Source organism: Streptomyces composti, assembly GCF_012034205.1.
GTDB lineage: Bacteria > Actinomycetota > Actinomycetes > Streptomycetales > Streptomycetaceae > Streptomyces > Streptomyces composti.
Window position 1 is genome coordinate 1 of record NZ_JAATEM010000005.1, and the last position, 211589, is coordinate 211589.

The window sequence follows — 211589 nt, forward strand, 5'->3', positions numbered from 1 at the left end:
GTTTCCGTGTGCCCGGTGTGCCGTGGGGGATCTGTGCAGGAAATGGTCAAGGGCGCCAACGTTGCTCTGGGAGACCTGAGTGATGACGTCGGTTCAGTGATCGTCAGCCTGGGTTGGGCCACCCCCACCGGTGAGGGCGACGCGGACGTGTCGGTGCTGTTGCTGGATGCGAACGGCAAGGTGCGCAGCGACAGCGACTTCTACTTCTACAACCATCCGGTTGCATCCGACGGCAGTGTGCAACTGCTGGGGAAGACGCCGACGGCCGAGGGCAGCGAGGACAGGATCAGCTTCGACCTGACCGCCGTGCCGGGAGACGTCGAGCGGATCGTCGTCGCCGCAAGCAGGTACGACGGTGGCGGCTTCGGCGAGCTGGAGGACGTGAGGATCACGCTGGCCGACGCGGCCGGGGAGAGTCTGCTGCGGTTCGCCGTCGACGACGCCGACACGGTGGCAGCGGTCATCTTCGGCGAGTTGTACCGGCGGGGCGAGGGGTGGAAGTTCCGTGCCGTCGGGCAAGGCTACGCGACCGGACTGGCCGGGCTGGCCACCGACTTCGGCGTCGACATCGAGGACGACGCGGGCTCGGAAGTTGCGGCGGCCGCACAGTCGGGGACAAAGGCGCACACAACAGCCCGGACAGAGGCAGGAACCGAGCCGGCGACGAGAGCGGCTGCAGCACCGCAGGGCAGGGGCGCGGGGTCCGAGCCGGAACAGCGGGCAGGCGCCGCAGCGCCCGAGCCCGTAGGGGAACCAGCCGGACAAGCGCTGATGAACACCATCCCCGCCCCCCGCCGACCCGAGGACCAAGCAGACGAAGCGAGGAAACCCGCGTCCGCCAACCGGCCCCGAACCGCGAAAAAGAAGGTCACCCTTCCCACGACGGTGAAGAAGACACTGGCGGAGAACGACTCCTGGCGGACGGCCCGGCTGTTTCCGGTGTCCGTGCTCAAGAGCGACCGGGACCGGGAGACACGTGCCACCTCCGTGCTGCTGTCGGTGATGGCGCAGGTCCCGGAGTTCAGTCGCCGGCTGACGGCGGCGTTCGGTGCTCCGGCGGGCCGTATGGAGACGTTCACGGAGGTCTCCCTGCCGCACGGCGACAGCCCGCGCCGCCCGGACGGCGTCATCCGCATCGAGCGAGCCGGGAAGCTGTGGACCGCCCTGGTGGAGACGAAGACCAACGGCAATGCGCTCAAGGCCGAGCAGGTGCAGGCGTACATGGACATCGCCGCACGCCGCGGGTACGAAGCCGTGATCACGCTGACCAACGACGTCGCCCTGGAGGGCAGCCCGCTCGTCGACGTGAAGATCGACAGGCGGCGCAAGCACAAGGTCGCCCTGTGGCACCTGTCCTGGGCGGAAGTCGCCCACCAGGCGCAGATGCTGATCAGGCACGAAGGCGTGGGGAATGCCGCGCATGCCTGGTTGCTGCAGGAGCTCCTGCACTACCTCCAGCACGAGAATTCCGGCTGCCACGGCTTCCAGAACATGGGGCCCTCCTGGGTCCCCGTGCGCAACGGCATCGACGACGAAACCCTGTGCCAGGGCGACGCCCGGGCACTGGAGGTCGTCGAGAACTGGGAGCGGCTCATCCGGCAGGTCTGCCTCAGGCTGGGCGGCGAACTCGGCCAGAAGGTCCTGCCTGTTCAACGGGTCAGGCGCGGAGCGGATCCGAGGGAACGTCGCAACCGCCTCGCTGATCAGCTCTGTATCGACGGGCGCCTCCAGGCCGAGCTGCGCATTGACGGCACCCCTGGAGTCCTAACGGTCGGGGCCGACCTGCGCACCGGCAAACTGCGCACCGGCATCGAGATCCCCGCTCCCGAGCAGGGCTACCCGCTGAGCTGGGCCAAGCGGCTCGTGCGGCGCTTGACGGAGGCGCCGGCAGACCTGCACATCGAGACTCTCCTGGAGGGCGGCAGCCAAGGTCCGCGCGGCACCCTGGAGCGGCTGCGCCCCGAACCAGCGGACCTGCTCCCCAAGGACAAGGCTGCGAGGCTCACAGGGTTCCGGCTGTCGCTCTTCAAGGGCATGGGCAGCGGCCGCGGCAACGCCGCGACCGGCTTCATCCGCAGCGTGGACGATGCCGTGCACCGCTTCTACACGACGGTCGTGGTGCACCTGGACACCGCAGGACGCCGCAGGCCGTCCAGGGAGAACGCGGTGGCCGGCGCGGCGTGAGCCTCCCCCCGTAACTGAAGGGCCGCAGGCGGCGTTCCTCTGTCGCCTGCGGTCACGGCATGGTGCTCTTCAGCCTGCCGTCAGATGTCATCCCGGTCAGGAGGCCGTCGGTGAGGGCGTTCGCGTTGCGTCGATGGTGTCGGTGATGGTGTCGATGACCAGGCGGGGCTGGTGGAGGTAGATGTCGTGGCCGCTGTCGGTGTCCGTGATGTGTTCGCGGGCGTGCAGGGACTCGTACAGCCGGTGCTGGGAGACCACCCGGTCCTCGAAGGTGACCTGTTCGCCCTGCCTGGCCTCGGGGGCAGGAGGTCGAGGCGCCACGGTTTGTCCGCGGCCAGAACGACAGCCGGAACGGCCGGCGCCGGTTCGGCGGCGTTGATCTTGCGGAAGGCGTCGCGGAGGTGCACCCCTTCCCTCGACTCCGGTGAGGTCTGCGCGTTGGACGCGTCCCAGTTCTTCACGGCTTCGGCGCTCGCGACACCGGCCATGCGTTCCGCGACGGCGTCCACCATCACCAGGCCCGCGACGTTCTGCGGGTGCGTGCGCGTGTAGAGGGTGGCGATCAGGCCGCCGTAGAGGTGCGCCACGAGGACTTAGGGCCCTGGCTCGCCGAGGGCGGTGAGCAGTGCGTCGAGGTCGCGCACGTCGGCGTCGTGGGGCTGAGGCCGGGGGGGTGGACACGTCGGGGCCCTTGACGCGGACGTCGGGGCGGTCGTAGGCGCAGACCCGGGTGAAGCGGGAGACCTGCTCGAAGACCGAGTCGCTGCTGCGCTCCATGCCTGTGTTCCGGAACGGCAGGTCGTCGCCGGGTGCGTCGTGTGCGGGATCGTCCGGGTCCAGGATCGACCTCCAGTCGTCGGCGCCGTTGCCCTTTCCGGCGATGAGGACGACGGTCGAAGAGCCGTTGCGGGCGTTCGTGCCCTCGCAGGCGGCGTAGACCTTGCGTCCGTCGCCGATGTCGACGAGCCCGCTGATCTCCTCACCGGTGGGCGTTGCGGCGGCGGGGTGAGGCCCGGGGGGGCGGTGGGCGTCTGCGACTTTCATCGTCTCACCGGCGGGTGCCGGGTGCTCTTTCGTGGCGGGGTCGCCCGGTGTGCTCGGCCGGGCGGCGGCGAGGGTGCGCGGCGGCCTGCTGGGGGCGAGGTTCCCGTCGGGGTGAGGACGGGGTGGACGAGGGTTACGTTGGGTGCGCCGGGCGGCGTGCGTGATCGTGTGCCGTGGTCTCCGTCAGGACGGGGTGGTGGACTCGTTGGTGGGAGTGGGCGGGGCGGGAGACGAGTGGGTGGAGCGGGTGGCGGATGTGCGCCGCGCACTGGCGGAGGACGGGCCTCCCCGACGTCCCGGTGGCGGTCCGGATTTCGCGGAGGTCACGCTGCCGGAACGGGACGGTGATCTGGTGCGTGACCTGCTGGTGGAGGAGCGGGTCGGCACGGTGGTGGAGGTCGGGCTCGGGTACGGGAGCTCGGCGCTGGCGATCGGTGAGGCGCTGCTGCGCTCCGGCTCGCCGGGCCCGCGGCATGTGGTGATCGACCCGTTCCAGCACTCGGCGTACGAGGGTGTCGGGTGGGAGCTGTTGTGCAGCGCCGGGCTCGACGGTGTCGTGGAGCTGGTGAGGGAGCCGTCGCAGCGGTTTCTCGCCCGGCTGGCCGATGCGGGGTTCGTCGCGGATGCGGCGTTCGTGGACGGCAGCCACCTGTTCCACAACGTGTTCGTCGATCTTCACTTCCTGGGCGAGATCGTCCGGCCCGGCGGTGTCGTGGTGCTCGACGACGTCTGGTGGCCGTCGGTCGCTGCCGCTGTGGCGTATTTCGAGAGCCATCTGGGGTGGGTTCCGCTGGCGGATGCTCTGCCCGGCGGGACCGCGGATCCGGTGAGCGGGCGGCCGCGGATGGGGGCTTATCGGCTGCCCGATGCGCGGCCGGTGCCGGACTTCAAGGCCTTCCGGCCGTTCTGCTGAGTCGGGGTCTTGCCGCGGGCAGCTGCGTCGGGGGCTGCCGCGGGCAGTTGATCGTGAGGCGCGCCGGGAGGTCCGGGAGCGTGCTTCCGCCGTCGGCGACCATGTGGACGTAGATACCCCCAGGGGGTATAAAGGATTCGTTCGAAGGTACCCCCCTGGGGTACCTGTTTCCTGGATGTCTGGGAGGTACCCATGTCCTGCTGCACCCCTGATGGCAGCTGCTCCAGCGGCGTCGCCACGGCTGACGGCTCCGAAGCGGCCGACGGGACCGTGACTGTCTACGAGGTCTCCGGCATGACCTACGGGCACTGCAGGGCCACGCTCACCGAGCAGATCGGTGCCGTGGACGGTGTGCTCGCCGTCGAGGTGGACCTGAAGGCGGGTCAGGTGGCGGTCACCAGTTCCCGCGACCTCGACGACGAGCTGCTGGCCAAGGTCGTCGACGAGGCCGGCTACGGGCTCACCGGCCGCGCGGCCTGATCACCGCGCCGTTCGCCGGGCCCGTTGCGGGCCCGGCGATTGCCGCCGGACCACCCTTCACCGGCCGCAAGAGCCGGGGAGACGAGGCCGGGCGACAGAAGCCGGGCCCGGTGGGTGCGGCCGACGTCGGGCCGGCTCAGCGGGAACAGACGGGAGAGGAAGGGACTTGTACCGCGCATGAAGACTGTGACTGCACGTGAGGCGGCGACCGCGCTGTTCGAGCGGCTGGGCTCGGGAGCCTCACCGGACGAACTGGCCCTGCACTTCGACGACGACGTGGACTGGTTCATCCCAGGGGATGCGTCCGTGGTGCCGTGGATCGGACGGAAGAGGGGGCGGGCGGGCGTGGCAGAGTTCTTCACGCAGCTCGGGCGGGAGGCCAGACCCGAGGAGTTCACCATCGAGACGATCGTGGGTGAGGGCAGCCGCTGCGTCGTCCTCGGGCACCTGCGGACGAAGGTGCTGGCGACCGGCCGTGTCATCCGGTCCGACTTCGCGTTCGACATCGAGGTCCGCGACGGGCTCATCACGCGGTATCACATGTTCGAGGACACCTTCGCCGTGGCAGCGGCCTTCGCGCGGTAGCCGGGGCGGGGGCGAGCGGCGGTCAGCGAGCGGTCAGCGTCCGGGCGCGACCGGGTCAGGCGGTTCCGGAGACGGTCGGGGCCGGGGCGTTGCGCCCGGCGCCGCAGGTTCCCAGGCTGCACCATCTGCGCCGGCCGGCGACGTCGAGGAACAGCCAGCCGCACGTGGGGCTGGGGCAGGCGCGGACGGTGAGCCGGCGGGGGTCGGCGAGCAGATCGGCGGCGGCGAGGGCCACGGCGTGCAGGGGGAGGCGCAGTCCCGACGACAGCGACGGCTGCCAGCGGCCGAGGCCGTCCTCGCCGCATATGAAGACGGACGACCGGACGGCGTCCTGCACCTGCGTGGCCACCGCGCGGAAGGCCTGGCCGTTCTGCGGATCGGTCAGGCAGGCATAGAGGCCGGTGCGCAGGCGGCGGGCGTCGTCGAGGACGGCGGCGGCCTCGCCGGGGCGGACCGCCGCACGGTCGCGCAGCCGGGTGACCTGCTCGGGTGCGATCAGGTCCTGGTGTCCGGCCCACACGGCGAGGGTGGCGTAGTGGCGCAGCCACTCCGAGCCGGGCAGTGGTGACGTCGAGCCCCAGCCGGCGTAGGTGTTGCAGAACTCCAGCGCCGGGTGCCCGCCCGCGCTCCACGGCAGCCACTGGTCGTCGACTCTGACCGCGTGCACGGGGGCCGGGGGGCGGTCCAGGCGGGGGTCGGCGCACAGGATGCGCAGGTGCAGGGTGCGCAGTGCGCGTCCCGGCTCCACGCCGAGTTCCGCAGCGAGGAGGCGGCGTGTGCGGTCGTAGAGCCGCAGGGCCTCGGCCTGGCGCCCGGTCCGGTACAGGGCTGTCATCAGGGCGGCGACGAGGACTTCGCGGGTGGGATGGTCAGAGACCACCGGGGTCAGGTCCGCGACGACGCGCTCGTCCGCGCCCATGTCCAGTCGGGCCTGGGCCCGGTGCTCGGTGAGGGACAGCCGCAGTTCGGTGAGTTCTGCGCCCAGCCGGGTGCGCAGCCGGTCGTCGGCGGCGTCGGCGAGCAGCGGCCCTTGCCACAGGGCGAGGGCGTCGTCGTAGAGGCCGACCCGCTGCGCCGGATCACCCGCGGCTGCCGCCTCGGCTGCGAGCTCGGTGAACCGCCGGGCGTCGGTGGAGCAGGTCTCCGGCTCGACGGCGTAGCCGTCGTGGCGGGTGGCGACGCGGACGCCGTAGGGCTCGACGGCGGCGCGCAGGCGGCGGACGTAGGTGTGGACGGTGGCCCGTGCCGAGGCGGGCGGACTGGCGTCCCACAGCAGATCGATGAGGCGTTCGGTGGTGACGGCGCGGCCCGGCTCGAGGAGCAGCACTGCCAGCAGGCACCGCTCCTGGCGGCGCAGGCCGAGGGGTACGGGCCGTCCGTCGTGGCGGGCGGTGAACGGACCGAGCAGCTGGAAATCCATGGTGGGGCGGGAGCCTAGCAGCGCGCACCGCGGAGGTGTCCGGTCAGAAGGTGGTCAGGGGCGGGACGGAGACTGACCGCTCGCAGTCGTCCCGCAGTCGTTCAGGCTGCGTTCGTGCAGGAGGAATTCATGCGACGCTCCGTTGTTGTGCTTCCGGCGCTGGCCGCCCTGCTGGCCGGTGCGACCCCGGCCGCCGCCTCCACGGCACCGGACTGGGAACCGGCCCCTTCCGCGCCCTGGGACGTCGCCGCCGGAGTGCGCTGCGACTTCCCCGTCCACGGCGAACCGGTGGTCGACGAGGTGGTGCAGCGTGTCCTGAGCACCCACGGCGACGGATCCCCGAAGCTGGTCGCCTACAAGGGCGATCTGGTCATGCGCGTCACCAACACCGAGACCGGGGCGCACTACGACGCCGACGCCAGCGGGTCCGCCCTGGTGGAGTACCGCAGCGACGGATCCCAGTTCTGGGCGGTGCACGGGCCGGTCCTGGTGGGTGTCGGTGAGGGCACGCTGCGGCGCGGGCTCTACATCGTCGACGGGATCTACACCATCGACATCAGTGCAACCGGCTACAAGGACGTGCGGATGCTGCACGCCACCACCGACGATCTGTGCGAACGGATCGACTGAGCCGGGCCGGGGGTTCGTGGGGTGCCCCCACCGGGGCTCGCGGCGGCGGTCGTCCGCGCAGGGCGCGACACCGCCGCCGCGGGTCGGCGGCGCCGGGGCAGCCGGTGGCTCCGGGGTGGTGGTCCCCGGTGCTCCGGGGCGGTTGCTGCGCGCGGTGGGCGAGCCGCACTCGGAACTCGTGGACACCGACAGCGGACGGCCGCTGCGCCGGCTGGAGCCCCTGAGTGCCGACGGCGGGCCGGTGACCGGCAGCACCTCCTACGTCGTGAAGGTGCCCGACGGGCCCGAGGGGGCCGACAAAGCACGGCAGGGCGTGCACAGCAGGAGCTGACCCTCCGTCAACGTCCCGCACCGCTCAGCCTTTCCGAAGAGGTGCCCCTCCGGCGGGGACGTCATGGCGCGCCCGCGTCCGCCTCCGACGAGACCCCACTCGGCCGGGTCGGCGGCGGTGAAGGCGACCGCGCCCCGTCGGGCTTGCGGCCCCCGGAGAGGTCCCTGATGAGCGGCACGGGCATGCCGGCACCTCGGATGCGGGAGAGCCTCTGCGGCTCCGCCCGCCGCGCCCGATTGCCGAAGGCGTGCACGCGGCGCATTCTGGACGTGGAGGGCGAGTCCGTCTCCGGTCTCCGTCGTCGAACGCCCTTCCTCCGCCGCACATCTGCCCGGCCACGACCGGTGACGCGCCGGTGAAGCGGGAGGAGCGCGACGATGCCGCATTCCTGGATGCCCCAGGCGGTCAAGACGGATGTCGGGGACCACGCGCCGTGCGACTCCCGGATCCCCGCGAAGGCGATCGCCCACATCACGGCGGACCGGCGCGCCACGGTCGAGGCGCCCCGCGACCTGGTCCCCTTCGCCAACCTCAAGTCCTTCTTCACGGGCAGCGGGATCGGCAGCGCCCCGCACATCCTGTGGGACCCGTTCACGGGGTCGTTCGCCCAGTTCTTCCCTGCGACCTCCCGCAGCAAGGCGCTGGCCGACGCGCCGGGCGGGGTGCGGACGAACCGGGCCGGCAAGGTCGTCATCCAGATCGAGGCGCTGTTCTTCCCCCACTGCCGTGTCGACGGCACGGTGTTCGCGAGGCTCGTGGACACTCCCTGCAAGGGGTGGGGCGAGCTCAATGCGTGGGTCAGGTCCTGGGGTGTGCCCGATGTGTGGCCCATGGGCCGTCCGACCGCCCTGTCCCGCGATACGTCTCCGGCCGGCGTGTGGACTTCCCGGGGCGGGTGGTACGCCCACGCCCACGTCCCGGAGAACGACCATGTCGACCCCGGTTCCTGGCCGCAGTTCGTCGCACCCGACGCAGAAGTGCCGCAACCGGTACCCGGTGAGGGGCGGTTCGTCCCCTTCCCCGGCCCATCCCTCTTCGTGACCGGCCGCAGGTCACCGGTGATCGCGGCGATGCATCACCGGCTCGTCGCCGAGGACTGTGACCGCTACACGTCCGGTGCCGGCACCGACGTGTGGGGTCCGGGCGATGTGCGGTCCTACGCCGCCTGGCAGCAGAAGCTGGGCTTCACGGGCAGCGCCGCCGACGGTGTGCCCGGCCGGGTCAGCTGGGACCGGCTGCGCGTGCCCGCCTGACCGCCGGGCGCACCCGGGGGGTGAAGTGCGTGATCGTGGGCAGAGGGTGGGGGTGATCTTCACCGGGTGGTGTCAGGAGGGGGATGCCGTGACCGCGTCCGAGTTCCGTGAGGTGCCTGACGGGCGGCGGCGCAGGTTCGATCTTCGGTCGACCGCGCTGTTCTTCGTGCTGCTCGCTGTGGTGGTGAGCGTGGCGGGGTTCGCGGCTCGCCTGGCGGCGGAGGCGGTGGAGCGGCGTCCGGTGTGGGTGTTCGTGCTGGTGGCGGTGGGGCTCGCCGGGGTGACGGGGGCGGGGCGGAAGGTGCGGGTGGCCAGGGCGGCCCGGCGGGCCGCCGCGGCACTCGACGAGGCGGCGAGGGAGGCGGCCCGCGAGCTGGAGGACCCCGCGATCCCGGCTCGGCGGACGGTGGTGGAGGCCGGTGCGGGTCGGTTCGTCGGAGACGTTCCGCACGAGGCAGCGGACCACGGGGATCTGACGCCCGATGAGTTCGAGCAGGCGGTGGCCGGTCTGTGTGAACGGGACGGGTGTTCCGGTGTCGAGGTGGTGGGCGGGGCCGGGGATCTGGGGGCGGATGTGGTGGCCGTGCTGCCCGGCGGGCGGCGGATGGTGGTCCAGTGCAAGCGGTACGGGGACTCCCATCGGGTCGGATCGCAGGATCTGCAGCGGTTCGGCGGGACGTGTTTCACGGTGCACGAGGCGGATGTCGCCGTGCTGGTCACCACGAGCGAGTTCACCGCGCCGGCGTTGGAGTACGCGGAGCAGTGCGGGATCGTGTGCGTGGACCGCGAGTCGCTGTGGGCCTGGGCGGAGGGCAGCGGACCGTGTCCCTGGGAGGGGGCGACGGAGGTTCCGGGGACGGGGTGCGGTGAGGTGCGGGCTGCCGGTCCGGGTCCGTGACGGGAGAAGGCCGCTGCCACGGAGGCCGAGTCCGTGCCGTGGATGCTGATTCCCGTGCCGTGGGGCCCGGTTCCGGAGGCGCGGATGCCGATCGCGGTGCCCGCAGGTGCCTTTTCCGGCCATCGGTGAAATGGGTCCGCGCGTGGCTTCCGGGTCCTGGGGGTTGTCCGTATCCTCCTGCGGCGGACGGGTCGGTCACCTGTGGTAAGAGGGGGCGTGGATGGGCGGTTCGGGTACCTCACGGCGCACGTTCATGGCGGGGACGGCGGCGGCCGGCGGCGTGGCCGCGCTGGGCACCGGCGGTCCCGCACGGGCCGCGGGCCGGGCTCGCGCGGGCCGCTCCCCCGCGGCGGGCGCCGCCGGGTCGGTCGCCGTGCTGGGCGGTGGGGTGGCCGGGCTGACCGCGGCGCACGAGCTCGCCGAGCGCGGCTTCCGTGTCACCGTGTACGAGCGGCGGGCGCTCGGCGGCAAGGCGCGCAGCATGGGGGTGCCGGGCAGCGCCCGTGGCGGGCGGCGCGAGTTACCCGCGGAGCACGGCTTCCGCTTCATCCCCGGCATCTATCACAACCTGCCCGACACCATGCGGCGCATCCCGTTCCCGGGCAATCCAAACGGGGTGTGGGACAACCTGGTGGCCCCCTCCGAGATGTCCTTCGCCCGCACCGGCCGGGAGGATCTGCGGCTGCCGCTCCCCTGGCCCGGGCACCGGCCGCCCGACCTCGGCCTCGACGACGTCCGCCGGGCGCTGACCGCCGTGCTGGAGACGATGCGCGGGATCCCCCCGCACGAGGCGGCGTACTTCGTGAACCGGGTGCTGGTCTTCATGACCAGTTGCGACGAGCGGCGCAACGACACCTGGGAGGCCACGCCCTGGTGGGACTTCATCCGGGCGGCCCGGATGAGCCGTGACTATCAGCGGCTGCTGGCGATCGGGGTCACCCGCAACATCGTCGCCACCAAGGCCGAGGAGGCCAGTACCCGCACGGTGGCGAGTCTGCTCGAGGCGTTCCTGTTCAACGGGATGGGGCGCGGCGCGGACGGCCCGCTCGACCGCATTCTGAACGCGCCGACGAACGAGGCGTGGATCGATCCGTGGGTGGCCCATCTGACGTCGCTGGACGTGGCGTTCGAGGTCGGGTGGACAGTGCGGGAGGTGGTGTACGAGAGGGGAAGGGTCGCCGGGGTGCGGGTCACCGACCCGGGCGGGCGGACGCAGACGGTGACCGCCGACCACTATGTGTGTGCGATGCCGGTCGAGCACGCGCGCCGTACCTGGGGACCGGCGCTGCGGTCGGCCGATCCGCAGCTGGCGCGGTGCGACCGGCTGAAGACGGACTGGATGACCGGCATCCAGTTCTATCTGACGGAGTCGGCTCCGCTGCTGGACGGGCATCTCAACTGCGTGGACTCCCCCTGGGCCCTGACGGCCATTCAGCAGGCCCGGCACTGGGACGGGCGTGACTTCCCCGCCGACTACGGCGACGGCAGCGTGGTGGACTGTCTCTCGGTGGACATCTCGGAGTGGGACAAGCCCGGGATCCTCTACGGCAGGACGGCGAAGCAGTGCACCCGGGCCGAGGTCGCCAAGGAGGTGTGGGAGCAGCTGAAGGCGGCGCTGAACGACACGGGCAGGACGGTGCTGCGGGACGGTGCGCTGCACTCGTGGTTCCTGGACCCCGGCGTCGACGGCATCGGGACTCCGCATCCGGTGAACGAGGACGAGCTGCTGATCCACCCGGTGGGAACCTTCCACAACCGGCCGACGGCGGCGACGAGGATCCCGAACTTCTTCCTGGCGGGCGACTACGTCTCCGTGGACATCGATCTGGCGACCATGGAGGGTGCCAACGCGTCCGCGCGTGCCGCGGTGAACGCGCTGCTGGACCGGGTGGGTTCGCCTGCGACGCGCTGCACGATCACACCACTGTACCGGGCCCCGGAGTTCGAGATGCTCAAGCGTCACGACCGGACCCGCTACCGCTGGGGTCTGCCGAACGCGCTGGACCTGGGCTAGGAAGGCGTGTGCACGGGCCCGTCTCCGCCCCGTGCCGCAGCACCGCCCGCTCCGCGGCGTCCGGGCGGGCCCCTCCCCCACGGACATGCGAGCCCGGTGCCCCAGGACTAGCGTGGAGGGTGGACCGGTGCGGCAGCCATCGGCTCAGGCGGGGAGGGTGACGCCCCATGCCGGACGACAAGGGGACCGTTCTGACACCTGCCGACGAGCGGGCCATGGCGGACGAGCTCCGTGCCCGCTTGAACGGCGAAGTGATCGACCGGGCGCATCCCGCGTACGACGGAGCGCGGGCCGTGTGGAACGGGCTGATCGATCGACGCCCCGCGGTCATCGCCCGGTGCTCCGGCACGGCGGACGTGGTGGAGACGGTGCGGATCGCGCAGAAGTACCGTCCCGTGGTCAGCATCCGCGGGGGCGGGCACCAGGTGGCGGGCAGCGCGGTGTGCGACGACGGTCTCGTGATCGATCTGTCGGGCATGAAGGGGGTGCACGTGGATCCCGCCGCGCGGATCGCGCGGGCCCAGGGCGGGGTGACCTGGGGGGAGCTGGACCGTGAGACCCAGCTGCACGCGCTGGCCACGCCGGGCGGGGAGATCTCGGCGACGGGCATCGCCGGGCTGACCCTGGGCGGCGGCTTCGGCTTCGTGATGCGGACGCTCGGGCTGAGCTGCGACGGGATGAGGTCGATCACGGTCGTCACCGCCGACGGTACGGTGCGGGTGGCGAGCAGGGACGAGGAGCCCGAGCTGTTCTGGGCGGCACGCGGCGGCGGCCGGGGCATCGGCGTGGTCACCTCTTTCGACTACGGCCTGCAGCCGCTGGGGCCGGAGGTGGACTGCGCACTGGTGATCCATCCGTTCGACCGCGCCGAGGCGGTGCTGCGGGCCTGGCGGGACGCGACGGAGTCGGCGCCGGACACGGTCACGCCGGAGCTGCTGCTGTGGACCGTCCCGGCCGACCCCGAGGTGCCGCCGGAGCTGCACGACGTGAACTGCGTGATGGTCAGCGCGGTCTACGGGGGCCCGGCGGGGGCGGAGGCGAAGGCGGCGCTGGCGCCGCAGCGCGACTTCGGTCCCGCGCTGCTCGACCTGAGCGGATCGCTGTCGTACGTCGAGCTGCAGAGCGCCAACACCTGGCGGTTCCCGGACGGCGACCGGTACTTCATGAAGTCGCACTTCATGGACGAGCTGAACGACGAGGCGATCTCGGTCCTGGTGGACTGGTACTCGCGGCGGCCGACTCCGGACTGTCTGATCGTGGTGCGGACCCTGGGCGGTGCCGTGGCGCGGGTCGGCCCGGACGACAGCGCGTTCGCGCACCGGTCGGCCCGGTTCAATGTGAGCATCGACGCGGGCTGGCAGAACCCGGCGCTGGACGACGAGGCGATCGGGTGGGCCCGGTCGGCGTGGGACGCCGTCAAGCCGTTCTCCAGCGGTTCGTATGTCAACTTCGCCGGGCTCGGGGAGGACGCCGGCGAGCTGAGGAGCGCGGTGTACGGCTCGCACGAGGAGCGGCTGGAGCGGATCCGTGCCGCCTACGACCCGGAAGGGCTCTTCGCGCCGGCCGCACGCCGGCCCTGACCGCCAAGGCCCGGGAAGGGACGGTCACCAGGGGCGCCCCGGCCGGGCGTCGCCGCCCGACGGGGTGCCGCGCAGACGGGGGCGCACGGGCAGCATGCGGGTCAGCTGCGGGGACGGCTCCACGCCCAGTTCCTCCTGCAGGAGCTTGCGGAACGCGTCGTAGTGGCGCACGGCCTCGCCGATGTTGCCCTCCGCGAGGTGCGCCGCGATGACGGCCCGGTGGGCGCTCTCGCGCAGGGGCTCGGCGCGCACGCTCGCCCAGGCGGCCTCCATCGCCAGCGCCCGCTTCCCCTCTCGTGTCAGGGCCTCGGCCAGTGCGTCGAGGGCGTGCAGGCGCAGCTGCCGCAGGCGTTCGCGTTCCACCAGGACCCAGTCCTCGTCCCACCCCGGCAGCAGGTCCTCCCCCGTGAGCAGGCCGAGCGGCGGCTCCCCGTGGGAGGGCGAGCCGCCGCCGCTCTCGGCCATGCCGAGTGCGGTGTGGGCGAGATCGTGGACGTCCACACGCAGGCCCGGGGTGATCAGCAGGGTGTCGCCGCGGCTTCCGATCAGGGGCGGCTCCTCGCGTGGCAGCTTCCACAGGGTGGTCCGCAGGCTGCCCCTGGCGTGCTCCTCGGTGACCTCGGGCCACAGCGTCCCGGCGACGACCGTACGGCACACTCGTCGCCGCAGCGCCAGGAAGGCCAGCACCCGCTGACCGTTGCGGCACAATTCGACGGTGCCGGTTGGGAGTTCGAGCCGGAACTGGCCGAGCAGCCACAACCGGGGATGATCAGACACCACCCTTGATCGCCTCGCTCACCGACCCTCGCGCGAGCACGCTGTGGGCTGCCGGCCTCACCGACGGCGCGTCACTGCTCGTGCTGTCCCTCGACTCCGCAGGCGTGCCGCGTTCTTTCGAGGAGGCTGTCGTCATCAGTCTCAGCCCGCCGTACGGGCTGTGCAACTCCTCCGGGCGCAGGCAGGGCTGCCTGCCTCGGCCGGACGGCGGGAGGGCCGGTGACGAGGGGGTGACGCCGCGCTGACGGCAGGACCGTAGGTTCGGACTGTGGCGGAGACAGGGGGCGCCGTCACGGCCACGGAGACGGCCGCGGCGGTCGCCCCCACCCGCACTTCGGTCCCGAACCACGGGGAGGCCCGCATGTCCTGGCGAGTCGCCAACAGCCTGGAGACGCTGCGGCGTCAGCTCGACACCCGCTTCCCCGCGCGCAGCAGGTCCGCTGACGGAAGCATCGGTGACGCAACCCATCAGCGGCGCGGGAGCGCCAGTGACCACAACCCCTGGTTCGGGCCCGGCATCGTCACCGCCCGCGACTTCACCCACGATCCGGCGCACGGTCTCGACATCGGGCTGGTGGCCGGGCAGCTCCTCGACAGCCGCGATCCGCGGATCAAGTACGTCATCGCCAACCGCCGGATCGGGACCAACCGGAGCTGGCGGTGGGAGCCGTACGGCGGCCCGAACCCGCACGAGGCGCACTTCCATCTGTCGGTGGTGGCGGATGCGCGCTGCGACGAGGCGCACGACTGGGTGCTGCCCGTGCTGGGTGAGACGCCGGACGGGGGCGGTGGCGGCGCTGCCGAGAAGGGGACGTCGTTCGTCACCTGGGGCACGCGGGTCAACGTGCGGGCGGAGCCCCGGCTCGACGCCGCGGTCGTCGCGGTGCTGGCCGGGCCGACGCGGGTCACGGTGCAGTGCCAGAGCCGGGGCGACACGGTCAGCACGGCGGGCCATGTCAACGACGCCTGGAGCTTCGTGCCGGAACTGGGCGGTTACGTCTCCAACATCTTCATCGATCATCCGGCGGCGTGGTTGCCGGGCGTGGGTGAGTGCTGACGGATCCCCACCGGCCTGCCGGCGGACACCAGGAGCTCATCATGGTCGCTTTGTCCAACGTCCGGTTCGGAGCGAAGAACGAGGACGTCCGCACCGTACAGAAGGCGCTGATCGCGCGGGGCCGGAAGATCCCCGAGGGGGCCACCGGATTCTTCGGTGAGCAGACCAGGGCCGCCTACCGGGCCGAGCAGCTCGCCCAGGGATTCAAGGGCAAGGACGCCGACGGCATCCCCGGCTGCGTCTCGCTCACCACCCTCGGCCGCCACGCCGGCTTCGGTGTGAACTGCAAGGGTGCCGCGGCGTCCGGCGCCGGGCGGGGCGGCAGCGGCGGCAAGGGGCACGTGGCCACGCCCGTGCCCGGCAGCAGGATCACCCGCCAGTTCTACTCCCCCGGTCCGTATGCGTGGAAGCCGGACGGGAGGGGCAGGCACACCGGGGTGGACTTCGGCGCTCCCAGCGGCGCCCCGGTCCTCGCCGTGCGCAGCGGAGCGATCGCCTGGTCCAACGGCAAGGGCGGGGCGTACGGCCAGTGGATCGGGCTGCGCGCCGACAACGGGCACGTCTACACCTACTGCCACCTGTCCCAGCGCGAGGTGAGGACGGGTCAGAAGGTCAAGGCCGGGCAGCGCATCGGCAAGGTCGGCAGCACGGGCAACTCCACGGGGCCGCATCTGCACCTCGAGATGTCGAAGGGCTCCTCGTGGGCGTACGGCAACGTGGCGAAGCCGGTCTGGTGAGCGCGCCATGAGTGCCGTCCCCGGACTGGACCTGGAGCGTTTCGCCGCCGGGCAGATCCCCGAGAGGGTGGACATCGACGCGCCGCTGCCGCCGGTGCGGCTGCGCGGGCGGCTGGAGCGCAGCGGTGACTTCAGCCGGCTGTCGGGCGTGCTGAGCGCCTCGCTGCCGGTGGCCACGGCCACCGCGTTCGGGGAGGCGCGGCTCAAGGGACAGGGCAGCCCGTCGTTCCTGGTGCTGCTCGGCGCGACGTTTCCCGAGCCGGGCCTGCAGATCGGTTTCGGTTTCGCGCTGAGCGGCGTCGGCGGGGTCGTCGGTGTCAACCGGCGGGTCGACCGGGAGGCGCTGATCGCCGCGATCGCGGACGGCACGGCGGGCGAGCTGCTGTTCCCGCCGGACCCGGTCCGGGCGGCGCAGCGGGTGCTGCCCCGGTTGCCGGCGCTGTTCCCGGTCGCCCGGGGGCGGCTCGTGGTCGGCCCGATGTTCAAGCTGTCCTGGGGCGCGCGGATGGTGTCCCTGTCGGCGGCGGTGGTCGCCGAACTGCCCGACCCGGTACGGCTGTCCGTGCTCGGGGTGCTGCGGGTGGCCGTGCCGGACCCGGCGGTGCCGCTGATCGAGCTCAACGCCAGGTTCGCCGGCCAGTACGACAGTGCCGAGCCGAGCGCGTTCCTGATGGCGAGCCTGAACGGGTCGCACATGGCGGGCATCCCGCTGAACGGGGACGTGCTGGTGCTGAGCCGGGGCGGCCGGGACGCGACCTTCGTGCTGAGCGCGGGCGGATTCCATCCGGCGTACGCCGTGCCGCGGGGTGTGCCGCAGTTGCGCCGGCTGAGCATGAACCTCTCACCGGTGCCGTGGATCCAGATGCGCTGCGAGGCCTACTTCGCGATCACCAGCAACACCGTGCAGTTCGGTGCGCAGCTGTTCCTGGTCGCGGAGATCGCGGGGTGCGGACTGCGCGGCCAGTTCGGCCTGGACGTGCTGGTGCACTTCGAGCCGGAGCTGAGGTTCACGGCCGCGATACGGGGCTCGCTGGCGGTGCGGGTGCTCGGCCGGACCCTGATGGGGATCGGGTTCTCACTGACGCTGGAGGGTCCCGCGCCCTGGCACGCCGTGGGCCGCGGCAGCATCGACCTGTTCCTGTTCGAGGCGTCGTTCGACTTCGAGGAGACCTGGGGCAGCCGTCCGCCGCCGCTGCCTGCCGCGCCCGCCGACCTGGAGGGCGAGCTGCGCAGGGCGTTCCGGCAGCAGAGCGCCTGGACGGTGCTGCCGCCGGGCGACACGCGCTCCCCGGTGCGGCTGTCACCGGCGGCGAACCGGCTGCTGGCGTCCGGCGGCCGTGTCCACCCGCACGGCCGGCTGGTGGCCCGGCAGAAGGTGCTGCCGTTCGGTGTGGACGTGCAGCGGTTCGGACGCACCCCGGTGGAGCCGGCCCAGCACTGGGACATCGCCGTCGCCCAGCTCGGGGAGGACGCGGCGAAGGGCGGCAACACCGTCGACTCGTTCGCTCCCGGCCTGTTCCGCTCGCTGAGCGAGGAGGAGCAGCTCAGCAGTCCCGCGTTCGAGGACTTCCGCTCGGGCGTGCGGTTCGTCACCGACACCGGGGTGCCCGACGACAACATGTTCGTCACCGCGACGCTGGCCTGGGAGACCCAGGTGGTCGAGGAGGGGCGCCTGAAGGTGCTGCGGCGGACGGCCCGGCTGCTGGAGCTGATCGATGTCGAGCTGGTCGCGCTGGCGCCGTCCGTGCTCAGCCGGCAGTGGTGGCAGCCGCGGCGGCAGCCGATGAAGGTCACCGAGCGGCCGCACCTGGCGATCATGTCGACCTGGTCGATGACCCCCGTCCCGCCCGAGGAGGCCGGTCTCACCCCGGCGGGCGAGGCGGCCGGCGCTCCGGTGGACGCCGAACTGCGGCTGCAGACGGGCTCCCGCAGGGGCCTGAGGGCCGTGGAGAGCTGGGAGGTGCAGGGCTGATGGCGCAGGAGCTGCAGTTCGCCCCGTACATGCAGAGCTCGATCGGTGCCGCGGTCGCCTCCACCGCGCCCCATCTGCTGCCCACGCTCAGCCCGCGTCTGGTCCTGTCCGGTCCGGGTGGCCGGCAGGTGCCGATGGATCCGCCCGAGACCGGGTTGCAGATGCTGGGGCCGGAGGGCGTCATCGGTATCGATCCGCGGCACATCCTGCGCATGGAGCCGGCGCCCGGCAGCACCGGCACCGAGCCGAACTACCTCGCCTGCATCGAGTTCGACGCGCCGGAGCTGCCGTGGCTGTTCACTCCGGCCCGCGCCGATCGTGGCCGGTTGCGCCCCTGGCTCGCCCTCGTCGTTCTCGAGCGGGCGGAGCACCAGGTGCAGCCGGGCCGGCCGCTGCCGTTCGTCGACGTGGACCCGGTCCGCCTGCCGGACCCGGCCTCGTCCTGGGCGTGGGCCCATGTGCAGCGGCCGGCGGGGCGCACCGGCCCGCTGATCTCCCGTCTGCTGTGCCCGAGGAGGCTGGCGGAGAGCACCGCCTACGTCGCGTGTCTGGTGCCGGCCTTCGAAGGCGGGCGGGTGGCCGGGCTGACCGACGGCGGGCAGATCGTGGACGCACGCGGCGACGCCTGGTCGGTGGGCGGCGGCGTGGTACGGCTGCCGGTGTACCACCACTGGGAGTTCACCACCGGCACAGCGGGCGATTTCGAGCAGCTGGCCAGTGCCGTGGTGCCGCTGAGGACGGAGGAGGTCGCGGCGCTGGGCGGTGTCACCGTCGACGTGACCGAGCCGTGGCGCAACGGCGAACCGCTGCGCACCTCGGACGGCTCGGCCGGGCGGCAGACGATCGTCGTCCAGGGTGTGCTGTCGCTGCACGCCCCGCCCGCGGACACCGTGGACCCCGCGGCGGTGCAGGACTTCATGAGCCGGGTCGCCGCGCAGATCGACCGCGGCGCTCAGGACGACGTGACCCTGCCCCTGTACGGCGGGCACCACCTGGTGAAGCGGACGATCGACCCGTCCGAGTCCGGCTGGCCCGCCGACCTCAACCTGTGGCCGGAGCGCCGGATCCCGGCCGCGCTGGGAGCCGATTGGGTGCGCGAGAACCAGGAGTTCTTGATGGCCCGCGCCTGGGAGCAGGTGGAATCGGTGCGGGAGGCCAACCGCCTGCGGGCACGGGCGGCCTTCTGCAGCGAGGTGGCCTCCTCGGTGCACCGCCGCGACGTCGGCACGCTGTCGCCGGCCGAGCTGGTGCGGCTCGCGGGCGGTGCCGCCGACCGGATCAGGACGAGCAGCGGTCTGCCGCTGCGCACCGAGATCGCGGTGAGCCCGGCCCCGACGGCACTGGCCGAACCGGCCCTGCACCGGCGGGTGCTGCGCTCCCGGGGTCCGGTCGCCCGGCGGACGGGGGCGCGGCCCGGCACCTATGTGGCGCGGTCGCTGCGCGGTGAGCTGGTTCCGCCCGTGCCCACGCCGCTGCTCACCGCACCGGAGGCCACCGAGCAGCCGGCCGGTGAGGACGGCGACGACCTGGCCGCCCGGGTGGGGTCCGCGCTGCGCGGCGACGACGCCAGGCGGGCGGGACGGCTGCTGCGCGTGCTGTCGGCCGTGGCCCTGTCCGCGGAGGCGAACGGCTTCGCGGACCAGGCGCGCACGCTGACCTCGGTGGTGGCCGGCCCGGTGCTGCGGATGGCGGCCGGTCAGGACGGGGAGCCGGCGGACGGCGCGGCGGAGGAGGCGATGCCGGCGGCCCGTCTGCTCACCCTGGAGCGGGCCTTCACCGCCGCCCGTGTCGCACCGCTGACCGGGGAACTCGCCCGGCGGTTCGGGGAGATGGCGCAGGGCGGCGTCCTGACCGTGCCGGCGCTGCACCGGGTGCTGCCCCAGGAGTCGGTGGCGGACGATCCCGGCGGTCATCTTCTGGAACTGGGGGTGCCCGTGGACCAGGCGGCGCTGGGCGAACGGCTGGCGGCCGCGCTCGAACCGGGCCCGCTGCTCGCGGCGCGGCTGAGCCACCTGGCGGAGCCGGAACCCGGCTTCGTGGCGGCCGAGACCCCGGCACCGACCGACCCGGTGATGGCGGGCCCGGCGTTCCCCGCGCCGCTCGCCCTCGCCCTCAAGGATCGCCGGCCCGACTGGTTCCTGCCCGGCTCGGCCACCATCCCGGACAACCGTGCCGTGCTGCTCAAGGCCAACGCGGAGTTCATCGCCGCGTTCATGGTGGGCGTCAACGACGAGTTCAACCGGGAGATGCGCTGGCGGGAGTACCCCACCGATCTCAGGGGCACGTCGTTCACACAGTTCTGGCCGCGCACCGACGGTGTGGCCGACACTCCGCCCATTCACACCTGGACACCCGACGGGGCGCTCGGCTCCCATCTGGCGGCCGGGGCGGGCGGCCTCGACGTACTGCTGATCCGGGGGCCGCTGGTACGGCGCTACCCCGACCTGACCGTGGCCGCGCTGCCGCCCGAGGCACGGCATCAGCCGGACCTCGCCGAGGGCACGTGGAAGCGGCCCGTGATGGTGCTCGGCCTCGACGAGCAGACCGCCGCCTACGCCTTCGAGCTGCCCGAGAGCGACGTGCACGACTGGTGGTTCGTGCTCGCCGAGAACTCCCAGCGGGTGCGGTTCGGCTTCGACACCCCCGAGACCCGGGCCGCGCAGGCCGAGGAGGGGACCTTCGTGGAGCAGCCGGCGCCGCCGTGGAGCGACCTGGACTGGAGTGCCGTGGACGCGGGCCGCGGCTTCGCCGAGATCGACGGGCGTGTCCTTCCCGCGGCCGGGACGCCCGCACCGATGATCGCCGGGCAGTGGAACGCGGCCGAGGTGGCGAACATGGCCCTGCAGCGGCCGTTCCGCGTCGTCCGCTCCGCCCGCAGTCTGATCGGAGACCCCTGACGTGGACACCCGTATCGCGCAGGCGCACCGGGACGTCGCCGACGCCCGGATCGCACTGAACTGGTCCAGGGCCGGTCTCGCCGGGCTGGAGAAGCGTGTCCTGGCCGAGCCGCCCGGCCCGGACCTGCAGCAGGAGATGCTCGACCAGCGTCAGGAGGCCGACGCGGCCGAGACCCGGCTGCAGCAGGCCAGGGAGGTCTACCGCGAGGTCGCAGGCGAGGCTCCCCCGCTGTGGCCGGACGGCCCCACGGACCCGGTGCTGCTGCTGCCGCTCCGCCTGGAGACCGTCTTCCGGACCGCCGAGCGGCCGGAGCTGTGGATCCGCGCCTACCCGGACGAGATCCATGTCGACTCCCACGAGAGAGGCCTCACCGCCGCCGAACGCGCCGCCACCGAGGCCTACTGGAGGACCGTCTGGGCCGCCGGAGGCGATCAGGACCGTCTGACCGCCGCGTGGAACGGGCTGGTGACGATGATCGGCCCGGGGCGGGCGACCTGGGCGACGAAGGCGTACCGCCCGCAGGGCGAACCGCCGCGGACCCCGGCGCCCGACGGTGCCGAGCCGCCCGGCCCCGGGCCGTTCACCGCGGAGCCGGAGGCACGCGAGAGCGCCTGGACCCGTGCGGCCCGCACCTGCGTCCTCCCCGACCGGCTGGTGTTCTCCGGCTATCAGGTCACCGGCGACGGACAGATCGGGCTCGTGTGGCGGCAGGAGGGCGAGCCCGTCCCCGCCGCGCTGGATGTCGGTCTGGCCCCCTCAGCCACCGAACCGCCGCTGTGGCTCACCGATTTCGACGAGGCCGTCAAGGTGGGCATGGGCGTGCGGGTGCCCCTGACCGACACCCTTCCGCAGCGGTTCGACCTGATCACGGTCGCCGGCGTCCGGTCAGGCCCGGCGCAGGACACGGCGAACCTGGTGGGCACCCTGCTGGAGGCCCACCGCTGCACCGACGGGCTGAGCGTGCTGCCGGCCGGCACCGCCACCAACAACACCGCGCAGCAGCGGTCCGCCTGGCACTCCCGGAGTCCCCAGGCGGCCCCCGAGCGGCTCGCCGCACAGCGGGCCGCGTTCCGGCCCGGCAGCCCCCAGGCGGCGGCCCGCATCGCCCATGCCCTCGGCCCGGCCGCCGGAGAGGTGCTCAAGGACGTCCCCGACGGCCTGGCCGAGGACGATCACGAGCTGCTGCTGCATCTGCGGGCCGCCCTCGGCGCCCTGGCCGCCGCCTCCTCCAACTGGCGCCCCGTGGACCCCGAGGGCGAGCCGACGCCCCTGCCGGATCTGCTGTTCCTGGTCTCCCACTACGTCGGCCATGTGAACGGACGCGGCCCGCTGCCCAGCCTGCGCGTGGGCCGCCAGCCCTACGGCGTGCTGCCCGTCACCTCGCTGGACCTGTGGCACGGCACCGAGGTCGACCTGCGGATCCTGAACCACATCTCGGGCTTCCGCACCTTCGTCGAGTCCCAGGGCTGGCGCGCCCCGAGCGTCGCCGCGGGCGGCGACCCCGACGCCGTGATCAACGATCTGCTGCACCGGCTGCCGGCCTCCCGCCGTCTGAGGTACCTCCGCCAGACGCCCAACACCCCGCCCTTCGCCCCGCCTCCCGACACGCCGACCGGCTCGATCCCGCACCGCAGCGGCTTCGCCTGGGCCGAGCCGCCCGGCCTGGAGGAGGTGCCGCCGGCCCCGCCCGAGGAGTTCTTCGCCGCGCAGGAGACCAGCACGGAACTGCGCGAACTGGTGGGCCGGGCGCCGCTGCGGGGGATCTGGGACTGGTGGCGGGAGACCGCCCCGCTGCTGGCCGGCGGGCACGAGATGACACCGGAGCGCACGGAACGGCTGCGCGCCTTCGAGGTGGTGATCAACGGAGCGGCCACCGGCAAGCTCGGTCTCTTCTACCACGTCGCCATGACGGTGCTGCGGATGCACCGGGAGGCGCTGCGGCTGCAACTGGAGAGCGAGAGCAGGCGGGTGGAGCCGGGGGTGCGCCTGGTCGACGGCCGGCTCACGGCCGAGGCCGGCTTCGCCCCGGACGCCTACGACTGGATCTGCCTGGCCCTCGGCGAGCTGGCCGAGGCGGAGGACCGGTCGGGCGGAGACCTCGCCCGTGTGGAGCGACTGCTGTGCGAGGTGCTCGACACGCAGACGCACCGGCTCGACGCGTGGATGACCTCGGTGGCCTCGGCGAGGCTGGACCGGCTGCGCAAGGACAGCCCGGCGGGCACGCACATCGGGGCGTACGGGTGGGTCACCGGCGTCGGGCCGCGTGAACAGGAGCCGGCGGTCGGGCAGGACACGGGCGGCACCGGGGAGGGGGACGCGGGCGGCGAGGTCACGGACGGGGACACGACCGACGGGGCGGGCGAGAACACGGAGGCGGACGCGGCGGACGACGCCGGGGAGGGTGACGGAACGGACACCGAAGGCAGCTTCGAGCCCTCCGGGATCCGCGACGGTTATCTCGTCGCCCCCTCCATGCACCACGCCACCACACTCGCCGTGCTGCGCTCGGGCTGGCTCAGCCACGCCGACCGTCAGGCCTTCGGCATCAACCTCTCCTCCGGCCGGGTGCGCCGGGCCCTGGCCACCATCGACGGCGTCCGCTCGGGCCAGTCCCTGCGCGCCCTCCTCGGCTACCGTCTCGAACGCGCCCTGCACGACGCCCAGCTGGACACGCTGATCCGCCCGCTGCGGCTCGTCTTTCCGATGCCGGACCTGGTCGACGGCGCCACGGAGGGCAGCGAGGCCGCCCGCACGGCGATGGCCGAACGGTCCGTGGTGGACGGTCAGGCGCTGCTCGACGACTGGCTGATCCACGGCAGGACGCTCGCGGACCTGGGCCTGGACGTCACGGGGGCCCAGCTGCCGCTGCTGGCCCAGGCCGATGTGCTCATGCGGGACCTGGAGACGACGGTCGACGCGGTCGGCGACCTGCTGCTCGCGGAGAGCGTCCATCAGCTCGTCGGGGGCAACCCGGTCCGGGCGGGAGCGGCCGCGGACGGCATCGCCCGGGGTGAGGGCCTGCCCCAGGAGTTCGATGTGATCCGCACTCCCCGGGCCGCCGTGGCGGTCACGCACCACCTCGGTGCCGTCGCCCCGGCCGACGGCACCGGCGGCTGGGCCGCCGGGCGTCCGCTCGCCGCCCTGGAGCCCGGTCTGGAACGCTGGTGCCAGAGGCGTCTGGGCGACGCCTCGGCCTGGCGCTTCGACTTCGGCGATCCCGCGGCACCGGTCACGGTCGCCCTGTCCGACCTGGGGATCTGCGCCCTCGACGCCGTGCTCGGCTCCGCTCTCACCGACGACCGCACCGAGGACGTCCCGGCCCGGGACGATCCGCTGGCCCGGCGGCTGCTGCGGCACACGGCGGCGCTCTCGGCCGGTGCCGGATCCGCCCCTCCCCAGATCACGCCGGCGTCGGCAACCCGTTTCGCCGAACTCCAGCAGCTGTGCCGTTCGTTGGGCGCGGTGCTCCGCGACGCCCGCCCGCTGACCGGCTCGGACCTGGACGACACGATGGCGGACGGGTGGGCCGGCGCCGATCTGCGGGAGCTGTGGACGCGGGTGACGACCTGGCTGAACGGTGTCGGCACCAACCTGGCCTGGCTGCGCGAGCAGGTGAAGCTGCTCCCCGACGGCGCGGATGCGCTGGTCCGGCATCTCGACGCGCTCGCCGACCACGGTGTGCACGCCGCGTACACCCTGGGGACGCCGGGCGACGAGGCGGCCCTCGAGACCCTGCGGGATCAGGCCTGTTTCGTCCTCGACCGCTTCGACGCCTCCCCCGTCGCCGCCCTGCCCGAACCGCCGCAGGACCCGGCGGCGGTGCTCGAATGGGCGACCGCGGTCCGCACGGCCGTGGCGGGCGTGCTCGGTGAGCAGCTCCCGGTGCTGCCGGTGCTGAACCTGACCGGGACCCCGGCGGGCGACGCCCTGTCCGCCGCACGGCCCGAGGGCGCGGACGACGACGCGGTCGCCGACTGGCTGACGGAGATGGAGCGCATCCGGCCCCGGGTCCGTGCCCTCGGTGACGCGCTGGCCGCCTCCGAGGTCCTCGCCTCGGCCGCGCCGAGCGGCGTCCATGTCGCCCAAGTGCCCGCCGGGCAGCGGTGGATCGCCCGCGGACCGGTGCCCGTGCCCTCCCGCAGCGAGCCCGCGCCGCTGCACTGCGCGGTGCTCAGGACGGACGGCGCTCCCCCGGACGCGGCACGCGTGGCGGGCATGGTGGTGGACGCGTGGAGCGAGACGGCGCCCGAACCGGTGGACGAGGAGATGGGAGCGCTGGCCTTCCACTACAACCAGCCCGACGCGCGCGCCCCGCAGGCGTGGCTGCTCGCCGTACCGCCCGATCCGTCCCGCGGCTGGTGCATGGAGGACGTGCACGCCGTGGTGGAGGAGGCGTTCGCCCTGGCCCGGATCCGCGGGATGGACCTCAACGACATCACCGAGCTGCGCGGAGTGCTGCCCGTGCAATGGGCCGAACCCCCCACCGGGGGCATTCACTAGATCCGGGGAGTTGTCATGGCGATGTTCCGCTACGAGCCGGTGCCGCGCGACACCGGCATCGAGGAGGCGCTGGCCGCGGTGGTGCACGACGCGGCGTGGTTCCTCGCCCGGCAGTACGCCTTCGGCGAGTTCACGGGGGACGACGCGGCCTCGCCGGTGCACGTGTCGGTCGCCCAGGAGCGGCATCCGCTGGACGGCTGGCGCGGCGGGCAGGACGATCCGGAGGCCTGGCAGCCGTACGACCCCTCGGCCATGGTGCTGGAGGAACTGGTCGAGGAGGAGGCGGGCGACGGGCCCGATCCCCGGCTGGTGCTGGCGGGCGGGCTGCGGTGGCGGCGCGCGCTGGCGGCGGCCGGGCTGCTCCCGCTGCTGCCCGCCTTCGCCCGGACGTGTGCCTTCGGCCCGTCCGGCGCCCTGGCACCGGCCCCCTCCGCCGCGACCGTACGGGAGCGGCTGCCCGACCCGGCCGCCCTGGTGCCCTGGCTGGAGCGGCTGGCCGCACGGGACGCGGAGGCCGCGGCACGGTTCGGGGCGGCGGAGGAGAACCGCGAGGCCCTCGCGACGGCCGCCGCGCAGTGGCTGGCCTGGTGGACCGCCCGCGCACCGGCCCGGTCCCGGGGGCCGGCGCACACCTGGGACCCGCACCGCATGGAGTACTCCTTCGCGGTGCGCGCCTCCGGCGTGCCGGACGTGCCGTTGCAGGCGGCCGAGTACCACGGCGGGCATCTCGACTGGTGGGCCTTCGACGCGGTGCCCGCCCGGACCCCGGTGGCGGAGGCAGCCGTCGTCCGCGACGCGCGGACGACCGTGCCCACGCCCGCCCGCTACGGCGGGATGCCTCTCTCCCGCTTCTGGGAGCTGGAGGACGCACGGGTCGACCTCGGCTCGGTCGACGCGTCCCCCGCCGATCTGGGTCGGCTGCTGCTCGTCGCGTTCGCGACCGTCTACGAGAACGACTGGTTCTGCGCCCCGTTGCCGGCCCTGCCCGGCTCGCTGTCCCGGGTCGTCGAGTGCACCGTCACCGACGTGTTCGGCGGGGTGACCACTCTGGCGCCCGCGGCGGCCGAGGGCCCCGAGTGGAACGTGTACACCCTGAGCGAGCCGCAGGGCGCGGCCGCAGGGGCGGGCGAGGGCACGAGGACCTCGCCGCCGCCGTCGCCGTGGTTCTACCGGCCCGCCTCGCTGCCCGGTGGCCTGGAGAGCCCGCCGGTGGAGTCCGTGCTGTTCCTGCGTGACGAAGGGGCCAATCTGGCCTGGGCCGTGGAGGAGAAGGTCCCCGACCGGGCCGGCGAGCCCATCGACCGCTACGCCCGGTGGGCCGCCGCGGCCCGGCCGGCGGCGGAGGCGGGGCCCGGGGACGGCGCTTCCGGCAGTCCTCCGCGCTACCGGGTGGCCACGACCGTTCCCGCGCACTGGTACCCGCTGGTGCCGCAGCTGCAGGACGGGCAGCCGGATCAGGACCAGTACCGGCTTCGGCTGGTCCGGCTGGCCCGGGACGCGTCCGAGCCGCCGAGCCCTCTCGGCCGGCTGCTCGAGGAGACCGACTGGCTGCACGAGGAGGAGGTGCCGCGCTCCGGCGTCCGCGTCGAACGCAGCCGCCAGTACAGCCGCTGGCGCGACGGCAGTGCCCACTCCTGGATCACCCGCCGCAAGCGCAGCGGGACCGGCGGCGGCTCGAGCGGGCTGCGGTTCGACGTTCTCGAGACGGGTTAGGAGGGCGCTCATGCCCCGGCACAATCCGTATCCGGTTCCGGACGAGCCCGGGCGCATCGTGCCCGTCGAGGTCAGGGGCTGGCAGGACGGTTACGACGCGGGCATCAGCTCCCCGTCCCGCGTCCCCCCGACGCCGCTGGTGCGGGACCCCGGCTACGCGGACGGCTGGACGAGGGGCGCGCGGGCGGGCAACGCCGACGGGGGGGCCGAGGGCTGGCGATGGGCCTGCTTCGACGGTGCCGCCCGGCCCTCCCCCGGTGAGGCGGGCGGTCGCTACGCGCACCGGGACAGCGGTGAGCGGTCCGCGGAGTACGCTCAGGTCTTCACCCGGTGCTGGCCGTGCGTCGGCGAGCGGCCACTGCTGGTGCTGCTGGCGGCCGTCGCCCCCGGACAGCACGGCGGTGAGGGCCTCACCGGCAGGGTGCTCGCCCGGACGTGCGCGGGCAAGGGCGTCTCCCAGCTGTACCTGCCGGTGGGCCTGAAGCCCTCCCCTGCCCCGGACGAGGGGGCGGGCGATCCCCTCACGCACGCGGGCTACTGGCACGGCGGGGTGCATGAGTCGCTGGACGAGGCGGCGCCCGAGGCGATCGACCATGTGCTGGTGCGCGTCGTCCGCTTCGCGGCGCTCGTACGGTACCGGCCCGCGGCCGAGCACCATTTCTTCGACCTGCTGCCGGTGTACGACATGACGGCGCCCGGCCGGCCGGCCTGAGCCGGGGGCGTCAGCGGCGCCTGCGCCTGAGCCCTTCGGCCAGGAGGGAGAGTCCGATGCCCAGGATCCACACGTCCTTGGCGAGGGGGGTGCCCTGCTCGGTGGGGAGCACGCTGCCCTCCTGCCGCATGCCGGGAGTCCGCAGGTAGAGGCCCAGCGTGCCGGCCGAGAACGCGGTCACCGCGGTACCGGCGACCGGGGCGGGCACGACCGGCAGCAGCAGCGCGGCGGCGATCGCGACCTCGCCCGCGGAGAGCAGCCGCACGAACCGCCGGGCGTCCAGCTTGTCGAGGAACGGGTAGGTGCCGGCGGCGAACCGGTGCATCTGCTCGGCCGCGGCGTCGTCCGCGCCGCGTTTGGACAGTCCGGAGTTCAGGAAGAATGCGCCGACCGTGAGTCTGAGCGGGAGCTGCCGGGCCGCGGAGCGCCATCCTCGTCGAACTGCCATGCCGGGTCTCCTTACGCCGTTCACCCCCGTCCACCAGCCTGACACCGGCTGAGCCCCTGTCAAACGGAGGTGACCGGCCGGTCGCGGGAGCCGGCCGAGGCATGGCGGCCGGCGGGGCTGTCGCCCGGGAGGTGCGGCCCGCCGTCCTCCGCAGGGGCTCCGCGGTACACGACGATGACGGCCGCCAGGCCGAGGGCCAGGCCGGCGGCGGTCTGCGGGCCGAACGGCTCGGCGAACATCAGGGCTCCCCACACCGCCGTGACCGGCGCCATGAGGAACATCAGGGTGTTGACCCTGGTGACTCCGGAGCGCTTCAGGATGAGCCAGTACAGTCCGTATCCGCCGAACGTCGGCAGCACGACGAGCCAGGTGATCGCGGTCCAGAACGCCGGCTCGGCGGGCGGGGCCGCCGCTCCGGCGGTCACCGCGAGCGCGGAGAGGACCGCCGCGCTCGTCACGCAGTGGACGGTCATCGAGACGACGGGGTCGGCCGGCGTGCGGGAGCGGCTCTCCACGAAGGTCGCCGCCACCAGCGAGAGCATGCCGAGGAAGGGGACGGCGTAGGCCCAGGAGGGTGCTCCGGTGCCGGCGGTGGCGTCCGCGGTGGTGACCACGAGGGCGCCGCTCACTCCAAGGCAGAGTCCGAACCACTGTCTGACCGAGACGTACTGGCGCAGCAGCGGCCCGGCGAGGGCGCCGGCCACCAGGGGCTGGACGCCGTCGATCAGGGCCGTGGTGCCGCTGGAGACGCCGAGCTGGATCGCGTAGTAGACGGTGAGCAGGTAGCCGCTCTGCGAGAGGAGGCCGATCACGGCCTGCCGGGCCGCGTCCCGGGCCGTGAGGTCTCGCCAGGCGGGCCGGCGTGCGGCGGTGAAGGCGATCAGGACGACGGCGAGCGGCAGGAAGCGCCACATCAGGACCGTGAGCGCGTCCGCGCTGCCCGCGCCGAGCTTGGCCCCGATGAACCCCGAGCTCCAGCAGAGCACGAACGCGATGGAGAGCAGGATGTTCATGCCGCACCGCCAGTAAACAGATCGGTCTACCTCACCCACTATACAGATCGGTATACCCTGGAGCCATGGAGACTGCTGAGGCGAGGACGCCGCGGAGGATCACGATGACCCCCGCCGCACGGCGGGCGCTGGACGCCGCTGGGCGGCTGTTCTACGAGCGGGGCATCCATGCGGTCGGCGTGGACCTGATCGCCGCCGAGGCGGGGGTGACGAAGAAGACTCTCTACGACCGGTTCGGCTCCAAGGAGCAGATCGTCGTGGAGTACCTCGCCGACCGCGACGAACGCTGGCGCGCGTTCCTCGCGGAACACCTTCGGGCCGCTGCGCCCGCGCCGAAGGCGCGGATCCTGGCCGTGTTCGACGCCTCGGAGGCCTGGGTCGCCGAGCACAGCCCCAAGGGGTGCAGCATGGTCAACGCACACGCCGAGATCAGCGATCCGGCCCATCCGGCGTACCCGGTCATCACCGGCCAGAAGCGATGGATGCTCGGCCTGTTCACCGAGCTGGCCGGCGAGATCACCCCGGACGGGGCGGCCACCCTGGGGCGGACCCTGATGCTGCTCCACGAGGGGGCGCTGGTCGCGCACGGCCTGGGCATCCTCCCCGATCCGATCCGGCATGCGCGGCGCCAGGCCGAGGAGGCGCTGACCGCCCTCGCCGGGCAGCGGCCGGGCTGACGCCCCGCCACTTCAGGGCCTGGAGCGTGTCGTTATATCGACGAGTCGACTCATCGTCCCGAGCGGCAGCGGCAAGGGGCCGGCCCGGCCGTCGAGTTGAGTCGATGGCTGTCAACTTGAGCCAGTTAGAACTTGTCAGGTTTCTTGCCGTCGGCTATATGGATGAATTGACGCGAAGTCGATAAGTCTGGAAGGAGGTTGCACGGTGAGCGCCCTGCTGTGGCTGCTCATTCCCCTGATCACCGGTATGGCCGCCAGCATCTGGGCCTGGAGTGCCGGACGCCTCGATCCCGGCCCGCCCGACCACGACACCTGGGAGGACCTGGACCGCTACCAGCGGATGCGGACCGTGCTCGGGCATCACTGATCACGCAGCCCGGCCACGCAGGGCGGAGCGCTCAGCGCACGGGGCGGGCGGCGGCGTCGAGCGGGCGGGCGAGCGGGCGAGCGGGCGAGCGGGCGAGCGGCTCAGCCGTACCGCAGAACGCGTGGCACGACGGTGCTCTCCGGCCCGTCGGCGCGGCCGACCGACCACACCGTCCCGGTGCCCGGCACCGGTGCCAGCCGCAGCGTGCGGGACTGCCCCTCCCCCGCGACCGCCGGTTCGTCGTAACCGGTGAAGGACCGGCCGTCCCAGGAGAGGAAGTCCGGGCCGGGGATCAGCGGCGGGCTGCTGCCGGGCGGCCCCCACTTCTGGGAGCCGTCGACCGAGACCCAGGCCAGCGCGCCGGACGCGTCGGCGGCCAGGGAGCCGATCGAGCCGAAGTCGGTCGGGACGGTCACCCTGCTCCAGGTCTCCCCGTCCCAGCGGACCAGCAGGGGCGGAACGGGCCTGCCGGGCGGGCCGCCGACGAACCCGGCCGTGCCGCCGGCCCACACCTCCGTCGGCGACACCGCCAGCACACTGCCGACGGCCGAGCGGGGTCCGCCGTACACGATCGTCTGCTGCCACGCCTGCCCGTCCCAGTGGGAAACGGCCGCCCCCTCCGCGGTGGCTCCGGCCGCCCAGACGTCGCCGGCGGCCCGGACGTGCAGCCCGTACACCGAGCCCGGCGGCACCGGCAGCTCCTGCCAGCGGCCGCGGTCCCGGCGCAGCAGCACCTGTTCGCCGTCCCGGGTACCGATCAGCCAGGTCTCACCGCCTCCGGTGACGACCCTGGACAGCAGCACACCCGCCGGCGGCGGGCACGCGTGCCAGGCGGAGCCGTCGTGACGGAGCAGCCGGGTGCCGCCGGAGGCGTCGCGGCCGACGGCCCAGACCTGCCCGGGTGAGGTTCCGGAGACGGACAGCAGCTCTCCCTGCCAGCCGGTGCCCGGCAGGGCCTGGCGCTGCCAGGTGGTGCCGTCCCAGCGCAGTATCAGCGGGGAGCCGGGCGTGTTGCGGGCGGCGCCCTCGGCCCCGACCGCCCACGCCCGGTCCGGGCCGAGGGCCACGGCCTCGTTCAGCCCTGCTTCCGGGCGGACTTCCGCGGGGACGGGTACGTGCTGCCAGGACGAGGGCGGTGCGGCGGCCGAGGTCATGGCCGCCGCGACGGTCATGGCGACGGCGAGTACCGCGATGAGAAGTCGGCGTGCCATGGTCGGCCTCCCAGCACTCGCTCATCGCGGAACCCGCGGAACTCAACTGGCGTGGGCGCACAAGCTATTGGCGTTCGGCCGCCGTGAACAGTCGTCATCCGGCCGAAGCGGGGCAGCCGTCCCCGTCAGCGCTTCGGTCCCTCGTCGCCACCCTGCTGGAAGGCGTCCGAGATCGCCTCCACGGCCCCGGAGAGGACTCCCTTGGTCTTGCCGTGGGCCCCGGACTCGGTCATCCGGCCCGGGAGTTCGGTCAGTCCGGCCGGCTTGCGCGGTCCCGATTCGAGGTCGAGCCGGTTGCACGCCTCGGCGAAGCGCAGATAGGTGTCGACGCTGGCCACCACGATCCGGACGTCGATCTTGAGTACCTCGATGCCGATGAGGGAGACCCGCACGAAGGCGTCGATCACCAGCCCCCGGTCGAGGATCAGCTCCAGTACGTCGTAGAGGCCGCTGGAGCCTCCTCCGCCCCCGCCCTGCCGTGCGACCGTGGTCATCCTGTCCGCCCTTCCCGTGCCGCGCCCTGGCGTTCGAGGTCCGGGGCCGGGTGCGGACGTCACCCGCTCTGGCGACGCGCTCTCCTGGCGCGCCCGGCGCGGGATACTGGTTCGCCTCGGCGGCCCTCGGGACCCTTCGGCTACCCCGGCTCGGGCGGGTCACGCAGGCGGTGTGCGCAGCGAGGCGTCCAGCTCGGCCATGAGCTGCGCGGCACGGCTCCGGCCGCGGGGCGCCGGCGGGTACCGCTCGAGGATGTTCCTGAGGACGGGTGTGGCACGCGCGCAGGCCTCTTCGAGGACCTTGCCGCCGGCGGCGGGGTCCTCGCCCGCGCGGATCTCGGCGACGCGTGCCGCGTTGGCCGCGGCCCGCAGGATGTGACCCACCTGGTGGGCCTTGGCGACAGGGTGCAGATAGGCGGCGGACGCGGCGTCTCCGGCGGCCTGGGCGGCGAGCCGGGCGGTCTCGGTGCCCGCCTCCTTCGCCGCCCGGTGGGCGTCCATCGAGGCGACCCGCTGCAGCCGCGTTCTGGGCGCGCCGCCGATGAACTCCCGTGCCGCGTCGACGGCTGCCCGGGGCCGGACGTCGTCCGGGTGCACCTCCTCGAACACCGGCAGCAGTTCCTGCGCCGTGCCGGCGACATAGCGCGCCACGACGCGCAGTTCGTCCATGGTCAGCTCGAAGTCCCCGTGCACCCTCGTCACGCGTGCGATCCTCGCACAGCCGGGGGATGCGTGCCGGTGCGGACCGGGGGCACACGCCTGGCACCGGGCCGGTCGGTCCGGATCGAGCAGTCCTGTCGAGCAGTCCTCACTTCGGCATGCGGAGCCCCTCATGATGATCGTCGGCATTGTCGCGCTGTGCGTCGTCCTCGCCGTTCTCGCCTTTCTGCTTCCCCGGCTCTCCCGGCGTCCGCAGAACGGGACCCAGCGTGCCCTCGGGCTGGGATCCCGGGCCGGTTCCAAGGCGCCGGGGCCGCTGGGGCGGCTGCTGAGCAAGCCGTTCAGCTCCGGCTCGCGGGCGGTCGGGCGCAGCGGGGCCGCCGGGCGGCGCACGCGCGGCAAGCTGCCCTTCTGAGGTCTCCGGCGCGCCACTCCGCCTTCACCGGTGCCCCGGCGTGGCCGTGCGGCTTCCCTCCAGTCGTGGCGTGGCTTTCCCGCTTCCGTGCCGGTGCGTCCCCGGCGTGCCCGCCGGCTTCTCCGACGTCCAGGCGGGACGTGCCCGCCGGGCGGGTCAGGCGTCGGCGCCCGCGGCGGCGGGCTCGGCGAGGGCGGGGGGTCCGGCCGCCATGGCGTGCAGGGCCGACCTGCCTGCCGTGAGGATGCGCAGGGCGCGGGGGAAGTCGTGCAGCTGCTCGGCGAGGATGTCCAGGCCGACGAGCAGGGAGGCGGCGGGCACCTTCCGGGCTTCCAGCAGGTGGGCGGTCCAGGTGAGGAAGGTGAGGAAGACCTCGGCGTCGTCCACATAGAGGGCGGTGGCGAGGAAGTCGATGATGTGGGCGATGTCCTCGGCCGTGCGCTCGCGCTGCTCGTCGTCGTAGCCGGCCATGGCGGAAAAGCGCGTCTCCAGGTCGAGCACGGTCTGCCTGACCAGCCGGGGGCGGGCCTGGACGACCATCGTGTACTCCTGGTCCGCCAGGTGGGGCAGGTCGTCCAGGGCCTGCCGGCCGGCCGAGGTGACGGACCGGGTCAAGCCCTCCTCCAGGAGGGCGGCCGCCGCCCGGGCGTCGGGGGCCCAGCCGTCGGCTCCGAGGACACGGGCGTAGCGGCCGTCGGCTCCGAAGGCGCGGCCGCCGGCCACCACGGGCACTCCGGTGGCCTGGCAGGCGGTGACGGCCCGGTGCGCGTTCGGCAGGTGGGTGGGGATGGACCCGGAGAGCAGGACGGCCGCCGGGTTGGTGCTGTGCAGATGGGCGATGAGGTGCGGGGTGGGGGTCTGGGCGCCGAGGTAGTCGACCTGCCAGCCGCGCAGCTGCAGGATCTCGGCGACGAGCCGGGCGGGGAAGGCGTGCCACTCCCCGTCGACGCAGCAGACCGTGACGCGTCCGCGGGACGGCTTGCCCTGGCGCATGGCGCGGTGGTGGGACAGGGCGGTGACGACGCGCTCGTTGATGGCGGTGGCGGCGTGCTCCTGGGCGACGGTGAGACGGTCGGCGGCCCATTCGCTGCCGATGCGTTCCTGCACCCGGGCGATGACGTCGAGCAGCAGGTCCTCCCCGCTCACGCCGTCGTCCATGGCCTGGACGACGAGGTCGACGGCGGCGTACTCGTCGGCGGCGACGACCGCCTGCCAGAGCTGCTCGTGCAGACCGGCCGTGGTGGTGGGGCGGTTCACCGGTTCCTCCTGGTGGTGTCCTGCGGGGTGACGGCCGGTGCCGGCCCGTTCCTGTCCATGCCGATCGCGACGACGGCCATGTCGTCGTGGCCGCCGGGGCCCAGCCACTGGGAGGCGAGCATCTGGACGTGCTCGACCACCGCCTCGGCGGGCATGCCGCCGCAGGCGGTGAGGGCGCGCCGCAGCCGCTCCTCTCCGTAGAGCTCGTCGCCGAGCGGGCCGCCGCGGGCCTCGGTGATGCCGTCGGTGTAGAGGAGGCAGATCTCGCCGGGGGCCAGTGTCGTCTCGTACGACTGGGCGGTGACCTCGGGCAGTGCCCCGACCAGGGTGCCGCGGGTGCCGGCCTCCTCCACGGTGCCGTCGGCGCGGACGAGCAGCGGCGGCAGGTGCCCTGCGCTGGTGAGGCGCAGGTCCACCCGGTTGCCGTCGCGGCGCACGGAGGCGAGGACGAGGGTGACGAAGCGGCCGTGGTGCGAGGTGAGCAGCGCCCCGTTGAGCAGGCGCAGCACCCGCTGGTGGTCGTCGGCGAGGGGCAGCAGGGCGTGCAGCGTGTTGCGGATCTTGCCGGTCAGCACGGCCGCGTCGAGGCCCTTGCCGGCGACGTCGCCCAGGGCGACCAGGGTCTCCCGTGAGGGGTCGGGGCCGGGGTGGACGTCGTAGAAGTCGCCGCCGACGCGTTCGTGGTCGGATGCGGGGCGGTAGTTGCCGGCGTAGGTGACGCCGTGCACGCTGCTGAGCGCCGGAGGCAGCAGTTCCCGCATCAGGGTGGCGGTGATGGCGGTCTGCTCGGTGTAGAGGCGGGCGGCGGACAGTGCGGCGCCAGCGCGGGCGGCGAACAGCCGGGCGAAGTTCTCCTCGCCTCCCGAGAAGGCCCGCTCGGTGCCTGAGCGCAGCAGGATCAGCACGCCGGCGGGGACTCCGTGACCGGGCAGGGGCGTGACGATGACCGAGCCGACGGCAGCGGTGAAGCCGGGGGGTAGCACCCAGTCCGGGATCTCCCCCGGGTCGAGCCAGCGGGCGGGGACGGGCGGGAAGCCCTGGAGGGCCTCGGGCAGTCCGGGCACGCTGTAGGGGTCGATGCGGCGTGCCACCTGGCGGACGTCACCGTACCGGCAGGCGTAGGTCAGCTGGTGGTGACGGCCCTGGGACGGGGAGACGAGGACGGCGGCCTCGGCGAGGTGCTGGGCGGCGAGGGCGGCGGTGACCTCCATGCAGCGGGGCAGATTGAGGGTGGAGAGCAGCGTGGAGGAGACGTCGGTGAGCAGTTCGCAGCGCTGCTTCTCGCCGCGCAGTTCCGTCTCCGCCCGGTGGCGGTCGGTGTCGTCCAGCAGCCACCACACGACCTCCCCGTCGGGCGAGGCGGTGGGGCGGGCGGTGACCATGCGGTCGCCGACGGGGCCGGTCAGCGGGGCGGCAGCGGAGGCGGGCGGTCCTTCGGCGAAGCTCCGGTGGGCGTCGACCAGCCACGGGGGCGCCACCTCGTGCAGCCAGCCGCCGGCCTCGGCGAGCGGCAGGAGCGTGCGGGCGGCGTCGTTGAGCCTGGCCAGACGGCCGTGCCGGTCCGCCACCAGCACGGGAAAAGGGACGTCGGCCCACGAGGTACCGGCCTGGCTGCCGGTGTCGCGGGATCGGGCGGACGCCCCACGTGAAGCCTTCACCATCTGAGGCACGCTTCGTGCGCACCCCACCACCTTCCTGCGACTTCGTGCGTGGAACGGCAACGGTCCCGCACCTGCCCCCGCGGACGCAACCCAAAGGGCGCGCAGGGCTGCCGAACGTGAGATATGACGCCTCGCCGGGACGGCCGGGGCCCCCGGCGCGGTCCGCGTCGTGCCGGTGAGTGACGTGACGGTCGCACGGTCAGGTCTCCTCGAGGCCGTGGACGGTGGTGAGGCGGGTGAGGCCGGAGATGGTCAGGACCGGGGCGAGCAGCGGGGTGGCGACGATCTCCACGCGGTCGGCGTGGCGGAAGAGCACGCTCAGGCCGGCGCTGTCCAGGTGGTCCACGGCGGTGAGGTCGACGATCAGCGGCCCCTGGGTGGTCTCGATCGCGGGGGCCAGGGTGCCGATGTCGCTCATGTCGATCTCGCCGGCGACCGTCAGCCGGGTGGCGCCGGCGGGTGCGTGCCCGGGGGTGAGGGTGAGCGGGCCGGTCATCGGGCGATCCTCGTGTACATGTCGACGGTGGTCCCGGCCGTGCCGGGGACGATGGTGACGTCCTGCATCAGAGCGCGCATCAGTGCCATGCCCCGCCCGCGGTGCGGGCTGCGGTCGGGCCGGGGCGTCTTCCAGCGCCCGGTGTCGGTGACGGTCAGGCGCACGTCGTCGACCCGGGCCTCGGCGCGGAGCCTGACCGGGCCGGGGATGTCGCGGTGACCGTGCTCGATGGCGTTGGCGCACGCCTCGCCGACCGCGACCAGGATGTTCTGCACGGTGTGCGGGGGCATCTCGCACCGGGCGAGCCAGCTGCGCAAGGCCGTGCGGACGGGCGCGAGTTGGGCCGACTCGGCGGGGAACTCCATGTCCAGCGGGGCCGGGTGGCGGTACAGCAGCAGTGCCACGTCGTCGTCGTAGCCCCCGGCGGGCGCGAGCCGGGTCATGATCCGGCTGGCGAGTTCGTCGACGGCCAGGCCCCGCCCGTCGTGGACGGCGGCGCCGGCCTGGTCGATGCCGGCGGTGAGGGGACGGCGCCTGCGCTCCACCAGACCGTCGGTGCAGAGCAGGAGGGTGGCGCGTGCGGGCACGGTGCACGTTCCTTCGGGGCGGGTGCGGCCGGGACGCACGGCCAGCGGCACGGAGCGTCCTTCGTCGAGGAGGACGGTGGTTCCGTCGCGGTGGGTGAGGATACCGGGCGGGTGTCCGGCGCTGGAGTAGGTGAGACGTCCGGTGCGGGGGTCGAGCACGCCGCAGAAGACGGTGGTGCACAGCGCGCCGGGGATGCCGGCGGCGAAGTGGTCCAGGGCCATGAGGGTCTGGGCGGGGCCGACGTCCTGGAGCAGCAGGGCGCGGCAGGCGCTGCGCAGCTGCCCCATGACGGTGGCGGCCTTCAGTCCTCGGCCCACGCAGTCGCCGACGACGATCCCTGTGCGCCCGTCCGGGAGGGCGACGGTGTCGTACCAGTCGCCGCCGACCTCGAGGGGGCGGGTGGCGGGCTCGTAGCGGACGGCGAAGCCGTCGGGGAGGCTGGACGGGCCGAGGATGGCGCGCTGCAGCGCGAGCGCGGTCTCCCGCAGCTGGTCGATCTGGTGGGCGCGGGCGAGACCCTGGGCGAGCTGGCCGGCCGGCAGCGACAGCAGCAGATGGTCCTCTCCGGTGAAGGGGCGGTGGTCGCCGAGGTCGAGCCACACCACCATGGTGCCCTCGGGGTGGCTGATGGTGACGGCCGCGCCGGTCGCGTGGTCGACGGGGGTGAGCAGGGGCCTGCCGAACGCGTCGGTGAGCCGGTCGCGGAGGCCGGCGGGCAGGTCCGTCCAGCCGAGGCCGGGCTCGGTGGTGGTGACCGACGGCCTCCCGGCGCCGTCGGAGAGGGCGGCCAGGACGGTCTCGGCCCGCCAGACGCTCCTCAGTTCGGCCAGGGCTCCTGACAGGGCCTCGGGCAGGCTGGTCGCCTGGGTCAGCCGCAGCCCGAGGGCCGCCTGGGCGCTCTTGCGCCGTACGGCGTAGTGCTCGGCGGTGACGTCGCGGAAGGTGCCGACGGTGACCTGGCGGCCGGTGCCGGGGTCGTGCGCGTGGTTGAAGGAGGCGCTCACCCACAGGCGGTGTCCGTCGCGGTGGCTGACCGGGACGGTGTAGGAGCCCTTGGGGTCCTCCATCAACTGGGCGAAGGCCGCGGCGATCCGGCGGTGCGCCTCGGGGTCCTTCACGGCGTCCGGCCACCAGGGGTGGACGGGACGGTAGGGCAGTTCCTCGGGGCCGTAGCCGAGGATGTCGGTGAAGGCGGTGTTGATCTCGACGACGGCTCCGTCCTCGTCGCAGACGAAGAACGCCTCCTGCAGCGAGTCGACCAGGGCGGTGTGCCAGCGGGCCTGCAGGATGCTCACCGCGGTCCGCAGACTTTGCGGCCACTGCCCGGGCGGCCCCAGCGGTGTCGACGCCCAGTCGACCGCCGCGAGGTCCCCGCCGGCCTCCGCCTCGGCGGCGAACACCCCGGTCACCGCCCCGGCCGGCTCCCGCCGTGCCTCCCGCGGACGCGTCACCCGACACCCTCCTCGCACGCCGGCCCCACCGAATGCGCGCCGGAAGCGGACGGCGTCCGTCGTCGTGTTCGCCTGAGGCGTCGCACGAGGACGAGGGGCCGGCCTGACGTTCGCGGTGTCGCGCTCATCATCTGCTTGTCCGCCGGTACCCGCAGACTCGGGGAGTAGGCCGGAGTTCCGCGGGAACCTGCACGGACGGAATCATTGCTCTGCCGCGCTCTGCCGCAGGGGCGAAGGTGTCAGCGGCGACACGGCTGCCCTCTCTCTCGTGTCTGCGCCCCTCGACCGTGATCAGGAGAATCGGTGACCGAGCCCGTCGACCTGCTGACCGTGACCTCACGGCGGTTTCCCACCGGCCCCCATGTGCTCGAGGTGGCGGGCGAGCTGGATCACCACACGGGCCGGCTGCTGACCCGCGCGGTGGAGGAGACCCCGTTCGCAGAGCACGGTCTGGTCATCGACCTGTCCGGGATGACGTACTGCGACTCGACCGGCATCACCGTGCTGATCACCGCCTATCAGCGGGCGGAGGCGCTCGGCGCGCCGCTCGGCCTGGCGGGGGTCGGCCGGGACCAGATGCGGGTGTTCGAAGTGGTGGGTCTGGACCAGGTGTTCACGTTCCACGGCACCGCGGAGGAGGCCGCGGCGTCGCTGCGCGGCTGAGACCGTGCGGCCGGACGGTGCGGCGGCGACGTGCGGCGCTGGGGCGCTGGTCGCCCGGGGGCTGGGGGAGCCCCGGAGGGATGAGGGATGAGGGCTCGAGGAGGGGGGTGAGGGCTCGTGGGCGCGAGCAGGCTCAGAGAGCGATGCGGGCGGTGACGCGCTTTCCGCCGGGTTCGCCCTGTATGTCGATGTCCAGGCTCAGCGCGGCGACGATCTCCAGACCGTGCTGGCCGACCCGGGTCGGATCGGCCGCGCGCTGTGCGGGCATGACCGGCTCACGGTCCCGGACGGTGATGGACAGCACGCCCTGGGCCACGGCCAGCGACAGCTCCACGGGAGGGGATCCGTACTTGATGGCGTTGGTGACCAGTTCACTGACCACGAGCTGTACCGCCTCGGCGGTCCGGGGCGGCACGGGCGGGCCCGACGCGGGCAGGCCGGCGAGGAAGCGGAGGGCGAAGTGGCGTGCCTCCGCCACGGGGAAATCCGCGTGCTCGAAGGTCACGGACACGTCGCTCGCGCCCACGCCCTGCTGGGCCCGGGCCCCGTTCAGTACTTTGTCGCCGTCCGGCACAGCCTTCGCGCCCCCGTGAGCACGGAACACGTGCGCCTTCCGTGCGGGTCAGAACTCTTCTCGCCCCTGTGACAGTACCCACTGCCATGCGGCCGTCCCGTCGGGTCGCGGCCGGCGGGCCGGGTCAGGGGGCGGCAAGCATACCGTCCCGCAGTCGTGCGAGGAGGCGGGAGATCAGGCGGGAGACATGCATCTGGGAGACACTGAGGTGTTCGCCGATGTCCTTCTGGGTGAGCTCCTCGACGAAGCGCCAGTGCAGGATCTGCCGGTCGCGTTCGCCCAGCTCGGCGATCATCGGTGCCAGGGCGTGGAAGTCCTCGACCAGTTCCAGGGCGGCGTCGTCGGAGCCGATGAAGTCCGCCAGGGCGGCCTCGCCGTCCTCGCTGCCGTGGATGGTCGCGTCGAGGGAGGCGGAGTTGTAGCCGTTGGACGCCAGGCGGGCCTCGACGACCTCCTCCTCCGAGAGGCTCATCAGCTCGGAGAGCTCCTTGGTGGTGGGATTGCGGCCGAGCCGGCTGCGCAGCTCCTCCGTGGCGCGGGCCAGCTGCACGCGGGCCTCCTGCAGACGACGGGGCACATGCACGGCCCAGGAGGTGTCACGGAAGAAGCGCTTGATCTCGCCCACGATGTAGGGCACGGCGAAGGAGGTGAACTCCACCTCGCGGGTCAGCTCGAACCGGTCGATCGCCTTGATCAGGCCGATCATGCCGACCTGGACGATGTCCTCCATCTCCTCCGGGCCCCGGCTGCGGAACCGGGAGGCCGCGAAGCGGACCAGGGACATGTTCATCTCGATCAGCGTGTTGCGCGCGTACTGGTACTCGGGGGTCCCCTCCTCCAGCACGGCGAGCTGGTCGAAGAACAGCTTGGACAGCTCCCGCGCGTCCTTGGGCGCCACCTTCGACGGTTCGGTCATCTCAGGCATCTCGGTGGAGCGCCCGGCGGTGGTCCGCACGGTCGTCTGCATGGTGTTCCCTCCCGGTGTGCGGCCGGCGAACGGTACTCGGCGGCCAGAGCCCTCCGTATACCCCCGCTTCGGGGGTGCATGCCTACCGGTTTCGCTCCGATGTGGAAGCAGCCGGAACGGACGTGGGAACACCGTCGGACGCCGCTCGGGGCGGGCCCGCCTCCCAGAGGCACCAGGTCGACCACAGCAAGAGTACGAGAAAGGCGACGAGCAGCCCGAGCAGGGTGAGCGTCTGCCGTGCCGTGCCGCCGCCCTGGAGCAGCGACAGCAGCAGACAGAAGGTCCAGGCGGCCACGCCGCCCGCGTACAGAGCCCTGAGCTGCCGCAGCTGACCCGTCGACTTCATTCCCCACCTGCCGAGTGCGTCCGATGATCGCCGCCGTCCCGGTACCCCGCCCGCCCGGTTTCATGACGGACGAGCCGGCAGGGGGTGGGCGGGGCGCTCAGGCGGCCGCGGTGTACGCCGTCGTCGAGATGGCGGTGTCGGTGCGGGCGTGGATGACCAGGCGGATGCCGCTGGTGTCGGCTTCCTCCTCGAGCCTGCGGCGGGCCAGGGCGCTGTGCGTGGCCACGGACATCATGATGCCGAGGCTGCTGCACAGCCGGTGGGCCCGCAGGACGACGTCCAGTGCGGTGCGGTTCGCGGCGGGGTCCGCCAGGATGATCACGACGGGGGCAGGCGCGCAGGCGTGCACCAGATCGGTGATGTCCGTGAGAAGGGCGCCCCGGCCGCCGTCCGCGCCGTCCGCGCCGTCCGCGCCGTCCGCGCCGTCCGCGACGTCGGCGCCGTCCGCGACGTCGGCGTCGTTGATCGAGAGCACGAGTACGCCTTGTTCCAGTGCATGTGAAAGCATGCTTCGCTTCACCGTTTCCTGCTGTGCCTTGCTTCGCCTGCATCCCCGTGTGCCCCGGAAGCCGGGAGGCACGCCGCCGGGGGCGGAACGAAACGGACGGGAACGGGAAGTACTCGATCGGCTTCGACGGGGCAGACGGATGAGGCACCGTTCCCCGGCACCCGAGGAGTACCACCCCATGCCCCAGACGCAGGACGTCGTCGAGCTCATCCTCCAGGACCACCGCCGCATGGAGGACCTCTTCCGGCAGATGCGCAGTGTCGAGGCCGACCGCGCGGGCGCGCTGCGCGAGTTCTCGGCGCTGCTGGTCGCTCACGCCGTGGCCGAGGAGAACGAGGTCTACCCGGCGCTGAAGCGGTACAAGAACATCGACGACGAAGAGGTCGAGCACGGCGAGCACGAGCACGACGAGGGCAACGAGGCGCTGCTCGGGCTGCTCCAGGTCGAGGAGGCCGGGTCCGAGGAGTGGGACTCGAAGCTGGAGGAGCTGGTGGAGGCGGTCACGCACCACGCGGACGAGGAGGAGCGCACGATCCTCAACGGGGCGCGGGAGAACGTGGCGATGCCGCGCCGGGAGGAGCTGGGCGCGGCCTTCCTGGAGGAGCGTGAGCGTCAGCTGAAGGCGGACTGCGGGAGCGTGGAGAACGTGCGGCGCATCGTGCAGTCCGCGAAGTCCTCCTGATCCGAGCCTTCGGGCCCGTCCTGACCGGAGTCCTCTCCGTCTCCTGACCGGTCGCCGCCGCGACGGCCGGGAGACACACCGGATGATCACCCTCATGGCTCGGCGCACGCCACCCGGACGAATGGTCTTGGCGTCCATTGGGGCCTACGGCGACGCGCAGCACAGGCGGCCGGGACGGAGGCGGGGCTAGTTTGCGCTGGGCCGCACCCCGCGACGACGGGGGCGGCCCAGCGGGGCCCTGCCCGTCTCCGTCCCTGCCGCTGATGCCGCCCCTGCGCTGCTGCCGAAGAGGAATCCGATGGCGACCCAAACCGAGCCCGTTGCTCCAGTTCCGGCGGCCGAGCGACACCGCCGCGGTCGGGTGATCATCTCCTGGCTGACCACCACCGACCACAAGAAGATCGGCCACCTCTACCTGATCACGTCGTTCGTGTTCTTCCTGGTCGGGGGAATCCTGGCGATGGCCATCCGGGCGGAGCTGGCCCGGCCGGGAACGCAGCTGCTGTCGAACGAGCAGTACAACCAGGCGTTCACCATGCACGGCACGATCATGCTGCTGCTGTTCGCCACCCCGACGTTCGCCGGGTTCGCCAACGCGGTGATGCCGCTGCAGATCGGCTCCCCCGATGTGGCCTTCCCGCGGCTGAACATGTTCTCGTACTGGCTGTTCCTCTTCGGCGGGCTCATCGTGCTGAGCAGCCTGGTGGTTCCCGACGGCGCCGCCGACTTCGGCTGGACCGCCTACACGCCGCTGAGCGGACCCGAGCGCACCGCGCACCTGGGCGGTGATCTGTGGATCATGGGGCTGGCCCTGGCCGGGTTCGGCACCATCCTCGGTGCCGTCAACTTCATCACCACGATCATCTGCATGCGCGCCCCGGGCATGACCATGTTCCGGATGCCGATCTTCACCTGGAACGTGCTGCTGACCTCGGTGCTGGTCCTGCTGGCGTTCCCGGTCCTCGCGGCCGCGCTGTTCGCTCTGGAGGCGGACCGGAAGTTCGGTGCGCACGTCTACGACGCGTCGAACGGCGGGGCACTGCTGTGGCAGCACCTGTTCTGGTTCTTCGGCCACCCCGAGGTCTACATCCTCGCCCTGCCCTTCTTCGGCGTGGCCACCGAGATCCTGCCGGTCTTCTCCCGCAAACCGCTCTTCGGCTACATGGGGCTGGTCGGTGCCACCATCACCATCACCGGTCTGTCCGTGGCCGTGTGGGCGCACCACATGTTCGCCACGCAGGCGGTGCTGCTGCCGTTCTTCTCCTTCATGAGCTTCCTGATCGCCGTCCCCACCGGAGTGAAGTTCTTCAACTGGGCCGGCACGATGTGGAAGGGCTCGATCTCCTTCGAGCCTCCCATGCTGTGGGCGGTCGGCTTCCTGGTCACCTTCCTCTTCGGCGGTCTGACCGGCGTGCTGCTCGCCTCGCCGCCGATGGACTTCCATGTGACCGACAGCTACTTCGTGGTGGCGCACTTCCACTACGTGCTGTTCGGCACGATCGTCTTCGCGATGTTCGGCGGCTTCAGCTTCTGGTGGCCGAAGATGACCGGGAAAATGCTCGACACCCGGCTGGAGAAGGTGCACTTCTGGACGCTGTTCGTCGGGTTCCACACCACGTTCCTGGTGCAGCACTGGCTCGGCGCGGAGGGCATGCCGCGGCGCTACGCGGACTATCTGGCCCTCGACGGCTTCACGGCCCTCAACACGGTCTCCAGCATCGGCGCCTTCCTGCTCGGCCTGTCCACGCTGCCCTTCCTGTACAACGTGTGGTGGACCGGCCGCTACGGCAAGCGGGTCGAGGTGGACGATCCCTGGGGCTACGGCCGCTCGCTGGAGTGGGCGACGTCCTGCCCGCCGCCCCGCCACAACTTCGTCACGCTGCCCCGTATCCGCTCCGAGTCGCCGGCCTTCGACCTGCACCACCCGGATCTGGCGCAGCTCGAGGAGGCGGAGAACGTCGGCAAGCGGGACGCCGTGCCCACCGACCGCCACAAGGGCGAACCGCGATGAGACGCGGCGAGCGCGGACCGGTGCCGGACGGGCGCGGGAGCGCCCTGGCCGACCGGGTCGAGGGTTATCTCCTCGCCCGCACCCACCACGAGCAGGCTCGCCGCGAGGCGGAGGCCCTCTGCGCCCGCCTGCCCTGGCTGACCACCGCTCAGGCGGAGGACGTCACCCGTCAGTACGTCCGTCAGCGCATCGACCTGACCCGCACGACGATGCTGCACACCCTGGAACGCGCGGAGCAGATGCGCGGCGAGTACGAGGCCCGGTACGCGGCCCTGCGCCGCGGTCTGCTCCGCCGCCACGCCGCCTTCGCCTGCGCCGTCGTCGCCTGCGCGGGGGCCGCGGGCACCGCGGTGTGTCTTCTCGGCCGCTAGCCGCATCCCAGCGGCGCGGGTGCCGCGTCCGGCCGCCGCGGCTGCTCGCAGGTGGTCGCGGATGCTCACAGGTGCGGGCGCATCGCGGCAGCCACGAGGGGTACCTGGCTCGTGCCCGCGCGGGACGCCCCGGCGGCCGCGCGGGCGGGCGGGCGCGGCCCTGACCGGCGTTTCCGTGAGCGGAGAGGAGCGACCCATGGCTGTGAGCATCGAGGAGCAGACGGTCGTCCAGCTGGGCGGTGCGGCCAGCGTCCTGGCCCGGCAGCGACGCGATCACGCCGAGATGGACCGGCTGATGGACCGCTGGGGCGCTCTGGCCGACGGTGCGGAGCGTGAGCGGCTCCTGAAGGAGCTCGTGCAGCTGGTCTTCAGCCATGCCTTCGCAGAGGAGACCGTGCTGTGGCCGGCCGTGCGGCGGTCGGTCGAGGGCGGGGACGAGCTGACCTCCCGGGTCGAGGAGGAGCACCAGCAGATCAACGATCTCGTCGCGGAGATCGAGCGCCTGAGCCCGGGGTCCGCCGGGCGGGAGGAGAAGGTGCGCCGGGTGTTCTCCCTGATCCGGCAGGACATCCGCGACGAGGAGGATGTGGTGCTGCCGCGCCTGCAGGAGGCGCTCCCTGCCGCGCAGCTGCGCCGGCTCGGCACGGCATGGGACACGGTGCGGCGGACTGCGCCCACGCACCCCCACCCTGTCATCCCGAGGCGCCCGCCCGGCAATGCGCTGCTGGGCGTGCCGCTCGGCGCCTGCGACCGGATCCGGGACGCGGTCGGAGCGGGCAGGGCCCGAAAGGGCCGGGCGAGCGGGGCGGGCGGGGCGGCAGGAGACGCCGGCGACGCGGAGACACGGCAGAAGAGGCTCGAGATCCTCCTCAACGATCACCTGGCCGGGGCGGCCGGCGCCGCGGAGCTGGCCCGGCGGATGGTGCGGGAGCACGGTGAGGGCCCGGACGGCGACAAGCTGAGGGACCTCGCGCGGCAGTGCGCGCAGGACCGGCTGGCGCTCCAGCGGCAGCTCGGCGAGCTGGGCATCCCGGTCAGGCACTACAAGGTGTACGGGGCCTGGCTGGGCGAGAAGGCCGGACGGCTGAAGCCCAACGGCCGGCTGCTGCGCGGTACCGGGCTCTCACTGCTGGTGGAGCTGGGTGCGTTGCGGCTGGCGGCGCAGGGCAAGGCGCTGTGCTGGCGCGCCCTGCTCGCCGCGGCCCGGCGGGACACCCGGCTGGACGCGGCCCGCCTGCTGGAGCTGCTGCGCCGGGCGGAGCAGCAGATGGAGACGCTGGACGCGCTGCACGACGAGGCGGCGGGGGCTTTGCTGGCCGGTACGGCGACGGCACGGCACGACGCGTGAACGGCCCGCCCGGCGGCGAGGCCCGCACCCGGCTCGCGGTCCCCGGTCCCCCGTCCGCCGCGCGCCGTTCCGGGCTACGTTGTCCGGCATGACAGCACTCGGAGCCGTTGCCTGGCCGCCTGAACCGATACGCACCGGACGGCTCGTGCTGCGCGAGTCGCGGGCCGGGGACCGTGCGGCGTTCGTCGAGTTGTTCGCGTCGCCTCAGGTGCGTGCCCATCTCGGTGGCGCTCGCCCGCGGGAGGAGCTGGAGCGGGAGGTGCCGCCGGTGCCCGGGCGGCGGCCGGGGGTGTTCGTGGTGGAGCTCGGCGGGGCGATGATCGGCACGGTCACCATCGAGCGGCGTGCCGCGGAGCGGCCGGGGCACATCCGGCCCGAGGGCGGTGAGGCCGAGATCGGCTACATGCTGCTGCCGGAGGCGTGGGGGCGGGGCTACGCCGCGGAGGCGTGCACAGCCGTTCTGGAGTGGTTCGCCGGAGTACGCCCGGGAGAGCCGGTGCTGCTGTGCACGCAGACGGCCAACGAGCGCTCGCTGCGTCTCGCCGGGAAGCTGGGATTCACCGAGGTCGAACGCTTCCAGGAGTGGGGGGCCGAGCAATGGCTGGGGGTCCGGTCGCCCGCCGAGGGCACCCGCTGAGCGTGCACCGGGGCGCCGACGTATTCTTCGGGTTTCAACCGCTTGCCGGATGCGCGAAGCGGCCCACTACCAGGATCCCGCACTGAACACCAACTCTTTGTCAGCCAAAGCGAGTTGACCGCCAAGCGGCATTTTTCGCCCATACCGCCAGGGCCGGCCGGCCGGTGCCGTCATCGGGCTGCCACGAGGCGTGAGCAGGAGCGGTATGGTCCCTGCCGAATGCCACCAGCACATGCGCAAGCCGCAGGTCGGTGGCGGCACGACCGTGCCGCCTCGAACCCGCACCTCGCCGCTCCCCCGCTGCTGCACGCCCTCGTCCGGGACCAGGAGATCCATGTCGCGCGCCCTCGCCGCCGTCCGTCCAGCCGAGTCGTCGGTCTCCGCGTGCCCGGCGGGGAGACGCTCCCGGGCGACGCTGCGTTAGGGCGGTTCGCAGGTGACCGGCCGTGTCAGGACGTTCGCCGCACAGCCGCCGCAGGCGCGCGGTGCCGGGGCCACGGGCGCCGGAGGCGGGCAGGCGGCCGGCCGCGCGCGCCGGGTCCGTCCGGCCGCGCGCGTCCGGGCCCGGCTTCCGCTCTCCCCCAGCCCACCGGCCCAGGCCCGCCCACGATCCCCGCACTCCGACGGCTTCCCCCTCTCGTGAGGACCTGATGATCGAACTCATAGTGACCGCCGCCGCGTTGCCGGCGCTGGCCGGCGCCGGAACCGCCTGGCACTTTTGGCGCAAAAGCGATCGCGCCGAGCGTCAGGCCGAGTTGTTGCGCGGCCACAACGACCGGCTCACCCAGCAACTCGTCGCCGCCGAGCAGTGCGTGGGGCATCTGGCGGCCACCGTGGTTCCGGCGGCCGTGAGCGACGGCCGGTCCCGTGGCGGGCAGGGCGCCGGGCTCGTCGTACCGCCGCATCTGGACGGCACTCCGCTCGCCGAGCATCTGCGTGCCCTGCCGGGTGCGGTGACCGCCGCGGTGCAGGAGGTCAGGGCGCAGGAGCGCGCGGCCGCCGTCCGTGCCGCCGAGGAGGCCCGTCAGGAGGCCGAGCTCCAGGTCGAGAAGGTGCGGCAGGAGTCGGTGGGGGTGGCGCGGGCCGCGGTGCGCGGCTTCGCCAACAACGTGGTGGCCCGTGCGGCGCGGCTGGGCCGGGCGGTCAGCCAGGGTGTGCGGCGGCACGTCTCGGACGAGGCGTACGCGACGCTCGTGGAGATCGACCATCTGGCGCAGCAGATGCTGCTGACCGCCTCGGGGTACGCCGTCCTGGCCGGTGACAAGCTCTCCCGGCGCTGGCCCGCCACCACGCTGACCGACATCGTGCAGGCGGCCATGGGCCGGATCGAGGGGTACGAGCGGATCAAGCACCCGGAGATGGGGTCCGTGGCGGTCGAGGGACGCGCGGTGGAGGCCGTGGTGCACACCCTCGCGGTGCTGCTGGACAACGCCCTGCGCTACTCGCCGCCGTCGGCGAGTGTGCACGTCTCCCTGGAGCAGGGGCACCACGCCTGCTTCCTGATCGTCGACGACGCCGGGCTGCGCATGGACGACGAGCGCCTGCTGTGGGCGAGCGACGTGATGTCCGGCAAGCAGCGCGACGACATCACCCGCCTGGGCGCCCACCCCCAGACCGGGTTGCGGGTGGCCTCCGTGCTGGCGGAGGACTACGGCTTCCGGGTGGAGCTGACCGCGCCGAACATCTACCAGGGCACGCGCGCCATGCTCGTCCTGCCGAAGCATCTGCTGACCTCTCCGGCTCCGGCGGCCCCGGCCGCATCCGCCTCCCGCTCCGCCTCGCCGGACGCCCCGGGCTCCGGTGCGCAGGGGGCCGTGGACTCCGCCTCGCAGGCGGTGGCCGGTTCCTCCTCCCCCGCTGCCGCCGGGGCGATTGCCGGTGCCACCGAACGGCCCGCAACCGCCGCCACGTCCGGGGACGGAGCCGGGCCGGCCGCGGAGCCGCCGGCCAGGACGGCCAGCGGGCTGACCGTGCGCAAGCGCTCCAAGGCGCCGGCGGTGCCGCGGAGCACATCGGCCGAACCTCCCGCCGCCGGGCCGGGCCGTCCCGCGATCGCCGCGGCGTGGGCCGAGGGGACGCGCCGCGGCCGCAGGGACGAGACCTCCCAGACGCCCGCCGGACACGACGCCGCACACGACGAAGGAAACTGACCGTGCAAGACACACACTCCAACAGCCTGGGCTGGCTGCTCGACCAGGAACTCGGCACCGTCGAGGGCGTCCGCTACGCGGTACTGATGAGCAGCGACGGGCTGCTGAAGGCCCGCACCGAGACGATCAGTCAGGACGACGGGGAGAAGTTCGCCGCGCTCACGGCGGCGCTGCGGGCCGCGGGCAAGGCCTGGGACGAGTTCACCGGCGGTCAGGGCATGCGCCAGCTGCTGATCGAGTCGGTCGGCTGCATCGGCCTGACGACCACCGCGGCGAAGAACACCATGCTCTCGGTGTGCACCACAGGACCGGACGCCGATGTGGGCCTGATCTCCCATCACATGGTGCGGCTCGCCACCCGGGTGGGGCACGAGCTGGGTGTCGCCGACCGGGTGCCGGCCGCGGAAGGCGGCTCACCGGCATGACGGGGCCGCGGCGTGACCCCGACATGGTCAGGCCCTATGTCCGCACCGGCGGTCAGGTCCGTGCCCGTGACGACGTCCGTCCGGAGAGCGTGGTCGTCGCCGCGAACGCGCCCACCGAGGGTCTGAGTCCGGACGCCCGCCGGGTGATGCGTCTGTTCGCCGGGGCGGGCGGCGGCCTGGCCGTCGCCGACATCGCCGCCGCGCTGGAGCTGCCGCCGTCGACGGTGCGCATCCTCGTCTCCTCGCTGATGGACTCCGGCCACCTGGCCGCCCCGGTCGCGGCGGCCGGCCATCAGCCCGACTTCGACCTGCTGCAGGAGGTGCTCCGTGGACTCCGCTCCATGGTCTGACCCGCCCGTCACCTACGTCCCGTCCACGGTGACGCGGTCGGCCAAGATCGTCGTCGCGGGCGGCTTCGGCGTCGGCAAGACCACGCTCATCGGCAGCGTGTCGGAGGTGAAGCCGCTGCGGATGGAGGAACCGATCACCCAGGCCAGCGTCGGGGTGGACGATCTGCGCGGCACTCCGGAGAAGACCACGACCACCGTGGCGATGGATTTCGGCCGCATCCACATGGCCGGCGGCCGGCTGGCGCTGTATCTCTTCGGGCTGCCCGGGCAGGCGCGCTTCCAGCCGCTGTGGGAGGACCTCACCGAGGGCGCGCTGGGCTGCCTGGTCCTCGCCGACACCCGTGACCTGGACGCCTCCCACGACGCGCTGGGCCTGCTGGAGACCTGCGGCGTGCCGTACGCGGTGGCCATCAACGCCTTCCCGGACGCGCCGAGTTACCCCGAGGCCGAGCTGCGTGAGGCTCTCGCCCTGGATCCCGGCACTCCCCTGACGGTCTGTGACGCCCGCGACCGCACCTCGTCCCTGCACGCCCTGATCACGCTCACCGAGTACCTCTCCGAGCGTCGCTCGGCCGCCCTTCTGGAGTCCCGACCATGACGATGCCTTCCGCCGCGTCCGCGCCGGCCGGTGAACCGGAGCGAATCGCCCTGTACTCCCCGGAGTTCGCCGCCGACCCGCACGCCATGTACCGGCGCATGCGCATGACTCACGGTCCGCTCGTCCCGGTGGATCTCGCTCCCGGGGTGCCGGCGACCCTGGTGATCGGCTACTACCAGGCGCGCCGCATCCTCAACGATCCGCTGCACTTCCCCGCCGACCCGCGGGCCTGGGAGAAGCTGATACCCACGTCGTGTCCGGTCCGGCCGATGATGGAGTGGCGTCCCAACGCGCTGCGCTCCAGCGGCGCCGAGCACGCCCGCTACCGGGCGGCGAACACCTCCGCCATCGACGCGGTCGACCAGCACCAGCTGCGGGCCCTGGTGGAGAAGATCGCCTCCGGCGCCATCGCCGGCTTCCGGGCGACCGGTGAGGCGGATCTGCTGACGCAGTACTCGTTCCCCATCGCCTTCCAGGTGCTGAGCGCGCTGCTCGGCTGCCCGGACGAGATCGGCCGGCGCATCGCCGACGGCATGGCGAGGATCTTCGAGACCACGGACGCCGAGCGCGGCAACGAGATCCTCAGCCAGGCCGTCCTGGACCTGGTGGCGCTGCGCCGGCGGGAGCCCGGCGACGACATCACCTCCCGGCTGATCGCGCACTCGGCGCGCCTCGACGACGTGGAGATGAGCCATCAGCTGGTCACGCTCTACGGCGCGGGCATCGAGCCGCTGACCAACCTGATCAGCAACACCATCCTGAAGATCCTCACCGACGAGGACTTCTCCGCCGATCTGCACGCCGGGCTGTCCACGGTGCGCGACGCCCTGGACGCCGTGCTGTACACCGACCCGCCGATGGCGAACTACTGCATCTCCTATCCGCCGTATCCGATCGACGTGGACGGGGTGCTGCTGCCGGCCGATCAGCCGGTGGTGATCTCCATGGCGGCCGCCAACAACGATCCGGCGCTCACCGCGGGGGTGCCGGAGGGCCGGCTGACCGGCAACCGGGCGCATCTCGCCTGGAGCGCCGGCCCGCACACCTGCCCCGCCCGCTCGCACGCCTACCTCATCGCGGAGACCGCGATCACGTATCTGCTCGACGCGCTGCCCGAGACCGACCTCGCCTGCCCGGCCGGCGAACTCACCTGGCGCCCGGGCCCGTTCCACCGGGCCCTGGAGTCGCTGCCCGTCATCTTTCCCGCCGCACGTACAGGAGTGCCGTCATGACCCAGCAGCCGCCGCTCGTCCTCGACCCCGCCGGTGCCGACCACCACGCCGAGCACCGCGCCCTGCACGCCCGCGGCCCCGCCAGCCGGGTGGACGTACTCGGTGTCCAGGCCTGGTCGGTGAGCGATCCTGCGCTGCTCAAACAGCTGCTGACCAGCCCGGACGTGTCCAAGGACGCCCGCGCGCACTGGCCCGGCTACGAGCAGGCGGTCGCCACCTGGCCGCTGGCGCTGTGGGTCGCGGTGGAGAACATGTTCACCGCGTACGGACCCGGCCACCGCAGGCTGCGCCGGCTGGTGGCGCCTGCCTTCAGCTCCCGCCGGATCGACGCCATGCGGCCGGCCGTCGAGAAGATGGTGACGGACCTGGTGGAGCGGCTGGCGTCGCTGCCGGAGCAGGAGCCGGTCGATCTGCGCCAGGAGCTGGCCTACCCGCTGCCCATCGGGGTGATCGGGCACCTGATGGGCGTGCCGGAGAGCCGCCGGGCGAACTTCCGTGCCGTCGTGGACGGGGTCTTCGACACCACGCTGAGCCAGGAGGAGGCGCAGGCCAACACGGCCCGCCTGTACGCGCATCTGGACGAACTGATCGAAGCCAAGCGGAGCGAGCCGGGGGACGACATGACGTCCCTGCTGATCGCCGCGCGGGACGACGAGAGCGACGGCGCCCGCCTGTCGCCGACCGAGCTGCGCGACACCCTGCTGCTGATGATCAGCGCCGGATACGAGACCACAGTCAACGTCATCGACCAGGCGGTGTGCACGCTGCTGACCCGCCCCGACCAGCTGGAGCTGGTCCGCGAGGGAACGGTCACCTGGAACGACGTGGTGGAGGAGACGCTGCGGCACGAGCCGGCCGTCAAGCACCTGCCGCTCCGGTACGCGGTCAACGACATCCCGCTGCCCGGCGGGCAGACCATCGCGCGCGGCGAGGCGATCCTCGCCTCCTACGCCGCCGCCAACCGTCACCCCGACTGGCACGACGACCCCGACACCTTCGACGCGACCCGCACGGTCAAGGACCACCTCGCGTTCGGGCACGGCGTGCACTTCTGCCTGGGCGCCCCGCTGGCCCGCCTGGAGGTCGCCCTGGTCCTCGAGCACCTCTTCGACCGCTTCCCGGACATCCGCCTCGCCGTACCGGCCGAGGAGCTCCAGCCCCTCGGCTCGCTCATCAGCAACGGGCACCAGAGCCTTCCGGTGCATCTGCGCTGAGCGGCGACCGCCGAAGCGAGCACGCGCCGCCGCCCGCCGACCGGGTGGCGGCGCGTGCTCGTTCCGTCCCTGGTCGTCCCGCCCCGGCCTGCGGACATCCCCACCTCCGGCGTGCGGCTCACCCCAGGAACGGCCGGGTGGCCGCCGCACCGCCGTCCGGGGGGTGGCTCCATGGTCCGGCACCATCCCTGCTCCGTACGGTCGTTCGGACCGGGCGGTGCGGCAGGCGTCGCCGTCCGCATCACCGACGTCCACCCACCTCACGGAGTCGCCGCATGTCCTTGACCGCCGAGACCGCGCCGGCCCGCCCGAAGAGCGCACCGCTCCCACCTGAGCGGGGCAGCGAGTTCACGCCGCTGCTGCGCGACATCAAGGAGCGGGGGCTGCTCGGCCGGCGCACCGGCTGGTACGCGCGCACGATCCTGGTCAACGCGCTCTGCCTGGCCGCCGTCGTCACCGCCATGGCGCTGCTCGGCGGTTCGTGGTGGGTGCTCGCGCTGGCTCCCGTCCTCTCCGTCCTGTGCGCCCGCACGGCCTTCATCGGCCACGACGCGGGACACGCGCAGATCAGCGACGCCCGGGCCACCAACCGCCGCATCGGGCTCCTCCACGGCAATCTGCTGCTCGGCATGAGCTACGCCTGGTGGAACGACAAGCACAACCGGCACCACGCCAACCCGAACCACATCGGCAAGGACCCGGACGTCGCCGCCGACGTGCTCGTCTTCACCGGCGAGCAGGCCGCCGGACGGACCGGTTTCCGGGGCTGGCTCACCCGGCACCAGGCCTGGCTGTTCTTCCCGCTCACGCTCCTGGAGGGCCTGGCGCTGAAGGTGTCCGGGGTGCGGCACGTGCGGCGGATGCGGGGCCGTGAGCGCCTGGGGGAGGGCGCGCTCCTCGCCGCTCATGTCGCGCTCTGTCTCACGCTGCTCCTGACCACCATGCCGCTCGCGCAGGCGCTCGCCTTCGCCGCGCTGCACCAAGCCCTGTTCGGGCTGCATCTGGGCATGGCCTTCGCGCCCAACCACAAGGGCATGGAGATGCCCGACCCGGACGGCGAGAAGTGGGGCCATCTGCGCCGCCAGGTGCTCACCTCGCGCAACATCCGGGGCGGCGCCCTCACCGACTGGTTCCTCGGCGGCCTGAACTACCAGATCGAGCACCACCTGTTCCCCAGCATGCCCCGCCCGCATCTCCGGCTCGCCCAGACCCGGGTGAAGGCGCACTGCCGGGATCTGGGCATCCCCTACGCCGAGACCGGTCTGCTCGACTCCTATCGTCAGGCGCTGCGCCACATGCACGAGGTGGGTGAGCCGCTGCGGGCCGGCAGCCGCTGAACCGCCGTGCGGCTGGCCGGCGTCGGGTGATGTGCGCCGGTGTGCGCAGGGAAGTGCGGTGCCGGGAGCTGCTTCTTGACGCGGCCCGGTGCCGGGCGGAGCGTGCCTCATGCTGTTTCGCTCCCCGGTGACGCAGAACAACGCCGTCGCGCGGCGCATGCGTGGCTTCTTCCAGCGGCTGCCGTCCGGTCTCGGCGATCCCCGTGCCGTCGCCGTGGAGTACGGCCGGTATCTGTGGGATGCCGGGGCCGGCCGGCCGGTCGATCAGAAGAAGCTCTCCCGATCCCGCTTCTCCGTAGGGCTGTCCGTCGACGAGACGGAGCTGGCGGACCTCACCAAGCGCGCCACGCTCATCTCCGACACGCTGCTGCTGACGCACCGGGACCGCTCGGGACATCCCGCGGTCCCCGAGCGCCAGAGCGGCTGTCCCGCGCACCCCGGGGCCGGGGTCACACCACCGCAGCGGATCGGTCCGATAGCCGGCCGGTCTCGCGGGTACCCGCGGTCGCGGAGAGAGGAGTTCTGGTATGAGCACTGTCAAGGAGACCGTGGAGGTCGAGGTCCCGGTGGGGACCGCGTACAACCAGTGGACCCTGTTCGAGGAGTTCCCGCACTTCATGGAGGGGGTGGAGGAGGTCAGGCAGGTCGACGACCGCCACAATCACTGGACCACGAAGATCGGCGGCGTGCGGCGGGAGTTCGACACGGAGATCGTCGACCAGCTTCCCGACGAGCGGATCACCTGGCGCACCACGAGCGGTGACGTGCAGCAGAAGGGCACGGTCCGCTTCCAGCGGGTGGACGACACCCACACGCGGGTGGAGCTGGTGATGGACGTCGAGCCGGGCGGGATGGCCGAGAAGGCCGCGGACATGACGGGGATGATCGACCGGCGCATCAAGGGCGACATGCAGCGCTTCAAGGAGTTCATCGAGAAACAGGGTGGTGAGTCCGGGGGCTGGCGGGGCCGTGTCGCGCCCGGCGGCTGAGCGCTCACGGCGGGCACACGCGCGGTGCGGGCGGGTCCAGACGACCCGGCCCGCACCGTCGTGCGCGGGCGAGGCGGTCGTGCCGCAACGGCCCGGTACACGGCGGGAGCCGGTGCGCCGGGCATTGACGCCCCTGCGGTCTGCTGGTTGAGTGGCTGAGCCACTGAGCCAATAACCCCGAGGGGAGACGCACGTGGAGCCACTGCCGCGGGAGACCATCGTCGACGTCCTGGAGGAACGACTGCGGGAGGACATCCTCACCGGGCGTCATCCGGCGGGGAGTTATCTGCCGCCCGAACGGACGCTGGCCGACGGCTACGGCGTCACCCGCACCACCCTCAAGCACGCCTTCGGGCGTCTGGTGCAGGCCGGGCTGCTGGAGACGCGCCACGGAGTCGGCACCCGGGTGCTGGACTATCTGCGGTTCGGCCGGGCCGACCTGCTGCCCATGCTGGTGCGGCACAGCCCCGACTGGATCGGTGAGGTCTTCGAAGTGCGGCGGCACATCGGCGCGTTGATCGCCGAGCGGGCCGCCGCCCGGGCGACCGGGCGGCAGTGTGCCGAGCTGCGCGAGCTGCTGGCGGAGGTGGCGCAGGCGGAGACGGCCGACGCGGTGCAGCTCGCCGACATCGAGGTGCACCGGGCGCTGGCGCGGGCCACCGGCAACCGCGTCTACGTCCTGCTGACCAACACGCTGTTCAACGCGTATCTGCCGCTGCGCTCCTCGCTCGTCGCCCCGTTCACGGACGCGCGGGTGGCGCACGGGCGGCTCGCGCCGGTGGTGGAGGCGGTCGCCGCGGGCGACACGGCCGCGGCCCGGCGTGCGGCCGAGGAGTATCTGACGACCACCGAGCGGATCATGCTGGAGGGGATGTCATGAGCGCGCCCATGGGAAACGGGGGTGCGTCCGGCGCACTCGACGGGGACGCCGAGTCGGCAGACGGGACGGCCGCCGGCGTCGCACCCGGCACGGACGTCCCCGGCGCCGCACGCGGCACCGGATTCAGCGAGACCATGCTCGGCACGCTGCGACTGGACGGGGACCGCCGGCCGCGCCGCGTCCGCCTCGATCTCGACGTCGTGGCGGACCGGGTGCTGCGCGTACTCGGCACGACCGCGGCCCGCGCCACCGGCCGGATACGGATCGAGGACTGGGCCGACGACCGGGGCGCCGAGGGCGAGCTGGAGATCTCACCGCTCGCCCGGCGCCGCATCCGCTACCGCATCCGCTTCACCGCAGGAGGCCGGCGGCTGCTGCTCGACGGCTGGAAGTCGGTGACCCCGCTCCGTCCCGTGGCCTCGATGACCACGCTGCCGTACACGCTGTACGAGGACGGCGCGCGGATGGGCACCGGCACCCTGCGCTTCCCCCTGACCACCCAGCTCGTGCCGTTCCTGTCGAGCTTCCGCTTCCCGCGCCGGGCGAGGCCCGGAGCGCTCCTGGAGCCCCGCTGGAAGGGTGAGGCGGGCCGTACCGAGGTCTGGTACACCACGGTCACCGATCCGAGGACCGGGACGGGACTGTGGCTGCATCACGAACTCGTCGCGCCCGCCGACGGATCCGCGCCCTACGCGCACGGCTGGGTGGCGCTCTTCCCCGCGGACGGGCCCGTGCGGCACGCCCGCTTCGGACCCGGCCGCTGGCCCGGCGAGCGGACCGGCTTCCGGTCCGACGCCGTGACCGTGCGGCCCGGACGGCTCACCGGCAGCGCCGAGGACGGCGCACTGGCCTGGGAGCTGACCGAACGGCCGCTGGACGGGCCGTTGTTCACCTTCCCCCGCTGGTCGTGGCGCCGGCCGCTGCTGCCCGCGGCTCAGATCCTGCCCGCCGCGCGGGCCTCGTACGACGGGACGGTCACCGTCGACGGGACCACGCTGTCGCTGTCCGGAGCGCCGGGAGCCTCCGCCCGGATCTACGGCCACGGCAACGCCCGTCGCTGGGCCTGGCTGCACGCGGACCTCGGTGACGGGGACGTGCTGGAGGTCGTCGCGGCCGTCTCCATGCGGCCGGGGCTGCGCCGGCTGCCGCCCCTGGTCTTCCTGCGGCTGCGCCGGGGCGGCCGCACCTGGCCGCGCCGCCCGGAGCGGACCGCCGTCGGCTGGGCGGGCGCGGGGCGTTTCCGCGCCGACGTGGGCCTCCCCGGCTGGTCGGTCACCGGCCGCGCGGGGCTGCGCCGGATCCGCGTCGAGGTCCACCAGCCCGCCGAGCGCACGCTCGCCCTGGAGTACACCGACCCCGACGGCTCGCGGGCGACCTGCCGCAACAGTGAACGCGCCGACGCCCATGTGCTGCTGGAGCGCTGGTGGTTCGGCGGCTGGCGCACCGAGGCCGAGTGGCGGCTCGACGGCACCGCGCACGCGGAGGTGGGCACCCGATGAGCCTCACCGGGATGGTGGCCGCGCTCGTCGCCGACGACGGCACCGCCGACTGGCCCGCCCGGGTGCCCGCGCGGCTCGAGTCGTTCCTGGCCTCGCTCCCCCGCCCGGCCCGGGCCGGGATGCGGGCGGCGGCCCGCGCTCTGGACGCCTACGCGGTGGCACGCACCGGGCGCACCCTCGCCGCGCTGAGCCCCGGCGAGCGGGAGTCGCTGCTCGCCGGGCTGGGGCGGCGGCCCGGCCTCGTCCCGCTTCTCGACGTGCTCAAGGTTCCGGTACTGCTGGCGTCCGGGACCGAGCACATGCTCGAGCGGCAGGGCCTGCCGCGGGTCGCGGCACCGCCGGATCCGCCGCTCGACTGCACCCCCGCGCACGCGTGGCCGGCCAGGTCCACCGCGGACGCGGTGGTCGTCGGCTCCGGCGCGGGCGGTGCCATGGCCGCGCGGACCCTCGCGCGGGCCGGGCTGAGGGTGGTCGTCGTGGAGGAGGGACGGCACCACTCCACCCGGTCCTTCGCCGCCCGACCGCCGCTCGAGCGCTTCGCGGAGCTGTACCGGGACGGCGGAGCCACGGTCGCCCTCGGCGATCCGCCGCTGCTGCTGCCGGTGGGCCGGGCGGTGGGCGGGACCACGGTCGTCAACTCCGGTACGTGCTACCGCACTCCGGACCATGTGCGCACCCGCTGGAGCAGCGAGTTCGGGTTCGTGGCGGCGGACGGTCTCGACGAGCACCTCGACGACGCCGAACACACCCTGCGGGTGGCTTCCCAGCCGCTCGACGTGCTCGGCGACAACGGTCGTCTGGCGCTGGACGGTTCCCGCAGGCTCGGCTGGCGCGCGGCGCCGCTGCGCCGCAACGCCCCCGGCTGCAAGGGCTCCTGCCAGTGCGTGGTGGGCTGCCCGACCGGAGCCAAGCAGAGCGTGCAGCTGTCCGTGCTGCCCGCCGCCTGCGCCGCGGGTGCCCGGATCCTGACCGAGGCGCGGGTGGACCGCATCCTCGTCGACGCGGACCGCCCGGGAGGGCCGAGGGCGGCCGGGGTGCGCGTAGGCCGCGCGGGCGGCGGCCTCGAGATCCTCGCGCCCCTCGTCGTGGTCGCCGCGGGCGCCCTGCACACGCCGCCGCTGCTGCGCCGGTCCGGGCTCGGCCGCCATCCGTACCTGGGGCGCAACCTCAGCGTCCACCCGGCCACCAGCGTCGCCGGGCGCTTCGCCGAGCCGGTCACCGCGTGGCGGGGCGTGCTGCAGAGCGTCGGTGTGGAGGAGCACCATCACGCCGGGGTCCTCATCGAGGCCACGGCCACCCCGCCCGGCATGGGGTCCTTCGTGCTGCCTGGCCTGGGCAGGGAGCTGCGCCGGGAGCTGGAGGGCGCCGACCGGCTGGCCACGCTCGGCGCCATGATCGCCGACCTGCCCTCGGGCCGGGTGCTGGGCCGTGGCCGCCCGCTGCTCCGCTACGACCTGCACCCTCGGGACACCGGCCGGCTGATGCACGCGGTGCGCTCCATGGGGGAACTGCTGTTCGCGGCGGGCGCCGAGGAGGTGCTCACCGGGATCGCCTCCCGGCCCCGGGTGCGCAGTCTCGCCGAACTCGACACCCTGCTCTCCGGTGCGAGCGCGCGGCAGCTGCATCTGTCGGCCTACCACCCGACCGGCACGGTCGCCGCGGGCGGCGACCCGCAGCGCAGTCCCGCCGACCCGCTGGGGCGGCTGCGGGGTGTGCGGGGTGTGCTCGTCGCCGACGCGTCGGTGCTGCCCAGCTGCCCCGAGGTCAACCCGCAGCTGAGCATCATGGCGGCTGCCTCGGCGGTGGCCCGCGCGCATGTGGAGCGGTGACGCCCCGGCCGGCCACCGGGTCCGGGTGTGAGCGGGTCCCTCCGCGCCGGGTACGAGCCGGGTCCGTCCCGGACCGGGTGTGAGGCGTGCGGGGCGGGTGTGACGTCGTCGCACGCCGTCGGTGTCCGGACGGGGATCACCGGCGGCATGCGGAGCGGTGCGGGCGGGCGCGTGATCGAAGCAGGGCGGACGCCGGGGGCGGGCACTTGGTGACGCGATCGACTCCCGGCAGGGAGGCTGAACGGCGGCCTGCTGGGAACACGGGAGGCGACCGCCGCCCGGGGTGGCGGTGACCGCCGGCAGGGGAGATGAGGACATGGCAGATCCGGACGACCGGCGAACGGCCGGCGGGCCTGTTTCCCCGCTGCCCGCCGCACCTCCCGAGGGGGCGCTGGACGCCATCGGCACGGGCGCCTACGTCGTCGACGAGCAGGGCCACATCCTCGCGGTCAACGATCACGCCGTGGCGCTGCTGGCCCGGTCGCGGGAGGAGATCCTCGGCCGGGACGCGCACGATCTGCTGCACCGGGACGGCCACGGGCAGCCCCTGCCGACGAGCCGCTGCACCATGCGTCCGCCCTTCCAGGAGGGGCGCACCGCCCAGGGCCACGGCGAGTACCTGGAACGCGGAGACCACACCCTGCTCCCCGTCTCCTGGCTGCTCACCCCGTACGACCTCGGCGGCCGGGGCCCCGGCACACTGGTGCTCTTCCACACCGGGCCGGAGCCCAGGGCCGGGTCCCGGCCGCGGGACACGGAACTGCCCATGCCGGAGCTGGACCGGCTCGCGCTGCTGGCCGAGACCACCACCCGGCTGTCCTCCACGCTCGACGTCGACGAGGCGACCCACCGGCTGGTGGAGCTGGTGGTGCCGCGCCTGGCGGACTGGGCCGTGATCGACCTGATCACCGAGTGGGACGAGGTGTGGCGCACCCTCGTGGTGCACGCCGACGGCGACAAGCTGGTGCGGCACGAGGAGCTGGAGGGCCCGATGCCGCCGGTCCCGCAGGAGTCGCAGATGCCCCTGTCCAGGGCTCTGCGCGGGGTGGCGTCCACGCTCGCCGGCCCGCACACCTACCAGGTGACCCCGGACTCCGGCATCGCGGTCGAGCAGCGGCGGCTGTTCGAGGTCACCGGCATGCACTCGGCGGCCATCGCACCCATCCGCAGCACCCGTGAGGTGCTGGGCGCCCTGACCCTGGGCCGCGCCCGGCAGCCCGAGGAGTTCACCGCCGACGGGCTGCCCCTGCTGGAGGACATCGCCCGCCGCGCAGGACTGGCCCTGGACAACGCCCGCCTCTACCAGCGCCAGCGCAAGGTCGCGGAAACCATGCAGAACCACCTGCTGCCCCAGATGCCGCGCGTCCCCGGGCTGGAGATGACGGTGCGCTACGTGCCCGCGCCGGACGCCTCGCACGTCGGCGGCGACTGGTACGACGCCTTCTCCCTGCCCGGCGGCGCGACGGCGCTGGCCGTCGGCGACGTGGTGGGCCACGATCTGGAGGCCGCCTCCGGCATGGCGCAGCTGCGCAACATGCTCCGCGCCTACGCCTGGGGCATCGAGGAACCCCCCAGCCGGATCGCCACCCGGCTGGACGAGGCGATCCTGCACATCACCGACGTCAGCATGGCCACGATGATCTTCGCCCGGGTGGAGTCGGGCGGGGACGACAGCTGGCGGCTGTCGTGGACCAACGCGGGCCATCCCCCGCCCCTGCTGGTCAGTCACGACGGCATGGCCGGGTTCCTGACCGAGGGGCACGGGCTCCTGCTGGGCACGGGTGCGAATCTGCCGCGCACCGACGCGAGCGCCGTGCTGCGGCCCGGCTCCACCCTGGTGCTCTACACCGACGGACTGATCGAGGAGCCGGGCCGCACACTGGACGACGGTCTGCACCGGCTGCGCCGGCACGCCGCCTCCCTGGCCCACCGCCGCCTGCCGTCCTTCGCCGACCAGCTGCTGCGCCGGGTCAGGCCCGTCGCCAACGACGACGACGTGGCCCTGCTGGTGCTGCGGGTGCCCGCATGGTCCCGGCGGCGTCGGTGACCGGAAATCCGGCGGCAGACGGCGGCCCCGCCCGCTAACGTCGGCCGGTATGACTCCTTCTCTCGAACGCCCTCCCTTCCAGGCCGACGAGCGCACCGCCCTGGTGGGCTGGCTGGACCTGCAACGGCAGATCCTGCGCTGGAAGTGCGAGGGGCTCAGCGAGGCGGACGCGCACCGCTCCGTTCTCCCGACCTCACCGCTGATGACGATGGCCGGGCTCATATGCCATATGCGGTGGGTCGAGCACAGCTGGTTCGAGGTGCTGTTCCTCGGCGGGGACCGGACCGTCAACCCGGCCCTCGACCAGAAGGCGCCGGAGGACGCCGACTGGGACACCGGGGGCCGCACGCTGAAGGAGCTGCTCGCCGACTACGAGGCGCAGTGCGCCCGCAGCAACGAGATCGTGGCCACCGCCTCCCTGGACGACGTGGGCCGCCACCCCGGGTTCCGCTCCGCCAGGGCCGATCTGCGCTGGATGCTGATTCATCTCATCGAGGAGACCGGACGGCACGCCGGTCACGCCGACATCGTCCGCGAACTGCTCGACGGATCGAAGGGCTACTACTGACGGGCATGACGATCGACCTGGGCGTGCCGGGTCCCGGCGGACTCGCCGGGACGGTGGGCGTGTTGCGCGACCGGCAGAGCGACGAGGCGTTGATCCAGCTGCTCCCGGGCGACGTGGGCTGGTTCTGGCGTCTCGGTGCGGCCAGGACCACCGCGGCGCTGCGCACGTGGCGGCGCGGCGGGCGGGTGCGCGCGGCCGGTCTGCTGGACGGCGAACGGCTGCTGCGCCTGGCGACCGCGCCGGAGGCCCGGCGGGACGAGGAGCCGGCCCGGCGGATGGCCGCCGACATCACCGCGCCGGCGCGCGGGGTGCTGCCCGCGGGACGGGCCAACGTCGAGGCGCCCGCCGGTTCTCCGGTCCAGGAGCTGCTGACGGGGAGCGGCCGGCCGACCGACGAGCCCTGGACGCCGCTGCGCCGGGCCTCGGCGCACCGGTGCCCGCACCGGCCGTGCGGATCGAGGTGGTGGGACCGGAACGGGCCGCGGTGCGGGCCGCCCCGTGCCGCGGGCCTCGTTTCGACGGGGCGACGTTCTCCGAGGGGCACTGGCACGCGATGGCGTCCGGCGCCGCCCACCGGGACGCCCGGTGCCTGGCCGGGTACGACGACGAGGGCGCGGCGGTGGCCGTGGTGACGGTGTGGCCGGCCGGTGAGGGCAGACCTGGGCTGATCGAACCGATGGGGGTGCACCGGGGACGCGGCCACGGCACGGCGATCACGGTCGCGGCGGTGGCAGCGCGGCGCGAGTTGGGCTCGTCCAGCGCGCTGGTCTGCACGCAGAGCGCCAACCTGGCGGCCGTGGCCCCTACCGGGCGGCGGGCTTCCGGCCGTGCCCCGAGGTCAACGACCGGTACCGGCAGCGCTGATGCGCCCTGACACCGGTGAACCCCGGCCATGGCAGCCGGGGTTCACCTCTGTCCGGCGGCGGAGGGCTCAGCAGCCGCCGCAGTTGTAGTACGTGACGTCCCAGTGGTTGCCCTCGTCGGCGTAGACGTTGCCGGATGCGGAACGCCACTGCGGGGCCCCGTCACCGCGCACGCCGATGTAGGTGAAGGTGTTCTTGACGTAGTTGCCGACGCAGGTGTTCTTGCTGAAGTCCAGCTTGTAGCCGTTCCAGTGCGAGTACGTGCCGGAGGCGTGGCCGGTCTCCGTGCCGCCGGTGATGTTCAGCGCGCAGCCGCTGGCCCGCTTGAGGGTCTGGGCGCCCTGGGCGGTGGCCAGGTTGAGCTGCTCGAAGGATGTGCAGGTGGGGGTGTTGCGGTCGGAGCAGTTGCCCGAGGACGACCAGGTGATGCCGGCCTCGCGGAACATCGAGGTGGCCTGGGAGTGGCTGATCTTCGTGACGGCGAAGGCGTCGCCGGCGGTGCCCATGACGACGGCGCCGGGGGCCACGACCAGGGAGAGGACGGTCACGATTGACCTGAACCTGACAGCCGTGGGGGATTTGGGATGTTTCACGTTTAACCTCCTGCGAATGCCGTGTGGGGGTTGACCGTGCAGGTGGTGCTGGGTGTTGCGAGGCCGTGCCGGCGGTGCGGGGCGCACCGGGAGTGCCGGCCGTGCAGGGAGATGATGCCGGGGTCTACGCGCGTTGGCCAGAGGGCGGGCGTCCCGGCAGCTCGTCGGTGAGACGGGTGGCCAGGCGGTAGATCACCTCGATGTCCCGGTACTCGTGGCCGGCCACGACCGAGTCGGGCAGGTTGACCCGCCGGCTGCGGGACACCGAGTCGCGCTCGCCCGTGCCGGAGAAGGTCACCTCGGTGAGGGGCTGCTCGTCGATGCGGAGGCGGTCGCCGCGGACGGTGGCGTCGAAGGAGATGTCCGGCTCAGGGCCGGCCGTTCATGGCGGATCGGCGGGCTCCTCCGGGGGGCGGCGGCGGACGGGCCGCTTGGCTCCGGCCGACCGCCGTTTGGCGGTGCGCGAGGCGGGGGCCGGCTTCTTCGCGGTACCGGCCGCCGCATCCTGTGCGGTGCCGCCCGCCTCCTCCGCGGTGTCGCCCGCGGTCCGGGAGGCCCGGCCGCCGCTGCCCTCCGCCGTGCGTGCGGCCCGGCCCCCGGTCTCCCCCGCGGTGCGAGCGGCGCGGCCTCCGGCCTCCTCCGCGCTGCGTCCGGCCCGGCCTCCGGCCTCCTCAGCGGTGCGAGCGGCCCGGCTGCCGGCCTCCTCCGCCACGCGTCCCGCCCGGCCTCCGGCCTCCTCGACCGTCTCCCCGGCACTGCCGCCTACGTCCTCCACGGTGCGCCCGGCGCTCTCACCGGCCTCCTCGACGGCGCGACCGGCGCCCTCCGCCGCACGCCCGGCACCGGCGCCTGCCTCCTCGACAGCGCCCCCGGCAGCACTGCCCACATCCTCGACGGCCTCCCCGGCACCACTGCCCACGTCCTCCACGGCCTCCCCGGCACCACTGCCCACGTCCTCCACGGCCTCCCCGGCACCACGGCCGACCTCCTCCACGGCCTCCCCGGCACCACGGCCGACCTCCTCCACAGCTCCCCCGGCACCGCGCCCGACGTCCTCCACGGCACTGCCCGCTCCCCTGCCGACCTCCTGCACCGCTCCCCCGGCGCCCTCGCCGACGTCCTCGACGGCCCGCCCCGTGCCCGTGCCGATCTCGCGGACCGCCTCGCGGGCACCACCGCCCACCTCCTCCACCGCGGCGCCGATGCCGCGGGTCAGGTGCTCGAGCATCTGGGGGTTGCGGTCGAGCGTGGTCAGCACGCGGTCCACGATCCGGGCGACGTTGTCCAGACGCACCCTGAGCTGGGCCTGCGCCTCCACCCCGGCGATGCGCAGATGGACCCTGCCCAGGCTGACGTCGGCGCCCACGCTCAGCCGCAGCAGGTCCAGCACCTCCGCCTTGAGCGAGACATGCGCCCGCAGGTCCTGGACCTCCAGGTCGATCTCCTCGACCTGGAGCTTGGGCACGTCCAGGAAGACGTCGGGTGTCGTGGCGTCGTCCCCGTAGCCGTTGCGGTCGCCGTAACCGCTGTCGTAGCCGTCGGCGCCGGCTTCCTCGTACTCCTCGGCGTCGCCCTCGTAGACCTCGGTGTCCTCGGGGTTCTTCTCGGCATTCTCGGCGTTCTCGGCGTCGTCCTGCATCGCTGCGCCTCCGTATGCCCGCGCGGCCGGTGCGCGCGGTCCCTGCAAGTCTCCCACTCAGGGGCACTCCGGTCATTTCAGGCGAACTGCTCCGGATCGCGGGGCGCGGCCCGTTCCGTACCCTGGCGGCATGCGGATGCGCCCCACTCTGAGCTGGACCCCTCCCGCGGACCTGCCGCCGGGCAGCACGGACCTCCAACCGGTCGTCGACGCGCTGCGCACCGGTGATGTGCTGGTGCTCAGCGGTGCGGGCATCTCCACGGAGTCCGGGATTCCCGACTACCGGGGCGAGGGCGGCAGCCTGAGCAGGCACACCCCGATGACGTACCAGGAGTTCGTCGCCAGTGCACGGGCGCGGCGCCGGTACTGGGCCCGCAGCCACCTGGGCTGGCGGACCTTCGGCCGGGCCCTGCCCAATGCGGGGCACCGGGCGGTGGCGGCGCTGGAGGCGCACGGTCTGGTCTCCGCCGTGATCACGCAGAACGTGGACGGACTCCATCAGAGGGCCGGCAGCGGGAACGTGGTGGAGCTCCACGGGAGTCTCGACCGGGTCGTCTGCCTCGGCTGCGGTGCCGCCGGTCCGCGCGCGGAGCTGGCCCGGCGGCTGGAGGAGGCCAATCCCGGCTTCTCGCCCACAGCCGCGGGCATCAATCCGGACGGGGACGCCGACCTCAGCGACTCCCAGGTCGGGGACTTCCGCGTGGTGCCGTGCGCGGACTGCGGCGGGATCCTCAAGCCCGATGTGGTGTTCTTCGGCGAGGCCGTCCCGCCGCAGCGCGTCGAGCACTGCCGCCGCCTGGTCCGCCGGGCCGCCTGTCTGCTGGTCCTGGGCTCCTCGCTGACGGTGATGTCCGGGCTCCGGTTCGTCCGCCTGGCGGCGCAGTCGGGCAAGCCGGTGCTGATTATCAATCGCGACCCGACCCGGGGCGACGCCCACGCCCTGACCCGGGTCGCCCTGCCGCTGGGGGCCGCCCTGACGGACGTGGCCGAGCGCCTGGGCGTCCAGGTCACCGAGGGAGAGGGTGTCGCGTCGGTCTGACGCACCGGACTCCCCGGCGTCCGGCGGTCACAGGTCCTGGATCCGCCGGAAGGGCTGCTCGGCCTCCAGCTCGAACGCGACCTCCAGCAGCGTGCGTTCGCTTCCGGGGCGCCCCGAGAACATGACACCGATGGGCAGTCCGTCGTCCGTGGCGCTCGCGGCGGGGAGGGACATCGACGGAGTGCCGACCACGTTGTCGACCGGGGTGAAGGCGACGTAGGCGAGGATCCGTTCGACCAGCGTGCGGTACGGGACCGTCGGACTGAGGTGGCCGAGCGGCGGCGTGGTGTGGGCGAGCACCGGGGAGAGGAGCAGGTCGAAGCCGCGGAAGGCCGCCGCGTAGGCCAGCCTGGTGCGCTTGAGCCGGCGCAGCACCCCCGGCGTACGGCGCCAGTTGCGCAGGTAGTCCTCGCGCAGCCCCCGGCTGAGGCCGTCCATGCGCCGGTGGTCGAAGTCGGGGCCGAGGGTGCGGCCCGTGACGCCGAGCAGGAAGGACAGCATGCCCCAGAAGACGAGGAAGTCGCCGGTGAAACTGGGGTCGATGTCCGGTGTCACCGGCTCCAGGGTGTGGCCGAGCCGTTCGAGCCTCGCCGCGGTCTGCTCGACGGCGGCCCGGGTGGCGGCGTCGGAGCGGACGCCGTTGGGCGAGTCCAGCATGAAGCCGATGCGCAGCCGTCGTTCCGAGGGGCCCTCGACCAGGCCGACCGGCGGGAGTTTCGGGTTGCGCCGGTACGCCTCGGCTGCGGCGAGGAACGCGGCGGAGTCGCGCACGGTGCGGCTCACGACGCCGTCGCTGACGATGTCGATGGGAAGCTGACGGCTCTGCGCGTTGGCCACCACCCGGCCGCGGGTGGGTTTGAGCCCGACCAGTCCGCAGCAGGCGGCGGGGATCCGGATGGAGCCGCCGCCGTCGTTCGCGTGGGCGATCGGCACGGCCCCGGCCGCGACGAGCGCGGCGCTGCCGCCGGACGAACCGCCCGCCGAGTAGCCCGTGTTCCAGGGGTTGCGGACGGGTTCGGCGCCCTCGTACTCGGTGGTGGGGCTGAAGCCGAACTCCGGCATCCGGGTCTTGCCCAGCACGGTGAGGCCCGTGCTGAGGAACTGCCGGGCGAACGGGGCGTGCCGGCGGGCGGTCCGCGGGGTGAAGGCGGCGCTGCCGTGGCCCGTGGGCAGGCCCTTGTAGTCGGTGTTGTCCTTGACGAACGCCGGCACCCCGGCGAGCGGGCCGTCCGCCCGGGTCGCGTGCTCCGGTGCGTCGATGAGCAGTTGGACCGCGTTGAGCCGAGCGTCGACGGACCGCACCCGTTCGGCCGCGGCCCGGGCCGCCTCGGCGGCGCTCACCTCGCCGCGCCGGATCGCCTCGGCGAGACCGACGGCGTCGTGGTCTCCCAGTGCGTCGTCACGGAAGGCGTGCACCGTGGTCCGTTCTTCGAATGTCGTCACCGCTGTTCGGCCCCCGGCTCTGTGGAACGTTGGACCTCCATCATTCCTTACCCACGAGTAACACGCGAGGGTTTCGCGGATCCTCGCGTGTGACAGCCGGAGCGAGTGCCACAATGCGGGGCGATTGGGGCATGGCTGCCTCGTCCGGAGAGGGAGACACGGATGACCCGGCACACAGGCAAGGTGGTCTGCGACATCACGGTCTCGGTCGACGGGTACTCGGCCGGGCACAACCAGACCGAGGAGCGCCCGTTCGGCGACGACGGCGGGGACGGCACGGGCGCCGCGCTGCACGCCTGGATGTTCGACACGCCGGACGAGAACCGGGCCGAGCTGGCGCGGATGGGCTCTGCCCGGGCGTTCGTCATGGGGCGCAACATGTTCGGCCCGGTGCGGGGCGAGTGGGACCGTACGTGGAACGGCTGGTGGGGCGACAACCCCCCGTTCCACGCACCGGTGTTCGTGCTGACCCATCATGCGCGCGAGCCGCAGCCGATGAAGGGCGGCACCACCTTCCACTTCGTCACCGACGGCATCGAGTCGGCCCTGGAGCAGGCGCGCGCGGCGGCCGGTGACGGCGACGTGGCGATTCAGGGCGGCGCGACCACGGTCAACCAGTACCTGGCGGCCGGTCTGATCGACGAACTGCGCCTGCACATCGCCCCGTTGACGCTGGGCGGCGGCACGCGCCTGTTCGAGGGCGTGCCGCCGCTCGCCCTGGAGCAGGCCGGTTCGCGGACGGCGAGCCAGGTCACGCATGTGACGTACCGTCTGCCGCGCGGGGACACCGGCTCCTGAACACGACGCCGGGTCCGCGGCTCCCGAGCACGGACGGCGCCCGCCCGGCCGGTGCCGGGCGGGCGCCGTCCCTCAGCCGTGGACGCGACCCGGGTCTAGGAGACCTGGGCCTTGTCGTAGAGGGCCTTGGCGGTGTCGCCGAAGTACGGGCCGAACATGCGGTTGGGCAGGAAGGTGTAGCCGAAGCTGTTCACCGAGACCTGCAGACCGGTGCCGGAGGCCTCGTCGAAATCGGTGAACCAGGGGCCGCCGCTGGACCCGCCGGTCATGTTGCAGCCGAGGCTGTGGTCCTGGGTGAGGAGGAAGTCCTTGGAGCTGTTGCCGCTGCAGTAGATCAGCTCGGAGCCGTCGTACGGCGAGGCGGCCGGGAAGCCGAAGGCGTACATGCGCTTGTTGTAGCCGCCGTTGAACTGCAGGCCCTGGGCGCCCACCACGTCGGTGAGCCTCTTGCCGTCCAGCGGGGCGACGACCGCGGCGCCGACGTCGTGGTTCATGTCCTCGCTCGCCTCCCACTGGGGTGTGGTGAGGGTACGGGTGGCGGTCCACTGGCCGTAGGGCGCGTTGCCGTTGTCGTAGGCCGGCACGAAGACCCAGTTGGTGTGCCAGCTGCCCTGGTACTTCACGCAGTGCCCGGCCGTGATGACGGTGCTGGCGTTCTGGCTGGTGACGGCGTTGCCGGAGCAGGAGGCGGTGCGGCCCTGGAAGGTGAAGAACACCCGGCCCGAGGTGGTCTGCACGGCTCCGCCGCCGGTCCACGGGCCGCCGGGCTGGGGGAAGGCGGCCGGGGTGGCGGGCACGACCGTCGGTGTGCGGTCACCGGCGTCGGGGGCCTCGAGGCTCTTGGGCGGCGAGGTCAGTTCGAGATCGAGGGGCTTGGCGCTGCGCATGCGCTCCGGGGTCCAGAAGGTCTCGGCGGCGCGCTGTTCGGCGAGCGGGACGGTGCGGGACTCGGCCGGCGGAGCCGCGTCGGTGCCGGAGGGTGCGGCGCCGGCGGAGGCGGAGTTCATCAGCCCGCCGGCGAACAGGGCTCCCGCGGCCAGCAGGACGCCGGTGGCAGTGCGGTGTCGTCTCACGCAGGTCTCCTTCTGCCGTGCCGGGCCCGTCGTGCGGATCCCGGCAGGGTGGGGGATGAAGAGCGGTGCGGACAGACGTGCGTGAGGCAGAGTGCCACGGAAACCGCCCTTTGTCAGGACCGCGTCAGATGCGGAATCCTGCGCGCACCGGCATCCGGCAGCTGAGACGAAGCCGAAGAACGATGCGCGTAGTTGACCGGCCGTCACCGCGCGCCTGTGTGAAGCTGTCGGCATGGAACCAGCGCATGACGAGCTCAGGGCACGGCTGCAGACCGACCGACCGCATTCCGCCCGGGTGTGGAACTACCTGCTCGGCGGCAAGGACAACTATCCCGTGGACATCGAGGCGGGCGAGGCGATCCTCTCGACCTTCCCCGAGTTCGCCTCCGTCGCCCGGCAGCAGCGGCGGTTCCTCGCACGTGCCGTGCGTTTCCTGGCCGAGGAGGCGGGCATCCGCCAGTTCCTGGACATCGGCACCGGGCTGCCCACCGCCGACAACACCCATGAACTGGCCCAGCGGATCGCCCCGGAGAGCCGCATCGTCTACGTGGACAACGACCCCCTCGTCCTGGTGCACGCACGGGCGCTGCTCACCAGCAGCCCGGAGGGCGCCTGCGCCTATGTGGACGCCGACGTCCGCGACCCCGACCGCATCCTGGCCGAGGCGTCGAAGACGCTCGACCTGGACCGCCCGGTGGGTCTGACCATGCTGGGCATCCTGGGGCAGGTCGCCGACGAGGACCGCCCGGCCGAGCTGGTGGGCGCCCTGCTGGACGGCCTGCCCACGGGCAGCTGGCTGGCCATCAGCGACGGCACGGACACCAACGAGGCGCTCAACCGGGCGGTCGAGATGTACAACCGGCAGTCGGCCAACACCTATCACCTGCGGTCACCGCAGGAGATCGCCTCCTTCTTCGCCGGCCTCGACGTGGTGGAGCCGGGGGTCGTTCCCACGGCCGAGTGGCGTCCCGAGCCCGGCCGGGAGGACCAGGACGCCGCCCAGGTCTCGGTCGCCGGGGTCGCGGCCAAGCGCTGACGCGCGCCCGGCCCCGCGCCGTGCGGCTCGCTTCCGGGGCCGTCGCCCGTGGGCCGTGCGGCTCAGATCCTGCGGCCCGCGCGCAGCTCGAGCCGCTCCCCGCCGAAGCGGGCGCGGAAGTCCCGGTCGTGGGAGACCGCGACGACCGCGCCCGGGTACTCGGCGAGCGCGGCCTGGAGGTCCTCGACCAGGTCCGGTGCGATGTGGTTGGTCGGCTCGTCGAGGACCAGGAGGTCGGCGGGCCGGGTGACCAGGGTCGCGATCTGCAGGCGCCGCTGCTGCCCCGCGGACAGAGCGGCCACGGGGAGGTGCAGGTCCTCCTCGCGGAACAGCCCGAGGGAGAGCAGCTGTCCGGCGTACTCGTCCGGCAGTCCGGGCCGCCCGGCGGCGAAGGCGGCGAGCAGCGGCAGCCGGGTGGAGCGCGCGGGCAGCTCCTGCTCCAGGTGTCCGATCCGGGCGCTGCGGCGCACCCTCCCCGCGTCCGGTTCGAGGTCTCCGGCGAGCACGCGCAGCAGCGTGGACTTGCCCGCACCGTTCTCACCGGTGACCAGCAGCCGCTGGCCGGGCCGGACGGTCAGCAGCCCGTCCAGGCGCAGGCGGCGGCCGACGCGTACGTCCTCCAGTTCGACGAGGGGACCCTGAGCCGCCGCCCCGGTGGCGGCCGGAACCGCCGTGAAGCGGAGCGGCCGCGGGGGCTCGGGCACCGGGTTGCGCCGCAGTTCGGCCAGGCGCTCCCGTGCCGCGCGCACCCGCCCGCCGAGCTTGGCCTCGCTGGAGCGGCGGTGCTTGCCGAACCCCTGCTTCGGGTCGCGGCCGGTGGTGGCCAGGCGCCGCCCGGCGGCTTCCAGCAGCTCCTCCATGCGCCGGACCTCCTCGGTCCAGTCGGCGTAGCGCTGCTCGGCGCGGCGACGGGCGGCGGCCTTGGCGGCGCGGTAGCCCGCCCAGCCGTCGCCGTAGCGGTGCACGGTGCGCTCGTCCCGGTCGACCTCGAGGACGGTGGTGGCGATGCGCTCGAGGAAGCCGCGGTCGTGGGTGACGGCGACCACGGTGCCGCGGTGAGCGCGCAGCCGCTCCTCCAGCCAGTGCGCGGCCGCCGCGTCGAGGTGGTTGGTCGGCTCGTCCAGGAGCAGCAGTTCGGGAGCGGCGGCCAGCACGCAGGCGAGCGCCAGCCGCGACTGCTCGCCGCCGGAGAGCGTGCCGAGCGGGCGGCCACGGGTGATCCCGGCGAGCCCGAGCCCGTGCAGGGCGGCGTCCACCCGGGCGTCGGCCGCGTAGCCGCCGCGCTCCTCGTAGGCGGTCAGCAGGTCGCCGTAGGCGGCCAGCTGCTCGTCCCCGGCGTCGGCGAGGGACTGCTCGGCGGCGCGGAGCCGGCGTTCCAGGTCCCGCAGGTCGGACAGGGCGAGGTCGACGGCGTCCTGCACGGTGCAGGCGGGGTCGAGGTCCAGGGTCTGGGCGAGGTGTCCGGTGCCTCCGGGGAAGCTGACGGTGATCTCTCCGGAGTCCGGCGCCTCGGCTCCGGCGAGCAGCCGCAGCAGGGTGGACTTGCCGGATCCGTTCTCGCCGACGACGACGGCCTTCTCGCCGGGGCGCACGGTGAAGGTGACCTGGTCGAGCACGGTATGGGTGCCGTAGGTCCTGGTGACGTCCTTGACGGACAGCTGCGCCACCGCGGCCGGGGCGGCGGTGACGGCGGGGCGGGCAGCGGTGGGGGCGGCAGTGCGGGCGCGGTCGCGCATATGACTTTCCCTGGTGGGCGAAGGGTCTGCGGGCAGGAAGGACGGCGGCTGCGGCCGTGCCCGGAATCAGACGAAGAAGAAGAGGAAAGCCATGGCCGTCACCATAGCAAGACGAACCGTATCGTTCCAGTGGTTGCCCTGTCGCACCCGTACCGCACTGTCCGCTCGCCGCCACCCGCAGGAGTGATCCGCCCCCGAACCCGGCTCGGACGGCGGGTGCGGCTCCCTACGATCTTGGCCTCACCGCATCGGAGGCAATGAGCCCCCCCGCATCGGAGGTAATGATGAGCGATCGGCCGGTCCACACGGTCGAGGTGCCGCTGGACGACTGCAGCGGCGAGGCGGTCCGGGTGCAGATCCGGGAGGTCGACGAGGCCCTGGTCCGGGTGGGCCGAGGGGGCCGTTCCGTGGCGCGGGCCGAGCGGTCCTTCGGGCAGATGCTGGACGCCGTGCGGCCGGTGGCGGAGAGCTTCGTGGGGCGGTTCCGGAACCTGGCCAGCGCACCGGACGAGATCACGCTGGAGTTCGGGGTGTCGCTGTCCGCGGGGGCCGATGTGGTCATCGCCAGCACGGCGACCGCGGCGAACTTCTCCGTGACCCTGACCTGGCACCGGCGCGAGGACGCACCGGCGGCCCCGTCCGGAGTCCCGGCGCAGTCGGCGGTCTGAGCCTCGTGCCGGGTCAGGAGATCACACCGCGGGCGAGGCCGGCGGCACCGGGCGCGGACGAGCTGCCCGCCGCGGGCGTGGCCCGGGTGGGCGGCGAGCACGGCACCCCGGGCGGCGCGGGCTGCCTGGTCACCGCCGACCTGGTGCTGACCTGCGCCCATGTCGTCTCCGACGCGCTGGACCGGCCGCGGGAGGACACGGTCGCCGCCGGCACCACCGTGCGGGTCGGGTTCCCCCTGGCGACGGCGGGCGACCGCGGTGCGGAGGTGCCCGCCGAGGTCCTGCACTGGGTGCCGATCCGCCCCGACCGGTCCGGGGACCTCGCGGTGCTGCGGCTCCGGGAGCCCGCCCCGCAGGGCGCGCGCCCGCTGCCGGTGACGTGGGTGAGGGACGTGTGGCATCACCGGGCGCGCGCCGTGGGGTTCACCGGCGGCGAGCCGGGCGGGATCTGGTTCCGGGGGCGGCTCGGCGGGCGCACCGGCGAGGGGTGGCTGCAGCTGTCCCGCGCGGACGGGCAGACCACGCATGTGCGGGAGGGGTTCAGCGGAGGTCCCGTGTGGGACGAGGAGCTGGACGCGGTGATCGGACTGGTCGTGGCCGCGCAGACCGGGCAGGACGGCCAGGCCTTCGTCCTGCACACGGGCACGATCGCACGGGAGCTTCCCGACCTCGTGCCCTTCCTCGATCCCCCCTCGCCCTTCCGCGGTCTGGTGACGTACGAGGAGGACGACGAGGACGTCTTCTTCGGGCGGGCCGGGGACATCGAGGACGTGCTGACCGCGCTCTCGGGCACCGCCGCCCCCGTGACCCTCTACGGGCCCTCCGGGTGCGGCAAGTCGTCCCTCGCCCGCGCCGGTGTGCTGCCGCGGATGCGGCGCGACGGGTACGAGGTCCTGGTCGTGGACGCCGGCAAGGTGGCGTCCCCGCGGGCCGCACTCGCCGTCGAACTGTGGCGAGCCGTACGGGAGGACCGCCCGGGCCCGCAGCGGGCGGCCGGCGTGGACGAGGTCGAGCGGATGCTGGCCGCGTACGGGCTGACGGACACCCTGCACCGGCTGCGCGGCCGGCAAAGTGACCGGCTGCTGGTCCTGCTGGACCAGGCAGAGGCGCTGCTCGACCGCACCGAGCAGGAGGTGGCCCAGCTGGTGGAGCTGCTGTTCGCGCAGCGGACCGGCCCCGGTCCGCGCGCACTGCTCACCCTGCGGGCCGACTTCATGGACGCCGTGCTGAGACATCCGCTGCTCGGCCCCGCGCTGCGCGGCGGGCGGACCCTTCCGCTCACACCGATGTCCCGTGCCCAGCTCGAGGAGGTGGTCACCAGGCCGGTCGCCCGGATCCCCTCGGTCGAGTACGACCCCGGGCTCGTGCGGCGCATCCTGGACGACGCCGGCAGCGAGCCGGGCGTGCTGCCGCTGCTCGGCTTCGTGCTGCAGACCCTGTGGGAGCGGCGCTCCGGCGGGCGGCTGCCGACCACGGCGTACGAGGAGATGGGCGGCGTCCTGGGCGCGCTCCGGCGGCATGCCGACCGGGTGTGGGCGGAGTGCGTCGGCGGACCCGGCGCCGACGAGTGCGAGGCGCGGGCGCTGCTGACGGGGCTGGTGCGGGTGCTGCCCGGCAGCGAGACGCCGCTGCGCCGCAGGCTCACCCGGCGGGAGGCGGGCGAGGTCCGCTGGGAGCTGGCCCGCAGGTTCGCCGAGCGCCGGCTGCTGGTCCTGCACGGCCAGGAGGGGGAACCGGAGTCCGCCGAGCTCGCGCACGAGGCACTGATCACGGTGTGGGACAGGCTGCGGGAGCGGATCGCCGAGGACGGCCAGTTCCTCGCGGCCCGCGCCGAACTCGCCCACGACCTCGACCGGTGGGTGCGAGGTGAGCGTTCCCCGGACCTGCTGCCGGGGCCGGTCCAGCTCGGCGCCCTCGAAGCGCGGCTGGCCCACCGGGAGGACCAACTCGACGCGGAGGAACGGGACTTCCTCGCTCGTGCCCGGCGACGCCGTCGGGCGGCACGGACCCGGGCCAGGATGGCGTGGACGGCCGTGGCCCTGGTGCTGGCGCTCCTGGTGGGCCTCGGAACCTTCCTGGTGTACCAGTCGCACATCAGCGAGCAGCTGGACGCGCAGGCGAGGTCCCGCGCCCTGGCCACCCTCTCCGACGAGCAGGCGGGGCGGGATCCCGGCCTCGCCTCGCTGACCGCCGTCGCCGCCTACGACGTCTCGCCCACGCACGAGGCCCGCAACGCCCTGCTGCGCCGGTACGCGGCGCTGAAGGAGTACGACTGGATCCTGAGCGGTGCGGAGGGCACGCTCCGCGCGGTGGCCACCAGTGGCGACGCGTCGGTGACCCTGGTGACCACGGAACGCGGCCGCGTCACCCTGTTCGTGCGACGGCCCTCCGGCACGGTGGTGCGCACCCATCTCCGGCTCGCGGTCAACGCCGTGGCCCCGCTGGTGAGCCGGGACGGGCGCCGCATCGCCTATCTGTCGGCGCACCGGAACCATGTCTCCTGGCACGAGGTGGATCCCGCCGCCCGCGAGGTGCTCGGTCCGCGCAGGACCGTCCGGGCGGAGGGCTACCGCCAGCCCGGGCGGGCGTCGGACACCGAGGGCTCCCCCGCCGGCCTGGCCGCCTTCTCGCCCGACGCCCGGCGTGTGGCGGCCGTGTCGGACGACGGACGCCTGTGGCTGTGGGACCTGGATTCCGGACGCTCCCGCCGGCTCCCCGCGCCGGCGCAGCCGGCCCGCGGTGTGGCGTTCGGCCCGGACGCGGGCACACTGGTGACACAGCTTCAGGGCCCGGGTGCCCCGGACACGCAGGTCACGGTGGCGGCGGTGGACGCCCGCACCGGAAGGGCCCGCACCCTGGCGCGCGAGGTGGCCCTGTCGGACGAGGTGGCCCGGATCGCGTTGTCCGGCGACGGACGGGTGCTGGCCTACTGCAGGGCTGCCTCGAACGGCGACCCGGTCGTCTACCGGGCCGTTCGGGTCACGGACGGCCGGGAGACGATGCGGTACCGGCCCGGCTCCTCGTTCCTGTGCGGCGACCTGGCCGTGGACCGGACCGGCGGCCGCGTGGCCGTCCACGACTCCGGCGCCCGGTGGACGCTGCTGGCACCGGGCAGGGACGCGAAGCCGGTGCGGGCCACCGGTCCCATCATCGGGAGGACGACCGGGCTGCCCCTCCTCGGCACCCGCGACAAGCCCGTCGCCCTGGTGTGGGACGCGATCGCGGTGACAGCCCGGCCGATGTCCACCTCCTCCTTCTCCATCAGCAGCCCCCCGGTGCTGCTCGGCGACGGTGACCTGATGCTGGTGCATCAGGGCGAGCGCGGGGAGCATCTGGCCCTGGTACACGTCGGGAAGGCGGCGACGGGCGGAAGGATCTCGACGGTGCGCCGGGTGGACCGGGAGCCGGCGGCGGCACCGCTGACCGGGCCGCTGCCACGGATGCAGGTCAACCGGTCCGAGACGCTGATGGCCGATCTGGTCGACGGCAGGAAGGTGGTGATCCGGCAGCTGCCCTCGCTGCGGCGCGTCGCGGAGGTCACCCTCGCCGCACCGCCCCCGGGAGCCGCGACGGACCCGCCCTACTTCGGGTTCCTCGGCGACGAGGAACTCCTCACGGTCTCCGGGGGCCTGATCGAGCAGTGGAACGCGCGCAACGGGCTGCGGCTGGAGCGGACCATCGACGTCCGCCGCATCGGGCTCACCGACCGCCCGTCACCCGGGTTGTTCGTCCGCGGCCACCCCGAGCCCGGGCATCTGCTCGTCCATGTGCCCGGCCGGCCCACCGTCCACGCCGTCGACCGCCGCACCGGCAGGGAGAACAAGGCCCTGCGTCTGCGCTTCGGCGACGACTTCGTGTCCGGCGGATTCACCGAGGACGGACGGCACGCGCTGGTCGCCACCATGGGCGGGCTGCTCGAGGGCTGGTCGGTGAGCGGCGGGACCGCCCGACGGGTCCTCGGACCGCTCGGGCCCGCCGTGCGGTCCGACCAGTCGCAGCTGAGACCGGTCGGCAGATCCGCCTTCGTGGTGGCCAGTGGCACCGCCGTCCGCTTCCTCCACTTCGACGACCTCGACCGGATCGACGCCTACGACTTTCTGGAGGAGCAGACGTTCCACGCGATCTCGCCGGACGGCTTGACGGTGCTGCGCGGAACGGCGAGCGGTATGGAGGTGTTCCGGCTCGACCCGGCGCTGTGGAAGCGCCATCTGTGCGCAGTGGTGGGCCGTGACCTGAGCGAGGACGAGCGCCGGGGTCTGCACTGGGAGGTCGGCCGGGTCTGCCCTCGGAAGACCTGACTCTCGGGCCCTGCGAACCCCTTGCCGGCAGGAACCGCGCGAGGTCGACGGCCGGCCGTCATGGCGTCTCGTGGAGCCGTCCCTCGGGCGTGCCGGCGGGTGGGGCCGGCGGGAGGGGCGGCAGGCCGTGGGCGAGGCCGGGCAGCAGCACCGGTTCCAGCCGCAGCCGGTCCTGGGCGGTGAGGTACCACTCCAGCCCCGGCGGCCGGTAGCCCGCGTCGCGGTCGTAACGCTCCTTGGCCGGCACCGCCAGGAACTCGTTCCCGTCCGGCTCGCCCTGGTCGTTCACCGCCGCACCCAGCGCCCGGTGCGCGGGCCTGGACAGCCGGTAGAGGCCGGTGCGCGAGAAGTGCAGCGGGCCGGCGGTGTCCGGCCGGACCTGGAAGTCGACGCTCTCCTGAGGCCGCATCACCTTCGGTCCGGCCTCGCTGAGTACCTCGGTGTCGAATTCGAGGCCGTACCGGCGGGCCTGGTCCACCATCCACAGCAGGGCGATGTCGCAGAGGCCGGTCTCCTTGTATCCGCCGCCGACATCGGAGTGTGCCCCGGCGAACCAGACCTGCTTCAGTTCCTGGCCCTGCCCGGCCACGCCGGGCCGCTGGTGCCACAGGGCGGGCCGGAACGCCGAGCGCTGCTCGTCGATGGCCAGGGCGTGGAAGGCGCCCTGGATCCAGCTGCTCAACTCCGTGTTGTGGAAGGCCCATCGGCGGTTGAACCGGGCGACGGCGGGCCCCAGCCAGGCGGCGTCCGGGACCGGGATGCCGAGGGCGCCGACGGTGTCCCACACCCCGACGAACCTGATGTCCGTCTCATAGGCGTAGGAGCGGCGGAACAGCGTGGCCGCCGTGCCGTTGGGCTTCTCGATGCGGTCCCGGTACAGCGCCCAGGCCTCCGGGATGCGGTCGGCGTGGCCGCGGCGCAGCACGCCGCAGTACCGCAGCAGCCCGGAGAGGCTGCGGGCGGTGAACGCGCCGCGGCTGAAGCCGAAGAGGAACAGCTCGTCACCGGGTTCGTAGGCCTCGACCAGGAACCGGTAGACGTCGACGACGTCGCGCGAGAGGCCCGCGCCGAACGCCCCGCCCCGCAGCCGCTCGCGACGCCGGGTGCCGACGCCGCTGTGGTAGTGGACGCGCTGTTCCCCGCCCGCGGCGCTGCCCCGGCTCACCGCCAGGGCGACCTTGGCGACATTGGTCTTGCTGGGCTGGTCCGCGAAGTTCCAGGTGCCGTCACAGCAGACGACCAGACGTTGGGTCATGTCCAGCCCTCCTCACGAGGGGCGGAGCGGCTCGGAGCACCACTTCCATGCTGTCACCGTGCAGGTGGCCCCGCCACGCGAGTCCGCCCCCGGCAACAAGGGTGCCGGGGGCGGACATGAGGGCCGCGGCCGCTACGGCTTCCTGCTGAGTTCGCCCGGCCACCACGCCTTGGCGCCGATGTCCCGCACCAGGGCGGGGACCAGCAGGGAGCGGACGACCAGCGTGTCCAGCAGGACGCCGAACGCCACGATGAAGGCGATCTGCACCAGGAAGGCGAGCGGGATGACGCTCAGCGCGGCGAAGGTCGCGGCGAGCACCACACCGGCGGAGGTGATCACGCCGCCCGTGGTGACCAGTCCGCGCAGCATGCCCTCGCGCACGCCGTGGCGCAGCGACTCCTCCCGCACCCGGGACATCAGGAAGATGTTGTAGTCGACGCCGAGCGCCACCAGGAACACGAAGCCGTACAGCGGCACCGAGGGGTCGGTCCCGGTGAAGCCGAAGACGTGGGTGAACACCAGGGAGGCGACACCGAGCGTGGCGAGGAAGTTGAGCCCCACCGTGGCCACCAGCAGGGCGGGCGCCAGCACGGAGCGCAGCAGCCCCACCAGGACGAGGAAGATCACCGCGAGCACCACGGGGACGATCAGCGAGCGGTCCCGTTCGGCGGTGCGCAGGGTGTCGTACTGCTGGGCGGTGTAGCCGCCGACGAGGGCGTCCGCTTCCGGCACCGAGCCGACCGCGTCGCGCAGCCGGGCGATGGTCTCCTTGGCGTCGTCGCTGTCGGCCGCGGAGGCGAGGGTGACGTCCACGCGGGCGCGTCCGTCGACGACGTACGGCTCCCCTCCGGGGCGGCCGGAGCGGCTCACCGGCGCCGCGGAGGCGACTCCTTCGGTGTCGCGGGCGGCCGCGACCACCTTCTGCAGCGGGCCGGCGTCGGTGATGATCACCGCCGGGTTGCCGGAGCCGCCCGGGAAGTGCTCGCCGAGTGCCCGCTGGGCGGTGACGGACGGGGCGTCGTCCACGAAGGTCTCGTCCAGCGGCACGCCCTTGGAGGTGAGCGTGGGTGCCAGGGCGGCGCAGGCCAGCAGGGCGGCCAGGGCGAACGCCCAGACCTTGCGCGGGGCGGTGTCGACGAGGTGCGCGATCCGGCGCCAGATGCCGCCGGTGGCGCCCTGTGCGTCGCCGGTACGGGGCTTGGCCGGCCAGTAGGCGGCGCGACCGCACAGCACGAGGGCGGCCGGCAGGAAGGTGAGCGCGCTGACCACGGAGCAGACGATGCCGATGGCGCCGACGGGGCCCAGGGCCCGGTTGTTGGTGAGGTCGCTCAGCAGAAGGGCGAGCAGGCCGAGGGCCACGGTGGCCGCACTGGCGACGATGGCGCCCCAGGACTGGCGCACCGCGGCGCGGGCGGCGGCGAAGCGGTCGTCGCGGGAGGCGAGTTCCTCCCGGTAGCGGGCGGTGAGCAGCAGGGCGTAGTCCGTGGCCGCGCCGATCACCAGGATGGACAGGATGCCCTGCACCTGGCCGTCGACGCGGACGACGTCGTGGTCGGCGAGCGCGTAGACCACCGCGCAGGCCAGGCCCAGGGCGAAGACCGAGCCGAGGATGACGACGAACGGCAGCAGCAGGCTGCGGTAGACCAGCAGCAGGATGGCGAGGACGGTGATCAGCGCGACGAGCAGGAGCAGGCCGTCGATACCGGCGAAGGCGTCGGAGAGGTCGGCCTGGGTGGCGGCGGGTCCCGCGATACCGACCGTGGTGTCCGGCACCTTCTCGGCGGTGGCGCGGATCCGGTCCAGCACGGGAGCGAGTTCGTCGCCCAGGTCGGGCCGGAGCTGGACGACGCCCTGCAGTGCGGCACCGTCGTCGGAGACCAGCGCGGGCGAGGGTCTGCCGGTGACGCCCGGAGTGTCCGTGAGCGAGGCCAGCGCCCGGGTGGCCTCGGGCTGTACGGACTTCGCGTCGCCCTTCGTGGTCCATACGACGATGGCGGGCACCGACTCGTCCTGGCTGAAGGCCCGCTGCTCGTCGATGACCTTGGTGGACTCGGCGCTGCGCGGCAGGAAGGAGGCCTGGTCGTTGGTGGCGACCTCGCCGAGCTTCCCGGCGTAGGGGCCGAGCGCGCCGCCGATGCCCAGCCAGGCGATCAGCAGGACGACGGGGACGAGCCAGCGGGCTCGTCGGGTGGTGAGGGACATGGTGCTCCAGGCGGCGTCGAAGGCAGTCGGCCGGACTGACTCGATGAACAAGAACCTCGATCATCGAGATATCTCGGCGTGATCGTAGGCGACACCCTTGTCCCCCTGACGGCGGGCTGCCGGATACGCCCCGACCCGGATGCCCGCGCCGGGCCGGCGGAAACCCGGGCGGCCGGGGACCCGGTGGCTTCAGTCGTTGCGTGAACGGACGGCGACGAGTTCCTCGTTCAGCGCGCCGAGGAAGCGCAGCACCACGCTCATCTCGGCGTCGGTGAAGCGCCGGGTCGCGGAGCGGGCGGCGTCGGCGAGCGGGCGGAAGTGGGTGCGGGCGGTCTCCCGGGCGTCCTCGGCGTAGTGCAGGTGCACCACGCGGCGGTCGCTGCTCTCCCGGACCCGGCGGATGTGACCGGCCCGCTCCAGCCGGTCCACGCAGGCGGTGACGGCCCCCGAGGTCAGCCCCAGGTGTTCGCCCAGCCGCCCCGGGGTCATCGGCTGCTCGGCGTCCAGGATCGCCGCCAGTGCCTGGACGTCGGTCGCGTGCAGTCGCCGCTCGGCGGCGAAGCGGTGGACCAGGCGGTTGATCTCGCCGTTCATCCGCCGCAGCCGGACCGCGAGGGCGTGCAGGGCGATGTCCTCACCGGAGCCCGGCGGCGCGGGTGCGGCCGGCTGTGCGGGGTCGGCCCCGCTGTCGTCCCTGTCTGCTCCGGCCACACGATCAGCCTATAGAGGGCTGCGAGGCGGGCACCCCGCACCCCGGCGGGACGGGGACGGGGCCGGCGCGTCCGCACCGTGGGGGCCGTGCTGTCCCAGGAGCCGTTCCCCGGGCGCCGCTGGGCACCGCGATGCCGCCGGCCGGACACGGCGGCAAGGGCCGGGACCTCCTGTCCCCCGGACGGCCGTGCCACGCTGGTCGGCCGGGGCGGCCGGTGATGCGCTGAGGGCAGACGTCCGTGCTGCCAGGAGGCTCACATCATGATCCGTCCGTCCCGCACCGTCCGTTTCCTCGCCGCCGCGCTGTCCGCGGGTGCCCTGCTGGCCACCGCGGCCTGCTCCGGCGGCGGGGACGAGGAGACCCGGTCCGCCGGGGTCGCCGCGTCCCCGAAGGAGTCCCGGGCCGCCGCTCCCGCCGCCCGGCAGACCAGCACACCCGCCGGTGACCTGACCGAGGAGGGCGCGCGGGCGGCACTGATCACCGAAGCGGACATCGAGGACGACTGGACGCGGGTGGACGGCGCCGAGAAGTGGCGGGACAGCCTGCTCATCGGCGACGTGGACGTGGACGACTTCGTCACCGCCGAGGCGGACGCCGCCGACTGCCAGCGGCTGCTCGACGGTCTCTACAGCGAGGAGCTGCTCGGCAAGCCGTCCGGGGCCGTTGCGCTCACCGGGTTCGCCCAGGGCGACTCGCGGCTGCTGTACCAGGTGGCCGCCTACGACCGGGCCGATCTGGACGACGCGATGAACTGGCTGGAGTCCCTGCCGGAGAAGTGCGACCAGTTCACGGCCACCGCGGCGGGGGGTGAGGAACGCACCGTGCAGGTCGTCGAGTACGAGCTGCCCGACGAGGGCGACGAGCGGCAGGGTCTGGAGGTGACGGTCCAGGGCACGGCCGACGGCTCGCCGGCCACGCTCACCCTGGACATCGGCGTGGTGCGGGTCGGTGCGGACGCGATCACGGTCACGGCCGGCGGCCTGAACGGCGGTGAGAAGGACTCCGTGGAGGCCGCCGTGCAGCAGGGCACCGAGCGGCTGAAGGACGTGCTGGCGGGCCGCACGCCGCCCGCCTCGCCGACCTCCTGACCGGAGCGGTCCGGCCGCTTGGACGGCGCCGGCTCGTGAGCGCCGCCGGTGTCACCGTTATGCGTGCGGGCCGGTGCCGTCGGTTTGCAGCGGCTGGGCTCCCGCGACCAGCAGGGCCACGTCGTCGTGGCCGGCCGGGTGCGGCAGGCGCCTGAGCAGCCGGTCGCAGGTCTCCTCCACCGAGCCGTACGGCGGTGACAGCTGGCGCAGCAGGAAGTCCAGGCGTTCGTCGATGGGGTCGTGCCGGGTCTCGACCAGCCCGTCGGTGTAGAGGATCAGCTGGTCACCGGGGTTCAGATCGAGGGTGGTCGTCTCGAAGGGGACGCCGCCCACGCCCAGCGGGGTGCCGACGCGCAGGTCGAGCAGCCGGGGCGGCCTGCCCGCCTGCAGGAACACCGGCGGGAGGTGTCCGGCCGAGGCCACCACCAGGCGGCGCGAGTGCGGGTCGTAGACGGCGTACAGGCAGGTCGCCAGGTACGGGTCCAGGCTTCGGGCGATCTTGTCCAGGTGGGTGAGGATCAGGGAGGGGCCGAGGTCGAGGTCGGCGAGGGTGGAGGTGGCGGTGCGCAGCCGGCCCATGGTGGTGGCCGCCGGGATGCCGCTGCCCATGACGTCGCCCACGGTGAGTGCGGTGCGGTCGCCGTCGAGGGGGATGGCGTCGTACCAGTCGCCGCCGACCTCGCTGAAGGCCTGCGCGGGACGGTAGCGGGCGGCGATCTGCAGACCGGGGTGGCGGGGCGAGAGCCGGGGCAGCAGACTGCGCTGCAGGGTCTCGGCGGTGCTGCGGATGTGCTGGTGCAGCACCGCGTTGTCCATGCTCAGCGCGGCGGCGGAGGCGAGTTCGAGGGCGAGGGCGACGTCGTCGTCGTCGAACGGCACGGGATTGCGGGCGCGGGCCAGCGCCATCACGCCGATGATCTCGCCACGGGCGATGAGGGGGACGGCCATGTCGGTGTGCACCCCGGCCCGTTCCAGCAGCCGGGCGGCCGCGGGATCGGCGGCGATCCGGGCGAAGTCGCCCTTGACGTGGGTGATCAGCTGGGGGCGGCGGGTGCGGATGCAGCGGGCCGCCGGGTGGTCGGCGTGGTACGTGGTCAGATGGCCCGGCGGGACGATGGCCTGGGCGGCGTCCGTGGGGTAGGCGGTCTTCACGGCGAGCGCGCGGAACAGCGGCGGGCCCTCACCGAGGCCGGTACGGCCGGTCTGCAGGACGGAGTCGAGCAGGTCGACGGCGACCAGGTCCGCCAGGTCGGGGACCACGACGTCGGCCAGCTCCTGCGCGGTGCGTTCCACCTCCAGCGTGGTGCCGATGCGGGAGGAGCCGCTGGCCACCAGGCGCAGCCGCTGCTGCGCGCGGTCGGCCCGGCGCGCGGCCCGGAACTGGTCGGTGACGTCGACGACGACATTGGCGATGCCCAGCACATGGCCGCGGTGGTCCTCGAGACGGTACAGCGACATGTTCCAGGCCCGGTCCTCGTCCAGGTCGGTGCCGGTGGGACCCACCACCTGCTGGTCCACCACGGGGACGCCGTCCTCCAGCACCCGCCGCATCGCGGCCTCGACGCCCGAGTACGGTTCGGCGGGCAGCACCTCGCGGAAGCGGCGGCCCAGATGCCCGGGGACGGGGACGCCGTCCATGGCCGCCAGCGCCGGGTTGACGGCCAGGTAGCGCAGCTCGGTGTCGAGGACGGACAGACCGATGGGGGCCTGGGCGACCAGGCGCTCGGAGAGGGCGAGCTTGCGTTCCATCTGCCGCACCGTGGACCGGTCCGTGGCCAGTCCCAGGGCGAAGTGCTCACCGTCGCTGTCGGTGAGGCGCATGGTGCGCAGCTCGATCATCCGGGTGTCGCCGTCCTTGTGCCGGACGGGCATGGCTCCCGCCCAGCCGCGGCCGGTCACCATGACCTCGGCGAACAGCCGCAGCACGGAGCTGCGGTGCTCCGGGTTCAGCAGCAGGGGTGCGGCGTACCGCCCCACGGCCTCGGCGCGGGTGTAGCCGAACAGCTCCTCGGCCTGCGGGCTCCACATGTCGATCCGGCCGTCGGGCTCGACGAGCACCGCGGCCACGCCCAGCAGGTCCATCAGGCCGCTCGGACTCGCAGCCCCGTCCTCGGCGCCCACCCGCCCGAAGGGCTGCTCCGCTCGGCTCATCGCACTCACTCCCTCTGCCTGCCTACCTCACGGGCGCCCCCGCTGCAGCGCACCAGGCAGGTACGGCCGTCTCCGGCGCGGCGGCCGCTCCCACCACGATGCGGCACCCGCGGTCCTGCGGCGAGGGGACCCGCCGGAGGGCCCGGCGACACGCGGTCCGGGCGGCCGGTCCGTGTGCCGGATCGGCACCGGCCGCGCGGTCGGCCGGACCCGGGGCACCCCGGCGGTGCCGGGCACCTCCGGCGTAGGCTGCCCTCGGCATGCGAGACGGCTCGGGTGGGGGACGGCATGGCAGTCGAGGCAGGTGGCGGGGCGTGGGCGTCCGCGCTCGACTCGGTGGTGGTGTATGCGCAGGGCGCGCTGTGCCGCCGCCGGGCGCGGGGCCGGGTGCCGGCCGGCGGGCGGGTGCGGGTGCGCGGGCTGCCGCGTTCCCTCGACCCCGGCTCGCTGCGGGCGCGCGTGGTGGGGGCCGCCGGGGTGCGCGTCACTCAGGCCCGGCTGGAGGTCGAGGCCGAGCCGGCCGGCCCGGACCCCGCCGACGCCCTGCGGCGCGAGGTGGAGCGGCTGAGCGAGGAGCGCGCGGCGGCCAAGGACCGGCGCGACCGGCAGCTCGCCCGGATCGGGGAGGTCGAGGCGCTGCGCCCGGTGCCGCCGCCCCGCGGGAAGGACGACGACACGCACCGGCGCACCCCGGTCGACGCCTGGCTGGAGCTGGCCGGCTTCGTCGACGAGCGGCTGACCGGGCTGCACGCCCGGCTCGTGGAGCTGGAGGAGGAACTGCGCCGGATCGAGCACGAGCTGGCGATCGCCGTGGACCGGCAGGTCCGCGCCTCGAACGACGCTCCGGCGGCACATGTGGAGACCGCGATGTGCGCGGTGCTCACCCTCGACGGCACGGACGGCGCCCAGGACGCCGGCGACACCGGCGAGGTGGAGATCGAGGTCGAGTACGGGGTGCCCGGCGCGCTGTGGGTGCCCGCCTACCGGCTGACGCACGACCGGGGCGACGGGGAGGCGCGTCTGGTGCTCCGCGCCTCGGTGGCCCAGCGCACGGGTGAGGACTGGACCGGGGTGCGCATCGCCTTCGCCACCGCCGACCTGCGGCGCCGCACCGATCTGCCGCGGCTGCGCTCGGTCCGCATCGGGCGGAGCCAGCCGGCCCCCGCCCCGTCCGGCTGGCGCGAGCCCCCTGCGAGCCTGGCCGATCTGTTCGCCGGGTACGACTCGGCGGGCGCGCGGGACCGGGCGGCCACGGGCGCGCGGGAGACGGCGGTGGGCGCGGCGGCCGGGCCTCCGGTGCCCCCGCCGGCCCCGATGCCCGTGGCCGCGTACGGTTCCCCGCCCCCGGCCCCCGGCGGCCGGGCCTCTGACGGCGACGAGGCCCTCGACGACCTCTTCGAGCACGAGGTGGAATTCGGCGGGCTCCCCTCGGACGGTCCGGACGGCGCTGCGCCGCGGGCCAGACCTCGTGCAGCCGCGGCCTGGGCGCGCGGCGGCCGCGGTGGCCGCGGCGGGCCCGGCGGCCCCACCTCGGCCCCTGGCGCACGGGGCCGGACGGCCACGCCCCCTCCCCGGGCCGCGCCGGCGGCGCCCGCCGCTCCGGGCGGGTACGGCGCGCCGGCCGGATACGGCGCGCCGCCGTCCGCACCCGGCGGGTCCGCCGCTCCGCCCTCCGCGCCCCCTGCTGTCGGCCCGCCGCGGCCGAGCGGCGAGGAGCTCGACTACTCCGCCCTGGTGCTGAGCGGTCCTGAGGAGCCGGAGGGGCGCCGGGGCCTGCTGTTGCCCGGTGCCGCCGTCGACCCGGTGACCGCGGAGCACCGCCGGCGCGCGGAAGGGGTCGCCGCGCTGCCGCTGCCGGGGCGCGCCGTGCCGCCCCGGGAGTCGGCCGGTTCGTTCGACCACCGCTACGACGCCGCCGCCCGCGCCGACATCCCCTCGGACGGGACCTGGCACACCGTCACCGTCGCCGAGATCCCGGTCGGTCTGCGCACCGAGTACGTGTGCGTGCCGTCCGTGGAGGAGGCGGTCTACGCGACGCTGGTGCTGCACAACGCCACCGACCGGGCGCTGCTGGCCGGTCCCGTGGAGGTCACCGCCGACGGGGAGTACCTGGCGACGACGTCGCTGCCGACGCTCGCTCCGGGCGGCGGGTGCCGGGTCGGGCTCGGTCCGGCCGAGGCCCTGGCGGTCACCCGCAGGACCAGCCTGCGGGAATCGGCCGCGGGGCTGCGCAACAACGTCACCGTGCTCGAGCACCGGGTCCGCGTCGAGCTGGCCAACCGGCTGGCGCAGCCGGTCGCGGTGGAGGTGCGTGAGCGGGTGCCGGTGACCTCGGAGGCGGACATCCGCATCGAGGAGCGGGCCGACTGGAGCGCGCCGGAGGAGGCCGGTTCCGGGGCCGGTGCGCAGCGGGAGAGGCAGGCGGAGGCCGGGGAGCACGCGCCGGGCACGCGCCTGTGGCGGGTCACACTGCCCGCGGGCGGCACCGTCACGCTCGACGGCGGCTACGACATCCGTATCCCGGCCGGCAAGGCCCTGGCAGGCGGCAACCGCAGGAGCTGACACACGCATGTCCACCACACCGGAGACGATCGCCCTTCCCGTCACCGCCGTCACCTGCCTGGAGGACCGCGCCCACGTCGAGCGCAGCGCCTCGCTCGAACTGCGGGCCGGAACCCAGCGGTTGCGTCTGGGGCCGGTCAGCGCGCTGGTCGTCGACCGCACGCTGCAGGCCGAGGTGACCGCCGGGACCCCGGTCACCGTGCTCGACGTGCGGACGGTCCGCACCTGGACGCCGCGCGGGCCGGAGCCCGCCGAGGACGACTCGGCGTTGCGGCGCCGGGTGCGGGCCCTGGCGGAGGAGCAGGTCGCCCTGAAGCAGCGGCGCGCCCGGCTGCGGGCCCGCGCGGATCTGCTCGCGAAACTCGCCGCCGATCTGCTGCGGGAGATCGGCGAGGGCGCCGGCCGCGGCGAGACGGACCGCGACCGCTGGAGCCGTGAACTGGACCGGGTGGACGCGGAACGCGAGGACTGCGGCGAGCAACTGCGGTCGCTCGACGGCCGGTTGGCGTCCCTCACCACCGAACTCGATGAGGCTCTGCGGGCGAAGAGCCTCGCGGAGACCGAACCCGCCGAGCTGACCGGCCACATCGAGCTGACCGTCGACGCCACCGCTGCGGGACCGGCGGAGCTGACGGTACGTCATCTGACTCCGTGCGCGCTGTGGCGGCCCGCGTACCGTGCCGCGCTGGACGGGGACTCGCTGACGCTGGACACCGAGGCGGTGGTCTGGCAGCGCACCGGCGAGGACTGGTCGGACGTGCGGCTCACCTTGTCCACCGCGCGGTCCGCTCACTCGACCGAACCACCGCGGCTCGACGAGGACCGGCTGACGCTCCAGGACCGCTCCCCCACCGAGCGGCGCACGGTGCAGGTGGAGCTGCGTGAGGAGGAGCTCTCGGACCTGGGTCCGGCCCCGGTGCCGGGCCTGCCGGGTGTGGACGACGGCGGGGAGGTGCGGGTGCTGCACTCCCCGGCCCCGGTCTCCGTGCCGGCGGACGGCCGCGCCCACCGGGTGCCGCTGTCCTCCTTCACCGCGCCGGCGGTGAGCGAGTACGCCTGCGCACCCGAGCTGTCGCCGCTGGTCACCCAGGTGGTGCGGTTCGACAATCGGTCGGGGCACGCCCTGCTGGCCGGACCCGTGGACCTGATCCGCGACAGCGGGTTCACCGGCCGCGGCACCCTGGACTTCACCGCCCCCCAGGCGCCCGTCCGGCTGGCCTTCGGCAGCCGGGACGACCATCGCGTGCTGCGGCACACCGAGGAGACCCGCGAGACGGGCCTGACCGGGCGGACCCTCACCACCCGGACGGTCCGGCTGCACCTGTCCCGCTTCTCCCCTCCCTCGGAGCGCGACGAGCGGGTGATCGTGGTGCGCGAACGCATCCCGGTCTCCGAGGTGTCCGCGGTGGAGGTGCGGCTGCGCGAGGAGGCCTGCTCGCCCGCGCCGGACTCGGTCGACGCGGACGGCATCGTGCGCTGGGACGTCCCGCTGGCTCCGGGCGGCCGCCGCACCGTCACCCTGGTCTACGACATCGCGGCGAGCGGCAAGGTCAGCGGCCTGTGACCGGCAGTCCTTCCGCGCGCACGGCCGGGAAGGAGCGGTCGCCGAAGAGGACGCGGCCGGCCGCCGCCCGGCCGAGCGGTGTGCGCAGCAGGGCGAACGCGGCACTCGCCGCGGCGGGCGTCCTGACCAGGCCGAGCCCGCGGCGCAGGGTGAGGCGCCCGCGGAACTCGGCGCGCAGCGCGGCCCCGTCGTAGCGGTCGAGCGGTGATTTGCTGCCGGTGCGCAGGGCCGTGTGGAGGACGTCCGCGGCCAGTTCGGAGAGCCGCAGGCAGGGGTCGAGGCCGCCCGCGGTGAGCGGGGAGACGGCGCCCGCCGCGTCCCCCACCAGCAGTCCGTTGGGGCAGCCGATGCGGCGCAGCACGCCGCCCACGGGTATCGGTCCGCCGCGCCGCTCCACGGCGCCGGGACGTGGCACGCCCCGCAGGCCGGGGGCCGTGGCGCTGAACCGGGTGAGTGCGCGGCGCAGGCCCTCGGGGAAGCGGTCGGGGTAGCCGGCGACGCCGACGTGGGCGTGCCGGCCGTCGTCGACCACCCAGGCCAGATAGCCGGGGGCGAGCGACGGGTCGAGCACGCAGTGGAAGGCGGGCGGTGCGTCGTGCGCGGGGACCTCGAACACCTCCTCGGCGCCGACCAGCAAACGGCGGTTGCGGTCCAGGCCGAGGTCGCGGGCGACGCGTGAGCGGGCGCCGTCGGCGCCGACGACGAAGCGTGCGCGGACGGTCAGGGGCCCGTCGCGGCCGATCAGGCGCACGGTGCCGTCCCCCTCGCGGCCGGCGTAGCGGGTGCCCAGCGCCACGCGTACGCCGGCCGCGGCAGCGTCGGCCGCGGCCGACGCGTAGAGCGGTCCCATGTCGCCGACCCGGTACTCGTCGCGGTCACTGACCAGGTCGACGGGGCGGTCGAGGCCGGGCGGGTAGAGCACCACGCGGCGGATGGGCGGGCCGAGATGGGCGGCGGGCAACGGGAAGTCGTCGAGCGTCTTGCGCACGAAGATCCCGGTGGTGCGGATCGCCCCGGTGAGGCGGGTGCGCCGTTCGGCGAGGAGCACGTCGTGGCCGCGTCCGGCGAGCAGCGTGGCGACGTGCAGGCCGGCCAGCCCGGCCCCGACCACCAGGACGTCGGTGCGGGTCTCGGCGCCCTGACGGTCGGAAGCAGCGACGGATATCGGCATGACGGCAGCACCTCTCGATCGAATGACGATGGGAATCTATCGATATTCGATACCTCCCGCAAGCGGGACACTGGACGTGAGAGCGGCCGCCGGATGCCGCCGTGCCATGCCGGACGGACGGCGCCAGGGCCGCCGGTCCAGCCGAGAGCACTCGAGGAGAGGAGCTGGGCATGGTGACCGATCCCGTCGGACGATTCCTGGCGGCACTGGCCCCGGAGCGCCGGGAGGACGTCGGCTCCGCACCGCGCGAGGATCAGGAGCGGCTCGCGGCGGCCTGGGAACGCGAACTGGAGAGCGACGACGAACTGGACACGCTCGACGAGCTGTCGCCGCCGGCGGCGGAGGCCGAGGCGGCCCGCCGGGTGCTGGCGCGCCACGCGGTATAGCCCACCCCAATCCTGTCGCCTCTCGACGGGGGTCGGGCGTCCTGCCGCTTCTCGACGAGGGTCAGGCGCGCCGCCGGAGGTGGGTGAGCACCGTGCGCATCGCCCGTCGCACGGCCTCGCGCGCCTCCTGGCTGTGGTCGAGGGTCTCGAAGGCGTGCGGGGCGTCCGGCACGTCGATGATCTCGACGCCGGGCTCCCGGCCCTCGGCGGCGGCGAGGAACCGCTCCACGGTCGCGGCGATCTCCGGCGACTCCCGGCCCACCCGGGTGAGGACGAACGGGGGCAGGTCCCCGGCGTCCGCCAGCGCCGCCACCGGACGGAACCGGCCGTCGTTCAGACCCCAGCCGGGCAGCGGCGCGAGCACCGGGTAGGTGGCCGCCAGGCAGCGCAGCCACGGCGGGGGCGCGGCGATCCAGTCGGCGCTGAGCAGTCCGCCGCCCGAGAAGAACCACAGGGCGATCCGGTCGGCGTCGACGCGCGGGTCCTTGCGCACCAGCTCCACGGCGGCGGCCACGTCCGCGGCGGCGAGCGGGTAGGCGGAGAGGTCGTGCAGGCGGTGGTCGAGGACCGCTCCCATCACGCCCTCGGATGCCGCGTACTGCGCGTATCCCCTGAGGGCGGGCCAGTCGCGCGGGGTGGGGCGGGCGTCCGTCGGCAACGGACCGCCGTGCACGAAGACCACTGCCGGGTGCGGTCCGTCGCCGTCGGGGAGATGGAGGTCGACCGCTCCGTGGCGCTCCCGGGGGCGTTCGGGCACGTCCAGCAGGAACGGCCGCAGGTGCGGCGGGAGCTGACCGGCGCCGACCGGCTGGAGCCGGTGGCCCTCGCCGGCGGCGGCCTCCAGGAGCACCTCGGCCAGTTCGCCGGGGCGGGAGAGCATCGGCCAGTGCCCGGTGGCCAGTTCGAAGAAGGTCACCTCGGGGCGGGCCAGCACCTGCAGGGCGGGGTCCCCGAAGTCGACCAGACGCTGCACCATCTCGATGCCGGTGCCGTTGCCCGTGCACAGGACGCCCGTGGTGGGCAGCGCCGCTGCGGCGCCGGTCAGGCGCAGCGGCTGGATCAGAGTGCCGAGCGGTTGCGGTGCGGCGAGGGCGGCCAGGGTGTCGAGCGCGGCGGCGGACAGGCCCTGGACGCTCCCCCAGCGCGCCCAGCCCTCGCCCTCCGGCGGCGGCAGTTCGCCGTCGGGTCCCTCGCTCCCGGCGCGCGCGGCCACCTCGGCGCGGACCGTGCCGTCGGGCACGGCGGCGAGAGCGGGGACGCCGTCCCGCGGCAACCCCGCGTCGAGGTGGACGATCCGGCTGATGCGGTCCGGCCTGCGGTCCGCGGCACCCACCGCGGGGTGGATCCCGTAGTCGTGGCCGACCAGCACGATCTTCTGCCCGAAGGCCGACCACACCGTGTCCAGGGCCGCGACCACGTCCTCGATGTGGGTCTCCAGCGAGACGCCGGAGGGCACGGGAGTGCGGTCGCCGGAGAGCCCGGTGAGGGCGACCGGGTGCGCGTGGGCGCCCGCCTCGGTCAGCCGCGCGGCCGTGTCCCGCCAGATGCGGGGGCCGGTGAACACGCCGGGCACCAGGATGAAGACGGTCATGGAGACTCCTCGGCAGATCGTCGTCAGCGGTCCCGGATCGGCCCCGGGCCCGCACCGGCCGGTACCGTAGGAACTCCCCCTGAGGGAGGTTCAACTGTCCATGGCGCACGACGGTCTGTGGAGCATCGGCGAGCTCGCCGAGCACGCGGGCGTGACCGTCAAGACCGTCCGCTTCTACTCCGACCAGGGGCTCCTGCCGGAGGCCTCGCGCAGCGCGGGCGGGCATCGCCGCTACGGCCCCGGCGCGCTGGAGCGGCTGCGGCTGATCCGTTCCCTGCGCACCCTCGGCGTGCCGCTGCCCGAGGTGCGGCGGATCCTCGCCGAGCAGGACCGGCGGGAGGAGAACGGCGAACGCGACGGGGCGGGCGGGGCACTGGAGAGCGCCGTCGCGGGACGGCTTCGCGAGCTCGGCTCCGAGCTGAGGGCGCTGCGGTGGCGGGAGGCGGCGCTGCGGCTGGTGCACGAGTGCCCGCCCGGTGAGCGGGCGGAGCGGCTGATGCTGATCGGCTCGGTGGAGGTGCCGCCGAGCACGGCGCCGCTGGCGCGGTTCTGGCGCGGCTGGCTGCCGCCGCGGATGCCGGCCCGCGCGGTCGACGCCTTCCTGCAGGTGGCCGTCCCCCAGGTGCCGGACGATCCGGCACCAGGGCAGGTGCTCGCGTTCGCCCGGCTGCACGCCCTGGTGTCCCGTCCCTGCTCGGGCGCGGCCCAGCCGCAGCCCGCCGCGCACAAGGCGGCCGGGTCCGAGGGAGCGGCCGTGCTGTACGCCGGGCTCGACGAGGCGTACCGGCTGGCGGGCGTCCGGATCGGCCGGGGTGAGGCGCCGGGGCCCGGGGAGGCGCTGGACGGCTTCGTCGCCGCGTACGCCGCCGCGTACCGCACCAGGGACACGCCGGACTTCCGCCGCCTGCTGGCCGGGCAGCTGGCCATCGACCCCCGGCTGGACGGGTACTGGGAGCTGGCCTCCGTGGTGGCCACCGCGCCGGGAGGCCGGCCGGAGCCCACCCCGGGTGCGGCCCACGACTGGCTGCTCACCGCACTGCGCGGACAAGTGGCGGCGGACGCCTGAGCCGCAGTCGCCCGCGCCGTGCCGGCGGAGCCCCTGGCCGCCCGAGGTGCGCGCCCTCGCGTGCACGCCGAGAGGAATGTCAGTGGCGTGCGTCACAGTTGTGGAAGAGGTGGGCGCCGAACGGCGACGTCCGCGACAGCGCGAGAGCCGCAAGGGGAATCCCATGACCTACGCGATCCAGGCGGAGGGCCTGGTCAAGCGGTTCAAGGACACCGAGGCCCTGGCGGGGGTGGATCTGGCGGCCCGGACCGGTTCGGTGCTGGGCGTGCTCGGTCCGAACGGCGCGGGCAAGACGACCGCGGTACGGATCTTCGCCACGCTGCTGCCGCCGGACGGCGGGCACGCGCGGGTGGCGGGACACGACGTCGTCAGGGAGGCGTCCGCCGTCCGTTCGCTGATCGGCCTCACCGGCCAGTACGCGGCGGTCGACGAGAATCTCACCGGTACGGAGAATCTGCTGCTCATCGGCCGTCTGCTGGGCATGAGCAGACGGGACGCGCGGGCGCGGGCCCGCGAGCTGCTGGACCGGTTCCGGCTGAGCGACGCCGCGGGACGCGCGGTGAAGACGTTCTCCGGCGGCATGCGGCGACGGCTCGATCTGGCGGCCAGTCTGGTCGGGCGGCCCAGCATCCTGTTCCTGGACGAGCCCACCACGGGGCTCGACCCGCACAGCCGCGGCGAGCTGTGGGACATGGTGCGCGGTCTGGTCGCCGACGGCACCACCGCCCTGCTGACCACCCAGTACCTGAACGAGGCCGATGTACTGGCCGACGACATCGTGGTGATCGACCGCGGCCGGGTGATCGCCGAGGGCACGCCCGACCAGCTGAAGTCCGAGGTGGGCGGTCAGGTGCTCGAGGTCCGCCCGCTCGGCCCCGCCGACCTGCCCGTGGTGCACGCTCTGGTGAGCGAGGCGGCCGGGCCGGACACCCGGATCGAGGGCGAGGTGATCACCGTCCCGGTGAAGGACCCGGAGCTGATGCCGACGGTGGTGCGGCGGCTGGACGGGGCCGGCGTCCGGGTCGGCGAGCTGGCGCTGCGGCGCTCCTCGCTCGACGAGGTCTTCCTGGCCCTCACCGGGCACCGGGCGGAGCCGCGGACGGACGACGACGCGGAGAGCGACGACGCCGAGGGCGCCGGGGCCGCCGAGCCGGAGAGGGCGGTGAGCGCACGATGACCGGCGCGACGATGGCCGCCCCGCTCACCGGCCCGGGCCGGGTGCGGCCCCTGGCCTGGGCGAGCCAGACCCTGACGATGGCGTGGCGCAGCCTGGTGGCGGCGAAGCACAACCCGCTGGAACTGGTCGACTACAGCGTCACGCCGATCATGTTCGTGTTCCTGTTCACCTATGTGCTGGGCGGGCAGATGGCGGGCTCGTCGGAGGCGTACCTGATGTACGCACTGCCCGGCATCATCGTCCAGAACACCCTGTTCATGACGGTGTACACGGCGATGGCGCTGAACACCGATCTGACCAAAGGGGTGTTCGACCGGCTGCGCAGCCTGCCCATCGCCCGGTCGGCGCCGCTGATCGGCCGGATCACCGCGGACCTCACCAAGCATGTGTGGGCGATGCTGCTGATGATCGGCATCGGGACCCTGATGGGGTTCCGGATCACCGGCGGGCCCGGCGGGTTCCTGCTGGGCGCGCTGCTGCTGGTGGTGTTCGCGGCCGCGGCCTCCTGGACGGCGGTGCTCATCGGGATGCTCGCCGGGGACCCGGAGAAGGTGCAGGCGTTCTCGTTCACCGTGATCTTCCCGATCACCTTCGCCAGCAGCGCCTTCGTGGTCGTGGACACCATGCCGGGCTGGCTGCAGGCCTGGAGCGACGTCAATCCGGTGACGCATCTGTCCGACGCCTATCGCGGGCTGCTGGTCGGCGGTCCGGTGGCGGAGCCGGTGATGTGGTCGCTGGTGTGGGCCGTGGGCATCGCGGCGGTGTTCGCCCCGCTGGCGATGCGGGCGTACCGGGCGAAGGTCTGAGCTCACGCCCGCGCCCGCCGGGAGAGGCGTCTTGCCGGGTCGTCACACCCGGGACCGTGACGCCACCGGGCTGCGCAGCCGCTGGTGGCGCAGGCAGGAGACGACCACGAGCAGCGGGCAGACGGACTGGACGAAGGTGACGAAGCGTTCCGCGACGCCGAGGGCGCCGTGCCGCTGCATCTCGAACAGGAACCACAGGGCGCCCAGGCCCATCACCGCGGTCGCCGCCAGGCAGGGGCCCCGGCGCAGCGCCCACGCCGCCGTGCCGTCCGGGTCGTGGGCCAGGACCGGCCACACGGCGAGCAGGACGAATCCGACCGCCGCCGGCGAACCGTGCTGCAGGGAGCCCCCGCTGCTCGGCGCCGGGAACAGCGCCACCACCACGGCCGCCGCCCCACCGCCGCCCAGGGTGAGCCGCCCAGGGAGCGCGGCCGGCCTCAGCCCCAGGCGGTGGCCAGGTGGCACAGCCCGAGGACGACCAGGGCCGCGGTCATCACCCAGGCTCCGGGGGCGCCGTCGGCGGCCAGCACGCTGATGGTCTGGGTGGCGGGGTCGTAGGAGCTGCCCGCCATCAGGCCCGCGACCACCCAGCCGGCGGTCAGCGCCACGGGCGCCAGTCCCGACGAGAGCAGGGTCCACCACGGCACACGTCGCATCGGATCACCGTAGATCATCCGGAATCGCCCGCCCCGGTGCACACGCAGAGCGCGGCCGGCCGCCGGCGGGCAGGCGTCCGGGAGGTCCGGTGGGCCGGCGTCCCGGTGGCGGCCGGGCGCGGCCCCGCGTTGCTCCGGACGATGTACGGGGGCAGTCTTGACCCATGAGCGGCGGTCCCACGCTGATCACCTCCGTGCAGCGCGCCTTCCGGTTGCTGGAGGCGGCGGCAGGGCACGAGAACGGCGCACCGGCCAAGCAGCTGGCGCGGGAGACGGGGCTGCCGCCGGCCACCGCGTACCACCTGCTGCGGACGATGGTCCACGACGGCTATCTGCAGAAGCTGGACGACGGCGGGTTCGTCCTCGGCGACCAGCTCCGCACGCTGCACGAGGGCGGACGCACGCAGGCACTGCTCGCCCGGGTCCGCCCGGCGCTCGCGGCCCTGCGGGACGAGCTGGCCGCGGCCGCGTATCTCACCTTCTACGAGGACGGCGAGATCCGGATCGCCGAGATCGTCGACGGGCCGCGCGCGCCCCGGGTGGACCTGTGGGTGGGGTTCGAGGAGGCCGGGCACGCCACCGCGCTCGGCAAGTCCGTACTGCGCGAGCTGGACGACGCCTCCCGCCGGGACTACCTCTCCCGGCACCGCCTGGAGGACCTCACCCCGCGGACCATCACCAGCGAGCGGGAGCTGCTGCGCCGGCTCGACGCCGACCCCGAGGAGCCCGCGGTCATGGACCGGGAGGAGTACGCGCTGGGCACCCTGTGCGTCGCGGTGCCCGTCCACGGCGGCGGCCGGCTGGGCTCGATCGGTGTCTCCATGCGCACGGAGCGCCTGATCCGGCTGGACGAAGTGCGCCGGCTGCTGATCCCCACGGCGGGCCGGGTCACCCGCAACCTGTCACTCACCATCTGAAATCGGCACTCTTGCAGCAATACGGTATGTCCGGGTTTGCTTGAACATGAGAGGACATCCGCCGGACAGATCTACTAGGCGGCGCCCGCTGCGCTGCCGGTGAGGACTGCAGACACCACATGAGGCACGCCCGACAGCATGGTGACGACGGCCATCTGCCGAAGCTGCGCAGCGGGAAGAGGAGCAGGACCACGGATCGCGAGTCGTCGCCCCGGACGCGCGCTCTGGCCCACTGGGCCGGCACCACGCCTGCGCTGCCCCTCCTGGTCGTCTGCGTCGTCGTCCTCGTCGACATTCTCGGGGGCAGGGGGATGCTGTGGCTGCCCCTGCTCGCCACCGGCCCCGCTCTGGCGGCCGCCACCAGTGGGTGGCGGCAGGTGACGGGGGTCGGCCTGCTCGCCACGGTCGCCGGTGCGACGACCGGCGTCCGCGGCGGGGTGCCCGGCCGGGAGCTGACCGTCATCCTGGCCGCGCTGGTCACCGTCACGCTGGCCAGCGCCCTGGCCAGTGCCCTGCGCGGGCGGCGGGAGCGCGTGCTCGCCGCCGTGCGGTCCGTCGCCGAGACCGCGCAGCACGCGCTGCTGGCCCCCGTACCCGGCAGGGTCGGCCCGTTCGAGGTGGCCGTCCGTTACAGTGCCGCCGCGGCGGAGGCCCGCATCGGCGGCGACCTCTACGCGCTGATCCAGACCCCGCACGGCGTGCGGATGATCGTCGGGGACGTTCGCGGCAAGGGGCTGCCCGCGGTGGGGACGGCCGCGCTGGTGCTCGGCGTCTTCCGCGAGGCGGCGCACGACGAACCGGAACTGCTCGACGTCGTCGAACGGATCGAGCGCAGCCTGGCCCGGAACCTGGGGCCCGACGACTTCGTCACCGCGGTGGTCGCCGGGTACCCGGGCGGGGGGCACCTGGAGGTGGTCAACTGCGGCCACGCTCCCCCGCTGCTGGTCCGCGACCGCGAGGTGACCGCGGTGGTGCCCGTCCGGCCGACGCCGCCGCTGGGACTGCGCGCCCTGTCGGGAGAGGCGCCCTGCCTGCACACGCTGCCCTTCGGCGACGGGGACCAGCTGCTGCTGTACACCGACGGGGTAACCGAAGCCCGGGACGCCGACCGGGAGTTCTACCCCCTCGCGCAGGGGCTGGCCCGGAACGTGTGCGACGAGCCGGACCGCACCGTCGCCGCCCTGCACCAGGAGCTGCTGCGTCACGTCGGCGGCCGGCTGCACGACGACGCGGCACTCCTTCTCCTCCGCAAGCCGGTGCCGTCGGCACAGGCGGCGGGCGCGGCGCAGGACGGCACGCCGCCGGCGGGCGGCCGGGGCGCGGGCGCCCCCAGGGAACTCGACGCGTTCGGCGACGGCTTCGGCAGCACGGAGACCGCGGCCTGAGCGTGACGTCGCCACCGTGCCCCCGCCGGGGCATGCGCCCCCGGCCACGACGGCACCGGACACGTGCCCCCTGAAACACGACGAACCCCGGCCTCCGCAGCACGGAAGCCGGGGTACGTCGCCCTCGGAGCGCTGGGCAGGCCTTGCACCTGCATCTCCCCGCGGGAAGCGAGGCGTCTTTCCTTGGACCACCAACGCGCGGCCCCCTCAAGGGTGTTGCTCCCGTGGGGCCGGGATCGACTCTAGCGTGATCGGCTCCCCCGCGCGAATCGGCGACGCCGCACACCGGTCATATCACCCGATCGGCCCTCCAGTCGGACCACCTCTCCCCACTTTTCCTATCGATTTACTAGGGAAGTGTTGACCCCGGCCGACGCCGCTGCGCACGATGAGGACCGGCCGACTTCAGAGGAGACCACCTCCATGGGCATACCCCCTGGGCCGACCGTCGCCGAACCGGACGCGGACCGGGCCGGGCCGAGCCGGGAGCACTGGCTGCGGGTGGCCCGTGAGGCGGCGGACGATCTGGCCACGGACGCCGCCGCCCGGGAACTGGCGGGCAAGGTTCCGTTCGACGAGGTGTCACGGCTGCGCGAGGCGGGGCTGCTCACCCTGCTGACGCCGGCCGCACCCGACGGCGGCGGTGCGCAGTGGGCCACGGCCTGCGCGGTGGTGCGGGAGATCGCCGCGGCCGACGGCGCGATCGGTCAACTGCTCGCCGGCCACTACTTCCTGTCGTTCAGCACCCGCTTCCTCACCGAGCCCCAGCGCGCCACCCGGCTGCTGTCGCGTTCGGCGGCCCTGGAGTGGTGCTGGGGCGGGGGCTTCGCCCACCAGGCGGCACCGCCGACGCTGACGAAACGGCCGGGCGGCCATGTGCTGAACGGCCGGCAGAGCTACGCCACCGGGGTGCTGGTCGCCGACGTCCTCGCCGTGCGGGCGGTCCGCCCCGACACCGGAGAGCCGCTGGCCGTGGTGGTCGATCCGGTGTCCGACGGTGTCGTGGCCGGCGGGGACGCCGGCACCTTCGGGCAGCGCCTGGCGGGGGGCGGCAGCGTGGAGTTCGACGCGGTGCCCGTGACGGACGACGACATCCTGGGCTCGCTGTCGGCCGACGAGGACGAGATGCCGCCGCCGGCCGCGCTGGTCTCGCCGGTGGGCCGGCTGCTCTCGGTGCAGCTGCGGCTGGGACTCGCGGAGGGTGTGCTGGCCGAGGCCCGCGAGTACCGCCGCACGGGCGGCTGCTCGTGGGAGCCCGGCGGGCCGGAGCACGCGCTCGACGACCCGCGCGCGCTGACCGTCTACGGCGAGCTGACGGTGCTCACCCGTTCCGCCGCCGCGCTCGCCGGCCAGGCGCTGGACGCCGTGCGGCAGGCGCTGGCGCGCGGCGAGGAGCTGAGCTACGGCGAGTACGCGGAGACCTCCGTCCTGGTGGGCATGGCGGAGGCCGCCGCGGCCAGAGCCGCACAGGAGTGCACGGCCCGCGCGCTCGAGGTCATCGGCGCCCGGGCGATGTCGGCGCGGCTGGGCTTCGACCGTTTCTGGCGCAACGCCCGCACCCACACCCTCTACGAGCCGGCCGCCGACCGGCTCCGCGACGTCGGCGACTATTTCCTCAATGGCGCCTACCCGCCTTTCTCCCTTCCCGTCTGACACCACGTCACTTTCTTCGCCCCCTCTCCCCGGCATCGTTCGTGAACCATGCGCGTGGATTCCCGTCCGCTGTTGTGTGAACGGCGTACGTCGTTCGCATTTCAGGGTGTTGAGAGTGTGCGACGTGAGCCCTCGAGGCGTTGACCGGGCCTCGGAACCGCTGGTTCGCTCGTGACTGCGAGCAGGAATCGTCTTCCTTCCGCTCGCTCGTTCCACGCAGTAATTCCGGGCGGTTCTCCCGGCCTTTCGGACGCTCTCGACAAGGACCCTTTCACATGGCCACGACGGCATCGACCAGACGCCAGTTCCTCACCCTGCTCGGCCTTTCGGCGGTGTCCGTGAGCTGCGGTGCCGCCACCGGCGCACCCTCCGGCAAGGGCCAGACGAAAACGCTCAGGTACCAGGGCTGGGCCGGCCAGGTGACCCCCGCCGAACTCGCCGCGGACCTGGGTTATCTGGAGGACGTGGAGCTGGAGTGGGTCGGCAACACGATCAGTGGTCCGCAGGACATCCAGTCCGCTGCCACCGGTCAGGTCGACTTCGGCGGGGCGTTCAACGGAGCGGTGGTCAAACTCGCCGCCAACAATGCTCCGGTCAAAGCCGTCATCAGCTATTACGGATCCGACGAGGAGGCCTATCAGGGCTTCTACGTCCTCGAGGACAGTCCCATCCGCTCGCCCCGCGACCTGTTCGGCAAGAAGGTCGGAATGAACACCCTGGGCGGACACGCGGAGGCCCTGCTCGACATCTATCTGCGGCGCAAAGGGCTCAGCGCGGCCGAGGCCGCCAGGGTGGAGCCGCTGGTGGTGCCTCCGGTCAACACCGAACAGGCGCTGCGGCAGAAGCAGATCCAGGTGGCGGTGCTCGGCGGAATGCTCCGCGACAAGGCACTGGAACGGGGCGGCATACGCCCGCTGTTCACCGACACCCAGCTGCTCGGCTCGTTCAGCGCCGGAACCTATGTGATGACGAACCGGTTCCTGCAGCAGAACCCCGACACGGTCCGCACCTTCGTCACCGGGGTCGGGCGGGCCCTCGCCTGGTCTCGCGCCACACCTCGCGACGAGGTCGTCGACCGGATGACCGAGATCGTCAAGCGGCGGCGCCGCAACGAGGACACCACCGCGCTGAAGTACTGGCGGTCCTACGGCGTGGCCACCCCGGACGGCCGGATCACCGACAGGGAACTGCGGCTGTGGATCGACTGGCTGGGCGATCGCGGCGACATCGACAAGGACCAGGTCTCCCTGCCCGAGCTGTACACCAACGACTTCAACAAGGCCGGCCGGGGCAGCGCGCCCTCCGCCTCGACGAGTGGGAGCTGACATCGTGACCGCATCGACGTCGTCCCCCGTGCCCAAGCTCGTACTGGAGCAGGTGCGCAAGGACTTCACGGTCAAGCGGCGGGGCCGCGACGCCGGTTCGCCGGCGCGGGCCACGCGGCTGACCGCACTCGACGGCATCGACCTGGAGATAGCCGCCGGGGAGTTCACCGTCCTGGTCGGACCGAGCGGTTGCGGCAAGTCCACCCTGCTCGACCTGCTGGGTGGTCTCACCCGGCCGGACGGCGGGCGGATCCTGCTGGACGGCGCACCCGTCACCGGGCCCGGCCTCGACAGGGGCATCGTGTTCCAGCAGTACGCGCTGCTGCCGTGGCGCACCGCCCAGGGCAACGTGGAGTTCGGCCTGGAGGCCACCGGCGTGCCGCGCCGCGAACGCGCCGAGCGCGCACGTGAGTTCCTGGACCTGGTGGGTCTGGCCGGGTTCGAGGACCGGCATCCGCACGAGCTGTCCGGCGGCATGCGCCAGCGGGTCGCGATCGCCCGCAGCCTCGCCTACGACCCGGACGTGCTGCTGATGGACGAACCGTTCGCCGCGCTGGACGCGCAGACCCGCGAGGTGCTGCAGGACGAGCTGCTGCGCATCTGGCAGCGCACCGGCAAGACCGTCGTGTTCATCACCCACGGCATCGACGAGGCCGTCTACCTGGGGCAGCGCGTCGCGGTGATGACCTCCCGGCCGGGCCGCATCAAGCAGATCGTGCGGGTGGAGCTCGGCGCCCGCACCGACACGGACGACCTGCGCTCCAGTCCCGAGTTCGCCCGCCACCGGCACGAGATCTGGTCGCTGCTGCACGACGAGGTGGCCAGGGCCCAGCAGCTGGAGAAGGAGGAGGTTTCCGTATGAGCCCCACGACGACCGGTACGGCCCCCGAGGAGACCCGGAGGGCGGCATCGGCGCGGACGCCCGCCGCCGGGGCCCCCGGGCCGGCCGATCAGCTCACCACGGCGGCCCCGCCGGCGAATGCCTCCGCCCGTCCGGACGCACCCCGGTCCGGCCGGCTGTCCGGTGCCCTGAGGCGGCTGCCGCACCTGCTGCTGCACGCGGCGGCCAAGTCGGCGGCCGTGCTCGCCCTGCTGGTGCTGTGGGAGACCGCGCCCCGGCTCGGGCTGGTGGACCGCACCTTCCTGCCGCCGTTCACCGAGGTGGCGCGCGCCTGGTGGGAGCTGGCCGGTGACGGCCGGCTGCTCGACAACACCCGGGCCAGCCTGGCCCGTTCGTTCAGCGGCTTCGGCCTCGCGGTGCTGATCGCGGTGCCGCTCGGCCTGCTGATCGGCTGGTACCGGCCGGTGGCCGAGCTGCTCAACCCGCTGCTCGAGGTGTTCCGCAACACCGCCGCACTGGCCCTGCTGCCGGTGTTCGTGCTGCTCCTGGGCATCGGCGAGACGTCGAAGATCTCCATCGTGGTGTACGCGTGCACCTGGCCGATCCTGCTGAACACCATCAGCGCCGTCCGCAATGTCGATCCGACCCTGCTGAAGCTGGCGAGGTCGATGGACCTGTCCGCTCCCCGGCTGTTCCAGAAGGTGATCCTGCCGTCGTCGGTCCCGGTGATGTTCACCGGCATCCGGCTGGCGGGCGCCGTGTCCATCCTGGTGCTGGTCGCCGCCGAGATGATCGGCGCCAAGGCCGGCCTCGGCTATCTGATCAACGCCTCGCAGTTCAACTTCGCCATCCCGCAGATGTACGCGGGCATCGTGACGATCTCCGTCATCGGCGTGGCGTTCAACCAGCTCCTGGTGACCGTGGAGCGCCGGCTCAGCTCCTGGCGGATCCCGCTCGCCGGCTGACCCGCACCCTCCTGCCGCCCGCCGTCCTGTCATCCGTCGTCCGCTGAGGAAGAACCATGACCACGTCCCGCCCCCGTCAACTGCATCTGAACGCGTTCCTGATGAACGCGGGCCATCACGACGCCGCCTGGCGGCATCCGCGAACCCAGCCCGAGCGCGTCACCGATCTCGGCTACTTCCAGCACCTGGCGCGCACCGCCGAACGCGGCCTGCTGGACTCGGTGTTCCTGGCCGACGGGCTCGCCCTGTTCAACAAGGTGCGGCACAACGCCCTGGGCGGCTTCGAGCCGCTCACCCTGCTGTCCGCGCTGGCGGCCGTCACCGAACGCGTCGGCCTGATCGCCACCGTCTCCACCACCTTCAACGAACCGTTCCATGTGGCGCGCAAGTTCGCCTCCCTGGACCATCTCAGCGGCGGCCGGGCCGGCTGGAACATCGTCACCTCGGGGACCGTGGCCGAGGCCCGCAACTTCGGGCAGGACGAGCACCTCGAGCACAGTCTGCGCTACGAGCGGGCCCGCGAGTTCGTCGAGGTCGCCACCCGGCTGTGGGACAGCTGGGCGGACGACGCGATCGTGCTCGACCGGGAGCGCGGGATCTACGCCGACACCGACCGGGTGCGGCCGATCAACCACCGCGGTGCGTACTTCGGGGTCGAGGGGCCGCTGAATGTGCCACGCCCGCCACAGGGGCACCCGCTGCTGGTGCAGGCCGGTTCCTCGGAGGACGGCAAGGAGTTCGCGGCCCAGTACGCGGAGGCGGTCTTCACCGCGCAGCAGACGCTCGCCGACGGCCAGGCCTTCTACAAGGACCTCAAGTCCCGGCTCGCCCGCTACGGCCGCACCGAGGACCAGCTGCTGGTCCTCCCCGGCATCGCGCCCGTCCTGGGCTCCACCGAGGCCGAGGCGCGGGCCCTGGAGCAGGAGCTCACCGACCTGCAGGTGCCCGAGTACGGGCTGGCCCAGCTGTCGGGGATGCTCGGCGTCGACCTGACCGGGCTGCCGCTGGACGGCCCGCTGCCCGAGCTGCCCGAGGAGCGGGACATCAACGGCAACAAGTCCCGCTTCACCCTCGTCGCCGAACTCGCCCGGCGCGACGGGCTCACGCTGCGGGAGCTGATCGCCCGGCTCGGTGCCGGCCGCGGCCACCGGGTGTTCGCGGGCACCCCCGAGCAGGTCGCCGACCAGCTCGAGGAGTGGTTCACCCAGGGCGCCGCCGACGGCTTCAACGTCATGCCGCCGCTGCTGCCGGGCGGCCTGGAGGACTTCGTCGACCATGTGGTGCCGGTCCTTCAGCGGCGCGGGCTCTTCCGCACCGAGTACACCGGCCGCACCCTGCGCGAGCACTACGGGCTCGCCCGCCCCGAGAACGCGGCCCCGGCTCCCGCCTCCTGACCCGCCTGTGTCCCCCTGCCTCCCTCTTCCGGCCTCCGCTGCCCGACACACGAAAGGAACCGTCCCATGACCACCGGTACCGCCTTCGACATCCGCCGGATCGGCGGGCGCATCGGCGCCGAGATCCTCGGTGCGGACCTCTCCGGCGAGCTCGACCCCGCCGTGTTCGCCGAGATCAACGCGGCGCTCCTGGAGCACAAGGCCCTGGTCTTCCGCGACCAGAACCTCGACGACGCCGCCCAGCTGCGCTTCGCCGCCCTCTTCGGCCAACTCACCACGGCGCACCCCACCGTGCCGGCCGTCGAGGGGCAGCCGAACATCCTGCCGGTGGACGGCGAGGAGGGCGTCCGCTCCAACCAGTGGCACACGGACGTCACCTTCGTCCGTACGCCCCCGAAGGTGACCACACTGCGCAGCATCGTGGTCCCGCCCTACGGCGGCAACACGCTCATCGCCAACGCGGCGGCGGCCTACCGGGATCTGCCCGAACCGCTGCGCGAGCTGGCCGACCGGCTGTGGGCGGTGCACACCAACGACTACGACTACGCGGAGCCGAAGACCCGGAAGGCGGCCGAGCACCGCCGCCAGTTCGTCTCCCGCAAGTACCGCACGGCGCACCCGGTGGTCCGGGTCCACCCGGAGACCGGTGAACGCGGGCTGTTCATCGGCGGGTTCGCGCAGAGCATCGTGGGTCTGGGCAACTCCGAGTCGCGTGACATCCTGCGCCTGCTCCAGGCGTATGTCACCCGCCCCGAGAACATCGTGCGGGTGGTGTGGTCGCCGGGCGACCTGGTGGTGTTCGACAACCGCATCACCCAGCACTACGCGCCGGACGACTACGGCGACCTGCCCCGCAGGCTGCACCGGGTCACCGTGGCCGGTGACGTGCCGGCGGGCATCGACGGCCGGCAGAGCCATGTCGTCGAGGGCGACGAGGCCGCCCACTACACGCCCGCCGCCATCTGACGGCCACCGCTCACGCCGGCCCGGGGGCCGAGGGCCCCCCGGGCCGGCGGTCCGGGGGCAGGCCCCGGCGCGCGGCGGCCGGGGCCTGCGATAATGCCCGCATGCGGATCTCAGCCAGAGCGGACTACGCGGTACGTGCCGCACTGGAACTCGCCGCGGCCAAGGAGGACGCGCCCCTGAAGACCGAGGCGATCGCCGAGGCGCAGGAGATCCCGCACAAGTTCCTCGAAGGCATCCTCAACGACATGCGCCGCGGCGGTCTCGTCCTCAGCCAGCGCGGTGGCAACGGCGGATACCGGCTGGCCAGGCCCGCCGAGTCGATCAGCATCGCCGATGTCATCCGCGTGGTGGACGGACCGCTGGTCTCGGTGCGCGGAGTGCGCCCGCCCGACCTGCTGTACACCGGCCCCGCCCAGTCGTTGCTCCCCCTGTGGATCGCCCTGCGGTGCAATGTGCGGGAGATCCTCGAGGGTGTGTCGCTGGCGGACGTCGCCTCCGGCGCGCTGCCTTCCGAGGTCTCGGCACTCGCGGACACTCCAGGCGCCTGGATCAATCCCTGAACACATAAGTCCACCATGCGGACAGCCTCTTGGGGCGGACCCTGTCTTCTGCCACTATCCCTACCAGCCAGGTAGGAGAACTAGGGATCCCGGGGAGGCGGAGCCGTTGAGCATGCACCGGCATCAGGCACCGGCTCTGCCCCTGCTGACGTCGCGACGCCACATCGACTACGGCCGCACGTCCACCGCGCTGTGTCGGTTCCTCTGAGAGACCCGCGTCTCCTGGGCGCCGAAGAGCATCCACGTCTCCTGGGCGCCGCAGGCGCCGTGTGAGCGCCCACCCCTGTCGGTGAGCGCACGGACGTCTTCCGCGAGCACACCGTCCCGTCTCCCGAACGCGTCCGCGCCCGCCGAGCGCACACCCGGGGCGGCGACTCGACCGAGAGCACGCCCGGCCGGCTCGTGCGCCCGCACCGCCGGGCCCGCGTACCCGCGCCCGTTTCCCCTGTACGACCCTGTACGACCTTCCTGAGAGGACACCCTCGTGTCTGCCGCAAGACCGCGCACCTTCCTTCGTGCCCTCGCCGTGACCGCGGCGCTCCCCCTTCTGCTCACCGCCTGCGGCTACGGCTCCGAGTCCACGGACGACGGCGCCAGGGCGGACGTCGCGGCGGACGCCGAGAAGCTCTCCGCCGAGGAGGTGAAGATCGGCTACTTCCCCAACCTCACCCACGGCACCGCCCTGGTGGGTGTGCAGGAGGGCCTGTTCCAGAAGGAGCTGGGCGGCACCCGGATCAAGACGTCGACCTTCAACGCCGGCCCCTCGGAGATCGAGGCGCTGAACGCCGGGTCCATCGACATCGGCTGGATCGGCCCCTCTCCCTCGATCAACGGCTACACCAAGTCCCGGGGCAAGAACCTGCGCATCATCGGGGGTTCCGCCTCCGGTGGGGTGAAGCTGGTGGTCAATCCGGACAAGATCAAGTCCGAGGACGACCTCAAGGGCAAGAAGATCGCCACCCCGCAGCTGGGCAACACCCAGGACGTCGCCTTCCTCAACTGGATCGCCGAGAAGGGCTGGAAGGTCGACCCGCAGAGCGGCAAGGGCGACATCTCCGTGGTCCGCTCGGACAACAAGGTGACGCCGGACGCCTACAAGGCGGGCTCCATCGACGGCGCCTGGGTGCCGGAGCCGACCGCGTCCAAGCTGGTCGCCGACGGAGCGAAGGTGCTGATCGACGAGGCCGATCTGTGGCCGGACAAGAAGTTCGTGATCACGAACATCATCGTGTCGCAGAAGTTCCTCAAGGAGCACCCTGACGTCGTCGAGGCCGTGCTGCGGGCGTCGGTGAGGACCAACGAGTGGATCAAGGCCAACCCGGACCGGGCGAAGGAGTCCGCGAACAAGGCGCTGGAGAAGCTGAGCGGCAAGGCGCTGCCGGCCGAGATCCTCGACCCGGCGTGGAAGTCCATCACCTTCCTCGACGACCCGCTGGCCGCCACGCTGGAGACCGAGGCGTCCTTCGCGGTGAAGGCCGGGCTGCTCGACGAGCCGGACCTGAAGGGCATCTACGACCTGACCCTGCTCAACAAGGTGCTCAAGGCGGAGGGCAAGCCCGAGGTCGACGACGCGGGCCTGGGCGTGACGGGCTAGCCGTACCGATCGCGCCTGACGCCCGCGGTACGGATCACGAGTGGTCCGACGACCGCGAGCGGCGCGGCCGCACCTTCGAGGCCCCCGGCCGGTGCTCCCCCCACCACCGGCCGGGGGCCCTGGCGCGCTTCTCCGGCTTGTCCGGACGCGGGGCCTTGCGTCTGGTGGTCGGAGCCGGTCGGTGGTGCGACGCTTGGGGTGACAGAAGTCCGCAGGACGAGGGCCGGGAGGCTGACCCATGGGACGGGATGTCCCGGCACTGGTGTTCACGCGCGAGGACCGCCGCCGGTACCGGATCAAGATGCAGGAGTGTCTCGACGCGTTCGCCCAGATGCTGCGCGATGCGCGGTTCGAGGCCGAGCGGCCCCAGGTGGGGCTGGAGATCGAGCTGAACCTGGTCGACGACCGGGCGGAGCCGGCGATGCGCAACAGCGCCGTGCTGGAGGCGATCGCCGACCCGGCCTGGGACACCGAGCTGGGCCGGTTCAACCTGGAGATCAACATCGCGCCGCGCAGGCTCACCGCGGGCGGCCCGGACGACTGGGAGAAGGAGATCCGCGCGGCCCTGAACCACGCCGAGGAGCGGGCCCGGACGGTCGGCACACACCTGATCATGTCCGGCATCCTGCCCACGCTGCGGCAGGAGGACGCGGGCGAGGCGGCGCTGTCGGAGAATCCGCGCTACCGGCTGCTCAACGACCAGATCTTCGCCGCGCGCGGCGAAGATCTGCACATCGAGATCGACGGCCCCGACCGGCTGCGGACCTACGCGGACACCATCACCCCGGAGGCCGCCTGCACCAGCACGCAGTTCCACCTCCAGGTGCCTCCCGAGCAGTTCGCGGACTACTGGAACGCGGCCCAGGCGATCGCCGGGGTCCAGGTGGCCCTCGCGGCCAACTCGCCGTTCCTGTTCGGCAAGGAGCTGTGGCACGAGACGCGCATCCCGCTGTTCGAGCAGGCCACCGACACCCGGCCGCAGGAGATCAAGGTGCAGGGGGTGCGGCCCCGGGTGTGGTTCGGGGAACGCTGGATCAACAGCGTCTTCGACCTGTTCGAGGAGAATCTGCGCTACTTCCCGGCCCTGCTGCCGCTGTGCGAGGACGAGGACCCGATGGAGACGCTCGACCGGGGCGACATCCCGGAGCTGGGCGAGCTGACCCTGCACAACGGCACCATCTACCGCTGGAACCGCCCGGTGTACGCGGTCGCCAACGACAAGCCGCACGTGCGGGTGGAGAACCGGGTGCTGCCCGCGGGGCCGACCGTGGCCGACACGCTCGCCAACGGCGCGTTCTACTACGGGCTTACCCGGGCGCTGGTGGAGGAGGAGCGGCCGGTGTGGTCGCGGATGTCCTTCTCGGCGGCCGAGGACAACATGCACACGGCGGCCCGGCTGGGCATCGAGGCACTGCTGTACTGGCCGGGCGTGGGCGAGGTGCCGGTGACCGAGCTCGTGCTGCGGCGGCTGCTGCCGCTGGCCCACCAGGGTCTGGAACGCTCCGGCATGGACGCGGCCTGGCGGGAGCCGCTGCTCGGCATCATCGAGCAGCGCTGTGTCACGGGACGCAACGGCGCGGTGTGGCAGAAGGAGATGTTCCACCACATCGACGAGACCGAGCACTGCGGCCGGCACGAGGCGCTGCGCCGGATGACCCAGCAGTACATCGACTACATGCATCTCAACGCCCCGGTGCACACCTGGCCGGTCGACTGAACCGGGGACGCCGCCGCCGATCGGCTCCGCTCGCCGCGGATATCCGGGCACGGGCGTTCACCATGAGTAATACTTTCGCTATATTGAGTGACTGACTCCTGTGTCGAAAGTGGTTCAGCATGTCGGTGGTGGAGAGATCCGAGATTTCCGCTGAGGCAGCGGAACCCGTCGTGTCGCCGGTCTGGTCCCACAACGAGTGGGATCCGCTGGAGGAAATCATCGTCGGCCGTCTGGACGGGGCGACGATCCCCTCGAACCATCCGGTGGTGAGGTGCAACATTCCTCCGTGGGCGGCGCGGCTGCAGGGCCTCGCCGCCGGTTTCACCTATCCCCGGAAGCTGGTCGAGCGGGCGCAGGCGGAACTCGATCAGTTCGTGTCCCTGCTGGAAGGTCTGGGTGTCACGGTGCGGCGCCCGGATCCGGTGGATCACCGCAAGCGCTTCGCCACCCCGGACTGGTCGTCGCGGGGTTTCTGCAACAGCTGCCCGCGGGACAGCATGCTGGTGATCGGTGACGAGATCATCGAGACCCCGATGGCATGGCCGTGCCGCTATTTCGAGACGCATTCCTACCGGCCGATCCTGAAGGACTACTTCCGGCGCGGAGCACGCTGGACGTCGGCGCCCAAGCCGCAGCTCACCGATGAACTCTTCGACCCCGATTTCCGCGTTCCGAAACCGGATGAGCCGATGCGGTACATCCTCACCGAGTTCGAGCCGGTCTTCGACGCCGCGGATTTCGTGCGCGCCGGACGGGATCTCTTCGTCACCCGCAGCAATGTCACCAATCGGATGGGCATCGAGTGGCTGCGCCGGCATCTCGGGCCGGAGTACCGGATCCACGAGATCGAGAGCCGCTGCCGCACGCCCATGCACATCGACACCACGTTCGTGCTGCTGGCACCGGGCAAGGTGCTGGTCAACCCGGAGTACATCGACGTCGACCGGCTGCCCGAGGTGCTGCGCTCCTGGGACGTGCTCGTGGCACCGGAGCCGGAGCCGATCTCCGATCCGCTGCTGAAGGTCACCTCGATGTGCGGCAGGTGGCTCAGCATGAACGTGCTGATGGTCGACGAGAAGCGGGTGATCGCCGAACGGCATCACACGGGCATGCTGCGCGCCCTGGAGAAGTGGGGCTTCGAGCCGATCCCCTGCGACCTGCTGCACTACGCGCCGTTCGGCGGCTCGTTCCACTGCGCCACGCTCGATGTGCGGCGCCGCGGCACCCTCGAGTCGTACTGCGGCTGAAGGCCCCGCGGAGCCGGGGAGCCCGCCCGTGGGAGCCCGTGAGCCCGCCGGTGGCGGGGGAGCCCTGCCGGGTACCCGGACGGGGTGCCCGAGGGGGCACCGAGGCGTAGCGTCCTCCGTAGGAGTGAGGCCCGGCGTGACCGTCGGTGACGGCCGGGGCGGCGGGAGGTGCCGCATGACGAGTGCGGGTGAACCGGTCGCGGGTGCCGGCGCGCTCGACGCCGTGTTCGCGGAGACGGTGCACCGGACCGGCGCGTCCCTCGGCGCCCTCTACCTGCTCACTCCGGACGAGCGGATGCTGCGGCTCGAGGTGCTGGCCGGGGTGCCGGCCGAGTTCGCCGCGCCGTGGACCACGGTGTCGCTGACCGCTCCGGCACCGGTCGCGGAGGCGGCCCGCTCCGAGCAGCTGGTCTGGGTCGGAAGCAAGGGCGAGCTGGCCCAGCGCTATCCGCGCACCGCGGCCGCGCTGCCCTATCCGCTGGCGATGGCGGCCGCACCGGTCACGGGCGCCCGCACCTGGGGCGCGCTGCTGCTGATGTGGCCCGCCACCAGGCCGTCCCGGATGGGCGAACGGGAGTGCCACCACATCCTGTCCAGTTGCCGGCGTCTGGCCCGCGTGCTGGAGGAGGAGGCCGCCGGACAGGCACAGGGCACCGCCTCCCCCGCCCGGCCGCGCGTCCTGCCGTACGCCGCCGGGCCGACGGTGCCGGCGAGCGCCGCGGCCGACTTCGCCGAACGCCTGCCCGGCGGCAGCTGCGCGCTGGACCTGGAGGGCCGGTTCACCTTCGTCAGTTCCGCCGCCGGGCGGCTGCTGGGCCGCGACGCGGGGCAGCTGCTGGGCACACAGCCGTGGCTGACCCTGCCCTGGCTGGACGATCCGCGGTACGAGGACCGCTACCGGGCCGCGGTGATCACCCGGCAGCCGGTGTCGTTCACCGTGTGCCGCCCGCCGGACCGATGGCTGGACTTCTTCCTCTACCCGGACGCCAGCGGCATCAGCGTCCGCATCGTCCCCAGCGACTCCTACGCCTCCAGCGCGCCTCCGCTGCGCGCCCCGCCCGCCGACCCCCATGCCCGGGTGGGCCGCCTGTACCAGCTCACCCATATTGCGGCGGCGCTCACCGAGGTGGTCGGTGTCCAGGACGTGGTGGATCTGGTCGCCGACCAGGTGATGCCGGCCTTCGGCGCCCAGGGGCTGGTGCTGTCGATGGCCGAGGCGGGCCGGCTCGACATCACCGGGCACCGCGGCTACCCGCGGCATGTCATCGAACGCCTGGACGGTCTGCCCGTGGACACCGACTTCACCCCGGCCGGCCGGGCCCTGACCACGGGTGTCCCCTCGTTCTTCACTCACCCGGACGAGATGCGGCGCATCTACCCCGAGGCACCGCTGATCAGCGGCAAGCAGGCCTGGGCGTTCCTGCCGCTGATCATCTCCCGCCGCCCCGTCGGCTGCTGCATCCTGTCCTACGAGCATCCGCGCGACTTCCCGGCCGAGGAGCGGGCGGTGCTGACGTCGCTCGCCGGTCTGATCGCCCAGGCGCTGGACCGGGCCCGGCTGTACGACACCAAGCACGCCCTGGCGCACGGGCTGCAGCAGGCGCTGCTCCCCCGCGCGCTGCCCGCGGTGGACGGGCTGCGGGTCGCCGCCCGCTACCTGCCCGCCACCCGGGGCATGGACATCGGTGGCGACTTCTACGATCTGCTGCGGCTCGGCGACAGGAACGCGGCCGCCGTCATCGGCGACGTCCAGGGGCACAACGCCGCCGCGGCCGCGCTGATGGGCCAGGTGCGCACCGGTGTGCACGCCCACGCCACCCACGGCGAGGCACCGGATCAGGTGCTGGCCGCCACCAACCGGCTGCTGACCGACCTGGAGCCGGACCTGTTCACCAGTTGTCTGTGCGTCGGGCTGGACTTCGCCGAGGGCCGGCTGCTGATGGCCAGCGCGGGTCACCCGCCGCCCGTGCTGCGCCTGTCCGACGGCACCACGCGCGTCGCCGACGTACGGCCCGGTCCGCTCCTCGGCATCGACCCGGACGCCGAGTTCCCCCTCACCAGCGTGCCGCTCACCGAGGGCCTGACGGTCGTCCTCTACACCGACGGTCTGATCGAGACGCCGGGCGAGGACCTGGAGGACTCCATGGCCGCGCTGGCCCGCCGGCTCGGGCAGGCCGACGCGTCCGACCTGGACCGGCTCGCCGACGACCTGCTCGGCGTGTTCGCCAGGGACTGCAAGCGCCTGGACGACGTCGCCCTGCTGACGCTGCGCTGCGGCGAGCCGACGGGCTGACGGGCTGACGGGCTGACGGTCACGGCGTGGCACGGCGTGGCACGGCGTCAGCCTTCCGGGGGAGGCAGCCGGATGGCCCGGCGTCAGGGCCAGCGTGCGGGAACGGCCCCTCGTCAGCGGCCGTCCAGCCGCCGCAGCAGCCCGGTCACCTCCCGCCGTACGACGTCCCGGGCGGCCGGCGGGAGCGGGCCGAGGCCCGTGGCCGCCAGGCCGTCGAGCACCTCATCGGCGTCTTCCGCACCGGCCCCGCACTCGGTGCTCCCGGTCGCCACCTCGTAGCCGTCGCGGACGGCGGTGCGCAGCCGGTACCGCCCGTCGCCCCCGGCGGACAGGGCGGTGGCGACGACCAGCGGCGGCGGGCCACCGGCCTCCGCAGGGGCCTTGTAGTAGCCGCTGATCAGGGGGGTGCGCCAGCTCAGGTTCAGCAGCAGGTGCCGCTTGGCCACCACCTCGGCGAGGTCGGTCTCGTAGGGGCCGTCGCGGTCGAGCACGGTGGCCCGTGCGTCCAGGACGAGAGCGGCGGGCAGCAGGCAGCGCAGGGTGCTGCCCACGATGTTGCCGCCGACCGTGGCCGCGCGGCGGACGGCTCCGGTGCCTATGGTGCCCGCCGCCCGGTGCAGCACCTCGGGGACGCGGTCGTCGATCCGGTGCAGCAGCACGGCCGCGCCCAGCGCCTCGGGCTCGAGCACATTGGCCTCGGGCAACCGGCGCAGGGACATGGCCAGTTCGGGGAATCCGTCACGCTGCCACTGGGCCCAGACGAGGGTGGCGCCGCCGACGGGCACCGCCTGCTCGGCCAGGTGCTCGCGTGCTTCGGACAGGGAGGTGGGGAGACGCAACAGCACGACGGTCGACCTGCTTTCCTCAACTCGGGCGATCGAGACGGGACCCCGCTGCGTGATCAAGGACACTGCATTCTCCGCAGGCCTCCGGGGGCGCGTACAGGGCACACACCCGCGCCATGTGCGCCCTTTCGGGTCACCGGCGACCGCCACCTTGCGCCGGACGGGGTGAGTGCTCCATGGTTGACGCGCGTCACATGGCTCGTCATCCGGCCGAAACTCACTCTCCCCACAACGGAGTTCGCATGTTCAGACGTGCCGCACGACTCCTCGTCTCGCTTGTCATGCTCCTGACGGCCGCGTTCGCGGGAACCGTCGCCACCGCGGGCACCGCGCACGCGGACGGCTGCTACACCTGGACGCGCACCCTCTCCCAGGGGGCGTCCGGCGCCGACGTCACCCAGCTGCAGATCCGGCTCTCCGGCTACCCCGGTTACGGCGCCGTGCTCGCCGTGGACGGCAGCTTCGGACCGGCCACCGCCGCCGCGCTCAAGCGCTTCCAGTCGGCCTACGGACTCACCGCCGACGGCATCGCGGGACCCGCCACCTACAGCAAGCTCTACGCCCTCCAGGACGACGACTGCACGCCCATCCACTTCTCCTACAGCGAGCTGAACCGCTGCAACTCCACCTGGTCGGGCGGTGCGGTCAGCGCCGCCACCGCCAAGGCCAACGCGCTGCGCACCATGTGGAAGCTGGAGGCGCTGCGGCACGCCCTGGGCGACAAGCCGATCACCGTCACCAGCGGCTTCCGTTCGCACGCCTGCAACGACGCGGTGGGCGGCGCCGCCGGCAGCCGGCACCTCTACGGCGACGCGGCCGACCTGGGCGCAGGGCCGCACTCCCTGTGCACCCTCGCCAAGCAGACCCGCTACCACGGCTTCCGCGGCATCCTCGGCCCCGGCTACCCGGGCCACAACGACCACACCCATGTCGACCACCGCAGCAGCCGGTTCTGGTCGGCCTCCACCTGCGGCATCTGACCCACCGGGGCAGGCATCGGGTCGCGATCGACCTGCCTGCCGCATCAGCGGTGCCGGCCGCCTGCGGCGACTCGCGTGAGACGATTTGTCCATGAGCAGCGAACCGGAAGTAAGTGCTCTGGCGATCAATGTCGCGATCCCGCAGGCGCTCCGCTGGACGGACACTCGGCGCGGTGAAGCATTCACCCTGACCACACTCAACGTCCGGCTCCTCCCGGACGGTCACCTCGCCGTGAAGGCCTATGGCAGGCCGGTCGGTGGTGGTCGGGGCGCATACGTCTCGTTCCCTGTCCCCGACAGACCCGAACTGGCGGCCCTGGTCTCCGACGCCGCCGGCCGTGCCGGGGAGCTGTGGGCCGCGCATCGTGGTCTTCGCTGATCTCAGGGCGCATCCCGGCCGTGCGTCGATCGAGTCGTACCTGCCGGTCGGAGAGTACGGCCCCTGAGAGCGCACCGGGCCGCCCGGCGGGTGGTCCGCCCCCGGCCGGATGTCAGTCGGACACGATGTGCAGGAGGGCCGTGCCGTCGCGGCCCGTGGCGGCCTGGATGACGACCGCGTCGGGCTGGGCGGCGGGTCGTCCGGGATCGCCCAGCGGGCCGCAGGAGTTGCCGGAGCCGCCGGCGCGCAGGACCGTGATGCAGCCCCAGCCGGGGCCGCCGGCGGCGCCCTCGGCACGGCCGCCGCCGGACTTCACGGTGTACTCGATCTCGTTCCGGCCGACTGCGGTCACCGTCAGGGTCGCCCGGCCGCCGCCCGGGGCGGGGAAGCGGATGGTGACCGGTTCCGACACGGTGATCTCGCAGTCGCCGTCCGAGCAGGCTCCGGTGTCGTCCCCGTCGGCCGCCGTGACCGCGGGTGCGGCAGGGGTGCCGTTCCGGTCGGCGGTCTGCGGGGCGGAGGCCTCCGTCCCGGACGCGCCGCGGGAGCCGGAGGGCCCGGACCCCGTGTCGTCCGTGCCGCCGCAGCCGGTCACGGCCAGGGGCAGGGCGGCGAGCAGCACGAGGGCCGCGGCCGGGACAGGGCGCGGACGCGTCGGAGCCTGCTGTGTCCTGTTGCTTGTCGTCGGTGCGTTCGTGGCCACTGCGTCCCCCGCTTCCCGTGTGCCGGTGGGCCGATGGTGATGGGTGAGTGCTCCGGTGTTCCGGCGGCGAGTCTTCCCCGGGGCCGGGCGGGTACAACCATCGGCCCCTGCGGAGGGTCGTTCTGAGTGAGCGGGAGCAACGCGACCTTCCGCAGCAAGGCGATCATTTCCGACTCGTCCTACGGGGGACCCTCATGAACTCGACACGCTCGCGCACCCGCCGCGGCGCCGCCGCGGCGCTCACCCTCTGCCTGGCCGCGGGGCTCGGTGCCGCCGGCACCGGGGCCGCCGGGGCCGACAGTGGCGCACCGCAGGCCCGGAAGTCCGCCCAGCGGACGGAGCGACAGCAGATCGCCCGGTCCGTACTGGGCGACGACTACAAGATCACCCTCACCGCGCTCCGGTCGGCCGAGGACCCCTACGCCGCCTCCGTACGGCTGCGCGTCTTCCAGAAGTCGGACGGCTCCTGGAAGGAGTCGGACCGGGTGACCGTGGGCGAGGTGGACGGCTGGTTCTGGTATCCGCTCACCGGCAGGGGCGCCGTCTGCCAGTTCTCGGCGGCGAGCACCGAGCCGGCACCGCTGACGGTGAGCCTGCTGGTCACGCCGTCCATCGGCTGCTCCGACCCGGTGAACTACCTGGTCAAGGACGGCCGGGTGTACGCCGATTGAGCGGACGGAGGGGCCGCTGACGCGCGAAGCGTCCGGGACGGCTCGCGGGAGCCGTCCCGGACGCTTCCGGTGGTGCGGGATCAGGCGCGGCGGTCGGCCAGCTCGAACCGGTCGAGGTTCATCACCATGTCCCACGCCTTGACGAAGTCCGTCACGAACTTCTCCTTGGCGTCGTCGCAGGCGTAGACCTCGGCCAGGGCGCGCAGCTCGGAGTTCGAGCCGAAGACGAGGTCGGCGCGGCTGCCCGCCCACTTGACCTCGCCGGTGGCGGCGTCCCGGCCCTCGAAGGTGGTCTGGTCCTCGGAGGTCGCCTTCCACGTCGTGCCCAGGTCGAGCAGGTTGACGAAGAAGTCGTTGGTCAGCACGCCCGGGGTCTTGGTGAAGACGCCCAGCTGCGACTGCTGGTGGTTGGCACCCAGCACCCGCAGGCCGCCGACCAGGACCGTCATCTCGGGGGCGGTCAGGGTGAGCAGGTTGGCGCGGTCGAGCAGCAGGTACTCGGCGGTCAGCCGGTTGCCCTTGCCCAGGTAGTTGCGGAAGCCGTCGGCGCGCGGCTCCAGCGCGGCGAAGGACTCCGCGTCGGTGTGCTCCTCGGTGGCGTCGACCCGGCCCGGGGTGAACGGCACCTCGATGTCGAAGCCGGCGTCCTTGGCGGCCCGCTCGATCGCGGCGCAGCCGCCGAGGACGATCAGGTCGGCGAGGGACACCTTGCGCGCGGCCCCGGCGTTCCAGTCGGCCTGGACGTTCTCCAGGGTGCGCAGCACGACCGCGAGCTGGTCGGGGTCGTTGACCTCCCAGTTGCGCTGCGGCTCCAGGCGGATGCGGGCACCGTTGGCGCCGCCCCGCTTGTCGCTGCCGCGGAAGGTGGAGGCCGACGCCCAGGCGGTCGTGACCAGCTGGGAGACGGTCAGGCCCGAGTCGAGCAGCTTGCCCTTGAGGGCGGCGATGTCGTCGGAGTTGATGACCTCGCCCTCCCACTCCGGCAGCGGGTCCTGCCAGAGCAGGGTCTCCTCGGGCACCTCCGGGCCGAGGTAGCGGACCTTCGGGCCCATGTCGCGGTGGGTGAGCTTGTACCAGGCGCGGGCGAAGGCGTCCGCGAACTCGTCCGGGTTCTCGTAGAAGCGGCGCGAGATCGGCTCGTAGATCGGGTCGAAGCGCAGCGACAGGTCCGTGGTGAGCATCGTCGGCAGGTGCTTCTTGGACGGGTCGTGCGCGTCCGGGATGATCGGCTCGGCGTTCTTGGCGACCCACTGCTTGGCGCCGGCCGGGGACTCGGTGAGCTCGTACTCGTACTCGAAGAGGTTCTTGAAGAACGTGTTGTCCCACTTGGTGGGCGTCTCGGTCCAGGTCACCTCGAGGCCGGAGGTGATGGCGTCCTTGCCCTTGCCGGTGCCGTAGGTGCTCTTCCAGCCGAGGCCCTGCTCCTCCATCGGCGCGGCCTCGGGGTCGGGGCCGACGTGGTCGGCGGGGCCGGCGCCGTGGGTCTTGCCGAAGGTGTGCCCGCCGGCGATGAGGGCGACGGTCTCCTCGTCGTTCATCGCCATGCGGCGGAAGGTCTCCCGGATGTCGCGGGCCGCGGCGATCGGGTCCGGGTTGCCGTTCGGGCCCTCCGGGTTGACGTAGATCAGACCCATCTGGACGGCGCCGAGCGGGTCCTCCAGCTCGCGGTCGCCGGTGTAGCGCTTGTCGTCGAGCCAGGTGGTCTCGGGACCCCAGTACACGTCCTCCTCGGGCTCCCACACGTCCTCGCGTCCGCCCGCGAAGCCGAAGGTCTTGAAGCCCATCGTCTCCAGGGCGACGTTGCCGGCGAGGATCAGCAGGTCGGCCCAGGACAGGTTGCGGCCGTACTTCTTCTTCACCGGCCACAGCAGGCGGCGGGCCTTGTCGAGGTTGGCGTTGTCCGGCCAGCTGTTCAGCGGGGCGAACCGCTGCTGGCCGGAGCCGGCGCCGCCGCGGCCGTCGTGGATCCGGTACGTGCCGGCGCTGTGCCAGGCCATACGGATGATCAGCGGGCCGTAGTGGCCGAAGTCCGCGGGCCACCAGTCCTGGGAGGTGGTGAGCACCTCGGCGATGTCACGCTTGACCGCCGGCAGGTCCAGGGACTGGAACGCGGCGGCGTAGTCGAAATCCTCGCCCATCGGGTTCGCGGCGGGCGGGTTCTTGGCCAGGATCTTCAGGTTGAGCCGGTCCGGCCACCACTGGCGGTTCCCGCCGCCCTGCGTGGGGTGGGGGGCGCGCCCGTGCGCGACCGGGCAGCCGCCTGTCTCCTCCGCCTTCGCGTCGGTGACGATCGCGTCATGGTTCTCGGTCATCAGGATTCCTTCCGGGCGAAAACGATTCGCGCAGTTCAGCTCGTGCGGGAAGTGCTGCAGCCGGGGCACAGGCCCCAGAAGACGACCTCGGCCTCGTCGACGGTGAAGCCGTGGTCCTGGGAGGCGGTCAGACACGGCGCGCTGCCGACGGCGCAGTCGACGTCGGCGACGCGGCCGCAGGACCGGCACACGAGGTGGTGATGGTTGTCCCCGACGCGGCCCTCGTACCGCGCGGGGCTGCCGGCCGGCTCGATCCGGCGTATGAGGCCGGCATCGGTGAGCGCGTTCAGCCCCTCGTACACCGCCTGCAGGGACACATGCCCTATGCGTCCGCGCACCTGGGTGGCGAGGGCCTCGACTCCGAGGTGGTCGCCCTCGCGGACGGCGTCGAGCAGCGCGACACGGGCGGCCGTCACACGCAGGCCGGCGCCGCGCAGCTCCTCGGCGGTGGTGAGCCGGGATGCGGTCATGAGGCAGAACCTATCGCCCTAGACACGATTAATTCCAGAGTACGAACCGTTCCAGATATGGTCTCGTTCCTCGGGCGGCCTACCACCAGAATAGGGACACTACACCCATATCCGGCCGAAACCTCGACCGTGACGCCGGGCGGAGGCGACGGGTGGCACGGCTCATGGGCGGCGACGCCGCCCTGCCGGCGGCGGGAACGCCGGCCACGGCCCGGGCCGCCGCATCGGCGTCCACCGAGGTGGCGTGGTCCGCGGAACACGGCTCTCGGCACGCCGGCGTCCCTCTCCTCCCGGCCCGTCGGCCGCCAGCCGGGCGGCTCTATGCGGCCGCCCGGGCCGCCCGGGGGCGGGCGGTGCGGGCGGGGGCGGTGGGCTTGCGGACGGGGCGGACCCGGTAGGTGGTGCGCGCCGGGTCGGCGACCGGGTCTCCGAGCGTGATCCGGCCGGCGGCGAGCAGGGCCTCGCACTCCGCGGTCGGCAGGGCGACGTAGCAGCTGCCGCGGCCGGTGCGGGGGTCGAACGCCTGCCAGTAGCGGTACCGGCGGCGCCCGTCCGCGTGCACGGTGAGGAACACCGGGGCGCCGGTGTCGTGGAGGATGCGCATGATCTCGGCGGCCGGTGCAGTCAGGAGGCCGGCGGTCCCTCTGCGGGAGCCGGCGGCGCCAGGGGCGGGGCCCGGGAGTGACTGCATCGCGGTGGCCTTTCTCTGCGGCTCTCTGCGGCTCTCTGCGGCTCTCTGCGGCTCTCTGCGGCGGGGTACCAGGACCGTCTACCCGGCGCGGCCGGTGTCGATCTTGTCTGCCGCGCATTGTGCCGGAGGGCACTGACACCGCCGGTGACGCCGGGGGCGCGCTCGGCCGCCCGCGTCCCGCCGCACCGGGCGCCGAGGCGTCAGGACGCCCGGTCGAGGATCGCGTTCAGGGTGATGGCCGCGTCGATCAGGGCGAGGTGGGTGAACGCCTGCGGGAAGTTGCCCAGTTGACGTCCCGTGGGCGCGATCTCCTCGGAGTAGAGGCCCAGGTGGTTGGCATAGCCCATCATCTTCTCGAAGACCAGGCGTGCCTTGTCGGTGCGTCCCGCCCGCGCCAGGGCGTCGACGTACATGAAGGTGCACAGGGAGAAGGTCCCCTCCGAGCCGCGCAGCCCGTCGGGCGAAGCATCGGGGTCGTAGCGGTAGACCAGGCTGTCGCTGACCAGTTCCTCCTCCATCGCTTTCAGGGTCGAGGACCACCAGGGGTCGTCGGGGGTGAGGAACCCGACCGTCGCCATGCGCAGCAGCGAGGCGTCCAGTACGTCGCTCGCGTAGTGCTGCACGAAGGCACCCCGTCCCTCGTGCCAGCCCCTGGACATGACCTGCTCGTAGCAGGCGTCGCGGGCCCGCCGCCAGCGTTCGGCCTCGGCCGGGCGGCCGTTGGACTCGGCGAGGCGCAGGGCGCGGTCGAAGGCGACCCAGGACATCACCCGGCCGTAGGTGAAGTCCTTGCGGCCCCCGCGGGTCTCCCACAGGCCTTCCTCGGCCTGGTCCCAGTGGTCGGCCAGCCAGTCGAGGTTGGTCCGCAGCGCGCGCCATCCGCGGTGGTCGACGCGGATCCCGCGCCCGTGGGCGAAGTGGATGGAGTCCAGCGCCTCGCCGTAGATGTCCAGCTGGAGCTGGGCGGCGGCGCCGTTGCCGATGCGGACCGGTGCGGAGCCCGCATAGCCCTCCAGGTGCGGCAGCTCCACCTCGTCCAGTTCGGAGGAGCCGTCCACCGCGTACATGACGTTCAGCGGTCCGGTGTCGCCGTGCTCCCCCGCGCGTTCGGCCACCCGGTCGGCGAGCCAGCGGATGAACGCTCTGGCCTCGTCGGTGAAGCCCAGCCCGAGCAGGGCGTACACGGAGAAGGAGGCGTCCCGGATCCAGGTGAACCGGTAGTCCCAGTTGCGCTCGCCGCCGAGCTGTTCCGGGAGCGAGGCGGTGGGGGCGGCCACCACGGCCCCGCTCGGGGCGAAGGTCATCAGCTTCAGGGTGATCGCGGAGCGCTCCACGGCCTCCCGCCAGCGGCCGGTGTACGTGGACTTCCGCAGCCAGGAACGCCAGTAGTCGACGGTGTCGTCGAACAGCCGCCGGTACTCCGCCAGGCGCAGCTCCCTCGGCGGGCCCTCGGCGCCCCACTCCAGGACCGCGCCGCGCTCCTGGCCCGCCTCCAGGGTCAGGGTGAAGTGCAGGGCGTCCTGCCGGTCGGCCACCGCGTCCAGCAGGCGTGCGTCGCCGGGTTCCCTGATCGGGTGCACGGTGAGGCCGGTGCCGTCCTCACAGGCGAAGACGACGCCGTGCTCGCTGAGGTCGACGGCGTGCCGCTTGCGGCCGTAGTCGAAGCCGGGCTGCACCACCACCTCGAAGATCATCCGGCCGCGCACACAGCGCACCATGCGCACCAGCCGGTGGCGTTCGGTCACCGAGGTGCCGGTGACGGCCATGAAGTCGATCACTTCCCCGGCTCCGGCCCGGGTCATGAAGCGGGTGATGAGGACGGCGGTGTCGGGCAGGTACAGCTGCTTGGTCGCGTAGGTCTGGTGCAGCGGGCGGATGGTGCAGTGTCCGCCCCTGTCCTTGTCGAGGAGAGAGCCGAAGACGCTGGGCGAGTCGAACCTGGGGGCGCAGAACCAGTCGACGCTGCCGCCGGTGGTCACCAGCGCCGCCGTCTGGAGATCGCCGATCAGGCCGTGGTTCTCGATCAGCGGGTAGTCGTCCATCGGGCGCCGCCCTTCCGGTGCGTGATCCACCGCGAGCCCCCTGGCAACAGGGTAAGCAGGGGGGACGGGATCGGCGCGGGAGACGGGGCGCGACCGGTGGGCGTGACCGAGATCGTCGCCGGAGTCGTGGCGGGCTCGCGCCGCGCTTCGGCGGCCGGCCGGTGGCCGGATGGCTGGCGGGCATCATCGTCAGCCTGCCGGCCCACTCCGGCTGCCACGACGTGGGGCTGCGGGACTTCGGGCTGCTCCTCGGCGCGGTCGCGCCGGCCCGGCCGGCTCGGCGCCACCACGGTTCGCGCGGCCACGAGGCGTGAGGAACGCCTCGAGGGGCGCGCTGTTCCCGCGGGCCGGTGCCCTCAGCAGAGCACCCGCAGCGCCCCCGGCAGGCCCCGGGCCGTGACCGGGAGGACGGCGTCGACCTCGCCGTCGGCCCCGTAGGGGACCTCCCGGTCGGCGGCGATGCGTATCTCGCGGCCGCGCAGGATCCGCACCTGGGGCCGGCGGACGTGGGCGCCGGTCTTCAGCTCGTTCATCAGGGTGAAGAAGAGCCGCCGCGGGGCGTCCTCGATCATCACCACGTCGAGGAGGCCGTCGTCGACCCGGGCGTCGGGGGCGATGACGCGTCCGGAGCCGTAGTAGCCGGAGTTGGCGGCGACCACGGTGTAGCCGGTGAAGCGGTGCTCCTCGCCGTCGACGGTGACGGTGTAGCGGGCGGCCCGCCAGGTGGTGACGGCGCGCAGGCCGCCCGCGTAGTAGGAGGCGGAGCCCTTCAGCACGGTCGAGCGGTTGGCGTGCCGGTTGGCGAGGGCGTCCACGCCGGCGTAAACGCTGCCGAGCACCACGGTGCGGTCGTGGACGGCGGAGCCGACCTCGATGGTGTCCACGGACCGCGGCTCGTGCTCCAGAAGGACACGGACGAGCGGCTCGGGCTCGTGCGGCAGCCCCAGGGCGCGGGCGAAGTCGTTGCCGCGGCCCGCCGGGACGAGGCCGAGGACGGCCCCGGTGCCGCTGAGGGCGCCGCCGATGCCGCCGGCCATGCCGTCCCCGCCCACCGCGAGGACGACATCGCCCCGCTCCCCCGCCTCACGGGCCAGGTCCCGGGCGTGGTCCAGGCTGCGGCTGTACTCGGTCCGCAGCCCGGCTCCGGCCTCGCGCAGCAGCCGGGCGACGGCGAGCAGCGCGGCCGCTGAGCCGGCTCCGCCCGCGGTGGGATTGACGACGGCGGTGAACTGTCGCATCTGGGCGCCTCCGGGCGGCCGACGAGGTGGGATGACGGGACTGGCGATGGGTCGGGCGGTGGTTTCAGTCCGCGGGCAGCAGCACGCCGGGGTTGAGCAGTCCTGCCGGGTCGAGGCGCTGTTTCACGGCGCGCAGCGCGCCGATGCCGAGCGGGCCCGCCTCGCGGACGTACCAGTCGCGGTGGTCGGTGCCGACGCCGTGATGGTGGCTGATGGTTCCGCCGGCGGCGAGGATCGCCTCGTTGGCGGCGTGCTTGGCCCGCATCCAGTGGGCCACCGGGTCCTCGCCCTGGGCGGAGACCACGGTGAAGTAGAGCGAGGCGCCGTTCTCGTAGACGTGGGAGATGTGGCACATCACCAGCGGCGGGGTGCCGGCCTCGGTGAGCGTGCCGGTGAGCGCGTCGCGGACGGCGGTGTAGAGCTTGGGGATGCGGGACCAGAAGGTGGCCGTCTCCAGGGTCTCGGCGAACGCGCCGGCGTCGAGCAGGGAGTCGCGCAGGTAGGGGGCCGAGTAGCGGCCGTGCGCCCAGCGCTCTCCCGGCTCCTCGCCGAGCGGGGTGCCGCCGCACTCGCGCAGCACGGCCGCGGCGCGTTCCCTGCGGTGGGCGGTGTCCTCCGCGGTGCCCTCGTAGCCGGCGACGGCCGTGCAGCCGGCGGACTGCGGGCCCCCGGAGCCGATCGCGTCGGGCTGGGCCAGGCCGACCAGGGTCTCGGTCTCGTCGGACAGGCGAAGGACGGTGGGCCGGGGTCCGTCCTGGGCGAGCCGGCGCAGGGCGGCGGCGCCCTCGTCGAAGGAGGCGAAGCGCCAGCCCTCGTAGACGCGGGTCTCGGGGACGGGCCTGATGCGCACCGTGACCGAGGTGATGATGCCGAAAGCCCCCTCGGAGCCGAGGATCAGCTGGCGCAGGTCGGGTCCCGCGGCGGAGCGCGGTGCGCGGCCGGTGTCCAGGATGCCCTCGGGGGTGGCGAGGGTGAGGGAGAGGACCATCTCGTCGAAGCGGCCGTATCCGGCGGAGGCCTGTCCGCTGGAGCGGGTGGCGGCGAAGCCGCCGATGGTGGCCCACTCGAAGGACTGGGGGAAGTGGCCGAGGGTGAAGCCGTGCTCGGCGAGCAGCGCCTCGGCCTGCGGGGCGCGCAGTCCGGGCTGCAGGGTGGCGGTGCGGGAGACCGGGTCGAGGTCGAGCAGCGCGTCCATCCGCCTGAGGTCCAGGGCGACGAAGGGGCCACGCCGTTCGGGGGCGAGGCCGCCGACGACGGAGGTGCCGCCGCCGAAGGGGACCAGCGGCAGGCGGTGTCCGGCGCAGACGCGCAGAACGGCGACGACCTCGTCGTGCGAGGCGGGCAGCAGCACGGCCGCCGGGATGTCGTCGAGTTCGCCGGCTCGGATGCGCAGCAGATCGGGGGTGGACTTGCCGCGGGTGTGCCGGACGCGCGTCTCCGCGTCGGTGCGCACGTGCTGCTCGCCGCCCAGGGCGTCGGCGAGGGCACGGTGGGCGGCCGGGGGGAGGCCGGAGTCGGGGACGGTCAGCTCCTCGAGGGCGGGCGGCGCGCTCTCGCGGGGCTTGACGCCGAGCAGGTCGCGCAGCAGCCCGGTCACCGTGCCGGGCAGCGGTGTGGCCTTGGCCGGGTCGCCCCAGCCGCTCCACAGCATGTCCATGACTGTCGTCCTCACCGTCGAAAAGAGCGATGCCGTCGCCCGACGGCCTCACGTGGCGTTACACTGTGACACATGACGCCTATTCGTCACAACGGCTCGGACAACGACGCGGTGCTCGACGCGGTGCGCGACGCCGTCCTGGCCGTCGGAGTACGCCGCACCACGCTCACCGACGTGGCCCGCCGCGCCGGGGTCTCCCGGATGACGCTGTACCGGAGATGGCCCGATGTGCGGTCGCTGGTCGGGGACCTGATGACCCGGGAGTGGATCGCGGTGGCCACCGGCGCCATGCCGGAGCGCAGACCGGGGGTGACCACCCGCGCGCTGATCGTGGACGGGCTGGTGGCGGGGGTGCGCGCGTTCCGCGGACACCCGCTCTTCCGCAAGATCGTCGACGTGGACCCCGAACTGCTGCTGCCCTACGTCCTGGACCGGCGCGGCGCGAGCCAGGAGGCCCTGCTGGAGCTGCTGGCCGGTTCGCTGCGCGAGGGACACGACGACGGGTCGGTGCGTGCCGTCCCGGTCCAGCGGCAGGCGCGCTCGGTGCTGCTGATCGTCCAGTCCTACGCCCTGTCCCTGCGGACCATGACCGACGAGGACGACCCCGAGCTCGGCGAAGAGGCCTTCCTCGCGGAGCTGCGCCTCATCCTGGAGAGGACTCTCACCCCATGACCCCCGCCAGTGGCCCGCCCGCCGCCTCCTCCCTGTCCGCCGCACGGCGCGCCCGTGAACTGACCGCGACCGTGGGCGGTCCCGCCGTGGACGTCCTGGTCGTCGGCCTGGGCGCCACCGGCGCCGGGGTCGCTCTGGACGCCGCGGCGCGCGGCCTGAGCGTGGCCGCGATCGACGCGCACGATCTGGCCTTCGGCACCTCCCGGTTCAGCAGCAAGCTGATCCACGGCGGGCTGCGCTACCTCGCCTCCGCCCAGCTCGACGTCGCCCATGAGAGCGCCGTGGAGCGCGGCGTCCTGATGGAGCGCACCGCTCCCCATCTGGTCGCCGCCCAGCCGTTCGTGCTGCCGCTCACCCCTCTGGTCTCCCGCGCGCAGGCGGCGCTGGCGCGGGCCGGTTTCCACGCCGGGGACACGCTGCGCCTGGCGGCCCGCACCGCGCGGGCGACGCTGCCGCCGCCGCGCCGCCTCTCCGCGGTCGAGACCCGGCACCTGGCCCCCGTGGTGCGCGGGGACGGGCTGCGCGGGGGCCTGCTGTCCTGGGACGGCCGCCTCACCGACGACGCCCGCCTGGTGACCGCCGTCGCCCGCACCGCCGCCGCACGCGGGGCGCGCATCCTGACCCGGGTGCGGGCGCTCACCCTGACCGGCACCGGGGCCCGGGTCCGTGACGAACTCACCGGCGAGGAGGGCGAGATCCGCGCCCGTGCGGTGATCAACGCCACCGGTGTCTGGGCGGGCGGCCTGGTCGAGGGCATCCGGATCCGCCCGTCCCGCGGCACCCATCTGGTGCTGCGGCCCGACTGCCTCGGCCCGCTGCCCGCGGGGCTGCACATCCCGATCCCCGGCGAGAGCAACCGCTTCGTCCTGGTGCTGCCGCAGGACGACGGCCGGGTCTACGTCGGACTGACGGACGAGCCGGTCGACGGCGGCATCCCCGATGTGCCCGAGGTTCCCGAGTCCGACATCGGCTTCCTGCTCGACGTGCTGGGCTCGGTGCTGGACGCGCCGGTCCGCCGGGACGACGTGGTGGGTGCGTTCGCCGGGCTGCGCCCGCTGCTCGACACCGGCGGCAGTACGGGCCCGGCGCCGCGGACCGCGGACATCTCCCGGCGGCACGCGGTGCTCACCTCTCCCGACGGGGTGGTCACCGTCGTGGGCGGCAAGCTCACCACCTACCGGCGGATGGCCCAGGACGCGGTGGACACCGCAGTGCGCGAACGCCGGCTGCCCGCCGGGCGGTCGGTCACCGCTTCGCTGCCGCTGGTGGGCGCGGCTGCGCCGCGGACCCTCGCCGCGCTGCCCGCGCCGCGCCGCCTGGTGCGCCGCTACGGCACGGAGGCACCGGCGGTGCACGCCCTCGGCCTGCGCGACGAACGGCTGCGCGAGCCGGTGCTGCCCTCCTACCCGGCGACCGGCGCCGAACTGCTGTGGGCCCTGCGCCACGAGGGCGCGCTCGACACGGCCGACCTGCTGGACCGCCGCACCCGGATCGGCCTGGTGCCGGCCGACCGGGCGCGGGCCCGGGAGACGGTGCGCGAACTCCTCGCGGAGGTCACGGAACTCACGTGAGACCGGTCCCCCGGGGGCCGGCCCGCGGGAGGCCGGTGCCGCGGGGCTGAGGGCCGGCGTCAGCCGGCGTGGACGCCCACCTCCCGCAGCGAGTAGCCCCACTGAGTGCCGCGCTCGAGGAGCTGGATGCGCAGATGGCGGGCCTGTGACGGGGTGAACCGCGCGGTGTCCAGGCCGCCGTCGCCGGCGGCGGTGGACCAGACGGTGCGCCAGTCCGTGCCGTCGTCGGAGAGCTGGATGCGGTACGCCTTGCCGTAGGCGCGCTCCCAGTCGAGGGTGACCCTGCCGACCCGGCGGGTGGCGCCGAGGTCGATCCGCAGCCACTGCCCGTCGCTCCAGTCACTGGCCCAGCGGGTACCCCGGTCGCCGTCCACGGCGCGCCCCGGCGCATAGCTGGTGAACAGGCTCCACTCCGTGGAACTCGCTGTGGCCGCCGCTCCCTCGGCGAGGTTGGCGCCGGCGGTGTGCCGCTGGGTGGCGGCCCAGGTGTCCAGGTAGGACTCGGCGCCCCGGAACAGGTCGTCGACCACGTGCCGGCCGCCCACCCGGCGGATGTCCTCGATCCAGTCGGGCACCAGGCCGTAGTGGGCGGCTCCGTCGGTGTTGAGGTCCCAGGTGCGCTCGCCGGTGGTCTGGCGGTCGAGGACCGAGCCGCCGTCGACGCTGCGGAAGGGGTAGGTGACCGGGTTCGGCGCGTCCTCGCCGCGCGGGGCGGGCCAGCCGCCGACGCCGTTCATGTCGGTGCCGAAGCCGTAGCCCACGCCGTACTTGTCGCGCAGCGCCTCGGTGCGGCCGGCCTCGTCGATGAAGTGCTCGGAGCCGTTCATGTACTGGGTGATGAAGCCGCCCAGGCGGTAGACCCGCTCGGTCCAGTTCTGGTCCATCCAGCTGTGCGAGGAGATCACACCGGGGTAGGACCCGGCCTCGAGGATGTCCAGGACCCGGCCGACGGCCTTGACGCTCATGTGGTCGATCTCGAGCATCATGTGACGCTTCATCATGCCGCGCACCGCGTACTCGCCGAGGTCGGTGAGCCCGCGCACATTGCACTGCGCGTCGGCGGAGTAGCCGGGCACCTCCACACCCGCGGGCAGCTTCTTCTCGGCCTGGGGGGCGGAGGCCAGGCCGATGGGGTTGTCGTGCTGCGGCCCTGTGCACTTCTCGGTGCGCCAGAACGTGCCGGTGGAGAGGAACTGGCCGACGTTGACGGCCGTGCCGAGGCTGCCGGAGTCGAAGCGGACGCCGCACAGCGCGTTGTCGAACTTGTGGCACAGGAACATGCTGCGCACGCCCAGGTCGTACAGCTCGTCCAGGCCGCGGTCGATGTCCGCCTCGCTGCACTGCGGGATGTCCAGGACCTGTTTGCAGCCGAACGGTTCGGACGTCTCGACACCCAGGATCACGGCGAGCTTGCCCTGCTCGACGACCTTGCGGGCCTGGGCGGCGTCGGTGACGATCCGGAACCAGCCCCTTCCCGGGCCGCCGTACATGCGGTCGATGTAGGCCTGCATGTCGTACGTCAGCTTCGCCTGCAGGCGGATCGAGGTCATCTCGTCGCAGCTGCGGTCCTTGAAGAAGTACACCGAGCAGATCACGCCGTTGGTGACCAGGTCGTTGACCAGCACGCGCTGGCCGCCGCGCCAGGCGCGCTCGATCCAGGCGTAGTAGTTCTGCTGGTGCGTCAGGGAGTCATGAGCGGGCCAGTCCTCGAAGGTGGGCCAGCCGACCGGGTCGTGCCGGCCGTCACCGCCGTTGGTGATGAAGTCGAAGACGGCGAGCGAGCCGTCCGGGTAGTGCTCGGGGCAGTCCTTGAGCGCCTCGGCGATGCCCTGCTCGGAGAACGCCTTGCCGCAGATCAGGCGTCCGCCGAAGGCCTCGTTGGACATGATGTGGTTGTGCGCGTCGACAAAGCCGCGCACCTCGCCGCGGGCGTCGGTGCCCTTGAACGGCTCGCCGGTGACCCCGATCCGCGAGTCGGGGGCGGGCCGCGCCACCGGCTCCCACCAGTCACCGTCCGCCGCGGAAGCGGGGGACGGGGCCAGGGCCGCGGCCAGCACGAGAAGGAGCAGCGTCACGACGGCGGCGAGGGGCCGCCGTCCGCGATACGGGAGCCGAGCGATCCTCACTACCCACGTCCCTCCGTCGGCGGGGGCGCCACCACGGTCTTGTCATGACCGGCGCAAAGTACTCGCCGAGGATCGCTACCGGCGCGTAAGGAGTCAAGAGACCGGAACGGACGGATCGCGCCGGCGCAGCGCGATCCGCCCCCGGGAGCGCGGACCAGGAGCGCGCCTTGTCCGCCCGGTGACAAATTCCGGGATGGCGGCGTACGGCGTCACCGCCCCGGCGGCACGCGGCCGGGGCGTGCCGGGCCGTCTCATCACCCGCCGCCGGACTCGTAGTGCAGGGCGATGGACCGCAGGACGTCGGCGGAGGTCATGTCGGTGCGGCCCGCGTCATGAACCTCGGCGAGCTGCACGAAGGCGAAGGTGAGGGCGGAGGCGATCTGGACGATGGCGGGCCCCAGCTCCGCGGTGATGATCTCCGCCACCTCGCGGGCGCTCGCGTCCCCGGGCAGCTGGATGCGCGGCAGCATCTCCTCCAGCAGCTGGGCGACCGCGCCGTTGCTGGTGACGTCGGCCTCCGGGTCCTCCCTCAGACGCCGCCGCATGTCGAGCGCCTCGGTCAGGATGCCGACGGCATGCTGCATGATCTGCTGCTGCTCCATGCGGACAGACTGCCGCATGGACGCCCGGCCCCAGCGGGGTTTCGCGACAACCACCCTTGGACGGCCCCGGCCCCTGGCCCCTGGCCCCGCCGCGCTTCGTCGCGGCTGTGCGGCCGGCCGCACTCCGATGGGCGGACGCCTCTCCGCCGCGGCCGCGATTGGCCGCACTGTCCGATTTCCTACTATCATCCGTTGAGCCCCGAAGAGGGTGATATGCCCACGAAAGCCGTCACCGAGTGTGACCGCGCTCGCCCGGATGAGTGATCCATGTCCCGCACCAGTCCCGCGGACGACGGCGACGAGTTGCTGCACAGACTCGGGACGCTGACCGCCCAGGCGCGCGCGCAGGCCGCGGTGCAGCGCTCCCGCGTGGAGCTGGCCCTGGCGCTGCAGCGGGGCATGCTGCCCCGGGACCTGCCGGTCGCCGAGGGCGTGCGGCTGGCGGTGCGCTACGCGCCCGCGTATCAGGGCCTGAACGTGGGCGGCGACTGGTACGACGCCTTTCTGATGCCGGACGGCCGGATCGGACTGTCCATCGGCGACGTCCAGGGGCACAACATCGAGGCCGCGGCCTTCATGGGCCAGGTGCGGGTCGGACTGCGCGCGCTCGCCTCCGTGAGCAGCGAGCCGGGCGAGCTGCTGTCGCGGACCAACGACCTGCTGCTGTCGCTCGGCTCGACGCTCTTCGCCACCTGCACCTTCATCCGCCTCGACCCCGCCACCGGTGTGCTGGAGAGCGCCCGCGCCGGTCATCTGCCCTGCGTGTGGGCCACCGCGGACGGCAGGGCGGGCATCACCGAGGACGAGGGGGGCCCGCCGCTCGGCATCAGCCGCGGCATGGTCTACCCGGTCACCCGCTACCGGCTCACCACCGGCGGCGTGTTCGTGATGCTCACCGACGGCGTGGTGGAGGGCCCGTCCATGACCCTCGACGAGGGCCTGGAACAGGCGGTGCGGCTCGCGGGCGTGGCGGCCGTCGCCCGGATGGACGCGGACGCGCTCGCCGCCGCAGTGATCAAGGGCGCGGAGCGGGTCGGGCACGACGACGACGCCGCCGTGCTCGTCATCGGGCACGACGGGGTCCGGGCGACTCAGCCATAGGGCCGCAAGTCCCCGCCCTCCGCCTAGCCGACGGCGCGGCCTCGGTGTCTGATGGCATGTGTGGTGGCTAGAGAGGATCTGCGAGGACCGGGCGTCCTCGTGCTCCAGACCCTGGGGGTCGCCGCCTGCTACTACGTGGCCGGGCGGCTGGGGCTGCTGCGCGGCCTGGTCGTCGAGGGCGCCGTGGTCAGCCCGATCTGGCCGCCCACGGGGGTGGCGCTGGCCGCCCTGCTGACCTTCGGCCTGCGCTGCACGCTCGGCATCGCACTCGGCGCGCTGTTCGTGCTGATGTCGATCGACACCCCGCAGCCGCAGTCGGTGATCGTGATCGCGGGCAACACCGCGGCCCCCGTGATCGGGTACCTGCTGCTGCGCAGCCAGCACTTCAAACCCGACCTGGCCCGCCTGCGGGACGGTCTGGCGCTGGTGTTCCTCGGGGCCGTCGCCGCCATGCTGATCAGCTCCACCACCGGCGCGGTGCTGCTGCTGGCGGAGGGCAGCCTCTCCGCCGACAGCTTCTGGTCGGTGTGGCTGGCCTGGTGGGCCGGCGACGCCATGGGTGTCCTGATCGTCACTCCCCTGCTGCTCCTGCTCCGGCGCGCGCACTGGCCCGTGCACCTCTCCCGCTGGAAGGAGGCGCTGCTCCTGGCGGCCGCCACCGCCACACTGGTGCCGGTGGCCACCCACGCCCGCTCGAGCATGCTGTTCGCCATCTATCCGCTGCTCGTCTGGTCGGCGCTGCGCTTCCAGCTGGCCGGCAGCATGCTGTGCGCGCTGTACGCCTCGGTGATGGCGACCATCGCGGCGACGGACCACAGCGGCCCGTTCTCGGTCCTGGACCGGATGGACGTGATGATCAACCTGCTGATCTTCAACGCGGCGGCGGCCCTGACCGCGCTCCTGCTGTCCTCGATGATCAGCGAGCAGCAGCACATGCGGCGTTCCGTGGAGCGCGCCTGCCAGGAGCTGGTGGAGGTCCTCGAACATCTGACGGCGGGCGAGACCGCCTCCAACCGGGCACCGCCGGAGGAGGACGGCCGGCGGCGCGGCGAGGAGCTGTGACGGCGGGGCCCTGGCCCCGGGCCGCCGCGCGGCACAGTGCTGCTCACCGCCGCGGCGCGGCATGGCGCGGCTGGCCTCACTTCTTCCACGACTGGGCGTCTCACTTCTGCAGCGACTGGGCGTCACCCATCACGATCACCGGACGGCGGGCCGGGTCCAGCGCGCGCAGAAGCTCCTTCATGTGCTCCTCGGAGAGGCTCACGCACCCCTGGGTGGGCCCCTCGTGATCGACGTGCAGCCAGATGCCGCCGCCCTTCTCCTCGCCGAGCGGCCGGGTCGGATCGAGCGGGGAGGTGCCGGGCACCCGGTTGTAGTCGATGGCGATGACATGGTCGAAGGCCCCTTCCAGGGACTCCCCCGCCAGTCCGGGACCGCTGATGCCGAAGCCCTCGTCCTGGTAGTACGGCAGCCGGGTGCCGGGATCGGGCAGCAGCCCGCCGGCGTCGGTGAGGGTGAAGACGCCGATGGGCGAGCGCAGGTCGCCGAGCACGTGGTTCTCGGTCCAGCCCTTCTGCGCGTTGCGAGCCGGCCAGGGCGTGCCCGCCCGCCATCCGGCCGGTGTGCGCGAGTACAGCACGACCTCGGAGCGGTTGGCGTCCCGGGCCCGGCCGGTGACCACCACGACCTGGCGGCTGCTGTCGGGGATCTGCGCCCGGGTGCGCGGGCCGAGACCGGGCAGCGCAGCGGGGGCATCGGCGGGGGGCTCCGTCCTGCCCTCGGTGGCGCTCGCCGTGCCGGGTGCGCCCTGCGGGGACAGCAGGCTCTGCGCGGAGGGGGTGCTGCGGGGGGCGGGGGCGCCGCCGTGGGCCGGGGCGCCGCCCGCCGGTGAGGCGGGCGGGCGGCCGTCCCGTGCGGGGTTCTCCGCGAGCGCCGCGCAGCCGGTGAGCGCCACGGTCATCAGCAGTGCCACGGCCGGCCGCGGCAGGCGGGGGATGGGCCGGGGGAAGGCGGGCCACGGGTCACGCCGGGAGGAGCGGCTCCCCCGGTGCGGGTGGTCGGTCGATGAAGCCATGCGCTCAGCCTGACTTCGGTGACGGTGAAACCCGCTCGCGCGGCGCGCGAGTCCGGGCAAGGTCCCCCATCTGCGCGCTCGGTGTCCCGGCCCGGCCCCCTTGCGCGGCGCGTCGCCTCGGCCGTTCGTGCGACGGCTCGTCCCCCGGGTGGAGCTGGCTGCCGCCGCGGGCCGGGGGCCGGGGACCGGGGCTCGTGCGGACGGCCGTGAACTCCCTTGCGTACGCGCGTTCGCGGGCTCTGCGTTCCTGCGGCGGGCGGGGAACGGCGTGGGCGGCGCAGCCGTACGATGACTGGCCACCAGGCAACCTACGAGAAGGGGCACCGTCATGTCCGACAACGCGGCCTCCGTCACGGACCTCACCTCGCAGTACACCGCACAGGTGACGGGTGACCTGGAGCGCAACGTCAAGGAGCAGGAGCGCGTCGAGGCCGAGATCGCCGCGCTGCAGGAGCAGTTGGCCACGCTGCGGCGCGATCACGCCGTTCTGGTGAACATGCGTCAGGCACTGGAGTCGGCGGCGCAGCGGACGGAGACCGACGGGGGTGGCGAGCGCGGCGGGACGTCCGGGGAACCCGCCGGCGCCGGGGAGCGGACCGCCGGGCGGGACTCGCGGACGCGGGGCGCGAAGGTCCCCGCTCCCCGTGGAGGGAGCGGCGCCAAGGCGGGCGCCGGCGAGCCGAAGCGCGCGAAGAAGGCGTCCGCGGGTGCGCCTGCCGCCGCGAAGAAGCCCGCGCGCAGGTCCACCAGGCCCGCGGCGGAGGCGAAGGGCAGGGCGCAGGCCATCTCCGGGGCGGAAGCCGGTGCCGGGAAGGGGACGGCGGGCAAGGCCGGAGGTCCCCGGCTGGTGGATCTCGTACGGGAGCACCTGGCGGAGCAGAAGGAGCCGCGTTCGGCGGCGGAGATCGCCACCGCCCTCGGTCAGGCGCACCCCGGGCGTTCGGTCAAGACGACGGTGGTGCGCAACACCCTCGAGGCTCTCGTCGCCCGGAACCAGGCCCAGCGCAGCAAGCAGGGCACCTCGGTCTTCTACACCGCGCCCGAGACCGGTTCCGTTCCGGGGAGGGCGGGCGAGGAAGCCTCGGCGTCCTCCTGACACACGCTCAGGAGCCGTCCGGCGCACCGGAGTCCGGCCTGCGGATCTGCATGCCGGGGCGGCGGCGGTGGACGGTGAGATACGTCAGCCCCTCGGGGCCCGCGGTGAGGCTGCGGGTGGAGCCGTGCGGGAGCCAGGTGAGGGTGCCCCGCTGCAGGGTGCGGGTGCCGTCGGGGGCGGTGAGCGTGCCGCTGCCGGCGAGGACCAGGTGCAGCACGTCGAGGTCGGGCTCACGGTGGGTGCCGACCTGCTGTCCGGGCGGCAGACGCACCACGTTGGCGTCGAGCTGGCGGCCGGACTCGGCGAGCCGCCAGAGCGCACCGGCGGGGGCGTCGTCGAGGGCCGCCAGGGCGGCGGTGTCGCACAGGATCTTCGGAAGCGGCGCGTCCTTCGGGGGGTGACCCGAGGTCGTGCCGTCCGTCGCGGACGGGCCGGGGGTGTGACCGTCCGCGCCGGAGGGCCGACCGGGGGTGTCGTCGCCTGCTGCCGTCATCCGGTGTCACCGTCCTTGAAGCCTGAACACGCCGGTCGCGGGCCGGACGCCGGCGGTCCGGGCCGGCCGCGGCCCGGACGGGAAGTTAGCACGGGCGCCGGGGCGGGGCCCGTCCGTCGGCCGCGCCCCCGGCAGTGGCACGCTCGACGGGATGCTACGGCGTCAGCGGCCAGCCCAGAGGGTGCACCTGGGAGACGGGCGGTTCGCCGCCGGCCTCGTTGAAGGCCGTGAGGGCCTCGATCAGGGCGGCGCGCTGGCGGGGCTCCAGGCGCTCCACGATCGCGGAGATCTCCGCCCGGCGCCGCGCGGTGACGTGCTCGACGATGCGGCGGCCCTCCCCGGTGAGGCTCAGCAGGGTCTCGCGGCGGTTGGCCGGGTTGGTCTGCCGGGCGGCGAGCCCGGCGGCGATCAGCCTGTCGACCATGCGCATCGCGGTGGACGGGGCGACCTGGAGCTGCTCGGCGAGCGCCACGAGCTTGGTGTCGCCACGGGTGTGGAGCACCATCAGCATGCGGAACTGGGGCAGCGTCACCCGCTCCTCGACGGCCGCGAGCGACCGCGCCGACACCGCGACCAGCAGCCGCGAGGCGGTGAGGAACGCCCGCGTGACCGCCTCGGCGTCGTCCGTGGCCCCGGCGGGGCTCTCGCGCGGCTCCATTCCTCCTTTGTACCGCTCCCGTGCGCCCCGGTCCCGCGCGGGGCGCACACCGGGCCGCCGAGTCGGCCTCTGCCCCGCCGGCGCGGTCACCGGGGGAAACCCGTGTCGCCGCCGCTGCCGTGGGCGCGGTAGCGCAGCAGGAGCATGGCGGCGTCGTCGCCGGGCGGGCCGCCCGCGTGCCGGACCAGGTCCTCGCGCAGTGCCTCCAGTGCGCGGTGCACGTCGGGTTCCTTGAGCAGCTGGGTGCGCTCGGCCAGCGGATAGAAGCGCCCGTCCCGGTCGCGGGCCTCGGTGACACCGTCGGTGTACAGCAGCAGTTGGTCGCCCGGTGTGAAGGCGACCCGGTAGGGGCGGGGGCCTTCGGCGCCGTGCGCGGAGAGGCCGAGCGGCAGCGCGTACGCGGGCGGTTCGGGGAACTGTGCGCTGCCGTCCCGCCGTACCAGCAGGGGCGCGGGATGGCCGTAGTCGAGGAGGACGACCTCATGGTCGCCTCGGATCTCGGCGAGGATCGCGGTGACGAACCGCTCCCCCTGCAGCTCGCGGGCGACGCTGCGTTCCACCCGCTCGCCGAGGCCGACGAGACCGGGCTCGTCGTAGGCGGCCTCCCGGAAGGCGCCGAGGACCACGGCGGCGGTCTCCACCGCGGCCAGGCCCTTGCCCTGCACGTCGCCGACGATGACCCGCACGCCGAGCGGCGAGGCGACCACCTCGTACAGGTCGCCGCCGATCCGGGCCTCGGCGACGGCGGAGGTGTACGACACCGCCAGCTGGAGCGGGCCCGCGGTCAGCGGCACCGGGCGCAGCAGCACCCGCTGGGCGACCTCCGCGATGGACCGCACGCTGGCCAGCTCGGTCTCCCGGCGGGAGCGCATCACGGCCGCGGCGACGCCGACGCCGGTGACACCGGCGACCGAGGCCATGGCCGCGTAGCCGCGCCGTTCGGCGAACAGCCCGTTGTACAGGCCCAGCGCGGTGCACAGCAGCAGGGCCAGCACGCCGATCAGGGCGGTGCGGCGCCAGCTTCCGACGAGTCCGGCGAAGGCGGGTCCGAGCGAGACCAGCGGCAGCAGCCCGACGCCGGGACCGGCCGACACGTCCATGACCGCGATCACGGCCATCACCGCGAGCGGCATCCAGGCCAGAACCTTCTGACTCGGTGTCGGATTCCTGTCGGTCAATGCTGCTCCAGCGGTGTCCGGGCGCTCGAGAGCCGTCCCTTTCCTCCACAGACGCCCCTCCCGCCTTGAGACTATGCAAAGATCCGGTCACCCCGAGCGGTCGCGCGGGGCACCTTTATGGAATCGAGGCCGGTGTCCGATGACGTCCGCGGTGTCCGGCGGCGTCCCGGGTCCGCCGCACGCACGACGCCCCGGACAGGGGTCTGTCCGGGGCGCCCGTCCCGCGGCAGCCGCTTCTTTCGTATGCCGCGGTGTCTGTGACGTGACCACAGTGGCACGTGGGACCCGTGGTGCGAAGCGGAGTCGGGTGCGACGTCAGCCACTCGTAAGGGGCGGGCCCGCCACTCGTGAGGGAAACCGGCCGCAGAGGAAGCTGGCGGGGGACACCGGCCGCACAGGGGGCCGGGGGCGGGCACTGTGGTCCGGCGTCTTGGCACTGTGCCATGATCCTGGCGAACACCGGCACGAGAGGGGAAGGAACGGACGTGACCGCGCAGCGGCCGGAGGAGGGCGGGACGCCTGAACCGCCAGGCGGCGGCCCCTTGCTGCCGGACGACGTCTGGCAGCGGTTCCTCGACGACGACGAACGTGCCATCCGGGCCTCGGCGCCCAGGGAACCCTCCGCGCGTCAGCGGGCGGAGGGAGAGCGCACCCGGCCCCCTCGGGCCGGCGCGTCCGGCCGGACGGCCGGGGACGCCGTCGGTGAGATGTGGCGTCCCGAGGACCCGTGGGACGCCCCGTCCTGGCGGAATCTGGACGGCCGTGCCCGGCTGCGCCGCGTCGGCCGGTTCGCCGGTACCGCCGCCGCGATCGCGCTGGTGCTGATGGCCTGGTCGCGGCTGGCCACCACGGCGGACGGCACGCCGCAGGGCCCCGGCGACACGGTGCTGCAGCAGTCGGAGGAGGTGCCCGCGGAACTGCCGGCGGCCACCTCCCGGCCGGCGGACTCGCTCGCCCCGTCGCCTTCCTCGGCCACCACGTCCGCCGTGCAGGCCGGCTGACCTCCGGCCGCCGGGCGGGCCAGCGGCGCCGCCCGGCCCGCCCGGCGGTGGCTCAGCCGCCCAGCGCGGTGAGGACGACCGACTTGGCCTCCTCCTGCACCTGGCGCAGGTGGCCGGCGCCGCGGAACGACTCGGCGTAGATCTTGTAGACGTCCTCGGTGCCCGAGGGGCGGGCCGCGAACCAGGCGCTGTCGGTGGTGACCTTGATGCCGCCGATGGACGCGCCGTTGCCGGGGGCCTCGGTGAGCACCGAGGTGACCGGGTCGCCTGCGAGGGTGTCGGCGGTGACCTGGGCGGGCGACAGCTTGGCGAGCTTCGCCTTCTCCTCCCGGGTGGCGGGTGCGTCGATGCGCTCGTAGGCGGGCGAGCCGAAGCGGGCGGTGAGGGCGGCGTAGTGCTCCGAGGGGGTCTTGCCGGTGACGGCGGTGATCTCGGAGGCGAGCAGCGCGAGGATGATGCCGTCCTTGTCGGTGGTCCACACCGAGCCGTCGCGGCGCAGGAAGGACGCGCCGGCGGACTCCTCGCCGCCGAAGCCGAGGGAGCCGTCCATCAGCCCGTCCACGAACCACTTGAACCCGACCGGCACCTCGACGAGCCGGCGTCCCAGGTCGGCGGCGACCCGGTCGATCATCGCGGAGGAGACCAGGGTCTTGCCGACGCCGGCCGCCGCCGGCCACTGCTCGCGGTGGGCGTAGAGGTAGTTGATGGCCGTGGCGAGGTAGTGGTTGGGGTTCATCAGGCCGGCGTCGGGGGTGACGATGCCGTGCCGGTCGGCGTCGGCGTCGTTGCCGGTGGCGATCCGGAAGCGGTCGCGCTGCCCGATGAGCGAGGCCATGGCGTGCGGGGAGGAGCAGTCCATGCGGATCTTGCCGTCCCAGTCCAGCGTCATGAACCGCCAGGTGGGGTCGGTGAGCGGGTTGACCACGGTGAGGTCGATGCGGTGCTGCTCGGCGATCCGGCCCCAGTAGGCGACGGACGCGCCGCCGAGCGGGTCGGCGCCGATGCGCACGCCGGCCGAGCGGATGGCGTCCAGGTCGAGCACGCTCGGCAGGTCGTCGACATAGCGGCCCAGGAAGTCGTAGCGACCGGTGGTCTCCGCGGCCAGGGCGCGGGCGTAGGGGATGCGGCGGACGTCCTTCAGGCCGCCGCGGATGATGTCGTTGGCTCGGTCCTGGATCCAGGAGGTGGCGTCCGAGCCCGCGGGGCCGCCGCTCGGCGGGTTGTACTTGAACCCGCCGTCCGCGGGCGGGTTGTGGGAAGGGGTGACGACCACGCCGTCCGCGAGGCCCGAGGTGCGGCCGCGGTTGTGGGTGAGGATCGCATGCGAGACCGCCGGGGTGGGCGTGTAGCCGTCGGACTCGTCGACGAGCACCGTGACGCCGTTGGCGGCGAACACCTCCAGCGCGGTCACCCGGGCGGGTTCGGAGAGCGCGTGGGTGTCGGCGCCGAGGAACAGCGGGCCGTCGGTGCCCTGCTGGGCGCGGTACTCACAGATGGCCTGGCTGGTCGCCGCGATGTGGTCCTCGTTGAACGCGGCCGCCAGGGACGAGCCACGGTGTCCCGACGTCCCGAACGTGACGCGCTGGCCGGGGTCCTCCGGGTCGGGGTGCAAGGCGTAGTACGCCGTGACCAGCCGAGCGACGTCGACGAGATCCTCGGGACCGGCCGGGCCGCCCGCTCGCTCGTGCTGCATGTGCCCACTCCTCCGCATGGGTCGATACTTCTCCTGCGGAGACATCTTTCCTTGTCAGGGACGTTTCGCGCGAGCGGGCCCCTGGCCCGGTCCCGGCGGGCTGCCGCCGGTGCCGCGGGCGGGGGTGTCCGCCGGTCAGATGCGTCCGCCGGTCCACCTGGTGAGAGGACCGTGCGTCTGGCGTCCCGCACGGCGGCCGGCCGCGTACGAGGCGGCGCTCAGCGCGGTGAGTCCGGCGCCGACGCCGGCGGTGACGAGCTTGCGGTGGGCGATCGCGGTCCAGGCCGTCCTGGCGCCGGCGGCGACCTGGCCGGAGGTGGCGACGACCGCGCGGCGGCCCGCCTCGACGCCCTTCACCGCGCTCTGCGCGGCGCCCTCGGCGGCCTGGGCGGCCCGCCGGGTGCCGGTCGCTGCCGCTGACGCGGTGTCAGTGGCCTTGGCGCCGGTGTCCTTCGCCGCCTTGCCGGCCGGGGCGGTCGCCTTCCCGGCCGGGGCGGTCGCCTTCTCCGCGGACCCGCGCGCCTTGGCGCCGGTACGTTCCTGGGTGTTCTTCGCCTGCGAGTTCTTGTTCGGTTCACTCATGCACACCGACTTGCCTGCGATTCCCGCCGCAAACCCGCCGGGCGGGACGGAAGTGGCGGGACGGCACCGTTCGCGGCCGGCCAACCGCGCGCTGAGCAGGCGCACTTGACGGTACGTGGAAGGCGGGCGATGGCCGGGGATCCGGACCGTGCCCCGGAGCGTGGTCTCGGGCGCGCCGGGAAGGGTAGGGGGCCCGGTGCGAGCACACTGGAGACACAGGACGACACAGGGCACGGCACCGGCCGTGCGAGGAGAGAGGAGCCCTTGATGGCAGGCATGATGGACAAGATCAAGCAGTTCGCGCAGAGCCCCCAGGGCCGGCGGGCGGCGGAGCAGGTCCGCCGGGCGGCGTCCGACCCGAAGCGCCGTGAGCAGGCCCAGAAGCTCCTGGGCAAGCTGCGCGGCAAGCGCCCCTGACACCCGCGTGACGGCGGGCCCGGCTCCCCGGTGACGGCGGGCCCGGCTCCCGAGTGACCTCGGGCCGGCGGGGCGGCATACGATCGGGCGGTTCGATCCGTCGTGAGGAGTGCCGTCCGGTGACCGCTGTCGTTCCGCCGCCCCGCAGCGCCGAGGGGCTGCTGTGTCCGCGCCGGCTCAGCAGGGTGGAGGAGGGTGAGCGGCTGGAGTCGCTGGTGTGGGTGGCCGGGCCGGGCTGGCGGATGGCCAGCAGTGCCGTGCTGGGCGGCGGGATCGGTGAGCGGGCCTGGGTGCTCAACGCGCAGGTCCCTCACGGCTACCGGCGCACCGACCCCCACCGGCACCTCGCCTCGCTGGCCGCCGCGGCCGGGCTGCCCGGTCCCGGAGTCGGTCTGATGACGGCGGCCGACGTCACGGCGTACGGGCACGCCCGTGACTCGGGGGCGGAGGCGCTCGTCACGTCCGGGATCGAGGTGCGCGGCTGGGCCGCCGCCCCGGACCCGGCCGGTGAACCGCACGGCCCTGGGACCATCAACATCGTGGCCGCCGTGCCCGCGCCGCTCACCGACGCCGCGCTGGTCAATGCGGTGGCGACCGCCACGGAGGCCAAGGTGCAGGCCTTGCTGGACGCCGGTCTCGACTGCTCCGGCACGCCGACCGACGCGGTGTGCGTGGCCGCCCGCACCCCCTCCCCCGGTGACGAGCCGTGCGCCTTCGCCGGTCCCCGTTCGCTGTGGGGCGCGCGGCTGGCCCGTGCCGTGCACCGGGCCGTGCTGGACACCACGCCCGGCGCGCGCTGAGCGCACCGGCCGGCGGTACGAGAAGCGACCTCATCCGCTCCGGCGGGCGGCGAGGTCGGCCTGTCCGCCGGCGCCCAGCACGCCCGTGGGGCGCAGCGACTGCTCAGGCTCCAGCCGGGTCAGCGCGCGGCGGGACACCCGCAGCACCAGCGGCGGCAGGGCCGCGCGGGTCGCCTGCACCAGGCGCAGCCAGCGTGGGATGTAGACGGCGGTGCTGCGGCGTTCGACCGCCGATGCCAGCCGTGCCGCGACCAGTTCGGCCGGGTACACACGGCGGGCCGGGGGCGGCATGTGACCGCGCAGCTCGCGGAGCACGGGATAGCGGTCGCCGTCGCGGATCATCTCGGTGTCGGTCCAGTTGAGGTAGCCGATGCCCACGGCGACACCGCGGTGGGCGACTTCGGCGCGCAGGCTGTGCGCGAAGGCCTCCACTCCGGCCTTGGAGGCGCAGTAGGCGCTCATCATGGGCGCGGCGCCGAAGGAGGCGAGGGAGGCGACCTGGAGGTAGTAGCCACGGGTCTCGAACAGGTCGGGCAGGAAGGTGCGGGCGGTGACCGCGCTGCCGTTGAGGTTGACGTCGACGACGCGGCGCCACGCGGCGAGGTCGGAGTCGGCGAACGGGGCGCCCTCGGCGACGCCCGCGTTGGCCACCACGGCCGAAGGCGGGCCGAGGCGCCCGCGTACCAGGTCGGACGCGCGCTCCATCGCGGCCTCGTCGGTGACGTCCACCTCGTGGGCCAGGGCCGGGGTGGGCAGTTCGGCCGCGAGGGCCCGCAGCTGGTCCGGCTCGTGGCCGAGCAGGGCGAGCCGGGCGCCGCGTCCGGCCAGGTCGCGGGCGACGGCGGCCCCGATGCCGCGGGCGGCGCCGGTCACCACCACGGTGCGGTCCAGCAGCGGGTTCGGGCCGGTGGGCGGTGCCTTCATGGTTCTACCGTTCCTCGCTGCGGATGCGGTCGGCGGGAGTGGTGTCCGGCCGGGCGGTGTGGTCGGGGTGGCCGGCGGTGCGGCGGGCCTCCTTCATCTCGGCCTCGTAGAGGTGGTCGCGCCCCTCGGCCAGTTCGTCGACGGCGGCGCGTTCGATCTCGCGGAACGGCTGGTAGTAGGTGCTGTCGTAGGCCTCGACGATCTGGAACGTCCAGTGCCCCGGGATGACGTTGCGGCCCAGCACCTGGGTGCGCACGGTCTCCGCCCACTCGGGGTGGCCGGCCTTGCGCAGCAGCTCCACGGCGCGGTCGAGTTCGAGGTCGGCGGTGCCGGTGAGCTGGTGGAAGCTGTAGAGGTGTCCGCGGGCGCGCTCGACGGTCTCCAGTGCCTTGGACAGGGACCCGAGGGCCTCCACCGTCTCGTCGCTGACCCCCTCGGGACGCTGATGGGCGCGGTCGGGGCCGTCGCCGTCGTGACCGGTCATCGTCTCGCCTCCGTCTGTCGCATGCGGTGGTCCGTCCCTGGTGTCGGTCGTCGTCACTGGTCTTCGCGGTCGGTCGTCGTCCGGTGCGTGTGCGCCCCTTCTCGTCGGTGGCCTTCGTGTCCGGTGACCGTCGACGGCCCGTCCGTCTGGGTGGTCGTCAGTCGCGCTCGCCGGAGCGCCGGGTCAGCAGGCGCTGTGCCTGCGGCAGTCCCGGGGCGCGGCGGCGGCGCAGCGCGGCGCGTGCGGCGTTGGCGCCGGCGGCGCCGTGCACACCGCCCCCGGGGTGGGCTCCGGCGGAGGCCAGGTAGAGACCCTTCACCGGGGTCTCGGGGCGGCCGGTGCCGGGGACCGGGCGGAAGAGGAGCTGCTGGTGCATGGCGGTGGTGCCGCCGTTGAGGGCGCCGCCGTGCAGATTGCGGTCGAGGGCCTCCAGGTCGGGCGGGGCGAGGATGCGGCGGGCCCGGATGCGGGAGCGGAAGCCGGGCGCGAACCGCTCGACCTGGCGCTCGACGCGGTCGGCCATGATCTCCCGTTCCTTGGCGTCCCAGGTCCCGGTGAGCTGCTCGTCGCCGGCGTCGCCGGTGATGTCGTGCGGCACGTGCGTGTAGGCCCAGGCCGACTCGGTGCCCTCGGGCGAGCGGGACGGGTCGGAGGTGGTCATCTGGCCGAACAGGCAGAAGGGGCGGTCGGGCACCTGACGCATGGCGATCTGCGCGGCGAAGCGGGTGAGTTCGTCGATGCCGTCGGCGAGGTGGACGGTGCCGGCGCCCGCGGCCTGCTCGGCCTCCCAGGGCACCGGTGTGTCGAGCGCCCAGTCCACCTTGAAGGTGGCGAAGTCCCACTGGAAGCGCCGCAGGTCCTCGAGGAGCCGCCCCGGCAGGTGCTCGGGCGCGACGAGCTGCCCGTACAGGGCGGGCACGGAGACGTCGGCCAGGACGGCCCGCCGGGCGGTGACGGTGCCGCCGGAGGCGGTGCGCACCCCCCGGGCCTGTCCGTCGCGCACCAGGACGCGGGTGACGCGCTGCCCGCAGCGCAGTTCGCCGCCGCGGGAGCGCAGCCGGCGGACCAGGGCCTCGGTGAGGGCGCCGGAGCCGCCGGCCGGCACCGGGAAGCCGAAGGTCTGCCCGAGCATGGCCATCAGCCAGCCGAAGCCGCCGCTGCCCGCCGCCTCCGGGGCGAGGTCGGCGTGGAGGGCGTTGCCGGCCAGCAGCAGTCCCCCGCCCTCGCCGCGGAACTCCTCCTCCCCCATCCTGCGGACCGGCAGCACCAGGGTGCGGGCCACCCGGAGCCCGCCCGCGGCGCGCAGCCGGAGCGCCAGCCGGGCGGCGGGGCGGACGGGCGGGAACGGGGTGAACAGCGCGTCGATCACATAGGGCCGCAGGTGCTGCCACATCCGGTACAGCTCGCGCCAGGCGGCGCCGTCGCCCGGTGCGAAGGCCTCCAGGGACGCGGCGGTGACGTCGATGCGGCGGTCGAGCACCACGCAGCGCCCGTCGGTCAGCGGGTGGGCGAGAACGTGCGGGGCGTGGCTCCAGCGCAGGCCGTGGTCCTCCAGGCGCATCCCGGTGAGGACCGGGGAGGCGGCGGCGAGCGGGTAGAAGGAGCTGCACAGATCGCTGACGAAGCCGGGGTCGACGCCCCGGTCGTGGCGTACCGCGCCGCCGGGCTCGGGCTGCTCCTCCAGTACGAGCACGCTCCAGCCGGCGTCGGCGAGGAGGTTCGCCGCCACGAGACCGTTGGGGCCCGCCCCGATCACCACGGCGTCAGGCACGGGCGGCTCCCTCTCCCGTGCCCGGCACCACCACCTGCCCGAGCGGGCGGCGGCGTTCCTCCTCGGCGGCCACCTCCTCGCACAGCTCGGCGAGCCGGGCCAGCATGGCCCGGTGGCGCAGCTGGATGAAGGCGTCCACGGCCACGTTGTGCAGGGTGCCGCCGATGCCGTGCAGCGGGTGCTCGTCCACGATGACGAGGCAGTGGTTGCCCCAGGGGCGCAGCTCGATCGCGATGCGCGCGGTGCCGAGCATGCCCGCCCGGGCCTCGAGTTCCAGCTGCTCGCCGTGGACGCAGCGGCGTACGACGGTGGTGTTGGCCAGCTGCACCGGGCCCAGGCGCACCGTGTAGCGGATCGCCGCTCCGAGGTCGGGCCAGTGGCCGTGCTCCGGTTCCGTGGTCTCGGTGCCCACCACCCACTGGGCGTAGCGGCTGCCGTCCGCGAGGACGGACCAGACGATCTGCGGGCTCGTTCTGATCAGCCGATGTCGGACCGCCACGACGACCTCCCAATGTCCTTCACGGGGCTCCGGTCAGCACTGAGTGCCCCGTGTGGCGAAGGTCAACCGGAGCCGGCCGGGGGAACCGGCCGCTCCTCCGTCGTTCCCGCTCCCCCGCTAGGCCTCGCTCCCCGGCTGTGCGGCGTCGCGCGGTGGCAGCACCCAGCGGATGCCCGCGGTGACGGCGGTGCCGAGCGGGCGTACGCACACGCCCTCCGCCGGGGGCAGGCGCGGCACCCGCAGGGCGCGGGTGGCCCAGGCGGGCAGCAGCGACACGGCGTTGGCGGCCAGCACGCCGTAGGGCAGGCGGGCGATCAGCGGCACGGGCGGGCGGAGCAGCAGGAAGCGTGCCGTGCTGCGGGCTTCCGGGGTGGCGCGCAGCTCGCCGCGGTAGGCGGCCAGCCTTTCCTCCAGTGCGGCGCGGTCGGTCGGCGGGTCGAGCACGCCGAGTGCGGCGCCCACCCGGGCCATGTCGGCGACGTAGGCGTCGCAGCCCGCGTCGTCCAGGGGGCGTGCGCCGTACCGCTGGTGGGCGCGGAGGAAGCAGTCGACCTCGGCGATGTGCACCCAGCACAGCAGCCGGGGGTCGTCCGCCCGGTACTCCTGGCCGTCGGCGGTGGTGCCGCGGACCGTGCGGTGCACGGCCCTGACCCGGTCGACGGCCTGCTGGGCGGCGCCTGCGGTGCCGTAGGTGGTGACGGCGAGGAAGGTGCTGGTCCGCTGCAGCCGTCCCCAGGGGTCGCCGCGGAAGCCGGAGTGGCCGGCGACGGCGGCCATGGCGAGCGGGTGGAGCGACTGCAGCAGCAGGGCGGCCAGGCCGCCGATGAACATGGAGGCGTCGCCGTGCACGCGCCTGACCGGCCGGTCCGGTCCGAACCAGCGCGGGCCGGGCGTGCCGTGGATCCGCTCGCGGTTGAGCCGGCCGTCCGGTCCGGCGACTCGGGTGAGGATCGCGCCGCCGATGCGGTCGCGCAGCGCCGAGCTGCCGTCCGAGAGGACTCCCATCGCTCCCTCCGCTTCCCGCGTCCCCGCGTGCGTGCGCCCCGCACGGCCCTTCCTGAGCCGACGGGCGCGACCTCCCGGGACGCGCGGCTGCCTGCCTGGTGCCTCCACGGCTACGTCTGCCCCGCCCCTGTCTCCGCCACGCGGCCCGGGGGCTCAGGGGATGTCGCCGCGCCACTCGAACACCCGCTCGCCGGTGCCGCGTGGTGCGTAGACCGCGCGGCCGCCCGCCCCGTAGCGGCCTATCTCGGTGCGCAGGCGGACACCCTCCTCGCGTTCCGCCCGCGGCAGATCGGTGACGTCCAGCAGCAGGCCGTCCAGCGGACCGCCCACCAGCTCGACGTACGCGCGCCCCTCGCGCGGTCCGGGATCGTCGTGGTCCGCCCCGTAGACCCGGCCGCGCATGAACTCCAGTTCGTCCATACCGGCAGGGTGGCATCCGGCACTGACAACGCATCCGGCACCGGCAGCGGGCGGGGCCCCGCCTCGCGGAGCCCCGCCCGGTCGACCGTCCCCGGCGGGCGGGAAACGCGCTCGGATCCTCAGTGCCTGAAGACGTCCTTGGTCTTCTCCTTCGCCTGCCGTGCGTCGCCCTTGGACTGCTCGGCGCGGCCCTCGGCCTCGAGCCCCTCATTGCCCATGACGCGGCCCGCCGCCTCCTTGAGCTTGCCCTTGGCCTGCTCCGTCTTCGCCTTGGCCTTCTGCTCCTCAGCCACCGTGTCTCACTCCCAGTCGCGCAGTCGATCAGTGTCCGTGACAAGCGGGTGGCCGCCGAGGCTCAGCTCAAACCTCACGCGAAGGCGGGTGCGTGATCTCCGGGCGTGCCACCATGGGACGGGGGACGGACCGGAGCGGCCGGGAAGGCGGACCGTGGACTGGCGGGGTTTCGCACAGCAGATGGCGTCCCTGGCGCGTGACCTGCTGGCCGAGCACACCCTCGACGACACGCTCAAGCAGATCACCTCCTCGGCGGTGGACCTCGTGGACGGCTGCGACGCCGCCGGGATCCTGGTGCTCCAGGGCCGGCGGGTGATGTCGCTGGCGCCGACGGACGAGATGGTCGCCGAGAGCGACCGCCTCCAGGAGCGGCTCCAGGAGGGGCCCTGCTTCGACGTGGCCCGGCCGGAGAGCGGCGAGCAGGTGTTCCGCATCGTCGACTTCACGGCGGGCGACGACCGGTGGCCGGTGTATGTGCCGCGGGCCGCCCGGCTGGGCGTGGGCAGCATGATGGGGCTCCTGCTGTACACGCGGGAGGAGGAGCTGGGCGCGCTCAACATGTACTCCCGCAAGCCCGGCGTGTTCACCGAGGACAGCGAGACCGCGGGCTGGCTGCTGGCCTCGCACGCGGCGGTCGCCTTCGCCACCGCCCGGTCCGGCGCGCAGCTGCAGGAGGCCATCGCGACCCGGCATCTGATCGGCGAGGCGATGGGCATCCTCATGGGCCGCCATCACATCAGCGAGGACCAGGCCTTCGAGATCCTGCGCGTGCACTCGCAGCGCACCAACACCAAGCTCCGCGAGGTGGCCCGGCAGATCTGCGAGACCGGCGCAGCGCCCGGCTGAGCGCACCCCGCGGCACAGACCGGTCCCGGGTGGCCCCGGGGGCCGGCGGGCGCCGGCACCGGACGCCTCCGTACGCACCGTACGCATGGGACGCACCGGACGCCCTCGTACGCACCGGCGGGCGCCCGCCCCGTGAGCGGGCCGGGCGCCCGTGCGGCACCGGGGACGGCTCAGCGGGCGCCGGTCCAGTCGTGGGCCACGTCGATCACGACGCGGTCGGTCAGCTGCAGCACCCGGAACGGCAGGCGGGCGCGGACGCCGAGGCCGATCTGGGTGTCGCCCTCGAAGCTGCCCGCGAAGCGGGCGTCGCGGAAGGTGCGGTACCCGGCGAGGTCGACGTCCGGGAGCGGGCGTCCGGCGCGTGCGGGATAGGTGGCCGCGCCGGTCCCTGGGTCGTAGGCGGGCGCGTGCACCCGCACCTCGAGGACCGCGCCGCCTGCGACCGGGATGTGCCGGCCCGAGCCGTCCTGGTGGAGACGGTCGACGTAGCGGACGGAGTACCCGACGTCCCGGCCCGCGCCGGGCAGGTCGACGACCATCCGGTCGTAGCAGTCGTGCCGCCCGGTCCTGACGTCCCGCACCGGCGTGGTGGTGGAGGTGGTGCCGGTCTTGGGGAGACTGCCCCAGCCGGTGGGGCAGGCCGTCGCGCTCATGGGCGCGGACTGGGCGGCGACGGCCGGGACCGCCGCGGTCCCCAGCGTGGCGCCGACGAGCACAAGAGTCGCGCAGATCGTTCTGGTTCGTATCATTTTCGCCCCCGAGGTCGGCATCTGCCTGATATCAGGCGAGTGCCTGATATCAGGTGAGACGCCCCACTGACACCGAAGGTTGCGCCCATCACCGGCCTTGTCGCCGCATCCGCCGCGCCTTTGCGTCACTCATGGCACATCCTGGTGACAAGCGAACGAATCCTGTGCGTCCGCACCGGGAGGACGCGAGATGGAAGAGGAAGCCGCCGCACCGGACGGAGCGCGGCGGACAGGCAGGGGCGGACGGAGCGCGGAGCGGATCCGGACCGGGGAGCCGGCCAGGATCGAGGACGCGCTCGCGGAACCGGTCCTGGCCGCCGTCCGGGCGCTGAACGGGTACGGCGGCCTGGTCTACCTGCGCTCCCCCGACCGGCGTTCCCTGGTGCTCTGCGTGGTGACCGGAGTGCCGCGCTCGCTGCTGCGGTCCTGGTGGCGGGTTCCGGTGGGCGGGGCGCTGCCGATGTCCGAGTCCTACCGGAACCGCGAGAGCCTGTGGCTGCCGGACGAGCGGGCGACGATGCTGCGCTTCCCCCAGTTCACCGCCGCGCTGCCGTACCCGTTCGCCTCCGCCCATCACCCGGTGACCGTGGACGGCGAGGCCGTGGGCGTGCTGGTGGTGCTGCGGTCGGCGTCCCTGGAACCGGTGGCCGCGGAGGAGGTCGACTTCGCGCTGCGGACCGCCGAGCGGGCCATGGCGCACAGGCTCACCGAGTATCTGCACGGCCTCCCCGCGCCCGCGCACCCGGGCGTCCCGGTGCCGGAGATCGAGTACGACGGCCAGCCGGTCAGTGTGCAGCTGCACGCCCCGCCGGCGCGGGCCGTGCGCATCGGCGGTCTCGAGTGGGACCTGGAGAACGATCTGTGGACCCTCGACGACGAGGCGCTCGGGCTGCTGGGTCTCGAGGCGTCCGCGTTCGGCGGCACCTCGGCCGAGGTGGAGAGCCGGGTGCGCCCGGAGGACCGGTACGAGCTGCGGGCGAGCCGGCGCGCGGCGCTGACCGCCGGCGTCGTCAGGGGGCGGCGGCTGCGGGTGCTGGAGGAACCGTCCGAGGACGGACAGGCCCGCTACCGTCCGCTCGAGCTGTGGGGGCACGTCCTGCGCTCCCTGCCGTCCCGGCGGCTGTTCATCGGCGCGTTCGTCGACGCCTCCGGGTCGGCCACCGCTGCCGAGGCCGCCGAGCGGCTGCCCGACGGGCTGTTCTCGCTCGACCAGGACGGCCGGGTGACCTACGTCAACCAGCGCTGTCTGGAGCTGCTGGGGTGCGAGCGCGAGCAATTGCTCGGCCACTATCCGTGGCATGTGATCACCTGGCTGCGCGACCCGGCCTACGAGGACCGCTACCGGGCGGCGATGCTGTCGCAGCAGCCGGTGTCGTACCTGGTGCACACCACGGACGGGCCCTGGCTGGGATTCGTGCTGTATCCGGGGGTGCACGGACTGACCGGCCGGGTCTTCACCACCGCGCCGCCCAGCGCGGCCCGCGCGGGGGGCCGGCCCACGGCGCCGGGTGACCTGGTGGTCCCGGCGGCCGCGGAGCAGGCCGCACCGGCACGGGCGGGCGCGCTGTACCACGTGGTGCAGATGGCCAGCGTGCTCACCGAGGCGGTGACCGTGCAGGACGTGTGCCGGGCCGTCTCGGAGCAGCTGCTGCCGGCGTTCGGCGCCCAGGAGCTGGCCCTCTACACGGTCAGCGACGGGCGGATGTACCTGCTGTGGGAGTCGGGCTATCCGGAGGGCTTCCTCGACCGCTTCGAGGGGGTGCCGCTCGACACCCAGCTGCCCGGTGTGCACGCCCTGACCACCCGGTTCCCGCTCTTCTTCGAGTCGCCCGAGGCGCTGAGCAGCGCCTATCCGGGGATCGCCCTGGACCGGATGAACTCGTGGTCGTTCCTGCCGCTGATCGCCTCCGGGCACGCGGTGGGCTCCTGCATCCTCGGCTGGGCGGACCGGCACCGCTTCACCCCCGACGAACGGGCCGCGCTGACCGCGCTGAGCGGGCTGGCCGCCCAGGCGCTGGAGCGGGCCCGGCTCTACGACGACGAGTCGGCCGTGGCCCGCGGGCTGCAGGAGGGGCTGCTGCCGCACCGGCTGCCCGAGATCGACGGCCTGCGCGCCACCGGCCGCTATCTGCCCGGCACCCGGGGCATGGCCATCGGCGGCGACTGGTACGACGTGATCCGGACCGGCCGCAAGGTGGCCCTGGTGATCGGGGACGTGGAGGGGCACAGCGTGAGCGCCGCGGCCGTCATGGGGCAGCTGCGCAGCGCGGTGCACGCCTTCGCCGCCAGCGGGCGCCCGCCGCAGGAGGTCATCACCCACACCAACCGGCTGCTGTCCGAGCTGGAGGCGGACGCGATCGCCACCTGCTGCTACATCGAGCTCGACCCGGCCAGCGGCCGCGCGCTCGCGGTGCGGGCGGGCCATCCGCCGCCGCTGCTGCGCCACCCCGACGGCCGAGCCGAGGTCCTCGATCTGGTCGGCGGGGTGATGCTGGGCGTGCAGCCGGAGGCGGTCTACCCGGTCACCGCGCTCAGCCTGGCGCCCGGCAGTGTGCTGGCGCTGTACACCGACGGGCTGGTGGAGATGCCGGGCAGCGACATCGAGACCGGCATCGACACGCTGCGCAGCACGCTGGCCGCCGGGGCCCCCGACTCGGTCGAGGAGCTGGCCGACCAGCTCATCAAGTCGGCGCACCGCACCGAGGACCGGGTGGACGACGTGGCCCTGCTGCTCACCGCGTTCGGCCGCCCCCGGGAGGGGCCGGGCTGAGGCGCGGCCTGGCGACACCCGCCCCCTTCCCGACGGTCTGCCCAAGATGCCGGGATTGCGCCTCGCCCGTGTAATGGAGCCAGAGCCGGGAATCACCCGGCGGGCCGGAGGAGAACGGGCCCATGCCGTCCATGCGCAAGGGCGGGAGCAGGAGAAGGCCGAAGGCGGGGCTGCTGCGGCGGCTCGGAGAGTGGTGCGCGCACCACTTCGTGGTCGTCATCGTCGCCTGGCTGGCGGCATTGCTGGCCCTCCAGCTGTCGAGCCGTTCGGTCGGGGCGGACTACTCCGACGACTTCACCCTCTCCGACACACAGTCGCAGCAGGGCATCGAGGTGCTGCAGCGGCACGATCCCCAGGCGGGCGGGTACAGCAGCCAGATCGTGCTGCACGACGACCAGCGGGAGCTGACCTCGTTCGGCTCGCAGATGTCCACGACCGTCTCCGGCCTGCAGAAGCTGCCGCACGTGCTGTCGGCGCAGAACCCGCTGTCCGCGTCCGGCGCCGGTCAGGGCGGCTCGCAGCCGGACGTCGGTCCGCTCTCCTCCGACCGGAAGACGGCCTACATCACGGTCCGCTTCGACGTGCAGCCCTCCACGCTGGGCGACGGCTACCTGAACGGGGTGGACGACGCGGTCCAGCCGCTGCGGCAGGCCGGGGTCGAGGTGGAGTACGGCGGTCCGCTCGGGGAGCTGGCCCGGCCCGCCCCGGACGACCGGCTGAGCGAGGCGATCGGCTTCGGGGTGGCCATCGTGGTTCTGCTGATCGGCTTCGGCAGTGTCGTCGCGGCCGTGGTGCCGTTGCTGACCGCGCTGATCAGTGTGGTCGGCGGGCTCGCCATCCTGGGGCTGCTGGCGGCCGCGTTCACCTTCGCCACGGTGTCGCCGACCCTGGCCACGATGATCGGCCTGGGCGTCGGCATCGACTACGCGCTGTTCCTGATCACCCGGTACCGGCAGGACATCATGAACGGCCGGGACCCGGTGGAGGCGGCCGGGCACGCCGCCTCCACCAGCGGGCGGGCGGTGCTGGTCTCCGGCTGCACGGTGATCATCGCGCTGACGGGTCTGTTCGCCTCCGGCGTCTCGTTCATCGGCTTGCTCGGGCTCGCCGCGGCCGTCACGGTCGTCTCGGCCGTGGCCGGCGCGCTCACCCTGGTACCGGCCCTGCTGGGCCTGATCGGCCGGCGCATCGACCGCTACCGGGTGCGCCGCCCGGTGGCCGAGACCGACGCCGAGCCGGGGGCGGCACCCCAGGGCGCCTGGCACCGGTACGCGCAGCGCGTCGAGCGCAGGCCCTGGCAGGTCCTCGCGGCGGGCCTGGCCGCCATCGCCGTGCTGGCGATCCCGGCGTTCTCGATCCAGCTCGGGCACATCGGCGACGGCGCGGACCCCACGTCGTTCACCGACCGGCGGGCCTACGACCTGATGACCGACGCCTTCGGGCCCGGCTCCAACGGCCCGCTCACCGTCGTCATCGACCAGTCGTCCGTCCCGCAGGCCGACCGGTCCGACCTGGTCTCGAAGGCCCAGAAGACCCTGGACGGCGTGCAGGGCGCGGCCGTGGTCACACCGCTGACCGCCACCCAGGACGGGGACGTCCTGGTCGGCACGGTGTACTCCTCGACGTCCCCGCAGAGCGCCGCCACGACCGACCTCACCAACCGCCTGGTGGACGACACCCTGCCGCAGGCCGTGCGGGGCACGGACGCCAGGACCTACGTCACCGGGACGACAGCGGCTCAGGTCGACTTCCGCGACATCGTCGCCGACCGGCTGCCGCTGATCATCGCCGTGGTGGTCGCCCTGGCGTTCCTCATCATCCTGGCCGTCTTCCGCGGGGTGCTCGTGGCGGTGAAGGCCGCCGTGCTGAACGTCCTGTCCATCACCGCCTCCTACGGCGTCGTGGTCGCCGTCTTCCAGTGGGGGTGGGGCGGTTCCGCGCTGGGCGTCAACGGCACGGTGCCGATCGAGAGTTATGTGCCGATGATGATGTTCGCGATCATCTTCGGCCTGAGCATGGACTACGAGATCTTCCTGCTCTCCCGCGTCCACGAGGCGTGGAAGCGCACCGGCGACGCCAGAGCGGCGGTCGCCCACGCCCTGGAGATCACCGCGCGGGTCATCACCTGCGCGGCACTGATCATGGTGAGCGTGTTCGCGGCGTTCATCATCAGCGACAACGTCGTGGTGAAGATGCTCGGCCTGGGACTCGCGGTGAGCGTGCTCATCGACGCGACCGTGGTGCGGCTGCTGCTGGTCCCGGCCGTGATGACCCTGCTGGGCCGGCACGCCTGGTGGACACCGCGATGGCTGGACCGGGTCATGCCGCACATCGACGCGGAGGGGACGGCCCCGGAGGCCCCCCGGCCGGCTTCCGGAACGCCCGCGTCCTGACTCCGGGCGTTCCGGAGACGGCGAGGCGGCAGGCCCCCGGTACGGGGACCTGCCGCCGTCAGGGGATCAGGCGTTGCGCCGCACACTGCGCAGGACGAAGAAGCCGAGGATCACCAGCACTCCGCCGAGCGCGGCCGGCCACATCTGGGCGCCGGTCTCGGCCAGGCTGCCGGTCTCGGCCTGCGCCTGGGTACGGTCCTCGAGCTCCGGCAGGCTGCCGGGCACCTGAGCGGCCTGGGCGGCCCGGCCCCCGTCGTCGCCCTTGCCGGCGTCGCCGCCGTCGTCCTGGGCCGGGGTGGAGGCCTTCACGCCGGGCTGCTCGGCCTTCTGGCCGCCCGCGGGCTCCTCCTCGGCGGGCTCGGTCTCCCGCGGCGGCTCGGACGGGTTCTGCTGGTCGCCCTTGCCGTCGTCACCCGGCTTGTCACCGGCGTCGCCGCCCTTGTCACCGCCGGCGTCACCACCCTTGCCGCCACCGGCGTCACCGCCCTTGTCACCGCCGGCGTCACCACCCTTGCCGCCACCGGCGTCACCGCCCTTGTCACCGCCGGCGTTACCGCCGTCGTCGCCACCGGCGTTACCACCGTCGTCGCCACCGGCGTTACCACCGTCGTCACCGCCGGCATTGCCGCCGTCGCCGGCGCCCGCGCCGCACTCACGGCCGCTGTTGATGCAGTCGACCATCTCGTTCATCAGGTCCTCGTCGAAGACGTTGATGAAGTCGCCGTGGTCGGTGATCGGCTTGTGCAGCTGCTCGGGGAAGGAGTCCACCGCGAACAGCGGGGTGGTCTTCCCGCCGTCCTCCAGGCTCGGCGCGTCCACGTCGTAGACGATCCGCTGCACCAGCTGCGGGATCGCCTTGAAGCCGGACGGGCAGTTGCCGTTCCCGTCCGTGAACGCCATGTGCGTACGGTGGTTGGCGCTGTCGATGTTGCGGCCGTCCCAGCAGCTCTGGAACTTGAAGGTGCGCACCACGTCGCTGCCCTCGGGGCACAGCGGGTACTTGTCCTTCAGCTGGCGGTCCTCGAAGCCCGTGCAGCTCCAGGAGGCGTTGGCGTTCGCCGGGCCGTTGACGAAGGACTTGGCGTCACCGGTGATGATGCGCAGCAGGCGCGGCATGGCCACGACCTCGGACTGCGGGTTGCCGACGAAGGTGAGGGTGACGTCCTTGGGCGTCACGATCTCGCCGACGTTGCCCTCGATGCCGCCGCCGGGCTGGTCGGCGTCCCGCTCCTGCTTGCCGTTCTGCAGGCGCAGCACGGGCCAGTAGTACGCGGACTTGTCGCGCTGGTCCTCGCAGCTGGTCTCGGCCGCGGCCAGGTCCTCGTCGCTGGAGAAGGCGTTGGTGTCCTGGTTGCCGATGTAGTCGTGGAAGTGGTGGGCGCCGTTGCTCACACCGGGTGCCGCGATCACATTGTCCGAGTTGAACAGGCCGTTGGCGTTGACACCGCACTCGCTGGAGAAGGTACCGGTGGAGGCGCCGGCGCCCGGCTCGGGCTCCTTGACGTTCGGCTGGACGCTCTTGATGTCCACGTAGTCGCCGGGGACGGGACCGTTGCCGGCCTGGCCGCCGTTGCCCTCCTGCCGGCCCTGCTCGTCACCCTGCTGGTCCTGGCCGCCCTGGTCCTGACCGTCCTGCTGGCCCTGGCCCGCCTGGTCCTGGCCGCCGTCGCCGGCCTGACCGTCCTGCTGGTCCTGTCCGTCCTGCGCCGCGGTGTTGTTGCCGGACTCGCGCACGGTGCAGGCGGCGAGCTCCTCCAGGCCCTCGGGCCGGTCGCCCACGCGGTCGATAACCGTCGCGATGCGCGCCAGGGTGGCGGAGCGCTTCTCCTCCAGCGGTCCGGCGATCGCGTTCTGGGCGAAGTCCGGGTCCTGCTGGAGCTCCTTGGCGGACTCCGAGATGCGCTGGTAGGCGTCGGCGATCTGCTGGTCGAGCGCCGCGAGTTCCTTGTCCACCTCCCCTCGCGCCTGCTCGGGCACCTCGGTCAGCCGGGTGGCCACGTCGGGGCAGTCGATGGTGGCGCCGTTGAGCACCTGAGCCTGGTTGTCCCCGTCCACGGTCGCGGAAGCGTAGACATTGGCCGCCATCAACCCCCCTCCGCCCAGCATCAGTGCGAACGCGGCCAGGGTCGCTCGCTGTTTCGGGCGTCTGCGTGTGTTGCGTGCCAAGGCAGTACTCCTACGCTTCAGTCGCGGGGGGTCAGCATGGAATTCCCACGCCCCATACGTAGGACGGCCGCCGTGTGTTCAATCGCCTCACAGGTTCTTCGGAACATCTGCAGAAACGCCGCTCACCGGTGACGGTGCGTCAGGGCCGCTCCGGGTCGGCCGTCGAGCGTCCGAGGCAGGTCACCGAGGAGTCCATCGGCACGTCGAGCACCTCGAAGCCCATCCGGTCGTAGAAGGCGCGGGCCGGCTTGTTCGCATTGGACATGACCAGATGGACGGCGGGCACTCCCCGGTCCCGCAGCGCGCGCAGGAAGGTGCGCATCAGCTCCCGCCCGAAGCCGCGGCCCTGCCACTCGGGCAGCAGGTCGATGTGCAGATGGGCGGGGTGGCCGGCGAGTTCGGGCAGGACCATGCGCTCGGGGTGGTGCAGCAGGCGGGCGATCGCCTCGTCCGGGGTGGCCGGCTCCCCGGAGGGCTCCGGGTACCGCGCGGCGACCAGCGGCAGCCAGGAGGTGCGGAACTCCTCCGCGAAGCGCGGGGTGTCCGCGGTGCCCAGGATGTAGCCCACCGCGCTGCCGGTGCCGTCGTCGAGCACGAAGGCGAGGTCCGGCTCCAGGTGGACGTAGGGCGCGGCGAAGGTGGCCGGGAGGATCGAGGGGTCGGCGTAGACCGGGCGGCTGTCCAGACCGTTGTGCGCGGTGCGGATGCAGATGTCGTCGAGGGCGTCCCGGTCCCCGGCGCGGTAGGGGCGGATCGTCGGCGTTGAGATCATGAAGGAATGGTGCCCCAATGGGAGCGCTCCCACAACCAGTTTCGGATGCGCTTCCGCTCACGGGGTTGGCTCCGCCCGCTCCTGGTTACCCGACGCCCCATGAAGCTGCACATGCCGGGCCGGAGCGGCCACAGGACGGACCAGACGGCGGACGAGGCGCCGGCGGCCGGGGAACCGGGCCCGGACGCCGAGGTGGAGCGGGCGGCACCGGACACGCCCACCGGGCTGCCGAAGCGGTCGTGGGGTGCCGCACTCAAGGGCAGTCTGCGCGAGTTCAAGGACGACCAGCTGACCGACCGGGCGGCGGCCCTCACCTACTACGGGGTGCTGTCGCTCTTCCCCGCGCTGCTGGTACTGGTGTCGCTGCTGGGCATCGCGGGCAAGTCGGCGATCGACCGGGTGATGGAGCAGGTGGAGGATCTCGCGCCCGGAGCGGTGCGCGACATCCTCACCCAGGCGGTCTCGCAGCTGCAGGGCGGGGCGGGCACCGGTTCGATCGTCGCGCTCGTCGGCCTGGTGCTCGCGGTGTGGTCCGCCTCGGGCTATGTCGCGGCGTTCATCCGCTCCGCCAACGCCGTCTACGACATCCCCGAGGGCCGTCCGGTGTGGAAGGTGCTGCCGGTGCGGGTCGGGCTGACGGTGGTGCTGATGGTGCTCGCGGTGATCAGCGCGCTGATCGTGGTGTTCACCGGCGATCTGGCCCGCCGTGCGGGCGATGTGCTCGGCCTGGGCGACACCGCGGTGACCGCGTGGTCCATCGCCAAGTGGCCGGTCCTGGTCCTGCTGGTCGTGCTGATGATCGCCCTGCTGTACTGGGCGGCGCCCAACGCGAAAGTCAGGGGGTTCCGCTGGATCACCCCGGGCAGCTTCCTGGCCCTGCTGATCTGGCTGGTCGCCTCCGGCGGCTTCGCCCTGTACGTGGCCAACTTCGCCTCGTACAACAAGACCTACGGGACGATGGCGGGCGTCATCGTGTTCCTGGTGTGGCTGTGGATCAGCAATCTGGCGATCCTGCTGGGCCTGGAGTTCGACGCGGAGATCGCCCGGCAGCGGGCCATCGCCGGGGGCCATCCGCCCGAGGCCGAGCCGTACACCCAGCCGCGCGACACACGGGCGTGGGACGAACAGGACCGCCGGCGGATGGACTGAGGCGACCGCCCCGCAGGCCCGGTGCTCACCTCATGGCCCGGCCCCGCGGGGCCCGTGCTCACTCCGCGGGTCCGGCCCGCGGGCCGGTACTCACTCCATGAGCCCGGCGGCGACGGTGGCGCCCAGCTCCCAGCAGCGCTCCAGCGCCCGCTTGTCGGGCGCGCCGGTGACGGTGACAGTGTCGACGGCGCGGCGCCAGCCGAGGCCGGTGGTGACGGACTCGATGCCGCGCAGCGCCCCGGTGACGTCGCTGCCGCCGTGCACGAAGACGCCGAAGGGCCGGCCGCGGGTGGAGTCGAGGCAGGGGTAGTAGATCTGGTCGAAGAAGTGCTTCAGCGCCCCCGACATGTAGCCGAGGTTGGCGGGGGTGCCGAGGAGGTATCCGTCGGCCCGCAGCACGTCGCTCGCGGTGGCGGCGAGCGCGGCCCGGCGCACGACCTCGACGTTCTCGATCTCGGGGGCGGTGGCGCCGTCGACGACGGCCTCGAACATCGCCTGGCAGTTGGGCGACGGCGTGTGATGGACGATCAGCAGTGTCGGCACACCCCGACCCTGCCGTGCGCGGCCGCCGCCGCGCAAGCCGCGCCCGCACCCGTACGGCCGGGCGGCGTTGTGGGCGGTGCACTCCGGTGGGACGATGCCTGCGCGTCGGAGAATGTCAGGACCGAGTACGACGGGGTGCGTAGTGGCCGATGAGAGGCGCAGGCCGCCCGCGGCGGTGGTGTTCGATGCGCTGGGCAGCCGGTACGAGGCGGCGTTCGCCTCCTCCGAGGCGCACCGCAGATCGCTGCGATGGCTGAGCGAACGGCTGCCGCCCGGCGCGCGGGTGCTGGACGTCGGCAGCGGCACGGGCCGGCCGACGGCCGCCGCCCTCGCCCGGCAAGGTCACCGGGTGCTCGGGGTGGACGTGTCCCCGGTGATGGTGGAGATCGCCTCCGGTCAGGTGCCCGAGGCCGAGTTCGAGTGCGCGGACATCCGCACGATGCCGCTGGAGGACGGCTCGTTCGACGCGGTCTGTGTCTACTTCTCGCTGCTGCAGATGTCGCGCACCGAGCAGGCCGCGCTGGTGAAGCGGCTGGCGCGGGCGCTGCGGCCGGGCGGTCTGCTGGCACTGGGGACCGTGCCGCTGGACGTGGAGAACTTCGACGGCGTCTTCATGGGGCAGCCCGTGCGGGTCACCAGCTTCGCCGCGCAGGAGGTCGTCGCGGTGGTGCGGGCGGCGGATCTGACGGTGGAGTCGCAGGAGAGCGTGATGTTCACGCCGGCCCATCCCGACGCCCGGCCCGAGCCGCACCTGTTCGTGCATGCCCGGCGTCCGGACGGCGGCACGGAGGCCACGGACGGCTCACGCACGGAGTGACCGGCGCCGGGCCCGCGGACCTGGACGGACGAGGGCCCGGGACGGACGGGTCAGCCGGTCATCCGCTTGCGCCACATGGGCTCGACCTGCTGCCACTCGGCCTCCCACTGGTCGAGGACCCGTTGCCGGATCCTCCTGCGCACCAGCCATCCGGCGCCCAGGACCAGTCCGCCGCAGGCGGCACCGGCCGTGACGCCGCCCATGACCACCTGGAAGTGCGCCTCAACGCCCTCGGGAGGCTTGGTGACCAGCCGGCCGCTGCCGTCCGTCCACACGGTGACGGTGCTGCCGGCCTTCCTGCCGGGCGGGACCTCGGCGCGGCCCGTGCGCGTGTCGCCGTTCGCGTCGGTCCACCGGACGGTGGTCCAGACGCCGGCGCTGCCGTCGTCGGTGACGGGCGCGGGCGTCGCGTCGGCGGTGCCCTTGGTCAGGACGGCGGTCACGGGGCGGGCCTCGGCCCGCCGGTCGGCGAGGGAGGAGCCGACGGCACCGGCCGCCAGGAGGCCGACGCACACCGCGGTCACCAGGGCGAGGACGTGGCCGGCGAGCAGCACCCAGGCCTCGGCGACGTCGCTGCGTCGCCGCAGCGGGTTCCGGCGCCGGCGCCACAGACGCTCCCAGGGCCGTGCACCGGGTGTCCGCGCCATCGCGCTTCACCTCCTCGCACGCGGGGCTGAGGTCAGGACGTCTGCTGCACCGGGACGACCTCGTGCTGGGGCACGCCGAGGACGACCTTGAGCGCGCCGGTCTCGGCGGCGTTGCCGAAGACGTCGTACGCCTCCTGCATCTGGTCCAGAGGGAAGGTGTGGGTGACCAGCGGCCCGGTGGGCAGACGGCCGGCGGCCAGCATGCGCAGCAGGGTGGGCGTGGAGTGGGTGTCGACCAGGCCGGTGGTCACCGTGACGTTCTTGATCCACAGGCTCTCGAGGTGCAGCGTGGCCGGGGCGCCGTGCACACCGACGTTGGCCACGTGCCCGCCCGGCCGCACCATGCGGGTGCACAGTTCGAAGGTCTCGGGCACGCCCACCGCCTCGACGACCACATCGGCGCCGAGCCCGTCGGTGAGGTCCTCGACCAGTTGCTCGGGGCCCTCGCGGGCGTCCACGACCGCTTCCGCGCCGAGGTCGCGGGCGGCCTGCAGGCGGGGCGGTGCCAGGTCGACGGCGATGACGCGTTCGGGGGAGAAGAAGTGCGCCGTGGCGACCGCGGCGAGCCCCACCGGTCCGGCGCCGACCACCACGACGGTGTCGCCGGGCTTCACCTTCCCGTTGAGCACGCCGACCTCGTAGGCGGTGGGGAAGATGTCGGCCAACAGCACGGCGTCCTCGTCGGCGACCGCGCCGGGCAGTGCGTGCACGGACAGGTCGGCGTAGGGGACGCGGACGTATTCGGCCTGCGTGCCGTTGATCAGATGGCCGAGGATCCAGCCTCCCCCGCCGCGGCACTGACCGTACATGGCCTCGCGGCAGAAGCGGCAGCGGCCGCAGGCGGTGATGCAGGACACGAGCACGCGGTCTCCGGGACGTACGCTGCGCACGTCGCCGCCGGTCTCGACGATCTCGCCGACCGCCTCGTGTCCGAGGACGGTGCCCGGCTGCACCTCGGGCACGTCGCCCTTGAGGATGTGCAGATCCGTGCCGCAGATGGTGACGGCGTCGACCCGCACGATCGCGTCGGTGGGTTCCTTGATGCCGGGATCGGGGACTTCTTCCCAGGCGGACTGCCCGGGGCCGTGGAAGACGTAGCCCTTCATGCCGTTCCTCACCCTTCTTGCTCCCGGCGGGCAACGGCGTCGGGCGCTGCCGCGCCCGCCTGCGGCGGCGGGCCCGGGGAGGGGGTCCTGAGGCCCGCCCTGCATCTACCAGTCTGGGCGAACTGCGGCGTATCCGCGCGGGCCGGAGGTCCCGGGTGCATGGGCTGCCCGGCACCTCTGCCGGGCTCGGCCACGACACCTCCGGGCGGGCGATGCCGCTGTGCAGCAGGTGGCGGGCCTCCTGGGCGTGGGCGCCGAGGCGCAGCAGCAGGCGGGAGGCGGCGTCGTAGGGGCGGCCCGCAGGGCGGCCCGGTCCCCGGCCGCGTCCTCGACGACGGTCACCACCCGCCGGGACAGCCCGCCGTCCCCGTACGCGGTCAGTACCTCGGGGTGGTCGAGCAGTTCCGCGGAGACGCACCCGGGCGCCACCACGAGCGGTTCACCTGCTTTCGCCCGTCCTCGGCCGTGCGCGGCCGAAGCGCCTTCCCGGTGCGCCCGAGCCGGGCGCCGCCGGCCGCGGGCGGGCGCCGCACCGCCGGGCGTGCGTGCGCGGGCGGCGGACGCTCGGGGGGCCGCAGCATGCGGTGCGCCGGGGACCGCAGCGTGCGGTGCGCCGAGGACCGCAGCGTGCGGTGCGGCGAAGGGAGTGGCCCGTGCCGGAGAACGGCGAGGACACCGCTCGTGCCCGGCGTCCGGGCGTCCCGGGGCTCCGGCTGGCCGGGGGCCACGGGCCCGGGGCGGCCGGCGGCGTCGGCGCCTCGCGAGGCGGCCGGGCCGGGCTTCCCCGGGACCGCGGTCAGGCGGTCCCGGAGACGGCCGGGCAGGTCGGCGGGGTGCTCGGGCAGGGCGGCCGTCGCCTCGCGCCGGCGGGCAGTGCCGCGGTGTACGCCCACGGCGGCACCGGCGGTCTCCGGCAGGACGTCGGCTTCCCGCCGCACCTGCCACGTCCGCCCTCTGCGGGCCCGTCAGGCGGCGACCGCCGCAGCCCGTGGGAACGCGCCCGGCTGACTCTCCGTCAGCCGCACTCACCGCCCCTCCCCATGGGCGCCACCGGCCCCGCGCCGGCGGCGCCTTTCGCGTTCTCCGCAGCAGCTGCCGACGGCCCGCTGCCCTCTGTGCGTACCGCCTCTTGTGTGAACTGCCCGCCAGGCACACCAGTTTTGAGCATTTTGTCTGCTTAGCATGCAGGCTCCGCGCCCCGCGGCCGCTGTTCGCCACACATCAGCCGGGGGCGCGCCCGTTCGCCGTCGGATCACCCCGCCCCGCACGAGAGGACACCGCATGGCGCTGCCGGGCCGTACCAGACTCGCTCCGGACCACGCCTTCTCCCCGCACGACGCCGCACTGCGCACCGCAGCCCCGCACCTGGCCCGCCGGCGCTTCCTGACCCTCTCCGCGGCCGCGGCCGCGCTGGCCTTCTCCACCAACCTGCCCGCCCGCGGCGCGTTCGCCGCGCCCCGGCTGCAGCCGGGGCGGATCACCGAGGACCCGTTCACGCTCGGGGTGGCCTCCGGTGACCCGCTGCCCGACTCGGTGGTGATCTGGACCCGGCTGGCCCCGGCCCCGTTCGCGGCCGACGGAGGGCTCGGCCAGCAGCGGGTGGAGGTGGAGTGGGAGGTGGCGCTCGACGAGTACTTCGCGCTGACCGTGCGCAGCGGCACCGCCACCGCCTATCCGGAGTACGGGCACAGCGTGCACGTCGACGTGCAGGGCCTGGAGCCGGGCACGCCGTACTACTACCGGTTCCGCACCGGCACCTGGATCAGCCCGGCCGGCCGCACCCGCACCGCCCCCGCCGCCGGTGAGGCCACCGGCAGCCTGCGCCTGGCCGCCGTCGCCTGCCAGGCCTACCACGACGGCTACTACACCGTGCACCGGCATCTGGCGCAGGAGGACGTCGACGTGGTGTTCCACCTCGGCGACTACCTCTACGAGTACGCGGTCGACTCCGCGGGCGGGGCGCGCAACTACACCGACCGGGTGCTGCCCGAGGTGTTCAACCGGGAGACCATCACGCTGGCGGACTACCGGCTGCGCTACGCCCTCTTCAAGAACGACCCCGACCTGCGGGCCGCGCACGCCGCCCACCCGTTCGTGGTGACCTGGGACGACCACGAGACCGAGAACAACTACGCGGGCGCCCTGGACGAGAACGGCAGCGCCCCCGAGCAGTTCCTGGTGCGGCGCGCCGCCGCCTACCGGGCCTACTGGGAGAACCAGCCGCTGCGCGCCGCCCAGTTGCCCAACGGCCCCGACGCGCTGCTCTACCGGCGGCTGCACTGGGGCACGCTGGCACAGTTCGACATCCTCGACACCCGCCAGTACCGCTCCGACCAGGCCTACGGCGACGCCCCGCACCCGCCGGGCCCGGAGTCGGACGACCCGGCCCGCACCCTCACCGGCGACGCCCAGGAGCGCTGGCTGCTGGACGGCTGGGCCGCCTCCGGCGCGCTGTGGAACGTGATGCCCCAGCAGGTGTGCTTCTCGCAGCGCAAGCTGGACCTGACCGCGAACGCCAGGATGTCCATGGACGCCTGGGACGGCTACCGCGCCTCCCGGAACCGGCTCGTCGCCGGGGCGAAGGCCGCCGGGGTGGACAACTGGCTGGTGCTCACCGGGGACGTGCACGTGGCGTACGCCTTCGACATCAAGGAGGACTTCGACGACCCCGGCTCCGCCACCCTCGGCACGGAACTGACCTGCACCTCGGTCACCAGCGGCCGGGACGGTGCGCAGCGGCCGTCCAACTGGGACACCTACATGCAGGCCAACCCGCACATGAAGTTCTACGACGGCCGGCGCGGCTATGTGCGGCTCGAGCTGAACCGGCGGAGCGCCCGGGCTGACTTCCGGACGGTGCCCGTGGTGACCTCCCCCGGCGCCTCGGTCTCGACGGCGGCGTCCTTCGTCACCGAGGCGGGTGCGCCCGGTCTGCAGCCCGCCTGATCACGGGCGGGCCCGCACGTCGCGCGCTGGTACTGCACATGGCGCGTCCGCGTCACCAAAGCGCGAAAGTGCGGCGCTCCTGACATCGCGTCGGCCGCCGCGGGCTAGACCTATTGCGCCCGCGGCAGCCAACCCGAACGAAGGAGACGTACCGCATGGTCCACAGACATGCCAGGACCGCGCGCCGGACCGCTCTCGGCGCTCTCGGCGCGATCGGCGCGCTGGTCCTCGCCGCCCTTCCCGCCTCCGCCGGGGGGGACCCCGAGCCCACCACGGGACCCGTGCCGGGCGCGGCCCAGACCCTGGGCGCCGACCGGCCCTCGCCGCAGCTGCTGAACGCCCTGCAGCGCGATCTGAAGCTGACTCCGGCTCAGGCGTCCGAACGGCTGGTCAACGAGGCGGAGGCCGGCACCCGCGCCGGCCGGCTGCGCAACGCGCTGGGGGACCGGTTCGCCGGTGCCTGGGTGCGGGGCGCCACGGCCGAGGAGCTCACGGTCGCCACCACCGACGACGACGACGTGGCCGCCATCGAGGCGGAGGGCGCGACGGCGCGGGTGGTCGAGCGGCCGCTCGCCGAGCTGCGGGCGGCGAAGAAGAAGCTGGATGCGGCCGCCGAGCGGCTCGACACCCTGGAGACCCCGGTGTGGTACGTGGACGTGACACAGAACCGGGTCATGGTGCAGGCGACGAGCCTCACCGCCGGTGCCGCGTTCATCAAGGCGGCGGGGCTTCAGGCGGAGGACGTCGGCATCCGCGCCACCAAGGACCGGCCACGGCTGCTGAAGGACATCACCGGCGGCGACGCCTTCTACATCGAGGACTCCGCGCGCTGCTCGGTCGGCTTCTCGGTGACCGAGGGCAGCCGGGGCGGCTTCGTCACCGCCGGTCACTGCGGTGACAAGGGCGACTCCACGACCGGCTACGACCGCACCGCCCAGGGCACCTTCGAGGACTCGGTCTTCCCGGGCGTCGACATGGCCTGGGTGTCGGTCGGCGACGACTGGACGCCCACGCCGGACGTCAAGGCGCAGAGCGGCCAGGAGGTCCAGGTCACCGGCTCGGTGCAGGCGCTGGTGGGGGCGTCGGTGTGCCGCTCCGGTTCGACCACCGGCTGGCACTGCGGGACGATCCAGCAGCACGACACCAGCGTCACCTACCCCGAGGGCCGGGTGAACGGATTGACCCGCACCACCGTGTGCGCCGAGCCGGGCGACTCCGGCGGCCCGTACCTGGCCGGCTCCCAGGCGCAGGGCGTCACCTCGGGCGGCTCCGGCAACTGCACCTCGGGCGGCACCACGTACTACCAGCCGGTCAATCCGGTCCTCAGCGAGTTCGGGCTGACCCTCACCACGGCCGGTACGGGGGCCACGCTGCCTGCCCCGCAGGACGGCTCGTCCGAGGAGTGGACCGCCGGCCGGGTGTACGAGACCGGCACCACCGTGGTCCGCGACGGCGTGCGCTACCAGTGCCTGCAGACCCATCAGGCGCAGGGTGCCTGGGCCCCGGCCGCCACGCCGGCGCTGTGGCAGCGTCTGTGACCTCGTGGGCGGGCTGAGCGGTGAACGCCGGCCGCGGCTCCGTGCCGCGGCCGGCGTTTCACCGTGTCCTCATGGCGGCATGGCGAGACAGCGGCCATGACGGTGCCGACGGGCGCGGGCCCTGACCGTCACGGCGTCGGGCCGCCCGTTCGGGGCCGGCGATCCGTCACCTCGTCACCGCTGGTCGGCGAGCAGCGCGTAGGCCGCGGCGACGAAGGGGTCCCCGGAGCGGAAGCGGCGGGTGCAGGCCGCGGCGACGGCGGTGCCGGTGTCGGGGCGGAAACCGAGGAAGGCCTGCTGGCCGAGGGTGGCGCCGCTGTGGAAGTACAGGGGGCCGCCGTCGGTGGGGTGCCGGAACCAGGCGATGGTGTGCACATGCCGGTACTTGAAGCCCCGCCGCAGGACGGGGGTGCGCACGGCGTGCAGGGCGGGGGCCAGCGCGGGGGCGCGGGAGGGGTCGAGGTGGGCCTCGAGGAAGGTGAGCAGGTCGTGGGGGGTGGCACGGATCGCTCCCGCCGCCTGGAAGCCGCCCGCGTCGAAGGCCGGCACCTCGGCGCCGTTCCTGCCGTGGCCGACCGCGTCCGGCCCGGAGTCGTCGGGTCGCAGTGCCGTGCCCTGCAGGCCGAGCGGCTCGAGCAGCCGGGTGGCGACCAGGTCCTGCCAGGTCATCTCCGCGGCGGCGGCGAGGGCGTGACCGAGCACGGCGACGCCGAAGTTGGAGTAGCACCAGCGGGTGCCGGGCCGGTGCCGCGGACGCCCGCGCAGGAAGGCGTCGACGACGCGTTCGCCGGAGTAGCGGGCGTAGGGGTTGGTGCGCCAGGCGGGCAGGGCGCGGACGTAGAAGTCCGGCGGGAGGGCCGGCAGGCCGGCCGTGTGGGTGATCAGGTGGGCCAGGGTCACTGGAGCGGGGTCCGGCGGCCGGGTGGGGTCGAGGAGGTGGGCGGCCGGTTCTCCGCCGGTGAGCAGGCCGCGTTCGACCAGGTCCGCCATCAGCAGCCCGGTGAACGCCTTGGTGGCGGAGCCGGTCTCGTAGCGCACGGCGCCGCGGGGGCGGTGCGGGGGCGGTGCGGTGCCGCCGGTGCGCACGATGCGCCGACCGCGGTGCGAGACGGCGAACACCGCGTCGGGCGCGTCGGCGGCGGCCACGGCGGCCTCCAGCCGCGCGCCCCAGTCGTCGTGGTGGGGCTCCGGCTCGCCGGTGCGACGCGGCAGGTGCCGGACCGCCGGCTCGTCGTCGCGGCCCAGCGGGCTGCCCGGCCAGGGGGTGCGGTACGCCGTCGTCATGAGGCGCCGGCCAGTTCGCTCAGGGCGCGGGAGGTGGCGAGGACGGAGGCGAAGGCGGCGACGAGGGTCGAGTGGTAGACCACGTCGAAGACGTCGTCGGGTTCGCCCTCGGGCATCTCCCGGATGGCGGGCATGGCCCCGTCGGGCTGCTGGGCCGCGGCGAACGCCTTCCAGGCCCGCTCGTCGAGGGTGGGGCGCGGCAGGCAGGCGTCGACGACGAGGAGTTCGCCGAGCAGGTCCCAGCGTTCCAGGTCCAGCCAGTCGTCGATCCACACCGGCAGCCAGGTCCGGAGGTAGTCGGCGATGTCCGCGGGCAGGCCCTCGGGGCGCTCGCCCCAGTCGGTGAGGTGGAAGACGCAGTGGGTGATGTCGTAGGCGATCCGGCCCTCGACCATCCAGGGTTCGGGGGTGCGGGCGAGCCAGGTGCCCTTGACCGCCTCGGCCTCCGGGGGGCGGGGGGTGAGGCCGAGGCGGCGCTGGAAGGCGGAGAGGCCGAGCCGGCGGGTGGGGGTGGTCTCGAAGACCTCCCAGCCGTCGATCCGCTGGAGCATGGCGGCCCAGCGCTCGATCTCGGGCTGGCTGTAGCCCAGTTCGCGGTAGGGCAGGTAGACCTCGAACGGGATGGGCGACATCGGTTCGATGCGCTGGCCGCGCACCAGCATCCGGCCGCCGTCGAGGGTCTCGCGCCAGGTGGTGTCGAGCAGCCTGCGGGCCAGTTCGGCCTGCCGTGAGCCGGCGACGCCCTCGCGGAACAGGACGCCGCAGATCATGGCGAGTTCCCCGATGGGCTTGAAGCGTTCCAGGAAGCCGATCTCGGGGTCGACGCCGGGTTCCAGGCGGAAGCCGTCGCGGTGGGCCCACAGCCATTCCATCGCGCCCACTCCGACGTTGTGGATCAGGCGTGTGTCGGTCATGCGGGCGCTCCTTGTCCGCTGTGCCGGGGCCCCTTCCGGCCCGTTCCTTCCGTCCCTTCGCCCGCGGGGCCGCCCGGCCGGGCGGTGGTCAGCACGGCGGCGAAGGCGGCCATGAGGGTGGAGTGGTAGTGGTTCATGAAGTAGTGCGGGTCGTCGTCGGCTCCGGCCGCCTCGGTGTCGCCGGAGTGGTGTTCCAGTTCGGGCAGGGCGCCCGTGGGGCGCTGGGCGGCGCGGATGCGCTCCCAGGCGCCGCCGAGGGCGGGGTCGCCGGTGAGGCGGGGGACGGTCGCGGCGACCGACAGGAGTTCGCAGGAGAGGTCCCACATGCCGGCCTCCAGGCAGGTGTCGAGCCAGGCCGGGAGCCAGTCGTGCAGGTAGTCGGCGAGGGCGGGGGGCAGCCCCGCGGGGTCGCGTCCCCAGTCGGTGAGGTGGAAGACGACATGCGTGGCGGCGTAGCCGGCGTCCCGTTCGAAGGTCCACGGTTCGGGCCGTCCGGCGAGCCAGGTGCCGGCCGGCAGCAGTTCCTCGACCGGGGCGCGCCGGATGCCGCTGCGCTCCTCGGCGCTGAGGACGGCGAGGCGTCTGGTGGGTTCCTGCTCCGTGAGCCACCAGCTGCGGGTGCGTGCGACGACGGCGGCGGCCTCCTCGTAGGCCCGGTGGCGGTACCCGGCGGAGGCGAAGGCGCCGTACACCTCCAGCGGGTAGGTGGCGAAGGGTTCGAGGCGCTGCATGTGCCGGAACAGCTCGCCCTCACCGGTCTGGCCCCAGGCGAAGTCCAGCATCGCCGCGGCGCGGGTGTGCAGCGGGTCCTGGGGTGCTGTGTGGTGGGACACGGTGGCGCACACCTGGGCGAGTTCCCCGAGGGGCTTCCAGCTGTGGTCGACCTCGCCGTCGGCGGACAGGGCGTCCTCGCCGAGCGCGAACGCGGCGAGGTGGGCGTCGGTCCAGGCGAGGGCGTGCTCGGCGACCTCCCGGATCTCCCGGGTGCCGGTCGCGGTCACACGAGTGCCCCGGTGCGGGCGAGCAGCCGGGCCGCTTCCAACTGCAGGGCCACCTGGGGATCCTGACCGCCCATCAGCTCGACGAACTCCAGACCTGCGCGCAGGCCCAGGGTCTCGGGGACCCCGGGGAGCAGGGTGAGCCAGCGTCCTGCGCCGGCCGCCTGCCGCCAGTCCCTGCGGCGCACGGCGCGGACGAAGCCGCGGGCCACGTCGACGGTGCGGCGGCCTGCGGCACGGGTCACCCCGTCGTCCTCGCCGGGCAGGGCGAGCGGTGCCAGGACGGCGAGTTGGTGGGTGAGGAACTGCCAGCTCGCCCCGTCGAGCCATCCGGTGCCGGGCTCGTCGGGGCGTTCGAAGGTGCCGGACGGGTCCGCCCGGTGCAGGGCGCGCGCCATGGCCCAGTGGCTCCAGCGGACGGTGGGCGCGGCGTCGGCGCGGGGCGGGTAGGCCTCGACGGCCTTGCGGAACACGGCGAGGCCGGCCGGGTCCGGCGGGGTGCGCAGCAGGGTGCCGGGCAGCAGGGCGTCGGCGCCCAGGACGCGTACGGCGGCGAGAGTGACGTCTCCGGCTTCCTCGGTCCCCGCGGGGAGGACATGTGTGTGGTCTCCGCTCCGGAGAGCGGAGACCACTGAGGAAGCGAGGTCCTGCACCGCGCCCTGCAGGAGGGTCGAAGTGCCTGACTGCTCCATCGTGCTACTCCCGTCGACTCACTCAGCCCTTCTTCGGGCGCGGGGTCGGCGGGGAGAGCAGCAGCTTGCCGCCGCCGGCGAACAGAGCCAGTCCGGCGCACTCCCTGCTGTCCCGGAAGACGCCGTCGGCCTCGGCCGGGTCGAGTGCGGCCTCGATGTCGGCGCTGCGCACACCGGCGAGCTTGTCGAGGACCTTGTCTTCGGTCTGCATGACACCATCTCCCTGAGATGTAGTGAGTACCTGCACCTCCCGATTTACCCATATCGGACAAATAATGCCAAGTTATCCAAATACAACTTCCGTAACATGTTCAACCATTGAGGCATCGCCGGGCCCCGAGACGGCCGATACGCGGCACCCCCGCGGCACATGACGGCCCGGCAGCAGGCCAAGGGGCGCAGGTCTCAGCGCACGCCGGCCATCTGAGAGCCGCTGCGCGGACGGGTGGGGACCCGGTGCACCGGGATGGTCAGATTCTGCGCCGGTACCGTGTACTCCATTCGGGCCAATCGGCTCGCCAGCGCCTCCAGCACGCCGACGGTCAGGCCCTCTCCGGGGCAGCGGTGTCCGGCGGCCGGGTCGCCGCCGCCCTGGGGGACCAGCTCGTCCCGTCCGGCGGGCCGGTCGAGGAAGCGCTGCGGGCGGAAGGCGTACGGGTCGCCCCACAGCAGTGCGTCGTGGTTCTGCCCGTACACGTCGAGCAGGACCAGTCCCCCGGCCGGGACCCACTGGCCGCGCCACATCAGGTCACGTGCGGCCAGCCCGCCGAGGAACGGCACGAACGGGTAGAACCGGCGCACCTCGTGGGTGAAGGCCGCGGCGAACGTGGCGTCCCCGTCGGCCAGCGGGGCGCGGTACCCGGGGTGCCGGTGCAGCGCGTGCTCCTGGGATGGCGGGGGTGCGGGACCGGCCGGGTTCCCTGGTGGCGGGCGGTCATGCCGTGCTGCCGGGACGGCCGGCGGGCCGTCCTCACCAGTACCGGGTGGTCAGGGCCGGCTGGTGGAGGGCCTCCACGGCGTCGCGCAGACGCAGGGCGACCCCGATGGTGGCGCGCAGGGCGGAGGGCCGCGCGGTCTGGGCGGTCTCGGTGGCCAGCACCAGCAGGCAGTTGGCGGCCTGCTCCACCACGGAGACCGGCAGGGTGTAGTCGTCGTCGGCGGCGGCCCGGAACGCCTTGAGCGGGATCCCTGCACCGTCGACGGTCCGCTGCGCGGCCTTCTCCAGATGCTCGACGGCCTCCTCGCACAGCGAGGCGGGCAGGGTGAGGGTGCGCTGGAACGGTGTACTCGTCATGATCCAGTGGTCCCCCGGCCCGGGCCCCGGCGATCCGCGGCGGGCGGGAATTCACCGTCCCGCGTGAGCGGTTGACCGCGAATGTCCCGCCCGCCGGTTGCGTGGTCGCCGAGGGCTGCTCAGCGGGTGACGACGTGGTGCTCGTCGGGCACGCAGTGGGTCATGGTGAGGCCCTCCACGTCGCGCGGCGGGTTGTCGCCGAGGTTCGCCAGCCGCTTGCGGTCCTCGTCGGTGAGGTCCTGGCTCGCCAGAGGCTCCAGGGCGGCGACGTCCCCGGGCGTGATGCCGAGCCCCTCGCCGACCCGGCGGCCGAGGTCGTTCTCGGCCAGCAGGAAGTGCCAGACCATGCGCTCCTGCACCGGGCGGTCGCACTGGGAGAGCAGGGTGACGAAGTTGTGCACCAGGTCGTCCCGCTCCCAGTCCTCCATCAGCAGATAGCGCTGTCCGGCCTGCTGGTAGTCGTTGGTGCGCGGGATGCGCTTGCGGGTGAGCCGGCCGCGGATCTCGGGACCCTGCTCGTCGTGCGTGGGGTATTCGGCCTCGCGCAGTCCGCCGAGGATCGACGGCTCGTAGTTGACGTGCGGGTTCTCCCCGTGGCCGTCCTGGTGGTAGGCCATCAGGCCGTCCCGCTGGTTGGTGCGCACCTGGGCGTTCTTCGCCTGGTTGACGGGGAGCTGGAGGTAGTTCGGGCCGACCCGGTAGCGCTGGGTGTCGCTGTAGGAGAAGGTCCGCCCGACGAGCATCTTGTCGTCGGAGAAGTCCAGGCCGTCGACGAGGACGCCGGTGCCGAAGGAGATCTGCTCGTTCTCGGCGAAGAAGTTGTCCGGCATCCGGTTCAGCACCATCCGGCCCACGGGCCGGGGCGGGAAGTCCTGCTCGGGCCAGGTCTTGGTGTCGTCGAGCGGGTCGAAGTCCAGTTCCGGGTGCTCGTGGTCGTCCATCATCTGGACGAGCAGTTCCCACTCCGGGTACTCGCCGCGTGCCACGGCCTCGTACAGGTCCTTGGTGGCGTGACCGAGGGACTGGGCCTGGACCGCGGCGGCGTCCTCCTCGGTCATGGAGCGCACGCCCTGCTTGGGCATCCAGTGGTACTTGACCAGCTTGGTCTCGCCCTCGGCGTCGACCCACTTGTAGGTGTTCACGCCGAAGCCCTGCATATGGCGGTAGTCGGCGGGGATGCCGCGCGGGCTGAACAGGTTGACCAGCATGTGCATGCTCTCCGGCGTCTGCGACATGAAGTCGAAGATCCGCCTCGGCTGCTGCTCGAAGGTGACCGGGTCGGGTTTGAGGGCGTGGATGACGTCCGGGAACTTGATCGCGTCCCGGATGAAGAAGACGCCCAGGTTGTTGCCGACCAGGTCCCAGTTGCCGTCCTCGGTGTAGAACTTCACGGCGAAGCCGCGCGGGTCCCGGGCGGCCTCGGAGGAGTCGCGTCCGCCGATGACGGTGGAGAAGCGGACGGCGACGTCGGTGCGCTTGCCCGGCTCCTGGAAGAGCTTGGCGCGGGTGTAACGGGAGACCGGCTCGTCGCCCCACTTCCCGTACGTCTCGAAGTACCCGTAGGCGGTGACGCCGCGCGCGTGCACCACGCGTTCGGGTATGCGCTCGCGGTCGAAGTGGCTGATCTTCTCCAGGAACTGGTAGTTCTCCAGCGTGGCCGGGCCGCGGGCGCCGACGGTGCGCTGGTTCTGGTTGTCGTAGACGGGGTGACCCTGGCGGTTGGTGAGTACGCCGCGCTCGTCGTCGGGGGCGGGACCCCGGCTGGATACGTCCGTCATGATCGTGGGCTCCTCGGGGTGCTGGTGGCGGCGGCGGGCCGGGGCAGGGCGGCGCCCGGCCGGCCGCGCGTGGCGGACCACCCGGGTACCCGGGTCCACCAGGTCACTCACGCCCCGGCCGCCGCATTCGCGACGCGGGTGCGTGGTCCCGCCGGGGCCCGCCGGGAGCGGCGGCGGAGCCCCTGCCCCGGCCGGCCGGGAAGGCCCCGGCCCGTCAGCCGCCGGCCCGCGGCCCGGAGAGGAACCGGTCGAGCGCGGCGGTGAGCTCCGCAGGCTTCTCCACGGGCAGCTCGTGACCGGCGTCGATGATCCGCACCACCGCGTCGGGATAGTGCGCGGCCATGCGCAGTACCTGCTTCACCGGGAACTGGATGTCGTGGAGGCCGTGCACGATCAGCGTGGGCACGCGGATCTCGCCGACCCGGTCCAGCACGTCGAAGTCCCGCATGGCGTCGTAGAGCGTCATCACCACCTCACGGGGCGTGGCCGCGGAGGCGCGGATGTACTCCCTGACCTCCTTGCGGGGGTACCCGGGGGCGAAGGCGCGGTGGATCTGCGCGGCGATGAACAGCTTGAACGGCACCCGCCGGGAGGCGGCCATCAGCAGTCCGCGTCCCCTGCTGTAGACCATGCGGCTGATGGAGTCCACCAGCACCAGGCGCTCCACCCGCTCGGGGTGGGCGAGGGCGACGGTCTGGGCGATCATGCCCCCCATCGAGTGCCCGACCGGGATGAACCGCTCGACCTTCAGATGGTCGAGCAGGGCCATCACGTCGCGGGCGAGCTCCTCGACGGTGCGGGCCGCGCCGCCGCTGCTCTCGCCGTGTCCGCGCAGGTCGAGGCGGATCACCCGGCGGCCGGCACAGAAGTGCTCCATCTGGTGGTCCCAGCGGTGCCGGTTCGCGGTCCAGCCGTGGATGAACACCAGGGGCACGGCGTCGGCGTCGCGCGGCCCCTCGTCGTCGTAGATGAGTTCCGCGCCGTCGGCAGCGAACTGCGGCATCCGGCCTCGCCTCCTGGGTCCCGTTGGGTTACTGATCGGTAGGGTAGCGTCGGCGCGGACGGCCGTCAGCGGTGCTCGCCGAGGAACTCGAGGATGTGCCCGTAGACGTCGAGGGCGGCGCCCCGGCCGAGGAACGTGTCCAGATGGCCGTATCCGGGGATCTCGGTGTAGCGCACGTCGAGCTGCGGCTGCCGGCGGGCGAGCACCTGGTGGCAGAGCTTCTGCGAGTCGAGCCACAGCCCGTTCTCGCTGCCGGAGATCAGCAGCACCGGAGTGTCGATGCGGCCGGCGGCGTCGAGCGCGTTGGGCGGCAGGGCGCGGTAGCGGTGGTCGGTGTCGTGCCAGCGCACCACGGTGCGGGCGAGTTCGATGCGCCGCAGATGCGGCAGGATCCACAGCGGCGCGGGGCCGAGGAGGTCGGCGAGCCGGCCGTGCGTGGTCTCGCTGAGGTGCTCGTGCACGAAGAGCGAGGCACCGGTCCCCCAGGCCGAGTGGTGCAGGATCCGGCAGGTCGGGTCCGGGCAGCCGGCCTTGCGGGAGGCCAGGGCGAACAGCGGGGTGTACTTCGACCACAGGCCGACGGAGCGGAAGTCGACCGGGATGTGGTCGATGCGGGACCTCAGCAGCTCCCCGGCGAGCGACATCCGCAGCGAGGTGCGGCCGGCCAGCTTGGGGGTGAGGAACACCCCCTGGGAGACCACCCCCGCAAGTCCCGGCACCAGTCCCGCGGTCAGGCTCAGCGACAGGCAGAGCGAGCCGATGCAGTGGGCGACCACGAACAGCGGCCGGTCTCCGATGCGCTCGCGGATCCGCGCGACGGCGGCGGGGATGTCGTACAGGGCGACGTCGTCGTAGGTGTAGCGCGCGCCGGTCGCGTTGTAGGGCAGCCGGCAGCTGCCGCGCCAGTCGAGCAGCCAGGGCTCGCAGCCCTCGTCGAGCAGGACGTCGACCAAGTTGCGGGTCTCCGGCAGCAGGAACATGTCGGCGGAGGCGGTGTGCCCGTGCAGCAGCAGCACGGCCGGCCGGTCGCCGCCGCTGTCGCCGCCGATGCGGGTGAGGCCGAGGCGGACCCCGTCGCCGGCGCGCAGCTCGATCTCCTCCACGGCGGACGGGTCGAGCCGGTGCTGCAGCGGGCGCAGGGCGGGTGCGGTCCTGACCCGGCGGAGCGCGGGCGCGGCGGTTTTCCTGGTCCTGGACTCGAAGATCATCGGTGGCGCTCCGTGAGAGTGGTGGTGCGGCGCAGGTCGAGCAGGTCGGCGGCGGCGCGGGCGAACGGACCGATCAGTCCCCGGCCCATCTCGAGGCCGAACCAGGCGAGCCAGGTCAGCTTGGCGGCCCGCTTCTCCCGGCCGGTCAGCCGCGGGTCGACCTCGATGCCGTCGATCTGGTCGCGGACGTAGGAGTCGGCGGGTACGACGACCTCGCCGGCCAGCGTGGCCGGCTCCCCTGCGGGGCCGATCTCGACGGTGAGGGCGCGGGTCTGCCGCCACAGGTCGCGGCGGGCGCGGGCGTGCTTGCGGCCCTCCAGCCACCAGCGCCCGCCGCTCGCGTCCACCAGTTCCAGGCGGTAGCGCAGCAGTGGGTGCTTCATGCCGTGCCGCTGCGGGATTCCCTCCTCGGGGCGGACCCAGACGTCGCCGCGCTCCACGGTGAGCGGTTCGGTGTGCAGCGCGGGGCAGGTCAGGGTGCCTCGCACGTCGACCCGGCGCTCGCTCACCAGCTGGTGCATGCTCGCGATGGAGAGGGTGAGCGCCATGGAGCAGGGCACGTCGGCGGGTGCGCCGACGGGTCCGACCGTTCCCTCGGTGGTCTCGGAGAACCACAGGTAGGGCGGGTCGTCCCTGGCCGGGAGACGTCCCAGACCATCCTCGGCGAGCTTCTCGAACGTCTTCAACTGGGCGCGCGCGTCGTAGCGCCGGGCGGGCGGGAGGCCCAGCGCCTCGACGAGGGCGGCGGTGCGTTCCATCTCGGCGGCCGGTCCCCTGAGCGTGGCCTCGCACAGCTTCAGTGCCGTGGGGCTCCGCAGCACGCGGGTGAGGAAGGCGAGTCCGGGGACCGGCTCGGCCTCCAGCCGGGCCAGGGTGCCGGTGCGCCACTCGTCCCAGTCCTGGACGCGGACGTGCATGCCGCCGAGGGCCATGTCCCGTACGACGTCGTCGAGGGTGCTGGGGACGCCGGTGAGGTTGTAGTCGAAACCCCAGGCGTCCGGTTCGCACACGACGGCCGCGGCGACGCGGCTCACCCAGTCGACGGGGGCGGCGTTCAGGTACCGGAAGGCGGGCACGGTGCGGAAGCGGCCGAAGGCCGAGATCAGGCCGCTGCTGAGGTCCTGCGGGTTGTAGGCGCCGGTCCTGGTGTGGCCGCCGATGCCGCCGGGGCGCAGGGCGGTGACGATCAGACCGTGGTCCCGGGCACGGCGCAGGGCCACCTCGGCGGCCCACTTGGACTGGTCGTAGCCGGACACCAGGCGGTCGATGTGCGCGAGCGGGTCGTCCTCCCCCATGGAGGCGATGCCGACCTCGTTGAACACGGCGATGGAGGAGATGTGGTGCAGCGGCTTGGGCCGCCCCGTCGCGGCCAGTTCGGCGAGGGTGAGCGGGCCGAGGACGTTGCTGCCGCGCAGCGACTGGTAGCCGCGCAGGAAGTCCACGGCGGCGGCCACACCGACGATGCTGTCCAGCTCCCGGGCGAGCCGCGCCCAGGTCTCGTCGGTCAGCCCCAGGTGCGGGCGGCGCAGGTCGCCGGGGAGGACGGTGATGCGCCGGCGCACCTCCGACGACCAGGGCAGCCGGTAGCTCTTCAGGGCCTCGCCGAGCCGGGTGAGCGCCGCGTCCTCGTCCTCGGCGCGCACCAGACAGTACACATGGGCGTCGCTGTGGCGCAGCAGGTCGAGCAGCAGGTGCCCGCCGAGGAACCCGGTGGCCCCGGTGAGCAGGATCCGGCGGGGCGGGAGGGGCTCCGGGTCGGCGACGAAGGGCAGCCGGTCGGCGAGCGCCAGGTCGGCGAGGATCTGCTCGAGATCCTCGGGGCGGGCGGTCGCGGGTCCGGCGGAGGTGACGGCCGCCGGTGTGGCGGTGGTGACCGCGGTGCCCTGGGGGGCCGGTGGCACGGGGGCGGGCGGCACGGGGACCGGGGGTGCGGCCTCCCGCGTCGCGCTCCCGGACGGCGGCGGGGCGTGGGGGACGCGGCGGGCCAGGCTGATCGGGCGGGCGTCCGCGAACACCTCGTCGAGGTCGAGCGCGATGCCGAGCTCCTCCTCCAGTGCGGCGGCGAACTCGACGGCATCCACGGAGGAGCCTCCGGCGTCGAAGAAGTCGGCGTCCACGGCGAGTTCTCCGCCCGGCAGGAAACGCCCGGCGACGGCGGAGACGGCGGCGGCCAGCGCGTGGACGTCCCGCGCGGCGGGGCGCCCGTGCCCGGTGCCCTCGGCCTCCGTGCGGGACGCCGGGTTCTCCGGCCCGGTACGGGACTCGTGGCTCTCCGGCTCGGTGGGCGACGCCCCCGCCACCGCACCGCCGGCTCCGCCGCCCGGCGCCGGGCCGGCCGCGTCCCCCGGCTGCGTGCGCCGGCGTTCGGAGACCTTGGCCAGCAGTCCGGGGACGTCGAGCGGGCCGCCACCGCGTTCGATGGCCTCGGCCTCCGCAACCGTGTCCTGGTTCACCTCACGCATGGGAGCCCTTCGCTCTTCACCGGTTCCTGTTCCTCTCATGCCGCTGCCGCCCCGGGGGGCCTACTGCTGCCGCCAGGACCGGAACGCCCGCAGGTGTTCCGGTGTGACGACGGCTTCCAGACGCTCGTCGTTCTCGTCTCCCCCGCCGAGCGCGGCGAGCAGCCGTCGTGCGGGGGCGTTGCGTTCGGTGCGCTCCGCCGTCAGCCGGACCTTGGTGCAGCCGAGTTCCCCGGCCCGGTCCGCCATCCACCGCAGCAGGCGTTCCTCCACGCCCCGGCCGAGCGCCCGGCAGCTCATCGACCAGGCCAGCAGGTCCAGCAGGTCGCCCTCGGCCCGCACGGCGAGCAGGGCGATCTGCCCGTAGTCGCCGAAACGGTCGCGGGCCGCCGCGGTCCACACCTCGCCGCGCTCGCGCCACCGGGCCAGGTCGCCACCGTCGGCGGAGCGTGCCCGCAGGGTGAACTGGTTGGTGCGGCGCACGAGTTGTTCGCCGCGCGGCACGTCCTGCTCGGTGAGCGGCCGGATGTCGACCTCCAGTCGCAGCCCGGCGAGGAAGTCCTCGAACGAGGTCTGCGCGCGCACCGCCTCGCGTTCCCGCTCCTGTGCGTAGAAGCGTGCCCGGAGCGCGTCCTCGGCGGTCACCGCGGCCGGTGTCAGCGGCCACAACCGGCGCAGGAACCCGGCGAGTTCGCCGGCGGGCGGACAGGTCACCGACAGTACCTGGGGGTGGGCCGCGCGCATCCTGGCGATCTCGGCGGGGTTGTCGTCCAGGAAGAGGAAGCTGTCCAGGCCCAGGCCGAGGGTGCGGGCCGCCGCCGCGAGCCGTTCCGGCTTGGGTCCCCACTCCGCGGAGAGCACGCTGAAGTGCTCGGGCTCGAGGATGCTGTCGGGGCGGTCGAGCACCGCCCGCACCACGTCCTCGTCGTTGTTGCTGACCAGCACCAGCAGCGCGCCGGCCTCCCGCCAGCGCAGCAGGCGGCGGGCGAGCAGGGCGCGGGGGCCGGTCAGGTCCACCGACTCGGGGCCCGTCTCGCCCGCGACGCCGCCCCAGAGGGTCTCGTCGCCGTCGACCGCGATCACCTTGGGCCGGCGGCGCGCCGCGCGGAGCGTGTCGGCGAGCGTGAGCGCCACGGCGGCCTGGAACTCGGTGGTGAACGGCAGATGGGCCAGTCGTTCGGTGCGCTCGTCGAAGACCCGCTCCACGGGGTGGTTCCGGGTCCAGTCGTCGGGGCCGAGGACGGCGAGGCCCGGCTGCTCGGCGAGCCCGGCGGCCAGTTCCCGTTCCCAGGCGGTGAACCGGTCCTCGGGCCGGGCGGTCGGCAGGACGCCGACGACCAGCGGCTTCCCGGTCCGCTCGGCGAGACCGCGCAAGGCGGCCGGGTAGGCGGTGCGCAGCTCGGTGAGCAGCTCGTCGCCGACGGCTCCGAAGCGTTCCAGGTCGGCGCCGCGCAGGAGCACCACGCCCGCGCGGGTCGCCGGGTCGGCGAAGACGCCGGAGGGGTCCTGGAGCGCGGCGAGCACCTGGTGGTACGGCGCCTCCGCCACCTCGGTCGGTGCCGTCCCCGCGACCTCGTCGAACGCGGTCTCGCAGATCAGCGGCAGGCTGCCGAGCGCGAAGGTGGCGGCGAGGGCGACCCGGGTCCGCGCCGGTCCGGCTGCGGCGGAGGAGTCCGCCCGGGGGGCGTGCGCGGCGCGCTCCCCCGGTTCCCCGGGCTTCCCGACGGGCGTCGCGGGTGTCTCCGCCGCCTCCTCCAGCAGCCGCAGGTACTCACCGGCCAGCTCGCTCGTCGCCCGGGCGTCGAGGATGTCCAGGTTGTGGTCGAAGCGGATGCTGTGGGCGTCCGGGGTCATGGTGATCATCAGGTCGAGGTCGGAGTAGCCCGTACCGGCGGGCAGCACCTGGACCCGGCCGAGCCGGCCCGCGGCGGAACGGACGTAGTTGAAGTAGACCTCCACCAGGGGCGCGTGCGGCCGGTGCAGCCCCTGCCGGGACAGCACGGGCAGCACGTCGGAGAACATCGCGCCCTTGGCCAGGATCCGCTGGAGCCGGTGGTCGGTGCGGCGCAGCACCTCCTCGACGCGCTCCCCGGGGTGTGCCTCGGCCGGGAAGGGCACCGGCACCCCGAAGAAGCCCACCGCGTCGTAGGCGTCGGCGTGGATGCGGGTGTCGACGGGCACCGCGAGCACGAACCGCTCGCGTTCTCGCAGGCGGGCCAGCAGCACGGTCAGGACGCCGAGGCAGAACGCGGCGGGCGTGACGGCGAGCCGGCTCGCGGCGGCGGTGATCTTCTCGGTGAGCCCCTCGGGCATGGTCACGGTGACACTGCCCGCGCGGTAGGACCGTGTGGCCGGGCGCTCGTGGCTGAGCGTCAGGTCGAGGCGGTCGGCGCCCTCGAACGCCTCGTGCCAGGCGGCGGTGGCCGCGTCCTGCCCCGGGCTGCCGCCCTGCTGTGCCTCGAGCAGCAGGTGGACGTCCCGGTTGGTGAGGGTGTCGTCGAGCCGGGTGCCGGACAGCTCCCGGTCGATCTCCCCGGCGACCAGCAGCAGGGACTGCAGGTCGCTCACTGCGTGGTGGGCGCCGAGGACGAGGACCTGCCCGTGCTCGGCCCCGCCGTCGAGGAGTTCGAAGCGCCACAGGGACGGCAGGGCCAGGTCGAACGGCGGCTCGAGGAGGGCGCGCAGGCGGCTCGCCGGGTCGATGCCGCCCTCGTCCGTCACCGTCGTCCAGCGCAGGAGCGGCCGGGTCACCTCCCGGTGGACGCACAGCCGGCGTCCGCCCTCGGGGCCGCTCACGATGCCGGTGCGCAGGGCCGCGTGACGGGCGGTCAGCCGGGCGAGGACGCCGGTGAGGGCCTCCTCGGTGGTGGGTTCGGTGAGCCGCAGGGCCAGGCCGATGCCGTGGGCGGCGTCGGGCATGCCGGGTCCGGCGCTGCGCAGCAGTCGCAGCACGTCCCGGGTCGCGGGCAGCAGTTCGGTGCCGGGCACCTCCTCCGCGGCGCCCGGCTGCTCCTCGGGGGCCGGCTCCCCCTCGGGGGCGGCAGCGCGTCCGGGCAGGGCGGCGGCCAGCATGCGGGCGAGGCCGCGCGTATCGGCGGCCGAGAACACCTCGGCGGCCGGGAGGTCCACACCCAGTTCGCGGGCGAAGTCGTTGCGCAGCCGCACCAGCATCAGGGAGTCGAGGCCGAGTTCCTTCAGGGCCGTGGTGGCGGAGACGTCGGCGACGCCGCCGGAGACGGCGGTGATCCTGGCCCGCACATAGGCCTCGATCCACAGGGTGCGGTCGTCCTCGCTGGTCGCGGCGAAGATCTTGCGGACGAGTCCGTCCGCGCCGCCGTCCCGGGCCGCGCCGCCGACCAGGTCGGCGAGCATCGGGCGGGTGCGGGCGATCTCGGGGGCCAGGGCCGGCGTCTCCCGGTCGAGGGCGATCGGGGCGAGCTGGCGCCGGGAGTCGGACAGCAGGCGGGCGAAGAGTTCGCCGCCCTCCTCGGGGGTGAACGGCACCAGGCCGGTGCGGCCGGTCTCGGCGGCCCGGGTGCCGGAGGCGGCCACCATGCCGACGCCGGTCCAGGGGCCCCAGTCCAGGCTCTGTGCCCTGCGGTGGCCGAGGTGGTGGGCCCAGGCGTCGAGGAAGGCGTTTGCGGCGCTGTAGGGGGCCTGTCCGGCGTTGCCGAGCAGGCCGGCCGCGGAGGCGAACAGCACCAGGTTGCCCGCCTCGGGGACCAGTTCGGTGAGCAGGGCGGTGCCCAGCACCTTCGGCGCGAGGACGCGCAGTACCCGGTCGTCGGCCAGATTGGCCACGGTGGCGTCGTCGAGGACGCCGGCGGCGTGCACCACGGTGGCGACGGGCCCGGCCGCCTCGCGCACGGCGTCCAGGGCGGCGCTCAGCGCGGCGCCGTCGGCGACGTCGGCGCGGACCAGGTGCACGGCGACGCCGCGCTGCTCAAGGGAGGTGATCCAGGCGGCGGCGTCCGGGCCGGGCGTGCCGCGGCCGAGCAGGGCCAGTCGCCGTGCGCCGAGCCGGACCAGGCGTTCGGCGACGACCCGGCCGAGTCCGCCCAGGCCGCCGGTGATCAGGTGGACGCCGTCGGGGCTCACGGTGCCGTCGGCCCGGTCGTCGGGGCGGGTGCGGGCCAGGCGCGGCACCAGGCGGCCGGAGTCGCGCAGGGCGACGAGCCGTTCGTCGTCGGCGTGCCGCAGCTGGGTCCACAGCGCGTCGGTCCCGCCGGTTGCGGGCAGGTCGACGAGGGTGGTGGCCAGCTCCGGGTACTCCTGCGCCACGGCGAGGGCGAAGCCCCAGGCGAGCGCCTGCTGCGGGCACGTGACCCGCTCCCCGGGCCCGGCGGCCTGGGAGGAGCGGACGACGACGAACAGGCGGGGTGCCGGACCGCCGCGGCCGGTGAGCGCCCGCACCACGTGCAGGGTGCTCAGGCAGCACAGCCGAGCCGCCTGCCCGGCGCTCGCCGCGTCGGTGACCGGCGGTGCGTCGAGCGCGGTCAGCAGCACCACCCGCTCGGGCGGCGCGTCCGGGAACGCCTCGTCGAGCAGGCGGTGCATCTGCGGCTCGTCGGCCGGGTCGAGGACGTAACGGCCGGGGCCTTCGGCGGTGAAGGTGCCGCCGCGCCGGGCCAGGACGTGCCGCCCGGGCGGTCCCAGGCGCTCGGCGAGCGCCTCGGCCACGCCGGTGGTGTCGGCCAGGATCAGCCAGCGGCCGTCCCCCGCGGGTTCCCGCGCCTCGGGGCGGGGCTGCCAGCGGGTCTCGAACAGCGCGCCGTCCAGCGGGGAGAGCGCGGCCAGCCGGAACTCCTCGGCCTCCAGCAGGAGCTGTTCGTCCTCGTCCCACAGACGCAGGTCCAGGGTGGCGGTGTCGCCGTCCAGGGACCGCAGGGCGCAGGTGACCCAGGCGGGTGCGGTGCGCCGCCCGGTGTGGCGCAGCCGTCCGACACCGGCGGGCACGAACGCCCGGCCCTCGGGGGCGTCGCCGGGCAGGCCGGCGGTGTGGAAGGCGGCGTCGAGGAGGGCGGGGTGGAGCAGATGCCCCTCGGCGGGCCGCTCGGCCAGACGGGCGAGCACGTGGGTGGCGTCCCGGTGGGCCTCGGTCAGGCCGCGGAAGGCCGGCCCGTACTCGATGCCGAGGGTGCCGAGCCGCGCGTACAGGGCCTGCGGGTCGGCCTGTTCGGCGCAGCGGGCGCGGAGTCCGGACGGCGGCTCGGGGTCGCCCGTGCCGCCGTCCCCGCCGGTGAGGATCCGGCCGGTGGCGTGCCGCTCCCAGCCCGCGCCGGGCGCCGCGGCGGCGACGGTGAACTCACGGGCACCGTCCCCGGCGGGCCGGAGCACCAGCTGGAGCCGTACCGGCCGCTCCTCCTCCAGCCGCAGGGGCCGCAGGAAGGCGACGTCGGCCAGCCGCACCTCGCCGTCACCGGCTCCGCCGTGGGCGGTGACGGCGGTGGCGGCCTCCAGGGCCATGGTGAGGAAGGCGGAGCCGGGCAGCCACACCTCGCCCGTGACGCGGTGGTCCGTCAGATAGGCGAAGCGGCGGTCGCGCAGGTCGATCTCGCTCTGGAACAGGTGGTGGCCGGGTGTGTCGCTCGCCTCGACGTGGGTGCCGAGCAGCGATGAGCCGCCGGACGCGCCGGCCGGGGCGGGGGCCAGCCAGTGCCGGGTACGGGCGAAGGCGTAGGTGGGCAGGCTCACCCGGCGGCCCGCAGGGAAGAGGGCCTTCAGGTCGGGGGTGTGACCGGACGCGTAGAGTTCGCCGACCCTGCGCAGCAGTATCCGGCGGCCGTCCTGCCGGCGGTGCAGCGAGCCTACGGCGGCCGCGTCGGCACCCGTCTCGGCGGCCACGGCCTCGACGGAGGCGGTGAGGGACGGGTGCGGGCTGAGTTCGACGAAGTACCGGTAGCCGTCCTCCAGCAGGCGGCGGACGGTGCCGGCGAAGCGGACCGGGCGGCTGAGGTTGCTGAACCAGTAGGCGGCGTCCAGTTGTTCACCCGGTACGGGTTCGGCCAGCACGGAGGAGTAGAGCAGGGTGTGCGGCTCGCCGGGCCGCACCCCGCCGAAGCGTTCCAGGAGTTCGTCCCGCAGCGGTTCCATCAGCGGGGTGTGCGAGGCGAACGGCGTGCTCAGCCGCCGCACCGTGACGCCGCGCCCCTCCAGCAGGGTGCGCAGCTCGGCGAGGGCACCGGCGTCGCCGGAGACGGCGGTGGAGCGGGGGCCGTTGTCGGCGGCGACGAACAGCCGTCCCGCGTAGGGCTCGAGGAGTTCCCCGACCTCGGCGGGCGGCAGTTCCACGGCGATCATCCCGCCGCGGCCGACCAGCGGCACGACGGCGTGGGCGCGGCCGGTCACCACGGTCACGGCGTCGTCGAGAGTGAGGGCGCCCGCGCTGTAGGCGGCGGCGATCTCGCCGAGGCTGTGTCCGGTGACCGCGTCCGGGGTGACGCCCAGCGCCCGCCAGGCGGCGGCCAGCGAGGCGTTGACGGCGAACAGTGCGGGCTGCAGGTACTCGGTGCGCTCCAGCGGGGAGAACTCCTCGGGGGCGCGCAGCGCGTCCAGCACCGACCAGCCGGCGTGCCGCCGCACGGCCTCGTCGATCCGGGTGAGTTCCGCGCGGAACGCCTCCGACTCCTCCATCAGCTCCAGGCCCATGCCCGGCCACTGGCCGCCGTGCCCGGCGAAGACGAAGGCCACCTTGCCGTCCTGCTCCGCACGGGCGGGCGGCACCGGCATCCGTCCGCTCGCCAGCGCCTCGAGCCGGGCGAGCAGTTCGTCCCGGCCGGCCGCGGCGAGTCCGGCGCGCCGCTCGAAGTGACTGCGGTGCCGGGCCAGGGTGTACGCGACGTCCGCGAGCGGGGTGTCGTCGTCGGCCAGCCGGCGGGCGAGGCGGGCGGCCTGTCCGCGCAGCGCCGCCTCGCTGCGGGCGGACAGCAGGAACAGTCCGGCGGCGGGGGGCGCGTTCCGTCGGTCCCGGTCACCGGCCGGGGCGGGCGGCGCCTCCTCCACGATCACATGGGCGTTGGTGCCGCTGATCCCGAAGGCGCTGACTCCGGCCCGCCGCACCCGTTCGCCGGACGGCCAGGGCACCGGCTCGCGCAGCAGGTGCAGTCCGCTGCTCTCCCAGTCGACGTGCCGGCTCGGCGTGTCCGCGTGCAGGGTGGCGGGCAGTGTCCCGTGCCGCAGCGACTCGACGACCTTGATGAGCCCGGCTGTGCCGGAGGCGGCCTGCACATGCCCGATGCTGGACTTCAGCGATCCCAGGTACAGCGGGCGGCCCGGCGGGCGGGTGGCGCCGAAGACCCGTGCCAGGGCGTTCGCCTCGATGGGATCGCCGAGCGTGGTGCCGGTGCCGTGGGCCTCCACGTGGTCGATGTCGGCGGGCGTCAGTGCGGACTGCTCGAGCGCCCGCCGGATCACCTCTTCCTGCGCGGGGCCGTTGGGCGCGGACAGGCCCTGGCTGCGGCCGTCCTGGTTGACGGCGGTGCCGCGCAGCACGGCGAGCACCTCGTCGCCGTCACGGCGGGCGTCGGAGAGCCGCTTCAGTACGACCATGCCGGCGCCCTCGGCCCAGATGGCGCCGTCGGCGTCGTCGGAGAAGGAGCGGCAGCGGCCGGTCGGGGACAGCCCGCGCAGCCGGCTGAACTCCACGAAGGTCTGCGGGGTCACCATCAGGGTCACTCCGCCGGCCAGGGCCAGGTCGCACTCGCCCGAGCGCAGTCCCTGCACGGCGAGATGGGTGGCGACCAGGGAGGAGGAGCAGGCGGTGTCCACCGTCATCGCGGGGCCGTGCAGGCCGAGGGCGTAGGCCAGGCGGCCGGAGGCGACGCTGGGCGCGGAGCCGGTGCCGACGTACCCGTCGAGCTGGTCGAGGCGGGCGCCCGCCAGATAGCCGCTGCCGAACATGCCGACGTAGACGCCGGTGGTGCTGCCGGCGAGGTCGGCGGGGACGATCCCGGCCCGCTCCAGCGCCTCCCAGGCGGTCTCGAGGAGCAGCCGCTGCTGCGGGTCCATGGCCGCGGCCTCTCTGGGGGTGATGCCGAAGAAGCCCGCGTCGAAGGACTCGATGTCGTCGAGGAAGCCGCCCTCCCGGGCGTAGGAGGTGCCGGGGTTGTCCGGGTCGGGGTGGTAGAGGGACTCCACGTCCCAGCGTCCGGCCGGGAAGGGGCCGACCGCGTCGCGCCGTTCCTCCAGCAGCCGCCACAGCGACTCGGGGTCATCGGCGCCGCCGGGCAGACGGCAGGCCGTCGCCACCACGGCGACCGGCTCGTCGGCGGCGGGCGCGGACCTGCCCGCCGGGGCCTGCCGGGGAGCCGGGTGCCCGGCGGCGGTGCGACCGCCGGCGAGCACGGTGGAGAGCAGGTGGGCGGTGAGCCGCGCGGGGGTGGGGTGGTCGAACAGCAGTGTCGCGGGCAGCCGTGCGTCGAAGCGGGCGCCGATGCGGTTGCGCAGGTCGAGGGCGGTCACCGAGTCCATGCCGAGCTCGCGCAGCAGCTGTTCGGGGCGTACGGCGTCGGGGCTGCGCAGGCCGAGGGCGCGGGCCGCCTCCTCGCGGACCAGGGCGAGGACCCGTTCGGCACGCTCGTCCTCGGGCAGCCGGGCCAGGCGGTCGGCGAGCCGGTCCGCGCCGGTTCCGGTCCGGGGCGCCGCGGGCAGCAGGGTGCGCCAGAGCGCGGGCGTGCCGCCGGGCGCGGCGGTGAGGGCGGCGCGCAGGCGCGGCAGGTCGAGGGGCCAGGCGACCAGATGCGGGGCGGGTCTGCGCAGCGACAGCTCGATCAGGTCCCGGGCCTGACCGGGTGTCAGCGCGCGGTGGCCGAGGCGGGCCATGCGGTCCAGGTCGGCGTGTCCGGCGGCCAGCCCCTGCCCCGCCCAGACGCCGAACGAGACGGACTGGGCGGCGAGTCCGAGGGCTCTGCGGCGATGGGCGAGCTGATCGAGGAAGACGTTGGCGGCGGCGTAGTTGCCCTGACCCGCGTTGCCCGCGACTCCGGCCGCCGAGGAGACCAGCAGGAAGAGGTCGAGGTCCAGGTGGGCGGTGAGCCGGTGCAGATGCGCCGCCCCGTCGGCCTTGGGGCGCAGCACCCGGGTGAGGCGTTCGGGGGTCAGGTCGGCGACGACTCCGTCGGCGAGGACGCCGGCGCAGTGCACCACGCCCCGCAGGGGCGTTTCCTCCGGGATGCCGGCGAGCAGTCCGGCGAGGGCGTCCGCATCGCCGGCGTCGCACGCGGCCACCTCGACCTCGGTGCCCAGGGCGGCGAGTTCGGCGGTGACCTCCGCGGCCCGGGGGTCGTCCTCGCCCCGGCGGGAGGTCAGCAGCAGGCGCGGGGTGCCGTGCTCGGCGAGCAGGTGGGCGACGGTGCGGCCGACGGCGCCGAGACCGCCGGTGATCAGGACGGTGCCCTCGACGGGGATCCGGTTGGCGGGTGCCTCCGCGCCGCCGGCTTCGGAGTCGGAGTCCGAGTGGCCGGCTTCGGCTCCGGTGAAGCGGGCGCGGACGAGGCGCGGGGCCAGCACCTCACCCCGCCTGCAGGCGAGTTCGGGTTCCTCGCGCTGGGCGGCGGCGGTGCGCAGCACGGCCGCCTCGTCCTCGCTGTCGTCGTCGAGGTCGAGGAGGACCAGAGGAAGGCCGGGGTGCTCGGCACGGGCGCTGCGGACGAGGCCCCACAGCGCGGACCGGGCGAGGCCGGGCACCGCGTCCGACGCAGCGGCGGCGACCGCCCCCCGGGTCACCCACAGGATGCGCGCGGGCGTCTCCTCGGGCGGCAGGGCGACGAGGTCGCGCAGCTCGCGGAGGGCGGCGGTGGCGGCTTCGCCGGGCAGGGTGTCCGGACCGCTGCGCGGCCAGAGGCGTACGACCACGTCGGGGCGCTCGTCCGGGGCGGCGAGCGTCTCCCCCGACGCCGTCAACTCCCTCTCCACGGCTGCCGTCTCCGGGCTCTCGCCCAGGACCCGCCAGGTGCCCGCCGGGGCCGGCTGCGCGGCGAGGGGCGTCCAGGCCACCTGGTACAGATGCCGGGCGCTCTCCGAGGAGGCGTCGAGATCGGCGGGATCGGCGGCGCGCAGCCGCACGCCCTCCAGACGTCCGGCGGGGAGGCCGTCCGCGTCCCAGAGGCCGACGTCGAGGGTGACGTCGGTGCCGGAGGCGGAGGTGCGGCGCACGGACACGGTCAGTTCGCCGGGGTTGCCGGGCGGCAGCACGCAGCGGCCGACGGCGACCGGGAGCAGCGCCCTGGCCCCGTCCGGGTCGAGCCCGGCCGCCACATGGAGGGCGGCGTCCAGCAGCGCGGGGTGGACGGGGTAGAGGTCGCCGGTGTCGCGGGCGGACCGAGGGAGGGCCAGCCGGGCGAGGAGGGTGCCGTCGCCGGTGCGGACGGCCTGCCGTACGCACCGGAAGGCGGGGCCGTAGCCGAGACCGAGGGCGGCCAGCCGCTCGTAGGTGTCCTCGCTCCATGCGGGGTCGGCCCCGTCCGGCCAGGCCGGGGGCGCCTCGCCCGTGGTGGCCGTCGCCTCGTCGGCGGCGGTGCCGGTCGCGGTGGCGTGCAGGGTCCAGCCGGCGGCCTCCTGCCCGCGCGGGCGGCTGTGCACGGTGATCTCGGGTGCGGGGCCGGAGGTGACGACCTCGACGGAGACCTCGGTGGTGCCGTCCGAGGGCAGCGCGAGCGGGGCGAGCAGGAGGAGATCGGTGATGTCCGAGGGGGTGCCGGGGCGGGCCACGGCGAGGGCGGCGCGGCAGAGTTCGGTCAGCGTGGTGCCGGACACCACGGTGCGGCCGAACACGGTGTGGTCGGGCAGCCAGTCCGCGGTGGCCGCCGACCATTCGTTGCGGAAGGTCCAGCGGGTCTCGTCCGCGGACTGCAGCTGCACACCGAGGAGCGGGTGCGTGGCCCGGTCGAAGAGGCCGGGCGCCGCGGCGGCGACGGCCGCCTCGGACCAGTGGCGCTGCTCGTCCCAGGCGTAGGTCGGCAGGTCGGCCGGTGCGGTGCCGGGGACCAGGCGGCGCCAGTCGACGGTCCTTCCGTGGACGTGCAGTTCGGCGGTGGCGCGGTCCAGGCAGGCCAGGGCGTCCTCGTCGCGGCGCAGCGAGCCGACGGCGACGAGGTCCTCGGTCCCGGTGTCCTCGGCGACGGTGCGCAGCGCGGTGAGCAGGGCGGGGTGGGGGCTCAGTTCCACGAAGCAGCGGTAGCCGTCGGCGATCATCCGCTCGGCGGCGGGACCGAACCGCACCGGCTCACGGAGGTTGGTGTACCAGTAGCCGGCGTCCAGTTCGCCGGTGACGGGTGCGCCGGTGACGGTGGAGTACCAGGCGATGGGCGCAGGTGTCGCGACGACGCCGTCGAGTTCTTCGACGATCTCGGTGCGGACGGCCTCCACGGCGGGGCTGTGGGAGGCGTAGTCGACGTCCAGGCGGCGGGCGAAGACCTGTTCCCGTCCGAGAGCGGCGAGCAGCTCCTCGACGGCTCGGGTCTCGCCCGCGACGACGGTGGAGCGGCCGCTGTTGACGGCGGCGACGGACACCCGGTCGCCGCCGAGTGCGGCGAGCCGGGCCTCGGTCTCGGTGTGCGGCAGGGCGACGACCGCCATGGTGCCGGTGCCGGACAGGGCGGTCAGTGCCTGGCTGCGCAGGGCGACCACGGCCGCCGCGTCGTTGAGGCTGAGGGCACCGGCCACGCAGGCCGCGGCGACCTCGCCCTGGCTGTGTCCGATCACGGCGTCCGGGCGGATGCCGCGGGCCCGCCAGACGGCGGCCAGCGACACCATCACGGCGAACAGCACCGGCTGGACGACGTCCACGCGGTCGGGGGAGGGCGCGCCGGCGTCGCCGCGCAGCACGGCGAGGGCGGACCAGGAGGTGAAGGGGCGCAGGGCGGCGTCGCAGCGGTCGAGTTCGTCGGCGAAGACCGGGTCGCTCTCGAGGAGGTCGCGGGCCATGCCGGCCCACTGGGAGCCCTGGCCGGGGAAGACGAAGGCCACCTTGCCCTGCGGGAGGGCGAGGTGCGGGCCGGCGATCCGGTCGGGGTCGGTCTCCCCGGCGGCGAGCAGGCGCAGGGCGGCACGCAGGGTGTCGTGGTCGCCCGCGGGGATCACGGCCCGGTGCTCGAAGTGGGTGCGGTGGTGGGCGAGGGTCGCCGCCACGGCGTTCAGGGGCAGGCCGGGTCGTGCGGCGAGGGCGTGTTCGAGGCGCTCGGCCTGTCCGCGCAGTGCGGCCGGGGTGCGGGCGGAGAGCGGGAAGAGGAGCCGGCCGGCGGGGCCGGGAACGGGTGCCGGCTCCTGCTCCGTGTCGCGCGGGGCCTCCTCCAGCACCACATGGGCGTTGGTGCCGCTGATGCCGAAGGCGCTCACCCCCGCGCGGCGCGGGCGGTCCTCGGTGCGCGGCCAGGGGCGCGGCTCGGTGAGGACGCGCAGGCCGCTGGTGTCCCAGTCGATGTGCTCGGTCGGGGTGCCCGCGTGCAGGGAGGCGGGGAGCGTCTCGTGCCGCAGGGCGAGCACGGTCTTGATGACGCCCGCGATGCCGGCGGCGGCCTGGGTGTGGCCGAGGTTCGACTTCAACGAGCCGATGTGCAGGGGGCGTTCTGCGGGGCGGCCGGCGCCGAGGACCCGGGCCAGGGCGCGGCCCTCGATCGGGTCGCCGAGCGGGGTGCCGGTGCCGTGGGCCTCGACGTAGTCGATGTCGTCCGGGGTGAGCCCGGCGGCGTCGAGGGCGGCCCGCAGCACGCGCTCCTGCGCGGGGCCGCTGGGTGCGCTCAGGCCCTGGCTGCGGCCGTCCTGGTTGATGGCCGAGCCCTTGATCACGGCGAGGACGCGGTCGCCGTCGCGCCGGGCGTCGGCGAGCCGCTTGAGCAGCACCAGGCCGCAGCCCTCGGCCCACACCACCCCGTCGGCGTCCGCGGAGAAGGGGCTGCAGCGTCCGCTGGGCGACAGTCCGCGCAGCCTGCTGAACTCCACGTGTCCGCGCGGGGTGACCATCAGGGTGGCCCCGCCGGCGAGGGCCAGGTCGCACTCCCCGCCGGCCAGGGCCCGCGCCGCGAGGTGCAGGGCGACCAGGGAGGAGGAGCAGGCGGTGTCGACGGTCACCGCTGGGCCCTCGAGGCCGAGGGTGTAGGCGATGCGTCCGGAGGCCACGCTGGAGGCCGAGCCGGTGCCGACGTGCCCGTCGAGCCGGTCCAGTCCGGCGGAGGCGAGGTAGCCGCTGTCGTAGAGGCCGATGTAGACGCCGGTGGAGCTGCCGCGGAGGCTGCCGGGGGCGATGCCGGCGCGTTCGACGGTCTCCCAGGCGGTGCGCAGCAGCAGCCGCTGCTGGGGGTCCATGGCGTCGGCCTCGCGGGGCGAGATGCCGAAGAAGGCGGCGTCGAAGCGGTCGATGCCGGTGAGGAATCCGCCGCGCAGACTGTAGGCGGTGCCGGTGCTCTCCGGGTCGGGGTCGTACAGGCCCCGGGTGTCCCAGCGGCCTGCGGGCACCTCGGTGACGGCGTCGCGTCCCTCGGCGAGCAGCCGCCACAGGGCCTCCGGGTCGTCGGCGCCGCCGGGCAGGCGGCAGGCCATGGAGACGATGGCGATGTCGTCGCCGGTGCGCCCGTGTCCGGTGCGCTCAGGGCCGGCGGCCTCGGTGACGGTGGCGAAGGCCTCCGGTGCGGGGCTCCGGCCCGCGTCCAGCAGAGCTCGGGCGAGGGCGTCGATGGTCGGGTGCTCGAAGACGACGGAGGCGTCCGGGGTGCGGCCGGTGCGTGCGGCGAGTTCCCCGGACAGCGCCACCAACTGCCGTGATCCGAGACCGAACTCGGCGAGCGGCCGGTCCGGGGCGACGCTGCGCGGGTCGAGTCCGGTGGCCTCGGCGACGGCCGAGACCAGCCAGGCGCGCACCTCGTCCACCGACGTCAGGGGTGTGTCGTCGGGTTGCTTCGGGGGCTCGGGCGCGGACTTGTCTGACACGGGGGGTCCTCGGGAGCTCGGGCGCCGGCCGGGTGGGCCGGTGCGGCGCGCGGAACGGGGCGGCGGGCCCGCGGAGTTGCGGGTGCGCCGGGATGCGGTGGAGGCGCCGGCGGCCGGCCGGTGCGGGGCCGGCCGTGCCGCAGGCGCGCGGGGCCGTCCGGGGGTGAGCCGGGCACCGGGCGGTGAGCCGGGTCATCCGGCGGTGGGCTCGCCGATCACGGAGAGGGTGCCGTCGAGGTAGGCGGTGCGGCAGGCGCGGCGCTGGATCTTGCCGCTGGAGGTCTTCGGGATGGTGCCCGGCTGGACAAGGACCACGTCACGGACGGCGACGCCGTGGGAGTCGCCGAGGGCGCCGCGGATCACCTCGGTGATCTTCTCGGCGTCGCCCGCGGCGTCCGGGGCGGCCTCGGCGACGAGGACGACCTGTTCGCCGCCCGTGCCCCCGGTGCCGGTGTCGACGCCGAAGGCGGCGGTGCAGCCGGGCCGCAGCGCCGGGTGCGCCATCTCGGCCGTGAGTTCGAGGTCCTGCGGGTAGTGGTTGCGGCCGTCGATGACGATGAGGTCCTTCAGCCGTCCGGTGACGAAGAGTTCGCCGTCGCGCAGGAACCCGAGGTCGCCGGTGCGCAGGAAGCGCCCTGTGCGGCCGGTGACCCCGGCGCGGAAGGTCTCCCGGGTGGCGAGCGCGTTGCGCCAGTACCCCTTGGCGACGCTGGCGCCGGCGACGCGGATCTCGCCGACCTGCCCCTCGGGGAGTTCCTCGTGGGTCTCGGGGTCGGCGATCACCACGGTCAGTCCGGGGCCGGGCCGTCCGGTGCCGACCGCCGCGGCGTCGGCCTCGCCCGCGTGCGGGCCCTCCCCGGCGGACAGGAGGGTGGGCGGGGCGCCGGTGGAGCCGCCGGTGACCATCAGGGTGGCCTCGGCCAGCCCGTAGCAGGGGTAGAGGGCCTCGCGGCGGAAGCCGGCCGGGGCGAAGGTGTCGGCGAAGCGGCGCAGGGTTGCGGCGCGTACCGGTTCGGCACCGTTGAAGGCGACCTTCCAGTCGCCGAGGTCGAGCCGTTCGACGAAGCCGGGGCCGGCGTGCCTGAGGGCGAGTTCGTAGGCGAAGTTGGGGCCGCCGCTGGTGTGCGGGCGGTAGTGGCTGACGGCGTCGAGCCAGCGCTGGGGCCGCTGGAGGAAGTGCAGCGGGGAGAACAGGGTGGCGGTGCCGCCCGTGTACACGGTGTTGAGGACGGGGCCGATGAGGCCCATGTCGTGGTAGACGGGCAGCCAGCTGACGAACAGTTCGTTGCCGTGGGCGTCGAGGGCGTCGGGGGTGTGGCCCATCCGCTCGGTGATGATCCGCTGGTTGTCCAGCAGATTGCCGTGAGTGACCATCACCCCGCGCGGGGCGGAGGTGGACCCGGAGGTGTACTGGAGGAAGGCGACCGAGCCGGGGTCGCATCCGGGTGCCTCCCAGCCGGCGCCGGCCTCGTCGGGGATGTCCTCGGTGGCGACGCGGGTGACGTCGGCCAGTTCCGGCAGATGGGGCGTCATGGAGTCGAGCGCGTCGATCACCTGGCGTCCGCCGAGGACGACGCGGGCGTCGGCGTCGGCCATCAGGCGCTTGGTGCGGGTCAGGGCGCGGTGGTTGCCGGCGCGTCCCTGCGGGGGCACGGTGGGCACGGCGACCACCCCGGCGGCGAGACAGCCGAGGTAGCCGGATATGAACTCCAGCCCCGGCGGGTACATCAGCATGGCGCGGGCGCCGGCCGGGTTCCGGTCCTGCAGCCAGGCGGCGACGGCGCGGGTGCGGGCGGCCAGACGCCCGTAGGTGACGGTGTGGATCTCGGCGTCCTCGCCGGCGCAGTCGCCGGTGACGAGAAAGCGGTAGGCGGTCCGGTCGGGGTGCTCGGAGGCGTGCGCGAAAAGTAGGTCGACCAGGGAACGGGCCATAGGAGGAGACTCACCTGTTCTTGCGTCAGTGCGAGGAACCGGAGTGTGAGGGCCGCGCCTCGGGTACGCGCGAGACTGCGACCGGCCTGGCCTCCTTGCCAGACCGCTGCCGCTGGAAACGCGGGGAGCGATGGTGCGGTCAACACCGGCTCCCCGAACCCCCGTTCGACTGCTACCGGCGAGTAGCACGATAGCAAGTCCGTCCGCCCGGCAAGGCAGGCGGGTGTGAACTCCGCGTAACCACCCGTGTGGAACGCGTATGCGACCGTAGCAGACCCGTTCGGCACGTTTCGACGGACATGGCAAAGGCCCGGCCACGTCTCGGAGCGACGGGCCGGGCCTCACGAACGGAGCGCGGGAGCGCGACCGGTCCCCCGTTCCGGTCGTGCCCCCGCGGCTGAAAAGAAGCTATGCGCCCGCCGGTGGGTCTGTGTACCGCACCGGTGCCCGGCTGTGCCCTCTCCGGGACTCACCGGTGCACAACCGCGCCCGAAACATACCGGTAGGAGCCCCTCCGTTTCACGACCCGGGTGACCTCTCGAATGGATGTTCACGCAGGTGAGGAGGTTTGCGCCGGACCGGCGAACACCGGCTGCGGCAGGTCACCCGCGGCGAGCATGGCCAGGACCACCTCGTAGAGATCGGTGCCGGCGGCCAGCAGCTGGCGTTCCAGGATCGGCTCGGCGCTGCGCACATGCTCGCGGACCGTCTGGGCGTGCACGCCCAGGCTCTGCGCGGCGCGTTCGGCGTTGCCGCCGGAGGCGACCCAGGCGCCGAGGGTGCGGCGCAGATCGCGGGAGTCGTCCTCGAGGGGACCGAGCAGCTGCTGCGCCCAGGCGCGCACGGCCTCGCCGGAGAGCAGGTCGGCGAGGCCGGGCGGGTCCGCGGCGGGATCGGCGACGGCCTGGCCGTCCTGGAGGTTGATCTGGGTGTGCAGCGCGAGATGGGCGACGGCACGGGCGGCGACGTCGTCGAAGTCGGCGCCCAGCATGGTCTCGACGCGCTCCATGCGGGCGCGCACGGTGTTGCGGCTGACCCCGAGGATCTTGGCGGTGCTGACGGCCGTGAACTCCAGGCCGAGGCGGGTGGTGGCGAGGAGTTCGGCGCGGGTGTGGTGCGGCAGGGCGTCGAGCGGGCGCAGCAGCCGGGCGGTCCAGGCGCGCAGCGCCGCGGGGTCCATCAGCCGTTCGGGGTGGATGCGCTCGGCGTAGACGGCGGCCTTGTCCGGCCGGAAACGGGCCACGGCGAGGGCGCTGACGGCCTGCCCGTAGGCGGTGGCGGTGCGGGCGAGACTCTGCCGGGCGCTGCCGCCGAGGTAGGTGTCGTCGTGCCGTACCACCAGGGAGCGCAGGTCGCTCGCGATGGTCTCCCGGGGGCTGAGCACGATGACATGGCCGTCCATGGCCGGGCAGCGCACCACCAGTGCGTCTCCGTCCGTGGCGTCCAGGGCCTCCTCGGCGAGCCGGTCGCGGCGGGCCGGTGTCGATTCGACGACATAGACACATGCCGTGTCGGCGTCCAGCAGTCCGGGCCACAGCCCGGCGGCGACCCGGCGCGCGGAGACGGTGTCCTCCACCATCAGCAGCTGCAGGATCGCCAGGCGCAGGTCGGCGGTGGCCCGGCGCAGCAGCTGCCCGGCGGTGGCGGTCTCACGGGCGGTGAGCAGCAGCTCGAGCACCTGGGCGGTGTGCGTGACGACATCGGCTGCGCGCCGGTCGAACGGGGTGCGGCGGGAGACCGCGAGCACCAGGGCCCGCGAGGGGTGCTCGACCCGCACCAGGCGCAGATGACGGCCCTCGCCCTCCCAGGCGGCGGAGGCGATCCGGCCGGTGGTGAGGTCGGCGACGAGATCCCCGTCCAGCGGCAGCCGCCGTCCCGCGAGGAGTTTCCCCTCGGCGTCCTGGAGGGCGACCTCGGCGTGCACGGTCGCGGCGAGCCATTCGGCGATCCGGCGGACGTCCCGGCCGGAGGGACGCAGATGCTCCAGCAGCTCCCGCGCCCATGCCGGGGCCTCCCCGGCCGCCGGCTGCTCGCCCCGGTTCTCGCCCCGGATCGCGTCCCTGCGGCCTGTCACCTCGGCCTTCCCCTCATTCGCCGGTATCGGTCCCGGTCGGGCACGTTACCTCACCCGCCCGCCCGGCTCATCCCTTCTGCCCGGCTCGTCCCGTCCGGTCCGGCTTCCGTGCGCACCGGCGGCGCGGGGTCCCGGCCCGGTCGCCGAGGCCGCACCGGCACCCGCGTCATAAGCTCGGTGAATGGCGAAGTACTTCGACGTGCACCCCGACAACCCGCAGCCGCGCACCATCTCCCAGGTCGCCCGGAGCATCCGCGACGACGACGCGCTGATCGCGTACCCCACGGACTCCTGCTACGCGCTGGGCTGCCGTCTCGGCAGCCGCGACGGCATCGACCGCATCCGCACCATCCGCAAGCTGGACGACCGGCACCACTTCACGCTGGTCTGCCGGGACTTCGCCCAGCTCGGCCAGTTCGTACGGATCGACAACGACGTCTTCCGCGCGGTGAAGGCGTCGACCCCGGGCAGCTACACCTTCATCCTGCCCGCGACCCGGGAGGTGCCGCGCATGCTGCAGCACCCCAAGAAGAAGACGGTGGGCGTGCGCATCCCCGACCATGTGGTGACCCTGGCGCTGCTGGAGGAGCTGGGCGAGCCGCTGCTGTCCAGCACCCTGCTGCTGCCCGGCGAGGACGAGCCGATGACCCAGGGGTGGGAGATCAAGGACCGCCTCGACCACGTGGTGGACGCGGTGCTCGACTCCGGGGACTGCGGCACCGAGCCGACCACGGTCATCGACTTCTCCGGCGGCGAGGCGGAGATCGTGCGGCGCGGCGCGGGCGACGTCTCCCGGTTCGAGTAGCCCCGCGAGCGGTCCGGGCAGCCCGCGACGCCGACGCGAGCGGCCGTCACCGGCCGGGCAGTTGAGGCGCGCACCACCCCTGCGCCCCCGCCGGGCACCGTTGTTACGGTGCCCCGATGTCCAACTCCTCACGCGACACGGCCGAGGGCGCAGGCTGGGGCTCCGCGGAACGCGGCACCTACCGGCGGCTGATGCCCGGCGGCACCGAGAAGGTCTTCTGGCTCGACCCGCGCGTGCTGTGGGCCGCCCGCAACGGCGTCCTGGCCTCCTGGCTCGGGGACCCCACCGGCCGTATGCGCAGCCGCTGGACGGCGCGGCGGGCGGCGGCCGGCGCACCGGCCGACAAGGTGATCCGGCGTGACGACCCCGACCGCTTCTCCTTCCTGGTCATCGGCGACACCGGCGAGGGCGGCGAGCCCCAGTACGCGGTGGTGCCGGGCCTGCTGAACGCCGGCCGGGACACCCGGTTCGCCGTGCTGGCCAGCGATGTGATCTACCCGGTGGGCAGCGCCGACGACTACGCCGACAAGTTCTTCCGCCCGTACGCCGGTTACCGGGCACCGGTCTACGCGATACCCGGCAACCACGACTGGTACGAGGACCTCACCGGTTTCATGCGGGTGTTCTGCGACGAGAAGGCGCCCCTGCCGCCCGAGGAGCGTCCCCGGCCGCTCACCCGCGCCTGGCTGCGTTCCCTGCTGTGGCACCGGCCGCGCCCGGGCGACGGCGAACGGCTCGCCGGGGCCCGGGCCCTGCGCTCCGCGCCCGAGCAGCAGGCCGTGCAGCCGGGCCCGTACTGGGCGATCGACGCGGGGCCGATACGGATCGTCGGCATCGACACCGGACTGCTGGGGACCGTCGACGCCGAGCAGGGCGCGTGGCTGCGCGAGGTCTCCCGCGGCGACCGCCCCAAGATCCTGGTCACCGGCTCGCCGCTGTACGTGGACGGCGCGCACCACCCCTGCCCGATCGAGGGCGGCGGCACGGTGGACGAGATCGTCCGCGACCCGGACCACCGCTATGTGGCGGCGATCGGCGGGGACATCCACAACTACCAGCGCTACCCGGTGCGGCTGCCGGACGGGCGCACCCTGCAGTACGTGGTGGCGGGCGGCGGCGGTGCCTTCACCCACGCCACCCACACCATCCCCCGGGTCGACGTCGCCGGGGTGACCGAGCGGGACTTCCGCTGCTATCCGCTGCGCGGCGACTCGCTCGCCTTCTACAGCGCCCTGTACGGCCGCCGGCTGCGGCTGCGGCGGCCGTTCACGCTCACCGAGGCGGAGGCGTCCGCGGTGATCGCCGAGCGGCTCGGCATCGGACCGACCCGGCCCACCGACCCGCCCGGGCGGGTCACCCGGCGGGTGCGGCTGATCGCCGCGCTGCTCGGCACCGGCCGCCGGCCGGACCGGGCCAGGCGGTTCCGGCTGCCCGTGCGCAAGATCTACACCCAGGTGTTCTCCCCGGGCTCGGCCACCTACAGGCCGCCGTTCTTCAAGAGCTTCTTGCGCCTGGACGTCGAGCCGGAGCGGATCCGGCTGCGCTGCCTGGCGGCCACCGGCAACCGTGCGCACGAGACCGACCCGCCCGTCGAGGACGAGGTGATCATCCCGCTGGGCGGGTGACCTGGCGGCCGGGCGGCCGGGGTCACCAGCGGCCGGGAGCGGTGCCCGCGACCGGCACGGACGGCCGTCCGTCGACACCGACCGGGACGTCACCGGCGATCATCACCCGGTGCATGATCCGCGGATGGTCCAGGTGGGCGGTGTCGCCGGGGGCGAGATGGATGGTGGCCCGGTTGTCCCAGAAGGCGACGCTGCCCGGCTCCCAGCGGAACCGCACGGTGTACTCGGGCCGGGTCGCCTGCTCCAGGAGCAGCTCCAGCACGGCGGCGCTCTCCGGCCGGGACAGGCCGGTGATCTGCTCGACGTAGTAGCCGTTGACGAACAGGATCCGCTCCCCCGTCTCCGGGTGCACCCGCACCAGCGGGTGCACGGAGGCCACCTGATGGTCCAGCAGATGGCGGACGTAGGCGTCGTCGCCGGGCCGCGGCTGGTAGCCGACGCCCAGCCGGTGCTCGGCGCGCAGCCCGTCCACGAACGCCCGGAGCGGGGCGGACAGCCCGGCGTAGGCGGCGGCCAGGTTGGCCCAGGTGGTGTCGCCGCCGTAGGGCGGCACGGTCTCGGCGCGCAGGATGGTGGCGGCCGGCGGGTCGATGCGGGCTCCGTGGTCGCAGTGCCAGCCGCGCAGCAGGGTGTGCCGGCGGCGCCGCAGCCACTCGTCGTGCGGCATGCCGAAACGGCCGCCGAGCTCCAGCCGGTCGGCGGTGGTCTCGACCTCCGGGACGTCGGGCGGGGAGGCCCTGCCGCGCCGCGGCAGTACGACGGGTTCCCCGAATCTGCGGGCCAGCGCCACGTGGGCGGCATGGTCCAGGCGCTGCCCGCGGAAGAACACCACCTTCCAGCGCAGCAGCGCCGCCCGGATGGCGGCGACCACCGAGGCGTCGAGGTCACCCGCCAGATCCACCCCGGCGATCTCGGCCCCGATGTGCCCGGCCACGGGCCGCACGTCCAGCCCCGCCCCGCCGGGCTGCGCTCCTGCCGGTCCCGCCCCGGCCGACGGCCCGCCGGCCGCCGCCGCGCCACCCCTGTCGCTCGTCATCCGTCCTCGCCTCCGTCGTGCCTCCCAACGGCCCCGGGGGGCCGCCTCTGGAAGATCGTGACAGCCGGGCGCCGGCTTGGCGACAGGGCATCACCGCACCCGGCACGGACCTCTCCGGTTGATCACAACCGGGCGGGTCACCCAGGCTGGAGCCACGACATCGCCAACGGGAGGTCCTTTCGTGAGCAGCGTCCCGACCCGAACCCTCAACGACGGCACCACGATCCCCGCCCTGGGCCTGGGCACCTGGCCCCTGGACGACGACGAGGCGGAACGCGCGGTGAGCAGCGCCCTGGAGCTGGGGTACCGCCTCATCGACACGGCGGCGAACTACCGCAACGAGACCGGCGTGGGCCGCGCCGTCGCCCGCGCCGGCGTGCCCCGCGAGGAGATCGTCGTCACCACCAAACTGCCGGGCCGCCACCACGGCTACGAGGAGACCCTCGCCTCCTTCGAGGAGTCCCGCAGGCGGCTCGGCCTCGACTACGTCGACCTGTACCTGATCCACTGGCCGCTGCCGCGCCTGGACAGGTACGCCGAGTCCTGGAAGGCCATGATCAAGCTCCGGGAGGACGGCCTGGTCCGCTCCATCGGCGTCTCCAACTTCACCCCCGCCCACATCGAGCGGCTGGAGAAGGAGACCGGTGTGCTGCCCTCGGTGAACCAGATCGAGCTCCACCCCTTCTTCCCGCAGGAGGAGCTGCGCGCCTACCACCGGGAGAAGGGCGTCCTGACCGAGAGCTGGAGCCCGCTCGGCCAGGGGTCGACACTGCTCGACGACCTGTCCGTGGCCGCCGTGGCCGAGGCGCACGGGGTGACGCCCGCCCAGGCGGTGCTGCGCTGGCACATCCAGCTGGGGGCGCTGCCCATCCCGAAGTCGGCGGACCCGGACCGGCAGCGCGCCAACCTCGACGTCTTCGGCTTCGCACTGGACGAGGCGCAGATGCGGACCCTCTCCGACCGCGCCCACCGGCGCCTGGGCGGCGACCCCGAGGTGCACGAGGAGTTCTGATCCGGCCCGGGGCCGACCGGCCCGTCGCCGCCGTGGCGGAGGGCCCTACAGCCCGGACAGCGGCTGCTCCGCCCAGATGACCTTGCCCGTGTTGGTCTGCCGGCTGCCCCAGCGCTGGGTGAGCTGGGCGACCAGCAGCAGCCCCCGGCCGCCCTCGTCGAAGGCGTGGGCGCGGCGCATGTGCGGGGAGGTGGCGCTGCCGTCGGAGACCTCGCAGATGAGGGTGCGGTCGCGGATGAGGCGCAGCTGCACCGGCGGGGTGCCGTAGCGGATGGCGTTGGTGACGAGTTCGCTGACCACCAGCTCGGTGATGAAGGCGATGTCCGCAAGCCCCCACTCGGTCAGCCGTTCGACGGCCCACTGGCGGGCGGCGCCCACCTCCACCGGGTCGTACGGCACGTCCCTGGCGGCGACCTGGCCCGAGCCCAGCGCCCTGGTGCGGGCGAGCAGCAGGGCCACGTCGTCGCCGGGCTCCTCGGGCAGGACGGCCTTGAGCACGTTGTCGCACAGGGCGTCCAGAGAGGTGGCCGGCACGGTCAGGGCGCGGCACAGCTCGCCGGTGGTGTGGTCGACGTCGCGGTCGCGGCCCTCGACCAGCCCGTCGGTGTAGAGGGCGACGACGGAGCCCTCGGGCAGCTGCACCTCCGTCGCCTCGAACGGCAGCCCGCCGACGCCCAGCGGGGGTCCCGCGCTGAGCTCGATCAGCTCGCAGGTCCCGTCGGGCAGGACCACGGCGGGCGGGGGATGTCCGGCGGCGGCCGCGGTCAGCCGGCGCGAGACGGGGTCGTAGACCGCGTACAGGCAGGTGGCGCCGACCTCGGCGACCTCCTCGTCGTCGCCGGAGGCAAGGTGGATGACCAGGTCGTCCAGGTGGGTGAGCAGTTCGTCCGGCGGCAGGTCCACGTCGGCGAGGGTGCGCACGGCCGTGCACAGCCGTCCCATCGTCGCCGTCGAGGGGATGCCGTGGCCGACGACGTCCCCCACCACCAGGGCGACCCGGCTGCCGGACAGCGGGATGACGTCGAACCAGTCGCCGCCGATGCCGGCCGCGGATCCCGAGGGCAGGTAGCGGTGGGCGACCTCGACCGCCGCCTGCCCGGGCAGCCCTTTGGGCAGCAGGCTGTGCTGGAGCGCCAGTGCGGTGCTGCGTTCGCGGGCGAAGCGCCGGGCGTTGTCGACGCAGACGGCCACCCTGCTGGCCAGCTCCTCCACGAGCGCCCCGTCCTCGGGGGCGTAGGGATCGGGGAACAGGTTGCGGACGGCCACGGCGACGCCGAGGGTCGTGCCGCGGGCGCGCAGCGGAACCGCCAGCAGGGAGTGGATGGGCGCCCGGCGCGAGTGGTCCGGCGGGGCGGGGGCGCCTCGCGAGCCCAGCCAGCGGTCGAACTCCGGCTGCCCCGCGAGACCCAGGACCGGCCTGCCCTCGCGCAGCGCCCGCGCGGGCGGCGAGTACGGCGGGTACACGTCGGCGCCGCCCAGGCGGACGGCGCTGGCTGGGGATCCCTGGGTGGCGGAGCCGTGCGCCACCCGGCGCAATTCCACGTCGGATCCGGTGAGGGCCAGGGGTTCGTGGGTGCCGAGGACCCAGTCGAGCAGGTCGACCGCGGCGAAGTCGGCGAAGGCCGGCACCAGCAGCTGGACGAGTTCCTCGGCGGTGCGGACCACGTCCAGGGTGGTGCCGATGCTGGTGGCGGCCTCGTTGAGCAGTGCGAGCCGCTGCCGTCCGCGGTGCTGTTCGGTGCTGTCGAGCGCGGCGAGAGCGGTGCCGATCAGCTCCCCGGAGGGGCCGCGGACCGGCCACATCTCCACGTTCCAGGCGTGGAACCGCTTGCCGGAGGGGGCCCGGCCGAGGGTCTCGTAGTGCACGGGCTCGCCGGTCTCCACGACCCGCCGCAGATGCCACTGGAGCCCCTGCTGAGGACCGGCCGCGTCCCCCGTGTCGCGGTAGGGCCGCCCGATCATCTCCTCCTCGCTCGCCCCCACGACCCGGCAGGAGGCGTCGTTGAGCCGCAGATACCGCTGCTCGGTGTCGAAGACGGTCATCGCCATGGACGCCTGCTGGAAGGCGCGTCCGGCCAGGGAGGTCTCGGCCGCGCCCGCCGGCTCGGCGTGCAGGACGTACCCGGCGGGCTCGCCGTCCGGGCCGCTGAGCGGGATGACCGTCGCCCGGGCCCGCACCGGGTGCCCGTCGCGATGGCGCAGCACGACGCCGCCCGTCGGCACGGGCGGGGTTCCGGCGGGTGCCTCCCCGGCGAGCAGCTCCCTCACGGCCCGCCCCACGGCTTCCCCGGCCGGATGTCCGGTCAGCCGGCGGGCACCCTCACTCCACCCCGTCACGATGCCGCGGGCATCGACGACCACCGCAGCGGAGGCCTCCTCCATTCGTCCAGGATCAGCCCATCCTGTCCCCTTATCAACCGCGGCTCGCGGCCCGGGTCAGGCGCGGTGCCCGCGCAGTGCGGCGAGCGCCCGGTCGGCGTGCACGTTCATCCGCAGCTCGCTGCGGACGACCCCGAGGACGGTGCGGTCCCGGCCGATGACGAAGGTGACCCGCTTGGTCGGCGCCAGGGCCGTCCCCCGTTTGACCCCGAACCGCTCACGGACCGTGCCGTCGGGGTCGGACAGCAGGGGCATGCCGAGCCCGTGCCGCCCCGCGAACTCGGCCTGCCGTTCGACGGCGTCCCCGCTGATGCCGACGGGCCGTGCCCCGACGGCGGCGAACTCGGCGGCCAGGTCCCTGAAGTGGCAGGCCTGTGCGGTGCAGCCGGGGCTGAGCGCGGCCGGGTAGAAGAACAGTACGACCGGCCCTTCGGCGAGCAGGTCCGACAGGCGGCGGACGGTCCCCGTCTCGTCCGGCAGCTCGAAGTCCTCGACGACGTCGCCCCTGCCCGGTGCGGCGCTCATGACCGGCCCCCCGCGTTCCCGGTGTTCCCGGCGTTCCCGGCGTCCCTGGCCACGCCGCGCGCCCACAGCTGCAGCGGCAGCCGCCCGAGGGCGGCGGCCCGGTAGGGGGCGGGGCGGTGCCGCCGGTCGACGGCCATCTTCACATGGGCGGGGAACACGCCGACGAAGTGGGCCGCGGCGGCGAGGGCGGCGGCCCTGCGGGTGCGGGGCAGGGCCGCTCCCGCGGCCTGCGCCGGCTCCGCGGCACCGCCGGCCCGGGTCCAGGTGCGGGGCGATCCCGGCAGGGAACGGGGCACGATGCTGTCGAACGGGCGCGGGCTGACGACGTGGGCGGTGCCGGCGACGGCGAGCGGGCCGGCGAACAGCAGGGGCGAGCGATCGGACCGTGACACGGTTCCTCCTCCGAAGACCTGCACCCGGACACTACCCGACGGTAAGTTCCGGTCGGGCCGCGGGACGGGGGCGCCCCGAAGCCGTGAAGGGTGATGCAACGCGGCGGCTGCGCGCGGAAGGAGCCGGGCGCGCGGTCCCCCGATGGAGGTGCTGCCGGGCCGCTTCCCGGAGGCGGCGGGAGGAACCCCGCGACGCCGTTCAGGGGATCCCCCGGCCGGAACCGCATAGCGCAGCCGGCCCGCGTACACACCTCACCCCGTGACCCTGCCCCTGATCCCGCCCATGCTCGCCACCCCCGGCACCCTGCCGCCCCCGTCCATGGACCACCGCTGGGCCTACGAGACCAAGCAGGACGGCCAGCGCGCGGTGGTCTACCTCCCCGGCGACGGCACCATCGTGCTGCGTGCCCGGTCCGGCCAGGACATCACCGGCGCCTACCCCGAACTGGCCCCGCTGGCCCGCGCGCTCGGAAGCACCCCGGCGGTGCTGGACGGCGAGGTGCTGGCCCTGGACGAACACGGCCGCGCCAGCTTCCAGTTGCTGCAGTCCCGGATGGGTCTCGCGCACGCCCCCGCCAGGGCGGCCCGCCGGGCGGCGAAGGTGCCGGTCCACCTCGTCCTCTTCGACGTGATGCATCTGCGCGGGCGCTCCCTGCTCCGTCTGCCCTACGTCCGGCGCCGCGAGGAGCTGGAGGCGCTCGGTCTCGAGGGGCCCTCCTGGTCCACTCCGGCCGCGATCGTGGGGCACGGGGCCGAGGCCCTGCGCGCCACCCGGGAGCACGGTCTGGAGGGCCTGGTCTGCAAGCGGCTGGACTCGGTGTACGAGCCGGGGGTCCGGTCCCGGGCCTGGATCAAGATCCGCCATATGCGCAGCGAGGACGTGGTGATCGGCGGCTGGCTGCCCGGCAGGGGCAGGCTGACGGGACTGCCGGGCGCGGTGCTGGTCGGCCAGCGGGCGGCGGACGGCCGGCTGCGCTACGTCGGCGGCGTCGGCACGGGCTGGAGCGAGGCCGAGCGCACCGAGCTCGCCGCGCTGCTGCGGGCCGCGGCGAGTGACGTGTGCCCCTTCGACCCGGTGCCCCCGGTGGCGGGCGCGCACTGGGTGGTCCCCCGGCTGGTGGGCGAGGTCCGCTACAGCACCCGCACCCGTGAGGGGTTGCTGCGTCAGCCGTCCTGGCTGCGCCTGCGACCGGATCTGACGCCGGAGGAGTCGGCGGCCGACCTGCCCGACGACCTGGCCTGAACCGCGCGCCGGCCGTGCCCGCGCGCGGGGCCCCCGGACCGCCGCAGCCGGCTCCCCCGCACGGACGACGGGCACTCCGCAGCCGACCTCTTGGCATGGACGCGTCTACCCGGAATGATGCTGAACTCCTCAGCCCCCCACAGACGTTGGGCTGCGCCCGCACCCGAGGAGAACGCAGTGCAGTCGAGCACGCTCCGCAGACACCGCAGACGGTGGCTCACCGGCCTCGCCGGAGCCGCCGCCCTGGTCATCGCCTTCCCCGCCACCGCCTTCGCCGCCCCGCCGCCGGCGCTGCCCGGGAACGCCGACGCCCTGGAGCGCACCTACCAGCCCGCCTTCGACTACGACACCGACGGCTGCTATCCCACCCCCGCCATCGGCCCCGGCGGCGACGTCAACCCCGGCCTGAAGCCGACCGGAGCCCTGAACGGCAACTGCCGGGACGCCGCCGACCTGGACAACACCAACGGCTACGCCCGCGCCAAGTGCAACAACGGCTGGTGCGCCGTGGTCTACGCGCTCTACTTCGAGAAGGACCAGGCCCTGCCCGGCATCGGCCTGGGCGGCCACCGCCACGACTGGGAGCACGTGGTGGTGTGGGTGCGGAACGACACGGTGCAGTACGTGGCGACGTCGAACCACGGCTCGTTCACCATTCACCCCCGCTCCTCGGTCCGCTTCGAGGGCACGCACCCGAAGGTCGTCTATCACAAGGACGGCATCAGCACGCACTGCTTCCGCATCGCGAAGGCGCACGACGACCCGCCGGAGAACCACAAGGGCACCTGGCAGTACCCGGCCCTGATCGGCTGGAACGGCTATCCGCCGGGGATACGGGAGAAGCTCGTCGCGCACGACTTCGGCAGCGCCCACTTCGGCCTGAAGGACGGCAGTTTCGAATCGCACCTGGCCAAGGCCAGGCCCTCGGACGTCCCCTTCGATCCGAACGCCTGAACACCCGGGGTCCTCCGCGCCCGTTCCGGCACGAGGGCCGGGCCCGGAGGGTCTATCGTGTCGCCATGTCCGCCCCCGAGCTGATCCGCATCGTGTCCCGCGACTCGCCCATGGCACTCGCCCAAGTGGACCGGGTCCGTGCCGAGTTGACCGCCGCACACCCCGGAGTGCGCACCGAGGTCGTGCCCGTGCGCACCACCGGCGACGCATGGCTGGGCGACCTGTCGAAGGTGGAGGGCAAGGGGGCGTTCACCAAGGAGGTGGACGCCGCGCTGCTGGCCGGCGAGGCGGATCTCGCCGTGCACTGCCTCAAGGACGTGCCCGCCGACCGTCCGCTGCCGGCGGGCACGGTGTTCGCCGCGTTCCTCGAAAGGGACGACATCCGTGACGCGCTGGTCCACCCGGGCGGGCTGACGTTGGACGAGCTGCCGCCCGGCACCCGCATCGGCACCTCCTCGGTGCGCCGGACCGCCCAACTGGCCGCCACCCACCCGCATCTGACCTGCGTTCCGTTCCGCGGCAACGCCAACCGGCGGCTGGCCAAGCTGGCGGCCGGCGAGGCGGACGCGCTGCTGCTGGCCAAGTCGGGCCTGGAACGCATCGGCCGGTCGGACGTGATCAGCGAGGTGCTCTCCGCCGAGGCGATGATGCCGCCGATCGGCGCCGGCGTGCTCGCGCTGCAGTGCCGGGAGGACGACACGGATCTCATCGACGCGGTCAGCGCCCTCGGTCACCCCGCCACCCACCGTGAGGCCACCGCCGAGCGCATGCTCCTGCATGTGCTCCAGGGCCACTGCAACAGCCCGATCGCCGGCTACGCCCGGGTGGACCGCAGCGGCGAACTCTCGCTGCGTGCCTGCGTGTTCACCCCGGACGGCAAGACGCGGCTGAACGCGCACGAGTGGGCGGGGCGGCTCGACCCGGCCACGCTCGGCACCTCGGTGGCGGTGGCGCTGCTGCGTCAGGGCGCCCGCGAGATCATCGACGCGATCCCGCACTGACCCGCAGGGCCGGCCGGTGTGGGAAGGCCGCGGAGGCGGCCGATGCGCACGGGGCCGCCGTCAGGCGGTGCCCTCCTCGGCCTGCTCGCGCAGGAAGACGCTGACCTGATGGGCGAGACTCTCCCGGCAGGCGCCCGCCGGGGTTCCGGCGGACAGCTCCCGCAGTCCGATGCCGCCCGCCCACAGCCGGCGTCCGGTCCACTCCTCGTCGACGCGCAGCTGGACCTGGACGTCCACATGGCTCAGCGACGCCTCGGGGCCCGCGGCGAAAACGACGGCCGTCGCCCGGCGCAGCGGATAGACGTCGAATCCCTCGATGAATTGCGAGTTGCGCCAGTCGATGAAGGCGCTCTCCCCGTCCGGGCCGACCCGGACATCGATCTGACCGTCCTCGAGGTGAATACCGAAAGGCCGGCTCCCGCGGTTCTCCACGGTCACCCGGACACTGAAGTAGGTGAGCCCTTCGGCGGCGTCGTCGCGTCCGCGCGGCGGCTCGCCCGCCTCAAGTCGGTGGACGCGGACCCGCAGACCGGCATGCTCCTCGTACTCCTGCCAGTCCCCGACCACGTTCGGCTCGTACACAGTGCACCTCTCGACATTCTGTGGCTGCTTCCTATCTGTGGGCTCGGCGCACTGTCAAATGGGCGGAATGGGCCGTGGGCAGGCGGTTTCGCCGCAGCTGATCGCTGATCAAGCGCTGCGCTGGCACTATCCGCCGAAGCGGTCGGCCACCCCGCCCACGCGGCGTGCCGTACATCACGTCCGCACCGTGATCACAGGTATGGACCGGTCACGATCACGCGCGGGCCCTGGGGGAAGGCCGGGGTCCGGCACCCGGGCACGGCCGCCGCCCGCCCGCCGCCTCCCCCGCATTTCACTCATCGAATTGCTCCGATTTCAATGCGTCGCGGCACCGCCGGAATTCCGGCCTCGTTGAATTCCTGATCTGTTTCGGAATGGCGAGGGGCGGGAAAAGGTGGTTCAGTGCTTCGGACAGGAGGCACGTCCGTGGGAAACGGTCGGCCGGCCCGGGCTGCTTTGTGTCGTGAAGCGTCCGGCCTTCCCGCGGTGTCTGTCCCACCGGCACCTGCTCAGGGAGGTGCGCATCATGCGTATCGCCGGAAGCACCACCACCAGGCCGCACCCCCACGACGACGCCCCGGACACCACCGAGGACTTCGCCCGTCTCGCCCGGCTCCCCGAGGGCCCCGAGCGCACGGCGCTGCGCAACGAACTGGTACGGGCCTGGCTGCCCATGGCCGAGCGCATCGCGGTCCGGTTCCGCGGGCGCGGCGAGACCCTGGAGGACCTCTACCAGGTGGCGGCCCTGGGGCTGGTCAAGGCGGTGGACCACTACGACCCTGCGCGCGGCCACGCCTTCGAGGCGTACGCCGTGCCGACCGTCACCGGCGAGATCAAGCGCCACTTCCGCGACCACATGTGGACCCTGCACGTGCCGCGGCGGGTGCAGGACCTGCGCAACCGGGTGCGCAGCGCGATCAAGGAGCTGTCGCAGACGTCACCGGGCCACACCCCGACGACCGCCGAGATCGCGGAGCACGCGAGACTGACGGAGGAGGAGGTGCGGGCCGGCTCGGAGGCCCTGGAGTGCTTCTCGGCGCTGTCGCTGGAGGCGGAGATGCCGGGCACCGACGGCTACGCCCTGGCGGACGCGCTCGGCGGCCCCGACCCGGCGTACGACACGGTCGTCGACCGGGTGGCGGCCCGGCCCTGCCTCCAGGCGCTCCCGGAGCGCGAGCGGGTGATCCTCTATCTGCGCTTCTTCCGGGGCATGACCCAGAGCACCATCGCCGAGCAGCTCGGGATCTCCCAGATGCATGTCTCGCGGCTGCTGAGCAGCTGCTTCGCCCAGCTGCGCGAGGAGCTGGCCGCCGAGGGCGGCTGAGCCTCGGTGCGCTGCGCGCGGCGCACCGAGGAGAGCCGGCGGGGAGACGCCGGAGCGCGGCGCTCAGCAGTCGGGCGGGCGCCGGGACGCGCTGGGCGGCCCCCGTCCGTGGGCATGGTCGCCTCCCGATCCGGTGTGCCGCTGCCGCATCGGCTCCGCACAGTGCTTGAGTGCCTTCACTCAGTGTCCGGCGCATCCGTCGCCGCACTCGCCGCGCAGCCCGCCACCGGGCGGAGGGAGGCGTTCCGGATCGGTTCCGGATCACCGTTTCGGCATCGTCGCCGGGGTACTCGGCAGGCGCCCGGAGCGGTCCGGGCCGGACACTGATGTCATTCCGGTGCCACCCGGCCGACGAGATCAGGACGCGACGCCATGAACCACGAGATGCCCTCCCCCGCCGGCACGAAGGACGTCTTCTCGACCGAATCCGTGTTCGGGGCGCCCTGCTGGGTGAGCCTGACCAGCCGTGATCTGAAGACCACCGAGGAGTTCTACAGCGCCGTGCTGGGCTGGACCTGGCGGCCGGTCCGGCTCGGGGACCGCTTCCGCATCGCCCTGGCGGACGGCACACCCGTGGCGGGCATCGCCGCGGTCGCCGGGATGTGGCAGATGGCGGTGGCCTGGACGCCCTACTTCGCGGTGCGCAGCGCCGACGAGGCGGTCTCCCGGGTGCAGGAGCGGGGCGGCACCACGGCCGTGGGGCCGATCTCGCTGGCGCCGGGGCGGGCGGCGCTGCTGGCGGACCGGGACGGGGCGACGTTCGGGATCTGGGAGGGCGAGCTGTTCACGGACTGGCCGGCCTGGCGCCGCGCCCAGCCGGCCTTCGTCAAGCTGCACACGCGCGACGCCTTCGACGCGGCGATCTTCTACGGGGAGGTCTTCGACTGGGCCTCGGACAAGCCGGGCTGCTGCGAGGTGGAGTACGTGGGCGACGAGGTGGTGCTGCGCAGCGCCGGTGACGTGGTGGCCCGCATCGAGTCGGGTGCCCTGGAGTCGGCGCCCGACCCGACGATCCGCCCGCACTGGCAGGTGCACTTCGCGGTGAAGGACGTCGCCGCCTGCGTCCGGGCCGCCGAGATGCACGGCGGCAGCGTGCTGTCCCTGTCGGAGGAGGAGGCGGTCCTGCGCGACAACGAGGGCGCCCAGTTCACCGTGACGACCCGCCGCAGCCGCTGACGGCGGGCCGTCCGCGGCGACGGCCCACCGCGTGCCCTCCGCCGGCGTCGCGCGGCGGGTCGTGCCGGGTGGCCCTCAGCGGGCGGTGGTGCGCGTGTGCGGCGGGCGGGTCAGCACGATCAGGCTGCGCGGGGCGGCGCTGACGGTGGTGCCGGCCTTGTGCTCCGCCTCGTCCGGCGTGCCCTCGGGGTCGGCCGTGTCGATCAGGGCCGTCCAGCGCTCGCCGTAGCGGGCGTCGGGCAGGCGGAAGTCCACCGGCTCCCAGTGGCTGTTGAGCAGCAGCAGGAACGAGTCGTCCACCACGGGCCTGCCGCGCGCGTCGGGTTCGGCGATGGCGTCGCCGTTGAGGAAGACGGCGATCGAGTGGGCGTCGGAGCGTTCCCAGTCGTCGTCGGTCATCTCCTCCCCGTCCGGCAGCAGCCACACCAGGTCGGGCAGCGCCCGGCCGGTCCGGCGCAGGGTCTCGCCGCGGAAGAAGCGGCGGCGGCGCAGCACGGGGTGGGCGCTGCGCAGGGCGATGAGCCGGCGGGTGAAGTCCAGCAGCTCGCGCTGTTCGCGGCCGAGCCGCCAGTCGATCCAGGAGATCTCGTTGTCCTGGCAGTAGGCGTTGTTGTTGCCGCGCTGGGTGCGTCCCAGCTCGTCGCCGTGGGAGAGCATCGGGATGCCCTGCGACAGCAGCAGGGTGGCGAGGAAGTTGCGCTGCTGCCGGGCGCGCAGCTCCCGCACGCCCGGGTCCGCGGTCCCGCCCTCCGCCCCGCAGTTCCAGGAGCGGTTGTCGCTCTCGCCGTCCCGGTTGCCCTCGCCGTTGGCCTCGTTGTGCTTGTCGTTGTAGGAGACGAGGTCGCGCAGCGTGAAGCCGTCGTGCGCGGTGACGAAGTTGACGCTGGCCCGGGGCCGGCGTCTGCTGTGGGCGTACAGGTCGGCGGAGCCGGTCAGGCGGGAGGCGAACTCGCCGAGGGTGTGCTCCTCGCCGCGCCAGAAGTCCCGTACGGCGTCGCGGTACTTGCCGTTCCACTCCGACCACAGCGGCGGGAAGTTGCCCACCTGGTAGCCGCCCTCGCCCACGTCCCAGGGCTCGGCGATGAGCTTGACGCGGCTGATCACCGGGTCCTGCTGGATCAGGTCGAAGAAGGCGGAGAGCCGGTCCACCTCGTGGAACTGCCGGGCGAGGGTGGCCGCGAGGTCGAAGCGGAAGCCGTCGACGTGCATCTCGGTCACCCAGTACCGCAGCGAGTCCATGATCAGCTGCAGCACGTAGGGGTGGCGCATCAGCAGGCTGTTGCCGGTGCCGGTGGTGTCGTAGTAGTGCGCCCAGTCGCCGTCCACGAGCCGGTAGTAGGAGCTGTTGTCGATGCCCCGGAAGGAGAGGGTGGGGCCCTTCTCGTTCCCCTCGGCGGTGTGGTTGTAGACGACGTCGAGGATCACCTCGAGGCCCGCGGCGTGCAGGGTGCGCACCATCTCCTTGAACTCGGCGACCTGCTGGCCGCGGGAGCCGCGGGCGGCGTAGGCGTTGTGCGGGGCGAAGAATCCGATGGTGTTGTAGCCCCAGTAGTTGGACAGGCCCCGGCCCTGCAGCACGCCGTCGTGGACGAACTGGTGCACGGGCATCAGCTCCACCGCGGTGACACCGAGGGAGGTCAGATGCTCCACCACGGCGGGGTGGGCGAGCCCGGCGTAGGTGCCGCGCAGTTCGGGGGGCACCTCGGGGTGGGTGCGGGTGAGGCCCTTGACATGGGCCTCGTAGATCACGGTGTCGGCGTACGGGCGGCAGGGGTGCCGGTCGTCGCCCCAGTCGAAGGCGGGATCGGTGACCACGCCCAGCATGGTGTGGCCGGCGCTGTCCGCCGGGTCGGGCCCGCCGGGGTTGCGCTCGTACAGCGAGGGGTGGTTGTCGATCTGCCCGTCCACGGCGGTGGCGTAGGGGTCGAGCAGCAGCTTGGCCGGGTTGCAGCGGTGGCCCGCACCGGGATCCCAGGGGCCGTGCACCCGGTAGCCGTAGCGCTGGCCGGGTCCGACGCCGGGCACATAGCCGTGCCAGACGAAGCCGTCGACCTCGGTCAGCGCGACGCCGGTATGTCGGCCCTCGTCGTCGACGAGGATCAGTTCGACCTGCTCGGCGACCTCACTGAACAGCGCGAAGTTGGTGCCCTCGCCGTCGGGGGTGGCCCCGAGCGGGTAGGGGCGCCCGCTCCAGGCGGGCGCCCCTGTGCGGTTCCTCCGCCGGGTCACCGGGCCTCCTCCAGGACGCCCTCGCCCGTGCGGACCCGGCCGGTGGCGTGGGCGACGCTCACCTCGCGGGGCAGGTCCAGGCCCTCACGCTCGCGCGGGTCGGGCGCGGTGGGCACCAGCGGGACCCGCTCGCCGGCGCGGGCGCGCTGCGAGAACCAGGTGACCTTGCCGCCGGTCTCGGTGGCGCAGCAGCCCCAGCCGTCGCTGCTGGCGGCGATGTGCTCCAGGCAGCCGCGCAGCTCCTGGTCGGGTCGCAGGGCGCGGTCGTTGTCCCCGACGGCCGTGATGAGGTGCTGACCGTTCCACCACATCTCGATCGAGACGTTCTTGTCGCTGGCGTGGTCGTCGATCGCCCGCAGCAGCATCTCGGTGCCGCCGCAGACGCGCTCCCTCAGGTTCTCGAGGTCCCAGTACCTCAGGTGGGCGGCCAGGATGCGGCTGACCTGTCCCACCCTCTCCGGGCTGACTTCCACGTCCAGGTGGTAGTAGCAGGGCACTGCGGTCTTCATGGTCGTCGGCTCCTCACCGCGAGACTCGCGTTCCTCCTCGCCCCTGCGGGACGAGGCCCACCCTGATCACGGAACGTGAGCGGCTGTCGCTTCTGAGTCACCCTCAGCGTGAGCGCGTTGACCCATTCGTGCAACACGAGCGCACGCCTGAGGCGCCTGAGGTGACAACTGAGCACAACCAGGGGGGTATTGGTTGAAAATCCAACAAGACGCGGAGTCACCGTGCGTGCACCATGTGTGAAGACCTCGATCGCCGTTACGGTCCGTGCCGCCGTGCGCACGGCCGCCGCCCGCCCCCGGGAGAACGTGCCCCCATCGAGCCACGGAAAGGTGACGGCGCCATGCTGCTACCCGCCAAAGCCGAAGTCGCCCGGCAGTTGCGTCGCTACCGGGCATGGGAACGCGTGATGCTGGCCGCCCCGGCGGACCGCACGGTACGGGCCACGTTCGAGGACTCCGGCTACACCCTCTGCGTGCTGATGGGCAAGCGCTGCGCCCGCGAGGCGGCGGACGCCGCCGAACGGTACCTGCGCGCAGGCCACCTCACGCATCCGCAGGAACCGGCCGACAGGCCGCGTCCGGCCGCCACGGTCAGACGGGGCCCGCCGGTCGCACCGCACTCCACGGCGGGAAGGCCATGAACCTTCCGGCAGCGTTCCAGCACGGGAAGGCCAGGACCTTCCCCGGCAGTGCTTCACGGCGGGAAGGCCAGGACCTTCCCGCCGCCGTTCGGTCCCCACGACCGGGCACGGGCCCGGCGTTCGAGCACGGCGGAGGTGCCAGACGATGAAGACGACCCGGAGCATCGGGCGTGTCCCGGTGCGGGACGTCCGGCCCTCCGTCGAGTGCGGCAGGCGGCCGGCGAAGGCCGTCGTGGGCGAGACCTTCCAGGTCACGGCGACGGTGCTCCGCGAGGGGCACGAGGCCGTGGCCGCCAATGTGGTGCTGAGGAACCCTCAGGGGCGGCCGGGGCCGTTCACGCCGATGCGTGAGCTGGCGCCGGGCACCGACCGGTGGGGCGCCGAGGTCACTCCCGACGCCACCGGCCTGTGGACGTACCACGTCGAGGCCTGGGGCGACCCGGTCACCACCTGGCGCCACACCGCCGGCGTCAAGGTGCCCGCCGGGATCGACACCGGCCTGGTCCTCGAGGAGGGCGCCGACCTGTACGAGCGGGCGGCCGCCGGAGTCCCGCAGGACGAGGGGCAGGACGTGCTCCTCGCCGCGGCCGAGACGCTGCGCGACGACTCGCTGCCCTG

The 211589-nt window shown here is 73.6% G+C and carries 169 protein-coding genes and 4 pseudogenes; 94 read left to right on the top strand and 79 right to left on the bottom strand.

What is annotated here, in order from left to right; translation table 11 throughout:
- Positions 1 to 42: 42 nt before the first annotated feature.
- Complete coding sequence (locus tag HCJ93_RS05515) at positions 43 to 2184, top strand: TerD family protein (RefSeq protein ID WP_206317021.1); 2142 nt, start codon at positions 43 to 45, stop codon at positions 2182 to 2184.
- Positions 2185 to 2280: 96 nt separating this feature from the next.
- On the opposite strand, the gene HCJ93_RS05520 is transcribed toward HCJ93_RS05515, so the two are convergent.
- Positions 2281 to 2505 carry a hypothetical protein gene (locus tag HCJ93_RS05520; RefSeq protein WP_167991627.1) on the bottom strand — a complete coding sequence of 75 codons (225 nt, stop codon included), beginning with the start codon at positions 2503 to 2505 and terminating at the stop codon, positions 2281 to 2283.
- A 1075-nt stretch (positions 2506 to 3580) separates the two neighbouring features.
- Between HCJ93_RS05520 and HCJ93_RS05525 the strand changes: the two genes are divergently transcribed.
- The 3 genes from HCJ93_RS05525 (at position 3581) to HCJ93_RS05535 (ending at position 5206) form a co-directional block, all read left to right on the top strand.
- Entirely contained in the window at positions 3581 to 4141 is a 561-nt protein-coding gene (locus tag HCJ93_RS05525; protein WP_206317010.1) for a class I SAM-dependent methyltransferase, read from the top strand.
- A 270-nt stretch (positions 4142 to 4411) separates the two neighbouring features.
- Complete coding sequence (locus tag HCJ93_RS05530) at positions 4412 to 4621, top strand: heavy-metal-associated domain-containing protein (protein ID WP_309141311.1); 210 nt, start codon at positions 4412 to 4414, stop codon at positions 4619 to 4621.
- Between the two features lie 177 nt (positions 4622 to 4798).
- Positions 4799 to 5206: a nuclear transport factor 2 family protein gene (locus tag HCJ93_RS05535; protein WP_167991630.1), complete on the top strand. Its 408-nt coding sequence runs from the start codon at positions 4799 to 4801 to the stop codon at positions 5204 to 5206.
- 55 nt (positions 5207 to 5261) lie between these two features.
- Here HCJ93_RS05535 and HCJ93_RS05540 read toward each other — a convergent pair whose 3' ends face one another.
- The gene (locus HCJ93_RS05540) at positions 5262 to 6626 is read right to left on the bottom strand and encodes a BTAD domain-containing putative transcriptional regulator (RefSeq protein ID WP_167991632.1); all 1365 of its coding nucleotides are present in this window, start codon (positions 6624 to 6626) and stop codon (positions 5262 to 5264) included.
- A 129-nt stretch (positions 6627 to 6755) separates the two neighbouring features.
- On the opposite strand from HCJ93_RS05540, the gene HCJ93_RS05545 reads away from it, so the two are divergent.
- The 6 genes from HCJ93_RS05545 to HCJ93_RS05570 all read left to right on the top strand — a co-directional run bounded on the left by HCJ93_RS05545 (position 6756) and on the right by HCJ93_RS05570 (position 13332).
- Entirely contained in the window at positions 6756 to 7256 is a 501-nt protein-coding gene (locus tag HCJ93_RS05545; protein ID WP_167991633.1) for a hypothetical protein, read from the top strand.
- A 115-nt stretch (positions 7257 to 7371) separates the two neighbouring features.
- On the top strand, positions 7372 to 7587 hold the full coding sequence (locus tag HCJ93_RS29285; RefSeq protein ID WP_240967456.1) for a hypothetical protein: 216 nt from the start codon (positions 7372 to 7374) through the stop codon (positions 7585 to 7587).
- Between the two features lie 377 nt (positions 7588 to 7964).
- On the top strand, positions 7965 to 8840 hold the full coding sequence (locus HCJ93_RS05555) for a peptidoglycan-binding protein (RefSeq protein WP_167991635.1): 876 nt from the start codon (positions 7965 to 7967) through the stop codon (positions 8838 to 8840).
- 88 nt (positions 8841 to 8928) lie between these two features.
- Positions 8929 to 9738, top strand: a complete 810-nt coding sequence (locus HCJ93_RS05560) for a restriction endonuclease (protein WP_309141312.1) — start codon at positions 8929 to 8931, stop codon at positions 9736 to 9738.
- 220 nt (positions 9739 to 9958) lie between these two features.
- Positions 9959 to 11752, top strand: coding sequence for a hydroxysqualene dehydroxylase (locus HCJ93_RS05565; RefSeq protein WP_167991638.1), 1794 nt, complete (start codon positions 9959 to 9961; stop codon positions 11750 to 11752).
- A gap of 167 nt (positions 11753 to 11919) precedes the next feature.
- Positions 11920 to 13332, top strand: a complete 1413-nt coding sequence (locus HCJ93_RS05570; RefSeq protein WP_240967457.1) for an FAD-binding oxidoreductase — start codon at positions 11920 to 11922, stop codon at positions 13330 to 13332.
- 24 nt (positions 13333 to 13356) lie between these two features.
- Here HCJ93_RS05570 and HCJ93_RS05575 read toward each other — a convergent pair whose 3' ends face one another.
- Positions 13357 to 14109, bottom strand: coding sequence for an AfsR/SARP family transcriptional regulator (locus tag HCJ93_RS05575; RefSeq protein WP_309141313.1), 753 nt, complete (start codon positions 14107 to 14109; stop codon positions 13357 to 13359).
- 361 nt (positions 14110 to 14470) lie between these two features.
- On the opposite strand from HCJ93_RS05575, the gene HCJ93_RS05580 reads away from it, so the two are divergent.
- From HCJ93_RS05580 to HCJ93_RS05610, 7 genes are read left to right on the top strand one after another with little or no spacing between them, the layout of a single operon-like run.
- Positions 14471 to 15166 carry a hypothetical protein gene (locus HCJ93_RS05580; RefSeq protein ID WP_167991640.1) on the top strand — a complete coding sequence of 232 codons (696 nt, stop codon included), beginning with the start codon at positions 14471 to 14473 and terminating at the stop codon, positions 15164 to 15166.
- 41 nt (positions 15167 to 15207) lie between these two features.
- Positions 15208 to 15903 carry a peptidoglycan DD-metalloendopeptidase family protein gene (locus HCJ93_RS05585; protein WP_167991642.1) on the top strand — a complete coding sequence of 232 codons (696 nt, stop codon included), beginning with the start codon at positions 15208 to 15210 and terminating at the stop codon, positions 15901 to 15903.
- A 7-nt stretch (positions 15904 to 15910) separates the two neighbouring features.
- Entirely contained in the window at positions 15911 to 17875 is a 1965-nt protein-coding gene (locus HCJ93_RS05590) for a DUF6603 domain-containing protein (protein WP_167991644.1), read from the top strand.
- Positions 17875 to 20772 carry a hypothetical protein gene (locus HCJ93_RS05595; protein WP_167991646.1) on the top strand — a complete coding sequence of 966 codons (2898 nt, stop codon included), beginning with the start codon at positions 17875 to 17877 and terminating at the stop codon, positions 20770 to 20772. Before HCJ93_RS05590 ends, HCJ93_RS05595 begins: the two co-directional genes overlap by 1 nt.
- A 1-nt stretch (position 20773) precedes the next feature.
- Entirely contained in the window at positions 20774 to 25273 is a 4500-nt protein-coding gene (locus tag HCJ93_RS05600; RefSeq protein ID WP_167991648.1) for a hypothetical protein, read from the top strand.
- 15 nt (positions 25274 to 25288) lie between these two features.
- Positions 25289 to 26986 (top strand): hypothetical protein, encoded by a 1698-nt coding sequence (locus HCJ93_RS05605; protein ID WP_167991650.1) that lies wholly within the window; start codon positions 25289 to 25291, stop codon positions 26984 to 26986.
- Between the two features lie 10 nt (positions 26987 to 26996).
- On the top strand, positions 26997 to 27698 hold the full coding sequence (locus HCJ93_RS05610; RefSeq protein ID WP_167991652.1) for a hypothetical protein: 702 nt from the start codon (positions 26997 to 26999) through the stop codon (positions 27696 to 27698).
- Positions 27699 to 27708: 10 nt separating this feature from the next.
- On the opposite strand, the gene HCJ93_RS05615 is transcribed toward HCJ93_RS05610, so the two are convergent.
- Together HCJ93_RS05615 and HCJ93_RS05620 are read right to left on the bottom strand one after the other, a co-directional pair.
- Complete coding sequence (locus HCJ93_RS05615; RefSeq protein ID WP_167991653.1) at positions 27709 to 28146, bottom strand: hypothetical protein; 438 nt, start codon at positions 28144 to 28146, stop codon at positions 27709 to 27711.
- A 59-nt stretch (positions 28147 to 28205) separates the two neighbouring features.
- The gene (locus HCJ93_RS05620) at positions 28206 to 29159 is read right to left on the bottom strand and encodes a DMT family transporter (protein ID WP_167991655.1); all 954 of its coding nucleotides are present in this window, start codon (positions 29157 to 29159) and stop codon (positions 28206 to 28208) included.
- Between the two features lie 65 nt (positions 29160 to 29224).
- Between HCJ93_RS05620 and HCJ93_RS05625 the strand changes: the two genes are divergently transcribed.
- Entirely contained in the window at positions 29225 to 29836 is a 612-nt protein-coding gene (locus tag HCJ93_RS05625) for a TetR/AcrR family transcriptional regulator (RefSeq protein WP_240967458.1), read from the top strand.
- Positions 29837 to 30041: 205 nt separating this feature from the next.
- A complete protein-coding gene (locus HCJ93_RS05630; protein WP_167991656.1) occupies positions 30042 to 30203 on the top strand; it encodes a hypothetical protein in 162 nt (53 codons plus the stop codon).
- 101 nt (positions 30204 to 30304) lie between these two features.
- Here the strand turns inward: HCJ93_RS05630 and HCJ93_RS05635 are convergent, their stop codons facing one another.
- From HCJ93_RS05635 to HCJ93_RS05645, 3 genes are all read right to left on the bottom strand, one after another.
- Positions 30305 to 31414: a hypothetical protein gene (locus HCJ93_RS05635; RefSeq protein ID WP_167991657.1), complete on the bottom strand. Its 1110-nt coding sequence runs from the start codon at positions 31412 to 31414 to the stop codon at positions 30305 to 30307.
- 125 nt (positions 31415 to 31539) lie between these two features.
- Positions 31540 to 31908, bottom strand: coding sequence for a gas vesicle structural protein GvpA (locus tag HCJ93_RS05640; protein WP_167991659.1), 369 nt, complete (start codon positions 31906 to 31908; stop codon positions 31540 to 31542).
- A gap of 159 nt (positions 31909 to 32067) precedes the next feature.
- The gene (locus HCJ93_RS05645; protein ID WP_309141314.1) at positions 32068 to 32610 is read right to left on the bottom strand and encodes a putative immunity protein; all 543 of its coding nucleotides are present in this window, start codon (positions 32608 to 32610) and stop codon (positions 32068 to 32070) included.
- 130 nt (positions 32611 to 32740) lie between these two features.
- Between HCJ93_RS05645 and HCJ93_RS05650 the strand changes: the two genes are divergently transcribed.
- Entirely contained in the window at positions 32741 to 32983 is a 243-nt protein-coding gene (locus HCJ93_RS05650) for a DUF6411 family protein (protein WP_167991660.1), read from the top strand.
- Positions 32984 to 33139: 156 nt separating this feature from the next.
- Here HCJ93_RS05650 and HCJ93_RS05655 read toward each other — a convergent pair whose 3' ends face one another.
- From HCJ93_RS05655 to HCJ93_RS05670, 4 genes and pseudogenes are all read right to left on the bottom strand, one after another.
- Positions 33140 to 34240, bottom strand: a complete 1101-nt coding sequence (locus HCJ93_RS05655; RefSeq protein ID WP_167991662.1) for a cobalamin B12-binding domain-containing protein — start codon at positions 34238 to 34240, stop codon at positions 33140 to 33142.
- Positions 34237 to 35901 (bottom strand): PP2C family protein-serine/threonine phosphatase, encoded by a 1665-nt coding sequence (locus HCJ93_RS05660; RefSeq protein ID WP_167991664.1) that lies wholly within the window; start codon positions 35899 to 35901, stop codon positions 34237 to 34239. The genes HCJ93_RS05655 and HCJ93_RS05660 overlap by 4 nt, the downstream gene beginning before the upstream one ends.
- 199 nt (positions 35902 to 36100) lie before the next feature.
- Complete coding sequence (locus HCJ93_RS05665) at positions 36101 to 36397, bottom strand: STAS domain-containing protein (RefSeq protein WP_167991666.1); 297 nt, start codon at positions 36395 to 36397, stop codon at positions 36101 to 36103.
- Positions 36394 to 38265, bottom strand: a pseudogene (locus HCJ93_RS05670) (ATP-binding SpoIIE family protein phosphatase); the annotation flags it as partial. The gene HCJ93_RS05665 and the pseudogene HCJ93_RS05670, both read right to left, overlap by 4 nt.
- 474 nt (positions 38266 to 38739) lie before the next feature.
- Here HCJ93_RS05670 and HCJ93_RS05675 point away from each other — a divergent pair.
- Positions 38740 to 39099, top strand: coding sequence for an STAS domain-containing protein (locus HCJ93_RS05675; RefSeq protein ID WP_167991667.1), 360 nt, complete (start codon positions 38740 to 38742; stop codon positions 39097 to 39099).
- A gap of 133 nt (positions 39100 to 39232) precedes the next feature.
- Here HCJ93_RS05675 and HCJ93_RS05680 read toward each other — a convergent pair whose 3' ends face one another.
- The 4 genes from HCJ93_RS05680 to HCJ93_RS05695 form a co-directional block, all read right to left on the bottom strand.
- Complete coding sequence (locus HCJ93_RS05680) at positions 39233 to 39703, bottom strand: ATP-binding protein (RefSeq protein WP_309141316.1); 471 nt, start codon at positions 39701 to 39703, stop codon at positions 39233 to 39235.
- A gap of 94 nt (positions 39704 to 39797) precedes the next feature.
- Complete coding sequence (locus HCJ93_RS05685; RefSeq protein WP_167991669.1) at positions 39798 to 40640, bottom strand: RNA polymerase sigma factor SigF; 843 nt, start codon at positions 40638 to 40640, stop codon at positions 39798 to 39800.
- 82 nt (positions 40641 to 40722) lie between these two features.
- Positions 40723 to 40986, bottom strand: a complete 264-nt coding sequence (locus HCJ93_RS05690; RefSeq protein ID WP_167991671.1) for a hypothetical protein — start codon at positions 40984 to 40986, stop codon at positions 40723 to 40725.
- Positions 40987 to 41083: 97 nt separating this feature from the next.
- Positions 41084 to 41494, bottom strand: a complete 411-nt coding sequence (locus HCJ93_RS05695) for a hypothetical protein (protein WP_167991673.1) — start codon at positions 41492 to 41494, stop codon at positions 41084 to 41086.
- Between the two features lie 178 nt (positions 41495 to 41672).
- Here HCJ93_RS05695 and HCJ93_RS05700 point away from each other — a divergent pair, with 178 nt between their 5' ends.
- The 19 genes and pseudogenes from HCJ93_RS05700 to HCJ93_RS05795 all read left to right on the top strand — a co-directional run bounded on the left by HCJ93_RS05700 (position 41673) and on the right by HCJ93_RS05795 (position 62525).
- Positions 41673 to 42176: a hemerythrin domain-containing protein gene (locus tag HCJ93_RS05700; RefSeq protein WP_167991676.1), complete on the top strand. Its 504-nt coding sequence runs from the start codon at positions 41673 to 41675 to the stop codon at positions 42174 to 42176.
- 298 nt (positions 42177 to 42474) lie between these two features.
- Positions 42475 to 44187 (top strand): aa3-type cytochrome oxidase subunit I, encoded by a 1713-nt coding sequence (gene ctaD / locus HCJ93_RS05705; RefSeq protein ID WP_167991677.1) that lies wholly within the window; start codon positions 42475 to 42477, stop codon positions 44185 to 44187.
- On the top strand, positions 44184 to 44558 hold the full coding sequence (locus HCJ93_RS05710; RefSeq protein ID WP_206317011.1) for a hypothetical protein: 375 nt from the start codon (positions 44184 to 44186) through the stop codon (positions 44556 to 44558). Before ctaD ends, HCJ93_RS05710 begins: the two co-directional genes overlap by 4 nt.
- 196 nt (positions 44559 to 44754) lie before the next feature.
- The gene (locus HCJ93_RS30000; RefSeq protein WP_309141317.1) at positions 44755 to 45906 is read left to right on the top strand and encodes a hemerythrin domain-containing protein; all 1152 of its coding nucleotides are present in this window, start codon (positions 44755 to 44757) and stop codon (positions 45904 to 45906) included.
- Positions 45907 to 45994: 88 nt separating this feature from the next.
- Positions 45995 to 46543 carry a GNAT family N-acetyltransferase gene (locus HCJ93_RS05725; RefSeq protein WP_167991679.1) on the top strand — a complete coding sequence of 183 codons (549 nt, stop codon included), beginning with the start codon at positions 45995 to 45997 and terminating at the stop codon, positions 46541 to 46543.
- 650 nt (positions 46544 to 47193) lie between these two features.
- Positions 47194 to 48693 (top strand): ATP-binding protein, encoded by a 1500-nt coding sequence (locus tag HCJ93_RS05730; RefSeq protein ID WP_167991680.1) that lies wholly within the window; start codon positions 47194 to 47196, stop codon positions 48691 to 48693.
- 2 nt (positions 48694 to 48695) lie between these two features.
- Positions 48696 to 49118 carry a roadblock/LC7 domain-containing protein gene (locus tag HCJ93_RS05735; RefSeq protein WP_167991682.1) on the top strand — a complete coding sequence of 141 codons (423 nt, stop codon included), beginning with the start codon at positions 48696 to 48698 and terminating at the stop codon, positions 49116 to 49118.
- Positions 49115 to 49468 (top strand): DUF742 domain-containing protein, encoded by a 354-nt coding sequence (locus tag HCJ93_RS05740; protein WP_167991684.1) that lies wholly within the window; start codon positions 49115 to 49117, stop codon positions 49466 to 49468. Before HCJ93_RS05735 ends, HCJ93_RS05740 begins: the two co-directional genes overlap by 4 nt.
- Positions 49446 to 50066: a GTP-binding protein gene (locus HCJ93_RS05745; RefSeq protein WP_167991686.1), complete on the top strand. Its 621-nt coding sequence runs from the start codon at positions 49446 to 49448 to the stop codon at positions 50064 to 50066. The genes HCJ93_RS05740 and HCJ93_RS05745 overlap by 23 nt, the downstream gene beginning before the upstream one ends.
- The gene (locus tag HCJ93_RS05750; RefSeq protein WP_167991687.1) at positions 50063 to 51298 is read left to right on the top strand and encodes a cytochrome P450; all 1236 of its coding nucleotides are present in this window, start codon (positions 50063 to 50065) and stop codon (positions 51296 to 51298) included. Before HCJ93_RS05745 ends, HCJ93_RS05750 begins: the two co-directional genes overlap by 4 nt.
- On the top strand, positions 51295 to 52512 hold the full coding sequence (locus HCJ93_RS05755; protein WP_167991689.1) for a cytochrome P450 family protein: 1218 nt from the start codon (positions 51295 to 51297) through the stop codon (positions 52510 to 52512). The genes HCJ93_RS05750 and HCJ93_RS05755 overlap by 4 nt, the downstream gene beginning before the upstream one ends.
- 275 nt (positions 52513 to 52787) lie before the next feature.
- A complete protein-coding gene (locus HCJ93_RS05760; RefSeq protein WP_167991691.1) occupies positions 52788 to 53849 on the top strand; it encodes an acyl-CoA desaturase in 1062 nt (353 codons plus the stop codon).
- Positions 53850 to 54376: 527 nt separating this feature from the next.
- Positions 54377 to 54838, top strand: a complete 462-nt coding sequence (locus HCJ93_RS05765) for an SRPBCC family protein (RefSeq protein WP_167991692.1) — start codon at positions 54377 to 54379, stop codon at positions 54836 to 54838.
- Positions 54839 to 55031: 193 nt separating this feature from the next.
- Positions 55032 to 55718 (top strand): FadR/GntR family transcriptional regulator, encoded by a 687-nt coding sequence (locus HCJ93_RS05770; RefSeq protein WP_167991694.1) that lies wholly within the window; start codon positions 55032 to 55034, stop codon positions 55716 to 55718.
- Entirely contained in the window at positions 55715 to 57217 is a 1503-nt protein-coding gene (locus tag HCJ93_RS05775) for a tocopherol cyclase family protein (protein ID WP_240967459.1), read from the top strand. Before HCJ93_RS05770 ends, HCJ93_RS05775 begins: the two co-directional genes overlap by 4 nt.
- Positions 57214 to 59046, top strand: coding sequence for a GMC family oxidoreductase (locus HCJ93_RS05780; protein ID WP_167991696.1), 1833 nt, complete (start codon positions 57214 to 57216; stop codon positions 59044 to 59046). The genes HCJ93_RS05775 and HCJ93_RS05780 overlap by 4 nt, the downstream gene beginning before the upstream one ends.
- A 316-nt stretch (positions 59047 to 59362) precedes the next feature.
- Positions 59363 to 61093 carry a SpoIIE family protein phosphatase gene (locus HCJ93_RS05785; protein ID WP_167991698.1) on the top strand — a complete coding sequence of 577 codons (1731 nt, stop codon included), beginning with the start codon at positions 59363 to 59365 and terminating at the stop codon, positions 61091 to 61093.
- A 49-nt stretch (positions 61094 to 61142) separates the two neighbouring features.
- The gene (locus HCJ93_RS05790) at positions 61143 to 61661 is read left to right on the top strand and encodes a DinB family protein (RefSeq protein WP_167991699.1); all 519 of its coding nucleotides are present in this window, start codon (positions 61143 to 61145) and stop codon (positions 61659 to 61661) included.
- 5 nt (positions 61662 to 61666) lie between these two features.
- Positions 61667 to 62525, top strand: a pseudogene (locus tag HCJ93_RS05795) (GNAT family N-acetyltransferase).
- A 67-nt stretch (positions 62526 to 62592) separates the two neighbouring features.
- On the opposite strand, the gene HCJ93_RS05800 reads toward HCJ93_RS05795, so the two are convergent.
- From HCJ93_RS05800 to HCJ93_RS30095, 3 genes are all read right to left on the bottom strand, one after another.
- On the bottom strand, positions 62593 to 63030 hold the full coding sequence (locus HCJ93_RS05800) for a hypothetical protein (protein ID WP_240967465.1): 438 nt from the start codon (positions 63028 to 63030) through the stop codon (positions 62593 to 62595).
- Positions 63031 to 63241: 211 nt separating this feature from the next.
- Complete coding sequence (locus HCJ93_RS05805) at positions 63242 to 63415, bottom strand: hypothetical protein (protein ID WP_206317012.1); 174 nt, start codon at positions 63413 to 63415, stop codon at positions 63242 to 63244.
- Between the two features lie 84 nt (positions 63416 to 63499).
- Complete coding sequence (locus HCJ93_RS30095; RefSeq protein ID WP_373563557.1) at positions 63500 to 64756, bottom strand: hypothetical protein; 1257 nt, start codon at positions 64754 to 64756, stop codon at positions 63500 to 63502.
- A gap of 130 nt (positions 64757 to 64886) precedes the next feature.
- Here HCJ93_RS30095 and HCJ93_RS05815 point away from each other — a divergent pair, with 130 nt between their 5' ends.
- Positions 64887 to 65795, top strand: a complete 909-nt coding sequence (locus tag HCJ93_RS05815) for an NAD-dependent protein deacetylase (RefSeq protein ID WP_167991702.1) — start codon at positions 64887 to 64889, stop codon at positions 65793 to 65795.
- Positions 65796 to 65822: 27 nt separating this feature from the next.
- On the opposite strand, the gene HCJ93_RS05820 is transcribed toward HCJ93_RS05815, so the two are convergent.
- Positions 65823 to 67238 (bottom strand): amidase, encoded by a 1416-nt coding sequence (locus tag HCJ93_RS05820; RefSeq protein WP_167991704.1) that lies wholly within the window; start codon positions 67236 to 67238, stop codon positions 65823 to 65825.
- Positions 67239 to 67400: 162 nt separating this feature from the next.
- On the opposite strand from HCJ93_RS05820, the gene HCJ93_RS05825 reads away from it, so the two are divergent.
- Complete coding sequence (locus HCJ93_RS05825; protein ID WP_167991705.1) at positions 67401 to 68036, top strand: dihydrofolate reductase family protein; 636 nt, start codon at positions 67401 to 67403, stop codon at positions 68034 to 68036.
- 95 nt (positions 68037 to 68131) lie between these two features.
- Here the strand turns inward: HCJ93_RS05825 and HCJ93_RS05830 are convergent, their stop codons facing one another.
- The gene (locus HCJ93_RS05830; RefSeq protein WP_167991707.1) at positions 68132 to 69109 is read right to left on the bottom strand and encodes a trypsin-like serine peptidase; all 978 of its coding nucleotides are present in this window, start codon (positions 69107 to 69109) and stop codon (positions 68132 to 68134) included.
- 232 nt (positions 69110 to 69341) lie between these two features.
- On the opposite strand from HCJ93_RS05830, the gene HCJ93_RS05835 reads away from it, so the two are divergent.
- Positions 69342 to 70145 (top strand): SAM-dependent methyltransferase, encoded by an 804-nt coding sequence (locus HCJ93_RS05835; RefSeq protein ID WP_167991708.1) that lies wholly within the window; start codon positions 69342 to 69344, stop codon positions 70143 to 70145.
- Positions 70146 to 70207: 62 nt separating this feature from the next.
- Here the strand turns inward: HCJ93_RS05835 and abc-f are convergent, their stop codons facing one another.
- Positions 70208 to 71881 (bottom strand): ribosomal protection-like ABC-F family protein, encoded by a 1674-nt coding sequence (gene abc-f, locus HCJ93_RS05840; RefSeq protein ID WP_167991710.1) that lies wholly within the window; start codon positions 71879 to 71881, stop codon positions 70208 to 70210.
- Between the two features lie 284 nt (positions 71882 to 72165).
- On the opposite strand from abc-f, the gene HCJ93_RS05845 reads away from it, so the two are divergent.
- The gene (locus HCJ93_RS05845) at positions 72166 to 72549 is read left to right on the top strand and encodes a CU044_2847 family protein (RefSeq protein WP_167991712.1); all 384 of its coding nucleotides are present in this window, start codon (positions 72166 to 72168) and stop codon (positions 72547 to 72549) included.
- A gap of 5 nt (positions 72550 to 72554) precedes the next feature.
- Positions 72555 to 76847: an nSTAND1 domain-containing NTPase gene (locus HCJ93_RS05850; RefSeq protein ID WP_206317013.1), complete on the top strand. Its 4293-nt coding sequence runs from the start codon at positions 72555 to 72557 to the stop codon at positions 76845 to 76847.
- A gap of 58 nt (positions 76848 to 76905) precedes the next feature.
- On the opposite strand, the gene HCJ93_RS05855 is transcribed toward HCJ93_RS05850, so the two are convergent.
- The 3 genes from HCJ93_RS05855 to HCJ93_RS05865 all read right to left on the bottom strand — a co-directional run bounded on the left by HCJ93_RS05855 (position 76906) and on the right by HCJ93_RS05865 (position 81015).
- Positions 76906 to 78102, bottom strand: coding sequence for a T6SS phospholipase effector Tle1-like catalytic domain-containing protein (locus tag HCJ93_RS05855; RefSeq protein WP_167991713.1), 1197 nt, complete (start codon positions 78100 to 78102; stop codon positions 76906 to 76908).
- A 132-nt stretch (positions 78103 to 78234) separates the two neighbouring features.
- Entirely contained in the window at positions 78235 to 80304 is a 2070-nt protein-coding gene (locus HCJ93_RS05860) for an MMPL family transporter (protein WP_167991882.1), read from the bottom strand.
- 189 nt (positions 80305 to 80493) lie between these two features.
- Entirely contained in the window at positions 80494 to 81015 is a 522-nt protein-coding gene (locus HCJ93_RS05865) for a MarR family winged helix-turn-helix transcriptional regulator (RefSeq protein ID WP_373563558.1), read from the bottom strand.
- A gap of 258 nt (positions 81016 to 81273) precedes the next feature.
- Between HCJ93_RS05865 and HCJ93_RS05870 the strand changes: the two genes are divergently transcribed.
- On the top strand, positions 81274 to 82104 hold the full coding sequence (locus HCJ93_RS05870) for a hypothetical protein (protein ID WP_167991884.1): 831 nt from the start codon (positions 81274 to 81276) through the stop codon (positions 82102 to 82104).
- Between the two features lie 57 nt (positions 82105 to 82161).
- Here HCJ93_RS05870 and HCJ93_RS05875 read toward each other — a convergent pair whose 3' ends face one another.
- A complete protein-coding gene (locus HCJ93_RS05875; RefSeq protein WP_167991715.1) occupies positions 82162 to 84255 on the bottom strand; it encodes a SpoIIE family protein phosphatase in 2094 nt (697 codons plus the stop codon).
- 288 nt (positions 84256 to 84543) lie between these two features.
- On the opposite strand from HCJ93_RS05875, the gene HCJ93_RS05880 reads away from it, so the two are divergent.
- Positions 84544 to 86817 (top strand): DUF4139 domain-containing protein, encoded by a 2274-nt coding sequence (locus tag HCJ93_RS05880; RefSeq protein ID WP_167991716.1) that lies wholly within the window; start codon positions 84544 to 84546, stop codon positions 86815 to 86817.
- A gap of 7 nt (positions 86818 to 86824) precedes the next feature.
- Entirely contained in the window at positions 86825 to 88381 is a 1557-nt protein-coding gene (locus HCJ93_RS05885; protein WP_167991718.1) for a DUF4139 domain-containing protein, read from the top strand.
- Here the strand turns inward: HCJ93_RS05885 and HCJ93_RS05890 are convergent.
- The gene (locus HCJ93_RS05890; protein ID WP_167991720.1) at positions 88368 to 89552 is read right to left on the bottom strand and encodes an NAD(P)/FAD-dependent oxidoreductase; all 1185 of its coding nucleotides are present in this window, start codon (positions 89550 to 89552) and stop codon (positions 88368 to 88370) included. The genes HCJ93_RS05885 and HCJ93_RS05890 overlap by 14 nt on opposite strands.
- Before the next feature lie 170 nt (positions 89553 to 89722).
- On the opposite strand from HCJ93_RS05890, the gene HCJ93_RS05895 reads away from it, so the two are divergent.
- Positions 89723 to 89938, top strand: coding sequence for a hypothetical protein (locus HCJ93_RS05895; RefSeq protein ID WP_167991721.1), 216 nt, complete (start codon positions 89723 to 89725; stop codon positions 89936 to 89938).
- Positions 89939 to 89999: 61 nt separating this feature from the next.
- Here HCJ93_RS05895 and HCJ93_RS05900 read toward each other — a convergent pair whose 3' ends face one another.
- Positions 90000 to 91529 (bottom strand): alpha/beta hydrolase, encoded by a 1530-nt coding sequence (locus tag HCJ93_RS05900; protein WP_167991723.1) that lies wholly within the window; start codon positions 91527 to 91529, stop codon positions 90000 to 90002.
- Between the two features lie 94 nt (positions 91530 to 91623).
- Between HCJ93_RS05900 and HCJ93_RS05905 the strand changes: the two genes are divergently transcribed.
- The 3 genes from HCJ93_RS05905 to HCJ93_RS05915 all read left to right on the top strand — a co-directional run bounded on the left by HCJ93_RS05905 (position 91624) and on the right by HCJ93_RS05915 (position 94578).
- Positions 91624 to 92595, top strand: a complete 972-nt coding sequence (locus HCJ93_RS05905; RefSeq protein WP_167991885.1) for a MerR family transcriptional regulator — start codon at positions 91624 to 91626, stop codon at positions 92593 to 92595.
- A gap of 163 nt (positions 92596 to 92758) precedes the next feature.
- Complete coding sequence (locus HCJ93_RS05910; RefSeq protein ID WP_167991725.1) at positions 92759 to 93772, top strand: ATP-binding cassette domain-containing protein; 1014 nt, start codon at positions 92759 to 92761, stop codon at positions 93770 to 93772.
- Complete coding sequence (locus HCJ93_RS05915) at positions 93769 to 94578, top strand: ABC transporter permease (protein WP_167991726.1); 810 nt, start codon at positions 93769 to 93771, stop codon at positions 94576 to 94578. Before HCJ93_RS05910 ends, HCJ93_RS05915 begins: the two co-directional genes overlap by 4 nt.
- A gap of 42 nt (positions 94579 to 94620) precedes the next feature.
- Here the strand turns inward: HCJ93_RS05915 and HCJ93_RS05920 are convergent.
- Positions 94621 to 95234 (bottom strand): annotated as a pseudogene (locus tag HCJ93_RS05920) (DUF998 domain-containing protein).
- 164 nt (positions 95235 to 95398) lie between these two features.
- On the opposite strand from HCJ93_RS05920, the gene HCJ93_RS05925 reads away from it, so the two are divergent.
- The 13 genes from HCJ93_RS05925 to HCJ93_RS05985 all read left to right on the top strand — a co-directional run bounded on the left by HCJ93_RS05925 (position 95399) and on the right by HCJ93_RS05985 (position 112091).
- Entirely contained in the window at positions 95399 to 96151 is a 753-nt protein-coding gene (locus HCJ93_RS05925; protein WP_167991728.1) for an IclR family transcriptional regulator, read from the top strand.
- 119 nt (positions 96152 to 96270) lie between these two features.
- Positions 96271 to 97536 (top strand): PP2C family protein-serine/threonine phosphatase, encoded by a 1266-nt coding sequence (locus tag HCJ93_RS05930; protein ID WP_167991729.1) that lies wholly within the window; start codon positions 96271 to 96273, stop codon positions 97534 to 97536.
- A gap of 423 nt (positions 97537 to 97959) precedes the next feature.
- The gene (locus tag HCJ93_RS05935; RefSeq protein WP_167991731.1) at positions 97960 to 99189 is read left to right on the top strand and encodes an acyl-CoA dehydrogenase family protein; all 1230 of its coding nucleotides are present in this window, start codon (positions 97960 to 97962) and stop codon (positions 99187 to 99189) included.
- Between the two features lie 275 nt (positions 99190 to 99464).
- Entirely contained in the window at positions 99465 to 100514 is a 1050-nt protein-coding gene (locus tag HCJ93_RS05940; protein WP_167991732.1) for an ABC transporter substrate-binding protein, read from the top strand.
- Between the two features lie 28 nt (positions 100515 to 100542).
- A complete protein-coding gene (locus HCJ93_RS05945; protein WP_167991886.1) occupies positions 100543 to 101376 on the top strand; it encodes an ABC transporter ATP-binding protein in 834 nt (277 codons plus the stop codon).
- Positions 101373 to 102320, top strand: coding sequence for an ABC transporter permease (locus HCJ93_RS05950; RefSeq protein ID WP_167991734.1), 948 nt, complete (start codon positions 101373 to 101375; stop codon positions 102318 to 102320). The genes HCJ93_RS05945 and HCJ93_RS05950 overlap by 4 nt, the downstream gene beginning before the upstream one ends.
- A 56-nt stretch (positions 102321 to 102376) precedes the next feature.
- Positions 102377 to 103714 carry an LLM class flavin-dependent oxidoreductase gene (locus tag HCJ93_RS05955; protein ID WP_167991736.1) on the top strand — a complete coding sequence of 446 codons (1338 nt, stop codon included), beginning with the start codon at positions 102377 to 102379 and terminating at the stop codon, positions 103712 to 103714.
- A gap of 66 nt (positions 103715 to 103780) precedes the next feature.
- Entirely contained in the window at positions 103781 to 104680 is a 900-nt protein-coding gene (locus HCJ93_RS05960; protein ID WP_167991737.1) for a TauD/TfdA dioxygenase family protein, read from the top strand.
- A gap of 101 nt (positions 104681 to 104781) precedes the next feature.
- Positions 104782 to 105240 carry an RrF2 family transcriptional regulator gene (locus HCJ93_RS05965; protein WP_167991739.1) on the top strand — a complete coding sequence of 153 codons (459 nt, stop codon included), beginning with the start codon at positions 104782 to 104784 and terminating at the stop codon, positions 105238 to 105240.
- 484 nt (positions 105241 to 105724) lie between these two features.
- Complete coding sequence (locus HCJ93_RS05970) at positions 105725 to 106834, top strand: aliphatic sulfonate ABC transporter substrate-binding protein (RefSeq protein WP_167991741.1); 1110 nt, start codon at positions 105725 to 105727, stop codon at positions 106832 to 106834.
- 238 nt (positions 106835 to 107072) lie between these two features.
- Positions 107073 to 108551, top strand: a complete 1479-nt coding sequence (locus HCJ93_RS05975; protein ID WP_167991743.1) for a glutamate-cysteine ligase family protein — start codon at positions 107073 to 107075, stop codon at positions 108549 to 108551.
- Positions 108552 to 108670: 119 nt separating this feature from the next.
- Positions 108671 to 109798: an amidinotransferase gene (locus tag HCJ93_RS05980; protein ID WP_167991744.1), complete on the top strand. Its 1128-nt coding sequence runs from the start codon at positions 108671 to 108673 to the stop codon at positions 109796 to 109798.
- Positions 109799 to 109973: 175 nt separating this feature from the next.
- Entirely contained in the window at positions 109974 to 112091 is a 2118-nt protein-coding gene (locus tag HCJ93_RS05985) for a SpoIIE family protein phosphatase (RefSeq protein ID WP_167991746.1), read from the top strand.
- Between the two features lie 113 nt (positions 112092 to 112204).
- Here the strand turns inward: HCJ93_RS05985 and HCJ93_RS05990 are convergent, their stop codons facing one another.
- Positions 112205 to 112936: an FAD binding domain-containing protein gene (locus tag HCJ93_RS05990; RefSeq protein ID WP_167991749.1), complete on the bottom strand. Its 732-nt coding sequence runs from the start codon at positions 112934 to 112936 to the stop codon at positions 112205 to 112207.
- A gap of 242 nt (positions 112937 to 113178) precedes the next feature.
- Between HCJ93_RS05990 and HCJ93_RS05995 the strand changes: the two genes are divergently transcribed.
- Together HCJ93_RS05995 and HCJ93_RS06000 are read left to right on the top strand one after the other, a co-directional pair.
- Positions 113179 to 113916, top strand: coding sequence for a D-Ala-D-Ala carboxypeptidase family metallohydrolase (locus HCJ93_RS05995; protein ID WP_167991750.1), 738 nt, complete (start codon positions 113179 to 113181; stop codon positions 113914 to 113916).
- A gap of 91 nt (positions 113917 to 114007) precedes the next feature.
- Positions 114008 to 114295: a hypothetical protein gene (locus tag HCJ93_RS06000; protein ID WP_167991752.1), complete on the top strand. Its 288-nt coding sequence runs from the start codon at positions 114008 to 114010 to the stop codon at positions 114293 to 114295.
- 112 nt (positions 114296 to 114407) lie between these two features.
- On the opposite strand, the gene HCJ93_RS06005 is transcribed toward HCJ93_RS06000, so the two are convergent.
- On the bottom strand, positions 114408 to 114998 hold the full coding sequence (locus HCJ93_RS06005) for a hypothetical protein (protein ID WP_309141319.1): 591 nt from the start codon (positions 114996 to 114998) through the stop codon (positions 114408 to 114410).
- Positions 114999 to 115192: 194 nt separating this feature from the next.
- Here HCJ93_RS06005 and HCJ93_RS06010 point away from each other — a divergent pair, with 194 nt between their 5' ends.
- Positions 115193 to 115669 (top strand): hypothetical protein, encoded by a 477-nt coding sequence (locus tag HCJ93_RS06010; RefSeq protein ID WP_167991753.1) that lies wholly within the window; start codon positions 115193 to 115195, stop codon positions 115667 to 115669.
- 80 nt (positions 115670 to 115749) lie between these two features.
- Here the strand turns inward: HCJ93_RS06010 and katG are convergent, their stop codons facing one another.
- From katG to HCJ93_RS06030, 4 genes are all read right to left on the bottom strand, one after another.
- The gene (gene katG / locus HCJ93_RS06015; protein WP_167991755.1) at positions 115750 to 117981 is read right to left on the bottom strand and encodes a catalase/peroxidase HPI; all 2232 of its coding nucleotides are present in this window, start codon (positions 117979 to 117981) and stop codon (positions 115750 to 115752) included.
- Positions 117982 to 118016: 35 nt separating this feature from the next.
- The gene (locus HCJ93_RS06020) at positions 118017 to 118451 is read right to left on the bottom strand and encodes a Fur family transcriptional regulator (protein ID WP_167991756.1); all 435 of its coding nucleotides are present in this window, start codon (positions 118449 to 118451) and stop codon (positions 118017 to 118019) included.
- A gap of 319 nt (positions 118452 to 118770) precedes the next feature.
- Positions 118771 to 119055 carry a hypothetical protein gene (locus tag HCJ93_RS06025; RefSeq protein ID WP_167991758.1) on the bottom strand — a complete coding sequence of 95 codons (285 nt, stop codon included), beginning with the start codon at positions 119053 to 119055 and terminating at the stop codon, positions 118771 to 118773.
- A gap of 287 nt (positions 119056 to 119342) precedes the next feature.
- Positions 119343 to 121184 carry a glycoside hydrolase family 15 protein gene (locus tag HCJ93_RS06030; RefSeq protein WP_167991888.1) on the bottom strand — a complete coding sequence of 614 codons (1842 nt, stop codon included), beginning with the start codon at positions 121182 to 121184 and terminating at the stop codon, positions 119343 to 119345.
- A gap of 161 nt (positions 121185 to 121345) precedes the next feature.
- On the opposite strand from HCJ93_RS06030, the gene HCJ93_RS06035 reads away from it, so the two are divergent.
- Positions 121346 to 121498, top strand: a complete 153-nt coding sequence (locus tag HCJ93_RS06035) for a hypothetical protein (protein ID WP_206317015.1) — start codon at positions 121346 to 121348, stop codon at positions 121496 to 121498.
- Positions 121499 to 121540: 42 nt separating this feature from the next.
- On the opposite strand, the gene HCJ93_RS06040 is transcribed toward HCJ93_RS06035, so the two are convergent.
- Together HCJ93_RS06040 and HCJ93_RS06045 are read right to left on the bottom strand one after the other, a co-directional pair.
- Positions 121541 to 122422 (bottom strand): YegS/Rv2252/BmrU family lipid kinase, encoded by an 882-nt coding sequence (locus HCJ93_RS06040; RefSeq protein WP_167991764.1) that lies wholly within the window; start codon positions 122420 to 122422, stop codon positions 121541 to 121543.
- Between the two features lie 64 nt (positions 122423 to 122486).
- Positions 122487 to 124079, bottom strand: a complete 1593-nt coding sequence (locus HCJ93_RS06045; protein ID WP_167991766.1) for an FAD-binding oxidoreductase — start codon at positions 124077 to 124079, stop codon at positions 122487 to 122489.
- Between the two features lie 72 nt (positions 124080 to 124151).
- Between HCJ93_RS06045 and HCJ93_RS06050 the strand changes: the two genes are divergently transcribed.
- Complete coding sequence (locus HCJ93_RS06050; RefSeq protein ID WP_167991768.1) at positions 124152 to 124751, top strand: TetR/AcrR family transcriptional regulator; 600 nt, start codon at positions 124152 to 124154, stop codon at positions 124749 to 124751.
- Positions 124748 to 126322, top strand: a complete 1575-nt coding sequence (locus tag HCJ93_RS06055) for a glycerol-3-phosphate dehydrogenase/oxidase (protein WP_167991769.1) — start codon at positions 124748 to 124750, stop codon at positions 126320 to 126322. The genes HCJ93_RS06050 and HCJ93_RS06055 overlap by 4 nt, the downstream gene beginning before the upstream one ends.
- 59 nt (positions 126323 to 126381) lie before the next feature.
- Here HCJ93_RS06055 and HCJ93_RS06060 read toward each other — a convergent pair whose 3' ends face one another.
- Together HCJ93_RS06060 and HCJ93_RS06065 are read right to left on the bottom strand one after the other, a co-directional pair.
- On the bottom strand, positions 126382 to 128397 hold the full coding sequence (locus HCJ93_RS06060) for a discoidin domain-containing protein (RefSeq protein WP_309141320.1): 2016 nt from the start codon (positions 128395 to 128397) through the stop codon (positions 126382 to 126384).
- Positions 128398 to 128702: 305 nt separating this feature from the next.
- Positions 128703 to 129050: a hypothetical protein gene (locus HCJ93_RS06065; RefSeq protein WP_167991771.1), complete on the bottom strand. Its 348-nt coding sequence runs from the start codon at positions 129048 to 129050 to the stop codon at positions 128703 to 128705.
- A 267-nt stretch (positions 129051 to 129317) separates the two neighbouring features.
- Between HCJ93_RS06065 and HCJ93_RS06070 the strand changes: the two genes are divergently transcribed.
- Positions 129318 to 130151: a PP2C family protein-serine/threonine phosphatase gene (locus tag HCJ93_RS06070; RefSeq protein ID WP_167991773.1), complete on the top strand. Its 834-nt coding sequence runs from the start codon at positions 129318 to 129320 to the stop codon at positions 130149 to 130151.
- A 51-nt stretch (positions 130152 to 130202) separates the two neighbouring features.
- Positions 130203 to 131213: an MASE1 domain-containing protein gene (locus HCJ93_RS06075; protein WP_206317016.1), complete on the top strand. Its 1011-nt coding sequence runs from the start codon at positions 130203 to 130205 to the stop codon at positions 131211 to 131213.
- Between the two features lie 100 nt (positions 131214 to 131313).
- Here HCJ93_RS06075 and HCJ93_RS06080 read toward each other — a convergent pair whose 3' ends face one another.
- Positions 131314 to 132225, bottom strand: a complete 912-nt coding sequence (locus tag HCJ93_RS06080) for a L,D-transpeptidase family protein (RefSeq protein WP_167991776.1) — start codon at positions 132223 to 132225, stop codon at positions 131314 to 131316.
- 328 nt (positions 132226 to 132553) lie between these two features.
- Here HCJ93_RS06080 and HCJ93_RS06085 point away from each other — a divergent pair, with 328 nt between their 5' ends.
- Positions 132554 to 133321 carry a hypothetical protein gene (locus HCJ93_RS06085; RefSeq protein ID WP_167991783.1) on the top strand — a complete coding sequence of 256 codons (768 nt, stop codon included), beginning with the start codon at positions 132554 to 132556 and terminating at the stop codon, positions 133319 to 133321.
- Positions 133322 to 133328: 7 nt separating this feature from the next.
- Here the strand turns inward: HCJ93_RS06085 and HCJ93_RS06090 are convergent, their stop codons facing one another.
- The 3 genes from HCJ93_RS06090 to HCJ93_RS06100 form a co-directional block, all read right to left on the bottom strand.
- On the bottom strand, positions 133329 to 133814 hold the full coding sequence (locus tag HCJ93_RS06090) for a cupin domain-containing protein (RefSeq protein ID WP_167991784.1): 486 nt from the start codon (positions 133812 to 133814) through the stop codon (positions 133329 to 133331).
- A 154-nt stretch (positions 133815 to 133968) separates the two neighbouring features.
- Positions 133969 to 134472, bottom strand: coding sequence for a MarR family winged helix-turn-helix transcriptional regulator (locus HCJ93_RS06095; protein WP_167991786.1), 504 nt, complete (start codon positions 134470 to 134472; stop codon positions 133969 to 133971).
- An 86-nt stretch (positions 134473 to 134558) separates the two neighbouring features.
- Positions 134559 to 135605 (bottom strand): PP2C family protein-serine/threonine phosphatase, encoded by a 1047-nt coding sequence (locus HCJ93_RS06100; RefSeq protein WP_167991788.1) that lies wholly within the window; start codon positions 135603 to 135605, stop codon positions 134559 to 134561.
- A 530-nt stretch (positions 135606 to 136135) separates the two neighbouring features.
- Here HCJ93_RS06100 and HCJ93_RS06105 point away from each other — a divergent pair.
- Positions 136136 to 136651, top strand: a complete 516-nt coding sequence (locus HCJ93_RS06105) for a hypothetical protein (RefSeq protein WP_167991790.1) — start codon at positions 136136 to 136138, stop codon at positions 136649 to 136651.
- 52 nt (positions 136652 to 136703) lie between these two features.
- Here HCJ93_RS06105 and pgm read toward each other — a convergent pair whose 3' ends face one another.
- Together pgm and HCJ93_RS06115 are read right to left on the bottom strand one after the other, a co-directional pair.
- Positions 136704 to 138344 (bottom strand): phosphoglucomutase (alpha-D-glucose-1,6-bisphosphate-dependent), encoded by a 1641-nt coding sequence (gene pgm / locus HCJ93_RS06110; RefSeq protein WP_167991791.1) that lies wholly within the window; start codon positions 138342 to 138344, stop codon positions 136704 to 136706.
- Positions 138345 to 138479: 135 nt separating this feature from the next.
- Positions 138480 to 138926: a hypothetical protein gene (locus tag HCJ93_RS06115; RefSeq protein WP_167991793.1), complete on the bottom strand. Its 447-nt coding sequence runs from the start codon at positions 138924 to 138926 to the stop codon at positions 138480 to 138482.
- A 267-nt stretch (positions 138927 to 139193) separates the two neighbouring features.
- On the opposite strand from HCJ93_RS06115, the gene HCJ93_RS06120 reads away from it, so the two are divergent.
- Positions 139194 to 139343, top strand: coding sequence for a hypothetical protein (locus HCJ93_RS06120; protein ID WP_167991794.1), 150 nt, complete (start codon positions 139194 to 139196; stop codon positions 139341 to 139343).
- Between the two features lie 119 nt (positions 139344 to 139462).
- Positions 139463 to 140143: an adenosylcobinamide amidohydrolase gene (locus tag HCJ93_RS06125; RefSeq protein ID WP_167991796.1), complete on the top strand. Its 681-nt coding sequence runs from the start codon at positions 139463 to 139465 to the stop codon at positions 140141 to 140143.
- 30 nt (positions 140144 to 140173) lie between these two features.
- Here the strand turns inward: HCJ93_RS06125 and HCJ93_RS06130 are convergent, their stop codons facing one another.
- From HCJ93_RS06130 to HCJ93_RS06160, 7 genes are all read right to left on the bottom strand, one after another.
- Complete coding sequence (locus HCJ93_RS06130) at positions 140174 to 141067, bottom strand: SDR family oxidoreductase (RefSeq protein WP_167991798.1); 894 nt, start codon at positions 141065 to 141067, stop codon at positions 140174 to 140176.
- 4 nt (positions 141068 to 141071) lie between these two features.
- A complete protein-coding gene (locus tag HCJ93_RS06135) occupies positions 141072 to 141551 on the bottom strand; it encodes a hypothetical protein (RefSeq protein WP_167991799.1) in 480 nt (159 codons plus the stop codon).
- A gap of 157 nt (positions 141552 to 141708) precedes the next feature.
- Positions 141709 to 143322: a phytoene desaturase family protein gene (locus HCJ93_RS06140; protein ID WP_167991801.1), complete on the bottom strand. Its 1614-nt coding sequence runs from the start codon at positions 143320 to 143322 to the stop codon at positions 141709 to 141711.
- Positions 143315 to 143821 (bottom strand): SRPBCC family protein, encoded by a 507-nt coding sequence (locus HCJ93_RS06145; protein ID WP_167991802.1) that lies wholly within the window; start codon positions 143819 to 143821, stop codon positions 143315 to 143317. Before HCJ93_RS06145 ends, HCJ93_RS06140 begins: the two co-directional genes overlap by 8 nt.
- Before the next feature lie 117 nt (positions 143822 to 143938).
- Positions 143939 to 144826, bottom strand: a complete 888-nt coding sequence (locus HCJ93_RS06150) for an oxygenase MpaB family protein (protein WP_167991804.1) — start codon at positions 144824 to 144826, stop codon at positions 143939 to 143941.
- Positions 144827 to 144979: 153 nt separating this feature from the next.
- Positions 144980 to 145246, bottom strand: a complete 267-nt coding sequence (locus HCJ93_RS06155; RefSeq protein ID WP_167991805.1) for a hypothetical protein — start codon at positions 145244 to 145246, stop codon at positions 144980 to 144982.
- A 119-nt stretch (positions 145247 to 145365) separates the two neighbouring features.
- A complete protein-coding gene (locus tag HCJ93_RS06160; RefSeq protein WP_167991807.1) occupies positions 145366 to 145539 on the bottom strand; it encodes a CsbD family protein in 174 nt (57 codons plus the stop codon).
- 154 nt (positions 145540 to 145693) lie between these two features.
- On the opposite strand from HCJ93_RS06160, the gene HCJ93_RS06165 reads away from it, so the two are divergent.
- Complete coding sequence (locus HCJ93_RS06165) at positions 145694 to 146386, top strand: GAF and ANTAR domain-containing protein (protein ID WP_309141321.1); 693 nt, start codon at positions 145694 to 145696, stop codon at positions 146384 to 146386.
- A gap of 170 nt (positions 146387 to 146556) precedes the next feature.
- Here HCJ93_RS06165 and HCJ93_RS06170 read toward each other — a convergent pair whose 3' ends face one another.
- Positions 146557 to 147135, bottom strand: a complete 579-nt coding sequence (locus HCJ93_RS06170; protein ID WP_206317018.1) for an AMIN-like domain-containing (lipo)protein — start codon at positions 147133 to 147135, stop codon at positions 146557 to 146559.
- Between the two features lie 190 nt (positions 147136 to 147325).
- Here HCJ93_RS06170 and HCJ93_RS06175 point away from each other — a divergent pair, with 190 nt between their 5' ends.
- Positions 147326 to 149905, top strand: coding sequence for a SpoIIE family protein phosphatase (locus HCJ93_RS06175; protein WP_167991809.1), 2580 nt, complete (start codon positions 147326 to 147328; stop codon positions 149903 to 149905).
- Between the two features lie 122 nt (positions 149906 to 150027).
- Complete coding sequence (locus HCJ93_RS06180) at positions 150028 to 152298, top strand: MMPL family transporter (protein WP_167991810.1); 2271 nt, start codon at positions 150028 to 150030, stop codon at positions 152296 to 152298.
- 66 nt (positions 152299 to 152364) lie between these two features.
- On the opposite strand, the gene HCJ93_RS06185 is transcribed toward HCJ93_RS06180, so the two are convergent.
- Both HCJ93_RS06185 and HCJ93_RS06190 read right to left on the bottom strand, forming a co-directional pair.
- Positions 152365 to 154383 (bottom strand): DUF1996 domain-containing protein, encoded by a 2019-nt coding sequence (locus HCJ93_RS06185; protein WP_167991895.1) that lies wholly within the window; start codon positions 154381 to 154383, stop codon positions 152365 to 152367.
- A gap of 220 nt (positions 154384 to 154603) precedes the next feature.
- Positions 154604 to 155236 (bottom strand): GNAT family N-acetyltransferase, encoded by a 633-nt coding sequence (locus tag HCJ93_RS06190; protein ID WP_167991812.1) that lies wholly within the window; start codon positions 155234 to 155236, stop codon positions 154604 to 154606.
- 99 nt (positions 155237 to 155335) lie between these two features.
- On the opposite strand from HCJ93_RS06190, the gene HCJ93_RS06195 reads away from it, so the two are divergent.
- On the top strand, positions 155336 to 156385 hold the full coding sequence (locus HCJ93_RS06195) for a YihY/virulence factor BrkB family protein (RefSeq protein ID WP_167991814.1): 1050 nt from the start codon (positions 155336 to 155338) through the stop codon (positions 156383 to 156385).
- Positions 156386 to 156475: 90 nt separating this feature from the next.
- Here the strand turns inward: HCJ93_RS06195 and HCJ93_RS06200 are convergent, their stop codons facing one another.
- The gene (locus HCJ93_RS06200) at positions 156476 to 156928 is read right to left on the bottom strand and encodes a flavodoxin family protein (protein ID WP_167991815.1); all 453 of its coding nucleotides are present in this window, start codon (positions 156926 to 156928) and stop codon (positions 156476 to 156478) included.
- Positions 156929 to 157040: 112 nt separating this feature from the next.
- Between HCJ93_RS06200 and HCJ93_RS06205 the strand changes: the two genes are divergently transcribed.
- Entirely contained in the window at positions 157041 to 157745 is a 705-nt protein-coding gene (locus HCJ93_RS06205) for a class I SAM-dependent methyltransferase (RefSeq protein WP_167991817.1), read from the top strand.
- A 50-nt stretch (positions 157746 to 157795) separates the two neighbouring features.
- On the opposite strand, the gene HCJ93_RS06210 is transcribed toward HCJ93_RS06205, so the two are convergent.
- Together HCJ93_RS06210 and HCJ93_RS06215 are read right to left on the bottom strand one after the other, a co-directional pair.
- Positions 157796 to 158392 carry an Rv1733c family protein gene (locus tag HCJ93_RS06210; RefSeq protein WP_167991818.1) on the bottom strand — a complete coding sequence of 199 codons (597 nt, stop codon included), beginning with the start codon at positions 158390 to 158392 and terminating at the stop codon, positions 157796 to 157798.
- A gap of 32 nt (positions 158393 to 158424) precedes the next feature.
- Entirely contained in the window at positions 158425 to 159498 is a 1074-nt protein-coding gene (locus tag HCJ93_RS06215) for a zinc-dependent alcohol dehydrogenase family protein (RefSeq protein WP_167991896.1), read from the bottom strand.
- Positions 159499 to 160779: 1281 nt separating this feature from the next.
- Here HCJ93_RS06215 and HCJ93_RS06220 point away from each other — a divergent pair.
- Both HCJ93_RS06220 and HCJ93_RS06225 read left to right on the top strand, forming a co-directional pair.
- Positions 160780 to 162444, top strand: a complete 1665-nt coding sequence (locus HCJ93_RS06220; RefSeq protein ID WP_167991820.1) for an alkaline phosphatase D family protein — start codon at positions 160780 to 160782, stop codon at positions 162442 to 162444.
- Between the two features lie 155 nt (positions 162445 to 162599).
- Positions 162600 to 163982, top strand: coding sequence for a trypsin-like serine protease (locus HCJ93_RS06225; RefSeq protein ID WP_167991822.1), 1383 nt, complete (start codon positions 162600 to 162602; stop codon positions 163980 to 163982).
- A 174-nt stretch (positions 163983 to 164156) separates the two neighbouring features.
- On the opposite strand, the gene HCJ93_RS06230 is transcribed toward HCJ93_RS06225, so the two are convergent.
- The 14 genes and pseudogenes from HCJ93_RS06230 to HCJ93_RS06295 form a co-directional block, all read right to left on the bottom strand.
- A complete protein-coding gene (locus HCJ93_RS06230) occupies positions 164157 to 165266 on the bottom strand; it encodes a serine hydrolase domain-containing protein (protein ID WP_167991823.1) in 1110 nt (369 codons plus the stop codon).
- Entirely contained in the window at positions 165263 to 166180 is a 918-nt protein-coding gene (locus tag HCJ93_RS06235) for a DUF6895 family protein (RefSeq protein WP_167991825.1), read from the bottom strand. The genes HCJ93_RS06230 and HCJ93_RS06235 overlap by 4 nt, the downstream gene beginning before the upstream one ends.
- Positions 166177 to 167181, bottom strand: a complete 1005-nt coding sequence (locus tag HCJ93_RS06240) for a DUF6895 family protein (protein WP_309141322.1) — start codon at positions 167179 to 167181, stop codon at positions 166177 to 166179. Before HCJ93_RS06240 ends, HCJ93_RS06235 begins: the two co-directional genes overlap by 4 nt.
- A complete protein-coding gene (locus tag HCJ93_RS06245) occupies positions 167178 to 167870 on the bottom strand; it encodes a hypothetical protein (protein ID WP_167991827.1) in 693 nt (230 codons plus the stop codon). Before HCJ93_RS06245 ends, HCJ93_RS06240 begins: the two co-directional genes overlap by 4 nt.
- A 22-nt stretch (positions 167871 to 167892) precedes the next feature.
- The gene (locus HCJ93_RS06250) at positions 167893 to 168081 is read right to left on the bottom strand and encodes a hypothetical protein (protein ID WP_167991828.1); all 189 of its coding nucleotides are present in this window, start codon (positions 168079 to 168081) and stop codon (positions 167893 to 167895) included.
- Between the two features lie 194 nt (positions 168082 to 168275).
- A pseudogene (locus HCJ93_RS06255) lies at positions 168276 to 168752 on the bottom strand (cytochrome P450); the annotation flags it as partial.
- An 88-nt stretch (positions 168753 to 168840) separates the two neighbouring features.
- Complete coding sequence (locus HCJ93_RS06260; protein ID WP_167991830.1) at positions 168841 to 169164, bottom strand: hypothetical protein; 324 nt, start codon at positions 169162 to 169164, stop codon at positions 168841 to 168843.
- A gap of 119 nt (positions 169165 to 169283) precedes the next feature.
- Positions 169284 to 170942, bottom strand: coding sequence for a catalase (locus HCJ93_RS06265; RefSeq protein WP_167991832.1), 1659 nt, complete (start codon positions 170940 to 170942; stop codon positions 169284 to 169286).
- 214 nt (positions 170943 to 171156) lie between these two features.
- Positions 171157 to 171945 (bottom strand): alpha/beta fold hydrolase, encoded by a 789-nt coding sequence (locus HCJ93_RS06270; RefSeq protein ID WP_167991833.1) that lies wholly within the window; start codon positions 171943 to 171945, stop codon positions 171157 to 171159.
- Positions 171946 to 172010: 65 nt separating this feature from the next.
- Entirely contained in the window at positions 172011 to 173153 is a 1143-nt protein-coding gene (locus HCJ93_RS06275) for an alpha/beta hydrolase (protein ID WP_167991835.1), read from the bottom strand.
- Complete coding sequence (locus HCJ93_RS06280; RefSeq protein WP_167991836.1) at positions 173150 to 175615, bottom strand: thioester reductase domain-containing protein; 2466 nt, start codon at positions 175613 to 175615, stop codon at positions 173150 to 173152. The genes HCJ93_RS06275 and HCJ93_RS06280 overlap by 4 nt, the downstream gene beginning before the upstream one ends.
- Positions 175616 to 175675: 60 nt before the next feature.
- Positions 175676 to 189532, bottom strand: a complete 13857-nt coding sequence (locus HCJ93_RS06285; RefSeq protein ID WP_309141323.1) for an SDR family NAD(P)-dependent oxidoreductase — start codon at positions 189530 to 189532, stop codon at positions 175676 to 175678.
- Positions 189533 to 189724: 192 nt separating this feature from the next.
- A complete protein-coding gene (locus tag HCJ93_RS06290) occupies positions 189725 to 191464 on the bottom strand; it encodes a fatty acyl-AMP ligase (protein WP_167991838.1) in 1740 nt (579 codons plus the stop codon).
- A 550-nt stretch (positions 191465 to 192014) separates the two neighbouring features.
- Entirely contained in the window at positions 192015 to 193538 is a 1524-nt protein-coding gene (locus HCJ93_RS06295) for a helix-turn-helix domain-containing protein (RefSeq protein WP_309141324.1), read from the bottom strand.
- 181 nt (positions 193539 to 193719) lie between these two features.
- On the opposite strand from HCJ93_RS06295, the gene HCJ93_RS06300 reads away from it, so the two are divergent.
- Positions 193720 to 194343, top strand: a complete 624-nt coding sequence (locus tag HCJ93_RS06300) for an L-threonylcarbamoyladenylate synthase (RefSeq protein ID WP_167991840.1) — start codon at positions 193720 to 193722, stop codon at positions 194341 to 194343.
- Positions 194344 to 194459: 116 nt separating this feature from the next.
- Positions 194460 to 195968, top strand: coding sequence for a metallophosphoesterase family protein (locus tag HCJ93_RS06305; RefSeq protein WP_167991842.1), 1509 nt, complete (start codon positions 194460 to 194462; stop codon positions 195966 to 195968).
- 22 nt (positions 195969 to 195990) lie between these two features.
- Here HCJ93_RS06305 and HCJ93_RS06310 read toward each other — a convergent pair whose 3' ends face one another.
- Complete coding sequence (locus HCJ93_RS06310; RefSeq protein WP_240967461.1) at positions 195991 to 197004, bottom strand: TauD/TfdA dioxygenase family protein; 1014 nt, start codon at positions 197002 to 197004, stop codon at positions 195991 to 195993.
- A gap of 181 nt (positions 197005 to 197185) precedes the next feature.
- Here HCJ93_RS06310 and HCJ93_RS06315 point away from each other — a divergent pair, with 181 nt between their 5' ends.
- Positions 197186 to 198016 (top strand): aldo/keto reductase, encoded by an 831-nt coding sequence (locus HCJ93_RS06315; protein WP_167991843.1) that lies wholly within the window; start codon positions 197186 to 197188, stop codon positions 198014 to 198016.
- A gap of 45 nt (positions 198017 to 198061) precedes the next feature.
- Here the strand turns inward: HCJ93_RS06315 and HCJ93_RS06320 are convergent, their stop codons facing one another.
- From HCJ93_RS06320 to HCJ93_RS06330, 3 genes are read right to left on the bottom strand one after another with little or no spacing between them, the layout of a single operon-like run.
- Entirely contained in the window at positions 198062 to 200398 is a 2337-nt protein-coding gene (locus tag HCJ93_RS06320; RefSeq protein ID WP_167991845.1) for a SpoIIE family protein phosphatase, read from the bottom strand.
- A gap of 54 nt (positions 200399 to 200452) precedes the next feature.
- Positions 200453 to 200920 (bottom strand): peroxiredoxin, encoded by a 468-nt coding sequence (locus HCJ93_RS06325; RefSeq protein ID WP_167991847.1) that lies wholly within the window; start codon positions 200918 to 200920, stop codon positions 200453 to 200455.
- Positions 200917 to 201312 carry a DoxX-related protein gene (locus HCJ93_RS06330; protein ID WP_167991849.1) on the bottom strand — a complete coding sequence of 132 codons (396 nt, stop codon included), beginning with the start codon at positions 201310 to 201312 and terminating at the stop codon, positions 200917 to 200919. Before HCJ93_RS06330 ends, HCJ93_RS06325 begins: the two co-directional genes overlap by 4 nt.
- A 259-nt stretch (positions 201313 to 201571) precedes the next feature.
- On the opposite strand from HCJ93_RS06330, the gene HCJ93_RS06335 reads away from it, so the two are divergent.
- The 3 genes from HCJ93_RS06335 (at position 201572) to hemC (ending at position 204510) form a co-directional block, all read left to right on the top strand.
- On the top strand, positions 201572 to 202555 hold the full coding sequence (locus HCJ93_RS06335; protein ID WP_309141325.1) for an ATP-dependent DNA ligase: 984 nt from the start codon (positions 201572 to 201574) through the stop codon (positions 202553 to 202555).
- 177 nt (positions 202556 to 202732) lie between these two features.
- The gene (locus HCJ93_RS06340; protein WP_167991851.1) at positions 202733 to 203509 is read left to right on the top strand and encodes an NPP1 family protein; all 777 of its coding nucleotides are present in this window, start codon (positions 202733 to 202735) and stop codon (positions 203507 to 203509) included.
- 65 nt (positions 203510 to 203574) lie between these two features.
- Positions 203575 to 204510: a hydroxymethylbilane synthase gene (gene hemC, locus HCJ93_RS06345; protein WP_167991853.1), complete on the top strand. Its 936-nt coding sequence runs from the start codon at positions 203575 to 203577 to the stop codon at positions 204508 to 204510.
- Between the two features lie 60 nt (positions 204511 to 204570).
- Here the strand turns inward: hemC and HCJ93_RS06350 are convergent, their stop codons facing one another.
- Positions 204571 to 205092: a hypothetical protein gene (locus HCJ93_RS06350; protein WP_167991855.1), complete on the bottom strand. Its 522-nt coding sequence runs from the start codon at positions 205090 to 205092 to the stop codon at positions 204571 to 204573.
- 526 nt (positions 205093 to 205618) lie between these two features.
- Between HCJ93_RS06350 and HCJ93_RS06355 the strand changes: the two genes are divergently transcribed.
- Together HCJ93_RS06355 and HCJ93_RS06360 are read left to right on the top strand one after the other, a co-directional pair.
- Complete coding sequence (locus HCJ93_RS06355; RefSeq protein WP_167991857.1) at positions 205619 to 206416, top strand: RNA polymerase sigma factor SigF; 798 nt, start codon at positions 205619 to 205621, stop codon at positions 206414 to 206416.
- Between the two features lie 372 nt (positions 206417 to 206788).
- Complete coding sequence (locus HCJ93_RS06360; RefSeq protein WP_167991858.1) at positions 206789 to 207592, top strand: VOC family protein; 804 nt, start codon at positions 206789 to 206791, stop codon at positions 207590 to 207592.
- Between the two features lie 75 nt (positions 207593 to 207667).
- Here the strand turns inward: HCJ93_RS06360 and glgX are convergent, their stop codons facing one another.
- On the bottom strand, positions 207668 to 209821 hold the full coding sequence (glgX, locus tag HCJ93_RS06365; protein ID WP_167991860.1) for a glycogen debranching protein GlgX: 2154 nt from the start codon (positions 209819 to 209821) through the stop codon (positions 207668 to 207670).
- On the bottom strand, positions 209818 to 210330 hold the full coding sequence (locus HCJ93_RS06370; protein ID WP_167991862.1) for a pep a2: 513 nt from the start codon (positions 210328 to 210330) through the stop codon (positions 209818 to 209820). The genes glgX and HCJ93_RS06370 overlap by 4 nt, the downstream gene beginning before the upstream one ends.
- A 341-nt stretch (positions 210331 to 210671) precedes the next feature.
- Between HCJ93_RS06370 and HCJ93_RS06375 the strand changes: the two genes are divergently transcribed.
- Positions 210672 to 210971: a DUF5133 domain-containing protein gene (locus tag HCJ93_RS06375; protein WP_167991864.1), complete on the top strand. Its 300-nt coding sequence runs from the start codon at positions 210672 to 210674 to the stop codon at positions 210969 to 210971.
- Between the two features lie 145 nt (positions 210972 to 211116).
- A partial coding sequence (locus HCJ93_RS06380; RefSeq protein ID WP_167991865.1) for a maltotransferase domain-containing protein occupies positions 211117 to 211589 on the top strand: 473 nt, incomplete at its 3' end.

Bases quoted from the DNA above. Each gene is read 5' to 3' on its own strand.
- HCJ93_RS05515 (WP_206317021.1), top strand. From the start codon at position 43: ATGGTCAAGGGCGCCAACGTTGCTCTGGGAGACCTGAGTGATGACGTC.
- HCJ93_RS05535 (WP_167991630.1), top strand. From the start codon at position 4,799: ATGAAGACTGTGACTGCACGTGAGGCGGCGACCGCGCTGTTCGAGCGG.
- HCJ93_RS05540 (WP_167991632.1), bottom strand. From the start codon at position 6,626: ATGGATTTCCAGCTGCTCGGTCCGTTCACCGCCCGCCACGACGGACGG.
- HCJ93_RS05545 (WP_167991633.1), top strand. From the start codon at position 6,756: ATGCGACGCTCCGTTGTTGTGCTTCCGGCGCTGGCCGCCCTGCTGGCC.
- HCJ93_RS05555 (WP_167991635.1), top strand. From the start codon at position 7,965: ATGCCGCATTCCTGGATGCCCCAGGCGGTCAAGACGGATGTCGGGGAC.
- HCJ93_RS05565 (WP_167991638.1), top strand. From the start codon at position 9,959: ATGGGCGGTTCGGGTACCTCACGGCGCACGTTCATGGCGGGGACGGCG.
- HCJ93_RS05570 (WP_240967457.1), top strand. From the start codon at position 11,920: ATGCCGGACGACAAGGGGACCGTTCTGACACCTGCCGACGAGCGGGCC.
- HCJ93_RS05580 (WP_167991640.1), top strand. From the start codon at position 14,471: ATGTCCTGGCGAGTCGCCAACAGCCTGGAGACGCTGCGGCGTCAGCTC.
- HCJ93_RS05585 (WP_167991642.1), top strand. From the start codon at position 15,208: ATGGTCGCTTTGTCCAACGTCCGGTTCGGAGCGAAGAACGAGGACGTC.
- HCJ93_RS05590 (WP_167991644.1), top strand. From the start codon at position 15,911: ATGAGTGCCGTCCCCGGACTGGACCTGGAGCGTTTCGCCGCCGGGCAG.
- HCJ93_RS05595 (WP_167991646.1), top strand. From the start codon at position 17,875: ATGGCGCAGGAGCTGCAGTTCGCCCCGTACATGCAGAGCTCGATCGGT.
- HCJ93_RS05605 (WP_167991650.1), top strand. From the start codon at position 25,289: ATGGCGATGTTCCGCTACGAGCCGGTGCCGCGCGACACCGGCATCGAG.
- HCJ93_RS05610 (WP_167991652.1), top strand. From the start codon at position 26,997: ATGCCCCGGCACAATCCGTATCCGGTTCCGGACGAGCCCGGGCGCATC.
- HCJ93_RS05615 (WP_167991653.1), bottom strand. From the start codon at position 28,146: ATGGCAGTTCGACGAGGATGGCGCTCCGCGGCCCGGCAGCTCCCGCTC.
- HCJ93_RS05620 (WP_167991655.1), bottom strand. From the start codon at position 29,159: ATGAACATCCTGCTCTCCATCGCGTTCGTGCTCTGCTGGAGCTCGGGG.
- HCJ93_RS05625 (WP_240967458.1), top strand. From the start codon at position 29,225: ATGGAGACTGCTGAGGCGAGGACGCCGCGGAGGATCACGATGACCCCC.
- HCJ93_RS05635 (WP_167991657.1), bottom strand. From the start codon at position 31,414: ATGGCACGCCGACTTCTCATCGCGGTACTCGCCGTCGCCATGACCGTC.
- HCJ93_RS05640 (WP_167991659.1), bottom strand. From the start codon at position 31,908: ATGACCACGGTCGCACGGCAGGGCGGGGGCGGAGGAGGCTCCAGCGGC.
- HCJ93_RS05650 (WP_167991660.1), top strand. From the start codon at position 32,741: ATGATGATCGTCGGCATTGTCGCGCTGTGCGTCGTCCTCGCCGTTCTC.
- HCJ93_RS05660 (WP_167991664.1), bottom strand. From the start codon at position 35,901: ATGGTGAAGGCTTCACGTGGGGCGTCCGCCCGATCCCGCGACACCGGC.
- HCJ93_RS05665 (WP_167991666.1), bottom strand. From the start codon at position 36,397: ATGACCGGCCCGCTCACCCTCACCCCCGGGCACGCACCCGCCGGCGCC.
- HCJ93_RS05685 (WP_167991669.1), bottom strand. From the start codon at position 40,640: ATGCAGACGACCGTGCGGACCACCGCCGGGCGCTCCACCGAGATGCCT.
- HCJ93_RS05690 (WP_167991671.1), bottom strand. From the start codon at position 40,986: ATGAAGTCGACGGGTCAGCTGCGGCAGCTCAGGGCTCTGTACGCGGGC.
- HCJ93_RS05695 (WP_167991673.1), bottom strand. From the start codon at position 41,494: ATGCTTTCACATGCACTGGAACAAGGCGTACTCGTGCTCTCGATCAAC.
- HCJ93_RS05700 (WP_167991676.1), top strand. From the start codon at position 41,673: ATGCCCCAGACGCAGGACGTCGTCGAGCTCATCCTCCAGGACCACCGC.
- ctaD (WP_167991677.1), top strand. From the start codon at position 42,475: ATGGCGACCCAAACCGAGCCCGTTGCTCCAGTTCCGGCGGCCGAGCGA.
- HCJ93_RS05710 (WP_206317011.1), top strand. From the start codon at position 44,184: ATGAGACGCGGCGAGCGCGGACCGGTGCCGGACGGGCGCGGGAGCGCC.
- HCJ93_RS30000 (WP_309141317.1), top strand. From the start codon at position 44,755: ATGGCTGTGAGCATCGAGGAGCAGACGGTCGTCCAGCTGGGCGGTGCG.
- HCJ93_RS05725 (WP_167991679.1), top strand. From the start codon at position 45,995: ATGACAGCACTCGGAGCCGTTGCCTGGCCGCCTGAACCGATACGCACC.
- HCJ93_RS05730 (WP_167991680.1), top strand. From the start codon at position 47,194: ATGATCGAACTCATAGTGACCGCCGCCGCGTTGCCGGCGCTGGCCGGC.
- HCJ93_RS05740 (WP_167991684.1), top strand. From the start codon at position 49,115: ATGACGGGGCCGCGGCGTGACCCCGACATGGTCAGGCCCTATGTCCGC.
- HCJ93_RS05750 (WP_167991687.1), top strand. From the start codon at position 50,063: ATGACGATGCCTTCCGCCGCGTCCGCGCCGGCCGGTGAACCGGAGCGA.
- HCJ93_RS05755 (WP_167991689.1), top strand. From the start codon at position 51,295: ATGACCCAGCAGCCGCCGCTCGTCCTCGACCCCGCCGGTGCCGACCAC.
- HCJ93_RS05760 (WP_167991691.1), top strand. From the start codon at position 52,788: ATGTCCTTGACCGCCGAGACCGCGCCGGCCCGCCCGAAGAGCGCACCG.
- HCJ93_RS05765 (WP_167991692.1), top strand. From the start codon at position 54,377: ATGAGCACTGTCAAGGAGACCGTGGAGGTCGAGGTCCCGGTGGGGACC.
- HCJ93_RS05775 (WP_240967459.1), top strand. From the start codon at position 55,715: ATGAGCGCGCCCATGGGAAACGGGGGTGCGTCCGGCGCACTCGACGGG.
- HCJ93_RS05780 (WP_167991696.1), top strand. From the start codon at position 57,214: ATGAGCCTCACCGGGATGGTGGCCGCGCTCGTCGCCGACGACGGCACC.
- HCJ93_RS05785 (WP_167991698.1), top strand. From the start codon at position 59,363: ATGGCAGATCCGGACGACCGGCGAACGGCCGGCGGGCCTGTTTCCCCG.
- HCJ93_RS05790 (WP_167991699.1), top strand. From the start codon at position 61,143: ATGACTCCTTCTCTCGAACGCCCTCCCTTCCAGGCCGACGAGCGCACC.
- HCJ93_RS05800 (WP_240967465.1), bottom strand. From the start codon at position 63,030: ATGGGCACCGCCGGCGACGCCTTCGCCGTCACGAAGATCAGCCACTCC.
- HCJ93_RS30095 (WP_373563557.1), bottom strand. From the start codon at position 64,756: ATGCAGGACGACGCCGAGAACGCCGAGAATGCCGAGAAGAACCCCGAG.
- HCJ93_RS05815 (WP_167991702.1), top strand. From the start codon at position 64,887: ATGCGGATGCGCCCCACTCTGAGCTGGACCCCTCCCGCGGACCTGCCG.
- HCJ93_RS05825 (WP_167991705.1), top strand. From the start codon at position 67,401: ATGACCCGGCACACAGGCAAGGTGGTCTGCGACATCACGGTCTCGGTC.
- HCJ93_RS05835 (WP_167991708.1), top strand. From the start codon at position 69,342: ATGGAACCAGCGCATGACGAGCTCAGGGCACGGCTGCAGACCGACCGA.
- abc-f (WP_167991710.1), bottom strand. From the start codon at position 71,881: ATGCGCGACCGCGCCCGCACTGCCGCCCCCACCGCTGCCCGCCCCGCC.
- HCJ93_RS05845 (WP_167991712.1), top strand. From the start codon at position 72,166: ATGAGCGATCGGCCGGTCCACACGGTCGAGGTGCCGCTGGACGACTGC.
- HCJ93_RS05855 (WP_167991713.1), bottom strand. From the start codon at position 78,102: ATGACCCAACGTCTGGTCGTCTGCTGTGACGGCACCTGGAACTTCGCG.
- HCJ93_RS05860 (WP_167991882.1), bottom strand. From the start codon at position 80,304: ATGTCCCTCACCACCCGACGAGCCCGCTGGCTCGTCCCCGTCGTCCTG.
- HCJ93_RS05875 (WP_167991715.1), bottom strand. From the start codon at position 84,255: ATGAGCCGAGCGGAGCAGCCCTTCGGGCGGGTGGGCGCCGAGGACGGG.
- HCJ93_RS05880 (WP_167991716.1), top strand. From the start codon at position 84,544: ATGGCAGTCGAGGCAGGTGGCGGGGCGTGGGCGTCCGCGCTCGACTCG.
- HCJ93_RS05885 (WP_167991718.1), top strand. From the start codon at position 86,825: ATGTCCACCACACCGGAGACGATCGCCCTTCCCGTCACCGCCGTCACC.
- HCJ93_RS05890 (WP_167991720.1), bottom strand. From the start codon at position 89,552: ATGCCGATATCCGTCGCTGCTTCCGACCGTCAGGGCGCCGAGACCCGC.
- HCJ93_RS05895 (WP_167991721.1), top strand. From the start codon at position 89,723: ATGGTGACCGATCCCGTCGGACGATTCCTGGCGGCACTGGCCCCGGAG.
- HCJ93_RS05900 (WP_167991723.1), bottom strand. From the start codon at position 91,529: ATGACCGTCTTCATCCTGGTGCCCGGCGTGTTCACCGGCCCCCGCATC.
- HCJ93_RS05910 (WP_167991725.1), top strand. From the start codon at position 92,759: ATGACCTACGCGATCCAGGCGGAGGGCCTGGTCAAGCGGTTCAAGGAC.
- HCJ93_RS05915 (WP_167991726.1), top strand. From the start codon at position 93,769: ATGACCGGCGCGACGATGGCCGCCCCGCTCACCGGCCCGGGCCGGGTG.
- HCJ93_RS05925 (WP_167991728.1), top strand. From the start codon at position 95,399: ATGAGCGGCGGTCCCACGCTGATCACCTCCGTGCAGCGCGCCTTCCGG.
- HCJ93_RS05930 (WP_167991729.1), top strand. From the start codon at position 96,271: ATGAGGCACGCCCGACAGCATGGTGACGACGGCCATCTGCCGAAGCTG.
- HCJ93_RS05935 (WP_167991731.1), top strand. From the start codon at position 97,960: ATGGGCATACCCCCTGGGCCGACCGTCGCCGAACCGGACGCGGACCGG.
- HCJ93_RS05940 (WP_167991732.1), top strand. From the start codon at position 99,465: ATGGCCACGACGGCATCGACCAGACGCCAGTTCCTCACCCTGCTCGGC.
- HCJ93_RS05950 (WP_167991734.1), top strand. From the start codon at position 101,373: ATGAGCCCCACGACGACCGGTACGGCCCCCGAGGAGACCCGGAGGGCG.
- HCJ93_RS05955 (WP_167991736.1), top strand. From the start codon at position 102,377: ATGACCACGTCCCGCCCCCGTCAACTGCATCTGAACGCGTTCCTGATG.
- HCJ93_RS05960 (WP_167991737.1), top strand. From the start codon at position 103,781: ATGACCACCGGTACCGCCTTCGACATCCGCCGGATCGGCGGGCGCATC.
- HCJ93_RS05965 (WP_167991739.1), top strand. From the start codon at position 104,782: ATGCGGATCTCAGCCAGAGCGGACTACGCGGTACGTGCCGCACTGGAA.
- HCJ93_RS05975 (WP_167991743.1), top strand. From the start codon at position 107,073: ATGGGACGGGATGTCCCGGCACTGGTGTTCACGCGCGAGGACCGCCGC.
- HCJ93_RS05980 (WP_167991744.1), top strand. From the start codon at position 108,671: ATGTCGGTGGTGGAGAGATCCGAGATTTCCGCTGAGGCAGCGGAACCC.
- HCJ93_RS05985 (WP_167991746.1), top strand. From the start codon at position 109,974: ATGACGAGTGCGGGTGAACCGGTCGCGGGTGCCGGCGCGCTCGACGCC.
- HCJ93_RS05995 (WP_167991750.1), top strand. From the start codon at position 113,179: ATGTTCAGACGTGCCGCACGACTCCTCGTCTCGCTTGTCATGCTCCTG.
- HCJ93_RS06000 (WP_167991752.1), top strand. From the start codon at position 114,008: ATGAGCAGCGAACCGGAAGTAAGTGCTCTGGCGATCAATGTCGCGATC.
- HCJ93_RS06010 (WP_167991753.1), top strand. From the start codon at position 115,193: ATGAACTCGACACGCTCGCGCACCCGCCGCGGCGCCGCCGCGGCGCTC.
- katG (WP_167991755.1), bottom strand. From the start codon at position 117,981: ATGACCGAGAACCATGACGCGATCGTCACCGACGCGAAGGCGGAGGAG.
- HCJ93_RS06020 (WP_167991756.1), bottom strand. From the start codon at position 118,451: ATGACCGCATCCCGGCTCACCACCGCCGAGGAGCTGCGCGGCGCCGGC.
- HCJ93_RS06025 (WP_167991758.1), bottom strand. From the start codon at position 119,055: ATGCGCATCCTCCACGACACCGGCGCCCCGGTGTTCCTCACCGTGCAC.
- HCJ93_RS06030 (WP_167991888.1), bottom strand. From the start codon at position 121,184: ATGGACGACTACCCGCTGATCGAGAACCACGGCCTGATCGGCGATCTC.
- HCJ93_RS06040 (WP_167991764.1), bottom strand. From the start codon at position 122,422: ATGCGACAGTTCACCGCCGTCGTCAATCCCACCGCGGGCGGAGCCGGC.
- HCJ93_RS06045 (WP_167991766.1), bottom strand. From the start codon at position 124,079: ATGGACATGCTGTGGAGCGGCTGGGGCGACCCGGCCAAGGCCACACCG.
- HCJ93_RS06050 (WP_167991768.1), top strand. From the start codon at position 124,152: ATGACGCCTATTCGTCACAACGGCTCGGACAACGACGCGGTGCTCGAC.
- HCJ93_RS06055 (WP_167991769.1), top strand. From the start codon at position 124,748: ATGACCCCCGCCAGTGGCCCGCCCGCCGCCTCCTCCCTGTCCGCCGCA.
- HCJ93_RS06065 (WP_167991771.1), bottom strand. From the start codon at position 129,050: ATGGAGCAGCAGCAGATCATGCAGCATGCCGTCGGCATCCTGACCGAG.
- HCJ93_RS06070 (WP_167991773.1), top strand. From the start codon at position 129,318: ATGTCCCGCACCAGTCCCGCGGACGACGGCGACGAGTTGCTGCACAGA.
- HCJ93_RS06075 (WP_206317016.1), top strand. From the start codon at position 130,203: ATGGCATGTGTGGTGGCTAGAGAGGATCTGCGAGGACCGGGCGTCCTC.
- HCJ93_RS06080 (WP_167991776.1), bottom strand. From the start codon at position 132,225: ATGGCTTCATCGACCGACCACCCGCACCGGGGGAGCCGCTCCTCCCGG.
- HCJ93_RS06085 (WP_167991783.1), top strand. From the start codon at position 132,554: ATGTCCGACAACGCGGCCTCCGTCACGGACCTCACCTCGCAGTACACC.
- HCJ93_RS06090 (WP_167991784.1), bottom strand. From the start codon at position 133,814: ATGACGGCAGCAGGCGACGACACCCCCGGTCGGCCCTCCGGCGCGGAC.
- HCJ93_RS06095 (WP_167991786.1), bottom strand. From the start codon at position 134,472: ATGGAGCCGCGCGAGAGCCCCGCCGGGGCCACGGACGACGCCGAGGCG.
- HCJ93_RS06100 (WP_167991788.1), bottom strand. From the start codon at position 135,605: ATGCCGCTCGCGGTGATGGCCGTGATCGCGGTCATGGACGTGTCGGCC.
- pgm (WP_167991791.1), bottom strand. From the start codon at position 138,344: ATGCAGCACGAGCGAGCGGGCGGCCCGGCCGGTCCCGAGGATCTCGTC.
- HCJ93_RS06115 (WP_167991793.1), bottom strand. From the start codon at position 138,926: ATGAGTGAACCGAACAAGAACTCGCAGGCGAAGAACACCCAGGAACGT.
- HCJ93_RS06120 (WP_167991794.1), top strand. From the start codon at position 139,194: ATGGCAGGCATGATGGACAAGATCAAGCAGTTCGCGCAGAGCCCCCAG.
- HCJ93_RS06130 (WP_167991798.1), bottom strand. From the start codon at position 141,067: ATGAAGGCACCGCCCACCGGCCCGAACCCGCTGCTGGACCGCACCGTG.
- HCJ93_RS06135 (WP_167991799.1), bottom strand. From the start codon at position 141,551: ATGACCGGTCACGACGGCGACGGCCCCGACCGCGCCCATCAGCGTCCC.
- HCJ93_RS06150 (WP_167991804.1), bottom strand. From the start codon at position 144,826: ATGGGAGTCCTCTCGGACGGCAGCTCGGCGCTGCGCGACCGCATCGGC.
- HCJ93_RS06155 (WP_167991805.1), bottom strand. From the start codon at position 145,246: ATGGACGAACTGGAGTTCATGCGCGGCCGGGTCTACGGGGCGGACCAC.
- HCJ93_RS06170 (WP_206317018.1), bottom strand. From the start codon at position 147,135: ATGATACGAACCAGAACGATCTGCGCGACTCTTGTGCTCGTCGGCGCC.
- HCJ93_RS06175 (WP_167991809.1), top strand. From the start codon at position 147,326: ATGGAAGAGGAAGCCGCCGCACCGGACGGAGCGCGGCGGACAGGCAGG.
- HCJ93_RS06180 (WP_167991810.1), top strand. From the start codon at position 150,028: ATGCCGTCCATGCGCAAGGGCGGGAGCAGGAGAAGGCCGAAGGCGGGG.
- HCJ93_RS06185 (WP_167991895.1), bottom strand. From the start codon at position 154,383: ATGGCGGCCAATGTCTACGCTTCCGCGACCGTGGACGGGGACAACCAG.
- HCJ93_RS06190 (WP_167991812.1), bottom strand. From the start codon at position 155,236: ATGATCTCAACGCCGACGATCCGCCCCTACCGCGCCGGGGACCGGGAC.
- HCJ93_RS06195 (WP_167991814.1), top strand. From the start codon at position 155,336: ATGAAGCTGCACATGCCGGGCCGGAGCGGCCACAGGACGGACCAGACG.
- HCJ93_RS06205 (WP_167991817.1), top strand. From the start codon at position 157,041: ATGTCAGGACCGAGTACGACGGGGTGCGTAGTGGCCGATGAGAGGCGC.
- HCJ93_RS06210 (WP_167991818.1), bottom strand. From the start codon at position 158,392: ATGGCGCGGACACCCGGTGCACGGCCCTGGGAGCGTCTGTGGCGCCGG.
- HCJ93_RS06215 (WP_167991896.1), bottom strand. From the start codon at position 159,498: ATGAAGGGCTACGTCTTCCACGGCCCCGGGCAGTCCGCCTGGGAAGAA.
- HCJ93_RS06220 (WP_167991820.1), top strand. From the start codon at position 160,780: ATGGCGCTGCCGGGCCGTACCAGACTCGCTCCGGACCACGCCTTCTCC.
- HCJ93_RS06225 (WP_167991822.1), top strand. From the start codon at position 162,600: ATGGTCCACAGACATGCCAGGACCGCGCGCCGGACCGCTCTCGGCGCT.
- HCJ93_RS06230 (WP_167991823.1), bottom strand. From the start codon at position 165,266: ATGACGACGGCGTACCGCACCCCCTGGCCGGGCAGCCCGCTGGGCCGC.
- HCJ93_RS06235 (WP_167991825.1), bottom strand. From the start codon at position 166,180: ATGACCGACACACGCCTGATCCACAACGTCGGAGTGGGCGCGATGGAA.
- HCJ93_RS06245 (WP_167991827.1), bottom strand. From the start codon at position 167,870: ATGGAGCAGTCAGGCACTTCGACCCTCCTGCAGGGCGCGGTGCAGGAC.
- HCJ93_RS06250 (WP_167991828.1), bottom strand. From the start codon at position 168,081: ATGCAGACCGAAGACAAGGTCCTCGACAAGCTCGCCGGTGTGCGCAGC.
- HCJ93_RS06260 (WP_167991830.1), bottom strand. From the start codon at position 169,164: ATGACGAGTACACCGTTCCAGCGCACCCTCACCCTGCCCGCCTCGCTG.
- HCJ93_RS06265 (WP_167991832.1), bottom strand. From the start codon at position 170,942: ATGACGGACGTATCCAGCCGGGGTCCCGCCCCCGACGACGAGCGCGGC.
- HCJ93_RS06270 (WP_167991833.1), bottom strand. From the start codon at position 171,945: ATGCCGCAGTTCGCTGCCGACGGCGCGGAACTCATCTACGACGACGAG.
- HCJ93_RS06275 (WP_167991835.1), bottom strand. From the start codon at position 173,153: ATGATCTTCGAGTCCAGGACCAGGAAAACCGCCGCGCCCGCGCTCCGC.
- HCJ93_RS06280 (WP_167991836.1), bottom strand. From the start codon at position 175,615: ATGCGTGAGGTGAACCAGGACACGGTTGCGGAGGCCGAGGCCATCGAA.
- HCJ93_RS06290 (WP_167991838.1), bottom strand. From the start codon at position 191,464: ATGGCCCGTTCCCTGGTCGACCTACTTTTCGCGCACGCCTCCGAGCAC.
- HCJ93_RS06300 (WP_167991840.1), top strand. From the start codon at position 193,720: ATGGCGAAGTACTTCGACGTGCACCCCGACAACCCGCAGCCGCGCACC.
- HCJ93_RS06305 (WP_167991842.1), top strand. From the start codon at position 194,460: ATGTCCAACTCCTCACGCGACACGGCCGAGGGCGCAGGCTGGGGCTCC.
- HCJ93_RS06310 (WP_240967461.1), bottom strand. From the start codon at position 197,004: ATGACGAGCGACAGGGGTGGCGCGGCGGCGGCCGGCGGGCCGTCGGCC.
- HCJ93_RS06320 (WP_167991845.1), bottom strand. From the start codon at position 200,398: ATGGAGGAGGCCTCCGCTGCGGTGGTCGTCGATGCCCGCGGCATCGTG.
- HCJ93_RS06325 (WP_167991847.1), bottom strand. From the start codon at position 200,920: ATGAGCGCCGCACCGGGCAGGGGCGACGTCGTCGAGGACTTCGAGCTG.
- hemC (WP_167991853.1), top strand. From the start codon at position 203,575: ATGTCCGCCCCCGAGCTGATCCGCATCGTGTCCCGCGACTCGCCCATG.
- HCJ93_RS06355 (WP_167991857.1), top strand. From the start codon at position 205,619: ATGCGTATCGCCGGAAGCACCACCACCAGGCCGCACCCCCACGACGAC.
- HCJ93_RS06360 (WP_167991858.1), top strand. From the start codon at position 206,789: ATGAACCACGAGATGCCCTCCCCCGCCGGCACGAAGGACGTCTTCTCG.
- HCJ93_RS06370 (WP_167991862.1), bottom strand. From the start codon at position 210,330: ATGAAGACCGCAGTGCCCTGCTACTACCACCTGGACGTGGAAGTCAGC.
- HCJ93_RS06375 (WP_167991864.1), top strand. From the start codon at position 210,672: ATGCTGCTACCCGCCAAAGCCGAAGTCGCCCGGCAGTTGCGTCGCTAC.